Origin of the sequence: Actinoalloteichus caeruleus DSM 43889 (assembly GCF_000429185.2) — a bacterium.
Classification (GTDB): Bacteria; Actinomycetota; Actinomycetes; order Mycobacteriales; family Pseudonocardiaceae; genus Actinoalloteichus_B; species Actinoalloteichus_B caeruleus.
Genome location: NZ_AUBJ02000001.1, coordinates 345,186 through 575,871, shown reverse-complemented (window position 1 = coordinate 575,871; position 230,686 = coordinate 345,186). Strand labels below are relative to the sequence as shown.

General features: G+C 72.7%; 170 protein-coding genes, 8 pseudogenes and 1 CRISPR repeat array (2 of these 179 only partly in view). Of the genes and pseudogenes, 77 read left to right on the top strand and 101 right to left on the bottom strand.

Annotated elements, in window-relative coordinates:
• From aztB to aztD, 4 genes are all read left to right on the top strand, one after another.
• Positions 1-835: the 3' portion of a zinc ABC transporter permease AztB gene (gene aztB, locus G443_RS02325; RefSeq protein ID WP_026420624.1), read on the top strand. Its footprint begins 35 nt before the window's first position; only the last 835 of its 870 coding nucleotides appear in the window; the start codon falls outside the window, past its left edge; its stop codon occupies positions 833-835.
• Positions 832-2,067: a hypothetical protein gene (locus tag G443_RS02320; RefSeq protein ID WP_026420625.1), complete on the top strand. Its 1,236-nt coding sequence runs from the start codon at positions 832-834 to the stop codon at positions 2,065-2,067. The genes aztB and G443_RS02320 overlap by 4 nt, the downstream gene beginning before the upstream one ends.
• The gene (gene aztC / locus G443_RS02315; protein ID WP_026420626.1) at positions 2,064-3,014 is read left to right on the top strand and encodes a zinc ABC transporter substrate-binding protein AztC; all 951 of its coding nucleotides are present in this window, start codon (positions 2,064-2,066) and stop codon (positions 3,012-3,014) included. Before G443_RS02320 ends, aztC begins: the two co-directional genes overlap by 4 nt.
• 73 nt (positions 3,015-3,087) lie before the next feature.
• Complete coding sequence (gene aztD, locus G443_RS02310; RefSeq protein ID WP_026420627.1) at positions 3,088-4,287, top strand: zinc metallochaperone AztD; 1,200 nt, start codon at positions 3,088-3,090, stop codon at positions 4,285-4,287.
• Between the two features lie 119 nt (positions 4,288-4,406).
• Here aztD and G443_RS02305 read toward each other — a convergent pair whose 3' ends face one another.
• Both G443_RS02305 and G443_RS02300 read right to left on the bottom strand, forming a co-directional pair.
• Entirely contained in the window at positions 4,407-5,102 is a 696-nt protein-coding gene (locus tag G443_RS02305; RefSeq protein ID WP_026420628.1) for a fasciclin domain-containing protein, read from the bottom strand.
• 97 nt (positions 5,103-5,199) lie between these two features.
• A complete protein-coding gene (locus tag G443_RS02300; RefSeq protein WP_026420629.1) occupies positions 5,200-6,768 on the bottom strand; it encodes a molybdopterin-dependent oxidoreductase in 1,569 nt (522 codons plus the stop codon).
• A gap of 843 nt (positions 6,769-7,611) precedes the next feature.
• Between G443_RS02300 and G443_RS02295 the strand changes: the two genes are divergently transcribed.
• Positions 7,612-8,559, top strand: a complete 948-nt coding sequence (locus G443_RS02295; RefSeq protein ID WP_035293175.1) for an SDR family NAD(P)-dependent oxidoreductase — start codon at positions 7,612-7,614, stop codon at positions 8,557-8,559.
• Positions 8,560-8,685: 126 nt separating this feature from the next.
• On the opposite strand, the gene G443_RS02290 is transcribed toward G443_RS02295, so the two are convergent.
• Positions 8,686-9,555: a helix-turn-helix transcriptional regulator gene (locus tag G443_RS02290; RefSeq protein WP_253860099.1), complete on the bottom strand. Its 870-nt coding sequence runs from the start codon at positions 9,553-9,555 to the stop codon at positions 8,686-8,688.
• Positions 9,531-11,468 carry an AAA family ATPase gene (locus G443_RS02285; protein ID WP_253860098.1) on the bottom strand — a complete coding sequence of 646 codons (1,938 nt, stop codon included), beginning with the start codon at positions 11,466-11,468 and terminating at the stop codon, positions 9,531-9,533. Before G443_RS02285 ends, G443_RS02290 begins: the two co-directional genes overlap by 25 nt.
• Positions 11,469-13,543: 2,075 nt before the next feature.
• On the opposite strand from G443_RS02285, the gene G443_RS02280 reads away from it, so the two are divergent.
• Together G443_RS02280 and G443_RS25275 are read left to right on the top strand one after the other, a co-directional pair.
• Entirely contained in the window at positions 13,544-14,236 is a 693-nt protein-coding gene (locus G443_RS02280; protein ID WP_026420633.1) for an O-methyltransferase, read from the top strand.
• A 424-nt stretch (positions 14,237-14,660) separates the two neighbouring features.
• Positions 14,661-14,819 (top strand): annotated as a pseudogene (locus tag G443_RS25275) (hypothetical protein); the annotation flags it as partial.
• 129 nt (positions 14,820-14,948) lie between these two features.
• Here the strand turns inward: G443_RS25275 and G443_RS02270 are convergent.
• The 3 genes from G443_RS02270 to G443_RS02260 form a co-directional block, all read right to left on the bottom strand.
• Positions 14,949-15,380, bottom strand: a complete 432-nt coding sequence (locus G443_RS02270) for a hypothetical protein (RefSeq protein WP_245588977.1) — start codon at positions 15,378-15,380, stop codon at positions 14,949-14,951.
• A gap of 281 nt (positions 15,381-15,661) precedes the next feature.
• On the bottom strand, positions 15,662-16,459 hold the full coding sequence (locus G443_RS02265; protein WP_245588978.1) for a TylF/MycF family methyltransferase: 798 nt from the start codon (positions 16,457-16,459) through the stop codon (positions 15,662-15,664).
• Positions 16,460-16,949: 490 nt separating this feature from the next.
• Positions 16,950-17,774, bottom strand: a complete 825-nt coding sequence (locus G443_RS02260) for a helix-turn-helix domain-containing protein (RefSeq protein ID WP_026420635.1) — start codon at positions 17,772-17,774, stop codon at positions 16,950-16,952.
• 201 nt (positions 17,775-17,975) lie between these two features.
• On the opposite strand from G443_RS02260, the gene G443_RS02255 reads away from it, so the two are divergent.
• From G443_RS02255 to G443_RS02245, 3 genes are all read left to right on the top strand, one after another.
• Positions 17,976-18,974 (top strand): aldo/keto reductase, encoded by a 999-nt coding sequence (locus G443_RS02255; RefSeq protein WP_035293218.1) that lies wholly within the window; start codon positions 17,976-17,978, stop codon positions 18,972-18,974.
• Positions 18,975-19,276: 302 nt separating this feature from the next.
• The gene (locus G443_RS02250) at positions 19,277-20,494 is read left to right on the top strand and encodes a M20 metallopeptidase family protein (RefSeq protein ID WP_026420636.1); all 1,218 of its coding nucleotides are present in this window, start codon (positions 19,277-19,279) and stop codon (positions 20,492-20,494) included.
• A gap of 563 nt (positions 20,495-21,057) precedes the next feature.
• A complete protein-coding gene (locus G443_RS02245) occupies positions 21,058-21,813 on the top strand; it encodes a metallophosphoesterase (protein WP_026420637.1) in 756 nt (251 codons plus the stop codon).
• A gap of 29 nt (positions 21,814-21,842) precedes the next feature.
• Here the strand turns inward: G443_RS02245 and G443_RS02240 are convergent, their stop codons facing one another.
• Entirely contained in the window at positions 21,843-23,249 is a 1,407-nt protein-coding gene (locus tag G443_RS02240; protein ID WP_026420638.1) for an NAD(P)/FAD-dependent oxidoreductase, read from the bottom strand.
• A gap of 542 nt (positions 23,250-23,791) precedes the next feature.
• Here G443_RS02240 and phzG point away from each other — a divergent pair.
• A complete protein-coding gene (phzG, locus tag G443_RS02235) occupies positions 23,792-24,460 on the top strand; it encodes a phenazine biosynthesis FMN-dependent oxidase PhzG (protein ID WP_051314388.1) in 669 nt (222 codons plus the stop codon).
• A 458-nt stretch (positions 24,461-24,918) separates the two neighbouring features.
• Positions 24,919-25,329: a peptidase inhibitor family I36 protein gene (locus tag G443_RS02230; RefSeq protein WP_081715741.1), complete on the top strand. Its 411-nt coding sequence runs from the start codon at positions 24,919-24,921 to the stop codon at positions 25,327-25,329.
• 663 nt (positions 25,330-25,992) lie between these two features.
• On the opposite strand, the gene G443_RS02225 is transcribed toward G443_RS02230, so the two are convergent.
• Both G443_RS02225 and G443_RS02220 read right to left on the bottom strand, forming a co-directional pair.
• Complete coding sequence (locus tag G443_RS02225) at positions 25,993-28,230, bottom strand: FAD/NAD(P)-binding protein (RefSeq protein ID WP_026420641.1); 2,238 nt, start codon at positions 28,228-28,230, stop codon at positions 25,993-25,995.
• A 29-nt stretch (positions 28,231-28,259) separates the two neighbouring features.
• A complete protein-coding gene (locus tag G443_RS02220; RefSeq protein WP_051314389.1) occupies positions 28,260-29,441 on the bottom strand; it encodes a pyridoxal-phosphate-dependent aminotransferase family protein in 1,182 nt (393 codons plus the stop codon).
• Between the two features lie 356 nt (positions 29,442-29,797).
• Here G443_RS02220 and aepX point away from each other — a divergent pair, with 356 nt between their 5' ends.
• The 10 genes from aepX (at position 29,798) to G443_RS02170 (ending at position 41,016) form a co-directional block, all read left to right on the top strand.
• Complete coding sequence (gene aepX / locus G443_RS02215; RefSeq protein WP_081715742.1) at positions 29,798-30,640, top strand: phosphoenolpyruvate mutase; 843 nt, start codon at positions 29,798-29,800, stop codon at positions 30,638-30,640.
• A gap of 12 nt (positions 30,641-30,652) precedes the next feature.
• Positions 30,653-31,672, top strand: coding sequence for an NAD(P)-dependent oxidoreductase (locus G443_RS02210; protein ID WP_026420644.1), 1,020 nt, complete (start codon positions 30,653-30,655; stop codon positions 31,670-31,672).
• Entirely contained in the window at positions 31,669-32,706 is a 1,038-nt protein-coding gene (locus G443_RS02205) for a zinc-dependent alcohol dehydrogenase (RefSeq protein ID WP_035293180.1), read from the top strand. The genes G443_RS02210 and G443_RS02205 overlap by 4 nt, the downstream gene beginning before the upstream one ends.
• Before the next feature lie 7 nt (positions 32,707-32,713).
• Complete coding sequence (gene argC / locus G443_RS02200; protein ID WP_026420646.1) at positions 32,714-33,814, top strand: N-acetyl-gamma-glutamyl-phosphate reductase; 1,101 nt, start codon at positions 32,714-32,716, stop codon at positions 33,812-33,814.
• Positions 33,815-33,851: 37 nt separating this feature from the next.
• Positions 33,852-34,871, top strand: a complete 1,020-nt coding sequence (pgk, locus tag G443_RS02195) for a phosphoglycerate kinase (RefSeq protein ID WP_253860097.1) — start codon at positions 33,852-33,854, stop codon at positions 34,869-34,871.
• On the top strand, positions 34,868-35,041 hold the full coding sequence (locus G443_RS02190) for a hypothetical protein (RefSeq protein ID WP_253860096.1): 174 nt from the start codon (positions 34,868-34,870) through the stop codon (positions 35,039-35,041). Before pgk ends, G443_RS02190 begins: the two co-directional genes overlap by 4 nt.
• A 1-nt stretch (position 35,042) precedes the next feature.
• Entirely contained in the window at positions 35,043-36,164 is a 1,122-nt protein-coding gene (locus tag G443_RS02185) for an iron-containing alcohol dehydrogenase (protein ID WP_026420647.1), read from the top strand.
• A gap of 84 nt (positions 36,165-36,248) precedes the next feature.
• Positions 36,249-37,826 carry a nucleotidyltransferase family protein gene (locus G443_RS02180; protein ID WP_162147342.1) on the top strand — a complete coding sequence of 526 codons (1,578 nt, stop codon included), beginning with the start codon at positions 36,249-36,251 and terminating at the stop codon, positions 37,824-37,826.
• Positions 37,826-40,318, top strand: coding sequence for an MFS transporter (locus G443_RS02175; protein ID WP_253860095.1), 2,493 nt, complete (start codon positions 37,826-37,828; stop codon positions 40,316-40,318). Before G443_RS02180 ends, G443_RS02175 begins: the two co-directional genes overlap by 1 nt.
• 14 nt (positions 40,319-40,332) lie before the next feature.
• Positions 40,333-41,016, top strand: a complete 684-nt coding sequence (locus tag G443_RS02170) for a nucleoside/nucleotide kinase family protein (RefSeq protein WP_026420649.1) — start codon at positions 40,333-40,335, stop codon at positions 41,014-41,016.
• Positions 41,017-41,249: 233 nt separating this feature from the next.
• Here the strand turns inward: G443_RS02170 and G443_RS02165 are convergent, their stop codons facing one another.
• Positions 41,250-42,056 (bottom strand): amino acid kinase family protein, encoded by an 807-nt coding sequence (locus G443_RS02165; protein ID WP_026420650.1) that lies wholly within the window; start codon positions 42,054-42,056, stop codon positions 41,250-41,252.
• Positions 42,057-42,066: 10 nt separating this feature from the next.
• Positions 42,067-42,762, bottom strand: coding sequence for an HAD-IA family hydrolase (locus G443_RS02160; RefSeq protein WP_245588979.1), 696 nt, complete (start codon positions 42,760-42,762; stop codon positions 42,067-42,069).
• Positions 42,763-42,942: 180 nt separating this feature from the next.
• Between G443_RS02160 and G443_RS02155 the strand changes: the two genes are divergently transcribed.
• Positions 42,943-43,902, top strand: a complete 960-nt coding sequence (locus G443_RS02155) for a glycosyltransferase family A protein (RefSeq protein WP_051314393.1) — start codon at positions 42,943-42,945, stop codon at positions 43,900-43,902.
• 51 nt (positions 43,903-43,953) lie between these two features.
• Here the strand turns inward: G443_RS02155 and G443_RS02150 are convergent, their stop codons facing one another.
• Both G443_RS02150 and G443_RS02145 read right to left on the bottom strand, forming a co-directional pair.
• The gene (locus G443_RS02150; protein ID WP_051314394.1) at positions 43,954-44,595 is read right to left on the bottom strand and encodes a helix-turn-helix transcriptional regulator; all 642 of its coding nucleotides are present in this window, start codon (positions 44,593-44,595) and stop codon (positions 43,954-43,956) included.
• A gap of 1,135 nt (positions 44,596-45,730) precedes the next feature.
• Positions 45,731-46,636 carry an alpha/beta hydrolase gene (locus G443_RS02145; RefSeq protein WP_245588980.1) on the bottom strand — a complete coding sequence of 302 codons (906 nt, stop codon included), beginning with the start codon at positions 46,634-46,636 and terminating at the stop codon, positions 45,731-45,733.
• 674 nt (positions 46,637-47,310) lie between these two features.
• On the opposite strand from G443_RS02145, the gene G443_RS02140 reads away from it, so the two are divergent.
• Entirely contained in the window at positions 47,311-47,577 is a 267-nt protein-coding gene (locus G443_RS02140) for a hypothetical protein (protein ID WP_103056590.1), read from the top strand.
• Between the two features lie 455 nt (positions 47,578-48,032).
• Positions 48,033-49,292, top strand: a complete 1,260-nt coding sequence (locus tag G443_RS24805; RefSeq protein ID WP_051314395.1) for a phosphatase PAP2 family protein — start codon at positions 48,033-48,035, stop codon at positions 49,290-49,292.
• A 51-nt stretch (positions 49,293-49,343) separates the two neighbouring features.
• Here G443_RS24805 and G443_RS02130 read toward each other — a convergent pair whose 3' ends face one another.
• Positions 49,344-50,231, bottom strand: coding sequence for an NAD(P)-dependent oxidoreductase (locus G443_RS02130; protein ID WP_026420654.1), 888 nt, complete (start codon positions 50,229-50,231; stop codon positions 49,344-49,346).
• Between the two features lie 195 nt (positions 50,232-50,426).
• On the opposite strand from G443_RS02130, the gene G443_RS02125 reads away from it, so the two are divergent.
• The 3 genes from G443_RS02125 to serS all read left to right on the top strand — a co-directional run bounded on the left by G443_RS02125 (position 50,427) and on the right by serS (position 56,742).
• Positions 50,427-54,020: an ATP-binding protein gene (locus G443_RS02125; RefSeq protein WP_026420655.1), complete on the top strand. Its 3,594-nt coding sequence runs from the start codon at positions 50,427-50,429 to the stop codon at positions 54,018-54,020.
• Positions 54,021-54,333: 313 nt separating this feature from the next.
• Entirely contained in the window at positions 54,334-55,122 is a 789-nt protein-coding gene (locus tag G443_RS02120) for an alpha/beta fold hydrolase (RefSeq protein WP_026420656.1), read from the top strand.
• Positions 55,123-55,455: 333 nt separating this feature from the next.
• On the top strand, positions 55,456-56,742 hold the full coding sequence (gene serS, locus G443_RS02115; protein ID WP_026420657.1) for a serine--tRNA ligase: 1,287 nt from the start codon (positions 55,456-55,458) through the stop codon (positions 56,740-56,742).
• 366 nt (positions 56,743-57,108) lie between these two features.
• On the opposite strand, the gene G443_RS02110 is transcribed toward serS, so the two are convergent.
• The 3 genes from G443_RS02110 to G443_RS02100 all read right to left on the bottom strand — a co-directional run bounded on the left by G443_RS02110 (position 57,109) and on the right by G443_RS02100 (position 58,568).
• The gene (locus tag G443_RS02110) at positions 57,109-57,300 is read right to left on the bottom strand and encodes a DUF397 domain-containing protein (protein ID WP_026420658.1); all 192 of its coding nucleotides are present in this window, start codon (positions 57,298-57,300) and stop codon (positions 57,109-57,111) included.
• A gap of 225 nt (positions 57,301-57,525) precedes the next feature.
• Complete coding sequence (locus G443_RS02105) at positions 57,526-57,714, bottom strand: DUF397 domain-containing protein (protein WP_081715747.1); 189 nt, start codon at positions 57,712-57,714, stop codon at positions 57,526-57,528.
• Entirely contained in the window at positions 57,714-58,568 is an 855-nt protein-coding gene (locus G443_RS02100; RefSeq protein WP_162147343.1) for a helix-turn-helix domain-containing protein, read from the bottom strand. Before G443_RS02100 ends, G443_RS02105 begins: the two co-directional genes overlap by 1 nt.
• 629 nt (positions 58,569-59,197) lie before the next feature.
• Here G443_RS02100 and G443_RS02095 point away from each other — a divergent pair.
• Both G443_RS02095 and G443_RS02090 read left to right on the top strand, forming a co-directional pair.
• Positions 59,198-59,605 carry a hypothetical protein gene (locus G443_RS02095; protein ID WP_026420662.1) on the top strand — a complete coding sequence of 136 codons (408 nt, stop codon included), beginning with the start codon at positions 59,198-59,200 and terminating at the stop codon, positions 59,603-59,605.
• 223 nt (positions 59,606-59,828) lie between these two features.
• Positions 59,829-60,182, top strand: coding sequence for a hypothetical protein (locus G443_RS02090; protein ID WP_035293183.1), 354 nt, complete (start codon positions 59,829-59,831; stop codon positions 60,180-60,182).
• Between the two features lie 140 nt (positions 60,183-60,322).
• Positions 60,323-61,100: direct repeats of the CRISPR family, unit length 37 nt; unit sequence GTTGCGATCCTCACCGGGCCCGGAGGCCCGGTGCAAC.
• A gap of 250 nt (positions 61,101-61,350) precedes the next feature.
• On the opposite strand, the gene cas2 is transcribed toward G443_RS02090, so the two are convergent.
• Genes cas2 through G443_RS02055 form a run of 7 tightly spaced genes read right to left on the bottom strand, consistent with a single transcriptional unit; the run spans position 61,351 to position 68,958 of the window.
• Positions 61,351-61,641 carry a CRISPR-associated endonuclease Cas2 gene (cas2, locus tag G443_RS02085; RefSeq protein ID WP_026420664.1) on the bottom strand — a complete coding sequence of 97 codons (291 nt, stop codon included), beginning with the start codon at positions 61,639-61,641 and terminating at the stop codon, positions 61,351-61,353.
• Positions 61,642-61,644: 3 nt separating this feature from the next.
• Positions 61,645-62,661, bottom strand: a complete 1,017-nt coding sequence (gene cas1, locus G443_RS02080) for a CRISPR-associated endonuclease Cas1 (RefSeq protein ID WP_026420665.1) — start codon at positions 62,659-62,661, stop codon at positions 61,645-61,647.
• Positions 62,654-63,310, bottom strand: a complete 657-nt coding sequence (cas4, locus tag G443_RS02075) for a CRISPR-associated protein Cas4 (protein WP_026420666.1) — start codon at positions 63,308-63,310, stop codon at positions 62,654-62,656. The genes cas1 and cas4 overlap by 8 nt, the downstream gene beginning before the upstream one ends.
• Before the next feature lie 4 nt (positions 63,311-63,314).
• On the bottom strand, positions 63,315-64,214 hold the full coding sequence (gene cas7c / locus G443_RS02070) for a type I-C CRISPR-associated protein Cas7/Csd2 (RefSeq protein ID WP_026420667.1): 900 nt from the start codon (positions 64,212-64,214) through the stop codon (positions 63,315-63,317).
• A 57-nt stretch (positions 64,215-64,271) separates the two neighbouring features.
• A complete protein-coding gene (cas8c, locus tag G443_RS02065) occupies positions 64,272-66,047 on the bottom strand; it encodes a type I-C CRISPR-associated protein Cas8c/Csd1 (protein ID WP_026420668.1) in 1,776 nt (591 codons plus the stop codon).
• Entirely contained in the window at positions 66,047-66,733 is a 687-nt protein-coding gene (cas5c, locus tag G443_RS02060) for a type I-C CRISPR-associated protein Cas5c (RefSeq protein WP_026420669.1), read from the bottom strand. The genes cas8c and cas5c overlap by 1 nt, the downstream gene beginning before the upstream one ends.
• The gene (locus G443_RS02055; RefSeq protein WP_051314396.1) at positions 66,727-68,958 is read right to left on the bottom strand and encodes a CRISPR-associated helicase/endonuclease Cas3; all 2,232 of its coding nucleotides are present in this window, start codon (positions 68,956-68,958) and stop codon (positions 66,727-66,729) included. Before G443_RS02055 ends, cas5c begins: the two co-directional genes overlap by 7 nt.
• A 487-nt stretch (positions 68,959-69,445) precedes the next feature.
• Here G443_RS02055 and G443_RS02050 point away from each other — a divergent pair, with 487 nt between their 5' ends.
• Positions 69,446-70,003 carry a TIGR03086 family metal-binding protein gene (locus G443_RS02050; RefSeq protein ID WP_026420671.1) on the top strand — a complete coding sequence of 186 codons (558 nt, stop codon included), beginning with the start codon at positions 69,446-69,448 and terminating at the stop codon, positions 70,001-70,003.
• Between the two features lie 78 nt (positions 70,004-70,081).
• On the opposite strand, the gene G443_RS02045 is transcribed toward G443_RS02050, so the two are convergent.
• The gene (locus G443_RS02045) at positions 70,082-71,068 is read right to left on the bottom strand and encodes a LacI family DNA-binding transcriptional regulator (RefSeq protein WP_035293225.1); all 987 of its coding nucleotides are present in this window, start codon (positions 71,066-71,068) and stop codon (positions 70,082-70,084) included.
• Positions 71,069-71,537: 469 nt separating this feature from the next.
• Here G443_RS02045 and G443_RS02040 point away from each other — a divergent pair, with 469 nt between their 5' ends.
• Complete coding sequence (locus G443_RS02040; RefSeq protein ID WP_051314397.1) at positions 71,538-74,528, top strand: family 43 glycosylhydrolase; 2,991 nt, start codon at positions 71,538-71,540, stop codon at positions 74,526-74,528.
• A gap of 78 nt (positions 74,529-74,606) precedes the next feature.
• Positions 74,607-77,150, top strand: coding sequence for an alpha-L-arabinofuranosidase family protein (locus tag G443_RS02035; protein WP_026420673.1), 2,544 nt, complete (start codon positions 74,607-74,609; stop codon positions 77,148-77,150).
• A gap of 130 nt (positions 77,151-77,280) precedes the next feature.
• On the opposite strand, the gene G443_RS02030 is transcribed toward G443_RS02035, so the two are convergent.
• From G443_RS02030 to G443_RS02020, 3 genes are all read right to left on the bottom strand, one after another.
• Positions 77,281-77,787, bottom strand: a complete 507-nt coding sequence (locus tag G443_RS02030) for a GNAT family N-acetyltransferase (protein ID WP_245588983.1) — start codon at positions 77,785-77,787, stop codon at positions 77,281-77,283.
• A gap of 191 nt (positions 77,788-77,978) precedes the next feature.
• Complete coding sequence (locus tag G443_RS02025) at positions 77,979-80,471, bottom strand: glycoside hydrolase family 95 protein (protein WP_162147344.1); 2,493 nt, start codon at positions 80,469-80,471, stop codon at positions 77,979-77,981.
• Between the two features lie 585 nt (positions 80,472-81,056).
• Positions 81,057-81,521, bottom strand: coding sequence for a DoxX family protein (locus G443_RS02020; RefSeq protein ID WP_245588984.1), 465 nt, complete (start codon positions 81,519-81,521; stop codon positions 81,057-81,059).
• Positions 81,522-81,596: 75 nt separating this feature from the next.
• Here G443_RS02020 and G443_RS02015 point away from each other — a divergent pair, with 75 nt between their 5' ends.
• Positions 81,597-82,169 carry a TetR/AcrR family transcriptional regulator gene (locus G443_RS02015; RefSeq protein ID WP_026420676.1) on the top strand — a complete coding sequence of 191 codons (573 nt, stop codon included), beginning with the start codon at positions 81,597-81,599 and terminating at the stop codon, positions 82,167-82,169.
• A 120-nt stretch (positions 82,170-82,289) separates the two neighbouring features.
• Here G443_RS02015 and G443_RS02010 read toward each other — a convergent pair whose 3' ends face one another.
• Positions 82,290-83,024, bottom strand: a complete 735-nt coding sequence (locus G443_RS02010; RefSeq protein WP_026420677.1) for an SDR family oxidoreductase — start codon at positions 83,022-83,024, stop codon at positions 82,290-82,292.
• Positions 83,021-83,287, bottom strand: a complete 267-nt coding sequence (locus tag G443_RS02005; protein ID WP_026420678.1) for an Atu4866 domain-containing protein — start codon at positions 83,285-83,287, stop codon at positions 83,021-83,023. The genes G443_RS02010 and G443_RS02005 overlap by 4 nt, the downstream gene beginning before the upstream one ends.
• A gap of 151 nt (positions 83,288-83,438) precedes the next feature.
• Between G443_RS02005 and G443_RS02000 the strand changes: the two genes are divergently transcribed.
• Positions 83,439-84,272 (top strand): helix-turn-helix transcriptional regulator, encoded by an 834-nt coding sequence (locus G443_RS02000; protein WP_026420679.1) that lies wholly within the window; start codon positions 83,439-83,441, stop codon positions 84,270-84,272.
• Between the two features lie 74 nt (positions 84,273-84,346).
• Here G443_RS02000 and G443_RS01995 read toward each other — a convergent pair whose 3' ends face one another.
• Both G443_RS01995 and G443_RS01990 read right to left on the bottom strand, forming a co-directional pair.
• Positions 84,347-85,249 (bottom strand): aminoglycoside phosphotransferase family protein, encoded by a 903-nt coding sequence (locus tag G443_RS01995; protein WP_026420680.1) that lies wholly within the window; start codon positions 85,247-85,249, stop codon positions 84,347-84,349.
• 437 nt (positions 85,250-85,686) lie between these two features.
• Positions 85,687-86,520 (bottom strand): arylamine N-acetyltransferase family protein, encoded by an 834-nt coding sequence (locus tag G443_RS01990; protein WP_026420682.1) that lies wholly within the window; start codon positions 86,518-86,520, stop codon positions 85,687-85,689.
• Positions 86,521-87,081: 561 nt separating this feature from the next.
• Here G443_RS01990 and G443_RS01985 point away from each other — a divergent pair.
• Both G443_RS01985 and G443_RS01980 read left to right on the top strand, forming a co-directional pair.
• Positions 87,082-88,338: an MFS transporter gene (locus G443_RS01985; RefSeq protein ID WP_026420683.1), complete on the top strand. Its 1,257-nt coding sequence runs from the start codon at positions 87,082-87,084 to the stop codon at positions 88,336-88,338.
• Positions 88,339-88,569: 231 nt separating this feature from the next.
• Positions 88,570-89,235, top strand: coding sequence for an LmbU family transcriptional regulator (locus G443_RS01980; protein WP_245588985.1), 666 nt, complete (start codon positions 88,570-88,572; stop codon positions 89,233-89,235).
• Between the two features lie 197 nt (positions 89,236-89,432).
• Here the strand turns inward: G443_RS01980 and hutH are convergent, their stop codons facing one another.
• Entirely contained in the window at positions 89,433-90,968 is a 1,536-nt protein-coding gene (gene hutH / locus G443_RS01975; protein WP_026420684.1) for a histidine ammonia-lyase, read from the bottom strand.
• A gap of 85 nt (positions 90,969-91,053) precedes the next feature.
• Entirely contained in the window at positions 91,054-92,544 is a 1,491-nt protein-coding gene (locus tag G443_RS01970; protein ID WP_026420685.1) for a condensation domain-containing protein, read from the bottom strand.
• Between the two features lie 448 nt (positions 92,545-92,992).
• Between G443_RS01970 and G443_RS01965 the strand changes: the two genes are divergently transcribed.
• Positions 92,993-96,190, top strand: a complete 3,198-nt coding sequence (locus G443_RS01965) for a non-ribosomal peptide synthetase (protein WP_051314400.1) — start codon at positions 92,993-92,995, stop codon at positions 96,188-96,190.
• A gap of 638 nt (positions 96,191-96,828) precedes the next feature.
• Positions 96,829-97,590 (top strand): annotated as a pseudogene (locus G443_RS01960) (beta family protein); the annotation flags it as partial.
• A gap of 394 nt (positions 97,591-97,984) precedes the next feature.
• Here the strand turns inward: G443_RS01960 and G443_RS01955 are convergent.
• The 3 genes from G443_RS01955 to G443_RS01945 are packed head-to-tail and all read right to left on the bottom strand — an operon-like array spanning position 97,985 to position 103,837.
• Complete coding sequence (locus G443_RS01955) at positions 97,985-98,257, bottom strand: acyl carrier protein (protein ID WP_035293188.1); 273 nt, start codon at positions 98,255-98,257, stop codon at positions 97,985-97,987.
• Positions 98,254-100,698, bottom strand: a complete 2,445-nt coding sequence (locus G443_RS01950; protein WP_026420688.1) for a class I adenylate-forming enzyme family protein — start codon at positions 100,696-100,698, stop codon at positions 98,254-98,256. Before G443_RS01950 ends, G443_RS01955 begins: the two co-directional genes overlap by 4 nt.
• A 7-nt stretch (positions 100,699-100,705) precedes the next feature.
• On the bottom strand, positions 100,706-103,837 hold the full coding sequence (locus G443_RS01945; protein ID WP_026420689.1) for a non-ribosomal peptide synthetase: 3,132 nt from the start codon (positions 103,835-103,837) through the stop codon (positions 100,706-100,708).
• A 470-nt stretch (positions 103,838-104,307) separates the two neighbouring features.
• Here G443_RS01945 and G443_RS01940 point away from each other — a divergent pair, with 470 nt between their 5' ends.
• From G443_RS01940 to G443_RS01920, 5 genes are all read left to right on the top strand, one after another.
• Entirely contained in the window at positions 104,308-105,501 is a 1,194-nt protein-coding gene (locus tag G443_RS01940; protein ID WP_051314402.1) for a cytochrome P450, read from the top strand.
• 11 nt (positions 105,502-105,512) lie between these two features.
• Positions 105,513-110,543 (top strand): non-ribosomal peptide synthetase, encoded by a 5,031-nt coding sequence (locus tag G443_RS01935; RefSeq protein ID WP_026420691.1) that lies wholly within the window; start codon positions 105,513-105,515, stop codon positions 110,541-110,543.
• A gap of 362 nt (positions 110,544-110,905) precedes the next feature.
• Complete coding sequence (locus G443_RS01930) at positions 110,906-112,210, top strand: lysine N(6)-hydroxylase/L-ornithine N(5)-oxygenase family protein (RefSeq protein ID WP_035293191.1); 1,305 nt, start codon at positions 110,906-110,908, stop codon at positions 112,208-112,210.
• Positions 112,211-112,278: 68 nt separating this feature from the next.
• Positions 112,279-113,010, top strand: coding sequence for an FMN-binding negative transcriptional regulator (locus G443_RS01925; protein WP_081715752.1), 732 nt, complete (start codon positions 112,279-112,281; stop codon positions 113,008-113,010).
• A 2-nt stretch (positions 113,011-113,012) separates the two neighbouring features.
• Positions 113,013-113,768 (top strand): thioesterase II family protein, encoded by a 756-nt coding sequence (locus G443_RS01920; RefSeq protein ID WP_051314404.1) that lies wholly within the window; start codon positions 113,013-113,015, stop codon positions 113,766-113,768.
• Between the two features lie 21 nt (positions 113,769-113,789).
• Here the strand turns inward: G443_RS01920 and G443_RS01915 are convergent, their stop codons facing one another.
• Positions 113,790-114,809, bottom strand: coding sequence for a zinc-dependent alcohol dehydrogenase (locus G443_RS01915; protein ID WP_026420692.1), 1,020 nt, complete (start codon positions 114,807-114,809; stop codon positions 113,790-113,792).
• A 173-nt stretch (positions 114,810-114,982) separates the two neighbouring features.
• Here G443_RS01915 and G443_RS01910 point away from each other — a divergent pair, with 173 nt between their 5' ends.
• The gene (locus G443_RS01910) at positions 114,983-116,701 is read left to right on the top strand and encodes an IlvD/Edd family dehydratase (protein WP_051314406.1); all 1,719 of its coding nucleotides are present in this window, start codon (positions 114,983-114,985) and stop codon (positions 116,699-116,701) included.
• Between the two features lie 39 nt (positions 116,702-116,740).
• On the opposite strand, the gene clpX is transcribed toward G443_RS01910, so the two are convergent.
• Positions 116,741-118,057 carry an ATP-dependent Clp protease ATP-binding subunit ClpX gene (gene clpX / locus G443_RS01905; protein ID WP_026420694.1) on the bottom strand — a complete coding sequence of 439 codons (1,317 nt, stop codon included), beginning with the start codon at positions 118,055-118,057 and terminating at the stop codon, positions 116,741-116,743.
• A gap of 278 nt (positions 118,058-118,335) precedes the next feature.
• Between clpX and G443_RS01900 the strand changes: the two genes are divergently transcribed.
• From G443_RS01900 to G443_RS01890, 3 genes are all read left to right on the top strand, one after another.
• Positions 118,336-119,484: a TetR/AcrR family transcriptional regulator gene (locus tag G443_RS01900; RefSeq protein WP_051314408.1), complete on the top strand. Its 1,149-nt coding sequence runs from the start codon at positions 118,336-118,338 to the stop codon at positions 119,482-119,484.
• A 159-nt stretch (positions 119,485-119,643) separates the two neighbouring features.
• On the top strand, positions 119,644-121,557 hold the full coding sequence (gene htpG, locus G443_RS01895; protein ID WP_026420695.1) for a molecular chaperone HtpG: 1,914 nt from the start codon (positions 119,644-119,646) through the stop codon (positions 121,555-121,557).
• Between the two features lie 129 nt (positions 121,558-121,686).
• Entirely contained in the window at positions 121,687-122,631 is a 945-nt protein-coding gene (locus G443_RS01890; protein WP_026420696.1) for a ribokinase, read from the top strand.
• A gap of 789 nt (positions 122,632-123,420) precedes the next feature.
• Here the strand turns inward: G443_RS01890 and G443_RS01885 are convergent.
• A complete protein-coding gene (locus G443_RS01885) occupies positions 123,421-124,158 on the bottom strand; it encodes a P-loop nucleotide/nucleoside kinase family protein (RefSeq protein WP_253860284.1) in 738 nt (245 codons plus the stop codon).
• A 334-nt stretch (positions 124,159-124,492) separates the two neighbouring features.
• Between G443_RS01885 and G443_RS01880 the strand changes: the two genes are divergently transcribed.
• Positions 124,493-125,062 carry a DEAD/DEAH box helicase family protein gene (locus G443_RS01880; RefSeq protein WP_051314410.1) on the top strand — a complete coding sequence of 190 codons (570 nt, stop codon included), beginning with the start codon at positions 124,493-124,495 and terminating at the stop codon, positions 125,060-125,062.
• A gap of 31 nt (positions 125,063-125,093) precedes the next feature.
• On the opposite strand, the gene G443_RS01875 is transcribed toward G443_RS01880, so the two are convergent.
• From G443_RS01875 to G443_RS01835, 9 genes are all read right to left on the bottom strand, one after another.
• Complete coding sequence (locus G443_RS01875) at positions 125,094-126,014, bottom strand: alpha/beta fold hydrolase (RefSeq protein WP_026420698.1); 921 nt, start codon at positions 126,012-126,014, stop codon at positions 125,094-125,096.
• 198 nt (positions 126,015-126,212) lie between these two features.
• Complete coding sequence (locus G443_RS01870; protein ID WP_026420699.1) at positions 126,213-128,006, bottom strand: thiamine pyrophosphate-requiring protein; 1,794 nt, start codon at positions 128,004-128,006, stop codon at positions 126,213-126,215.
• A gap of 309 nt (positions 128,007-128,315) precedes the next feature.
• Positions 128,316-129,209 carry an ABC transporter permease gene (locus G443_RS01865; RefSeq protein WP_026420700.1) on the bottom strand — a complete coding sequence of 298 codons (894 nt, stop codon included), beginning with the start codon at positions 129,207-129,209 and terminating at the stop codon, positions 128,316-128,318.
• A complete protein-coding gene (locus G443_RS01860; RefSeq protein WP_026420701.1) occupies positions 129,196-130,011 on the bottom strand; it encodes an ABC transporter ATP-binding protein in 816 nt (271 codons plus the stop codon). Before G443_RS01860 ends, G443_RS01865 begins: the two co-directional genes overlap by 14 nt.
• A gap of 86 nt (positions 130,012-130,097) precedes the next feature.
• Positions 130,098-131,171: an ABC transporter substrate-binding protein gene (locus G443_RS01855; RefSeq protein ID WP_051314412.1), complete on the bottom strand. Its 1,074-nt coding sequence runs from the start codon at positions 131,169-131,171 to the stop codon at positions 130,098-130,100.
• Positions 131,168-132,490, bottom strand: a complete 1,323-nt coding sequence (locus G443_RS01850) for a sulfate adenylyltransferase subunit 1 (RefSeq protein WP_051314413.1) — start codon at positions 132,488-132,490, stop codon at positions 131,168-131,170. Before G443_RS01850 ends, G443_RS01855 begins: the two co-directional genes overlap by 4 nt.
• The gene (gene cysD / locus G443_RS01845; protein ID WP_103056567.1) at positions 132,490-133,431 is read right to left on the bottom strand and encodes a sulfate adenylyltransferase subunit CysD; all 942 of its coding nucleotides are present in this window, start codon (positions 133,429-133,431) and stop codon (positions 132,490-132,492) included. Before cysD ends, G443_RS01850 begins: the two co-directional genes overlap by 1 nt.
• Before the next feature lie 9 nt (positions 133,432-133,440).
• Complete coding sequence (locus G443_RS01840; protein WP_035292695.1) at positions 133,441-134,142, bottom strand: phosphoadenylyl-sulfate reductase; 702 nt, start codon at positions 134,140-134,142, stop codon at positions 133,441-133,443.
• A 558-nt stretch (positions 134,143-134,700) separates the two neighbouring features.
• The gene (locus G443_RS01835) at positions 134,701-135,696 is read right to left on the bottom strand and encodes a YeiH family protein (protein WP_372493003.1); all 996 of its coding nucleotides are present in this window, start codon (positions 135,694-135,696) and stop codon (positions 134,701-134,703) included.
• Positions 135,697-135,785: 89 nt separating this feature from the next.
• Between G443_RS01835 and G443_RS01830 the strand changes: the two genes are divergently transcribed.
• A complete protein-coding gene (locus G443_RS01830) occupies positions 135,786-136,685 on the top strand; it encodes a LysR family transcriptional regulator (protein ID WP_026419762.1) in 900 nt (299 codons plus the stop codon).
• Between the two features lie 84 nt (positions 136,686-136,769).
• Here the strand turns inward: G443_RS01830 and G443_RS01825 are convergent, their stop codons facing one another.
• From G443_RS01825 to G443_RS01805, 5 genes are all read right to left on the bottom strand, one after another.
• A complete protein-coding gene (locus G443_RS01825) occupies positions 136,770-137,564 on the bottom strand; it encodes an SDR family NAD(P)-dependent oxidoreductase (protein WP_026419763.1) in 795 nt (264 codons plus the stop codon).
• Between the two features lie 611 nt (positions 137,565-138,175).
• Positions 138,176-139,231 carry an MDR family NADP-dependent oxidoreductase gene (locus G443_RS01820; protein ID WP_026419764.1) on the bottom strand — a complete coding sequence of 352 codons (1,056 nt, stop codon included), beginning with the start codon at positions 139,229-139,231 and terminating at the stop codon, positions 138,176-138,178.
• Entirely contained in the window at positions 139,228-140,952 is a 1,725-nt protein-coding gene (locus G443_RS01815; protein WP_026419765.1) for a phytoene desaturase family protein, read from the bottom strand. Before G443_RS01815 ends, G443_RS01820 begins: the two co-directional genes overlap by 4 nt.
• A 32-nt stretch (positions 140,953-140,984) precedes the next feature.
• Complete coding sequence (locus tag G443_RS01810; RefSeq protein WP_026419766.1) at positions 140,985-142,652, bottom strand: phytoene desaturase family protein; 1,668 nt, start codon at positions 142,650-142,652, stop codon at positions 140,985-140,987.
• A complete protein-coding gene (locus G443_RS01805) occupies positions 142,642-152,016 on the bottom strand; it encodes a non-ribosomal peptide synthetase/type I polyketide synthase (RefSeq protein WP_026419767.1) in 9,375 nt (3,124 codons plus the stop codon). The genes G443_RS01810 and G443_RS01805 overlap by 11 nt, the downstream gene beginning before the upstream one ends.
• A 1,001-nt stretch (positions 152,017-153,017) precedes the next feature.
• Here G443_RS01805 and G443_RS01800 point away from each other — a divergent pair.
• The 3 genes and pseudogenes from G443_RS01800 to G443_RS01790 form a co-directional block, all read left to right on the top strand.
• Positions 153,018-153,374: pseudogene (locus G443_RS01800) on the top strand (transposase); the annotation flags it as partial.
• A gap of 521 nt (positions 153,375-153,895) precedes the next feature.
• A complete protein-coding gene (locus G443_RS01795; RefSeq protein ID WP_051314191.1) occupies positions 153,896-155,362 on the top strand; it encodes a glycosyltransferase family protein in 1,467 nt (488 codons plus the stop codon).
• A 1,047-nt stretch (positions 155,363-156,409) separates the two neighbouring features.
• A complete protein-coding gene (locus G443_RS01790) occupies positions 156,410-157,045 on the top strand; it encodes a DNA-3-methyladenine glycosylase I (RefSeq protein ID WP_026419770.1) in 636 nt (211 codons plus the stop codon).
• Positions 157,046-157,090: 45 nt separating this feature from the next.
• Here G443_RS01790 and G443_RS01785 read toward each other — a convergent pair whose 3' ends face one another.
• The 3 genes from G443_RS01785 to G443_RS01775 all read right to left on the bottom strand — a co-directional run bounded on the left by G443_RS01785 (position 157,091) and on the right by G443_RS01775 (position 160,784).
• Entirely contained in the window at positions 157,091-158,743 is a 1,653-nt protein-coding gene (locus G443_RS01785; RefSeq protein WP_026419771.1) for an NAD-dependent malic enzyme, read from the bottom strand.
• 218 nt (positions 158,744-158,961) lie between these two features.
• On the bottom strand, positions 158,962-159,648 hold the full coding sequence (locus G443_RS01780; protein WP_035292773.1) for a response regulator transcription factor: 687 nt from the start codon (positions 159,646-159,648) through the stop codon (positions 158,962-158,964).
• Complete coding sequence (locus G443_RS01775; protein WP_026419773.1) at positions 159,645-160,784, bottom strand: sensor histidine kinase; 1,140 nt, start codon at positions 160,782-160,784, stop codon at positions 159,645-159,647. Before G443_RS01775 ends, G443_RS01780 begins: the two co-directional genes overlap by 4 nt.
• 179 nt (positions 160,785-160,963) lie before the next feature.
• On the opposite strand from G443_RS01775, the gene G443_RS01770 reads away from it, so the two are divergent.
• Positions 160,964-161,194 carry an RNA-binding protein gene (locus tag G443_RS01770; protein WP_026419774.1) on the top strand — a complete coding sequence of 77 codons (231 nt, stop codon included), beginning with the start codon at positions 160,964-160,966 and terminating at the stop codon, positions 161,192-161,194.
• A gap of 109 nt (positions 161,195-161,303) precedes the next feature.
• A complete protein-coding gene (locus tag G443_RS01765) occupies positions 161,304-162,353 on the top strand; it encodes a tyrosine-type recombinase/integrase (protein ID WP_081715597.1) in 1,050 nt (349 codons plus the stop codon).
• A gap of 278 nt (positions 162,354-162,631) precedes the next feature.
• Here the strand turns inward: G443_RS01765 and G443_RS01760 are convergent, their stop codons facing one another.
• The 3 genes from G443_RS01760 to G443_RS01750 form a co-directional block, all read right to left on the bottom strand.
• Positions 162,632-163,291 carry a VOC family protein gene (locus G443_RS01760; protein WP_026419775.1) on the bottom strand — a complete coding sequence of 220 codons (660 nt, stop codon included), beginning with the start codon at positions 163,289-163,291 and terminating at the stop codon, positions 162,632-162,634.
• Positions 163,292-163,377: 86 nt separating this feature from the next.
• Entirely contained in the window at positions 163,378-165,333 is a 1,956-nt protein-coding gene (locus G443_RS01755) for a putative bifunctional diguanylate cyclase/phosphodiesterase (RefSeq protein ID WP_026419776.1), read from the bottom strand.
• Between the two features lie 114 nt (positions 165,334-165,447).
• Positions 165,448-165,810, bottom strand: coding sequence for a hypothetical protein (locus G443_RS01750; protein WP_026419777.1), 363 nt, complete (start codon positions 165,808-165,810; stop codon positions 165,448-165,450).
• A 106-nt stretch (positions 165,811-165,916) separates the two neighbouring features.
• Between G443_RS01750 and G443_RS01745 the strand changes: the two genes are divergently transcribed.
• Positions 165,917-166,678, top strand: coding sequence for a thymidine kinase (locus tag G443_RS01745; protein ID WP_026419778.1), 762 nt, complete (start codon positions 165,917-165,919; stop codon positions 166,676-166,678).
• Between the two features lie 240 nt (positions 166,679-166,918).
• A complete protein-coding gene (locus G443_RS01740; protein WP_016700176.1) occupies positions 166,919-167,263 on the top strand; it encodes an RNA polymerase-binding protein RbpA in 345 nt (114 codons plus the stop codon).
• Between the two features lie 111 nt (positions 167,264-167,374).
• Here the strand turns inward: G443_RS01740 and G443_RS01735 are convergent, their stop codons facing one another.
• From G443_RS01735 to G443_RS01710, 6 genes and pseudogenes are all read right to left on the bottom strand, one after another.
• Positions 167,375-168,172, bottom strand: a complete 798-nt coding sequence (locus G443_RS01735) for a polyprenol monophosphomannose synthase (RefSeq protein WP_026419779.1) — start codon at positions 168,170-168,172, stop codon at positions 167,375-167,377.
• Between the two features lie 52 nt (positions 168,173-168,224).
• Complete coding sequence (gene lnt / locus G443_RS01730; RefSeq protein WP_253860093.1) at positions 168,225-169,235, bottom strand: apolipoprotein N-acyltransferase; 1,011 nt, start codon at positions 169,233-169,235, stop codon at positions 168,225-168,227.
• Between the two features lie 208 nt (positions 169,236-169,443).
• Positions 169,444-169,845 (bottom strand): annotated as a pseudogene (locus G443_RS01725) (apolipoprotein N-acyltransferase); the annotation flags it as partial.
• 174 nt (positions 169,846-170,019) lie between these two features.
• Positions 170,020-170,649, bottom strand: coding sequence for a DUF1707 SHOCT-like domain-containing protein (locus G443_RS01720; RefSeq protein ID WP_026419780.1), 630 nt, complete (start codon positions 170,647-170,649; stop codon positions 170,020-170,022).
• A 191-nt stretch (positions 170,650-170,840) separates the two neighbouring features.
• Entirely contained in the window at positions 170,841-172,487 is a 1,647-nt protein-coding gene (locus tag G443_RS01715) for an amidohydrolase (protein ID WP_026419781.1), read from the bottom strand.
• Positions 172,488-172,566: 79 nt separating this feature from the next.
• The gene (locus G443_RS01710) at positions 172,567-173,100 is read right to left on the bottom strand and encodes an FxsA family protein (RefSeq protein ID WP_051314193.1); all 534 of its coding nucleotides are present in this window, start codon (positions 173,098-173,100) and stop codon (positions 172,567-172,569) included.
• A gap of 192 nt (positions 173,101-173,292) precedes the next feature.
• Here G443_RS01710 and G443_RS01705 point away from each other — a divergent pair, with 192 nt between their 5' ends.
• From G443_RS01705 to G443_RS01685, 5 genes are all read left to right on the top strand, one after another.
• Positions 173,293-174,726 (top strand): lysine 2,3-aminomutase, encoded by a 1,434-nt coding sequence (locus G443_RS01705; protein ID WP_026419782.1) that lies wholly within the window; start codon positions 173,293-173,295, stop codon positions 174,724-174,726.
• 107 nt (positions 174,727-174,833) lie between these two features.
• On the top strand, positions 174,834-177,467 hold the full coding sequence (locus G443_RS01700; RefSeq protein ID WP_155886217.1) for an ABC transporter permease family protein: 2,634 nt from the start codon (positions 174,834-174,836) through the stop codon (positions 177,465-177,467).
• Positions 177,460-178,182, top strand: a complete 723-nt coding sequence (locus G443_RS01695; RefSeq protein ID WP_103056561.1) for an ABC transporter ATP-binding protein — start codon at positions 177,460-177,462, stop codon at positions 178,180-178,182. Before G443_RS01700 ends, G443_RS01695 begins: the two co-directional genes overlap by 8 nt.
• Positions 178,179-178,898, top strand: a complete 720-nt coding sequence (locus tag G443_RS01690) for an ABC transporter ATP-binding protein (RefSeq protein ID WP_026419784.1) — start codon at positions 178,179-178,181, stop codon at positions 178,896-178,898. Before G443_RS01695 ends, G443_RS01690 begins: the two co-directional genes overlap by 4 nt.
• Before the next feature lie 54 nt (positions 178,899-178,952).
• Positions 178,953-180,026 carry a GDSL-type esterase/lipase family protein gene (locus G443_RS01685; protein WP_026419785.1) on the top strand — a complete coding sequence of 358 codons (1,074 nt, stop codon included), beginning with the start codon at positions 178,953-178,955 and terminating at the stop codon, positions 180,024-180,026.
• A gap of 134 nt (positions 180,027-180,160) precedes the next feature.
• On the opposite strand, the gene G443_RS01680 is transcribed toward G443_RS01685, so the two are convergent.
• Together G443_RS01680 and G443_RS01675 are read right to left on the bottom strand one after the other, a co-directional pair.
• Positions 180,161-180,613 carry an Lrp/AsnC family transcriptional regulator gene (locus G443_RS01680; protein WP_016697474.1) on the bottom strand — a complete coding sequence of 151 codons (453 nt, stop codon included), beginning with the start codon at positions 180,611-180,613 and terminating at the stop codon, positions 180,161-180,163.
• The gene (locus tag G443_RS01675) at positions 180,610-181,764 is read right to left on the bottom strand and encodes a M24 family metallopeptidase (RefSeq protein WP_026419786.1); all 1,155 of its coding nucleotides are present in this window, start codon (positions 181,762-181,764) and stop codon (positions 180,610-180,612) included. Before G443_RS01675 ends, G443_RS01680 begins: the two co-directional genes overlap by 4 nt.
• A gap of 164 nt (positions 181,765-181,928) precedes the next feature.
• On the opposite strand from G443_RS01675, the gene G443_RS01670 reads away from it, so the two are divergent.
• Positions 181,929-182,876, top strand: coding sequence for a 5'-3' exonuclease (locus tag G443_RS01670; protein ID WP_026419787.1), 948 nt, complete (start codon positions 181,929-181,931; stop codon positions 182,874-182,876).
• Positions 182,877-182,934: 58 nt separating this feature from the next.
• Here G443_RS01670 and G443_RS01665 read toward each other — a convergent pair whose 3' ends face one another.
• From G443_RS01665 to pafA, 9 genes and pseudogenes are all read right to left on the bottom strand, one after another.
• Positions 182,935-183,312, bottom strand: coding sequence for a phage holin family protein (locus tag G443_RS01665; RefSeq protein ID WP_026419788.1), 378 nt, complete (start codon positions 183,310-183,312; stop codon positions 182,935-182,937).
• A gap of 158 nt (positions 183,313-183,470) precedes the next feature.
• Complete coding sequence (locus G443_RS01660) at positions 183,471-184,682, bottom strand: GNAT family N-acetyltransferase (protein WP_026419789.1); 1,212 nt, start codon at positions 184,680-184,682, stop codon at positions 183,471-183,473.
• 161 nt (positions 184,683-184,843) lie between these two features.
• Positions 184,844-185,512: a DUF4333 domain-containing protein gene (locus G443_RS01655; RefSeq protein ID WP_026419790.1), complete on the bottom strand. Its 669-nt coding sequence runs from the start codon at positions 185,510-185,512 to the stop codon at positions 184,844-184,846.
• A 191-nt stretch (positions 185,513-185,703) separates the two neighbouring features.
• A complete protein-coding gene (locus G443_RS01650) occupies positions 185,704-188,487 on the bottom strand; it encodes a DEAD/DEAH box helicase (RefSeq protein WP_026419791.1) in 2,784 nt (927 codons plus the stop codon).
• A 140-nt stretch (positions 188,488-188,627) separates the two neighbouring features.
• Positions 188,628-188,831 (bottom strand): annotated as a pseudogene (gene tatA / locus G443_RS01645) (Sec-independent protein translocase subunit TatA); the annotation flags it as partial.
• 59 nt (positions 188,832-188,890) lie between these two features.
• Positions 188,891-189,142 (bottom strand): hypothetical protein, encoded by a 252-nt coding sequence (locus G443_RS01640; RefSeq protein WP_245588892.1) that lies wholly within the window; start codon positions 189,140-189,142, stop codon positions 188,891-188,893.
• 23 nt (positions 189,143-189,165) lie between these two features.
• Positions 189,166-190,140, bottom strand: a complete 975-nt coding sequence (locus tag G443_RS01635; RefSeq protein WP_026419793.1) for a helix-turn-helix transcriptional regulator — start codon at positions 190,138-190,140, stop codon at positions 189,166-189,168.
• Positions 190,137-191,116: pseudogene (locus G443_RS01630) on the bottom strand (helix-turn-helix transcriptional regulator). Before G443_RS01630 ends, G443_RS01635 begins: the two are co-directional and overlap by 4 nt.
• Before the next feature lie 89 nt (positions 191,117-191,205).
• On the bottom strand, positions 191,206-192,564 hold the full coding sequence (gene pafA, locus G443_RS01625) for a Pup--protein ligase (protein WP_026419795.1): 1,359 nt from the start codon (positions 192,562-192,564) through the stop codon (positions 191,206-191,208).
• A 66-nt stretch (positions 192,565-192,630) separates the two neighbouring features.
• Between pafA and G443_RS01620 the strand changes: the two genes are divergently transcribed.
• From G443_RS01620 to G443_RS01610, 3 genes are all read left to right on the top strand, one after another.
• Positions 192,631-194,136, top strand: a complete 1,506-nt coding sequence (locus G443_RS01620; RefSeq protein WP_026419796.1) for a bifunctional phosphatase PAP2/diacylglycerol kinase family protein — start codon at positions 192,631-192,633, stop codon at positions 194,134-194,136.
• Between the two features lie 191 nt (positions 194,137-194,327).
• Positions 194,328-194,474 carry a hypothetical protein gene (locus G443_RS01615; RefSeq protein ID WP_162147325.1) on the top strand — a complete coding sequence of 49 codons (147 nt, stop codon included), beginning with the start codon at positions 194,328-194,330 and terminating at the stop codon, positions 194,472-194,474.
• Positions 194,475-194,510: 36 nt separating this feature from the next.
• Complete coding sequence (locus G443_RS01610; protein ID WP_026419798.1) at positions 194,511-194,948, top strand: universal stress protein; 438 nt, start codon at positions 194,511-194,513, stop codon at positions 194,946-194,948.
• Positions 194,949-194,972: 24 nt separating this feature from the next.
• On the opposite strand, the gene prcA is transcribed toward G443_RS01610, so the two are convergent.
• The 4 genes from prcA to dop form a co-directional block, all read right to left on the bottom strand.
• Positions 194,973-195,731 carry a proteasome subunit alpha gene (gene prcA / locus G443_RS01605; RefSeq protein ID WP_026419799.1) on the bottom strand — a complete coding sequence of 253 codons (759 nt, stop codon included), beginning with the start codon at positions 195,729-195,731 and terminating at the stop codon, positions 194,973-194,975.
• A 58-nt stretch (positions 195,732-195,789) separates the two neighbouring features.
• On the bottom strand, positions 195,790-196,638 hold the full coding sequence (gene prcB / locus G443_RS01600; protein WP_026419800.1) for a proteasome subunit beta: 849 nt from the start codon (positions 196,636-196,638) through the stop codon (positions 195,790-195,792).
• 54 nt (positions 196,639-196,692) lie between these two features.
• Complete coding sequence (locus G443_RS01595; RefSeq protein WP_016697490.1) at positions 196,693-196,887, bottom strand: ubiquitin-like protein Pup; 195 nt, start codon at positions 196,885-196,887, stop codon at positions 196,693-196,695.
• A 96-nt stretch (positions 196,888-196,983) separates the two neighbouring features.
• Positions 196,984-198,483 (bottom strand): depupylase/deamidase Dop, encoded by a 1,500-nt coding sequence (dop, locus tag G443_RS01590; RefSeq protein WP_026419801.1) that lies wholly within the window; start codon positions 198,481-198,483, stop codon positions 196,984-196,986.
• Between the two features lie 201 nt (positions 198,484-198,684).
• Here dop and G443_RS01585 point away from each other — a divergent pair, with 201 nt between their 5' ends.
• Entirely contained in the window at positions 198,685-199,227 is a 543-nt protein-coding gene (locus G443_RS01585; RefSeq protein WP_026419802.1) for an NUDIX hydrolase, read from the top strand.
• 6 nt (positions 199,228-199,233) lie between these two features.
• On the opposite strand, the gene G443_RS01580 is transcribed toward G443_RS01585, so the two are convergent.
• The 3 genes from G443_RS01580 to arc all read right to left on the bottom strand — a co-directional run bounded on the left by G443_RS01580 (position 199,234) and on the right by arc (position 203,413).
• Positions 199,234-200,199, bottom strand: a complete 966-nt coding sequence (locus G443_RS01580; protein WP_030226756.1) for an aldo/keto reductase — start codon at positions 200,197-200,199, stop codon at positions 199,234-199,236.
• Between the two features lie 45 nt (positions 200,200-200,244).
• Positions 200,245-200,787 carry a DUF3558 family protein gene (locus G443_RS01575; RefSeq protein ID WP_026419804.1) on the bottom strand — a complete coding sequence of 181 codons (543 nt, stop codon included), beginning with the start codon at positions 200,785-200,787 and terminating at the stop codon, positions 200,245-200,247.
• 829 nt (positions 200,788-201,616) lie between these two features.
• The gene (gene arc, locus G443_RS01570) at positions 201,617-203,413 is read right to left on the bottom strand and encodes a proteasome ATPase (protein ID WP_026419805.1); all 1,797 of its coding nucleotides are present in this window, start codon (positions 203,411-203,413) and stop codon (positions 201,617-201,619) included.
• Positions 203,414-203,693: 280 nt separating this feature from the next.
• Between arc and G443_RS01565 the strand changes: the two genes are divergently transcribed.
• Positions 203,694-204,614 (top strand): Rv0361 family membrane protein, encoded by a 921-nt coding sequence (locus tag G443_RS01565; RefSeq protein WP_026419806.1) that lies wholly within the window; start codon positions 203,694-203,696, stop codon positions 204,612-204,614.
• Between the two features lie 188 nt (positions 204,615-204,802).
• Here G443_RS01565 and G443_RS01560 read toward each other — a convergent pair whose 3' ends face one another.
• A complete protein-coding gene (locus tag G443_RS01560; RefSeq protein ID WP_155886218.1) occupies positions 204,803-205,138 on the bottom strand; it encodes a hypothetical protein in 336 nt (111 codons plus the stop codon).
• Positions 205,139-205,234: 96 nt separating this feature from the next.
• Here G443_RS01560 and G443_RS01555 point away from each other — a divergent pair, with 96 nt between their 5' ends.
• A complete protein-coding gene (locus G443_RS01555) occupies positions 205,235-205,780 on the top strand; it encodes a hypothetical protein (RefSeq protein WP_026419808.1) in 546 nt (181 codons plus the stop codon).
• A gap of 12 nt (positions 205,781-205,792) precedes the next feature.
• Here G443_RS01555 and G443_RS01550 read toward each other — a convergent pair whose 3' ends face one another.
• Together G443_RS01550 and G443_RS01545 are read right to left on the bottom strand one after the other, a co-directional pair.
• Positions 205,793-206,623 carry a tRNA (adenine-N1)-methyltransferase gene (locus G443_RS01550; RefSeq protein WP_026419809.1) on the bottom strand — a complete coding sequence of 277 codons (831 nt, stop codon included), beginning with the start codon at positions 206,621-206,623 and terminating at the stop codon, positions 205,793-205,795.
• A gap of 195 nt (positions 206,624-206,818) precedes the next feature.
• Positions 206,819-207,964 carry a M50 family metallopeptidase gene (locus G443_RS01545; protein WP_245588893.1) on the bottom strand — a complete coding sequence of 382 codons (1,146 nt, stop codon included), beginning with the start codon at positions 207,962-207,964 and terminating at the stop codon, positions 206,819-206,821.
• Between the two features lie 113 nt (positions 207,965-208,077).
• Here G443_RS01545 and G443_RS01540 point away from each other — a divergent pair, with 113 nt between their 5' ends.
• Entirely contained in the window at positions 208,078-209,007 is a 930-nt protein-coding gene (locus G443_RS01540; protein WP_026419811.1) for a RecB family exonuclease, read from the top strand.
• A gap of 22 nt (positions 209,008-209,029) precedes the next feature.
• On the opposite strand, the gene hisG is transcribed toward G443_RS01540, so the two are convergent.
• On the bottom strand, positions 209,030-209,875 hold the full coding sequence (hisG, locus tag G443_RS01535; protein WP_026419812.1) for an ATP phosphoribosyltransferase: 846 nt from the start codon (positions 209,873-209,875) through the stop codon (positions 209,030-209,032).
• A gap of 19 nt (positions 209,876-209,894) precedes the next feature.
• Complete coding sequence (locus G443_RS01530; RefSeq protein WP_016698532.1) at positions 209,895-210,158, bottom strand: phosphoribosyl-ATP diphosphatase; 264 nt, start codon at positions 210,156-210,158, stop codon at positions 209,895-209,897.
• On the opposite strand from G443_RS01530, the pseudogene G443_RS01525 reads away from it, so the two are divergent.
• Positions 210,060-210,737 (top strand): annotated as a pseudogene (locus G443_RS01525) (hypothetical protein); the annotation flags it as partial. The gene G443_RS01530 and the pseudogene G443_RS01525 sit on opposite strands and share 99 nt — an antisense overlap.
• A gap of 158 nt (positions 210,738-210,895) precedes the next feature.
• Here G443_RS01525 and G443_RS01520 read toward each other — a convergent pair.
• Positions 210,896-211,576: an HAD family hydrolase gene (locus G443_RS01520; RefSeq protein ID WP_026419814.1), complete on the bottom strand. Its 681-nt coding sequence runs from the start codon at positions 211,574-211,576 to the stop codon at positions 210,896-210,898.
• Between the two features lie 57 nt (positions 211,577-211,633).
• Entirely contained in the window at positions 211,634-215,194 is a 3,561-nt protein-coding gene (gene metH, locus G443_RS01515; RefSeq protein ID WP_026419815.1) for a methionine synthase, read from the bottom strand.
• A 49-nt stretch (positions 215,195-215,243) separates the two neighbouring features.
• Between metH and G443_RS01510 the strand changes: the two genes are divergently transcribed.
• Positions 215,244-216,140: a PAC2 family protein gene (locus tag G443_RS01510; protein WP_026419816.1), complete on the top strand. Its 897-nt coding sequence runs from the start codon at positions 215,244-215,246 to the stop codon at positions 216,138-216,140.
• 256 nt (positions 216,141-216,396) lie between these two features.
• A complete protein-coding gene (locus tag G443_RS01505) occupies positions 216,397-217,056 on the top strand; it encodes a SanA/YdcF family protein (RefSeq protein ID WP_245588894.1) in 660 nt (219 codons plus the stop codon).
• A 21-nt stretch (positions 217,057-217,077) separates the two neighbouring features.
• Here the strand turns inward: G443_RS01505 and mshC are convergent.
• Both mshC and G443_RS01495 read right to left on the bottom strand, forming a co-directional pair.
• A pseudogene (gene mshC, locus G443_RS01500) lies at positions 217,078-218,321 on the bottom strand (cysteine--1-D-myo-inosityl 2-amino-2-deoxy-alpha-D-glucopyranoside ligase).
• Between the two features lie 128 nt (positions 218,322-218,449).
• Positions 218,450-220,636 (bottom strand): MMPL family transporter, encoded by a 2,187-nt coding sequence (locus tag G443_RS01495; RefSeq protein ID WP_051314196.1) that lies wholly within the window; start codon positions 220,634-220,636, stop codon positions 218,450-218,452.
• Between the two features lie 206 nt (positions 220,637-220,842).
• On the opposite strand from G443_RS01495, the gene G443_RS01490 reads away from it, so the two are divergent.
• Positions 220,843-221,343, top strand: coding sequence for a MarR family winged helix-turn-helix transcriptional regulator (locus G443_RS01490; RefSeq protein WP_081715599.1), 501 nt, complete (start codon positions 220,843-220,845; stop codon positions 221,341-221,343).
• 71 nt (positions 221,344-221,414) lie between these two features.
• Here the strand turns inward: G443_RS01490 and G443_RS01485 are convergent, their stop codons facing one another.
• Both G443_RS01485 and G443_RS01480 read right to left on the bottom strand, forming a co-directional pair.
• On the bottom strand, positions 221,415-222,209 hold the full coding sequence (locus G443_RS01485; protein ID WP_026419819.1) for an SCO1664 family protein: 795 nt from the start codon (positions 222,207-222,209) through the stop codon (positions 221,415-221,417).
• Between the two features lie 14 nt (positions 222,210-222,223).
• Positions 222,224-222,802, bottom strand: coding sequence for a DUF3090 domain-containing protein (locus G443_RS01480; protein WP_026066394.1), 579 nt, complete (start codon positions 222,800-222,802; stop codon positions 222,224-222,226).
• A gap of 118 nt (positions 222,803-222,920) precedes the next feature.
• On the opposite strand from G443_RS01480, the gene G443_RS01475 reads away from it, so the two are divergent.
• Together G443_RS01475 and G443_RS01470 are read left to right on the top strand one after the other, a co-directional pair.
• A complete protein-coding gene (locus tag G443_RS01475; protein ID WP_026419820.1) occupies positions 222,921-224,900 on the top strand; it encodes a S9 family peptidase in 1,980 nt (659 codons plus the stop codon).
• Positions 224,897-225,826 (top strand): S66 peptidase family protein, encoded by a 930-nt coding sequence (locus G443_RS01470; RefSeq protein WP_026419821.1) that lies wholly within the window; start codon positions 224,897-224,899, stop codon positions 225,824-225,826. The genes G443_RS01475 and G443_RS01470 overlap by 4 nt, the downstream gene beginning before the upstream one ends.
• Before the next feature lie 82 nt (positions 225,827-225,908).
• On the opposite strand, the gene G443_RS01465 is transcribed toward G443_RS01470, so the two are convergent.
• From G443_RS01465 to G443_RS01450, 4 genes are all read right to left on the bottom strand, one after another.
• Positions 225,909-226,346 carry an ester cyclase gene (locus tag G443_RS01465; RefSeq protein ID WP_026419822.1) on the bottom strand — a complete coding sequence of 146 codons (438 nt, stop codon included), beginning with the start codon at positions 226,344-226,346 and terminating at the stop codon, positions 225,909-225,911.
• Between the two features lie 39 nt (positions 226,347-226,385).
• Entirely contained in the window at positions 226,386-226,949 is a 564-nt protein-coding gene (locus G443_RS01460) for a TIGR03086 family metal-binding protein (RefSeq protein WP_026418832.1), read from the bottom strand.
• 261 nt (positions 226,950-227,210) lie between these two features.
• A complete protein-coding gene (locus G443_RS01455) occupies positions 227,211-227,642 on the bottom strand; it encodes a hypothetical protein (RefSeq protein ID WP_156038808.1) in 432 nt (143 codons plus the stop codon).
• 112 nt (positions 227,643-227,754) lie between these two features.
• On the bottom strand, positions 227,755-227,958 hold the full coding sequence (locus G443_RS01450; protein WP_026418830.1) for a cold-shock protein: 204 nt from the start codon (positions 227,956-227,958) through the stop codon (positions 227,755-227,757).
• A gap of 446 nt (positions 227,959-228,404) precedes the next feature.
• On the opposite strand from G443_RS01450, the gene G443_RS01445 reads away from it, so the two are divergent.
• Positions 228,405-228,965, top strand: coding sequence for a GNAT family N-acetyltransferase (locus G443_RS01445; protein WP_026418829.1), 561 nt, complete (start codon positions 228,405-228,407; stop codon positions 228,963-228,965).
• On the opposite strand, the gene G443_RS01440 is transcribed toward G443_RS01445, so the two are convergent.
• Positions 228,947-230,686 carry the 3' portion of a UvrD-helicase domain-containing protein gene (locus G443_RS01440; protein WP_026418828.1) on the bottom strand. Its footprint extends 1,569 nt past the window's final position, so only the last 1,740 of its 3,309 coding nucleotides appear in the window; its start codon lies off the right edge, out of view; the stop codon is at positions 228,947-228,949. The genes G443_RS01445 and G443_RS01440 overlap by 19 nt on opposite strands.

Sequence of the window (230,686 nt, the reverse complement as noted above, 5' to 3'; positions counted from 1 at the left end):
GCAGCGGGCTCTGGTGGCGGGCGTGCTCGTCTCGCTGGTGTGCGCTCTCGTGGGCACCTGGGTGGTCTTGCGCGGCATGGCGTTCCTCGGGGACGCGATGTCGCACGGAATGCTCCCCGGCGTCGCCCTGGCCTCACTGCTCGGTGGGAGTCCCCTGATCGGGGCCGCGCTGAGCGCGGGAGTGATGGCGCTGGGGGTGAACGCGTTGGGACGAACCCGCCGCATCTCCCGGGACACCGCGATCGGGATGCTCTTCGTCGGCATGCTCTCGACGGGCGTGATCATCGTCTCGCACTCCCGGTCCTTCGCCGTCGACCTGACCGGGTTCCTCTTCGGGGACGTCCTGGCCGTCCGCGACGGCGACCTCGTGGGTCTCGCGGTGGCCCTGGCCGTCGCCGGCCTGGTCTCGGCACTCGGGTACCGGGCGTTCCTCGCCCTGACCTTCGACCCCCGCAAAGCGCACACCCTGGGGCTGCGGCCACGCCTGGCGGAGGGGTTGCTGCTGGGCCTGGTGACGCTCGCGATCGTCGCGTCGTTCCACGTGGTGGGCACCCTGCTGGTCTTCGGACTCCTCATCGCGCCGCCGGCGGCGGCCGCGCTGTGGGCGAGGCGAGTGCCGGCGATCATGGCCGGTGCCGCCGCGCTCGGCGTCACCGCGAACGTCGTGGGGCTGCTGGTGTCCTGGCACTTCGGGACGGCCGCCGGAGCGACCATCGTCGCCGCCGCCGTCCTGCTCTTCTTCCTCTCGGCACTCGCCGCCCGCCTCGTCCGGCGCGCGCCCCGTGCCGAGCCGTCCCCGAACGACCACCACGAAAGGACCGAGTACCAACCGTGACACGGCAACAGCACACGCGGGCCGCCCGGCTCGCGGCTGGGCTCGCGTCGGTGTCCGTCCTGATCGCGGCCTGCGGCAGCACGACACCGGCGGAGAGCCCGGCCACCGTCGAGGAGGACGTGCCCCACGGCTACGTCGAAGGCGCGGAGGAGACCGCCGAGGCGCAGTCCCGGCTGGTCATCGCGGACGCGGAGACCGGAGGGGTCAGGGTCCTCGACCTCATCGACGAGGAGGTCCACGAGGTCGGCCAGGTCGAGGGGGTCGAGGACATCGCCGGCGACGGCCGCTTCGGCTACGTCGCCGGTGCCGACGACGCGGTCCACGTCATCGACAGCGGTTCCTGGATGGTCGACCACGGGGACCACGTGCACTACTACCGGGCCGAGGTCCGGGACGTCGGCACCGTCGACGGCGTGGAGCTCACCGACGCCTTCAGCGATCCCGTGGTGACCGCGGTCTCCTCCGCCGACGGTCGCACGCTGGTGCTCGACCGGGCCGAACTCGACGGCGGGACGGTGGTCCCCCGCGTCGAGGAGGTCCCGGTGGCGGGCACCTCCGCCACCGTCCCCTACCGGGAGCACCTGCTGGCGCCGGCCGGCGGTGGAGCCGGTGACGGCACCGTCGAGATCCGGGACCGTGACGGGGAAGCGGTGTCGACCCTCGACGTGACCTGCGAGGACCCGCGCGGGCAGGCGCTGACCCGCCGGGGCGTGGTCTTCGGCTGCGCCGACGGCGCGCTGCTGGTCACCGAGGACGACGGCCGTTTCGACGGGGAACTGATCGCCTACCCGGAGCCGGTCGAGGACGGGGAGCGGATCAGCACCTTCCGCCACCGCCCTGGCAGCACGACGCTGGTCGGCACCGCAGGGGATGCGGGGGGCTGGCTCCTCGACGTCACCGAACGGACGTGGCGGCACTGGGCGACCACCGAACCCGTCGTGGCCGCCAACACGGCCGGCGAGGGATCCGCCGTCCTCGTCCTCACCGCCGACGGTGTGCTGCGGGGGCTCGACCCGGACACCGGTGAGGAGACCGCCGCGGTGCCCCTGCTGGAGCCGGGGGCCGCGGCCGGGACACCGGCCCCGGTCATCGAGGTCGACACCACCAGGGCCTACGTCAACGACCCGACCTCCGGTGAGATCCACGAGATCGACTACAACGACGACCTGCGGGTCGCCCGCACCCTCGAGGTGCCGGGGCTGGCCAGCCACATGGTGGAGACGGGGCGATGAGCGGCCGAGGCGCGCGCCCCCGCGCACACCGACTCGCCGGTTCCCTGCTCGCGCTGGCCACCGGACTCGTGGTGGCGGCCACCGGGTGCTCCACCGCCGACGCCGACCACGGCGAGGTCGTGGTCACCACCAACATCCTGGGCGACATCACCCGCAACATCATCGGTGACCAGGCCGAGGTGACCGTGCTGATGCGGCCCAACGCCGACCCCCACTCCTTCGGGATCTCCGCCCGGGAGGCGGCTCTGGTCGAGCGGGCCGGGCTGCTCGTGCACAACGGCCTCGGCCTGGAGGAGGGGATGCTCCGCCACGTCGCGGCCGCCGAGGAGTCCGGGGTGCCGGTCGTCTCCGCGGGTGACCACGCCGACCCGATCGACTACACCTCGGACGAGTCGCGGGGGGAACCCGACCCGCACTTCTGGACGGATCCGGTGCGCGTCGTGGCGGTGGTCGAGGAGATCACCGACCGCGTCGTCGAGCACGTCGACGGCGTCGACGAGGAGGCCGTGCGGGCCAACGCGGACGCCTACCGCGCCGAGCTCGAGGCGCTGCACGAGGAGATGGCGGAACGCTTCGCCGAGATCCCGGTCGACCGGCGGCAGCTGGTCACCAACCACCACGTGTTCGGCTACCTCGCCGAACGCTACGACTTCGAGGTCGTCGGCGCGGTGATCCCCAGCGGGACCACACTCGCCTCCCCCAGCGCCTCCGACCTGGAGTCCCTCGCCGGAGCGGTGCGGGACGCCGGGGTGCCTGCGATCTTCGCCGACTCCTCCCAGCCGGACCGCCTCGCCCAGGTCCTGGCCGACCACGCGGGTCTGGACGTGGCGGTGGTCCCGCTCTTCTCCGAATCGCTGAGCGCGGAGGGCGAGGGGGCGGAGACCTACCTGGACATGATGCGCGCCAACACCGACTCGATCTCCCAGGGGTTGCTCGGGCAGCTCTGACCACCCACGACACCGCACCGGGCCGGTGACCGCCGGCCCGGGAACACCGAACGAGAACAGAGAGCGAACACAGATGCGAACCTCCCCACGCACCCCGGCCGGACGTGTGAGAGCACTGGCCGTGCCGGCCCTCGCCGCCGCGCTGACCCTCAGCGCGTGCGGCGGGTCCACCGAGAACGACGAGGCGACCGACGCCGAGGCGTCGACCGGTGCAGCCACGCCCTCGGTCGTCGACCCCATCGTCACCACCTACGACGGCGGCCTCTACGTGCTGGACCCGACGACCCTGGAGGTCGTCGAGGACATCGCCCTGGACGGGTTCAACCGGTTGAACCCCGCCGGCGACGACCGCCACCTCTTCGTGTCCACGTCCTCCGGTTTCCAGGTGCTGGACGCGGCCACGCCGGAGCTGACGGACCTGGAGTTCGAGGGCCCCAAGCCCGGTCACGTGGTGCGCCACGCGGGCAGGACGGTGCTGTTCTTCGACGGTTCCGGTGAGGTGCTGATCTTCGACACCGACTCCCTCGGCGACTCGCTGCCCGAGGCGGACACCCACACGACCCCGGAGCCGCACCACGGCGTGGCGGTCGAGCTGTCCACCGGCGAACTGGTGACCACCCTGGGCAACGAGGACGAACGCCCCGGCATCGTCGTGCTCGACGGCGACGGCGAGGAGATCGCCCGCAACGAGGACTGCCCCGGTGTGCACGGTGAGGCCACCGCGCGGGACGAGGCGGTGGTGATCGGCTGTGAGACCGGTGTGCTGATCTACCGCGACGGTGAGATCACCAAGGTGGACAGCCCCACCGACTACGGGCGCATCGGCAACCAGGCCGGCTCCGAGGAATCGAGCATCACCCTGGGTGACTACAAGCAGGACCCGGACGCGGAGCTGGAACGCCCCACCCAGATCTCCCTGATCGACACCGAGGACGCGAGCGTGGAGCTCGTCGAGCTGGGCACCAGCTACACCTTCCGCTCCCTGGCCCGGGGCCCGGAGGGCGAGGCCCTCGTCCTGGGCACCGACGGCGCGATCCACGTCGTCGACCCGGAGACCGCCGAGGTCGTCAACACCATCCCGGTGATCGACGAGTGGGAGGAGCCGCTGGAGTGGCAGCAGCCGCGCCCGGCGATCTTCGTCAGAGGTGGCACGGCGTTCGTCACCGACCCCAGCGCCACCGAGATCCACGCCGTGGACCTCGAGTCCGGTGAGATCACGGCGACCGGGTCGCTGCCCTCGGCCCCCAACGAGCTCAGCGGCACCCTGAGCTGATCCGGGTCGACCCGGTCCGGGGTTCGGCGGCGGTCGGACGCGCACCGACCGCCGCCGGTCCCGGTGGTCACCCCGTCCCGCGTGGTCACCAGCCCCCGCCAGGCCGTGCCGGCCGGAGGTCACTCCTGGGGCATGAGCACCTCGTCGACGACGAACACCGTGGCGTTGGCGGTCGGGATGTTCCCGCACAGCACGCTGGCCCCGTTGACGGTCAGGTCCTCGCCCGAGCCCTCGACCGTGAGCTGGCCGCCCTGCACGGTGTCGAGGGTTCCCCACTCGGCGACGCCGTCGGCGTCCAACCGCTCCGGGACGACGTGGTAGGTCAGCACGCCGGTGAGGTCGTCCGCCCGGTCCGGGTCGGTCAACAACGCGGTCAGCTCGTCCTCGCGGATCGCCTCGAAGGCCGGGTCGGCGGGCGCGAAGACCGTGTAGCTGGCGCCGGTGTCGTTGAGGGTGTCCCCGAGCCCGGCCGCCTCGACGGCCGCCGTCAGGTTGGTCAGCAGCGGGTTGTTGCTGGCGGCGGTGCCCACCGGGTCGTCGATCATGCCCTCGACCGACCCCGGGTCCTCCGGGTCGGTGGGGACCTGGTCACAGCCGGGCCCGTAGACGTCGGCGGCCGTGGTCACCCCGTCACCGGCCATCCCGTCCTCCGGCGAGGTGTCCTCCTCCGGTCGCTCCGGCGCGCTGGTCACCGTGCCCCCGTCCGTTCCCGGCCCGGGGTCCTGGGCTTCCTCCTCGCCGCTGGCGCAGGCGGCGAGCAGCAGGGCCGAGGCGGTGATGCCGCCAGCCAGGGCGGTGCGTCGCGTGGTCCTCATCGGATCGTTCCTCCTCGGTCTCTTTCTGGGACTTCATGGGGTCTTCGGTACGTGCGGCCGGAGGTATTGCCCCGGATCGTGAATTTCTTCCGCGCGGTCACTCGGCGGTGCAGACGACGGCATGCCAGCCCGTCGCCCCGTCGGGCACGGTGCCGACCCGTTCCTCGGTCTGGGTGTGGCCGTCGCGGTCGGTGGCCCGGCAGGAGATGCGGTGGCCACCGGGAACGAGGTGGACCTCGGCCCGCCACATCCGCCAGGTGTCCGGGTTGACCTCCCGGGCCAGGGTCGCCGGTCGCCACGGCCCGTCGTCCACCCGCACCTCGACCGAGTCGATTCCCGTGGTCTGGGCCCAGGCGACCCCGACGACGGTGGTCCTGCCAGCGGGGAGCGTCTCGAACCCCCGGGGCGAGTCGATGCGGGACTGCGTCTTGATCGGCGCTCGTTCGGCCCAGCCCCGCTCCTCCCAGTAGGTGCGGCGGTCGCCCGTGGTCAGCTCGAGGTCGACCAGCCACTTGGTGGCGGACACGTAGCCGTACAGGCCGGCGGTGACCATGCGAACGGGGAAGCCGTGCTCGGGTGGCAGGGCCTCCCCGTTCATCCCGAAGGCGAGCAGGGCCACCCGGTCGGGATCGAGCAGGGTCTCCACCGGGGTCGCGGCGGTGTACCCGTCCACGCTGGTGCCGAACACCCGCTCGGCCCCCGCCCGGACTCCCGCCTCCCGCAGGAGGTCCCGCAGGGGAACGCCGACGAACTCGGCCGTCGAGACGTAGGGACCGCCGACCTCGTTGGAGACGCAGGTCATGGTGATCGTCTCGGTCCGCCAGGGTCGGCGGAGCAGGTCGTCGAAGTTCAGGGACAGTTCCCGCTCGACCAGCCCGTGGACGCGCAGCCGCCAGTCCTCCGCGCGAAGGGCCGGCACGCGCAGCGCGGTGTCGACCCGGTAGAAGTCGTCGTTGGCCGTGATGAACGTCGGGGTCCCCTGGTCGACGAAGTCGGCGCCGCCCGGTGGCGGCGAGGGGGGCGGGAGGCGGGCGGTGACCGCGCGTCGGGACTCCTCCAGCCCGCCTCGACCGGTCAGCGCCTGACCGCCCAGCGTGGCCGTCGCCGAGCCCAACGCGACCGCGCCGGTGGACACCAGAAGCCGCCGGCGCCCCAGGCCCGCACCGGTCCCGGTCAGGGCCGGGTCCTCCCCGGTGTCCTTCCGGGGACCGCGCGGGCGGGAGGCCGACCAGAGCAGCGCGAAGACCACGCCACCCACCACGGTCGACGAGAGCGGCACGGCCACGGCCCAGGTGGGCAGGTCGGGTCGGCCCAGTGTGGCGAGGGCCCCGGCCGTCCCCCCGAGCCCGACCAGGATGAGGCCAGGGAGTGGGCCGCCGCGCGAGGCCAGGCCGCCGGCGGCGCCGAGCACCGCGAGGACCACGCCCATCCCGACCAGCAACGCGGTCTTGTTCGCCTCGCCGAAGGCGGCGATCGCGAAGTCCTTCACGGGTTCCGGCGCCAGGTCGATGGCGGAGTTCCCGACGGCGAGGAAGGGCGAGGACCCGGGCGAACCGGTGAGCCCGGCCAGCAGGTGACCGGCACCGAGCGCGGCCGCCACGGCCAGCAGCCCGGTCAGGCAGGACGTTCCTCGCGGGGGTGGGTGGACGCTCTCGTGGTCCCTCATGCCCCTTCTTCGGGGCGGAGGTGCCCGGGGGTTGCCCTGCTCCTGGTTCACCGCGCGTCCGTGCGCAGTGGACCCCGGCGGGCGGCGAGGACCTCGGAGCGCCACTGGGTCGACTCGCCCGCCTCCGGGCAGCTGCCGAGGGGTGGGCGGCGCGGAGGACTCCGGTGCGGGAGCGCGGGACCGTGCGGGGCGATCTGGTCGGGGTCCACGTTCCGGGTGGCCTGCCCGGTCGGGTGCCACCGGGTCCGGACCGAGTCACCCGCCCGCCCGCCGGGGCGGTCCTCCCACCCGGTCGCCGGCGGCGGTGCTGGTCGGCGGGAGCGGTCCGACCGTGGGGTGCCTCGCCCACCCGGGCGGCTCCGGCCAGTCACCGATGCTCGGGGCGGGGCGTGTGGTGGCCTACCGTCCGCCGCGGTCCCGCTCGGCAACGTCCTGAGTGGACGACGTGTCGCGGCCTCCCGCCGGCTCGGTGGGTACCGACCTGGTCCTGTCCCCGGGTCCCGGCGGGCGGGGGTGGCATCCGTTGCCGGTGCGAGGCCGACCGCGGACCGGGGAGGGAACGGAACATGGTGGCCCCCGCGGGAAGGCCGGCCTCCGCCGCCGTCCCACCCGGTGGCCGGCGGGTTCGCGCGGACCCGACGCCGGGGGTGGCGGGCTGGTCGCCCCTCGGCCCACCGGTCGGTGACGGGGGCGGGGTCGTGCCGCTCCACGGACCCCTTGACTTTACGAGCCAATCCTCGTATTTTTTTGCGAGCAATGAGTCGCGTTTCTTTGGGTGCGTCCGAGTCCGCGCCGGACCCGTCCGCACCAGCCCCGCGACCAGGCCACAGGAACCGGAGGACCATGACCAGCACGCACACCTCCCGCACCACGGGTGCCGCCACCCACAGCAGGCGCGCGATCCTGGGAGCCGCGGCGGGGGCCGGAGCGCTCGGACTGGGAATGCTCGGCGCCGGCTCGGCGGACGCCGCCGGCAGCGGCACCGCCACGGGCCGACGGGGGCGCTTCCGGGACAAGGTCGTCCTCGTCACCGGCGGCACCTCCGGGATCGGCGAGGCGACCTGCGCCGCCTTCGCCGCCGAGGGCGCGCGGGTGGCGTTCTGCGGACGCCGGGAGTCCCACGGCCGCGCGGTGGAACGACGCATCCGCCGAGCCGGGGGCCACGCCGTCTACCTGCGGGCCGACGTACGCGACGCCGACTCCACGCAGGCCTTCGTCGACCGCGCGATCGAGAACCTCGGACCGCCCGACATCGCCTTCAACAACGCCGGTGTGCAACACACCGCGCCGCTGCACGAGATGACCCTCGAGCAGTGGGACGACACGATGAACACCAACACCAGGGGGACCTTCCTGGCGATGCGGGCGCAGTTGCCCCCAATGATCGCCCACGGCGGTGGGCACATCATCGTGAACTCCTCGGTCGGTTCGGTCGTGGGCCGCCCCGAACTCTCGGCCTACCAGGCGAGCAAACGCGCCCAGGAGGCGTTGGTCCGCTCCGCGGCCCTGGAGTACGGCGGCGCCGGGATCCGGGTGAACGCGATCCTCCCCGGCATCACCGACACCGCGATGATCCGGCCCCCCGGGCTCGACGACGCGCTCTGGGAACAGGCGAAGGTGGGCCTGGGCCAGCTCAACGTGGACGGCCTCGGGCGGATCGCCACGCCGGAGGACATCGCCTCCGCCGTGCTCGCGATCGCCTCCGAGGACTTCTCCTACCTGACGGGGGTCTCGATCCCCGTCGACGGCGGTGTGGCGGCGGGTCGACCGTTGCGGCTGCCCGCCCTGTGAGACGGCACCCGGGGTGAGATGATTCCCGGGCGCCACCTCACCCGCCACTTCTGGTGCGAGGTCCGACGAGCCCGGTGGGACGGGGGTGGCACCCTCCCCTCCGCCGCGATCCGCCGCCGCCCCTGGTCACCGACCCGCTGGAACAACGCCATGCCGGACCACCGGGTCGTCGGCGTCGTCGAGCGCACGGGCGAGCTGACCGCGTCCGCTGATCCCCAACTTCCGGTAGACCTGGGTCAGGTGCATCTCCACGGCACGGCGCGTGATGAAGAGTTCGGCCGCGATCTGGCGGTTCGTGTGGCCGGTCGCCGCCAGGCGGGCGACCCGGCGCTCGCCGGCCGTGAGGGCGCCGACGCCCGTCACCTGTTTCCGCACCCGCCCCCCGGCGTCCCGGAGCCGGGCCTCCAGGCATGCCCTCAGCCTGACCGCCCCGGTCTCCTCCGCCAGCCCGCACGCGCGGCGCAACCGCGACCGTGCCGCTCGGGAACGGCCCATCCGGGAGAGGGCCGTTCCCAGTTCCCCCAGCGACCGCGCGAGTTCGACACGTGAGCCACCGGCTTCCAACACCTCCACCGACTGGCTGAGCAACCCCAGGCCGACGGAGGGCCCGGCCACCCGACCGGCGAGCCTGAGGGTCACCCCGAGCTCGTTCCCCACTGGGGAGCGTCGTCGGACGTCGCTGAGCTCCACGTCGATCAGTCGGCGCGCGGCGTCCAGCCGGCCGAGGTCCAGCAGGGCCACTGTCGCGTGACGACGCCAGCGCAGCGGATGCGGAACCCGGGAACCGCGTTCCCTGAGGACCCGGCCACACCGCACCAGGTCGGAAAGGCCACCCGCCGGATCGCCGAGCAGCCTGCGCAGTCTGCCACGGCGGAGCAGCAGGGCCAGCTGGTGCCAGTGCGGACGGCGGTCGGGGTTGAGGGGCAGCTGCCGCAGCAGTTCGACGGCGGAGTCCAGTTCGTCGCGTTCGATCAGCGTGTCGAGGACGGGGGGCATCGCCGCGATGATCGGAAGGCACCCGCCCGGGTGGTCCAGCGTCTCCCACTGCCGCAACACGTCGTTGACGGCGGCCCCGCGCAGCGGATACGGTCGAGGCGGAACAACGCCTCGGCGAGTTGCGCGTGCCCCAGCGCCAGGCGCAGTGTTCCCTGCCGGGCGGCGGAAACCCAGAGCCGGGCGTAGGACAACAGACCCGCGCCCTCGCCTGCCGACAGAAGTGCCCGGACCGCCGTGAACCACGTCAACGGCAGCCCGTCGGGAGCGGCCGGGGTGAGCAGGTCCCACAGGTCGCCCAGGGCGAGACCGTGACGCGGTGCGCCACGAACACCGCCATCGACCAACAGGTGGACGACCGCTGCCACGGCGTCCCGGGGATCGGATGTCGGGGCCATCGCGACCGCCGGGTCACCGGCCACGATGGTAGCGAGCTCCAGGCGGACACGGTCCCGCAACGCGGGGTCTCGCTCCCCGGCGGGCGTCTCGGCGTCGACGGAGCACAGCAGACGTGCCGCCTCGTCCAACCTCCCGAGGGCGTGCAACGCGCGGGCGTGGTCGACCAGGACCGCCGGCCGGCGCGAGCACCCCAGCAAGACCACGGCCTCGCCCAACCGGCGCTCCGCCAGCCCCACGTCCAGGTCCAACTCCGCCCGCGCGCACAGCTGGAGCAGCTCCGTCCGCACGGGAAGCGGAAGTCGACGTGAGAGCGCGTCCCGCAACCGGGCCACCGCCTCCTCCGGTGGTGACCGGTCCACCATCCCACGCGCCGTCGCGACGACGAGCTCCGCGCCCTCCGGGTGGTCGGCGACACCGCTGTCCACCAGGTAGGAGATGACCGAGGTCTCGGGCGCGCCGGTGGTCACGAGCCACCGGGCCCCGACCAGCCGCAGCCTCACCAGCTCATGCGGCGTGATCTGCCTGGCCACGGCGGCCTCGACGACCGGATGGGCGAACGTTGGTCGAGGGCCGGACCGGAGGAGCGACAGCTCGGCGAGGGCGCGGATCCCGTAGTCGACCTCCAGGGCGGAGAGACCGGCGACCTCACCGAGCACCGTCGGGCTCGCGTGGTCGCCCAGGGCAGCCAACGCACGTACCACGGGCAGGCAGACCGGGTTGCCGTTGGCCAGTAACCCGGACAACCACGGGTACACCGTTCGCGGGACGATGTCGGTGACCTGACCGCTCGGGTGGCCGGGCAGCTCGGTGAGGACCTCGTCGAGCAGGAACGGATTCCCTCCCGTCCACTCGAACAGCGCGGCCCGGAGGTCGGCGGGTACGGGTCCGAGAACGCCGGCCACGAGGCGGTCGGCCTCGGCCCGACCGAGTGGACCGAGCCGGACCCGGACCGGCCGGGGGTGGGAGCGTTGCGCCTCGTCCACCAGCACGGGGTCCGCACCGCTGACCCCGGTGGTGAGGCTGGCCAGGACACCGAGACCGCGAACCCCGCGCCGCAGCAGGAACGACAGGCAGCGCAGGGAGGCGGCATCACACCACTGGAAGTCGTCGATGGCCAGGAGCGCCGGCGCGCCACGCGCCCACGCCGTCACCCGCTCGAAGACGACGCGGCGCGCCTCGGGTATGTCGTCGACGAGCGCTGGGGGTTCGGTGCCCGCCGCCTCGCAGATCCGCCGTGCCAATCCCAACGGTTCGTCTGCCTCGTACGAACTCGCAGACACGGGGAGCACGGGCAGCCCGAGGCCGTGGGCGCTGCTCCCCGCCGCCCGCAACAGCGCCGACTTCCCGGTTCCAGCGCCGCCCTCGACCAGGATGACGGCCTCGTCTCCTGCGGCGACCGCCGCCAGCGCGGTGCGGACCGCTCGCAGGTGCTCCCGGCGTCCGACGAGCGCGTGACCAGCACGGCGGAACGGGCGCTTCTCGTCGAATTCCGTAAAGATCAGTTCGCCTGTTGACACGGCTCCGTCTGCACAGGTTTGACGACAGGGAAAGGAAAACGTTCGACGACTGGAGGACAACGACCTCGTTCCGTCCACCGCGAACCGTTAGCGGAGTTTCCTGACCAGATTTCGCGAACAACGTCATCCCGGGTCGAATTCGGAACGAGGTTAACACCGCACGGTCGGGACAACAATGGTCCTAGGACCACCGTTCACCCACCACAGCGGATTTCCCTCCCCACGATTCCGCGATTCCGCCATCCACCCTGATCACAGCACCGGCCAGCGTCATGGGAGGGCCAGGGTGGTTCTAGAACCAGACCTCGTCTTGTTCCACCGCCGCCCACTCCGCGACTGACGCCAGGATTCGTGGCACGGCCGCCACCGCGAAGCGGAGTGGACGACCACCGCACGGGAGCGAACCCGGGAGTGCCGGGCTTCCGCGCCACGCGGGCCGTCGCTCGGAAGCGGCGGCCCCTCGTCCGGCCAGGACTCCTCCGCCTTCCGCTCCGTCTCCCGTCCCCCGGACGACCACGTGGCCGCCGGTTTCGGTAGTGCCCGGACGGCGTTCGGAAAACCGTTCGGTGCCACCACAGAGACTTCGTCCGATCCGCACTACATCCTTGGTTTCCGACCAGCGGGAAGGGGCCAACACGATGTCGACAGCACCGTGCGTCACCCGGTGCCAGGGCACGGGGGAGCCGCCGGTGGGCGACCTGGGCGGGTGATGCTCCGGCCACGATGCGAACCGCCAGCTCCGTTGACCCGGGCCGACGGCAAGGGGTCGTGCCCGCTCCCCACCCCGACGCGCGACCGGGTCGACCCAAGGCCCGCCGGAACGCGACGCGCGTCTCCTCCCTCCGCCTCCTCGCGTGCGGCGCGGGCACGGGCGGAGGGACAGCCCGAGGACGTCCGGACAGCTCATGACGGAGTACCAGAGGAGCATCGATGACGGAGTTCAGAACCGCGCGAGCCACGTTGATGCGCTGTGGGTACAGCGCTCTCGCGACGCACGCGCTCGACGTGGCGATCAAGCTCGAACTGGCGGACGGACCAGTTCGGTGACGAACCCCGCCACGCGCGCCACCGGACTGGGCGACCGGTGTGAGACCAGCGCCGGCGACTGCTTCACGGCGGTTCCGCCTGGGAGGGACCTCTACCCGCTCAAGAGCATCATGCGCGGCTGGGACGACGACCGTGCGGCCACCATCCTGCGCTGTCGCCGGGGGCGATGCCCACGTCCGGGAAAGTGCTGATCGTCCAACCCGTGCCGCCCGGAACCGCCTCGGCCGTGGTCGACGCCGCTACCTCAGCGACCTGAACATGATGCTGATGACGGTGGCCGGGAACGGATCCGGAACGACTACGCACGGCTGTGCGCGACGGCCGGGCTCGCCGTCTCCACCGTGACCCCGCTCCCCTCCGGTGTCGGATACGACCTCGTCGAGGCGGTTTCGGGCATGACCGGCGGTCCGGCGATCCTCCCCGCCCCGGTCAGCGACCCTCTTGGCGACCAGGCCCTCCGGACGGTCAGCTCCGCTACCACCGCGCGGCGCGACCAGCTACCCCGCCCCCACCGCACGGGTGATCCGCTCGCTGGCGGATCGGGAACCCGCGCCCGCCCAGCCGCACTCCAGCTCCCCTCCACGACATCCTCGGAAATCGTCGAGGGCAGTGCGGGAGCCTCTCCCGGGAGGAGGGCCGACCGGCTCGCGGGGTGCGGCGGCAGGTGGCAGGTCGGGACGCCGCCCTCGGTCCTTCCCACCGAGACGTCCGCGCTCCCTGACCGGGTGGGAGGAGACCGTTGACGAAGGCTGCCACCGGGAGCGCCTCCCGCTCCTCAGCCGGCGACCACTCCCCCCCGGTGGCTCCGGGGCCTGGCGAGGGCGACACCAGCGAGCGGGGGGACCACGACGCCCGAGGCCCCGGACCCGCCCGCACCCGCCGATCCCGCCCGCGCACCGGGCGGCACGGCGCCCCCACGTCCCATCCACGCCCGTCGACCCGAACCGGAGCACGCGGAGTGCCACCTCACCTGGTGCGGGGCCCACGTCCGGTCCGGTGCCGGCCCTGTTGTTACTGAAGGAGCATCCATGAACTCACTCACGGACCCCCGGGTGGCCGACGTCATCGCACGTCTGCACCAGGAGGCCGAGGCCGCCGACCAACCCGTCCTGGAGGACCGCCCAGGCGGGGCGATGGCGGACGAGGACCTGATCCGGCGGACGCTGGAAGAGGAGGCCCGCGATTACCGGAGCCTGTACCACCGGTACGCGGACAACTACTTCAGCGTGTCCCCGACCTTCGGCCAGTTCCTCTACGTCTGCGCCAGGACCACGAGGTCACGACTCGTGATCGAGTACGGGACGTCGTTCGGGGTCTCGACCCTGTACCTGGCGGCCGCGTTGCGCGACAACGGCGCCGGTCACCTGGTCACCACGGAGCTGGAGCCCGCCAAGGCGGCACGGGCCCAGGAGAACCTCGCGGAGGCGGGACTGGCCGACCTGGTCGACGTCCGGGTCGGGGACGCCCTCGACACGCTGCGCGCGGAGCCCGCCGAGCCGGTGGACCTGCTCCTGCTCGACGGGGCGTTCTCCCTCTACCTCCCCGTCCTGAGGCTCGTGGAACCGTACCTGCGCCCCGGCGCGCTGGTCGTCGCCGAGAACGCGATCGAGGCGGTGTCCGACTACCGCGACCACGTCCGGGCCCCGCACAACGGCTACCTGACCCTGACGGTCCCCTTCGACGAGACCCGGGGGAACGAACTGTCGCTGCGGACGGGCTGAGGGGCTTCCGGAGGGCGCGCTGGGAACCCTCCCTCACCGCCGGCCGGTGGACCGAGGGGGAGCGGGCGGCGCCCGCGTTCACGAACACGGGAGGTCGCGCCAGTCCCGGCCACGCCTTCGTCAGCTCCACCCACCAGCGCCCCGGCGCGGGACGGTCCACACTCCCGGCCACTTGGGGTCCGGTGGTCCACGTCTCCCGGTGGCCCCGGTGCGCTGGCGGGCGCCTGACGGTCCAGGTCGGTGCCCGAGCGGGGCTCGCCGTCGTGGACGTGTTCCCCGAGCGGGACATGCTGACGGAGTTCCTGGCGGACGTGGTGGCCAGCGGCGGCCGTGACGAGGACGCTCCCGACGTCCCGTCGGACCACTACCAGCGGGCAGTCCGTGGCGACGACGTCTTCGCCCTCCACCCGTCGTCTTCCAGGACGTGTACCTGTTCGACGCGACCACCGAGGAGGACCCGCGGCTCGCTCGACCGGACGCCACCGCCGACCAGTTGCGGGAGGCGGCCCGCGCGGCACGGGTCGACGAGATCGTGGACCGTCTTCCGCACGGCTGGCAGACCCGGGTGGGTGAGGCCGGGGCCCAGTTGTCCGGAGGGGAACGCCAGCGGGTGTCCATCGCCAGGGAGCTGCCCAAAAGGCCCGGATCGTGCTCATCGACGGGGCGGCGTCCGCCCTCGCCCCGGAGAACGAGGCGTCGGTCAGCCAGGCGATCACGAACCTGGCCCGCGACCGGGGTCGAACCGTCCCGAGATCGACTCGACACCCGCTCGCCGTTCCAGGTCCCCCACCGTCCTCAGCACGGGAACGGTCATGGCGACCGGGATATCCGGCGGGACCAGCATCCCCACGGCAGCAGTACCCAGGCCACGCCGGCACGTTCGGCGGCCAACTGGGCGCCGGCCTCCCGGATCCACCACCACGAGGTCCGGGGACCACGACCGCACGGTCCGGACGGACTCGGCGAGGGTGTCCTCGGTGAGGGGGTACGGGGTGGTTCGGTGGCGGTCGTCGGGGTCGCGGGGGTCGACGGTCCACGGCTCCTTCATCAGCTCGACGATCAACGCCGCCGAGTCGAACGAGGCGTTCGTCGGTAACGCCGTGGAACCCGCACTCGCCACTTGGGCGGTGCAGTCGCGCGGCACGGCGAAGAGCACCTCGTGGCCGCCCGCCCGGAACCCTGACGCGGGGGATCATCGGGTAGAGATGCCCGACCGTGGGGAAGATCGAGAACAGCGCACGCACGTCGCGACTCCGTCTCGTCCGGTCCCTGGGCGGGACGGCGCACCGGACCAGGAATTCGCGCGCGGTGGTCCGTGGTGCCGCCCCGCCAGCCAACGGGAGGGGCACCGCCGGGTACGGGGTGCCGGGGGCGAGGCGGAAGCCCCCCTCCGCACCCCCGCGCATCCCGGGCGCGGCCGCTGGTTCAGTTCTCGCGGCGCCAGTAGACGCCGCCGTCGTCGATCGCGACCAGGGGCTCCTCGACGCCCGCCCGCTGCCGGAAGTCGTGCACGGCTTGGGCACACGCCTCGATCACGAAGTCGTCGATGATGACGAACCCTCCCGGCGAGAGCTTCGGGTACAGGTTGGTGAGGGCGTCGGTCGTCGACTCATAGAGGTCACCGTCCAGGCGCAACACCGCCAGCCGCTCCATGGGCGCGGTGGGCAGCGTGTCCCTGAACCAGCCGGGCAGGAAACGGACCTGGTCGTCCAGCAGCCCGTACTGCTGGAAGTTGCGTCGCACGACATCGAGGGGAACACCCAGGACATGGTTGGCCTCGTGCAACGCCAACGCGCGGTCCAGGTGGTGGCCGTCCGGGCCGGTATCGGGAATGCCCTGGAAGGAGTCGGCCACCCAGACGGCGCGGTCCGTGCATCCGTACGCCTTGAGCACACCACGGGCGAAGACGCAGACGCCCCCTCGCCACACACCGGTCTCGATGAAATCGCCGGGTACGCCCTCGGCGAGGACGCGTTCGAGGCAGTAACGCACGTTCCGCACACGTTCGAGGCCGACCATCGTGTGCGCCACGCTGGGCCAGTCGATCCCGTTCTGGCGACGGTCGAGGTCGAACCGGCCGTCCGGGAGGTACCGGTTCGGGATTCCGTCGTCCTCGTAGATCAGGTTCGTCACCACCCTCTCCAACAGGTCCAGGTACAGGGCGGCCCCGGTCTCGCTGGTGTCGGGCGCGCTCGAGTGCGAGGTGTTCTGCCTAGCGATCACAGCCACACGTCCTTCGTGGTTCGTTCTGGTGCCCGCTCCGGGCGCACCGCCGAGGCATCGGGGGTCCGGGCCTGTCCCTCGACGAGTTCGCCGACACGGCAGGGTCATCCGACAGGGGTGGGAGCGCACGAGGAACACCCGACGCGGAAACGCCACCCGCCGGCGTGGAACGTTTCCTACCAGCATCGGAGGAACAGAACACGATCCGAACCGAGAATGAGGAAAATTCCGTTCCCAACGCTCGACGGAACATTACCAACTCCGCCCGGGGACCCGCAACGAAAACCAGGAGAAGCCGTTGGCGCGGAGCCAGCTCCCTCCCTCACCAGGAAACCGGGGTTGAACTCAACGGAATTGAATCCGATGCCTTCGGTACGTACTTCGGTAACACCCCAGCGACTCGCCCGTCCATCGTGCGGCACACTCCGGGACGACGCCCCCTGGGCGTCCGGTGAGGCCCGAGAGGAACGGTGCCGGGCTCGCCCTGGCGCTACGCCGCGGGGTGGTCCTCCCGCTCCACCGCCGCCGGGCCCGGGAGGTAGACGAGCAGCGACTGGCCGGTACCGGGCAGGGACAGGCGTTCGTAGGCCATCGTGATCTCGTGGCCGCCGATCCTCCACCGTTCGGTGCCGGTCGCGCTCGGCAGACCCGCCGACGCCGCGTACCGCTCGGCGAACTCCGCGCCGACGGTGGCCGCGAGGTCCCCGACCAGCGCGGCGGTGTCCTGGTCGCCGAGGTCGGCTGAGGCGCGCAACGCGGCCACCCGGGCGTCCGCGACCACCGGCCAGTCCGGATAGGTCAGCCTGGCCCGGGGGTCGGTGAAGAGGTATCGGACCAGGTTCGGTCGGGGGTCGTCGAGCAACCCGGTCGACGCGACCAGCTCCCGGAAGCCGGCGGTGTGGGCGAGGACGGTGGTCCGCGCGTCCAGGACGAGGGCCGGCGCCGGTTCGAGCTGGTCGAGCAGGGCGAGGAGCGTCGGGCGGACCGGCGCGACCGGCGGGGGCGGGGTGGCTGGGCTCGACGTCCGGGCGCACGCCATGTCACTCGACTTCGCCAACCGGTGCAGGTGCGCGTGTTCCTCCGGGGACAACCGCAGCGCGTCGGCGAGCGCCCGCAGCACCGGAACGGAGGGATGCCGGTCGCGCCCCCGCTCCAACCTGGTCAGGTACTCGACGCTGATACCCGCGAGATCCGCGAGTTCGGCTCGGCGCAGACCGGGGGTGCGTCGTCTCCCGCCCGGGGAGATGCCGGCGGTGGTGGGTGCGGTGGCCTCACGGCGGGCCCGCAGGAAGGCCCCCAGAACGTTCTCGGGCATGACGCTTCATCCTAGGGTCGCCAGCGGGCCGTAGCGGGGCCCTGGGAGGGTCTCCCTCACGCCGGATCCCCAGGCCAGGGTGTGTGGGATGAACGATTTCCACGAAGGACCACGCAAGCCGCGGCGGTCCCGCACAGCCGAGGAGCACGCACGAGCTCCCCGTCCGATCGCACCGCCGAGGTCGAGGAGGTGGCGGTGACCATGCGGTACCGACTGTTCGGGCGGACCGGACTGCGCGTCTCCGAGGTCGTCCTCGGGACGATGATCCTCGACGACGAGCGGGAGCTGCGGCGGGTCCTGGACACCTACGCCGAGGCGGGCGGCAACTTCGTCGACACGGCCTCCTGCTACGGCAGGAGCGAGGATCTGCTGGGTGCGGTGCTCACCGACCGCGACCGCTTCGTCCTGGGCACCAAGTACACGGTCTCCCACGACCGGGACGATCCGAACGCCTCGGGGAACCACCGGAAGAACCTGGTGGGTTCCCTGGAGCGGAGCCTGCGACGGTTGCGCACCGACCACGTCGACGTCTACTGGGTGCACGTTTGGGACCGGCACACGCCGATCGAGGAGACGATGCGGGCCCTGGACGACGTCGTCCGGGCCGGCAAGGTGCTCTACGTGGGGGTGTCGGACGCCCCGGCCTGGCTGGTCGCCCAGGCGAACACCCTCGCGAACTGGCGGGGTTGGACCCCGTTCGCTGGTCTCCAGGTCCCCTACAGCCTGATCTGGCGGGACGCGGAACGGGAACTGCTGCCGATGGCCGAGGCGTTCGGCATGAGCGTGACGGCGTGGGCGCCGTTGGGTGGGGGCGCGTTGACGGGCACCTCGACGCGGGCCGCCCCGGAGTCGCTGTCGGCGAAGGATCGCCCCGTCGCCGAGGCCGTGTGGGCGGTCGCCGGGGAACTCGGCGTCTCCGCCGCACAGGTGGCGCTCGCCTGGACGCGGCGGCGGGCCCCGGTGCTGCCCATCGTCGGGGTCCGCGACGCGGACCAACTGGCGAACAGCCTCGGCGCCGTGGACCTCGTGCTGCCCGACGACGTGGTCGACCGCCTGGAGGCGGCGACCGGGTTCGAGGCCGGTTTCCCCACCGACTTCATCAGCCAGTGCGAGACCGACCCGTTCGTCTTCGGGAACACCGCGCCCGCCGTCGGGGGAAGGCCGCGGTGGACCGGCTCGCAACCGGCTGGCGACAGGTGACCGGCTGACCGCCGGCCGCTATCCGGCATCCGTCTCGATATCCGGTATCCGGTACCGGACGTCGGGGCGCGGCTGGGCGCTTCCGAGGAGTCGACCCCCCACGAGGCCCTGCCCGCTCCCGGGGCGCGCCGGCGTCCGGTCCGCCGTCCCCGGGGGCGGCTGGCCGCCAGCGCGGCCCGGACCGCGCGGTGCTCGCGGCCCATCCGCCGGTCACGGGTACGCCGTCGTGCCCCGTGCTTCTCGCCGCCGGTCCTCGGTGGAAGGGTGGGGGAACGGGGGGCGCGACGGAACCGGAGGCACTGATGACACCCACTCCGAGGCGGCTGGTCGTCGACGACGCACTGGCCCGGGACCTGATCGGGTTGCGACGGGCCCTGCACGCGGACCCCGAGGTGGGCCTGGACCTGCCGCGCACCCAGCGGCGGGTCCTCGACGCGGTGGACGGGCTGGGGCTGGAGATCACCACCGGGGAGCGGCTGGGGTCGGTCGTCGCGGTCCTGCGTGGCGGCCGTCCCGGTCCGGTGGTCCTGCTGCGCGGCGACATGGACGCGCTTCCGCTGGACGAGCTGACCGGGCTGACCTTCGCCTCGACCAACGGGGCGATGCACGCCTGCGGCCACGACCTGCACACGGCCGCACTGGTCGGCGCGGCCCGGCTGCTCGCCGGGGTCCGGGATTCCCTCCCCGGGACGGTCGTGTTCATGTTCCAGCCGGGCGAGGAGGGCTACGACGGCGCGGGCGTCATGCTCGACGAGGGTGTGCTGACCGCCGCCGGCGCGGAACCGGTGGCGGCCTACGGGGTGCACGTGGCGGCCGACATGCCGCGCGGGGTGCTGACGAGCCGGCCGGGGCCGATGATGGCGGCGTTCGGCCGGTTGGACGTCACGGTCCGGGGCAGCGGCGGGCACGCTTCCCGCCCGCACCACGCCCTGGATCCGATCCAGGTCGGAGCCGAGGTCGTCACGGCGCTCCAGACCCTCGTCACCCGCCGGTTCGACGTGTTCGACCCGGTCGTGGTGACCGTCGGGGAGTTCCACGGCGGTACCGCGCCCAACATCATCCCCGACTCGGCCCGGCTGCGGGCCGGTGTCCGCTGGTTCAGCGCCGACAACGCCGCGCGGCTGGGCAGGGAGCTGCCCGAGCTGGTCAGGAGCATCGCCGTCGGGCACGGTCTGACCGCCGACGTCACCTTCGAGGAGGTCCTGCCCGCGACGGTCAACGACGCCGGTGAGGCCGAGTTCTACGCGCGGACGGCGGTCGGTCTCTTCGGGGCGGACCGGTACCGGCACCTCGACAACCCGCTGACGGGCTCGGAGGACTTCTCCCGGGTGCTGGGCCGGGTCCCGGGCTCCTACGGGTTCCTGGGGGCCGCGCCGGCCGATCCCGGTGGGCGGCCGGCGAGCAACCACTCCCCGCGCGCGGTGTTCGACGACGGGGTCCTCGCCGACCAGGCACTGTTCCTGGCCACGCTGGCACGCGACCGCCTGCACCGGGAGCGGGAGGAGGGCGGGGCTGGCTGATCCGGGCGCGGTCCGGCGGACGTCGAGGGGTGTCCGCCGCGCCGTCAGGGCTCCGCCGGGGGGTGCGGGAGGGAGCACGTGCCCGGCGCCGAAGTCCCTCCGGATGGCCGGTGCGCGCTGCTGCTCCCGACGCCCGCGCAGCCCCGGGAGCAGGACGGCGGAGGTCGCGTCCCCCTCGTTTCCCGGCACAGTTCCCGGGCGCTCGTCGTGCGGTCGGCTCCGGACGCGGCGGACCGCCCGTCGGGGTGGGTGGGCCGAGGTGTTCGCCCACCGCGGACGGCGTGCGCTCGCCACGGGACCGGCGGAGTCGTGACGGATCCACCCACGCGCCGGCTCCGGGCTCTCCCCGCGAGGACGCGGAACGCGGGCTCCGGACGCCCGGTCCGGACCTGGTGCCGCCGGGGGTTGAGAGGATCGTCCACATCCGACCTCCTGGGGCGTCCGGTCCTGGTCCGCCGCGCGCGGCGCCGCGTACCGTCCGTGGCAGGACGCCCGGGTCAGGTGGGTGCTGGTCCTGCTGGGCCTCTCCCGTGTGGCGCGGGGTGGAACAGCGAGGAGGACCCGTGTTCGTCATCGCCCATGTCAGCGATCCGCACGTCGACGGGAGCGCGGAACGCGCGGAGCGGGTCGCCCGGGTCACCCGCTACCTGCGGGGCCTCACCCGGCCGGTCGACGTGGTCCTGCTGTGCGGGGACATCGTGGACTCCGGCCGCCGGGAGGACTACGAGGAGGTCCTGGCCCTGTTCGCCGGTACCGCCCCCGTGTTGGCGCTGCCCGGCAACCACGACGACCCCTCGGCCCTGTCCGCCGCGCTGGGCGACGAGGCGGGGACCTCGTCCGACTCGCCGCACCGGTGCGTCGTCCTCGGCGGGGTCCGGTTCGTGCTGCTGGACACGACCGTGCCGGGCGAGGTGGGCGGGGCGCTCGGCGCCGAGGGGCTGTCCTGGCTGGACCGCACGTTGGCGGACCCGGGGGCCGGCGCGACACCCACGGTGGTCGCGACGCACCACCCGCCGGTCCCGGTGGGCCACCCCTTCGTGGACGGCGTGGCCCTCGCGGACTCCGCACCCTTCGGTGAGGTCCTGTCCCGGCATCCCGCCGTCGTCGCGGTGCTGGTCGGGCACGCTCACACGGCTGGGGCGAGCACCGTCGCGGGAGTGCCGGTGCTGCTCGGACCCGGCGTGGCGTCCACCCTGGTGCTCCCCTTCGAGTCCCGGCCCGGGGACGACGCGGTGGTGACCTCGGAGGCGCCTCCGGCGCTCGCCCTCCACCTGCTCACCGGCCGGCACCTCACCACCCACTTCCGGGTTCTGGGCTGAGGGCCGAGCGTGCCCCCTCCTCGGCCCGTTCAGCGGGCGGTGGACGTCCCGACGGGGAGGTTCGCGGGCCGGAGACCCAGGCGGGGCTCCTGGACCAGGTAGAGACCGGCGACCGCCTCGTCGGGGGCCATCGGCGGGTTGTCCTTGGACGTGTTGTGGTGGGTCAGCGGGTTCGCCGACCCACCGTCGCGTCCGGTGAACCGGTTGGCGATGAACTCGTAGGCCTGGTCGGAACTCGCGTCGGCCAGGTCCTCGACCCCGGCGACGATGTTGAGGAAGGCGTCGTGCAGCCGCAGACCGTTGCGTTCGGCCCGGGTGAGGGTCTGGGCGTTGTAGAAGTGGTCGTCGCTGGCCCGGTGCGCCTCGTAGAAGAGGGACACCAGAACGAGGAGCCGCTGGTAGGAGTGGCGGTAGACCTGTTCGTAGAAGCGCAGGGCGTCGACTTCGGCGACCTCACCGCGCAGCACGCTGCCGATGCTGGCCGCGCCGACGAGGCCGCTGAAGTTGGCGAGGTGGACGCCGGTGGACAGCAGCGGGTCCAGGAAGCAGGCGGCGTCCCCGGCCAGCAGGTACCCGGGCCCGCAGAAGCTGTCGGCGACGTAGGAGTAGTCCGTCTCGACCTTGATCTCCTCCCCCATCTCGGCGCCCGCCAACACCTCCACCGCCAACGGGCACTGCTCGACGGCGGCGAGGTAGAGCGACCTCAGGTCGGGGTGCCGGGCGCGTTGGTCGTCGAACCAGGTCTTCGCGGACACGTAGCCGACGTTGAGGACGCCTCCGCTGAGCGGGATCAGCCAGAACCAGCCGCCCGGCGCCGAGCACACCGCCACCGCGCCCCTCGGGCCGCGCCCGAGGTCCTTGGCGCCCTTCCAGTAGGACCACACGCCGATGTTCTTGAAGACCTCGTGGAAGCGACGGTTCCTGAACCGCTGCCGGGACAGCACGCCGGCGCGGCCCGAGGCGTCGACGACGAAGTCGAAGTCGACGTGCCGCTCCTCGCCACCCACCCGGTAGCGGGCGGCGACGGCCCGGTCGCCGTCGAACTGGACATCCCGGACGGAGGCCTCCTCGATGACGCGTGCCCCCACGCTGCGCGAGTGGTCGAGGAGGATCTTGTCGAACTCCGAACGCTCCACCTGCCAGCTGTACTTGTCGATGCCGTCGAGGTGGCTGAAGGGGAGGTCCCACTTCTCGTCCCCCCACTCGAAGTAGGAGCCGTGCTTGCGGACGAAACCGGCCGCGTCCACCTTCTCCCGAGCGCCGAGCAGGTCGAGGATCCTGAGCACCGACACCGGGAGTGACTCGCCGATGTGGTAGCGCGGGAAGCGTTCGCGCTCGAGCACGGTCACCTCCACGCCCTCCCGGGCGAGCAGGGTCGCCGTCGTCGATCCGGCGGGTCCACCGCCGATCACCAGCACCTGGGTCTTCTCGCGCACAGTCGATCTCCCGTTCTCCGGAGTGGCGTTGTCGTGGCCGGGAAACCGTGGTCTCGGCCTCCCAGGTCGCGGTCCGCCCGTCGTCGGCGCCCCGGCCCGGAGGTCGACCGCTCGGGTGAGCGGGCGGCCGGGCCGGGGCGGGACGAGGAGCGGCGCCCCTCCGTCCGACGAGCGGCGGGAGGGGCGGTGGTCGGAGTCGTGGCGGCCGAGTCCCGCCGAGGACCAGCGGGCGCCGCCTCCCGAATGGTAGGCGGATTCCGTTGCTCTTTTTTGGAGGAATTTCTAAGGCGGTTCGACGGGATACCCCGAGTGCCGCGGCGGCACCCTCCGGAACCCCGTTCGGCCACCACCACCCGGGGGCGGCCGCTGAGCACCCGATTCCCCGGAACCGCCGTCCGACCCGACCGGAAGTGTTTCCGCGAACCATTCTGGCGCCCACTCCCGACGGCACCCGCCCCTTTTCCCCGCATCACCCGCTCGTGCGATCATGCGGATTCGGGAAACGCACCGGGTGCCGGTGCGACGAGTGCGGGAGGCGATCGGTGAGTGACACCACCCAGGCGGGCCGGGTCGAGGAGTCCCGCCCCGCGAACACCCTGAGCGGCGACGAGAGCCTCGTCCTCCCCGAGTTCGACGTACCGCCAGCGGATCCGTTCGTCCTGTTGCGCCGGTGGATCGCGCTGGCCGAGGAGTACCGGGTTCGGGAACCGCTCGCCGTGTCACTGGCCACGGTCGACGCTGCGGGACGCCCGTCGAGCAGGGTGGTCCTCATCAAGGAGGTCGTCGACGGTGGCCTGGTGTTCACCAGCCACACCGGCAGCAGGAAGGGGCGGGATCTCGCCGTCCAGCCGTGGGCGTCGATGAACTTCTACTGGCGGGAGTCCCTCCAGCAGATCACGCTGGCGGGTCCGGTCGAGGCCCTCCCGGCCGCGCGGTCCGACGAGCTGTTCGCGGAACGGCCGCTCGCGGCGCAGGCCACCACGGTCGTGTCCGCGCAGAGCGCTCCGCTGGCGGCGGAGGGCGAGCTGCACACCCGGGCCCAGGAGCTGATCGAGGCCGGTAGCGCGCTGCCCCGGCCGGCGGGGTGGGGTGGCTACCGCCTCCTGCCCACCGAGATCGAGTTCTGGCAGGGGAAGGCGAGCAGGTTGCACCGCCGCCTCTCCTACTCCCGGGAGAACGGCGGGTGGTCGCACCGCCGCCTCCAGCCCTGACGCGCGGGCGGGACAGCGGCGGGAACGGGCAGGTCCTGAGGTCACCTCCTCGGAGGTGACCTCGTCGCCGGCCGTCCGGACCTGCCTGGCCCCTCGCCCGACGCCTCTGTCGCGTCATCGGCCGCCGCGCGGGCCGCCGGGTTCCGCTGCGGGGTGACCAGTCCCACGGCCCGGCGGACGGACGCGTCAGCCACGCCACCACCGGGTCGCCCCCGCGTCCCGGCCCCGGAGCGGGCGCGTCCCAGCGCGGACCGGGCACGGGAGGAGGACACCTCCCCGTCATCCGGAATTCACGACCACTAGTCGCCCCTCTAAGGGGTAATCGAATCACTTGTTCCACCTCCCCGGTTTTCCTAGGTTTTGGGCAGGGGATTTCCGCCGGACAATGGTTCCGTCCTCGACGAGGAACCACCGGTGGTCCCGTTTCCTTTTCTGCCCCTTTCGTGTGGAGGTGTTTCGTGAGGAAGTCCGCGAGAAGGTCGTTGACCACCGCGATCGGTGTCGCCACGGTCGTCGTGGGTTCGGCCGTCGCGTCCGGGGTGGCCGCCGCCGCGCCCGGGGGCACTCCGACGGCCGTGGTTTCGAGCACCACCGGAGCCTGCGAGTTCAGCGGGACGTTCTGCGCCTGGGACGAGACGGGCTTCCAGGGGACCCGGTTCACGGCGATGGCGTGGAACACGGACGCGGGCGCGTGCGTGGACCTGGTCGAGCACGGGTGGGGGAATCGCATCCGGTCGGCCGTCAACACGCACGGCCGGCAGGCGGTCCTGTTCGAGGGCACCGACTGCACCGGGGCCCAGCTCCCCGTCCGCGGCGGGTCGAGCCTGTCGTCGGTGGACTTCCCGGCGAACAGCGTCCTGGTGCACTGAGCCCAGCCCCGCCCGAGTCGTCGGCCAGCACCCGAGTGGCGCCGGGTGGGAGTCCCCACGGCTCCCACCCGGCGCCCCGCGCTCGCCGTGCGGTCGGCGGTCGGCTCGCTCCCCCTCCCGATGCCCGACCTCGCGCGACGCCCGTGCCGGGCATGCGGGACGAGGACGCCCCGAGGAACGTCGGCGGCTCCGCCCAGGGCGTTCCCCGACCGCCACGCGCCCGGCCGGGGCGATCCGCCACTGCCCGATGGCTTGCCCCTCGGCCAGGCTCTCGTGCTCGCCGTCGACATCGACCACCCACCCGCCCGGGGAGGGGAGGTCCGGCGTCTCTGGGATGGCGGACCCCGCCTGATCCGCCGGGTGCGCCGCACCGGACCGGCCACGGCGTGCGTCCACCCCCGGGCCGCACCCGACGGAGGACATCGCGGACGCCGCCGAGGGGAGCGGACCCGACCGCCCCGGAGCGCCCGCCTCGGCCAGCGCCCCCGCGCGGCGGGGAACCGCTCCCCCGCTCGTTCCTCCTCGCCGTGACCATCGGCGACCCCACCTCGGGGCCGCCGGCACTCCGGACCCCGCCCCGCGCTCCGGCTTGGCGGGGCCGGAAGGTCAACCAGGCCGCCCCGGCCCGCCCCCGGCGGAGGACGCGGGCCCGCCAGCACTGGGTCAGCCGACCGGTGTCGCGACGTCCTCCTCGGCCACGGGTGCGCCACCCCGGGGCAGGAACTCCCGCAGCCAGGTCAGCACGTCCCGCATCACGTGGTGGTTGTGATGCGGGCGCAGCGCGCCGAGCTGGAAGAACATGACGCCTTCGCTGGGTGGCCCGAGGAACGTCAACCGCCGGTCGACCGTCCCGTCCCGTCGCACCGGGTGGAAGTCGACGGTGAGGTCGAGACCGCCCGGTTCGAAGTGGTCCCCGTCCTCGGCGGGGTTGCGCCACTTCCTCACCAGCCCCCGGTCGAGGAGCCGCCGGTACAGCGGTGCGGTGTCCAGTTCCGGGTCGAAGGAGTGCACCCGGGCGTCGACCAGGACGTCGAGTTCGCGGACCGCGCCCGTGTGGGGGCCGTTCACCTGGAACCGGCCGCCGGGCCCTCCCGCGACCGTCACGTCCGGGCCGACCGAGACGTCCACGATCCCGCACTCGACCAGTGCGAGGATCTTCTCCATCACCTCGAGGGCCGCGCCGTTGGCCAGCCGGTTGTGGTGCCGCATGTAGACGGTGAGGAACTCGCGGTGGGAGGCGGCGGTCAGACCACCGTAGTCGACGGCGTACCCCAGCACCGGCCGCAGGTCGCGCCACACCCCGTCCGCCGCGGCCTTCGCCGGGTTGGTCAGGTTGTCCTGCTCCGCCCACAGGTGGTCGCGGCGCATGAACTCCACCACGGCCGCCTGGTAGCGCTCCGGCGAGGTGCGGTCCGCCGGCGGCACCGGGGAGATGGTCGACCGCCAGTCGAAGAGGTTGTCCGACAGCAGCGGCTGGTGACCCCACGGCCGGCGGGCCCGAGCGAACTCCTCGGCCAGGCCGGCCGGGTCGTCCACCCTGGCCAGCAGGGCGTCCCGGGCCACCGGTCCCACCGTGACCTCGAGGAAACGGGACAGGGCCGCGTCGAGGGACCAGCCGTCGGTGGCGGCGCGCGCCTCCACGTGCGGCACCGTCCCCTGGAGCACCCCGTCGATGAGCGTCACCGCCGCCCCGAGGACGGAGGAGACCGGGTCCAACAGCGCTTCCGGGGTGCGCGGTCCGGCCGGGTTGTCCAGGGCGGTGTCCACTGTCGGTCCGACGGCCTCGGCGAGGCGACGACCGACGTCGGGACCGAGCAGGGTCACGTAGTACAGGTGCGCCATCTCCAGCAGCACCAGCGGGAAGAGGTGTTCGGTGAAGTCGAGCTGCCGCTGCGCTCCCGTCAGGCCCACCGAGGTGGGACGGCCGACGCTGGCCCGGAGCCGGTCGACGGCGGACTCGGTGAGGAAGACGCCTCGGTGCTCGAACCGCTCCAGGTCGACCTGCTTGGCGTTGTAGGGCCGGGCGAAGGTGAACAGCCCGGCCTCGCTGACCGGGACGATCGTCGCGGGTTCCCTCCCGGAGGGCTGGTAGGTGAGGCGCCCCTCGGTCCTGTCGAAGCGCCCGCCCCTGCCCTCCGTCAGCCAGAGGATGACGTCGATCGTGGTCAACCCCATTCCCGCGCAGCCGACCGCGCTGCCCGGCGGCGCGACCCGCTCGGTGAGGGTGTCCTCCAGCGGGTAGGCGGTGGGGACGAGTTCGACGTCGTGGTCCTCGGCGAACCGCAGCAGCGGTCGCAGCCGGGCGATGCGGGAGGCGTCGTTCCAGGAGTGGCCGGTCAGGAAGAGCACCGAGTCGACGGTGACCACCTCGGAGGAGCCGGGACCCCCGTCGTCGTCGACGGCGCGGACCTCGACCTCCAGCCGCTCGCCCCGCTCGGTGACGTCGAGCACCTCCGCCTGGTGGAGGTGCACGTCCACGTGGGGCTGTGCCCGCAGGATGTCGACATACCAGCCGAAGACCTCACGCAGGGCGAGGCCGTGGACGTACCGCTTGGGCCAGTCCTCCTTCGTCACGTCGAACACGGGGTCCCCGGTCTCGTCGAAGCGGCGCCGGCACCACTCGTACAGCGTGGGCCGCAGGCTCGGCTCCAGCAGGGGTCCCGCGTCGAGCACGCTCTCGTCCGCGGCGAAGGCGACCTGGCCGACGATGCGGTTCAGGAAGCTCGTCTCCGGCTGGGTGTCGCTGTGCACGGCTCCCGCCCCGAACCGCCCACCCCGGTCGAAGACGTGGATGTCGAGCGCCAGCTCGTCGGCCAGGTCGGGGAGGGTGGCGGCGAGCCGTTCCACCACGTAGGTGCAGGTGGGTCCCGCACCGACCACCGCGAGTCGGACCTTGCGCATGTCGCGTCCTCCTTGTTCGAGACGTCCGCTCAGGCGCGCGACGTCGACGGCGTCGCGGCGCCGGTCGGGTGCGGCGCGTCCAGGGCCGCGTCGAAGGCGGCGAGGAACGCGCTGATCTGGTCGGTGGTGAGCTGCCCCATGGTCGCGATGCGGCAGACGCGCCCCAGGCGCGGCGGGCAGCCGTAGATGACGAAGCCGTCGGCCTTGAGCCGGTCGTGCAGGTGCTGGTACTCGACGCCGTCGGGCAGCCGGAAGACGGTGACCGAGCTGGCGCGGTGCCCGTCGGGCACGAGGGGTTCGAACCCGTGGCGGGCGAGGTGCGCCCGCACCCGGTCGGCGTGCTCCCGGTAGCGCCGGGACCGCACGGCGACCGTTTCCTCCAGGGTCAGGTCCAGGGCGACGTCCAAGGCGTACAGCGCCTGGACGGCCGGGGTGAACAGCGGCGCCCGGTCCCGGTCCTGCGCGACGTGGTGGGCGCGCAGGTCCAGGTAGTAGGTGCGGGGGCGCACCTCGGACAGCCCGTCGAGCGACGACCGGGGGGCGCACACGAAGCTGGTGCCCGGCAGCCCTTCCAGGCACTTGTTGGCCGTCCCGACGCACCAGTCGACGTGGTCGGCGACCACGTCGAGCGGTTCCGCGCCCAGGGTGCTGATGGCGTCGACGATCAGGGACCGGTCGTGGCGGGCGACGATCTCCCCCAGTTCGGCCAGCGGGTTCAGCATCCCGGTGCTGGTCTCGTGGTGGACCAGTCCGACGTGGCTGATCGTGGCGTCCTCGGCCAGGGCGGCGTCGACGGCGGCCAGGTCGATCGGCTGGCCCCAGCCGAACTCGAGCCGCCGCACGGGGATCCGGTGCGCCTCGGCGATGCTGGCGACCCGCTCGGCGTAGTGCCCGTTGTGCGGGACGAGCAGGGTTCCGCCCTCGGGTACCACCGAGGAGATGACCGCTTCGAGCGCGGCCGTCCCGGAACCCGCGAGCAGGACGCTGGTGTGGCGTTCGTCCCCGCCGCAGACCGCCGTGGCCTTGGCCCGCACGGCGTCGAGCAGCTCCGCGGCCTCCGGCTCCCGATGGCAGACGTCGGGGTAGGCCAGGGCCGCGCGCACCCGGTCGTGGACGTTGACCGGGCCGGGGTTCAGCAACACCTGGTGCGGCGGCGGGGTGGTCCTGGCGGTGGCCGCGGTGGCCGGGGTCTCGGTGGCGCGGACGGTCATCGGTTTCCTCCGTGCGGGCGACGTGTCCCGGTGTGGGCCGTTCGGAACTCCCGGGGGGTGATCGCCGTCGGGAACTGGGCGCCCTTCGACGGCAGGGCCACTCTGCCAGCGCGCGTCGTGGGATCACCACACCTGTTGGACCTCCTTCTAAACCGTTCCGCGAGATGTTGATCCACCAACCACCGAGCTGGCATACATTCCTTCTCGATCCCGTTGACGGAAATCGGAATCAGACGAGTACGGCGTCGGCGCCACCCGGTGCCGTCGTGACGGCGGCTGCGAGAAGGACTATGACGAGCGTGCGGGAAAACGGAACGGACACCGGGACGTCGAGTCGCGCTTCGCGACTGCGGACGATGATTCGGGAAAAGGAACTGACGTATCTCATGGAAGCCCACGACGGGCTCTCCGCGAGAATCGCGGAGGTCGAGGGTTTCCAGGCCATCTGGGCGTCGGGCCTGTCGATGTCCACGGCGCTGGGGGTGCGGGACAGCGACGAGGCGTCCTGGTCGCAGCTGCTCGGCGTGGTGGAGGCGATGGTGGAGGCGACGACCGTCCCGATCGTCGTGGACGGCGACACCGGCTACGGCAACTTCAACACCGCCAGGCGGTTCGTGGCCAAGGCCGAACGCCTCGGCGTCGCCGGGGTGTGCCTCGAGGACAAGATCTTCCCCAAGATGAACTCCTTCGTCGGCGACTCCCACACCCTCGCCGAGGTCAGCGACTTCACGGCGAAGATCCGGGCCTGCAAGGACTCCCAGCGGAGTTCGGACTTCGTGCTGGTGGCGCGGGTGGAGGCGTTGATCGCCGGCCGGGGTCTGCCGGAGGCCCTCGACCGGGCCCACGCCTACCACGAGGCGGGTGCCGACGCGATCTTCATCCACTCCCGGCGGTCCGACGCCACCGAGATCCTGGACTTCTGCCGTGAGTGGGGGGAGCGCCTCCCGCTGGTCATCGCGCCGACGACCTACGCGAGCACGCCGTCATCGGAGTTCCAGGCCGCCGGCGTGTCGGCGGTGATCTGGGCCAACCACAGCATGCGGGCGGCGGTCAGCGCCATGCGCCGCGTGTGCCGGGAGATCTTCGCCAAGCAGAGCGTGCACCGCACCGAGAGCGAGCTGGCCTCCCTCGCGGAGGTGTTCGAGTTGATGGAGTACTCCGAGATCGACGAGGCCGAACGGCGCGCGTACCGCGTCTGAGGGGAGGCCACCATGACCGTGCCCACAGCTCCCGACGACCACGGCGGTGGTGGGCCCCGCCCCACCGTCCTCGTGCTCGACCCGATCGCGGACAGCGCGATCCGACGGCTCCGGGAGGACTTCACCGTCGTCGTCCGCCTGCGACCCGAACCCGACGTGCTGCGGGAACTGGTCGGCGACGCCCACGTCGTCGTCCTCCGCAGCGGCGTCCGGCTCCCGGCCGCCGTCTTCGCCGCGGCGCCGTCGCTGCGCCTGGTGATCCGCGCCGGGGTCGGGACCGACAACATCGACATGGTCGCCGCGGAACTCGCCGGTGTCCGGGTGGTCAACATCCCGAACGCCTCGGCGCAGGCGGTCGCCGAGCTGGCCTTCGGCCTGCTGCTGGGGGTGGTGCGGCGGGTGGCCCTGGCCGACCGGCAGGTCAGGGGTGGCGCGTGGCGCAAGGACGACCTGCTCGGGGTGGAGCTGGGTGGGCGGACGCTCGGCATCGTCGGGGTCGGCGCCATCGGGTCCCGGATCGCCCGCATCGGGGCGGGTTTCGGCATGCGGCGGCTGGGGACGGTCGGCCGCCCCGGTCCGCGTCGGGCCGCCGAGCTGGCCGAGCTGGGCGTGGTCCTCACCGAACTGCCCGAGCTGCTGGCCACCTCGGACGTGGTCTGCCTCGCCCTGCCCCTGACCGAGGACACCCGGGGGCTGATCGGGGCGGCGGAGCTGGCGATGATGCGCCGGGACGCCGTGCTCGTCAACGTGGCGCGGGCCGGGGTGGTGGACGAGGACCACCTCGTCGACGCCCTGCGGGCGGGCCGCCTCGCGGGCGCGGCGACCGACGTGCCCGCCGGTGAGGGCCGCACGCTCCTGCGGGAACTGGACAACGTGGTCATCACCCCGCACATCGGGGCGATGACGGTGGACACCCAGGAACGCATCGGTCAGCGGGTGGTGGAACTGGCCACCGAGGAGTTCGGGGGAACAGCGCCCGGGGCGTTGCCGGCCGGGGCGGCCGTCACCGCGGGCGGCGGGGTCCCCGGGTGACCACGGCGACCATGAGGGCCGCCGTGCTCGACGGGGTGCGGAGCATCCGCAACCGCAGGGTCCCTATCCCGGCGATGGGCCCGGCGGAGCTGTTGGTCCGCGTGCTCGCCAGCGGTGTGTGCGGCTCCGACCTCGCCGCCTACCGGGGCACGCACCCCTACAAGACCGCCCCCGTCGTGCTCGGGCACGAGCTCTGCGGGGTGGTCGAACAGGTCGGTGCCCAGGTGACCGGCTTCGCCCCGGGGGATCTGGTCTGTTCCGCCGCCTTCTCCCCGTGCGACCGGTGCGCGGCGTGCCGGGGCGGGGCGGCGCACCTGTGTTCCGACCGCGCGAACCTGAGCCACCGGGGCTGGGAGGGTTCCCTCGCCGAGTACGTCGTGCTGCGGGAGAACATGACCTTCCGGCTCGCCGAGCACGTCGACCCGGTGGCGGGCGCCCTGGTCGAGCCGCTGACGATCGGCCGGCACGCGGTCGGTCTCGCGCGTCCCGACCCGTCGGTGGCGGTCCTGGGCTCCGGGTCGATCGGCCTGGCCTGCGTGCTGGCCGTGCGCCGGTCGTGGCGGGCGACGGTGACCTGCGTGGACCTGGGCCCCGCCAAGGGACGGCTCGCGCGGGCGGTGGGCGCGGACCGCTACGTGGACGCGGCCGAGGAGGACCAGGCGGCCGTAGCGGAACGCGCCGGCCCGGCCGGTGTCACCTTCGTCGCCTCCGGCCACCCGGGAGTGCTGGACCAGGCCGCGGCGATGACCAGGCCGGGTGGGCAGGTCGTGGTGGTGAGCTACTTCCCCGGCCCGGCGGCGGTCGACGCCAACGCGCTCGTCGGCCGGGAACTCACCGTGACCGGGTCCGCGCTGTCCACGCCCGAGGACTTCGCCGAGGTCATCGGTTGGGTGGAGCGGGGACTGGTCGATCCCCGCGCACTGGTCACCCACACCGTCGAGCTGGCGGAGGCGGCGGAGGCGTTCGCGTTGGCGGACCGGGCGGACGGGACCGTCGGCAAGGTCGTGATCAGGACAGGGACGAGGGAAGGGTGATGTCGCGGTGACAGGCAGGCTGCGGGTCGGGGTCGTCGGGGCCACCGGCTGGGCGGGACGGGAACTGTGCCGGCTGCTGCTGGGCCACCCCGAGGTCGGTGAGATCGTCCCCGCCGCCAGGGACACCACGCGGTCGTTCGCGGCCGTCCACCCGAACCTGCTGGGCAGCGGGTTGGAGTTCGTCCACCTCGACGCCCTGGTCGAACGGGCCGGTGCGCTGGACGTCGTGTTCCTCTGCGTCCCGGCGGGCGAGGCGATGGGGATGGCACCCGAACTGCTGCGCCGGGGTACCCGAGTCGTCGACCTCAGCGCCGACTTCCGGTTCCCGGACCCGGCGCTGTACGAACGGATCTACGCCCGCCCGCACAGCAGCCCGGAGCTGTTGCCCGAGGCGGTGTTCGGGGTGACGGAACTGGTTCGCGACCGCCTCCCCGAGGCCCGCCTGGTGGCGAACCCGGGGTGCTACGTCATCTCGGTGCTGCTGGGGTTGCTGCCCCTGGCCGAGGAGGGACTGCTCGGGTCCGCCGGCTCCGTCCACGTCCACGCGGTCAACGGGACCACCGGGGCGAGCGCCAAACCCACCCGGGACCTGCACCACGCCGAGGTGTTCGGGTCGATGCTGCCCTACAGCCTGGAGGGCCACCGGCACAGCGGGGAGCTCGAGCTCCACCTGGGGCGCCTGGCGGGTGGACCGGTCGACGTGGTCATGAGCACGGCGCACGGCGCCTTCGCGCGCGGCATCCTGGCCCAGATCACCGTCCTCGTCCCACCCGAGCACCGCGACGGGCTGAGCCGGGAGGCGCTGACCGCGCGGTACCTGGGCCGGTACGGCTCCGACCACTCCGGGGAACACTTCGTGCTGGTCAACGACCTGGAGAAGCGGGGAGGCGCCAACGCCAAGGAGTACGGCGCCTACCCGAGGTTGTCCAACGTGGTCGGCACCAACTACTGCCACCTCGGCGTCGACCACGACCCGGCGCGGTCGGTGATCAAGGTGGTGTCGGTGATCGACAACCTGGGCAAGGGGGCGGCGGGGTCCGCCGTGCAGAACATGAACGTGATGGTGGGGCTGCCGGACACCACCGGGCTCCGGGCGTACGCGCCGTGACCTCGGGGCCTCCGCGATCCCACCGGGGCTCGCCGGGGTGCGCCTGCTGGCGGACGAACCGCTCGCCGCCGGTCAACGGTGGATCTTCTCAGCCGGTTTCAACGTCGCCGACGGGCCGGGCGGCCTGGGCCGGGTCGACACCGAACTGGCGGACCTGGCTCGGCTGAGCGGGGCCGGCGCCCGGGTCGCCCTGCTGACCCACCAGGGCCGGCACGCGGACGGCAGCGCCCGGCACCTCGGTGACCTCGCCACCTACCTGGGCGGCCGGTTGGGCTGCCCGGTGCGGTACCTGCCCTGGTCGACCGGCCCCGAGGCGCGGGCGGCGGCCGCGGCGCTCCGGGACGGGGAGATCGCGCTCTTCGGCAACACGCGGCTGCACGCCGGCGAGGAGCGGAACGACCCGGACCTGGCCGTGGAGTTCGCCGCGCTCGGGGAGCGGGTGGCGATGGGTGGGTTCTCCAAGGCGCACCGCCGCCACGCCTCCACCACCGGCCTCCTCGGTCTGCTGCCCGGCTGGGCCGCCGACAGCCTGGTCCGGGAGCTCACGCTGCTCGGACCGTGGGCTGGCCGCGATCCCACCCGGTTCTCGGTGGCCGTCGTGGGCGGGCGCAAGCAGGAGAAGGTGGAGGTCGGCCTCCGCCGGCTGGGCAGCGCCTACGACCTGGTCATCCCCGGCGGGGCCGTGCTGAACTGCCTGCTGGCCGCGCGGGGCCACCCGGTGGCCGAGTCGGTGCTCGGCGACTCCCCCGCCCGTGCTGTGGAGGTCGCCGCCGAGGTGTTGGCGGCGGCCGCCCCCGACGCTCTGCACCTGCCCGAGGAGGTCGCGGTGGCCCGGCCCGACGGTTCCGGGGGGTACGGCGAAGCCCGCTGGCTGCGGCTCGACCCGCGCCGCCCGGACGACGGCGTGCCCCCGGGGTACGCCGTCGTCGACTTCACGGTGCTGCCCTGGGCGCTCGCCGCCCTGGACCGGCTCGTGGGGGGCGGGGGCGCGCGGTGGTCGCGGGTCCCCCCAGCGCCTACCGGGCCGGGCACCGGCGGGCCAGCGACCAGGTGTTGACCCGGCTCGCCGGAGCTCGGGACGACGTGGTGCTGCTGGGCGGGGACACGGTGGCCGAGCTCCCCTGGTCCGGGCCGACGTCGACGGGCGGCGGCTCGGCGCTGCGGTACCTGGCCGAGGGCGGTTGCGCGGTGCTCGACGCGCTGCGGGACGACGACGACGGGAGATGAGATGCTGACCTTCGACCACCTGGTGCCGACCTCCGTGGCCTTCGGCAGGGGCCGGTTGGCCGAACTGGGGGAGATCACTTCGGCGCACGGCCGCCAGGCCCTGCTGGTGTGCGGCCGGACGGCCATGCGCCGACACGGGGTGCTGGACCGCGCCCTGCACAGCCTCACCTCGGCCGGGGTGTCGGTGGTGCTGTTCGACGGGGTCTCCCCCAACCCCCTGGCGGCGGAGGTGGACGCGGCGGCGCGGCTGGCCAGGCGGGAGAAGTGCGAGGTGGTCGTCGGTCTCGGTGGGGGCAGCGCGTTGGACGCGGCGAAGGCCGCGGCGGTCACCGTCCCGCACACCTCGGTCCGCCCGCTGATCGGGTCGGTGCTGCCCAGGACCCCGGGGAGCCTGCCCGTGGTGGCGGTCCCCACGACCGCCGGCAGCGGTTCCGAGGTGACCAAGGGCGCGATCATCACCGACGAGGCCGTCTCCTTCCGGTCGGGTGTCCGGGGCGACGACCTCTTCCCCGTCTCCGCGATCGTCGACCCCGACCTCCTCGTCAGCGCCCCCACCGCCGTCGTGGCCGACTCCGGGTTCGACGCCCTCGCCCACGCGGTGGAGAGCTACGTCGCCCGCCGGGCCAACCCGATCAGTGACCGGTTCGCCGAGGCGGCGGTGGAGCTGATCACCGAACACCTGCCGAGGGCGGTGGCCGGTGACACCGGCCCGGAGGTGCGGGAGGGGCTCGCGTTGGCCTCGCTGCTCGGCGGGTGCAACGTCGCCACGGCGAGCACCTGCCTGCCGCACCGGCTGCAACAGGGCATGGGGGCGGTGCCCCGGGTGGACATCTCGCACGGCCGAGGACTGGCCTGCGTGTACCCGGCCTGGATGGAACGCGCCTATTCGCACGCCCCGGAACGGTTCGACCGGTTGGCCCGGTTCGTGGCGGCGGATTCGGTTCCCGACGCCGTCGGCGAACTCACCAGGAGAATCGGTATCTCGTCCCGGCTCACCGACCACGGATTCCGGAAATCCGATCTGGACTCCCTCGTCTCGGGGGTTTCGGGAAACCTGGCCAACGATCCGATCGACCGGCCCGACGCCACCCTGGTCGAGGAACTCTACGCCGCGTCGCTGTAGTCGGGCTCCACGAACATTGAGCGATTCTCCAACACCTCACCGCACCAATTGACCGCGTCCGCCCCGCCGGGGAACGCTGCGACGGTGAGCTCCGGGAATTCCCTCGTGGACGCGCTGGCCTGGTCGGCCGGCGGGGACGTACCGCGTCCCACCCTCGATGACGTCGACACGACCGCCTTCGCCCATGCGCTGCACGCGCACCGGCTCGACGCCCGGTTCCTGCATCGGGTGCGGGTCGAGTCGGTGCGCGTGCCACCGGACCTGGTCTCGGCGCTCACCGACCGGCTGGCCGGGATCCGGGCCGCGATGGACCGGCGGGCCGCGTTGGCGACGGTCCTCGACGAGGCCACCGCGGGCCGGGACCGCTCCCGCTCGATGGTCCCCCTCAAGGGGTTCACCCTGCTCGCGTTGACCGGCGAGGAACGCGCGGTGCGCCACAGCGGCGACCTCGACGTCGTCGTCGCCGACCCGGCCGGCTTCGTCACCTCGGCCGACCGGTTCGGCCTGGTGCCGAAGGGCCCTCGGGAGATCCTCGACGAGTACGCGCGACTGGTCGCTCCGGAACACGGCATGGTCGAGGTGCACTCCTACTACCCGGTGCCCAGGTGGCGCACCAGGACGACGCCGGAGGACTGCGACCCGCGAGCCCACCCCGGTCAGTGGGTGCACCACGAGACGTTGGGGGAACACCGGATCCTGCACGGCGACCTGGTCGACCACCTGGTGGAGGGCACCGGGATGCCGGGTGCGCCCCGCGTGCTGCGCCCGGAGGCGGCGGTGGTGGTGCAGGCGTGCCACCTCTACGGCGACTACATCCGCGCGGTCCTCCCGGTGCCGCTGGGCACCGTGCGCCTCGACGAGATCGCCGCCGTCGCCGACATGTGCGCGCTCCCAGGGTTCGACGTAGCCGTGTTCGCCGAGCTGGTCACGCGGTTCGGCGCCGAGGACGTGGTGTCCTTCGTCCGCGCGCTCTCCGTCGACCTGCTGGGCCGGGACCCGGTGCCCCCGGGCTGCTCCCTGCCCGCGCCCTCGGACCGGTTCTTCCCCGTGGACCTGTGGTGGGACGGTGTGGAGGGGTTCCTCGTCGACCCCGGTTGGCGGCCGGCTGAGCTCGTCGTCCGCACCCGGGAGCACGAGGAGGTGCTGGCGGCGATCGGGGGCTCCACCGTCGCCGTGCCGTGCTCCTCGGAGCCGACGAGGATCAGCGTGGGCGCCGGGACGTCCACCGACCTGGACCGCAGCGTGTTCCGCCCTGGCCGGACCGGGCCCTTCGACGTCGTCGGTGAGCTGTCGGCCGACGACGGGGCGCTGTCGGTGGTGCTGTCCACCCCCGCCGCGGCCGACGGCCACATGACCGCGTTGTCGCTGAACTTCGGCGACCACCGCTTCGAGTTCTTCCACACCGCCGCGACCGGTGAGCTCCGGTTCGACGACTACTCGCTGACCTCCCCGGCGGACACCGAACCGGTCGGCCGCTCGGCGGAGCGCACCGGTGGCCGGGACGTGCTGCGGGTGCGGATCCCGTGGCGGCGGTTGGGCGGCTGTCCGGGGCCGGGCCGGGGGATGGTCCTGCTGGCGGGGATCCGCCGGCAACGCCTCGGGTGGGCCGAGACGGACGGCGCCGCGATCCTCCCGCTGCGGCTGGACGTCGGACCGGCCTGATGCGCGGGACCCGCGTCGGGCGCGCGCTGCCGGCGGCGGTGGGGATCGGGCTGCTCGCCAACGCGACCTTCACCGGCCTGGTGAGCGTCGCCCTCCCCCTGTTCCTGGCCGACCGTGGAGCGGGCAAGGGCGAGATCGCGTTGTTCTTCGTGCTCAACGCCCTGGCCGCCGCCGTGCTGAACCTGACCGTCGGCCGGGTGCTGCGCCGCGGTTCCTCCCGGTGGGCGGTGGCGGGCAGCGCCGGGGTCTCCGCCCTGGGCCTGGTCGCGCTGGCGGTGACCGCCGAGACGGCGGCCCGCTACCCGGCGGGCATGGCCGTGATGGCGATGAGCCTGGTGTACCCGCAGTACGTGGCGATGGCGCACCACTACTCGTCGCGTTCGGTGGCGCGGACGGTCAGCTCCCTGCGCATCCGGTACGTCGCCGGGTACGTCGCCGGCCTCGGGGTGTTCGCGGTGGCCGCCGAGGCGGAACGGGTCACCACCAGCCCGCTGCTGGGGCCGGTGGGGGTGGCGGTCGGCCTGGCGTTGCTCAACGTGGCCGTCGCCTGGCTCCCGCTGTCCGGACGGCCGGCTCCCGAGCGGCAGGCGGACCAGGTCGGTCCGGCGGCGGCCGGGGCCCGGTGGCGTCCCTCCCGGGCGCTGGTGGTGACGGCGGCGATCGCGGTGTTGTCGCTGCGGGCCGCCGACAGCCTGCGGGGCGTGTACCTGCCGTTGTACGCCAACGACGCGGGGATCGGTTCCAGCGGGGTGTCCGCGCTGTTCGCGGTGACCGCCGTCGTGGAGTTCGCGGTCCTCGTGCCGATCGCCGCCGCCAGCGACCGGTTCGGCAGCAGACCCGCGCTGGTCGTGGTCTCGCTCGTCGGGCTCGCGTCGTTCCTCATGATCGTCGTCGACGCCGGCTACCCCGTCCTGGTCCTGTCCCAGGTGGTCTACGCGGTGTTCGCGGCCGGCTTCCAGAGCATCGGTCTGGTGATCCTGGGGGAGGCGCTGGCGTCGGGCATGGGCGGCGGGGCCGCGCTCTACACCGCGCTGGTGCAGGTCGGTTCCACCGTCGGCATCCTCGCACCGCTGGTGGTCCCGGGGTACAGCCCCGCCGTGTTCCTGATCGCCGTGGGCTTCTGCGCGCTGGCGACGGTGCTCCTGCTGGTGGGCCGCCGACCCACCGCCTCCTCCGATGGCGCGGACCCCCTGGCGCGGACGACGGAGGACAGCCCGATGCGGACTCGGCGACGCGGTCCCCCGGCCGCGGACGGGGGCGGCCCGCCGCGCCGGCCCGCCACCCGGCGGACCCGGGATGACGCGCCACCCGGGCCCCGGTGTCCCCGACATCCACTGCTGGTCCTCGGAGCCCGGGGGGCGGATGCGGCAGCCGGTCCGCTCCTGCCCAGCCGACGGCTGGCGACCGGAGGGCGCGACGCCGTCGGTCGCCCCACCCGGCTGGTCCGGCGGTGCCACGGGGACCGTGCCGCGCGGGCGTGCGGTCGGCGACGAACGGCACCGGTTCGCCGGGCGGTCCTCCTCGGCGACGACGGGGACATGGCCGCACCGGCCACTCTGGACGGCCGAGCCCGGGCTGGCTCGGAGCCCGGTCCAGGCTCGTGCGAGATTGGCGCCGCCGGGAACGGGGATCGGGGCGAGGGCGCGACGAGGACCGCGCGCCACCTCGGCCCTCCCCAGGACCCGCGCCCCGCATCCCCGACCGACCAGGGAGAACCCATGACCACGACCGGCCCGTCCGCCGAACGCCCCTCCACCCGGCCCGCCCCGCCCGACGACCAGGTCCACCCCCCGCGCGACGGTGAGCCCTCGGCGCTGGTCCCGTGGCTGCGGCGGCGGGCCGAACTCCTGATCGCGCTCAGCGAGGGCTGGTCCGACGCGGACCTGCGGGCCCCGAGCGCGCTCCCCGGGTGGTCACGGGCCCACGTCCTGGTCCACCTCGGCCAGCTCACCTCGGCGATGGGACGGCAGGCCGAGCACGCGCTGCGCGACGAACTCGTCGACGTCTACGACGGGGGTCGTCCGGGCAGGGACGCCGCGATCGAGGCGGCCGCACGAGGAACCGACCGGGAGGTGCGGGACACGCTGGCGACCGGCCTGCGGCGGCTGCTGGCGGCCTGGGACCGGGTGTCCCCCCAGGACTGGGCCCGGCCGGTCCGCTACCGGGACGGGGACCTCGCCGGAACCGCCCTCGCCGTGTGGCGTGAGGTGGAGATCCACCTCGTGGACCTCGACTGCGGGTACCGGACGAGCGAGTGGCCGCCCGCGTTCACCGACCACCTGGTGGAGTTCATGACCTGGCGGCTCCCCGAGGGCGTCGCGGTGCGACTGGTGCCCTCGGACGGCGGGCGGACCTGGTCGTACGGCGATGGGGACCCGGTCACCGTGACGGGGACCGCCACCGATCTGGCCGCCTGGCTGGCGGGTCGGGACGCGCCCTCGCTGCGCGCCGACCGCCCGGAGGGGCCACCCACGCTCACCCCCTGGAACTGACGGCAGGAGAAACGATGATCATCGCGGTTGTGGGAAGCGACGGCGCGGGGAAGTCGACGGTGACCTCGTTGGCGGTCGACCGGCTCGTCGAGGCGGGTGAACCCGCGCAGCTCGTCGAACGGTGGCGCATCGTCGACAACCCCGACTACCCGGCCACCCGGTTCCTCCGGCCGCCGGTGTCCGACCTGCGGCTGTGCGTCGCCGAGATGCCCAATCCGCCCCGGTTCCTGTTCCTGATGTGGTCGATCGGCATGGCCCTGCTCGGCGAACGGAGCCAGCCCCCGGCCGGCGACGAGGCCGTCGACGAGGCCGTCGGTGTGCTGGACGGTTACTGGATGAAGCACGCCGCCAGCGAGATCGTCTACGGCATGGACCGGGGCTGGGTGGAGTCGGTCGTCGCCGGGCTGCCCGTGCCGGACCTCGTGCTCTACCTCCGGTTGGAGCCCGAGGCCGCGTGGCGGCGGAAGGAACACGACCTGGTGCCCTACGAGTGCGGCATGGACCCCGACTGCGGGCGGGACAACTTCCTGCGCCACCAGGGCGCGATCCTGTCGCTGCTGGACGAGTGGTCGGCCCGTCACGGATGGGTCGAGGTGGACGCCACCCTGCCGTTGGACACCGTGGTGGACCGCGTGGTCACGGCGGTGCGGTCGGCTCGCGCGACGGGTTCGGCGAAGGCGGTGGACGCGGTCCGTTGAGGTCGCCCCGCTCGGGTGGGGTGCCGTCGCCCGTGGGCGGTGCCCCACCAATCCGCCTTCCCGGGGCTGTCGTCGGATCCTTCGAGAAGCCCTTCCCCACCGGGTGATGGCCAGGGCCGGCCCGGCCCCTCGCCGTCGGGGGTGCCTCCGCTTCGCGCGCCGCGTCGGCACCGGCGTCGCACCCGTCCCGGGAGGACACGCGTCCGCGCCCGGTGATCACCTGACGGGACGGCTCAACCGGTGGTGTCGGCGACGATCCGGGTGTGCGGCACGTCGGGCCACCTGCCGCGCCCTTCGAGCAGGAACCGCAGGTCCGGCGCCGTCGGATCTCCTCGAAGCACGAAGCACTCGGCGCCGTCGCGGGCGTGGTCGAGGAGCGCCGTCAGCTTGCCCCCCATCGATCCGCTGGTGTCGTGCGCCGCCGCCGGCCAGATCCGCCGGAACGCCTCGGCCGAGGACCCCGGCGTGATCTCCGGGATCACCTCCTGGCTGCCGGGACCGCCAGCCAGCACTCCCGGGACGTCGGTGAGCACGGCGACCCGCGTCCGACCCGGCGTGCCACGCACGGCCACGGCCGGGACGTGGTCGCTGCCGAACACCCGCAGCGCACCGTCGGCGCAGAGCACGCTGTCACCGGCCAGCACCGGGAGGATGCCGTGGTCGAGCAGGCGTCGCACGGTCCCGAAGCTGACCTCCGGCCCCCGGGGGCCGAGCACGCAGATGGCGGCGACCTGGACGGGGAAGCACCGCGAGCCGAGGTCCCGCAACGCCCGCACCCACGACCACTTGACGTCGAAGGTCGCACGGGTGAGGGGCAACGGGGCGAGGGGGTCGTCGGCGTCGAGGTGCCGCACGGCCCCGTGCCCGATGGATCCGCCGCCCACGACGAGGACCACGCGCCCGGGGGCGGCGGCGTGCAGGTCCGCGATCTGCGCCGCGTACCCCGCCAGGGCGTCGTGGTCCAGGTGGTCGCGCCGGGCCTTCTCCGAGACCAGGCTCCCGCCCACCTTCACCACCAGCAGGTCGACCACGTCATCCACCACGGCCTCCTCAGTCCTCCGCCCGTCCGGCGGTCGCCGGTGCCGGCGACCTACCCGTCAACCGCAGGCCGGACGGTTCCTCCGTGACGCGGACGGGGCTCAGGTCCTCGACCCAGGCGGCCAGTTCCGGTCGCGACCGGGCGAGTTCCCAGCCGACGCCGACGCACCTCATCCCGGCCGCCGTCGCGGCGTCCCACCCGACGGGGGCGTCCTCGAGGACGACGCAGCGGGTGGGTTCCACACCCAGTCGCTCGGCGGCCAGCAGGTATCCCTCCGGGTCGGGTTTGCCCTTCGCGACCTGCTCGGCGGTCACCACCACGGGTGGGCGGGACAGGCCCGCGGCGGCGAGTCGCGCGGACGCGATCGAGGCCGCCCCTGAGGTGACCACCGCCCACCGCAGGGGTGGCAGCAGCCCGATGAGCGCCGAGGCGCCGGGGATGGCGGTGACCTGGTCCATGACCTCGAAGTCCAGTTCGGCGATGCGGTCGACCTCCGGGTCCACGTCCAGGTGGGGGGCGGCCAAGCGGACCAGGTCCTCGTCACGGCGGCCGTGGGCCAACGACGCGATGGCGTCGGGGTCCAGCCCGCGCTCGACGGCCCAGCGCCGCATCGCGACGTCGATCGCGCGCGCCGAATTCACCAGGACACCGTCAAGGTCGAACAGAATGGCATCGACACCGGTCATTTCCCAGATTCGGTGCGTCACGATTCCTCCTCCTGGGGCGGTTCAACCGGCGATCGCCCCACCATAGGTCGGCCGGCACCGGGAAAGGGCAGCCGAAGGCGAAGGTTAGAGCTTCTGTTAACGTTGTTTGACAGCGGAACACCGAGTACCCGTAGGTTGTGCTCCCACCCCCAGGAAACAGGTATTTCGGGAGCATCGGAAATGGTCGACCTCGGCGCGAGCCCGGTTTTCGTCATCCCGCACCACGCCCGGTCCGACGAGTCCTGGGAGTATCTGGAACGCACCGTCGCCAGCCTGTTCACGCAGAGCGACCGCGACTGGCGAGCGGTCATCGTGGACGACGCCTCCCCGGACCCGGACGTGGGGCGGCGGTTGGAGGCGGTTCGGGCGGGGGATCCGGAGCGCCTCGTCGTGCTCCGCGCGGAGACGACCGGCGGGCCGGGGGCGGCCCGCAACCGGGGCGTGTCCTGGGCGGCGGCAAGGGGAGCCCCGTTCGTGTTGTTCCTCGACGCCGACGACCTCGCCCACCCGCACCGGCTCCGCAGGACCCGCCGCGTCTTCGCCGAGCGGCCCACCGTCGACTTCGTGTACTCGGGTTTCACCGTCATCGACGAGCACGGCCGACCGGTCCCCGAGGAGCGGGTCACCCCGTCGATCCGGGAGATCCTCGACTCGCACCGCGAGGGGCCGCCGGAGGGACCGGACGCCTGGATCAGGATCGGCACCGAACTCGGCTACACGAGCCTGACCTCCACCGTCTCGACGCGGATCGACCTGGCGACGCGGTGCCCGTTCCCCGCCACCCACGTCGCCGAGGACGACCACACGTGGCTGCGCATGTCCGCGTCCGGGACGGGTTTCGCGTTCCTCCGGGACACCGAGGCGGGGTACCGGGTGCCGTCGACGACGGCGGGCTCGGCGACACGGGCGGCGGTGGGCGCGGCGTTCTACTGGGCTTCGGCGCAGGTGACGGCGGACGGGTTCACCAGAGCGCTGGCCACGGCCCTGGCCAGGGGCCGGGTGGACGAGGTCGAGGCGGCGGCGCTGCTGTCGCGGTTCCACGACAGGCTGGCCGAGACGATGGCCGGCGAGGGGTGCGCCGACCTCGCGGCGGTCAGTCGGGCGCTCGCGCACTGCGGAGGAGCGGTCCTCCCCGCCTGAGGCGGGGGTGGAGCCCGACCGGCCGCCCCCTCGCGGCCGGTCGGGTCCCGCTCAGTACCGCCGGCTTCGGCCGGCGGCTCCTCGGGGGAGCAGGCCGTGTTCGTAGGCGGCGGCGACGAGGGCGGTGCGGTTGGGGGCGTCGAAGCGGGCCATCAACCGCCCGAGGTGGTAACTGACCGCCTGGCGGCTGTAGTGCAGCGCCTTCGCGGTCTCCACCGTGGAGAACCCTCGGGCGACCATCGCGAGGATGCGCAGCTCCAGGCCGTCGACCTCGCGGAGTTCCGGCCGGCGCGGGGCTGGCGCCGGCGGGTGCGCCCGACCACCGAGGATGGCCCACATGACGTCGTGGATGGCGACCACCACTCGGCTGCAGATCTCGGTGACGAACCGCCGGGGGACTCCCCCGCCCCGGTGGATGAGCCGCCCCGCTCCTCGGGCGGCGACACGGCGACTGACGTCGGCGAGTTCTCCCCGGGGCACCCCGGCCTCGACCAGCCCGTCCGAGGTGATCTCGATGCGGCGGAGCACCCCGGGCGGGATGGGCCGCCCTCGGAGGACGAATTCGCGCAGGGGTGGCAGGACCTCCGAGACCACTGCCCCGACCTCGGTTCCCCACCTCTCCCGGTCGCTCGTCCGGAGGTACCTGGCGAGCAGGTCCCGGATTTCGACGGTGAATTCGGTTTTCGGACTCAAGCCCTCAAGAACAGCAACCCTACCGTCAGGAAGAACCACGGTCACCACTTTCCCCCTCGCCCCGGTCAGCACCAATGCGGTCGTCGAACGAATCCCGCCTCCCAGCAACGTCGCCGGGTCCGCATGGCCAGTCACGTCAACACCCTGACCGCAGAACGCCGAACCGGTTCCAGAGGACGGCTCACCCAGGGGTGAACCACGCATCGCGAGGGTCCTGAATGTGCTGGAAGTCCGCTGGTCGCCACCTCCGATCCGTGCCGCCACACGGCCGCCCGAGCGTAAGTGGGAGCGCTCCCAAACGTCAAGATTAGATATGCGCTAAATTTATTGTTTCATCTGGACAAATGATGGGTGCCAATTTTCGCACTCCGACGCGCGGATCGGCGGTTCCCCACCGCCGGCACCGCTGGCTCACGCTCCTCGGCCGGTGGTCGAACGAACGGACCACCCCGGCGTGGCCCCGATGGCGTCGAAGGTTGACCACAACGGCCCATCCGCGCTCTCCACAGCCCTACCGCCGTCCGGCCCCCGCCCGCTCGCCCCGCCACCGGCCGGCGTGGGCCGTTCGGCGGAGCCGTCCGCATGAGGGCTGCGTCACATGGCGGACGGGAACCAGCCACCGAACTCCACACCACCACCTCGCCGCGCCCTGGCCCCCGGTCCCGAGCCGTTCCACGCCCACACGCCCCGCCGGGGACGCCGGGCGGCGGATGACACCGCCCCCGCTCCGCGCCGTGGTGCCGCGATCCACCATCGCCCCCACCGAGGCGCCCAGCGGGCCCGCGTCGACGGTGCGCGGGCGAGATCCCGGGGCTTCTGGCGAATCCGCGCGGCGCCGATCACCTCCCGAGGCGGCGGCCGGGTGGCATGGCGGCCGGCGGAGGGGTTCCGGTTGGCGGCGGTTCCCGGTGGCGGGCGGCAGGACCGGACCCGGCCAGGTCCACCCGACCCCGACCCCACCCGCCATCCGTGCCTCGATCCGGCAGGGCGACACCCAGGCCGCCCTGGCGCGACCGGGGCCGGTGCGGGGCCCGCTCCACGGCGCCGGAAGCGGTGCGCCCCGGGGGCCGATCCGCCGCCCCCGGTACGACGCGACTCCGCGCCACCCGAGCGGAGCACCGCTCGCCGGTCCGGCTCAGCCCAACCGCATCCGCCGCCGCACCGCGTCCCCGACGACCGTGCCCCGCCGGCCGAGGTCGAGGGGGAGGTCGAAGTGGTCGCGCCCGGGCACCACGACGTCGGTGACCTCGGTGCCCACGGCGCGGGCGCGGTCGACGAACTCCCGGTGTTGCCGGCCGAACTCCTCCGTCTCGTTCCGACCGAGGGCGACGAGGAGGGGCGGGAGCGGCGAGCGGAGGGCCAGGAGCGGGCTGTGCGCGGCCGCGGCCGCCGCGTCCAGGCCCAGGGCGTCGTTGACGTAGGTGTGGCGCAACGGCTCCAGCTCGTACACGCCACTGAGGAGGGTGGCGCTGGCGACGTCCCGCGAGGGGTCGAGACCGTCGCGCCGCCAGCCCTCGACGTCGAGCAGGGCGCTGGCCACCAGGTGCGCCCCGGCCGAGGTCCCGCTCAGGTGGACCTCCGAGGGGGTCCCCGGGAGCTCGGACCGGTGCTGGCAGAGGCGACGGATGCCGAGGCTGACCGAGGCGACGATCTCGGCGAGGTCGTGGGCCGGGGCGAGCCCGTATCCGAGTGCCACGAAGGCGGCGCCCGCCGGGACGAGGTCGAGGGCGGGGAAGGCCGAGTCGTGCCGGCTGAGTTCCTGCCAGTACCCGCCGTGGACGAACACGTGCAGCGGCGCGCCCGCCCTGGATGCGGGGAAGTAGTCGAAGGCCTGTTCGGGGTCGGTCCCGTAGCTGAGGTCGCGGTGGACCACCAGGTCCCGGCGGGCCTCGTCGCTGCGGCGGGCGTAGTCGGCGAGGTAGGGCCCGATGTCGTCCACCCGGGAGCTCGGCGAGTACTGCCGAGCCAACTCGTCCCGGTCGTAGTCCCGCCAGTCCACGGCCATCGCGGTCCCCTTCCCGTCACCTTCCGGGGCTGGCACCGCACCGGTCGTCCCGGTGGTCGGCGCCGAACAAGCACGTCGGCCTCCATCATGCTCCGGCCCCGCCCGCCCCACGGGTCCCCAGGTTCGCCGGGTTCGCCGGGTTCGCCGGGTTCGCCGGGTTCGCCGGGGGCACGGTCCCCTTCCCGGGACGCGGCGGCACACCGACACGCCGGCTCCCCGGCGGGCCCGGACTACCCGGCGGTGCCGCACGGGAGCGGGCCGCTCCCACCGGCCTCGCCCCACACCCTGGCCACGAGGCCGACGTCCGGACGGGGACACGCGTCGCCCCTGGGAGCCGGTGCGGTGGACGGCGATGGCCCGCCCGGCGGGGGCCGTGGAAGCGCGGAACCGCTCTCCCCCGGCTCCGCCACCGGCCGGCCACTCGGGTGCTGTCGTCCTGCCGATCGCCGATCACACCGCCGGGCCGGCACCCGCACCCACCCCCGGAATGGCGGAACCCACCACCCGGTGGAGGTCATCGGCCGAGGAGCACGCGTGCCCTCACCGCGACCCCATCCCCGGCGGCGGACACTCGCGACGACGCTCGCCGGACCGACCGCGAGACGCATGCCTCCGCCGTGCTCCCCGCCCGGGACGCCACGGTGGGGCGTCGAGGACGTCCACCCCGCTCCAACCGGGCGCGGGGAACCGCAGGTGGAGGGGGCCGGATCGTGGGAGCAACCCGGGTACGGCCGGCCGGGCAACGCCCCGGACGCGGGGCCTGGCTGGGCCCGGTGGCGCTGGGTCTCGCCGTGGCCAGCTGGGTGTTCCCGGTCGGTTCCCTGGTCAGTGCGGGTTCGGCACTGGCGTGCGCCGTCCTGTCGGCCCTCACCGGGCGGGAGTACCGGGTCGACTGGACCGCCGTGCTCGGCGGACTCCTGGCGACCGGGAACCTCACGTTCTCGCTGTTGTTGACCCTCGCCGACGCCCAGCACTGATCCCCTCACCGGTGCGGCGGCCCGGGCCGAGCATCCCCACCCGCCAGGTGCGGCGCGCGGCGGAGGGGAGACGGCCGCCGCACCTCGGCCTCCCCTGCGGACACCACGGGCCGTCCGCCCACCCCCGTCCGTGCGACGGGATTGGCACCCACGAGGGCGGCGGCCCGCCAGCCCGCTCACGCTGGGCGACCCCGCCGACCACCGATCCGGCAAGCGCGAGATCCTGGGAGGAGAGGTCGGCGGCCCGGGCCGGCGGCCCCAGGCACCGCACGGGGCGGGCAACGTCGGGACGACGACACGCGTCCCCCGGAGAACGAGGAGCACCAGAACCCCGCCCGCCGAGACGGCACCCACGACTGTGTCAAGATCATCGGCCGGGTCCCGCACCCGCCCCGTTCCACGCCCCCGCCGGTAGCGCGGACCGCCGCCCGACCGAGATTGGACAACGGACACGCATGGCACAGACCCCTGACGGCGTCCCCGGCATCAGCGCGAGCCTGTACCGGGGGCTGGTCGAGTTCGCGTCCGGAACGCCGGACTGGGTGCACCTCGCCTCCGAGATCATCACCGACGGGCTGCCGATCATGCTGGTCGTGCTGCTCCTGCTGAACTGGTGGCGGGCCAGGGGGGCCGGGGGCCGGGCTCTGCCGCTGGCTCTGCTCGCCCTCGCGGCGACGGCCCTCTCCTACCTGGTGAGCGAGGCGATCAAGACCGGGGTCGGGCAGGAGAGACCCTGCCAGTCGATCGACGTGGTCATGATCGTGGCCTGCGATCCCATCGGCGACTACTCGTTCCCCAGCAACCACACCACCTTCGCCACGGCGGCGGCGGTCGGGTTGGCGATGGCCTGGCGACGGGTGGCGACCTGGGTGCTGGTCTCCGCCGTGGTGACCGCGTTCTCCCGGGTGTTCGTCGGCGCGCACTACCCGCACGACGTGATCGCCGGACTGGTGCTGGGCACGCTCGTCGCCTACCTGGTCATGCGGTTCGGCGTCGCGCCGATGGGCAAGCTGACCGACTGGGCGGCGGGGGTGCCGGCGCTGCGGTGGGCGGTGGCCACCGGGCCGGTGCCCGCCGCCGTGTCCCCCTCTCCCGCCGAGGAGGCGGCCGGTGCCGGCGATGCGCCGGCGTCCCGCGAGCACACCGAGCCGACCCCGCCACGGCCGGTGTCGTCGGTGCCGCCCCCGGCCGCCCCGACGACGGCGATGCCCAGGCCACCGGCCGACGAGGACGCCACCACCGCGCTCCCCGCCCAGCCCACGCCCGAAGCGCCGACCACCGCGCTGCGCACCCCCGCGGGGTCGGCGGCGCCCACCACCGCCCTGCGCACCCCACCGCCCGGACCGGAGGAGGCCGTGACCGAGGCGCTGGGCCGCCCGGCCCCCCGGCGGCCCGCCGTCGAGGACTCCGAGGCCGACACCGTGCACCTGCCGGTCGTCCGCCCGGGCCGTGACCGGGCACCGGGCGGACGACCTGATGGTCGACGCGGTCAGCCCGGCGAGCCCGGCCGGGGTGAGCGCCGGCCCGGTGGACCGCCGCGGGACGGGCGCCCGGTGGAAGGCGGCCAGCCCCGCGGCGGGCGGCCCGGGGACGGCGGCCCCCCGCGCGAGGGTCGCGTGGTCGACGGTCCCCCACCCGGTCGCCCGCCGGGCGGCCAGCAGCCGCCGCCCGAGTGGGGTGAGGAGCCCACCACGAGGTTCCCCACCGTCCGCTGACCGGGCCCCTCCCCCAGGCCACGGGGCGCCCGACGCCGCCGCTGCTGCCGCTCAGGCCGAGGTGCCTCGGACGATCTCGAACAGGCTCGTCCAGTTGTCCCCGCCGTGACCGGCGGCGATCGCCCGCTCGTACAGGGAGTGCACGGCGCCGGGCAGCGCGAGGTCGAGGCCCAGCGCGGCGCTCGTCCGGAGGATGTGGTCGGCGGTGGCGCCCATCATCGTCGCCGTGCTCTGGTCTCCCGGGTACGAACCGGAGTCGAGTTCCTCGTCCGTCCCGGCGACCATCGCCGGGAGCTGGGTCAACGTCCCGAACGCCTGGGGGACGAAGTCGGCGGCGCTCACCCCGGCGGAGCGCACCATCGCGGTGCCCTGGAGGAGCCCGGCCAGCGCGGTGAGGAACACCGCCAACTGGGCCTGGTAGAACAGCTGGGCGGCGGCCGGGTCCTGCCCGACGTACCGGGGTTCCCCGATGACGGCCAGCGTCGAGCGGTGCCGGTCGACGACGTCCCGCTCGCCGCTGTAGTAGACGTAGCAGGCGTCGGTGCCGACCATCACTGCCGGAACCATGACCCCACCGGTCAGGAACCGCGCGCCGTGGCCCTCCGCCCAGCGGGCGGCCTCCCTGGTCACCTCCGGGGTGTCCGAACTCAGGTTCACCAGGGTCCGCCCCGCCAGGGCGCCGGTCGCCGACGCCAGCACCTCGTACATGGCCTGGTAGTCGGTCAGGCTCAGCACGACGACCTCGCTGGCCGCGACGGCCTCCGCCGGGCTGGCCGCCAGCGTCGCCCCCTCGGCCACCAGCTCGTCGGCCCTGCTCGCCGTGCGGTTCCACACGGTCACCGGATGCCCCGCGCGCAGCAGGCTCCGCACCATCGCCCGCCCCATCGGGCCCAGCCCGATCAGGGTCACCGGGGCTGGCGTGCTCCGCTCGTCACTCATGGTCCTCGTCCTCGTCGTTCGTCGTGTCGGCGCCGGGGAGGGCGGTGTGCCTCGTCCGTCCACACCGCACCCGGGTGGTCCTGGTGGAGCCATGCCCTCCCCGGTTCGACGACCACCCTCGTCGCCCACGCGCACGGTTTCCCCCGGGTGCGCGCACGACCCGGTCGTGACGGGGACGACGGCTAGGGTCCGCTGGTGCGATTCGGGGTGTTGGGGCCACTGGCGGTGTGGACGGACGCGGGCACGGCGGTGACCGTGCCGGAGGCGAAGGTCCGGCTCCTGCTCGCGGTGCTCCTGCTCGGCGAGGGCCGGCCGGTGCCGACCAGCGCGCTCGTCGAGCGGCTGTGGCGTGGCCGCCCCCCGGGCAACCCGGTGAACACCGTCCAGACCAAGGTGTCCCAGCTGCGCCGCGCCCTGGACCGGGCGGAGCCCGGGGCGGGGGCCCTCGTCGTCCGCCAACCCCCCGGCTACCTGTTGGCCGTCGCCGGGTCCGACCTGGACCTGCGGCGGTTCCGGGGCCTGGTCGCCGAGGCCCGGGCGGCCAGGGACCCCGAGGTCCGCGCCGGCCGGCTCGGGGAGGCGCTGGCGGTGTGGCGGGGGCCGGCGTTGGCGGACCTGGCGGCGGAACCCGCCGCCGTGGCGGCGGCGTCGGTGTGGGAGGAGGAACGGCTGGTCGCGACGGAGGAGTGGGCCGAGGCCCGGCTCCGGCTCGGCGACCACGCCGGGCTCGCCGTCGAACTCACGCCGACGGTCGCCCGCCACCCCATTCGGGAACGGCTCCGCGAACGGCACCTGATCGCCCTCTACCGGGCCGGCAGGCAGGCGGAGGCGTTGGCGGGTTACGAGGAGCTGCGGCACCGCCTGCGGGAGGAACTCGGCGTGGACCCGAGCCCACCGGTGGCCGCGCTGCACCGGGCGATCCTCCGGCAGGACCCCGCGCTCGCCGCGCCCTCCCCACCTGCGCCGGCGGCGGGCACGGCGGCGCCCCTCCCGACCGCGCTGACCACCCTGGTGGGTCGGGAGGCGGCGGTCGCGGAGCTCGTCGCCGTCCTCCGCCAGCAGCGCCTGGTCACCCTGACCGGACCGGGCGGGGTCGGGAAGACCCGGCTGGCGATCGAGGTGGCCCGCCGACTGTCCACCCAGCACCCCGACCACCCGCCGCCGGTCCACCCCACCAGCGGACCGCCACCCGCCGCACCCGCCGAGGACCCCGACACCGAGGCACCCGTCACCGCCCGGCTGGTCGAACTGGCCGGGTTGGACGCTCCCGGCCCTGATCACGGGGACCCGGTGGACCGGGTGGCCGAGGCGGTGGCCTCGGCTCTCGGACTGCGCGACGTCCTCGGCGGCGCCTCCGACGAGCCCCACCACCCGCGCACCGGCGAACGGCTGGCGGCGGCGCTGCACCACCGCGACTGGCTGCTGGTGGTGGACAACTGCGAACGGTTGGTCGCCGCCGTCGCCGACCTCGCCGCGCTGCTGCTGGCCCGGGTGCCCTCGCTGCGCGTCCTGGCCACCAGCCAGGAACCGCTCGGGCTCGCCGGGGAACGGGTGTGGCCGGTCCCCCCGCTCAGCCTGCCCGCCCCGGCCAGCGCCCCGGCCGCCGAGATCGAGGTCCGCGCCGGGGCCGAACGGAGCGACGCGGTGCGCCTCCTCGTCGACCGCGCCGCCGACACCACGCCCGGCTTCGCCCTGACCGACGGCAACGCCCGCGCCCTGGCGGCCGTCGCGACCCGGCTCGACGGCATCCCCCTCGCGCTCGAACTGGCCGCCGCCCGGATTCGCGCACTCGGCCCCGAGGAGCTGCTGCGCCGCCTCGACGACCGGTTCCGGCTGCTCACCCGGGGCCCACGCGACGCACCCGACCGGCAGCGCACGCTCCGCGCCACCCTCGACTGGAGTTGGGAACCGCTGAGCGAGCCGGAACGCCTCCTGCTCCGCCGACTCGCCGTCCACCGCGACGGGTTCGACCTGGCCGCCGCCGAGGACGTGGGCCCCGGGGGCACCGTCGCCCGCGAGGAGGTCGTCGACCTGCTCACCACCCTGGTGGACCGGTCCCTGGTCACCCCCGTCGACGGCGGCACCGGACTCCCCCGGTACCGGCTGCTGGAGTCGGTGGCCGCCTACGGGCGCGACCGGCTCGCCGAGGCCGGCGAGCTCGACGCGGTGCGCCGCCGGCACGCCGCCCACTACCTGGGCCTGGCCGAACGGGCCGACGACGGGGTACGTGGCCCGGAGCAGCGCCGGTGGTTGCACCGGCTCGACGCGGAGACGGCGAACCTCCGCCACGCCCTGGACACCGCCACCAGCTGCGGGGACGTCGACACCGCGCTGCGCCTGGTCACCTCCCTGGTCTGGTCCTGGTTCCTCCGGGGGCGCACGGCGGAGGCCCGGCGCTCGCTGCGGGCCGCGCTGGCCGTTCCCGGAGCGGACCACCACCCCGCCGGGGAGACCGCGTCGGCCTGGCTGGCCGGCCTGCTCGACCTCGACGGGCACCCCGTCGACCCCGGGCTCCGCCCCGGCTGGGCCCGCGTTCACCCCGAACCAGCACCGCCCGCGCCGGCGGGCACCGCACCCGCCCGCCCTGACCCCGCGCACCGGGCCGACGGCACCCGCCGCCCCGCACCGCTACCACCGGCCGGCCCGTCAGGCGAGGCCGACCCGGCCGGTCGAGCCGTGCCGGCCGGCCCACCAGGGGACGCCGACCCGGCGGGGCAAGCCGCACCGGCCGTGTCCTCCGAGGACCCGGCGACGACGGGCAGCGCGCTCCTCGCCCGGGGCCGGGCGCTGTGGTTCCTCGGCTACGTGACCTCCACCCTGGGCGACCTGGTCGCCGGCAGCCAGCTCACCGACCGGGCGCTCACCCTGATCGAGGCGCGGGGCGACACCTGGGGTGTGGCGGCCGCCCTCGCCGACCGGGCCAACCAGCGGATGGGCCGGGGCGACTTCCCCGCCTCCCACGCCGCCGCCACCCGCAGCCGTGAACTCTTCCGGGGGCTCGGCGACCGCTGGGGGCAGCTCCAGGGCGCGTTCGTGCTCGGCGCCCTGGCCGAGCTGGCCGGCGACTACCCCCGCGCCGAACGCCTGCACCAGGAGGGGTTGCGCGGCGCCGAGGGGCTCCGGCTGTGGCCTGAGGTCTCCTACCAGCTGTCCTGGCTGGGCCGGATCGCCCTGCTCACCGGCGACCACACCCGCGCCAGGGACCTCCACGAACGGGCCAGGACCGTCGCGCTGGAACAGGACTTCACCCCGGGCCGGCTGTACGCGGAGACGGGCCTGGCGCTGGGGGCGCGCCGGGAAGGCCGCTGGGACGAGGCCGAACGCCTGCTGCTCGACCTGGCGGACTGGCACCGCACGACGAGTTTCGAACCGGCGAGCACCCTGATCCTCGCCGAACTCGGCTTCGTCGCCGAACAGCGCGGCGACGCGGTCACCGCGCTCCGCCTCCACGACGAGGGGCTCACCACCGCCAGGCGGCTGGTCGACCCCCGGGCCACCGCGCTCGCCCTGGAGGGCCTGGCCGGCGGGCATTCCCTCGCCGGCAACGCCACCCGGGCGGCGCGCCTGCTCGGCGTGGCCACCGGCCTGCGCGCCGGAATCGGCACGCCCCTCCCGGCGGCGGAGCGCCTCGACGTGGACCGCATCACCACCCGGGCCAGGGGAGCCCTGGGCCCCGACCGGTTCGCCGCCGAGTTCGACGCGGGAACGTCCTGGGTTGCGGTGGCCGGCGCGGACGCCCTGCGGGACCTGGACGCCGTGCTCGGCGACTCCCCACCAGGCGCCACCTGAGTCCGGCTCCCCCACCGCAGCCCGGCCTTCGGGTCGATCCCGTCGGTGCCCGCGTGGCCCGCCTTCGGACGGACGTCCGCGGCCACGGCCGCTGGTGGACCAGCGCGGTCAGCACGTGAGGGTCACCAGCGAACCCCGTCCACCGCTCGGACGGCCCGGCCCCCGTCCACACCAGCCCCTCCGGGCGCCCGTCCAGCCGACGTCACGGCCCCCACCTCGCGCAAGGCGGTCGGTGTTCCCGCCCGGCGCCGGGCCGTTCCCGTTCCTCCCGGGCCACCGGGAACACGGGTGCGGCCGTGTACCTTGTCCCGACGTGGCTCACGCGACGACGGCTGACGGCGCCCGCATCTGGTACGACGGCGACGGGGACGGCGACCCCGTGCTGCTGCTGCCCGGCCAGTCCCTCGACTCCCGCATGTGGGGCCCGCTGGCCACGGACCTGGCGGCCCGGCACCGCGTCATCCTGATGGACAACCGGGGCACCGGCCGCAGCGAGGACGGCGCCGAAACCGACTACTCCACCGCCCTGTTCGCCCGGGACGCCCTCGCCGTGCTCACCGCCCAGGGCATCGACCGGGCCCACGTCTACGGGTTCTCCATGGGCGGGAGGATCGCGCAGGTCCTGGCCACCCTCGCCCCCGACCGGATCGGCGCGCTCGTCCTCGCCGCCACCGGCCCCGGCGGAACCGAGGAGGTCCCCCGGTCCGAGGCCGCGAACGAGGCACTGCGAACGGTGTCCACCCCGGCCGGACGGGCCGCGTTGACCGAACTGTTCTTCACCCCGGACTGGGTCCGGGACCACGCGGAGCTGGTGGAGAGCGTGACCCCGTCGAACTCCCGGCGGTCGCAGCGCCGCCACTTCATCGCCAGCACCGACCACCGAGGATGGGACCTGCTCCCCCGGATCACCGCTCCCACCCTGGTGTTGCACGGCGGCGACGACGCCCTCACCCCACCCGAGAACGCGCACCGCATCGCCGGACGCGTCCCCGACGCCCGGGTCCGGATCTTCGACGGAGCCCGGCACGGGGTCCACCTGGAGGCCCGCCCCGCCGCCAGCGACACCGTCCTCGACTTCCTCGCCCAGAACCCGCTGGACTGAGACACCAGCGGACGCGCCAGCCGGATCCGTCGGGCCGCGAGACCGACCCGCCCGGAGTCCGGGGCAACCCGGCACCGCCTGCCGCCGGCCCCGTCACTCGGGGGCCCCAGCGCGGCGGCGGACGCCAGCCACGCGAAGCCTGGACCACGGCGTTGGCCGAGGTCAACCACCCTGCCGGTGATCGGGTACCCGGTCTCAACCCGCCGCCGGACCTGAGCGGTGTTCCCGTTAGACTTTCCGATCGTTCGACATGGTAGGGAGCCCGGTTGGTCCGCTTCCGCCACCTGAAGGCGAGTTCACGCACTCTCGCACCTGAGCTGACGAAGGAACGCCATGCTTGATCTGGACCTGATCCGCCGTGAGCGGGAGGCCGTCGCGGCCGCCCTGTCGAAACGACTCGACAGCTCCGAGGTGGATCGGTCCCTGTCCGCGATCGTCGACCTCGACGCGCGGCGCCGTCAGCTGCTCCAGCGGATCGAGGAGGAGCGTCGCAAGCGCAAGGAGGCCTCACGCGCCTACGCGAAGGCCAAGCGCGAGTCGAGCGAGCCCCTGCCCCCGCCCCCGGACACCAAGGCGGCGTTGCTCGCCCTCGAGAGCGAGCTGGAGAACGTCGGCGCGGAACTCCGCCAGGAGATGGCCGGCCTGCCGAACATGCCCGCCGACGACGTCGTGCCGGGCGGCAAGGAGAACAACGAGGTCCTGCGGGTGTGGGGCGAGAAGCCGGCCCTGGGGGACTTCATCGACCACACCGTGGTCGCCAAGGAGTACGGGCTGGTCGACTTCGACCGGGGAACCAAACTCGGCGGCTCCGGCTACTGGATGTACACCGGCTACGGCGCCCGTCTGGAATGGGCGCTGCTGAACTGGTTCATCGACCAGCACAACGCCGCCGGCTACACCTTCGTCCTGCCGCCGCACATGCTGTTGGAGAGCGCCGGCTTCGCCGCAGGGCAGTTCCCCAAGTTCAGCGACGACGTCTACCACATCGCCAACCCGGTGTCGGACCGCCCGCAATTCCTGCTGCCGACCTCCGAGACCGCGCTCCTCGCCGCCCACCAGGACGAGATCTTCACCGAGGCGGAGCTCCCCCGCCGGGTCTTCGCCTACACGCCCTGCTACCGCCGGGAGAAGGCCGGCACCCACTCCGACGAGCGTGGCACGGTGCGCGGACACCAGTTCAACAAGGTCGAGCTGTTCCAGTTCACCACCCCGGACGGCGCCGCCGAGGCCTTCGAGTCGATGGTCGACGCCGCCGAGGCACTGGTGCGCGGGCTGGGCCTGCACTTCCGGACGTCGAAGCTCGCCGCTGGTGACACCAGCGCCACGATGCGCAGGACCTTCGACATCGAGGTGTGGATGCCGCACGCCAACGGCTACAAGGAGGTGTCGTCGGTGTCCTGGGCCGGCGACTACCAGGCCCGGCGGGCGAACATCCGCTTCCGCGCGCCGCAGGCGAAGCAGACCCAGTTCGTGCACACCCTGAACGGGTCCGCCCTGGCCACCAGCCGGCTGATGCCCGCCATCCTGGAGCAGTTCCAGCAGGAGGACGGTTCGGTGCTGGTGCCCGAGGTGCTGCGGGACCGCGTGGGCACCGACCGCCTGGTGCGCCCCACGCGCTGACAACGGACGAGACGGGGTGTGGACGGGTTCACCGTCCACACCCCGTTCGCGTTCCTACCGGGCACCGACCACCCCGGGCCGAGTAGCCGGGCTGATGGACCTCCGTGCCGACGGACCTCGGGGACAGCTCGACGGGCGGCGTGGGACCCAGGCCCGCCATAGCGCTCGGCATGGTGGTGCGCCGGAGGCGCCGAACCCTGAGGAACGCGACGGCCTCTCCGGCCCGGCAGCACGGCGTCGGCAGCGAGCGCAACCTTCCCGCTCCTCCCGTCCTTCCCGTCCGCTCGGGACGGCTGGCCAGGAGGCAACGGGATGCGGCCCCGCACGAGGAGTGCGAGGGCCGCGCCGAGAACGTCGTTCGCGGGGTCAGAGACGGTCGCGCTTCACCGCGTCGATGAACGCCGTGAAGACCTGACGATCAACGACCAGAACACCACCGCCCCGGTTCTTGCTGTCCCGAATCCCAGCCAAGCCCGGCGCCCCACCCACCTCGATGCAGTCCCCTTGCGGGCCGCTCGCTCGTGCCTTCCGCCAGCCGAGGAGTTCCTGTGCGGTCATGCTGCCTGCCCTTCGTACTGGTCTCCGTAGCGCGGAACAGTCCCGGTGGGGATCCCCAGTTCTCGGGAACCCGGCAGCGCCCCTGACGCCATCCGCCGACGCTCGAACGGGCTCACCAACCGGCCTTGTCGGTCGGGATCGTCCCCCCCGGCCGGGATGACGGACACCGGGAGCAGGACGAGGTTCGGGCCCGAGGAGCACGAAGGCGCGCCCGGAACGTCGGGATCAGAGACGATCGCGCTTCACAGCCTCGATGAACGCCGCGAAGACCTGACGATCAACGACCAGAACACCAGCGCCCCGGTTCTTGCTGTCCCGGATACCAGCCAAGCCCGGCGCTCCACCAATCTCAACACAATTGGACTGGTTATCGCTGCGGGTCGACTTGCGCCAACCTGTAAGAATGGTGGTCATCATTCCTCGCTCTGAGTGCTTCGATAGGACTGTGCGTAACGGGTAATCATCTGGCGAGAAGCTTCTGGGTTGAGGGTAGCTGCGATGATCGTATCCCGCGCCTGCTCAAACGCGGCCACATCGCGTCGTGTATGGAGCATCGTGCCTGCCTGCGCATGGTCCAGATGGACCACTGGCGGACCGTCTGGCAACTCGACGAGCATCCAACCCGACGCCATCATGGCCGCGCTCCCGGCGGCAAGTGGGATAACCCGCACCTCCACATTTCCTGCGTCCACCAGCGATACGAGGTGGTCCATCTGATGGGCCATGACAGCAGGGCCGCCGATGGTCCTGGCGAGCACTGCCTCGTCGATCAGTGCGAGCATCTTGGGTGGCTCAGCTCTGGTCAAGATTTGCTGGCGGCCGATTCTGTAGTAAGTGCGGGCGTCGATGACGTCAGGTGGGAGCCCCTCCATCACTGAGCGGATGTAGGGCTCCACCTGTAGCAGCCCGGGAACGAGCAGCGCGTTCGCCTCGGTGAGTGCGATGGCTTCACGCTCGTAACGCACCAGGGTCGCAAGCTGCGCCGTGGCGCCGCTCCCGCCGCTCGTTGACCACGTATCGCGGTCGACATCCCGTGCCATCGCCATGATGCGGTCACGCTCGTCGGGCGGAGTCCCCACCGTGCCGAGCAGCGCGGCCAACTCATCCAACGGTGCCCGCCTGGTACCGCCTTCGAGCCTGACAATCGCGGTATGGCGTAACCCCATCTTGTCCGCCAGCGCGCGAACGGTGAGGCCCGAAGCTGTCCGCTGCTTTCGGATGGCGTCGCCGAGCGCCCGGGACAAGGGCGTCAGGTTGGTACGGGCCATGCACCACAGAGTAGTCAGCCAAGCCTCGATGTCATTCATCCGATCGAGCGCTTGCCACCTCCGCCACCACGCTCCAGGCTGGACACAGAACCAAGGCTGGTTCGCGAACCATTTTCGGTTCGCACATCAGGAGGTTACTGCATGTGGCAGGCCGTCAACACTCCGGTATTCGCCATCGTGGTCACGCTGGGACCCGCGGCACTGATGGTGGCGGCTGCGGTCCTCTTCGAACGCGAGAACCGGCACCGCGAAAAGCCACGGCACGCGGTTGCCACACCTCCACACAACTCCTCCCGACCCACTCACCCGATCCCCGTAGCCGTACTGCTCGCGACGCGAGCCCAGGACAGGCCGGACGCGCCGCCCGACTCCCCGAGGCGCGCCCGGCCGGGGGCGGCGGACCCCGACACCACCGCCGCCCCCTTCCACCGTCCGGCCCCACCTCCCCTCGGGGGCCGGCACCGCGCGGCGACGGTGCGCCCCGCCGCCGCGCACCGGGAACGGTCGTCGCCCGCCCCGCGCACGCGCGGGCGACGGCCGGGGGCGGTGGCACCTCCCCCCGATCCCGCGGCCACCGCCCCCATCCCGGCCCTGACCGGAGTCCTTCCCATCTGGACGGAGCCCAGCCCGTGACCAGTCCCCACCGCACCCTGCCCCGAGACGCCTGGCGAGCCAGCGTCGCCGCAGTGGCACCCACCGGACAACCCACGACCGTCGTGCTCACCCTCACCGCTGACGAGTCGGCGGCGGTCCTGCTCGCCGCCGGCACCGTCGGGCTGGTGGCGCCGCACGCCGCCCGACAGTTCTCCACGGCCCTGCTCCATCGCCGGAATCTCGCGATCCCCCTGCACGTCGGGTCCTCGGCGTTGCGCCTGGCGGTGACGTCCCTCGCCGTTCCCGGTGCGGGTACTGGAGGCGCCCGGCTGGCGCTGGCCGGCAATGGGTGGGGGTGGCCGCTACTGCTGGGTCCCCGCCCGGTGCGTCAGTTGGCACGGGTGCTGGACGAGGCAGCCGGACGATGCCGGCGGGGGTGGTGAGCGTGAACCCGGTCGATGTGGCGGAGTCGGTGACCACGGTGCTTCCCCGCATTCCGCCAGCACGGTCCTGCCGAGTCCGTGCCTTCGTCCTCCCCCGTCGTTCCAGCCGGATACGGCCCTACCTGAGGCAGGGTGCGCGGTGACCACATCGGAGCCGGTGGTTCTCGTGCCGGGGAACGCGCTGGGACGGATCATCGGATGGATGCCCGCCCGGTGTGGGCCGGTGTCCGTGCTGGTGGAGACCAGCCGGCTCGGCGTTGTCCTGCGCCCCGAGCACGCACCCGAGGAACCCGTGGGCCTGCCGGTGATGCAGGCCCGACGGGTCGCGGGTGCCCTGCTGGTGGCGGACGGGGAAGCGGTCGTGACGGCGATCGTGCCTGGGCCGGAACCCGTGGCATCGCTGATGGTCAGCACCTTGCCCGCCTTGGGCGGGAAAGCGGTGACCGTGGTCGTGGGTGGCGATCAGTTCGTGTGCGTTCTGCCTTCCCCCTGCTCGGCCGCATTTCCCGCTGATTCGCAGGTCACCCCGCCGAAGGAGGCGGGAGAGTTCATCGCGAGAGCAGCAGACGGGTTCTGACGCCTACTACGATCCGCACGAAGGAACACGCGAGGCTCCGGGTCGTGCCCTTCGGAGGGCGCCCCGGCGCCTCGCAGTCCCGTTAGGAAAAGGACCGGCGCAACGCGCGCCCCTGGCAGTCACCAAGGCAGCATCAGTGGGTTGCGATCCTCACCGGGCCCGGAGGCCCGGTGCAACTCTCCTCACCAACTCGGAAGCCGAGCTCCTGAAGTCCAAGTTGCGATCCTCACCGGGCCCGGAGGCCCGGTGCAACCCCACCACTCGGGCCAGGCGTTCCACCGGCCCTGGCGTTGCGATCCTCACCGGGCCCGGAGGCCCGGTGCAACGACCGCGGCCAGGAGGGAGTCGACGTCGCCGGCGGCGTTGCGATCCTCACCGGGCCCGGAGGCCCGGTGCAACGGCTAGGTCGCCGGGGATGGCGCCGCCGTCGATGTCCGTTGCGATCCTCACCGGGCCCGGAGGCCCGGTGCAACCTGGTGTTACCGCACCACCCGGGCCGTTCTGTCTCCAGTTGCGATCCTCACCGGGCCCGGAGGCCCGGTGCAACCCGTCGCGCACCGGATTGCGGCGCGACTCTCCGCAACCGGTTGCGATCCTCACCGGGCCCGGAGGCCCGGTGCAACGCCCGGGCGGGCGACCCTTCACAGAAGGAGTCCCCGATGGTTGCGATCCTCACCGGGCCCGGAGGCCCGGTGCAACCTCGGTGGCCCGGAGGCGGAGGCACGGATTGTATCGTTGCGATCCTCACCGGGCCCGGAGGCCCGGTGCAACTATGGGGAGATCGTCCGTTACCAGCTGTCGGACTTCGCGTTGCGATCCTCACCGGGCCCGGAGGCCCGGTGCAACCGCGGCCAGGTCGGCGAGGACTCGGTCAAGTCCTCGTTGCGATCCTCACCGGGCCCGGAGGCCCGGTGCAACCTGCGTGAGCAGCGGTTTTCCCATTTCATGTTGCGACAAGCTTCCCGCAAACCAGACAAAGATGACGACACGCCCGGGATTTGCTTAGGAGAGTCCAGGCGTGTCGCGTGACGCTTCCGATCCGCGCGAACTCCACACGGCACACGGCGCGGATCCGCACCACCCTGGGGCCGGCTCGGCCGGCCTGCGAGCGCACCAGCGGAATTCCCTGTCACGACTGCCCTTCCTGTCCAGTCTCCGGAAAGCACCGTCAGTACACCAGAGGCGATTCGTGCGGCGCGAGCCGCGACGCCCCCATGTGCTCCGCGCGGGAGAACGAACCCCGGTCGAGGTGGTAGACGCGGATACTGTCCCGCTCGGAGTTGATCACCTCTGCCAGGCGGTGCTTCATCAACACCCAGTCCTGCGGCCGGCACACCACCTCGAACACGGACTTCTGCACCCGGTGCCCGTAAGCCTCGCAGATCTTCGCCACCCTGCGCAGCCGCCGCTGACCGTCCCGAGTAGCGGTCTCAACGTCGTAGCTGATCAGCAACTCCACCCCTCAGCCCGCCGACCACGGGGTGTAGGTCGGCGTGTCACCTCGGAGGTGCCGGGCCAACAACCGCGCCTGGAGCAGCGGCAGGGTGGACGCGGGAACCTCCCGGTCCAGGACCGGGTGGTGCCACATCCGGTCCCGCGCCGTGGACCAGTGGGAGAGGAACGCTTTCCGTCCCTCCTCCGTGAACCTGACCTCCCCTCCGGGCAGGGTCTCCATGTCCCGCTCGCTCAGCTGCTTCTTGTTGAACAGCGTGATGACGAGGCGGTCCACCAGCATCGTCCTGAACTCCTCCATGAGGTCCAGGGACAACGACGCCTTGCCTGGCCGCACGTCGTGCAGGTACCCGATGAACGGGTCGAGCCCGACCTCGTCGACCGCTCCCCTGGTGGCGACCTCCAGCATCGTGTAGCCGAAGGACAGCGCGCAGTTGACGGGATCAGTGGGAGGACGACGGGTCCGCCCCGGGTTCGCCCCCGGGATCAGCACGCCCATCGCCTGGAAGTACCGCCGCGCGGCGCTGCCCTCCAGACCCCGGATCGTGTCCAGGTCGTCGGCTTCCCGCAGGCGTGGCAACGTGGCGGCGTGGTCGGCGGCGATATCCCGCAGCAACTCCCGATCACCGCCCTGCCTGTCCCGCGCGATGCGCAGCACCAGTTGGCGGTAGTTGTGCAGTTTGCCGGCCACGAACGCGCGGGCCAGGGCCAGTCGGCGGGCAGGGTCGTCGTAGGCCCGGACCTGCTCGATGCGGAGCCGCGCCCCGCCGGTCTGCCGGCCGGAGGTCCTGGTGAGCAGCTTGCCGTTCTGACTCAACCAGGTGACTGACCGGCCGTCCTCCGAGCACCGGTGGAACAGGTCCTCGGAGACGTGCACCCCCTTGTTGACCACCAGGTGGTCGAGTCGAACCAGGGGTTGCAGGTGCCGGCCGGGCCTGTCGGGGCTGGTGATTCGCACCGCGTCGCCGTCCAACCCCAAGCTTGTGCCCGGGGTCGAGATGAACAGGGTCCTCAGTGCTTCAGTCATCCCACTCTCCCAACGGACGTGGTGTGAAAGGGTCCCCGGGCGATGCCGCGCGCAGCTCGGGCACGCACCCGGGCCGGAGGGAACACCGGCGGCAGCGGCTGTCGTGCACGGGGGGCGGCGTGGTCCCGGTGGTGATCAGCTCGCGCAGTCGCTCGGCCGTGTCAACCACCCGGCGTTCCAGGGCGGCGTCGACCTCGACGACGTGCCGCCGACGGCGTTGCCCGGCGAAGACGACCCCGTGGGGCACCTCCGCCCCGAACATCTCCCGGAGGCACAACACCTGGCCGGCGACCTGCACGTCGGCCGGTCCCCCAGGCCGGTAGCCACCGGACTTGTGCTCCACCGGCACCGGACCGTCCGGCCCGAACTCGACCGTGTCGCAGACCCCGTGGATGCCCAGCCGCGTGCTGCGCACCGGCAGCGAGTTCCACTGGCGCACACCGCGACGGTTCCTGGTGGTGTCGCCGCGGTCGACGACCTCGTGATGCAGCGAACCCCTGGTCGTGGCCGCATCATCCTCGAAGTACTGCTCGACGTGGATCAACGCCGCCTGCCGGGGGCAGTAGGCGTAGTGCTCCAACCCTCCGAGGGTGACGCTGGGTTCGGGGCCGGGCCTCGGCCCGGCCCCTTCCGAGTGTGAGGACCCCATCACGTCAGCCGAGCACCGTGGTCAGGGTGACACCGTCGGGCAGTGCCGCGGAGTCGACGCGCAGCTTGTAGTCGGTGAACGACCTCGGCGGGAGCGGGTTGTCCGGCTCGGTCCGCTCGGCCACCACGCGCTCGCACAGGGTGTGGGCGGGGGCGTTCCCGAAGGCGTCCTGGTGGCTGAACACGTGGAGACCTCGCGGGGCGAGCCGGCCGCGCGTCGCGGAGCGGTCGTGGTCGAACATCATCGTCATCGACCGGTACAGCAGCTCCAGGTCACGGCTGTCCACGCCGGTCTGCCTGCCCCGGGCCGCCGAGTAGTACAGCTCGGCGCGGTAGAGGCCGTAGGGGACGGTCCACTTGCCGCCCATCTCGGTGCTCTCCCCCTTGTCGATGTCCTCCTTCTTCGTCTGGGTGACGCGGGTGATCGCGTGGTCGACCGGGCTCACCGGGTCGGCGCTGCGCGCCATCGTCACCTGGAGCGGACCGTAGATCTGGCCGAGCCGCTTGGTGACCTTGCTGCCCGTGGAGAGCACCGCACCGAAGAGGCGGATGTCGACGTAGCGGTTCGCCAGCCAGGCACGGGTGTTGGTGACCTGCTCGGTGCTGATCTTCTCCTCCTCGGCGCCGTTGGCGCTCGCGGCTTCCAGGAGCCTGGTGTTCAGGGCGTGGCCCGCCTCGACGAAGATCCCGTAGCGGGGGTCGCCGTCGCCAGCCAACGCCAGGGTGTTGCGGATCTTCCGCTTGAGCGCGACGTCGGTCACCAGGCCGTGCTGGGTGTCCAGGTCCAGGCGTGGCCGGTTGCCGGAGTCGGGGTCGCCGTTGGGGTTGCCGTCGGTGACGTCGAAGTAGAAGACGATGTCGTGCCGCACGGTGGGGTCGAGGTGTGCGGGTACGGCGTTGCTCATGGTTCTCCTGCCAGTGGGTTCGTCAGGTGGATCGGGGCCGGGTTGGGCTGGGGACGCTCAGGGGGTGTCGGGCTCGGCGTCGGGCCCGCCTTCCGCCTCCTTGTTCTTCTTCTCCAACGCGGCGAGCATCTCCTCGTCGTACCTGGCCTTCTGGTGGTAGTAGCCGAGGACGAAGCAGCTCTGCTGGGCGGTGGTGAAGCGGGCGGGGAGCGCCGCGGCCTCGAGCAGCGTGGTCATCCTGGCCAGCTCCCGGTCGAGGCGCACCGACAGGCCGCGTTTGGTCTTGTCGCGCCACAACTTCTTCAACCAGGGCTGCGCCTCCCGCATGCCGGTTGTTACCGCCTGGTCCGGCTTGCTCAGGGCACCGGCGAAGTGGCGGTCGGCGAAGCTGGTGTTGACATCGCCCAACGCGGTGCGCTGGATGCGCTGGAGGAGGGTGAAGATCCGCCCGCACAGGTACGCGGGGTCGGTGTTGGTCTCGTCGAGACCGGGCATGACGTGGTCCTTTCCGTACTGGCGGACGAGGGAGAGGCGGAGCAGCGCCGCCCGGTAGGCGTCCACTCGTCCGTCGTTGGTGATGCGCGCCAGCAGGTGGTGGCGGAGTTCCGGGGGTGGTGGGGTGTTCCGCAACGCGGTCGCGACGAGCTGTCGGTGCAGCCGCTCCGACCGGCGGGAGGACTTGCTGCCCATCTCGGCGTAGGCCTTGAGCTTGGGCTGCCACCGGCCAGTGGCCAGCACGAGCGTCCACAGCCGGAGGGGGCGGTCGTGGCCGCGTGCCCGGACGATCTCGATGTCCTCGAACCAGGACCTGATGTTCCGTTCGAGTTCGGGCAGGGGCATCTCGACCCAGTCCCGCACCATGATGCGGGCGATGTTGCCGCTGACGGTGAGGGCGTGGAAGCGGGTCAGGTCCTTCCCCCCGTTGGCGACCGCCTTCCCCTCGTGCGGGGAGGTGAGGAGCCGGGAGACGGCGCTCGGGTCGGGTTGTTCGAGCTGGGCCATCCAGTCGGTCTCGGGTGGGCCGCTGTACCACCAGGCGAGTTTGCTGTCCTGTCGGGCGTAGCTGGAGGTGTGGTCGCTGGAGAGCACGGCCACCAGCCCGGTGGTCATGCTGTCGGCGCACACCATGCACAGCGGGGTGTGGGTGAGGCCGGTCGTCAGCTGGTAGCCGAAGACCCGTTCGTTGACGCTGACCAGGGCGGCGTCGTTGGAGGCGCCGGGGACGAGCTTCTTCGGCACCTTGCCGGGGACGGTGTCGACCAGAGGAGCGACGGTGCCGCAGGACAGGCACAGCCCGGTGGCGGCGCCACCGGCCTTGCGTCGGGCGACTTCGGTGGACCAGTACGGCACCACTGAGGGCGCCTCGGTGGCCGGGACACCGTCGACGACGAGCAACACGCCCTGCTTGGACGTCCAGCCCTCTGGTTCCGCGACCCGGTGCGGCCCGTTCTGCTGGTAGAAGGCGGCCACCGCCTGGGCGAGGGTGTCGTCCTGGGCCGCCGGGTCGCCGGCCCAGCGGGTGACCAGGTCGACGAAGGCCGCGTGACAGCTCGCGGCCCGTTCGGGTTTCGTCTTCTCGTCGGCCCAGCCGAGCACGTACTGGATGTCGTCGGCCGCGAGGTTCGGGGAGATGCCCACGGTGCGGACGACGGCGGGGACCTGGCGGCTCACCCCCCGCCCCGGCCTCGTCGCCGCCGGGTCGGTGACCCGGGTGAGGAGAGGTGGGCGGCCGGCGGTGCTGATCTCCAGTTGCCAGTGCAGCTCCCGTTCCCGGTGGAACGGCTTGCTCGTCCCCTGGCGCTGGGCATGGTCGACCAGGCGTTTGACCAGCATCACGCACCTCCGCCCACGCCGACCGGGGTGGCCCGGGGCACCGCCACCCCGGAGGGCGGGACGTTCATCCGTCCCCGTACGACCTCGGCGTGGAACCAGTGCGTCGTGGGGGGTTCGGTGGAGTGGTCGATGCTGTGGATCATGAGCCCGAGGTCCTCGGTGTAGGTCTCGACGGCGGGGGTGTCGTCGGGCAGGCCGAAGTAGGCGGAGAACTCGCGGGTGCCCAGGTAGGGCTGGTGGAAGCAGGCGCCCCGCCGCACTCGGCGCCGGAACTGGTCGCGGTAGGCCTCCGCCCGGTGGGTGGCGTGCGGTCGGAGTTCGACCTGGGCGTGGATGCGGTAGGCGACGTCCTTCAGGCACAGCGCGAAGCGTTGGACCCGGTGGGCGGCGGTATCGACGCGGCGCTCACCCTTCGCGGCCTCCGCCAACGGCGGCAGGTCGCTGGTCTCGTTGCGGCGCTGGGTGAACTGCCGGACCGGGCGCAGCACCTCGATCGCCGTCACCCGCCAGTCGAACTCCGGTTTCCAGAAGATCGCCTCCAGCACGCCCACGGCCGCGCTGGGCGTCATCACCGGGTAGGTGACCCGTTCGACCTTGAGTTCGGGGCGGGTGAACAGGGCCGCGTCGCCCCACACCTGCACCACCACCGGGTCCCACTCCTCGCGCGGGGAACTCGGTTTCACCACACTTCCTCCTGAACGATGTCGGTCGTGTCGATGCCGTACGCCTCGTGGTAGTCGCCAGCCCATTCGTGCAGGTCGCCGACGACGGGACGGCAGATCGCTCGGATGTCGGGGCGGTTGAGCAACGCCCGGGGCAGTGGGACCACATAGGGTTGAACCGCGCGGAAGTCCTGGGGGGTCGGGTTCGTCGACGAGCGCAGGCGTTCCGCCAGGCGCGGTCCCTCTCCCTTGTGGTCCTTGTTCTTGCCGTGGAAGTCGACGACGACGGGGACGGTGTCCTCGTCGATCATGCGGAACGCGAGTTCCCGGTCCCTGGCCGTCCCAGCGCCGCCCGCGTCGAGGAGCGGGCCCTCGGCCACCGACTGGTAGTCGAACGCGGCCCGCCCGCGCTGGACGGCGTTCGCGCGGCGGTTGTCTGCCAGGTTCAGCGCCGAGTACACGCCCCGGTAGTAGCGGTCGAGCGCGTCCAGCCGGTCGGGGTCCTGGCCCTCCCAGAAGTGGACGCTGGTCTGTTCGGCGAGGGCCCGGTACTCGGCGCCGGGATAGCCGCCGTCCTCCGGGACGACGATGACGACCCGGCCGCCCTCCCGGCCCAAGGTGCCCTCCCGGTTGGCGCGGCCGGCGGCCTGTTGGACGGCGTCGGCGCCGGCGAGCACGCGGTAGACGACCGGGAAGTCGATGTCGACGCCGGCCTCGATGAGCTGGGTGGAGACCAGGAGGATGGGCTCGTCGGCGTTCAGGCGGCGGTTGGCGTCGTGGAGCACCTGCTGCCGGTGGGCCCCGCACAACCGGGCCGACAGGTGCAGGACGTGTGGGGACGTCTCGTCGGGGTTGGCGTGCCGGTAGACGGTGCGGGCGTTGCCCGTGGTGTTGACGACCACGAGGCACTGCCGTTCGTCGAGGGCAGCCTCCGCGATCTCGGCCAGGGTGGGGCGGGGGTCGCACCACCACTCGTAGCGGACCCGCCGGAGGTCGTCGAAGAGCCGAGTGGGGTCGGGGACGATGTCGGTGACCGGGAAGTCCTTCCACACGGGCAACGATTGGAAGGCCGGTTGGGTGGCGGAACTGAGCACCACCGTGGTGCCGAACTCCTCGGCGAGTACCCGCAGCACGTCGAGGATCGGGGTGAGCAGGCTCAGCGGGAGGGCCTGGACCTCGTCGAGGACGATGACCGAGTTCGCCAGGCGGTGCAGTTTGCGGGACCGCTCGGGTTTGCGGCCGAACAGCGAGTCGAACAGCTGGACGGTGGTGGTCACGATGAAGTCGGCGTCCCAGTTCTCCGCCGCCGGCCGGTACCAGCGGGGCGCGGTGTCCAGGTCCACCGAGGAGTGGTGTTCGAGCACCACGTCGGCGCCGAGCAGCTCCCGGTAGCGGCCCGCGTTCTGCTCGGTGATCGTGGTGAACGGGACGGCGACGATGACCCGCGACTTGCCGTGCAGGGCGGCGTGCCGCAGGGCGAAGGCCCCGGCGGCCATCGTCTTGGCCGACCCGGTGGGCGCGGCCATCCTGAACAGGCCGCCCGGCCGCTCGGCGGCGCGCACCGCGTCCTGGTAGACCTGTTCGCGGGCCGTGTCGACGACCGGATCGGCGCGTTTCCCGCTCGCGGCGCGCTTCGCGAGGACGTTCACCCGTTCCTGGTCGTACCGTTTCCAGAGCTGTTCCATGTCGGGGGCGGGTCGGACCGTGGGCTCGGTCCCCGCCCTGTGCGCGCCGGTGTCGAGGCGGTCGGCGTCGACGAGCGCGGAGAACACCAGGCGAATGCCGACCTCGGCGGTGGACTGGCAACGGCGCCAGTTTTCGGGGATGAGGTTGCCGCCGGAGAGGAAGTCCTTGGCTTCGGGTACCGCGTCGAGGAAACGACGCAGGGTTTCCGGGTCCTCGGCGGGTAAGTCGGGCAGGTCGGACAGGTCCGATGGCCGCGTGAGGCCTCCGTGGTGGCCGAGCACCGCGAGGGCGGCGACGTGGGCGGGGCCGCGCAGGGCCACCGCGCCGAACTCCTTGTGCGGGACCCCGGTCCGGCGGTCCTGCCCCTCCACCGCCAGCAGGGCTTCCTGCCAGGAGCAGCTGGCCTTCCCCGCGTCGTGGAAGAGCCCCAGGGCGCGGGCCAGCGGCGCGGCGCCGAAGGGCTCGGCGAAGCGTGCCGCGAGCTCGCCGGTGGAGATCAGGTGGTCTCGCAGGGTGTGCCGTTCGCCCTTGTCGTTGCGACTGTGCGCCCATAGTTGATTCATCACGAATTTCCTGTCGGGGCAGCTCTCGTTGAGGTCGGCGCGACTTTAGAGTTCGCGCCCGACAGAAAAGACATCCGCTGCGATATTGTCACCTGAACAGAGCAAGGCAGGACAGACCATCGGCACTACCTCGCACCTGGTCGGTGATTCGCAGCCCACTCTTTCGCACTAGTATCTTGATCACACAACGAGCGATTCTTCATCAGCCATTCACCCGGATCGCACCATGTTTATCCGGTGGGGTGAAGTTCTCCCGACGCGAAGCCGACCCGCCTTCGCGGGTGGCGGCAGGGAACGCCGCGTGGGGTTGACGCGATCCGCCCCACGGGGTGCGGGCTGGCCGCCGCCCGGCCACTGGCCCCACCGGCCCGCCCGGTTCAACGGTGGCGCGACCCTCCCGCTCCACAAGACCACTGCCCGGCAGGGCCCCCAGCACCGTGGTGGCCGTGGGTGATCAGCCTCGTGGTGCGGCAGGGAGAATCGCCGCATGAGCAACGACAACACCACCGGGGGCCTGTACCGGCGACTCGCCGCCACCTTCACCGAGCGGGTTCGTGCCGTGCCGGCGAGCGGCTGGGAGTCGCAGTCGCCGTGCGTCGGGTGGACGGCGCGGGACGTGCTCGCGCACGTGGTGGACACGCAGAACTCGGTGCTGCGCAAGGTGGGCATCCAGGTCCCGGCCGGGCCCACCGTGGAGACCGCGCCGCTCGGCGCCTGGGAGCACACGCGGGACGCGGTGCAGGACGTGCTGGACGACCCGATGCGGGCCAACCGCGCCCATGACACGCCGTTCGGGCGGAGCACGCTGGCGGCGACGATCGGGGCGTTCTACTGCTTTGACCTGGTGGTGCACGCCTGGGACATCGCGAAGGCCACCGGGGGGAACACCACGATCCCTCCGGAGAACCTGGAGATGGTGGCCGGTTTCATGGAGCGGATGGGCGACACCCTCTACTCGGAGGGGGTGTGCCAGCCGCCGGTGCCGGTGGTGGGCGAGGTGAACGAGCAGACCCGCATCCTGGCGCTCCTCGGCCGGACCGCCTGAGCCGGGCGCGGGGCGAATTGACAGGCCCAGCCGCCCCGGCGCGGGTCGACTCAGCCCTCCCCGGCCCGCCGCCAGCGGCTACCCGGGTGGTGCGGTGACGCTGTCCCGCCGGACGAGGGCCGGTTCCCGCGTCCGCCGCGCCACGCTGACCTCTCCGTCCTCGATCTGGGCCAGGAGGAGCCCGAGCGCGTCCCCGGCGACCGCGTCGAAGTCGGGGCGGACGGTGGTCAGCGGCGGGGTGAAGTAGGCGGCCTCCGGGACGTCGTCGAAGCCGACGATGCTGACGTCGGTGGGCACCCGGCGGCCGCGTTCGTGCATCGCGCGGAGGACGCCGAGCGCGAGGTGGTCGTTGGCGGCGAAGACGGCCGTCACCTCGGGCATCCGGGCGAGCGCCTGGCCGGCGTGGTAGCCGGCTGCGGCGCTCCAGTCGGCGGCCACCACGGGCGGCACCTCCGCGCCGCTCCGTTCCAGGGCACGCCGCCAGCCCTCGACGCGGCCGGCGCTGTCGAACCAGTCCGGTGGGCCGGAGACGTGCCAGACGGTGCGGTGTCCGATGTCGAGCAGGTGGCGGGTGGCCTGGTGGGCGCCGGACACCTGGTCGACGGTGACGAGGGCGGTGGCCCGGTCGGGGTCGCCGTCGACGGTGACCAGGGGCATGTCGGTGGGGATGTCGGCCAGCGCCTCGCTGGCGGAGAGGGTGGGGGCGATGGCGACGATGCCCGCCACCTGGTCGTCGCGGAGGCGGTCCACGGCGTCGAGGATGTTCGCGCGGTCCAGCGCCCTGACCCGGCGGACCCGCACGGCGAACCCGGCGGTGTCGGAGGCGAGTTCCAGCGCGGCGAGCAGCGAGGCCGGGCCGTAGAGGGTGCTGTGCTGCGCGACCACGCCGATGACCTGCGACCGGCCGGTGGCCAGCGCTCGGGCGGCGCGGTTGGGGCGGTAGCCGAGTTCGTCGATGGCGGCGCGGACGCGGAGCCGGGTCTGCTCGCGGACGTGGGGGTGTCCGTTGAGGACACGGGAGACGGTCTGGTGGGAGACGCCGGCGAGTCGGGCCACGTCGGTCATCGCGGGGTGCCGCGCCGGTCGTCCGCGCACGGGCGTGTCGTCCACTGGCAGCCTCGTCTCCGCTCGGAGCGCCACGTGATCATGCTAGCCCCGCGTGGCCGGTTCCGGCCGTGGCCCGGAGGGCTGACGCCGGGTGCGCGAACGGGTGGGGGTGGCGCCGCGCGGCCGGGGTGGGGCGGCGCTGCCCTGGGCTGCGGGCTGGCGTCGGTGCATGTGTCGCGGGTGGGCGGTGTGGAGGTGGCGGGGCGGTGCCCGTCCTCGCGCCGGGCTGGCTCGGGCGTCGTGGCGATCACGTCCGTCAGGGCGAGGTGCCGGATGACGAGGTCCACGGCCGCCCGCTCGTCGCCGCCTGGGTGGCCTCTTGACCACAGGACGTCGCACTCCGTAACGTCCTCGTCACCGACTCTGTGTTAGCGCTCACATCCGTTGGTTCAGCCGCTCGCCGGGACTCGACACGAACGGGACAACGATGCCCCACGGACGACGCCCCCGCCCCGCCCGCCACCGACTCGCCGCGCTGGTCGCCGCCGCCCTCACCCCGGCGCTGGTCGCGGCCTCCCTCTGGTCCGAAACCGCGACGGCGACGCCGCACCCGGCTCCCCCGGAGCCGGAAGCCGCGACCGAGCCCTACGCCGGCTACCTCTTCGCCTACTTCACCGGCGAGGGCCGGCCCGACGGTGAGCAGGTGTACTTCGCGCTCAGCCGGGGGAACGACCCGCTGCGCTGGGACGAACTCAACGACGGACAGCCCGTGCTGAGCTCCACGCTCGGCGACGAGGGGGTCCGGGACCCGTTCCTGATCCGCTCCCCCGAGGGCGACCGCTTCTACCTGATCGCCACCGACCTGCGCATCCACGGCAACGGGGACTGGGACGGCGCGCAGCGGCACGGCAGCCGCTCCATCATGGTGTGGGACTCCACGGACCTGGTGAGCTGGTCCGAGCAGCGGTCGGTCGAGGTGTCGCCGCCCAACGCCGGCAACACCTGGGCCCCGAAGGCGCACTGGAGCGAGGAGCTGGACGCCTACGTGGTGTTCTGGGCGTCCAAGCTGTACGCCGAGGACGACCCGGACCACACCGGGACGAGCCACAACCGGATGATGTACGCCACGACCCGGGACTTCGTCTCCTTCAGCGAGGCCCAGGTGTGGCACGACCCGGGCCACTCGGTCATCGACTCGGCCGTCATCGAACACGAGGGCGTCTACCACCGGTTCACCAAGGACGAGCGCGACCCCGACTCCTCGTCGCCGTGCGCCAAGTTCCTGGTGGCCGAGCGGTCAACGGAACTGACCTCCATCTCCTGGGACTTCGTCGCCGACTGCGTCGGCCGGGCCAGCGAGGACTCCCCCGGCGTCGAGCGCGGCGAGGGGCCGGCGGTGTTCCGGGCGAACTCCGGGGACCGCTGGCACCTGTTCATCGACGAGTTCGGCGGCCGGGGGTACGTGCCCTTCGAGACCACGGACCTCGACTCCGGGCGCTGGACCATGTCCAGCGACTACCGCCTCCCGCCGGGCGCCCGGCACGGTTCGGTCATCCCCCTCACCCAGGCCGAGCACGACCGGCTCGCCGGCGGACCGGTGCCGCCCGTCGAGGCGGACGAGTCCGGGCTGGTGGCGCACTGGCCGTTGGACGGTGCCGCCGGTGAACCCGAGGCCGGGTCGCGGGCGGTCGACGTCTCCGGGCACGGCTACCACGGGACGCTTCACGGCGACGTCCGGTGGGTCGGGGACGCGCTGGAGTTCGGGGGCACCGACGGCCACGTCGCACTGCCCGACCACCTGCTGTCCGGGCTGGACGCGGTGACCGTGAGCGCCGACGTGTGGGTCGACCCGGCGCAGCCGACGCCCTACTTCCTCTACGGCTTCGGCAACACCGACCGGGCCGGGGTGGGCGACGGCTACCTCTTCGCCACCGGAGGCACCGAGGACAGCGGGCTACGCGCCGCGCTGGCCACCGGGGACTGGTCCACGGAGCAGCAGGTGGCGGCGGAGCGCGGTCTGCCCCGGGGCGGGTGGCGGCACCTGACGCACACGGTGGACGGCGGCACGGCCGTCCTCTACCTCGACGGGGTGGAGGTCGCCAGGAACGAGGGGATCACCATCCGCCCCGGTGACATCGGCGGCGGACGCACCACGGCCAACTACCTGGGGCGCTCGCAGTACTCCGCCGACCACCACCTCACCGGTCGGCTGCGGGACGTGCGGTTGCACAACCGCGCCCTGAGCGCGGAGGAGGTCGCCGGGTTGTCCCGCAACGGCACCGTCATCCGAGGGGTGGACCTGCCGGAGTTGGCGGTGCCGGCGGTGATCGACCCGGTGGGTGCCACGGTGACGCTGCCGGTGGAGCCGGGGACCCGGCGCCACTGGCTGTCGCCGGTCCTCGAGCTGGCTCCGGGGGCGAGCGTCTCCCCGGACGGGCGGCGTCGGGTGGACCTGCGGGAACCGCTGACCTACACCGTGACCTCGCCCTCGGGGGCGAGTCGGGACTGGACGGTGGTGGCCCGGGAGCTGCGGACCCCGGTGCTGCCCGGCTACCACGCCGATCCCGACATCGCGGTGTTCGGCGACACCTACTACCTGTACCCGACCACGGACGGCTTCCCGGGGTGGGGTTCCACGACGTTCAGCGTGTTCTCCTCGAAGGACCTGGTGAACTGGACCGACCACGGCGTGATCCTCGACCTGGGGACCGACGTGCCCTGGGCCGACCGCAACGCGTGGGCGCCGACGATCGCCGAACGCGACGGCCGCTACTACTTCTACTTCACGGCCGCGCAGCAGGTCGGGGTCGCCGTCGCGGACTCCCCGCTGGGCCCGTTCGAGGACGTGGGGGCTCCGCTGGTGTCGGCGAACCCGGGTGGGGTGGGCCAGGCCATCGATCCGGCGGCCTTCGTCGACGAGGACGGGCAGGCCTACCTGTACTGGGGCAACGGCGCGCCGTTCGTGGTGCCGTTGAACGAGGACATGGTGTCCTTCGACCCCTCCTCGGTGCGCCGGCTGTCGGGCCTGGACGAATTCCGGGAGGGGCTGTTCGTGGTGCGGCGGGGGGACACCTACCACCTGACCTACTCCATCGACGACACCCGCAGCCCCGACTACCGGGTGGGGTACGCGACGGCGGACAGCCCACTGGGGCCGTTCACCAGCCACGGCGTGATCCTGAGCGGGGACCCGGCGCAGGGGATCCTCGGGACGGGGCACAACTCGGTGCTGCGGGTCCCCGGTACCGACGACTGGTACATCGCCTACCACCGGTTCGCGGTTCCCGACGGCGACGGCACGCACCGGGAGACGACGCTGGACCGCCTCACCTTCGGCGCGGACGGCCTGGCTGAGCCGGTGGTCCCGACGCTGGAGGGGGTGGCGCCGCACCCCGTCCCGGTGCCGTCGGTGGCCACCCCGCTCGGCCTCCCTGGTTGCGCCGGGACGCCGGGGCGCTGCGCGCCGGACGACGACTGAGCCCTCCCCGTGCCCACCGGTCCGTGCGCGGACCGGCGGTGCGGGCTGCCCTCCTCCTCCAACCCCTTGGGAGCACGCATGGCACGAGCACGCCGACATCTACCCCTGGCGCTGTGCGCCGCCGTCGCGGCGGCCACGGTGATCACGGTTCCCCTCGACGCCGAGGCCCAGGACGCGACCGACTACACGTTGCGGGTGGATCCGCGCGGGGACGGCCCGGAGATCGCCGACCACCTGTACGGGATCTTCTACGAGGACATCAACCGGGCCGCCGACGGCGGGTTGTACGCGGAGCTGGTCCAGAACCGCTCCTTCGAGTACGACCCGGTGGACCACCCCTCCTACACGGGGCTGACCGCGTGGACCCCGGTCTCCCTGGCCGGCGGTGCCGGCACCGCCGAGGTGGTGGACGACGAGCACCGGATGAACGAACGCAACCGCCGCTACCTGCGGCTGGAGCTGGCCGGCACCGGCGGGACGGACGCGGCCTTCGGGGTCACCAACTCCGGGTACAACACGGGCATCGCGGTCCGCGAGGGCGCCGGCTACGACTTCTCGGTGTGGGCGCGCACCGACGCGCCGGGCGGCACCCCGCTGACCGTCCGCCTCACCGACGCCGGTGGTGCCGCGCTGGCCGAGCCGCTGCGGCTGGAGGTCACCGGCGACCAGTGGACCCGGTACACGGGCACGGTGACGGCGGAGGCCGACAGCACCACGGGACGGTTGACCGTGGCCGGTGGCGGGGCGGGCACCCTGCGGCTGGACATGGTGTCGCTCTTCCCGCGGGACACCTTCATGCACCGGCCCAACGGCCTGCGCCGCGACCTCGCGGAGAAGATCGCCGACCTGGAACCCGGTTTCCTGCGGTTCCCCGGCGGGTGCCTGGTGAACACCGGCAGCCACTACGGGTACGAGGGACCCGACTACCCCAGGGCCCGCTCCTACCAGTGGAAGGACACCGTGGGCCCGGTGGAGGAACGCGCCACCAACAAGAACTTCTGGGGCTACAACCAGTCCTACGGGCTCGGCTACTTCGAGTACTTCCAGTTCGCCGAGGACATCGGGGCGACCCCGCTGCCGGTGGTGCCGGCGCTGGTCACCGGCTGCGGGCAGAACCAGGCGACCGACGACCCCGAACTGCTGGCCCGGCACATCCAGGACACCCTCGACCTCGTCGAGTTCGCCAACGGGCCCGCCGACTCCGAGTGGGGGTCGCTGCGCGCGGAGATGGGGCACCCGGAGCCGTTCGGGATGACCCACCTCGCGGTGGGCAACGAGGAGAACCTGCCGGAGGAGTTCTTCGAACGTTTCGTCCAGTTCCGGGACGCGATCGAGGCGGAGTACCCGGAGATCGTGGTGGTCGGCAACTCCGGGCCCAGTTCGGCCGGCGCGACCTTCGACCGGTTGTGGGAGCTCAACCGCGAGGCCGGTGTGGAGATGGTCGACGAGCACTACTACAACAGCCCTCAATGGTTCCTGGAGAACAACGACCGCTACGACTCCTACGACCGGCAGGGCCCGGAGGTGTTCCTCGGCGAGTACGCCTCGCAGGACAACCGGTTCCGCAACTCGCTGGCCGAGGCGGCGTTCATGACCGGGTTGGAACGCAACGCCGACATCGTGCGGATGGCCTCCTACGCGCCGCTGCTGGCCAACGTGGACTACGTGCAGTGGAGCCCGGACCTGATCTGGTTCGACAACCACCGGTCCTGGGGGTCGACCAGTTACGAGACGCAGAAGCTGTTCATGACCAACGTGGGTGACCGGGTGGTGCCCAGCGAGGCCAGCGGCACCCCGGTGCTCACCGAACCGATCACCGGGGCGGTGGGGCTGTCGACCTGGGCCACCAGCGCCGCCTACGACGACGTCCGGGTGACCTCCGCCGACGGGGAGGTGCTGTTCGCCGACGACTTCTCGGCCGGGGACGGCCACTGGAGTCACCCGGACGGCCGGGGCGAGTGGGCCGTCGAGGACGGCGCCTACGTGCAGCGCGACACCTCGGCGGAGGACACCCTGGTGGTGGCCGGTGACCCGGAGTGGCGCGACTACGACCTGGAGGTGACCGCCACCAAACTCGCCGGTCAGGAGGGGTTCCTCATCGCGTTCGGCGTGCGGGACACCGGCAACCACTACTGGTGGAACCTGGGCGGGTGGAACAACACCACCTCGGCGGTGGAGCGGTCCGTGGACGGCGGCAAGTCGACGATGGTGGAGCGGCCGACGCGGATCGAGACCGGGCGGGAGTACGAGGCCCGGGTGGAGGTGCGGGGCCGGGAGGTGTCCCTGTTCCTCGACGGCGAGCTCTGGGGGTCCTTCACCGACGACCAGATCGCCGAACCGTTCCGGCAGGTCGTCACCTACGACGAGCAGGCCGGTGAGCTGATCGTGAAGGTGGTGAACGCGCAGGCCTCGGCCGCGCGGACCGAGATCGACCTCGGCGGTGCCCTGGTGGGTCGGACGGCGAGGGTCACGACGCTGCGGGGTGATCCGGACGCGGTGAACACGGCGGAGGAGCAGCCGATCCGGCCCGAGGAGTCGGTGGTGCGCGGGGTGGGCCCGGAGTTCACGCACACCTTCCCGCCGCACTCGATCACGTTCCTGCGGATCCGGGCGAGGATCTGAACCGTCGCTGGTCCGCGCGGGTCCCGGTCCGGCTGGCGCTCCGCTGGCGTCAGCCGGACCGGGTCCGAAAGCTGTCGGTGTGCCGGCGTGGTGCGCGGTCATGGTGCGGGCGTCCGCGCCGGGTACCCGGTCAGGGCAGGGGGCGGGTGAGCCAGACCAGCTCACCGCGCCCGTCGTCGGGGTCGACGTGGTCGCGGTGGAAGCCGAGTTTGGCCAGCACGCGCAGGGAGGGCGCGTTCCAGGCGCGCACCGTCGACCACAGCCGGCCGCGACCGGTTGCGGTGGCCTGGGTGAGCACCGCCCGCCCCGCCTCCGTGGCGTAGCCGCGGCCGTGGGCCCGGCGGAACAGCTCGTAGGCGATCTCGGGTTCCTCGCGGGTGGCGCGCCCGACGATCAGGCCGCAGTAGCCGAGCAGGTCGTCCTGGCCGTGGAGGCGCACGGTGAGCAGTGCGAGACCGGTCCGGCGGGTGGTGTCGAGGAGGCGCCGGATGCGGTCGCGGCACTCCTCGACCCCGGGGGTGCCCGTTCCGCGTTCGGTGATGAGCGCCCGGTACTCCTCGGCGTCTCCCTCCGCCCAGGGGCGCAGGGAGAGGCGGTCGGTCTCCAGGTGCGTGGCCATCGGCGGGTAGTCGTCCACGGCGGCACGCTACCGACTTCGGGGCGGGTGCCGAACCTCCGTCGTGGGCGGATCGACGCCGGATCGGGGGCGGGCGCCGGGAGTGGTCGCCGTGGTCGCCGTGGTGGGGTGGTGGCCCCGGGTTTCGCCGGGCATCCCCGCCGCGTGGGGTGGGGATGCCCGGCGCCGGGGAGCCCGTCGGACCGACGCCGTTAGGGCGCCGGGACGTCCTCGGCCGGGGTGACCTCGGTGCTCCGGCCCGCGACCAGGTCGATCACCACCTGTCCCTCCGGCCAGCGGACCAGGACGCGGCGGTCGGCGTCGCAGACCACGGCGGCCCGGACGAGTCGGCCGTCCCGCCAGGACGCCTCGACGGTGACCGCTCCCCTGGCCCGGAGCCCGGTGAACTCGCCGCTGCCCCAGGCGGCGGGCAGCGCGGGTAACAGGTCCACGACGGTCAGCTCCTCGGAGGTCAGGTGGGACTGGAGGAGGAGCTCGGCGACGCCGGCGGTGACACCGAGGTTCCCGTCGATCTGGAACGGGGGGTGCGCGCAGAACAGGTTCGGGTAGACGCCGCCGGGCACCGAGGTCGTCGGGGTGTCTGGGGCGTCCTCCCGCAGCGGGGTGAGGTAGCGGCGCAGCAGGTCCGCCGCCCCGGCGGCGTCCCGCAGGCGCGCGCGCAACGCGATCCGCCAGGCCAGTGCCCAGCCCGTCGAGTCGGGTCCCCGGCCGTCCAGCGTCCGCAGGGCGGCGGCGGCCAGGGTCGGGGTGCGTTCCGGGTCGATGCGGGTTCCCGGGAACACCCCGACCAGGTGGCTGGTGTGGCGGTGTCCCGGTTCGGCGTCGGTCACGTCGGTCGACCACTCGGCGAGGCGACCGTCGGGGCCGACGCGTTCGCCGGGCAGGCGCCGGAGGGCGGCGCGGGCCCGCCGGATCCAGTCCTGGTCCTCGGCGGTGGCCTCGTCGCCGAGGGCGGTGGCCATCCGCAGTCCGGCGGTGAGGATGTTGTGGATGAGGCCCAGGTCGGAGGTGGTGGAGGTGGCGACGGCGGCGGACTCCCCGTCGCCGGCCAGGTAGCGGTTCTCCGGGGAGGTGGCCGGTGCGGTGCCGAGGGTGCCGTCGGGGTTCTCGACCAGCCAGGCCAGGACGAACTCGGTGGCGGATCGGACGAGGGGCCAGCCGGCGGTGGTGAGGAACTCCCGGTCCCTGGTGAAGTCGTAGTGGTCCCAGACCTGGAGGCACAGCCAGGCCGCGCCCAACGGCCAGAACGACCAGGCCGGGTCGTCGGCTCCCTCTCCGACGGCGTCGGCGAAGGCCCAGGCGTCGGAGTTGTGGTGCGCCGTCCAGCCGGGGAGGCCGTAGACGTGGCCCGCGACGCCGGTCCCCCGCCGCCGCAGGTGTTCCAGCCAGTCGAGGAGCGGTTGGTGGCATTCGGCGAGGTTGGTGACCTCGGCGGGCCAGTAGTTCATCTCCAGGTTGATGTTGGTGGTGTAGTTGGCGCGCCACGGCGGGGCGAGGTGGTCGTTCCAGATGCCCTGGAGGTTGCTGGGCAGTGAGCCGGGTCGGGAGGACGCGATCAGCAGGTAGCGGCCGAAGTGGAAGGCCAGGGCGGCCAGGCCGGGGTCCGGCTCCCCGGCCGCGTGCCGGCGCAGCCGCTCGTCGGTCGGGATGTCGGCGGAGTGGGTGGTGGGTTCCTCGTCCCCGCCGGAGGACGCGAGGCGCAGTCGGACCCGGTCGAACAGCCGGCGGTGGTCGCGGGAGTGGGCGTCGCGGAGGGCGGCGGGTCCCCCGTCGTCGCGCACCCGCCGCAGGTGCGCGTCGAGGCGTGCGTCCAGGTCGGACCGCAGGGTGTCGAGGTCCCCGTGCGGGCTGGTGGACGGGTCGACGTAGTCCGTCGCCGTGGCGAGCAGCAGCACCAGGTCGGTGGCGTCGCGCACCAGCAGGCCGTCACCGTCCACGGTGACGGTGCCGTCGGTGAGCAGCCGGGCTCCGACGAGCGCGGTGACCGTTCCGCCCTGTTCGGGGTAGCGGCGGGGATCGCCCGGGTCGTCCCCGCCCTGGAGGGGGCGGGACGGCATCGGCACGTGGGCGTCGGCTCCCGCGATGCCGGGCAGGTCGTGACCGTGGAACCGGACCGAGGCGGCCACGTGGGGGCTGTCGAGTGCCACCCGCGTGGTGTGGGGCGCGCTGGCGACGCGGTGCAGGACGAGGACCTGGTCGGCGGCGCTCGCCCACACCTCCTGGTGGTGCCGCACGACGTCCCGGGTGAAGTGGTGGCTGGCCAGTGCGTGCGCGAGGTCGAGACATCGGCCGTAGCTGCCCTGGTCGGGTTCGGGTAGGGGGTGTCCGGTCGGGTCGAGCTGGGTCAGCCGGACGTCGACCAGGGGCTGGTAGGCCTGGGTGTTGCCGAACTGGAGTTGGGACAGGGTGCGTTCGGCGTCCCGGACCTGGCCGGCGGCGAGGTGGGATCGGGCCTCGGCGAGCAGGGCCGGTCCGTCGCCCGAGGCGAGTTCCCGGCCGGTGCGCTGGTGGGGTGCCCCCGACCAGCAGGTGTCGTCGTTGATCTGGAGCCGCTCGGTCGCGGTCCCGCCGAAGACCATCGCGCCGAGTCGGCCGTTGCCGACCGGGAGCGCTTCTGTCCACCGGCGGGCGGGAGCGTCGTAGCGCAGTTCGGTATCCGCGGCCCTGTCGTGGTCACCGGACACGAGCACCTCCTGGTCGTGACAGCACGAGATCACCCCCCAGGCTGCCCAGTGGCGGCTCGGAACACCAGTGCCAGCGGCGAGGTGATCGCCCCGTTCGCCGCATTCGTCCGATTACCGGGACGTTCGCCGGGCCGAGGTCCTCTGGACCGATCCCCTCGGATCGTTCCGACGTGGGGGGCGAACGCCCGGGTGGCGGTAGGTGTTCCGGCGTGGGCACGGGGCACTCGGGCGACGACCGGTGCACCGTCGCCCACGGCCCTCGCCGAGCGCTACGGGCTGCCGGGACACCTGGAGGCGCACCGGCACCCCCACCGCGCCATCGCGGAACTGGACATCGTCGAGGTCGCGTCGCGCATCGATCCGGGTCCCGTCCCGGCGGTGGAGGCGTCGGCCGGCGGTTCCGCGCTGCGCTGGCCAGACGGCGTCCGACGGGGCGACCGCTCGTGGACGGTGGCCGCGACACCGGAGCTGGGTGTCGACGCGATCGCGGCCGGAGGACGTCGACCACTTCCTGGTCGGCCTGTCGGCGCTGCTCGGCGGGGCGGTGGCACTGGTGGGGCGGCCCGGCCAGTCGGCCGGGTCCGACTAGGCGGTGCTGGCCAGCACGGCGGCGAGGAAGACCAGTTGGAGGACGGTCCGGACCCCGAGCGGGGTGGCCGGTCGGCCCCGGAACTCGCCGCCGCTCCTGGCCGCGTGCACGTTCGCCGGGAACATCACGACGAGCAGCAGCGCGAGGCAGATCCCGGCGGCCGTGGAGGTCGCGGGCACCAGCAGGCCGACGGCCCCGGCGAGCTCCAGCACCCCGGTGACGGTCACCAGCAGCGGGGCCCGGGGCAGGCGGGGCGGCACCATCGCGATCATGTCCCGGCGCGCCGGCCCGAAGTGCGCGAGTCCGGTGAGGACGAACATCGCCGCCACCCCGACCCGCAGGGACGACTGCCAGTCGCCGACCGCCTCCACACCGAGCAGACCGACCAGCCGGGCCACCAGCCAGGTCGCGAACAGGCACACCGTCGGAGCCATCAGTTCCCCCTCACCGAATCTTTCCACCGACAAGATTCCCCCGGACGGATGAACTTGTCAACGGCTAGATCCGGGGTGCGTCGGTGACGTAGCGTGGGGACCGTGAGTTCGTCCTCCTACCACCACGGCGACCTGCGCCGGGCGCTGCTCGACCAGGCCGTCCCCCTCATCGCCGAGGTGGGGCCGGCCTCGGCGAGCCTGCGCGAACTCGCCCGCCGCACCGGCGTCTCGCACGCGGCCCCCGCGCACCACTTCGGCGACAAACCCGGGTTGCTGGCGGCCGTCGCCGCCGAGGGCTTCGACCTGTTGGCCGACCGCCTGCGCGCCGCCACCGAGACCACCGGGAGCCTCGTCGAGGTCGGCGTGGCCTACGTGCGGTTCGCCCTCGACCACCCCGCGCACTTCGCGACGATGTTCCGGCCGGACCTGCTGCCCGAGGCCGACCCCGTGCTCACCGCCGCCCGGGACCGGGCCGGGGATGTCCTGCACGCCGCGGTGGCCACCACGGCGGGGGGCGTCCTGGCGGAGGACCCCCGGACGGGGGCGGTCGCCGCCTGGTCGCTCGTGCACGGCTTCGCGACCCTCTGGTCGTCCGGGGCGTTGCCCGGGCGGTCCCACCCGGACGCCGACCCCGACGAATTGGCCCGCGCCGTCGCGGGGGTGCTCACCCGCTGATCCCCTCCCCCTCGCGGCGGAGGACCACGACGGCCACCGTGGACAGCGGACCAGCCCTGGCCGGGCCTCGCGGCGCCACCGCCGCGCGCCGACCAGGACCGACCGGTCCTGCCCACCGCCTCAGTTCACGCTGGCGGCGGGCCGCACCACGATCTCGTTCACGTCGACCTCGGCGGGCTGGTCCACGGCGAACGCGATCGCGGCGGCGATCGCCTCGGCCGGCAGGGCCACCGACCGGTAGACGTCCATGTCGGCCCTGGCCCTCGGGTCGGAGATGCTCTCGGCCAGTTCCGACTCGGTGACCCCGGGGGAGATGACGCTGACCCGGATGTCTCCCCCGGACTCCTGCCGCAGCCCCTCGGCGATGGCGCGGACGGCGAACTTCGTACCGCAGTAGACCGCGCCGGTGGGCACGACCTCGTGCGCGCCGACCGAGGCGATGGTGACGACGTGCCCGGCCCCCTGCCGGCGCATCACCGGCAGGGCGGCGGCGATGCCGTGCAGCACGCCCCGCACGTTGACGTCGATCATGCGGTTCCACTCGTCGACCAGCAGCGCCTCCAACGGCGACAAGGGCATCACGCCGGCGTTGTTCACCAGGACGTCGACCCGGCCGAACTCGGCCAGCGCCGCGTCCACGAACGCGCGGACCTCGTCGAGGTCGGTGACGTCCACCCGGTGCCCGCGTGCGACGCCGCCGGCCTCCTCGATCTCGCGGACGATCCGGTCGAGCCGGTCGGTGCGCCGGGCTCCGAGCAGCACCCGGTGCCCGTCGGCGGCCAACCGCCGCGCGGTGGCCTCCCCGATGCCGCTGCTGGCCCCGGTGACCAGCACCACCTTCGCCTGGCCGGTCATGCGGCCCCTCCTTCGCGGTACAGCACCAGGTGCTCGTGGTGGAGGACGCCGTCCCGGATGTCGCCGGTCGCGGTGAACCCGGTGTCGTCCACGTAGTCGAGGTGGTTCCCGGTCACGGTGTAGCTGCCGGTGTAGGCGCTGCGCCGTGATCCCCGCGCCTCGTCGTAGCGGCCGTCGGGCCGCAGTTCCTGGCGGATGTGGCCGTCGGCGGTGACCCACGTGCCCACCACGTCGACGTCCTCGCGGGATGCGCTGGTGTCCATCCCCTCGTCTCCCTCGTCGTTGGTCCGTTCTTCCTCCCCCACCCTGTCGAGGTGGCGGCGGGCCGGGCAGGGCTCGCCGGGGCCGGTCGGGGCGTGCCTGGGTGTGCCACACCCAGGCAGGCGGCGGGCACACCGCCCTAGGCTCGGGCACATGGGTGCCGAGGGTCTGGGTGAGTTCCTCCGGGCGCGCCGCTCGCGTCGTCGTCCGGAGGACGCCGCGGTGGTGTTCAGCGGGCAGCGCCGCGTCCCGGGGCTGCGGCGCGAGGAGGTCGCCGTCCTGGCCGGGGTGAACGTCGACTACTACACGCGACTGGAGCAGGGCCGGGAACGCCACCCGTCGGGGCAGGTGCTCGACGCGCTGAGCCGGGCCCTCGACCTGGACGAGGACGCCCGCGACCACCTGTACCGGTTGGCGGGCGGCGCTCCCCCGACCGAGGTCCGGCCGGCCGTGGAGGTGGTGAGCCCCACCCTGCGGGCACTGTTGGACGGCTATCCGGGGACACCGGCCCTCGTCCTCGGACGCCGCCTGGACGTGCTGGCCCGCAACGCGCTGGCCGACGCCCTGTACTCGCCGTTCGGGGTGGTGGACAACCTGGCCAGGGTGGTGTTCCTCGACCCGGCCGCTCCGCGCTTCTACCCCCGCTGGCGGTGGGTGGCGCAGGCCACGGTGGCGAGCCTGCGGGAGGGAGCCGGGCACGAACCGGGGTCGGTGGCGTTGGCGGACCTGGTGCGGGAGCTGAGCGCGGGCAGCGACGTCTTCCGCGAGCTGTGGGCGGGCCACTCGGTGCGGGGCAAGACCCGGGATGCCAAGGACTTCCAGCACCCGGAGGTGGGGGCGCTCACCCTGTCCTACGAGTCCTTCGACGTGCGGGGCGCCCCGGGGCAGCAGTTGGTGATCTACCACGCCGAGCCGGGGAGCCCGAGTGCCAGGGCGCTGGCCCTGTTGGGCACGCTGAGCGCCACGAGCCGGGTCGGGGACGGCTGATCCCGGCCACCTCCCCGCGACCGCCGTCACCACGGGACGCCCGGGCAGGGCGCGGGGGCGGGCGCCGCGTCGTCCTACGTCAGGGCGTCGCGCAGCACACGGTCGAGTGCCGCCCGGCCGGCGGGCCCCCACGTCGGCTTGCCGCCAGGAAGGCCCCGGTCGCCGTTCTGGCCCATGAGCATGAGGAACAGGCCCTTCAGGGCGGCCAACCCCCGGGCGCGCCGGATCGTCCCCTCGTCCGCCCGTGCGTAGGCGTCGAAGAAGGGCGCGGCGGCGCCGGCGGGGAGGAGGACCCAGGCGCCCGCGAGGTCCCACGCCGGATCGCCGGAGAACAGGTCACCGAAGTCGATGACACCCGCGAGGGCGCCGTCGGCGACGACGACGTTCGCGGGGTGGAGGTCGCCGTGGACCCAGAGCGGCGGGCCATCCCACTCCGGCGCCGCCACGGCGTCCTCCCAGACGGCCCGGACGTCGGCGGCGAGGTCGTCGGGGACGACGACGCGGAAGAAGTGGTCGAAGCCGTCCGCGTGCTCCCTGGGGTGGCCGCCGCGGTCCCCGCTGGTCGGCCCGTCCGCTGGCGCCGCCACGTGGAGTGCCCGGAGGAAGCCGGCCAGGGTGTCGGCCGCCTGGCCGCCGGAGCGGAGGGAGGTGCGGTCGAGTGGCTCCCCTGGAACCCAGGTCATGACGGCCCAGGGCTTCGGGAACCGCGCGGACGGCTCCCCGGTGCGCACGGGTTCGGGGACCGGGAGCGGCAGGCGCGGGGCCAGCTCGGGCAGCCACCGGCACTCCTCGCGCAGGAGGGCCGGGGCACCCCGGGTGCGCGGTAGGCGCACGGCCAGGTGGTCCCCGAGCCGCCACATCTGGTTGCCCCACCCACCCGCCACCTCGCTGATGGCCAGCCCCGCGAGATCCGGGTGCTGCTCCCGCAGCAGGTCCCGGACCAGCTCCTCGGTGATCTCGACCTCGGGGGCGGTCATGCCGGGTCACGGTACCGGCCCGCGCTCCCCCGGGGCCACGGCGAGGGGCGGAGCCCGGAGTGGGAGCGCGGCGCCGTCCCGGTGGGCGGTCAACGAGGCGGAAGCCGCTCCCTTCCGGGGCTCAAGGTGGCCGGGAAGGTCCTCCCGTGGTCCTGAGTGGCTGAGGCCGGGTCGGAGCGGTCGTCGGACGGCTCCCCGACGTGGCTGGCCCAGCGTCGACCGGAGACGCCGAGCGGGCGGGCGGGCGAGACCACGGTGGACTCCGGCGGCGTGGGCGGCATCCACGCGTGGCGGATCCGGCGCGGGGTCAGCCCTGGAGGCGCCGGCGGTGCACGGCCGGGCAGGGCGGCCTCCAGTCCTCGCGGCGGGGTGACCTCCGCGGCCGCGCGCGGCTGGTTCGGCGAGGACGTGGAGGACCGGGGCGTGGCCGGGGCGTCTCAGTCCTCGACGTCGCCAGGGCCGGCGTAGCGTTCCACGACCCCCGCCAACTCCTCGGGTTCCAACACCACGTCCAGTTCCCGGAGGAGCTCGTCGAGTTCGTCGGGCCCGATCCGGCGTTCCTCGCGGGTCCCGTCGGGGGTCTCCACGGTGTACCGGTCACCGACGAGCTGCCGCGTCCTCCCCGCCTCGGTGCGCATCACGACCAGGCGGTAGGTGAACGGGGACTTCGGGTGGGTGGCGGTGTAGTGGTTGGCGACCACGTAGTCGATGGGCAGTTGCGGCGTGTCGTCGAGCGCGTGCATCGACTCCCAGCCCTCGGCCGTCTTCTTGCTGAGGACCCACATGCCCTGCTCGCGGGTGATCCGCTGTGGCCAGCCGCCCTGGTCGACCACGGTGCCGTGCCGCAACGGCAGGGGTCGCAGCACCCCGGCACCGAAACCGACCTCCGCCAGGTACGTGGTGTGGCCGAACCGGACGGCCAGCGACAGGTGTGTCCTGGGCCCCCGGTCGAGGGCGGGAACCCGGGCCACCAGCCGGGTGACCGAGTAGCCGAGGCGGTCGAGGGCGGCGGCGAAGAGCAGGGCGTGTTCGAAGCAGTAGCCGCCTCGCCGGCGGTGGACGAGTTTGTCGGTGATCGAGGGCAGGTCGAGGGCCGGCGCCCCGCCCAGCAGGGGTTCGACGTTCTCGAAGGGGATGGTGCTGACGTGGGCCTCGTGGAGCGCGGCCAGCGCGGTGGGTGACGGTTCGGCGGCTGGCTGCCCGATCCGCGCGAGGTAGGCGTCGAGGTCCAGCTCGGCGGTGTGCCACAGGTCGTTCGGCTCGGTGGTCATACCGCGAACCCTCCACCCTCAACTATGGTTCAGGTCAACTCCCCGCTCGCGGCCGAGGGGCCATCCCGCCCAGGAGGCGCGGACCGAGCGGCCGACCCTGGCGTTCGGGTCGGACACGAGGTGGACGACCAGGACGGGCCAACACCGCCACATGAGGGGTGGCCCCGCGGAGCAACGCACACCTCCGGACGGCCCAGCACAGCCGGACGGCACTGCGCCGAACGGCGTCGCCCATTCACCCACACGAATGCTCCTCCTTCCTCGACGGCCCGATCCGTGGCTCCCCCCGATTTCGGCCATCACCGGCGACCCGATTCGGAACAGCGCAACCAACAACGGGGAGGAGATACGAATTCGACCAGCACCGGCCCCTCGCGGAACCCACACTGCCGCGATCAGCGGGCCGAACACGACTGGCGCGTCCACCGTCCTGACAAAGCATTGACAACCACCGAACACGCCCTGAGCGCGCAATGCGAGGGCCGGAGTACGCAATTTGACGGAGTTCGCGTCGAACATTCGCGGACCACTGTGGATGATCCAGCGTGTTAGCATCCGCTCATGCCAGTAGCCACGGGACCGTCACGCTCGTTAGGCCGTCGCTTCTGGAACTTCTGGTCAGCCTCATTCACGTCGAACCTCACCGACGGCATCGCCATGATCGCGCTGCCCTGGATCGCCACCCACCTCACCGACAATCCGGTACTCATCACGCTGGTGGCCAGCGCGGGACGAGCGCCCTGGTTGTTGCTGGCCCTTCCGGCGGGTGTCCTGGTGGACCGGTTCCCCCGGCTCGACCTGATGCTCGTGGCCAACGGCACCCGGGTGGTGCTGTGGGCGGTCCTCGCGGCGTTGATGGCCACCGACCTGGTCACGATCCCCGTCCTCACCCTGATCGCGTTCGGCCTGGGCATGATGGAGGTCCTCTACGACACCGCGGCCGAGAGCGCCGTTCCGGCCCTCGTGAGCAGGGACAACCTGGAACGGGCCAACGGACACCTGCGGACGGCGGAGATCTCCGCGCAGGAGTTCATCGGCCGCCCGGTCGGTGGTTTCGTGATCACCCTCGGTCTCGCCGTTCCGCTCCTGCTCAACGCCCTGGCCACCGCCGTCTCAGCGATGTTGCTGGCCGTCCTCAGCCGGCGCGAACGCCGCCTGGCCGCCGCCGAGGGACGCCGCGCGGCCGAACGCCCGGCCTGGCGCGACATCGGGGTGGGGGTCACCACGATCTGGCGGGACCCGCTGCTGCGCCGACTGGTGCTCGGCACGGTCGTCTTCAACGGCCTGTACTCGATGGTGTTGTCCACCCAGGTGCTGTTCGCACAGAACACGTTGGCCCTGGGATCGGTCGGGTTCGGCCTGCTCATGGTCGCCACCGCCGTCGGGGGCGTGACAGGGGGACAGCTCAGCGGCTGGCTCGCGGCGCGGCTGCCGCGAGGCTCGATGCCCATGCTCAGCCTGCTCGGCGCCGGTTGCTGTTTCCTGCTGATGGCGCTGTTCCCCGTCGTGCCGGTGGCGATGGCCGCCTACCTGGTGTCGAGCGCGTTCGTCCTGACCTACTCGGTGGCGGTCATCTCCATCCGGCAGCGCATCACGCCCTCCGAGATCCTGGGCCGGGTGAACGCGGCCGCCCGGACCGCCTCCTGGGGCGTCGCGGCCTTCGGCATGGTCGGTGGGGGCGTGGTCGTCGCGTTCGCGGAACGCTTCCTGACCGTCGAGGACGCACCCCGCATACCGTTCGTGCTGACGGCGCTCGGGGCGTTCGGCATCGTCCTCCTCGTCGGCAGATCGACCACCAGACTCGCCCGCGACCACTGATCGGTCGAGGGCCATTCCCCGCACAGCACACGCTCGGTCCTGACCGAGCGGTCGACGACGCCCCTGACCGTCCTCGGGGGTGCCGGCGACAGGCGACCGGCGACGGAGAAGGAGGACGAACGACGCGTCCCCACGACGTGGGGCCAACAGGGAAACAGGAACAACCGGAACCGCGGAATGCGGGGGGAGTCAACCGAACGCCCGGAAATCGTGAGGGAACGGATGGACGCCGTGACGACAGTGCCAGACTCGGAACTGACCGCGACGACAGGAGAACTGACCCCGCAGGACCCACCCCGGCGGAAGGCACACGGGTGGCGGACCTTTCTCGCGTTGGACGACCACATCGGCATCGACGAGTGGGTACGAATAGGTCGACGGATCTTCGCGGTGGCGGAATCCTCGTCGTGGTGGTTGGGGGACTGGCTACTCTACGGCCAGGTGAAGTACCCGGACCGGTATCACCGCGCCATTGTGGAGACTGATCTGGACTACCAGACGCTTCGCAACTACGCCTGGGTCGCGGGGAAGTTCCCCACCCACCGGCGCCGCACCGATCTCAGTTTCCAGCATCATGCCGAGGTGGCCGCGCTCCCCCCGGAGGAACAGGACCGGTGGTTGGAACGGGCGGCGCGCCATTCGTGGTCACGCAACCAGCTCCGCAACCGGCTGCGGGCCGCGCGGAGCACCACTCCAGGGACGAGGAAGGCCAGTGCGGCGCGGATCGCGGTGAAGGCCGACCCCACACAACGGAGGGCTTGGGAGGAGGCCGCCGCCCGGGCCAGCAGTGACCTGGAGAAGTGGATAGCCGCGGTCCTCGACCAGGCGGCGGGGCGGGAACTGCCCAGTGGGGACGCCAGCGGCGCCCAGACCATCGACGGCAGCACGGTCGGCTGACCGAGCGGTCGCCACCCGGTCCGCACGCGGTACGGGATCCGCACCCGGTACGTTCGCGTCCTGGGCTCGGCCGAGCCGGGCCCAGGACCGCCGGGCAGCGCACGGGCGAGGGACCGAGCCGCGCGCGGACCGGTCACCGTGCCCGGGTCCGGCGCCCTGGGGCGTCGCGTCGGGAACAGCCCCGGAGCGTCCGTGCCTCAGTGGAGGGGACGGCCCACTGCCTCGGCGGCCACGCCCACCAGGGTTCCCTCCGCGACCAGGGCCGTGGCCGCCTCGATCTCGGGTGCCAGGAACCGGTCGGGACCCGGCCCGGCCACGTGCCCGCGCAGAGCCGCCACCACCGCCGAGGTCGCCGGGGCGAGCAGGGACCGGCCCCGCAGGTCCAGGGCCCGGGCCGCGACGAGGATCTCCACGCCGAGCACGAGGCGCAGTCCCTCCACCGCTCGACGCAGCTTGCGGGCGGCCCCCCACCCCATCGACACGTGGTCCTCCTGCATTCCACTGGTGGGCAGGGAGTCGACGCTGGCCGGAACGGCGAGCCGCTTGAGCTCGGCGACCACCGCGGCCTGGGTGTACTGCGCGATCATGTGCCCGGAGTCGATCCCCGGCTCGTGCGCGAGGAACGCCGGCAGTTCCCTGTTCCGCGCCGGGTCGAGCAGCCTGTCGGTGCGTCGTTCGCTGATGCTGGCCACGTCGGCGACGACGACGGCGAGGAAGTCGAGCACGTGCGCGATCGGGGCTCCGTGGAAGTTCCCGTTCGACAGCAGACGTCCGTCGCCCACCAGGACCGGGTTGTCCACGACCGCGGCGAGTTCACGGTCGGCGACCAGCCGGGCGTGCCCCAGCGTGTCCCTGGCGGAGCCGGCCACCTGGGGCCAACACCGCAGGGAGTAGGCGTCCTGCACGGTGGCGGTGGCCTGCCCGGGGCCCGTCGGTGGAGCGGTCAGGGCCGACCCGGCGAGCAGCCACCGCAGGTTCTCAGCGGACTCGCGCTGGCCGGGGTGTGGTCGCAGCGTCTGCACCGCCTCGTCGAAGGGATCGGGGGAGCCGAGGAGTGCCTCGACCGTCATCGCGGCGGCGAGGTCCGCGGTGGACAGCAGGAGGGAGAGATCGGTGTTGGACAGGCACAACTGTCCCAACATGCCCTCGGTGCCGTTGATCAGTGACAGGCCTTCCTTCTCCCTCGGTTCGACGGGTCGCAGGCCCGCGCCACGCAGCGCCTCCCGGGCCGGCAGCTCGACCCCCTTCTCATCCCGCACCGTTCCCTCGCCGACGAGGGCGAGCGCGACGTGCGCGAGCGGCGCCAGGTCTCCCGAGCAGCCGAGGCTGCCGTACTCGCGGACCACCGGAGTCAGGTCGGCGTTGAGGAGGTCGGCCAGGGCGACGGCGATCGCCGGGCGCACCCCGGTGCGGCCCGACGCCAGCGTCCGCAGCCGGAGCAGCATCAGCGCCCGCACGACGTCCCGTTCGACCTCGGCGCCCGCCCCGGCGGCATGGGACCGGATCGCGTGGTGCTGGGCCCGGGCCCGGTCCGCTGCGGGCACGGGGGTGCCGGCCAGGGCTCCCAGTCCGGTAGCGACCCCGTAGGCGTGTTCGGCGTCGGTGAGTCGGCGGCGCCCCTGCCGGACGCGTTCCTCCGTCCCTGGCGCGAAGGCCACTCGCCGCCCGGACCTGGCGACGCCGACGACATCGCGCTCGGTCAGGACCGACCCGCCGACCAACACCGGTTCCACGCTGTCCCCTTTCCTGGTCGTGGTGTGCTTGCCGTTCCCCTACGGCCGCGTCTCCTGCCCCGCGGGCTCGACCTGACCCGCCTGGTCAGACCGGGGCGGCCCCCCAGGCGAGCAGACGTTCCCGTTCCGCCCGGTCGAACAGCTCAGCGCGGGAGATCCGCCTGCCCGGTTCGGTGACCAACGACGCCAGCAGCACGGTGTAGTGGTGCAGGAGACGGCGCACGGTCTCGGGTTCGAACAGGTCCTGGGCGTAGAAGACGCGGCCCTCCAACGGGGCTGGCCGGTGGTCCTCCACGTGGATCTCGACGTCGAACCGGGTGTGGGAGGAGCCCACGTCGAAGCTGGTCGCCTCGACACCGGGCAGGGACGCCGTCGTCCCCCCGCCCCCGGTCGCCACGTCGAACCAGACCTGGACCAGCGGGTTGCGGCTGAGGTCCCGGATGGGGACGAGCCGGTCGACCAGGCGGTCGAAGGGAACGGCACGGTGTTGGTGGCCGTCGAGCAGGGCGTCGTGCGTCCGGTCCAGCAGGACCTCGAAAGTGGGGTCCCCGGAGAGGTCGCCGTGGGCGGGCAGGGAGTTGGCGAAGAACCCGATCATGCCTTCCAGTTCGACCTCGGTCCGACCGTTGCTCGGATAACCCGTCAGGACGTGGGACAGACCGGTGTAGCGGCCGAGCAGGACGTGGCAGGCGGCCAGGGTGACGGTGAACACGGTGGTACCCCGGCGTTCGGCGAGCGCGCGCACCCGGTCCGACACCTCCCCGGGCACCACGAAGTCGAGTGCGCCTGCGCGGTGCGAGGGCAGGTCGGGGCGCGGGCGGTCGGCGGGGAGTTCGAGCACGGTGGGGATTCCGGTCAGGCGGGACACCCAGTGCCGCAGAGAACCCTCGATCCGCTCCTCCGTCAACGTCTGGCGTTGCCAAGCGGCGAAGTCCGCGAACTGCGCCGGCAGCGGCGGCAGGTCCGGTGACCGTCCGGCCCGGTGGGCGGTGTAGGCCTCGGCGAGTTCCGCGTTCCAGATCGCCAGCGAGTCGCGGTCGAAGACGATGTGGTGGAACACGGTGGACACCACGTGGTCCTCGGGGGCGAGCCGCAGCACCCGCGTGCGCAGCAGGGGCCCGGTCCGCAGGTCGAAGGGGACGTCGTGGTCGTCGGCGAGCAGTTCCCTGGCACGGCGTTCCGGATCGGGGTGCCCGCCGACGTCCTCGACGGTGAACTCCGTTCCGCCGTCCTCGTCGACGCGGTGGAAGGGTTCGCCCGCCGCCTCGTCGAACCGGGCGCGCAACGCCTCGTGCCGTGCCACCACCGCCGCGACCGCCGACTGGAGCGCGGGCAGGTCCAACGGGCCCCGGAACCGGGTGACGCTGGGCACCGTGTAGGCGACGCTGCCGGGAACCAGCCCGTCGAGGAACCACAACCGCCGCTGTTCGTAGGAGAGCCGCGGAGGGTTGGCCCGCGTGACGGACCCGATACTGGTCCGTTCGCGCCGTGCCCGTCCCGCCATTCGGCGCTGGAGCAGTTCCTCGACGGTTCCGGCGGTGCTGGTCGCGTTTCCGGATTCCTGCGCTTGGTTCACGTCCGAGGCTCCTCATTCCCATCGCGCTCCCGGTGTTCCTTCCGCGCCGCGCGCCGGAAAGCCACCATCCGGGCCAGCATAGGAAGCACCGGGCGGATTCTCCGATGCTGGAAATGGTGGGAAGGAGCCTTTTCCCCACGCCAGCGGCCGCCAGGCCGACCAGCGGGGACGCGCCGAGGTCCGTCCGACGACCCGACGTCGTTGTCGCTGGACAGGATGGCCATTCCGTCCTGTCCCGCCGGCGGGACGACTCGCGGTTCTCGGAGTCCCCCGGGGGCGCGGCTGAGCGGGAAGTCGCGGTTGCTCGCCGTTCCGGGGGCAGGGGGGACATTCGTAGGCTGAGCACGTTTCCCCCGTCCGTCCACACCCGAGCACCGCGGGAATCCTCGCTTTCCGGCCGAACCCGTGTTCGCTCCCGGGTGAGGCCCACGTCTTCTCGAGGTATCCCGTGACAGAGGACACAACGACCTGTCGGCCGACGGACACGGCGGCCGAGGGCACGGTCTTCCCGTTGTCGTCGGCGCAACGGCGGCTGTGGTTCCTGCACCAGCTCGGCCTGGGCGACGCCTATACCGTGCCCGCGCTGTACGAGATCACCGGGGAGCTCGACGTCCCGGCGCTGGCCGAGGCGGTGCGCTCGCTGGCGTCCCGGCAGGAGGTGCTCCGGATCCGGATCACCATGAACGGGGGCTGGCCGGGTCAACGGCTCGGGCCGGCCGAGGCGGTCCGGTTGGAGGTGGCGGATCTGCGGGGCACCGGCGACGCTCGGGGTGAGGCCCGGCGCCGGGTCCTGGACGAGGTCGCCGCCCCGTTCGACCCGCTCACGGGGCCCCTCGTCCGGGTCGTCCTGTACAGGCTGACGGACACACGCGCCCTGCTGCTGTTCGCGGCACACCACCTGGTTTTCGACGGCGGGTCGAGGCCGACCCTGGAGGCGGAGCTCTCCGCCGGCTACGCCGCCGCGCGGGGCGGAGGAGCTGAGCTCCCGCCGGCCGGGGTCGGGTACCTCGAGCACGCGGCCCGGGAGGCCGCCGCCCGCGACACCGAGGACGACGCGGAGGACCTCGCGTACTGGCGGGAGGAACTGAGCGGTGCCGCGGTGCTCAGCCTCACCCCGGACGTGGCGTCCCGCCGGGCGGACGGACCGGCGGGGGCCGAGGTGGTCCTCCCGCTCCCACCTGCCCTCGACGCGGCGTTGGCGGAGTTCGCACGGCGGCACCGCGTGACTCCGTTCGCCGTGGGCATGGCGGTGCAGTCGTTCCTCCTCGGGTGGTTGGGGGGTGTCGAGGACGTGGTGGTCGGCACGGCCGCGGACGGCCGGCTCGACCCGGATGTCGAGGACACCCTCGGGTGCTTCGTGAACACGGTGGCGATCCGGACCAGCTTGGCGGGGGACCCGTCGCTGGTGGAGTTGTCCGCGCGGGTGCGTGACGGGGTGCTCGACGCCCACGACCACCAGGGACTCCCCTTCGACGAGGTGGTGGCAGGGCTCGGACTGGAACGGTCCGGGGAGGACAACCCGTTGTTCCGCCACTGGTTCGACGTCACCGACGAACGGTCGGACACCGGTGGGGGCGGGCTCCGCCTCCCCGGGTGTGACACGACCCTGCTGCCGCCGCCCGTGGTCGCCGCCCACTTCGAGTTGGAGACGCACCTGCGGTACACCGACCAGGGGTTGTCGGTCGGTGTCGTCCACGACACGGGCGTGTTCACCAGGGCTTGGGCACGCCGGTTCGCCGAACGCTACTCGCGGCTGTTGGTCGCGGCGTTGGGCAACCCGACCCTCCCGCTGTCGCGCATCCCGCTGCTCGACGAGCCGGAGCGGCGGGAACTGCTCGAGCGTGGATGCGCGGGTTCCGCACCGGACCCCGAGGGTGCCGTTGAGGGCACGGTCACCGCCCTCGTCGCGCGCGCGGCGGCCCGCCACCCGGACCGGGTGGCGGTGTCGGCGGGTGGTGTGGAGCTGACGTACCGGCTGCTGGCCGCACGGGCCGAACGGGTGGCGCGACGGCTCGCCGCCCTCGGTACCGCACCGGAGCGGGTGGTGGCCGTGTGCCTGCCCCGGGGAGCCGCGTTCGTCACCGCCCTCGTCGGGGTGCTGCGCGCGGGCGGCGCGTACGTCCCGCTGGACCCCGCACTACCGTCGGCCCGCCTGCGCCACGTCCTCGCCGACGCGGGCGCGACGAGCGTGGTCACCGACCTCGCGACCGCCGACCGGTTCCCCACGACACCGGTGGTGGCGGTCGACGCCGCCGGTGTCGTCGTTGACCCGGACGGGGAGGCGGCCGAGGTCGCCGCCCCTCCCCTGCCAGCCGTGTCCGAGGTGGGGCACCCCGACTGCCTGGCCTACGTCGTCTACACCTCCGGATCCACGGGCCACCCCAAGGGGGTGGCGGTCTCCCACCGCACCCTCGGCGGTCTCGTGCGGTGGCACCTGCACCGGTACCGCCCCCGGCCAGGGGAGCGCACCGCGCAACTCGCCCGCGTGTCCTTCGACGCCGCTGCCTGGGAGATCTGGCCCGCGCTCGTCGCCGGAGCGGCCTTGGAGGTGCCCCCGAACGACGTGCTCGCCAGACCCGACCTGCTCGCCGCGTACCTCGCCGACCGTGGCGTCACCTCGGCGTTCGCGCCCACCCCGCTGGCGGAGGCCCTGCTCGACCACCCGGTACTGACCCGGGGAGGGCTGCGCCGGCTCCTGACCGGCGGCGACGTCCTGCACGCACGGGAGGCGAGGGGCGCCGACATCGAGGTCGTCAACCACTACGGGCCGACCGAGAACACCGTGGTCGCCACCGCCGGTGGCGCCCTGCGGGCCCCCTGGGGCGAGACGACCATCGGCGCTCCCGTTCCCGGTGTGCGGTGCTACGTGCTCGACCGGTGGCTCCGCCCGGTTCCCGACGGGACGCCCGGCGAGCTGTACCTGGGCGGCTCGGGGGTGGCCCGGGGCTATGTCGCCAACCCGACGGGCACGGCGGCCCGGTTCGTCGCCGACCCGTTCGGGCCCAGCGGGGGACGGATGTACCGCACGGGAGACCGGGTCAGCTGGTGGGGTCGGGAACTCCGGTTCCACGGCCGCACCGACCGGCAGGTCAAGGTGCGGGGGTTCCGGATCGAGCCGGGCGAGGTGGAGGCCGTGCTGCTGGCGCACCCCGCTGTCCGGATGGCCGTCGTCGGAGCCTCCGGTCGGGGTGACGTCCTCGTCGCCCACGTCGAACTTCGGCGGGACGTCGCCGTGGCGGAGCTCGCGGAGCACGCCCGCGCCCGGCTGCCCGAACACCTGGTGCCCACCGTCATCCTGCCCGTGGACACCATGCCGATGACGAGCAGCGGCAAGGTGGACCGCTCCCGCCTGCCCGAACCCGCCACCGCGGTGGTGGAGTCCGTGCCTCCCCGGGACGAGGGTGAGGAACTGATCGCGGGGTGTTGGGCGGAGGTCCTCACCTCCGCGCCCCCGGGGGTGCACGACGACTTCTTCGCCCTCGGCGGGCACTCGTTGGCCGCCGCCCGCCTCGCCGCCCGCCTCGGGGAGATCTTCGACGTGGACCTGACGGTCCGCGACGTGTTCGACCACCGGACGGTGGCGTCGCAGGCGGCGGCGGTGCGCGCGAGGGTCCTGGCGGAACTCACCGCCGAGGCGGGGACGTGACGGACCCGGCCGGGTACCCTCCGCACCACCACGCGCCGGTGGTGTGGGGTCCATGCGGGCCGACCGCGGGCCAGGCCCGCCCACGTCCTGCTGCCGCACCCGTTCGGCCGATCGAGGTCGACGCGACCACCTGGGAACCTGGAGGTCAGGGCAGGGACCAGAGCTGACGATCGCGGCCCCACCCGAGGGGCCGGGAGAGGACGCGGGCATGGTTGGACGGCGTCGGCGCTCCCAGGATCATCCTCCACCGTGCTCGGGTGCGGCCACCTCGTCGGACGGGTTCGGCACCGCCTTCCCGTCATGACGGCCGAGGCGGGCGCGCTGCTCGTGGCGAAGTGCAGGCTGGGGGAACTCCGGGCACTCCAGGAGACACCGGTGACGGGAAGGCCTGTCGACATCCTGGTGGAGCTCGGCCGGGACGGGCCGCAGCTGAGGACGGAGCTCGTCGACGCGGCCGTGCGGGCGGCGTGGGACGGACGTCCGCTGTGGATCGACCCCGCTCACCTGGACCCGGGCAGTGACCTGGCCCGGTTGGGCGACCCGCTCGGCGAACTCGAACGGCTGATCGAGGATGCGTTCGGGCTGTTCAGGCTCGACGCCCCGCCCCTCGTCCCCGTCGTGGCGGCGGCGGCCGGCGGCGGGAACGGCGGCGCATCCGGAACCTGCTGGAGCACCAGGCGCGGCCGGTGGTGGTCCGCTGCCGCTCCGCCTCCCAGCAGGACCCGTCGCGACTGGTCGAACGGTTGCGCACCCTCGGCGCCGGTCTGGGGCTCCCCACCAGTTCGCTGCACCTCGTCCTCGACGAGGGTTTCGTGGGGCGGGTGGAACCCCGGCGGGTCCGAGGGGTGGTCTCGTTGGGGCGGTGGGTGACGGCTGAGGTCCCGTTGGCCTCGATCACGCTGGTGGCCGGTTCGACACCGCGGACGCGGAGCGGACGGGAACGCGAGGTCGACCGCCTGGCCGAGGTGGACCTGTGGGAGGACGTCCGCGCCGAACTGGACATCCCGCTCGGGTACGGCGACTACGGCGCCGTCCACCCCGCGCCGCTACCCCCTTCCGGGCCGTCCCCTCGGGCTCAACCGAACCCCTACCTGCACTACAGCCTGCGCCGACACCGGCTGACCGTCGCCCGCCGCATACCGGGCAGGAAAGGGCTCGTGGTCCCGAGCGGCGCGATGGAACAGTACTTCCGCGAGGTCGCCGAGGAGGTGGTCGAGGACCAGGACTTCGCGGGACCGCGCTTCTCCTGGGGCGACCGGTGCCTCCACCGCTGCCGGACCGATCCTTCGATCTCGGTGGGTACGGCGGAGTGGTGGATCGCCTACGCGACCTCCCACCACCTCGCCCGGCTCTCGCACCACCCACCGGGCACGCCCCCCGTTTCCCGGTCTGATCGGTGAGGCCGGCCGCCCGGCGCGGGGAGGCCGTCGAGGACCCACCGTGGCCAGGTGCGCCACCGGTCGGTCCTGCCCACCTCCTCGGGCGACGGCAGGGTTGGGGCACCGGGCTCGCCGCCTCGGTCGGCCGAGGCCCACACCGCCCACCGGGCCGGACTGTCACCGGACCTGCCGCCGCGCCGACGCGGTTCGCGGACTTCGCCGCCTGGCGACGCCAGACGTTGACGGAGGAGCGGATCGAGGGTTCTCCGCGGCACTGGGTGTCCCGCCTGACCGGCATCCCCACCGTGCTCGAACTCCCCGCTGACGTGGGCGCCCCCAGGTCGGGAGGCCGACCGGGCGCGGACGGCCCCGGGTGCGCCAGCGCCGGCGTCGTTACCGCCCCGGGCTGGGCGGGTCACCGGGTGTTCGACGGCGAGGTCCGGGTCCGCACGTAGTCGGCCAGGACGGTGAGGTCGTCGACCAGTTGGGGGGTGAGGTCGTCGTCACCGATCTCGATGTCGAACTCGCGTTCCACGGCCAGGAGGAACCGCACGCAGGACACGGAGTCCAGGCCGAGGGTGTCGAGCAGCCCCCGCCCGGGCACGCTGTCGCGTGCCCCGCCGAGTTCCAGGGTGGACACCAGGAGGTCCCGCAGGGAGTCCTCGAGGTGGTCGTGGTCGTGGTTCACTCGGGGCGTCCTTCCGTCGGGCCGGTGGGAGTGGCGGGGGCGCGGGCGACGACCTGGCACGGACCGTCGTGGTCGCCGCCGACCCGCACCTCGACGGCCCCCAGGCGGCGCAGGCCCGTCGCCAGGTCCTGGGCGCTGGCCCACGCCGTCTCGCCGCTGGCGACGCGGTCCACCGCCGCCCCGCCGTCGTGGCCCAGGTCCTCCGTGAACAGGTCGTCGACCAGCAGCGTCCCGCCCGGGCGCAGCACGGCGAGCAGCGCGGCGACGTCGGACCCCGGCCCGGGCAGGTGCACGGCGTCCCGGACGACGCAGAGGTCGAAGCGCATCGCCCGCACCTCCGGGCCCGCCACGACCCGCGAGCCGTCGGCGGCTGCCACGGAGTCCTCGTCCGCGCACCGCGTCGGGGCGGTGGGCACCGGGAACTCGTGGACGACGGTGATCCGGCCGGGGACGGCGGAGACGTCGACGGCGGCCGCCAGGTCCACCAGCACACCCGACGCCCGGGGGTCGTGCGCCAGGAGCGTGGTGAGGCAGTGCGGTCCGTCGGCGCTGACCTCCAACACCCGGGCGGCAGGGGGTGGCGCGGCCCGGGCCAGTGCTCGCCGGCCCCGGTCCCGCGCGGTGCCGAGCAGGACGGCGCGGCGCAACGAGGACATCCGACGTGCCGCCTGGACCGCCGGCGCGTCCGCCCCGGGTGGTGGGGCCACCGCCGTGGGGAGGTCCGGTGCGGCGCGGCGGCGGCGTTCCTCGTCGATCGCCGTCCCCAGCGCTCCGGTGGAACCCGGCGGCGGCCCGCCCTCGGCCGGCCCCCTGAGCAGCAGTCCCAGTTCGGCCGCCGTGGTGAGCAGCGCCTCCACCTCGACGGGCGGCAGCCCGGTGTCGGCGGCGACCTCCAAGGCGTCCCGGGTGCCGTCGAGCACGTCGAGGAGGCCGGAGCGCGCGAGCGCGAACACGACGTCGGAGACCCGGTGCGCGCTGGCCGCGGCGAGCAGGGCAGCCGGCTCCGCCGGCCGGTACCGGGGCCGGGCCAGGACCTTCCCGGACGACGCCCGGGGCAGGCTGGTCACGGGGCGGATCTCGCTGGGCAGCTTGTAGGGGGTGAGCCGGGCCCGGGCGAACCGCATCAGCTCCGCCGGGTCGACGGCGACCGGACCGGTCGTCTCGACCTCGGCGAGCACCGCGTTGTCCCCGGCCTCGCCGATCCGCAAACCGGTGACACGGGCTTCCACCACCTCGGGGTGTTCCCGCAGGACGCCCTCGATCTCGACGGGGGACACCCAGCGGTCCCCTCGGCGGATCGCCGTCGACCGCCGCCCCAGCACGGTCAGCACGCCGTGGTCGTCGCCGACGACCACGTCCCCGGTGTCCACCCATCCGTCGAGGTGATCCATCCGCACCGACAGGGTGCCTTCCACACCGGGGGGAACGGGTTGGCCCCCGGCGTCGAGTATCCGCGTCACCGTCCCTGGCACCGGGACGCCCACGGTCAGCGGGGGCACGTGGGGAGGCGCGGTGGCGATCACCCCCGTCTCGGTCGACCCGTACACCCGGGACAGCCCGACACCGTAGGTGGCGGGGAAGTCGCGGGCCAGCGAGGCGTCCACCGCTCCGGCTCCGAGGGCGGCGACGCGCAGCGGCGCGGAGTCCGGAGCGGGACGGCCGCCGGCCCTGGCGAGGAGCAGCCGGGACACGGAGGGAACCAGGGCGGCCACCGTGGCCTCGGTCCGCAGCGCGGAGTCCACCGCGCGCAGCGCCGTCGGCGCGGGCAGGCGGATGTCGGTGCCGACGAGGAGCCCGCAGGCCAACCAGCTCAGGGCGTAGGCGTGCGGGAGAGGCAGCGGGAGCAGCAGGACGTCACCGCGACGCACCCCGAAGCGGTCCCGGTAGTGCGCGGCCTCGACCAGCAGGGACCGTTGACCTCGGGCGACGCTCTTGGGGGTCCCGGTCGAGCCGGAGGTGTTGATCAGCAGCGGCGGGGGTGTTGTGGTCGTCGACCCCGGCCCGCCCGGCCCGGCGGAGCTGGTCGTCTCCAGCTCCGGGCGACCGACGCCGTCCACCGCCCGCACCCAACGGTCGCCACCGGCGCGCCGCAGGACGCGTTCCAGTTCCGGCACGGGGGTGTCGGCCGCGACGAGCAGCGGTACCGCTCCGGCGTCGAGCAGGCCCAGCAACGCCACCAGCCACGGGGCTCCGTTGGGCACGCGCAGCCCCGTCACCCTCCCCCGCACGCCGGCCTCGGTGAACAGCTGGGCGGCCCGGTCGGCGTCGGCCCGGATCTCGCCGGCGGAGCGGCCGTCCACCAGCGGCAGCCCGGCTGGGAGGAGGTCGAGGCAGGCCCGCAGGGTCGGTGGTGTCGACGGCGTGCCCGCGGCGGCGTGGTCGGTGCGTGGTGACGTCGGGCCGGGCGGGGCGGGGGCCGGGTGCGCGTGGTCGTCGGTCATGCCGTGGTCACCTCGCATCCTGGAACTCGGGACGTCCGAGCAGCCCGGCCACCGTCGGGGTGTCGAACACCGCCCGCATCGTGCAGCGGACGCCGAGCCGCCGTCGGATGCCCCGCAGCAACCGGTTCGCGAGAAGCGAGTGCCCTCCGAGCAGGAAGAAGTCGTCGTGCACTCCGACGGCGGGTAGGGACAGGGCATCGGCGAACAGACCGCACAGCACCGCCTCCAGTTCGCTGGTGGGCTCGACCGGGCGTTCCTGCTGCTCCAGGGGGATCTCGGCGAGGGCGTTCCGGTCGAGCTTCCCCCGGCTCGTGGTGGGCAGGGCCGACAACGGGACGAGGCGGGACGGGACGTGGTGTTCGGGGAGCGTCCTGGTGAGCCAGGTCCGCAACTCGGCCGCGGTGGGCGGCGTGCTCGCCTCTCCGGTGCCCCCGGACGACGATCCGCCGGGGGTCTCGAGGACGACGAAGGCCACCAACGCGGCGTCGCCCTGCGCGTCGGGCCGGGTGGTGGCCGCCGCCTCCCGCACCGAGGGGTGCCGCAGCAACGTTCGTTCGACGGCGCCGAGTTCGACCCTGGCCCCACGGATCTTGACCTGGTCGTCGGCCCGGCCCAGGAAGGACAACACCCCGGAGGGGGTCCAGGACACCAGGTCTCCCGTCCGGTACATCCGATCGCCCGGCGCTCCCCACGGGTCCGCCACGAACCGCTCGGCGGTCAGGCCCGCGCGTCCGAGGTACCCGCGCGCCAGGCAGGCACCGGCGAGGTACAGCTCACCGGTGGACCCAGGGCCGAGCCGGCGGAGCCGCCCGTCCAGCACGTACCCGTGGGATCCGGGGACGGTGCCCCCCAGAGTGACCAGGGCGCTGTCCGAGGTGTCGGCCACCATCGCGTCGACGGTGCACTCGGAGGGGCCGTACAGGTTCCACGCCCGCACCCCAGGGGTGGCGCGCAGCCGGGTCCACAACGCCTGGTCGACCGCTTCCCCGCCGAGCAGGACCAGGGCCAGGTCGGGTTCGTCGAGCACCCCGGCGGCCAGCAGTTGCCGGAAGTAGGAGGGGGTGGTGGACAGGACGTCGCACCGCCGGCCGCGGAGGAGGTCGACCAGCCGGTCGGGATCCCGTCGGGTGGCGTCGTCGACCATGACGAGTTCGTGCCCGACCATCATGAACACCAGCGGGTCGAGTGCGGCGTCGAAGCTCACCGGCGCGGTGTGGGCGACGCGGTGCCGCCTCCCGGGTTCGCCGGCGCCCAGGGCCACGTGGTGGCGCTCGGCCAGCGCCGCCAGCGACCGGTGTTCCACGACGACTCCCTTGGGCCGCCCGGTGGAGCCCGAGGTCCTGATCAGGTAGGCCGCCCGTCGAGGGGGTATGCGGGGGGCGTCGAGGGCGGCCTGCCGTGCCGGCGCCGACGACGGTCGGGTGTGGACGTGGGGCGGGGTGGGGGCGCCGTCGTGCGCCAGCCGCAACACCGACGTCGTCCGCTCGACTCCGGGCAGCAGCTCCTCGGTGGTCAGCAGGTGTCGTGCGCCCAGCTCCTGGATGGCCTCCCGCAGCTGGTCGGGGTCGTCCTCGGCGGGAAGGGACAGGGCGGTGCCGCCGGCGCGCAGTACCGCGAGCAGCGCCACGCACCAGCTGACCGTGCGGGGGAGGACGACCGCGACCACGTCCTCAGGGTCCAGGCGCTGGTCGAGGAGCGACGCGGCCAGTCGCCGGGAGGCGGTGTCCAACGCGGAGTAGGTGAGGCTGGTGCGCGCGTCCCGGACCGCGATCTGCCCGGGCAGCCGGCGGGCGGTCGCCGCGAACACCGACAGGACGGTGGACGGCCCGCCTGCGGGGAGGGGCGTCTCCGCGAGCGGGTCCGGAAGGTCCGGGGGCGGTCGGTCCGCCTCGGCCAACGGCAGGTCGGGGTGGGTGGTCAGCTGGGCGAGCAGCCCCACGAGGCGGGTGCGGTGGGCTGCCACGTCCTCGTCGGTGAACCCGATGGGCGGGAGGTCCACGTCGAGGGTGAACCCACCGTCCGCGGTGGGCCGCACCGAGATCGTGAGGTCCTCGACGGGACCGTTGGCCAGTGCCTCCAGCTCGGCGGGGTGGGGCCCGAAGGAGGGGGCGGGGTTGAACGGCAGGATGTTGAGCATCGCTCCGCCCTGGAGCCGTCCCGAGTGGACGACCCCCAGTTCCCGTCGCAGTTCCTCCAATCCGTAACGCTGGTGCCTGGTCGCGCGGAGGATCTCGTTGGCCGCGGTGCTCTCCAGTTCGCGGAAGGACGTGTCCGGGCCGACGGTCAGCCGGAGCGGGACGACGGTGGCGGCCATACCCGGGACCGCGGCGGTGGCCGGGTCCAGCCGGCCCGTCATCGGCAGGCGCAGGACCACGTCCTCCGCTCCCGTGAGCCGGTGCAGGTAGGCGGCGGTCGCCGCGACGAACAGGGCTGGCCCGGCCCGGAGGTCGGAGCCAGCTGCGTTCCTCCAGCTCGGGGGGAGCGCCGTGCTGGCGCGCGGGGGTCGCCCCGCCGCCCGACCCGCACCGGCGGTGACGCCGACGGCACGGGGGCGATCGGCGAACCGGCTCGTCCAGTACCGCCTGTCCCGGTCGTGGTCCCGCGAGCGGCGGTATCGGATGTCGGCTTCGGACAGCCGTGCCGCGTCGGGGAAGGCGGTCGGCGGGAGGGGGCGGCCGGTGAGCAGCGCGTCGTACACGGCCTCGGTGCCCTCCCGCAGCAGTTCGAAACCGGTGGCGTCGAGCACCAGGTGGTGCGCTCGGTGGTACCAGGTGACGGTGCCAGTGCCCGCCACGACCAGGGTCTCGGCGAACGGGGGACCGGTCTCGGGGTCGAATGGCCGGGCGAGATCGGCGGCGACGAAGGACCGGGTCGCCTCGGCGGGGTCGGTCTCGTCGGAGAGGTCGACGACGTCCGGGGACCACCGGGCGGGGTCGACGGGAACCAGCCAGGGGCCGTCGCCGTCCTCCTCGACGCGCACGTGGAGCGAGTCGGCCGCACGGAACACGACCCGCAGCGCCTCCGCGAACAGCTCGGGGTCGGGGCCGCCGCGCACGGTGAGCGTCGCCGCCACCGTGTACCGAGGGTCGTCGGGTTCGAGTTGGTGCGCGCGCCACACTCCCTGCTGCACCACCGACATCGGTCGGCGCACCGCCGACGGGGAACGGGACTGCGGTGTGCCGACCGGCGGCGCACCGCGAATCTCCCGCGACGCGTGTTCGCCCAACGGAACCTCCCCACGGCACGGGGACCGCGCTATTCGCGGATCGACAGCGGCCGATGCTACCCAGCAATTCAGCGGCGCCGACAGTGCGGGAACGGCACGTTTTCCCGTGCCCCTGACCACCGGCGGGCGGGCCCGGCGGTGTCCCGCCGGCGGGACGGGCAAGGCTTCCACCAGGACCGTCGTCGGCGTGACACCGACCATCGCCCGCCGTCCGCCGTTCGCGACCCGGATACGAATTCCCTTCGCCGCGATATTGGGAGCGGCGTTCCGGGAGCCGTAGCGTTTTCCGCCGGACCGGTTCGCGCATTCACGCGGACGGTTTCCCGGAACGGTTCGGACACCCGCGCGGGCCCGACGACAGCACGAGCGAACAGGACGAGCTGATGGCTGCGATCAACGGTTCCGGGGAGCGGGAGAGCAGCACCGCCCCCGGCGATCCAGACCCCTACCCGAACCTGGCCTGGCTGCGGCGGGAGATGCCGGTCAGCAGTGTGCCCGCCTCGGGGGGAACCGCCCCGCTGTGGTTCGTCACCTCCTACGAGGTGGGCAGGGCGCTGCTCACCGACGAGCGCCTGAGCAACACCGACCCCGCGCCACCGGAGGATGGCACTCCGGTGGCGGGGAACCTGTTGGGGATCGACGCCCCGGACCACACCCGGCTCCGGCGGTCCCTGGCCTCCGCGTTCACGCCCCGGGCGCTGGCCGCGCACCAGCCAGCCATCGAACGGATCTGTTCGCGGGCCGTCGACGCGATGGAGCGGGCCGGGGAGACGGACCTGGTGCCCGGCTACACGTTGCCGGTGCCGGTGGCGGTGATCCACGAGGTGCTCGGGATCCCTCCAAGGGAACGGCGCCCCCCGGAGGTCGTCATGGACCTGTTCATGCGCAGCGACCTGAACGGCGCGGACGACCCGGACGCGGTGAAGCAGACCGCCGACTACGTGGCCGCGCTCATCGGGTACAAGCGGCACCACCGGGGCGCGGACCTGCTCAGCCACCTGCTGGACCAGCTCGACGAGGGGCGGCTGCGTTCCGAGGAGGAACTGCACGGCCTCGTGTACGTGCTGCTGGGCGCCGGCCACACCACGACCGTCCCCCTGCTGGGTTCGGCGGTCCTGCGGTTGTTGACCCGGCCCGAGTACCGGGAACCGGCTGTCCTCGCCGACTCCCGGGCGCTGCGGGCGGTGGTCGACGAAACCCTGCGGATCGACTCCCCCATCCAGTCCTCGGTGCACCGCTACGCGGTCGAACGCCTCGAAGTGGGTGGGGCGGTCATCGAGCCTGGCGACCGGGTGGTGATCTCCTTCGCGGGCGCCAACAGGGACCCGGCGAGGTTCGGCGAGCCGGACGCGTTCCTGCCCGACCGGTCGGACGGCGGGCACCTGGGTTTCGGGCACGGTGTCCACAGCTGCATCGGGGCCCAACTGGCCCGGTTGGAGGCGGAAACCGCGCTGCGGGTGCTGTTCCGGCGCCTGCCGTACCTCACGTTGGCGGTGCCGCCCGAAGACATCGCCTGGACCCTCGGTCCCATGCTGCGCGGCCCCCGCGAACTCCCGGTCACCTTCTCCGCCTCCTGAGAGAGGACGTCATGGTCCACGCGACGAAGCAGCCCCCTCCCTCCACCCCCGGCACCGCCGCGAGCACCCGCACCGTGCTGGACTGGTACGACCACCACGTCGCCGCCACTCCGGACGCCCCGGCCCTGGAGGCGCGCGGCAGGGTCCTCAGTTACCGGGAGCTGGACACGCTGGCCACCCGCCTCGCGCACACGCTGCGGGACCAGGGCGTCGGGCCGGAACGGCTCGTCGGGGTCTGCACCCGTCGCGGCGTGGAGATGGCGGTCGCGGTGTTGGGAGTGGCCAAGGCGGGCGCCGGATACCTGCCCCTCGACCCCGACCACCCCGCCGACCGCCTCCGGTTCGTCCTCACCGACGCACGACCGGACCTGGTGTTGCACCAGCCGGAGACGGAACGGCTGGTGCGGTCGTCGACGGACGCGCCGACCGCACCACTCGACCTGGAGGCACTGTCGACGGCGCCCGGAACTCCGGTGGTCCGCGGCGCCGGTCCGGACTCGCTGCTGTACGTGATCTACACGTCGGGCTCCACCGGGCGGCCCAAGGGAATCGCGATGCAACACCTGCCGCAGGTCAACCTGATGGAGTGGAGTCGCGCCCAGTACCGGCACGGCTCCCGGGTCCTGCACTACTTCCCCATCACCTCCGACGTGGGCTGCTACGAGCTGTGGGCGACCTGGAGCACCGGGGGTCACGTGATCGTCGCCGACGACGAGCAGCGCTTCGACATCGCAGAGGTGGCCGGGCTCATCCACCGGCACCGCATCGAACGGGTCCTGCTCCCGGTGGTCGCACTCGACCAGCTCGCCCGGTACACCCGCGCCGCGCCGGAGGGGGTCGCCTCCCTGCGCGAGGTGATCACGACCGGGGACCGCCAAGTGGTGACGCCCGCCGTGCGCGAGCTGTTCGCCGGGTTGCCGGAAGCCGTGTTGGACAACCACTACGGCTCGACCGAGGTCAACGTCGTCACCTGCCCCCGGTCGACGTCCGCCGAGGTGGTGGTCGGGCCGGAGGTCTCCTCGGTCTCCACCCCGGTGTCCCGATCGCGGATCTACGTCCTGGACCGGGACCTCAACCTGGCCCCCGTGGGCGTGGTCGGCGTCATCCACGTCGGTGGTCCACCGCTGGCCCGCGGCTACCTCGGCCGCCCCGACCTGACGGCCCGCACCTTCGTCGCCGACCCGTACTCCCCTCGACCGGGGGCGCGGATGTACCGCACGGGCGACCTGGGGCGGTGGCGCGCGGACGGCACCCTGGAGTTCCTGGGTCGGGCCGACTTCCAGATCAAACTGCACGGCTACCGCGTGGAGCCGGCGGAGATCGAGTCGCTCGTCCGGGAGCGCGGCGACGTGGACGAGGCGGTGGTGGTCGCCCGCGACCTGGACACCGATGACCCCTCACTGGCCCTGTACCTGGTCGCCGCCGGCGGGCCGGAGCTGGCGGCGACACCGGACACGCTGCGCGCGTACCTGCGGGAACGGCTTCCCGCGCACATGGTGCCCCGCCACGTCGTCGTCCTGCCCGAGCTGCCGTTGTCGGCCAACGGCAAGGTCGACCGGCGCCGGCTGCCGGCCCCCGAGGAGGTGGTGGTTCCGGCGGAGGCCGCCCCACCGGACGAGGTCGAACGCACCATCATCGAGGTGTGGCGGGCCGTCCTCGGTCGGGACGAGATCGCGCCCGGCGACGACTTCTTCGCGCTGGGCGGGCACTCGTTGCTGTTGGCGCAGGTCGTGCACCGCCTGCGGCAGGCCCTCGACGTCGAGCTGCCCCTGCGGGCGCTGTTCGACTTCCCCACGGTCCGGGAGCTGGCGGCCCGGGTCCGGCGGGTCGGCGAGGCACCGGTCGGTGATGTGCCCCCTCCGGTCGAGCTGCGTCCCAGGGATCCTGGGGAGCCCACACCGCTGTCCCACGCGCAGGAGCGCATGTGGTTCCTCGGCAGGATGTTCCCCGACAGCGCGATGTACAACAACATGCTGTCCCTGCGCCTGCGTGGCCCCCTGGAACTCGACCGGCTCCGCTCCGCGCTCTCCACGTCCCTGGCCCGCCACGAGGCGCTGCGCACGGTGTTCCCCGACGAGGCCGGGGTGCCCCACCAACGCGTGCTGCCACCGTGGGCAGTCCAGCTGCCGGTGGTGGACGTCAGCACCGCCGACGGCGACCGCGTCGAGGCGGCGCGGCGGATCGTCGGCGGCGAACAACTCCGCCCCTTCGACCTGGCGACGGGACCGCTCGTGCGCCACACGCTGGTCCGGTTGGGCGAACGGGACCATGTCCTGTGCGTCGTTCTGCACCACATCATCTCCGACGGGACCTCGCTGGGCGTGCTGCGCCGGGAGCTGGCCGAGTACTACCAGGCCGCCCCCGGGACGGAGGAACCAGCACCGGTACCGGTGCAGTACGGGGACTTCGCCGTCTGGCAACGGCGGTCCACGGCCTCCCCAGCGATGGCCGAGCACCTGAGGTACTGGCGGGAGCACCTGCGAGATGCGCCGCCGGTGCTCGAACTGGTCAGCGACCGCCCCCGCCACCCCGACCACGACCTGCGGGAGGGCTCGGACGGCGAGTTCGAACTGGTCGTGAACGCCGAGCTGACATCGGCGTTGGAGGAGCTGGGCAGGCGGGCGCACGCCACGCTGTTCATGACGACCCTCACCGCCTTCGGAGCGGTCCTGTCCCAGCGGTCGGCGGACCGCCGGGAGGACATCGTGGTCGGTGTGCCCTTCGACCGGCGCCCCGACCCCCGGTTGACGGACCTCGTCGGGTTGTTCATCAACCCGGTACCCCTGCGCTGGACCTCCTCGAGGGCTGGAAGTTTCCTCGAGGCGCTCGCCCGGGTGCGCAAGGTCGCCGTCGACGGGCAGTCCCACCAGGACCTGCCCTTCGAACGCCTGGTGGAGGAGCTCGCCACCGGCGGCGACCTGACGCACCACCCGGTGTTCCAGGTGATGTTCCAGCTCCAGCACGAGGACGACACGACCGGAATCATCCCGGGACTGGATATCGACGGGTTCGCCGGCGTGGCGCCACCGTCGAAGTTCGACCTGTCGCTGAGCATCGTCAAGTCCAACGGGCGGCTCAGCTGCGGTTTCGGTTACTCGGCCGCGTTGTTCGACGAGTCCACCGTCGTCGGCATCGCCGAGGACTTCCTCCACCTGCTCCGCGCGGCCGCCACCGAACCGGAACGGCCGCTCGCCGACCTCCTCGTCGGCCCCGACGACGTGCGACGCGAGTGGCGCGCGGCGACGCCCGTCGAGGGGCCCTGGCGTCCGCTGCCCGACCTCGTCGCCGACCAGGCCCGGCTGCGGCCGGATGAGGTCGCCCTGGTGTGCGGCGGTACCACCACCACCTACGCCGAGTTGGAGGACCTCGTCCGCGTCCTGACCCGGATGCTGCGCGGCGCCGGCATCGCCGACGAGCGTGTGGTGGCGGTCGCGTTGCCCCGTTCTCCCGACATGGTCGCCGCGCTGCTGGCGGTGTTCCGCGCCGGCGGGGTCGCCATGCCACTGGACCTGCGCGCCCCCGAGGAGCGGCTCGCCCTGCTGCTGTCCGACATCGAACCCGACGTGGTCCTCACCTCCTCGGACCCCCGCTGGCCGGTCCCGGGCGCTCCCGGGGCCACCACCATCGTCGTCGACGGCGCCGTGGCGGAGGGAGTGCCCGCCGCCTCCGACGAGGACGGCCTCCCGCCGGCTCATCTCAGCCGGGAGTCGGCGGCCTACCTGCTGCACACCTCGGGGTCGACCGGCCGCCCCAAGGCGGTGGTGGGTCCGCACGGCGGGCTCACCAACCGGTTGGCGTGGTTCCACTCCGCGCACCCGTGGAGCCAGGACGTTCCCGTGTGCGCGAAGAGTTCCATCGGGTTCGCCGACGGGCTGACGGAACTGCTCGGACCACTCGCGCACGGTGGGCGGGTGGTGCTGGCCACCGATGACGAGGCCGAGGACGTCACGGCCCTGATCGACCTGGTGCGGCGGCACTCCGTCCGGCGGATCACCGTGGTACCCAGCCTGCTGTCCGCGCTGCTGGAACACCCCGCCAGGGGCGGGCTGTCCTGTTGCGAGCTGTGGATCAGCAGCGGTGAACCGCTGCGTCCCGAGCTCGTGAGGAGGTTCACCGAGGTCTTGCCCCGGGCCCGGCTGCTGGATCTCTACGGCATGTCGGAGGCCAGCGGCGACAGCGTGGCCGCCCAGGTGGTGCCCGCTGGGCCCACCTCGGGGGGTGTCCCGATCTGGCACACCGGGGTCCACGTGCTCGACGAGCGACTGCGACCAGTGCCAGAAGGCTGTGTCGGGGAAATCTTCGTCTCGGGAGCCGGGTTGGCCAGGGGCTACCGGGGCTCCCCCGGGTTGACGGCGGCGCGGTTCCTGCCCGCCCCGTTCGGGCCCCCCGGGTCACGGCTGTACCGGACGGGGGACCTGGGGGTGCGCCGAGCCGACGGGTCGGTGACCCTCGCGGGCCGGCGGGACGACCAGCTCAAGGTGCGGGGCTGGCGGGTCGAACCAGGGGAGGTCGAGGCGCAGCTGGTGCGGCACCCCGACGTGCGGGCGGCGGCCGTCGGGCTGCGGGAACTGGGCTCGTCGACGGGACCGGTGCTGGTCGCCTGGATCGTCGCCGACCGCCCTCCTGCCGAGCACGACCTGGTGGCGCTGTTGCGGGAACGACTGCCCCGCCCCCTCGTTCCCTCGTACTTCGAGTTGGTCGAGGCGTTGCCGACGACGTCGAGCGGGAAGCTGGAGAGGCGGCGGCTCCCGGATCCCCGGCCTCGGCACGGCGGTCGGACCCGTACCTCGGCCGAGTCCGACCGATGGCTCTCCGCCGTGCTCGCCGCGTGGCGCGAGGTCCTCGGTCGAGACGACCTGGACGGCGAGGACGACTTCTTCGCCGTCGGCGGTCACTCGCTGCTCGTTCCCCAGGTCGCCGCGAGGTTGGCCGACCTGGTCGGCGTGACGGTTCCACTGCGCTCGTTGTTCGGGACGACCACCGCCGCCGGTCTCGCGGCCCTGCTCCGCGTGACGGGCGGTGACGACGACCGTGCCGCCTGAGCCAGCCCGGCTCCCCCTCCCGCGAGGACCGGCCTACCGCCACGGTCCGCATCCCGAGCAGAGACGCCGGGTGGGGCCGGCGAGGCGGAGGGCCACTGGACGCGTCCGCACCCGGCCCGTGCGACCGTACCCGGGCCCGGCACAGCGAATCGTCGGTCCCGCCCGTGGCCGAGGGACCAATTCACCGCCGATACTGGATTCGACGTTGAACCGACCCGGGACCACTCGTCCCGTCCCGCCGGCGGGACGACGGAAAACGGTCCCGCCCCAGCGGTGGAACGGATCGGGGAATTGGGAACCCCTGCCCCCGCACACCGTGCGACGACTTCGCACCCACCGGACGAGCAACGGAGGGAATCACGATGTACGGCTCGGTCCCGGTCGACGGGAACCAGGTCAGTGACGTGGTCGGAGTGGGCTTCGGACCCTCGAACCTCGCCCTGGCCGTGGCGATCGCCGAACACAACGAGACCGCACCACCGAAAACGCGGTTGCGAGCCCAATTCCTGGAACGTCAACCTGTTTTCGGTTGGCACCGGGGAATGCTGTTGCCGGACACCACGCTCCAGGTGTCCTTCCTCAAGGACCTGGTAACCCTGCGCAATCCCCGGAGCTCCTTCGGTTTCGTTTCCTACCTGCACGACAGGAACCGTCTCGTCGACTTCGTCAACCACCAGAGTTTCTTCCCGTCCCGACGGGAGTACCACGACTACCTGGAATGGGTGGCCGGTCGTTTCACCGGCTCCGTCCACTACGGCCACGAGGTGGTGGACGTGCTCCCCGTGAACGAGGGGCCGGACGTGGTCGCCTTCGACGTGGTGGCCGCCCACGGCGGCGTTGGCGCGACGCGGAGGGTGCGGACCCGCAACGTGGTGCTCGCCCCCGGCCTCGAACCGGTGCTCCCCCAGGGCATCACCCCGTCCGACCGGGTCTGGCACAGCTCCGAACTGCTGCACCGGCTGGACGGGGTCCGGGAACTGCTTCCCAGCAGGCCCCGCTTCGTGGTGGTGGGGGCAGGGCAGAGCGCCGCCGAGGTGATGGCGCACCTGCACGATGCCTTCCCCACGGCGACGGTGCGGTCGGTGTGTTCCCGCTACGGTTTCGCCCCGGCCGACGACAGTCCGTTCGTGAACCAGCTGTTCGACCCGGCCGGTGTGGACGAGTTCTTCGAAGCCGCGCTCCCCGCCCGGGAGAACCTCCTGAGGACCCACGCCGGCACCAACTACTCGGCGGTGGACGGGGGCCTGATCAACGAGCTGTACCGGCGGTCCTACCAGGAACGGGTCGCCGGAGAGCCCCGGCTGTTGTTCGAACGGCTGTCGCGGGTCGTGGCGACCGAGGAGGGGGACGACGAGGTGTCGGTGGCGGTGCGGTCCCTGGCCGACGGCCGGGTCACCAACCGCAGGTGCGACGTCGTCGTCCTCGCCACCGGCTACCGCCCCCGGGACGCACTGCGTCCACTCGGGGAGCTCGCCGCGCTGTGCAAACTGGACGCGAACGGCTGGCCGAGGGTGGAGCGGGACTACCGGATCACCACCACCGAGACGGTGCGGGCCGGCATCTACCTCCAGGGCGGTACCGAACACAGCCACGGTCTCTCCTCGACTCTGTTGTCCAACCTCGCGGTCCGCAGCGGTGAGATCACCCGCGCCCTCGTGTCGCGTTGACCCGGCCCGACCCCGCGTCCCTCGGGGACGGCCCGCCCAGCCCGCGTCCGCCGACCAGGAGCCCACCGATGTTCGTGCCCCACCAGTACCGGGCGGCTGACACCCGTCCCCTCGTTGAGTTGATCAGGTCCTTTCCCCTGGCCACCCTCGTGTCCCACGCGGACGGCGCCCTGTTCGCCACGCACGTCCCGGTCCTGCTCGCCGCGGACGCGGACGCCGGGCGAGACGTCCCTGATCCGGCGGACCTGACGATCCTCGGGCATCTGAACCGCCTGAACCCGCACCGGGACGCCCTCGCGGGTGGCGGCGCGTGCCTGCTCACCTTCACCGGACCCCACAGTTACGTCTCCCCCGCCCACTACGGGCGGGACACAGCCGCGCCCACCTGGAACTTCACCTCCGTGCACGTCCACGGTCACCTCACTCCGCTCGACAGCACGGAGGACACCCGCCACGTGGTCCGCTCCACCGCCCTGCTCTACGAGCGCAGGTTCGGCGCGGGTTGGGACATGACCGGCTCGTTGGACTACTTCGAGCAGCTGCTGCCCGGTGTCAGCGCCTTCCGGGTGGACGTCGGCACCGTCGAGGGCATGTTCAAACTCGGCCAGGAACAGCCCGGGCACGCCCGGCAGGGGGTGTTGGCCGCCTTCACCTCCCCGGGAGCGCCGCCACACCAGCGGGCCGTCGCCGAGCTGATGCGGCGCTTCCCCCCCGACGCCGCCGGCGGTGTTCCCGGCTGCCCCGCCCAGTCCGCAGCACGGATGTCCCCGCCGGCTGACGCCATCCGAGGGGAGCACTGACCGTGCCAGCACCCCGCAACCCCTTCCTGCCGTCGGTCGAGGACGACACCGACGACGCGCTGCCGGTGTTCTGCCTCCCGCAGGCGGGTGCCGGCGCGTCCACCTACCGTTCCTGGCCGACGGCGCTCGGTCCCGGACTGCGGGTCCGTCCGGTTCAGCTGCCCGGTCGGGAGAACCTGTTCTCCCGACCGATGCCCTCGGACGCGGCCGAGCTGGTGAGGATGCTCCGGGCCGAGCTCGCCGACGAGCTGGACCGCCCGCACGTCCTGTTCGGCCACAGCATGGGCGGTTTCCTCGCCGCGGAGATGGCCGCGGCCGCCCACCGGGACGGGACGAGGCAACCCGAACTGTTGGTGGTGTCCGGGTGGTCCGAGGCCGAGGGACGCGGACCGCTGACCGAGGGGCCGGACCTCGCCCGGCTGCCGGATGAGGAGGTGCTGCGCACCTGGCTCCCACCCGGCCCCTCGACGGACCTCGTGGTGAGGACTCCGGAACTCCGCGAGATCGTCCTGGAGATCCTGCGGGCCGACCTGGAACTGTGCGTGTCCTACCGTCCCTCGTTCGACCTGCTCCGAGTCCCGGTCCTCGCGGTCGGCGGCGAGGACGACCCCCTGTGCACCGTGGACGGGCTGCGCGGGTGGGCTCGGCGGACCGACGTCCGGTGCCGGGTGTGCCTCTGGCCTGGCGGGCACACCGTGACCGAGGAACGGGTGACGGCGATCGGGGACGCGATCCGGGCCGAACTCGACCGGCGGTGAGGACACGGCCAGGGGCTCCGGTCAGCCGGGGAGGCGGGGGTCGACCTGGATCTTGGGGCCCCCGAGCGCCCCTGGTGGTCGTCGGCCGCCCAGCACGCCCGCCACCCCGCCGAGCGGGACGGTCGCCGCCACCAACGGTCGGGGGTCCACGCTCCCGCTGGCGTAGCGGTCGATCGTCGCGGCCAACGCCGGGGAGGCGCTGAGCACCCCGACCGCCGTGACGTCCCGCAGCGTGAGCGCGCGGGTGTCGACCAGGCTCGGCGCGCCGGCCAGGCCCACGTAGACGACGCGGCCCCCTGGTTCGACGAGGTCCACGGCCAGCGCCGGCAGGGCGGGGTCGTTCGACGCGTCGACCACGGCGTGGAAGGTCAGCGGCGGGAGCGCGTCACGGGTGTGGGGCTCGGCGACACCGAGTTCGGCGGCGAAGTCCAACGCCGCGCCCGGGAGCCCCAGCACGTGGACCTCGGCTCCCTCGGCCCGGGCGAACATCGCGACCAGCAGCCCGATGGTCCCCGGTCCCAGCACCAGCAGTCGGTCCCCGGGGGCCAGACGTGCCGCCAGCACCGCGCGCAGGGCGTTCCCACCGGGTTCCACCAGCGCGGCGGCGGTGTCGTCCACCGCGTCCGGGACCGCGTGCAGCGAGTCGGCGGGAACCGCGAGCCGTTCGGCGAGCGCTCCGTCCCGGCCTCCTCGGATGCCCACCTCGACGCGCCGGTCGCAGACGTGCCGGCGGCCGCGCCGACACCGGTCGCAGGCGCGGCAACCCAGCATGGTGTCGCCGACCACCCGCCGTCCCACCCATGCCTCGTCGACACCGGTGCCGACGGCGGCCACCGTGCCCGTCCACTCGTGGCCGAGCCGGAGGGGGTAGTGGGCGTGCCCGTCCCGCAGGTACTGCATCTCCCCGGTGAAGAACTCGACGTCGGTCCCGCACACCCCGACCCGGGAGACGTCCACCAGCACCTCCCCGGGCACGGCGACTGGCGGGTCGACCTCGCGGACCACGGCCGCGCCCGGTCTGACGACCACGAACGCTCTCATGCGCCTCCGTTCCCCGGGAGCACCGGCACCCACGGTACGAGGCGGCCCCGGTCCCGGGCCAGCCCCCGGGGTGCACGGTGCGTGGCGACGGGTTCCCGGACCGTGGCCTGCTCTGCTAGCGTCGGCGCCCCGGCAGCACGCAGGACCGCACAGCCGACGACGGGACCCCAACCGTGACTCGTGAGCTGCGTAGTGACCAGTGGTACGCGGGCGTGGACCGCAACGCCTACATCCACCGGGCCTGGATGCGGCGGGGCCTGCCCGCCGACGCGTTCTCCGGCCGGCCCCACCTCGCCATCGCCAACACGGCCTCGGACCTGACTCCGTGCAACTCCCACCTGGACGAGGTCGCCGGGGCGGTGCGGGACGGCGTGCACCAGGCCGGGGGGATAGCCCTGGACCTGCCCGTGATGTCGATCGGTGAGACCCAGGTGCGGCCCACCGCGATGCTGTGGCGGAACCTGGCCGCGATGGCGGCGGAGGAGATGCTGCGCGCCAACCCGGTCGACGGCGTGGTCCTGCTCGGTGGTTGCGACAAGACGATCCCGGCCCTGCTGATGGCAGCGGCCTCGGTGGACCTGCCCGCCGTCGTGGTGCCGGGCGGCCCCATGCTGACCGGCACCTTCCGCGGCCGCCCCCTCGGCTGCGGCACGGACGTCTGGCGGCTGAGCGAGGAGGTGCGGGCGGGCACCCTCTCCTCGGCGGAGTTCACCGCGTCGGAGTCGGCGATGATCCGCAGTCGGGGGCACTGCAACACGATGGGAACCGCGTCGACGATGGCGCTGGTCGCCGAGGCCCTCGGAATGGTCGTGCCCGGTCTCGCCGGCACACCGGCCCCCGACAGCAGGTTACTGGCCGAGGCCAACCGGAGCGGGCGCCTGGCCGTGGACCTCGTCGCCCTCGACCGGCGTCCCAGCACCCTGCTCACCCGGGCCTCGTTCCACAACGCGATCGTCGCCCTGGCGGCCGTGGGCGGCTCCACCAACGCCGTCGTGCACCTGCTGGCCATCGCCGGCAGGGTGGGCGTGGAGCTGACCCTGGACGACTTCGACCGCATCGGTTCCGACGTCCCGCTGCTGGTGGACCTCCAACCCGCCGGCCGGTTCCTCATGGAGGACCTGCACCGGGCCGGTGGTCTGCTGGCCGTGTTGCGGGAGGTCAGCGACCTGCTGGACCCGACAGCCCTGACGGTCACCGGCCCGCCGCTGGTCGACCTGGTGGCCGAGGCCCCCCGGTGGGACCCGGAGGTCGTCCGGGACCGCTCCGCCCCGCTGCGACCGTCCGCCGGGATCGCCGTGCTGCGCGGGAACCTCGCGCCGGACGGGGCGATCATCAAACCGGCGGCGGCCTCCCCCGAGCTGCTGCGCCATCGGGGTCCCGCCGTGGTGTTCGAGTCCGTCGAGGACCTGCGTGCCCGGATCGACGACCCCGATCTGGAGGTGGACGCCGACTCGGTGCTGGTGCTGCGGGGGTGCGGGCCGCGCGGCTACCCCGGGATGCCGGAGGTGGCCAACATGCCGCTGCCGAGGAAGCTGTTGGAACGCGGTGTGCGGGACATGGTGCGGATCTGCGACGGCCGGATGAGCGGCACCGCCTACGGCACCGTGGTGTTGCACGTCGCCCCGGAGGCGGCGGCGGGCGGGCCGCTGTCCCTCGTCCGGACCGGGGACCCGGTGGTCCTCGACCTCCCCCGCCGCGAGCTGCGGCTGGACGTGCCCGCCGAGGAGCTGCGCCGACGCCAACCGCCCCCGGCCACCACCGACGCCTACGCCCGCCCCACCCGGGGGTGGGAACGGCTGTACGTCGACCACGTGCAACAGGCCGACCGGGGCGCCGACCTGGACTTCCTCACCGGTTCGAGCGGTTCGACCGTGCACAGGGAGTCCCACTGACCGCGCCGCCACACGGCACCGGCGCGGCCGCCCCCGTGCTCAGGCCGACCGGTCGCGGCGCTGTCGACGCCGCTGGGGTCGCTGCCTGGGCACGATCACCGGATCGACCCCGTGCCGCACGGCGTCCTCGTTGACCACGACCTTGGCCACGTCCCCCCGGCTGGGCACCGCGTACATGCTGGTGAGCAGGACCTCCTCCAGCACGGCGCGGGTGGCGCGGGCCCCCGTCCCCCGGAGCAGGGCCTGGTCGGCCACCGCCTCGACGGCGGCCCCGGTGAACTCCAGTTCCGCACCGTCCATCCGGAACAGCTTCTGGTACTGGGGGATCAGGGCGTTGCGGGGCTCGGTGAGTATCCGCACCAGCGCCGCCCGGTCCAGGGGCCGCAGCGTGGTCACGACGGGTACCCGGCCGACGAACTCGGGGATGAGCCCGAACCGCACCAGGTCCTCGGGCAGCACGTCGAGCAACGCCGCCTCCCGGTCGCGCTCCCGGTCCTGGGCGCCGCGCAGGACCGCGCCGAACCCGATCCCCCGGTGTCCCGACCGCTGCTCGACGATGTGCTCCAGACCGGCGAAGGCTCCACCGAGGACGAAGAGCACGTTGGTGGTGTCCACCTGCACGTACTCCTGTTGCGGGTGCTTGCGGCCCCCCTGCGGGGACACGTTCGCGACGGTGCCCTCCAGGAGCTTGAGCAGTGCCTGCTGCACCCCTTCACCGGACACGTCCCTCGCCGCGTTCTGGCTGTCCCCCCGGCGGGCTACCTTGTCGATCTCGTCGACGTAGATGATGCCCTTCTCCGCCCGGCTGACGTCGTGGTCGGCGGCCTGGAGCAACCGCAGGATGATGTTCTCCACGTCCTCACCCACGTAGCCGGCCTCGGTGAGGGCGGTGGCGTCGGTGATGGCGCAGGGCACGTCCAGGACCCGGGCGAGGGTTTGGACGAGGTGGGTCTTCCCGGAACCGGTTGGGCCGATCAGCAGGACGTTGGACTTCCCGAGTTCGACGGCCTCCCGGGAGGTGGAGTGCCGGCCCGGTTCCCCCTCCGGGCGCAGCACCCGCTTGTAGTGGTTGTAGACGGCCACCGCCAGTGCCCTTTTCGCCGCGTCCTGCCCCACCACGTACTCGTCGAGGAAGGCGTGGATGTCGCGGGGGCGGGGTAACTCGGTCAGCGGCGCCGAGGGCGTTTCCTCGGGGGACCTGCTGATCTCCTCGGCCAGGAGCTCGCGACACAGGCCCACGCACTCGTCGCAGATCCGCACGCCGACCGCGCCCGCGATCAACCGTCTGACCTGCTCCCCTCTCTTCCCGCAGAACGAACACCGCAGCGGACCGCCGCCGTCACCGATACGTGTCACTCGAAAACGTCTCCTCACCGGGTGCTGGCGGAAGGGAACACGGGGGACGCCGGCCGAGGCGCCCGACGGGTTCCCAGGGGTTCGAGCCGCACCGCCGGAGGGCGGAGGGCTGGCGGAACACGGGTCTCCACACCCCGGGGCTGCGGACGGGTGGACGGGGTGGCGTGGCGCGACCCACGCTGGTCATGGCGAACTCCACGGGGCGGCGGCCACAGTCAGATGATCCGATCATATACACGGTGGCGGTATCTTGAGCGGCGACGGAAGCGAGGTGGATGATGGGCCGGCTCACCAGGGCGGAGACGCGGCAACGCAACCGCGCCCGCGTGCTGGACGCGGCTCGGACGGAGTTCACCGACCGGGGGTTCCGCGACGCCAAGATCGACAGCATCGCCGCCCGCGCCCGCCTGACCCGCGGCGCCATCTACTCGAACTTCCCCGGCAAACGAGCCCTGTACTTCGCCGTGCTGGCCCACGAGGCGGAGCGGGCGGGACGGGCGGTGATCCCCCCGGGGGAGGCCCCCGCCACGCACCCCGGCCACGGCCCCGGCACCGCGACCTCCGCCGGGCAGGCGCTCAGCGCCTTCGCCAGGGCCTGGGTCGGCGGGTTGCCGCTGGCCACCGACCAGCGGTACGACGGCGCCCGGCTGAGCATGGACCTGCTCCCGGAGATCCTGGCCGACGAACACGCCCGGATTCCCTTCGCCCAGTTGACCAAACTCGACGCGCTCCTGCTCGGCTTGGCGTTGGAGAACCTCCACCCTCCCGGCTCGCCGGCCCGCGATCTGGTGGGCCTCGCGGAAACCGCCCTCACCCTCCTGCACGGGGCGGGCCAGCTGGCCTCGACAGCACCGGGGTACGTCGAACCCTTCGCGATCGTGCGCGCCTGCGAACGCCTCCCCGACCTGGGGCTCGACCGGGGCATCACCGTGACCTCGGACCCCCCGCCGGCCACCACGACCGACCGCCCGTGGGCGTACCCAGTGGGCATGGACGCGGTCCGGGGGGAACCGGCCCGGGTTGAGGACGGTGTGGTGCTGGTGCTGGGCCTGCACCGGCTGGCCACGGTGGAGGCCGCCGTCCGCACGGCACCGGCCGGCACGCCGGTCACGGTCGGCGTCGTCACCGGGGAGCCGGCGGAGTTGGGACCGCTCGCCCGGCTCACCGTGACCCGCCTGGGCACCCTGCTCCGCTCGTCCTTCCCCCGCGCCGCGTGGCCCCGGCTCCGGGTGATCTGCGCCGGCGCGACCGCCCTCGCTGCCGAGCTGGGCGACGACGGGGTCAGCGACACCACGGAACGGGCGGCCCTCGTCCGGGACGGCCGCGTCCTGGCGAGCGCGGAGGGGTTCGGCGCCGGTCAGGCGGTGGCGGCGGCCTGGACCTCCGCCGTGAACGACGCCCCGGGACCGTCCCGCCACCCGGGTTGACGATGACGAGACCGCCCGACCGGGCCGTCCGAGAGGACGTCGGCTCCCGGCGCGCACCCGACGGCAGCCCCGGTCACACCTCCCCGGCCGGGCACCCTGGTGCCGGGGCGACGGTGGTCGTACCCTCGGCCGCGGTGCGGCCTTCCTGAAAGGAAACCAGTGAACACGCAAACGGAAACCCTCGAGTTCCAGGCCGAGACTCGCCAGCTCCTGCAACTGATGGTGCACTCCATCTACTCAAGCAAGGACATCTTCCTGCGCGAGCTGATCTCGAACTCGTCCGACGCGCTCGACAAGCTGCGTCTCGCGTCCTACGCCGACAAGGACCTGGACGTCGACACCGAGGACCTGCACATCCACCTCTCCACCGACGGGGAACAACGCACCCTCACCGTGCGCGACAACGGGATCGGGATGTCGCGTGACGAACTCGTGGAGAACCTCGGCACCATCGCGAAGTCCGGCACCGCCGAGTTCCTGAGGAAACTGCGGGAGACGCGGGACGCCAACGCCTCCGAGGAACTGATCGGCCAGTTCGGAGTCGGCTTCTACTCCTGCTTCATGGTCGCCGACCGGGTCACCGTCGTGAGTCGTCGCGCCGGCGAGACCGTCGGCACCCGCTGGGAGTCCACCGGCGAGGGCACCTACACCCTGGAGTCGGTCGACGAGGCGCCGCAGGGCACGACCATGACGCTGCACCTCAAGCCCGTGGACGAGGAGAACGCGCTCCACGACTACGCCGCGGACTGGAAGGTCAAGGAGATCGTCCGCCGCTACTCCGACTTCATCACCTGGCCCATCCGCATGGACGTCGTGCCGCCCGGCGCGGAGGAGGGCGCCGAGCCCGAGCCCACCACCATCAACTCGCGCAAGGCGCTGTGGGCCCGGTCGAGCGACGAGGTCAGCGAGGCCGAGTACTCCGAGTTCTACAAGCACCTCACCCACGACTGGAGCGACCCCCTCGACACCATCAGCGTCAAGGCCGAGGGGACCTTCGAGTACCAGGCCCTGCTGTTCCTGCCCTCCCGCGCCCCCATGGACCTGTTCATGCGGGAGGGACGACGCGGCCTCCAGCTCTACGTCAAGCGCGTCTTCATCATGGGCGACTGCGAGGCGCTGCTCCCCGAGTACCTGCGCTTCGTCAAGGGCGTCGTCGACGCCCAGGACCTCTCGCTCAACGTCTCCAGGGAAATCCTCCAGCAGGACCGCCAGATCCAGTTGATGCGCCGCCGCCTGGTCAAGCGCGTCCTCGGCGCGCTGAAGACCATGATGGCGGAGGAACCCGAGAAGTACCGCACCTTCTGGAAGGAGTTCGGGTCGGTCGTCAAGGAGGGGCTGCTCAACGACGCGGCGAACCGGGACGCGATCCTCGACGTCGTCTCCTTCCATTCGACGAACGACGCCGAGGCCACCACCTCGCTGCGCGAGTACGTCGAGCGGATGAAGGACGGTCAGGAGGAGATCTACTACCTGACCGGTCGGACCCGGTCGGTCATCGAGAACTCCCCCCATCTGGAGGGCTTCCAGGCCAAGGGCCTGGAGGTGCTGATGCTGACCGACGCCGTCGACGAGATGTGGGTGGATGCCGTCGGCGAGTTCGACGGCAGGAAGTTCCGGTCCGTCGCCAAGGGCCAGGCCGACCTGAAGGCCGAGGACGACGAGGAGAGCGGCGACAGCGAGCGCGACCAGCGCGCGGAGGAGTTCGCCGCCCTGCTGTCCTGGATGGGCACGTTGATGGAGGACAACCTCAAGGAGGTGCGGCTGTCCTCGAGGTTGACCACCTCCCCCGCCTGCCTCGTCGGGGACGAGCACGACGTCACGCCCGAGCTGGAGAAGCTCTACCGGGCGATGGGCCAGGACGTTCCGCACACCAAGCGGATCCTGGAGCTCAACCCGGCGCACCCGCTGGTCAGCGGGCTGCGCAAGGCGCACGAGGAGCGGGCTGACGACGAGGGGATCGCCGAGACGGCCGAGTTGCTCTACGGCATGGCGCTGCTCGCGGAGGGCGGCGAGCTGAGCGACCCGCCGCGCTTCACCCGCCTGCTGGCCGACCGGTTGGCCAGCGGGCTGTGACCCCGCCGGCCCGGGGCGGGACAGGGTTCCCGCCCCGGGCCGGGCACCGTGCCGGCCCGGCGGGCGACGGGTCGCGGGGTGCCCGGTGACGACGGCCGACCGATCGATCGAGAGCGCGAGGGGGCGCTGGTGGACGAGCGTGGTGGTGTCCTGGTCGTCGGTTCGGCCAACGCGGACCTGGTGGTCACCGTGGACCGCCGTCCCGGCCCGGGCGAGACCGTGCTCGGCTCGGACACCACGGTGGCCCCCGGGGGGAAGGGGGCCAACCTGGCGGTGGCCGCGGCCAGGTTGGGCGGCCGGGTGTCCCTCCTCGCCGCCGTGGGCACGGACCAGCACGGTGACCTGCTGCGCGCGTCACTGCGGGACGCCGGCGTCGGTACCGACCTGGTGCGCGACGACGAGCGGCCCACCGGCGTCGCCTACATCACCGTCACGGCGGACGGGGAGAACTCGATCGTCGTGGCACCGGGGGCGAACTCCTCGGTCTCCGAGGCCGACGTGGACGCGGCCTCGCACCGGATCGCCACGGCGACGGTGCTCACCTGTTCCCTGGAGGTGCCGCTCCCCGCCGTGCGGCGGGCCGTGCGGGTGGCCACCGAGGCCGGGGTGCGGGTCGTGGTCAACCTCTCCCCTGTCGCCGACCTCGGTGGTGAGGTCCTGGGTGCCCTCGACCCGTTGATCGTCAACGAACACGAGGCGTCCCACCTGCTCGCCGCCGCACTGCCCGGTCCCCCCGGCGCCGAGGCGACCGGACCGCCCTCGGTGCGGGCGCGGCGAACCGCCCGTGACCTGCTGGCCCTCGGGCCGCGTTCCGCGGTGGTGACGCTCGGCCCGGCGGGGGCCGTGGTCGCGGAGCGGGACGCGGAGCCGATCATGGTGCCCGCTCCCCCGGTGCGGCCCGTGGACTCGACCGGAGCGGGCGACGCCTTCGCGGGGGCGCTAGTGGCACGGCTGGCCGGTGGCGCGTCGCTGATCGACGCCGCGCGGACCGCCGTGCGCGCCGCGGCCCTCTCGGTGACCAGGCCCGGCGCGCAGCCGTCGTTCGCCCGTTCCGCCGAACTCGGCCCGACCTGAGCGGGAAGCGGGGACAGCCGGCTTCCCCCCGGGGCACGGCCGAACGCCGGCCGGCTGGGACGTCGGCCGGCTGGGACGTCGGCCCCGTCGACCACCCCCGCTGCCGAGGTACGGGGGCCGTCGAAGGAGCCGGTGCCGTCCGAGACCCGGCGCGGGCCACGAGGCGGTCACCAGCCGGGGGAGCTCGCCGGGGCGGGCAGGCAACGCGGTCCACACCCGACCGATAGGCAGGGGAAGCCGGTGGGGACCAGCCGGTCCACACCCGAATCCAACCCGCGGCCGCGCGCCGGGAAAACAAGGATCCGTACCGCCGGACCGGCGACCACGATTGCTGACCACCGTCGAACAGGAATTCCCGGAATCGTGCTACGAATATGATACCTGAATCGAATCATCCGTTCCCTCGGCAGGAGCAGGACCTCCTTCCACCACTACTTCGATTCCCAGCGGAACCCGCTGGACGTGGTGTTGGACGAGGACCCCAGGAACCTGGTCGCCGCACTCGACGTCCCCACACCGGGGTCCTCCGCGAGCGGCGCCTCCAGGGGCGGACGTGGCGGCCCTGCTCGACCGCCCGCTGGCCCTCGACGCCCTCGACCCCGTCGGCGTCGGCGTCGGCCTGAGGCGATCGTCCTCACCTCACCGACCCGCCCCTGGGGACGCCACGGCGCGCCCGCGCGGAGCACCAGGGGACTCCACGGCCGGCTGGACCGCCCCCTCCGCGCTGGCCGAGGGGTGGGCTCCGCCCGCCACGGCCCCCGGACCTCCGGTGCCGCACGGGGGCCGTGCTCACCTCGAACGACGAGTGGGTGCTGGGCCGGGTGCTGGGCCCCCAGCGCACGGGTCGCCGCGAGACGACGCGAACGCCCGCCCACGGCCCGTTGGCCGCGCTGACCCGGCTTCTCCCCGAACCGAACGGGACGAGGAAGACCCAGGGTCGAGGGTGCGACCAGCGGTGCGGTCACCGCCTCCGCAGGACGAGCCGGGCACCGGTGTCCGGCCTCCGGAGCACGGTGACCGACCGCCATCCCCGGATGCGACCCCCAACAACGCCCGCTCCACCCGCCGGGCCCGGCGCACGTGGTGCGCGAAGGACGGCCGCCCCAGGACCCGACCTCGCGCCCGCTGCCCCTCCAATGCCTCCCCCACCCGTGCGGTCACCCACACGAAATGACAGGTCCGTCCCGTCAGCGCACCCACGAGGAGCAGCACCACCCGGGTGCTGATCCGGGTGGCCGGCTCGTGCGCGACCACCGGGTGCGCGCTGAGCGCGCAGAACACCGCGATGCGGGCGTGGTGGCAGAGATGCACCAGCGGCCGGTACCAACGGTAGCCGACCCACGAGGGCAGGGTCGTCCCCAGCCAGCTCCGCATCTGGTCCGAGTCGAGAATGACCGCGCCGACGGTGTTCTCGGCGTTCCGCAACAATGTGCTCTTTCCGGCTCCTGGCAGTCCCGCGACCACAACGAGATCATTCCGCGTGAGAACCGCGTGAAATTCGGTCAATTCAGGACTGGCAGGACGCATGGCCACAGAACGGCCGAATCCACCCGAATGTTCCCCACCCCGGAGTGGTGTCGATCATGTTCCCTCCGGCCGCGCGGTCCCGTTCCCCCGGCGCCCCGCGTCACCCGTTCCGCCACCCGCGTCCCAGCCCACGAGCGGCTCACGGCTGCCGCCCTTCGGACCGGTTCCGGGGAACCGCGATCTCCAGCCCCACCTCACCGCTGACGGGCGCTCCGCCACCCAACCACCGCCCGCACCCTCTCCCCGGGGAACACGGTGGGCTCCCATCCCGGCCGCGCGGACCACGGCGATATCCGATGGCCCCAACCCTCCCGCCACCGGCAGAATCCCGGACGTGGAACCCGTTCACGTCCTCGTGCTCCGCGGACCGGCCGGGGTGGGCAAGACGACGACCGCCTACGAGATCGGTCGCCTGCTCGCCGCCCGCGACGTGCCGCACGCCCTGATCGACACCGACGAACTGGACCGCGTCCACCCCCAGCCCCCACCGGACTCACCCGGCGCCGGCCTGGCCGGCAGCAACCTCGCGGCGATCTGGGGGAACTTCGCCGCCGCCGGTCACAGCCGCCTCGTCCTCACCGGGGTCTTCGCCGACATCGCCTCGGAACTGCCCTGGATCGCCCACGCCGTTCCCGGAGCCGCCTTCACCGTCGCTCGCCTCACCGCGGACGAGTCGACCCTGGCCGACCGCGTCCTCCGCCGCGAGGTGGGGTCCGGCGCCGAGGAGCAACTGGTCCGCACCGCACGCCAGGTGGAGACCATCCGACGACGCACCGGCCGACCCGACACGGTGGTGGTCGACACCACGGGTCGGTCCGTCCCCGAGGTGGCCCGGGAGGTGCTCGCAGGCTGGCCACCCGCCCAGGAACGGTCCGCGCCGCCCCCGCCGACCCCGACGGGTTGAGCCCCGCCGCTCCCACCACGGCGGCTCCGGCTCAGCCGAGGCGCTCGACGTCAGCGACGTGTCCGGCCACCAGATCAGCCACGGTCGTCGGCAGTCCCGGGGAGAACAGCCCGTGCCCCATCCCCGGTACGACGCGCAGCCGCGCGCCGGGGATCAACGCCGCCAGCCGCAGGCCGTGCTCCACCGCGTGAACGGGGTCCTCGGTGCCGTGCACGACCAGGGTCGGCGCGGCGATCCGGGACAGGTCCACCCGCCGGTCCTCGGTCATCCGCCCCGCCAGCGCGTGGTTGTCCCCGGAGTTCGGGTCGCGGTCCCGGTCATACCCGAGGGCCGACACCCGACGTGCCTCGGCCTCGTCGAAGGGGAGCACCTCCCCGTGGAGGACCCGCCACGTCTCGGTGGCGGACTCGACGCGATCCGCACGCGTCTCGCCCCCGGTCTCGGCGCGAGCGGCGAGATGGCGCAGGAACCGGGGCGCGGGCGGGGGAAGCGCCCCCGGATCGGGATCCTGGCCCGCCAGCGCCCGCCGCCAGGCCGGTTCCGGGTCCTCGCCCAGCGGGGACGTCATGACCGCCGTCAGGCCGCGGACCCGGTCAGGGCGGTGGACGGCCAGCCACTGGCAGATGGTCCCCCCGAGCGACATCCCCACCACGTGGGCCGACGCGATGCCGAAGGCGTCCAGGACGGCGAGGCAGTCACCCGCCATGTCGGCGACGGTGTAGGGATCGCGCTCGAAGTCCACCGTGTCGGACAGCCCGGTGTCCCGGTGGTCGAAGAGGACTACCTGGCAACCGGCGGCGAGGAGCCGGTCCACCAGCTCCGGCGGCCACAGCACCGACGACGCCGAGGTCCCCATCACCAGCAGCACGGGGGGATGCTCCACGTCACCGACCCGCCTGGCCCACAGGCGGACCGGACCGGAGTGGACGAAGGTGCCGTTCTCCGCTGCCATGCGCGGGACCCTAACGGGTGCCGTGCCGCGCTCCAGCGCCCAACACCGCCGAGCGGCGGGACCCGGTGTGGGATACTGTCCGAGCCGCTCCGGCACCCGGCCGGCGCCCTCCCCGCTTCGATCGGCGGCCCATCCCACGGCCCGCCGACCACGGGCCTGGGGCGGTCCCGCCCCACCAGGACCGGCTGGCGATCCGCCTCAGCCCCGCTGCCCGGGAAGCAACTCCTGCGCCTTGGTCCGCAGCCCCTGCGCGATCATGTGGAAGGCCTCCGGGTCTCCCTTCAGCACGGCCTCCGTCACCGACCGCACCTGCTCGGCGGTGGCGTGCGGCGGGATCGGCGGCACCTCCGGGTCGCAGTGGACGTCGAGCACCGTCGGGGTGGCCGCGCTCAGGGCCCGGTCCCACGCCGCTCCGAGGTCCTCCGGATCGTCCACGGTGATCGCCGTCAACCCGAGCGAACGGGCGAAGGCCGCGTAGTCGACGTCCGGCAGGGTCTGCGACTCCTCGAACTTCGGGGCACCCCCCATCGCGCGCAGCTCCCAGGTCACCTGGTTCAGGTCGTTGTTGTGGAAGACGCAGATGACGCAACGCTGGTCCGACCACAGGTTCCGGTACCGGGCGATCGTGATGAGTTCGGCCAGGCCGTTCATCTGCATCGCCCCGTCCCCGACGAGCGCCACGACCGGCCGCTCGGGATGGGCGAACTTCGCGCCGATCGCGTAGGGGACCCCCGGCCCCATCGTCGCCAGGGTCCCGGACAGCGAACCCCGGACGTCACCGCGGATCCGCAGGTTGCGGGCGTACCAGTTGGCGGCCGAGCCGGAGTCGGCGGTGACGATCGCGTTGTCGGGCAGGCGCCTGGACAGCTCGGAGACCACCCGCATCGGATTGACGGGCCTGGCCGGAACGGCGGCCTGCCGGTCCACCGTGGTCCACCAGTCGGCCACGTTCCTCTCGATGGTCCCCCGCCACCCGGAGTCCTCGCGTCGCCGCAACAGGGGCGCCAACGCGCGCAGGGTGGTGGCGGCGTCGCCGACCAGGTTGACCTCGGTCGGGTACCGCATCCCGATGAAGCGGCCGTCGATGTCGATCTGCACGCCCCTGGCCTGCCCGTACTTCGGGAGGAACTGGGAGTACGGGAAGTTGGAACCGACGATCAGCAGCGTGTCGCAGTCCCGCATCATCTCGTAGCTCGGCCGCGTCCCCAACAGGCCGATCGCGCCCGTCACGTAGGGCAGGTCGTCGGGCAGGACGTCCTTGCCCAACAGGGCCTTGGCCACTCCGGCCCCGGTGAGGTCGGCGACCTCGCGGACCTCGGCGGCGGCGTTCCTGGCGCCCTGCCCGACCAGGATCGCCACCCGCTCCCCCGCGTTGAGCACCTCGGCCGCGGCGGCGATGTCGCTCTCCGGCGCCGACACGGCCGACCGGACGTGGCTGGGCGGGCTCGACGGGACCTGTTTGAACTCGTGCCGGGGCGGGGTGTACTCCTCCTCCTGGAGGTCACCGGGGACGATCAGCGCCGTGGGGGAACGCGACGCCTCGGCCGCCCTGATGGCCCGGTCCAGGGCGTTGGGCAACTGCTCGGCGACGTTGACCTCCACCAGGTACTCGCTGGCCACGTCCTTGAACAACGTCTGGAGGTCGACCTCCTGCTGGTAGCTGCCGCCCATCGCGCTGCGGTCGGTCTGCCCGACGATGGCCACCACCGGGACGTGGTCGAGCTTGGCGTCGTAGAGGCCGTTGAGCAGGTGGATCGCCCCGGGCCCCGAGGTCGCCAGGCACACACCGACCTGGCCGCTGAACTTGGCGTACCCCACGGCCTGGAAGGCGGACATCTCCTCGTGGCGTGCCTGCACGAAGCGGGGCTGGTTGTCAGCCCGGCCGAAGGCGGCGACGATGCCGTTGATGCCATCCCCCGGATAGGCGAAGACCTGCCGCACCCCCCAGTCCCGCAGCCGCCGAACCAGGTAGTCACCCACGGTCTCGCTCATGCCACACCCTTTCCTGTCGTTCCCGGACTCCGTGCGATAGGGGCGCGGCTGGTCGTTCCGGCGCTCATACCCCGACGACTGGGCCAGGAGCACCACCCACCGGGGAGGAGAGCCGCCGGTCGGTCCGGAACACCGAGGGCGGGCGCGACCACTCCGCCAGGTGTCCCCGGCCCGCGCTCTCCGCGACGCGGAGCGACCGCCACCCGTGCCCGAGGACTACCCACCAGCCTCCGGCTCACACCTGCCCGCCCTCGCGGGAACGTTCGGCCCGGCCCCGGCGGCAGGGCCACGGCGACGACTCCGCCCCCCTCACCCCAGACCACCCGCCAGGCCCCGTGCCCGCAGCACCGACCGCTCCACCGGGCGGAAGACGAGCAGTTCGATCCCCATGCCCACCAACAGGATCAGCAGGATCGCCGCGATCACCACCGGCATGTCGTTGAACGCCTGCCCCTGGCTGAGGTACGTGCCCAACCCGACCCCCAGCTGCGGCGAGATCGCGATGAGCTCGGCGGCCATCAACGATCGCCAGGAGAAGGCCCACCCCTGTTTCAGACCGCCCAGGTACCCGGGAAGCGCCGCCGGGAGCAGGACGTGCCGTGCGGCGGCCAGTCGCCGGGCGCCCAACACGCGGCCCACTCGGGGGAGGGCGGGGTCGATCTGGTCGATTCCCGACACGAGACCGTTGGCGATGGAGGGCACCGACCCCAACAGCACGACGAAGTAGATGGCGGCGTCGGTGAGGCCGAACCACAGGACGGCCGCCGGAACCCACGCCACCGAGGGCAGGCTCTGCAGACCGATCAGCAGCGGACCGATCGCCGCCCGCACCAACCGCACCCGAGCCACGAGCAGCCCCAACGGGGTCGCGATCAGGATTCCGACCGCGAACCCCAGCACGGCGCGGTGCACCGACGTCCACAGGATGCCCCACACCTGGCCGTCCTCCACCAGGGCCCAGAAGACCTCCCACACGGCGAGCGGCGCGGGCAACCGGTACTCGGGCAACCAGGCGGTCGCCCAGAGCGCCTGCCACAGAACGACGAGGGCCAGCAACGCCACCAGCGGGGGAAGCACCGCCGCCAGCCGCGTCCTCGACCGCCGCTCCGCCACGGGCATGTCCAGGGCGTCCAACCCGGCCCCGACATCGCCCTCACCCGATCGGGTCGAGGTTCCGGTCGGGTCCGGTTCAGACCGTGGCATGGGCGCTGATCACCTCCCGCAGCCGGCCGGTGATGTCACGGATCAGCCCGTCCCTGTCGGTCACGTCCGCCGTCCGCCACTCCTGGTGCACCCGACCCGGCCGGGACGAGAGCAGCACGACCCGCTGCCCCAACCGCACGGCCTCCTGCACGTCGTGGGTGACGAACAGCACGGCCATCCCGTTGGCCCGCCACACCCGGAGCAACTCCGACTGGAGGACATCCCTGGTGATGGCGTCGAGCGCCGCGAACGGCTCGTCCATCAGCAGCAGCGGGCACCCGGCACCGCCCGGCCCCATCTCACCGGCCCCGGCCGGTGGCGGCGTGTCGATCGACGCGAGCGCCCTGGCCAGTGACACCCGCTGCCGCATACCGCCCGACAACTCGTGGGGACGCCGGCCCCCGACACCCGACAGCCGCACGAGGCCGAGGAGTTCCTCGGCCCGCGCCCGACGTCGCGCCCGTCCCACCCCGGCCAGCCGCAGCGGAAGCTCCACGTTGCGCGCCGCCGTCAACCACGGCAACAGGGCCGCGTCCTGGAACATCATGGCCGGTCGGCGCCAGCCCGGGCTGATCGTTCCCTCGGTCGGGACGTCCAGGCCGGCGACCAGGTTCAGCATCGTGCTCTTGCCGCACCCGGACGCTCCGAGCAGGCAGACGAACTCCCCGGGACCGACCTCGAGGTCCACCCCGTCGAGCACCGGAACGGAATCAGCTCCCCGGCTGAAGGTCTTGCGGACGCCAGTGAGTCGCACCGCGTGGGGAACGCGGACGTTCGGGGTGAGCTGAGCTGTGGCAGTCATCGTCAACTCCTCGATGTCCCGGAACCGATGGCGGGACGAGTACGGCGGAGGGGCGCAACGGCAGTGCTCGGTGACGGGAAACCCGGTCAGCCACCTCCGTCGGTACCGACGGAGGACGTGGCCGCCGGCCCCGCCGCCGCCCGCTCCACCAGGGTCAGGTCGACGAACCCGTCGAGGTCGACGTCGTCCCGGAGGACACCGGCCGCGACGGAGTCGGCCGCGAGTTCCGGCAGGAGCTCGGGCAGCGGGTCGACCGTCATCTCGACGGCCTCCAGGGCCTCGGCCACCACCACCTCGGGCAGTTCACCGCCGGTGAGCGCGGCAACCGTGTCCTGGAGCAGCGTGAGCGCCTCCCCTGGCCTGGTCCCGGCCCACTCGATGGCGGCGAGCACACCCCGCAGGGCAGCGACCACGGTGTCCGGGTGGCGCCGGGCGAACTCGTCCCGCACCACGACCACCGTGCTGGGGAAACGTCCCCCCGGCCACAGGTCCCGCTCGTCGACCAACACCCTCGCCCCACCCGTCACCACCAGTCGGGACGCCCACGGCTCCGGCAGCCATCCGCCGTCGATCCGCCCCTCGCGGAACGCGTCCAACGTCTGCGGATTGGCCAGCTGGGCGATCCGCACCTCCCCCGCTCCGTCACCCACCCCCAACCCCTCCGAGCCCAGCCACTTGCGGAGCGCGATGTCCTGCGTCCCGGCCACCTGGGGGACCGCCAGGGTCCGCCCCCGCAGCTCGACCGCGGTGTCGATGCCCTCCCGCACCACCAGTCGCGCACCGCCCGACACCGCGCCGGCCACCAACCGGACCTCTCCCTCGGACTTGGCGTAGGCGTTGATCGCCGGACCGGAACCGAGGAACGCCAGGTCCACCGACCCACCCAGCAGGGCGTTGACCAGACCAGGCCCGGCATTGAAGGTCTGCGGGACCAACTCGGTGCGGCCCAGCTCGCGTTCGAGGAAGCCACCGCCGACGCCGAGCAACGCGGGAGCGTGCGTGACGTTCGGGAAGTAACCGATCCGCAACTCCGCCGCCGGGCCCTCGTCCCCCACCGAGGACGGGGTGGAGGCCGCCCGAGCACACGCGCCACACGCCACCGCCGTCACCAGCAGGAGCACGCCCCACGCCCGCCACCAGCCGACCGGGACCCGGTTCATGACGACCCGACGCCGTCAACCGGCTCACCCCGTCCCGCCGGCCGTGCGTGGCCGGGCAGCGGCAGCGGGCTCCCCACCAGCCCCGCCGCCAGGGTCGACCCGTCGACGGGGTCCATGACCAGGAAGGCGCCCGTGCGCCGGCATGCGCGGTAGTCGTCCACGGCGAGCGGACGCGCGGTCCGGACACGGACCCGGGCGATCTCGTTCAGGCGGACCGAATCCGGATCGGCCGTGCTCTCCAGCCGCTGCTCGTCGAACCGGGCGAGCAGATCGGCCACCAGGGCGTGCACCGTCCGGGTACCGTGCTTGACCAACACTCTCGCGCCCGGGCGCAACGGCTGGTCGGCGAGCCAGCACACCGTCGCGTCCAGTTCGTCGGTCAGGCGGGGCGGCCGGTCGACGGCGGCGAACAGGTCGCCACGAGCGATGTCGACATCCTCGGACAACAACACCGTCACCGACTCGCCGGCCACCGCGCGGGGAACGTCCCCGTCCGCGGTGTGGACCCGGTCCACCCTGCACCGCTGGCCGCCCGGGAGGACCAGGACCTCGTCGCCGGCGGCCACCGAACCGGCCGCCACCTGGCCCGCGTAACCCCGGTAGTCCGGGTGCTCGGGGGTCCGTGGCCGGATCACGTACTGGACGGGGAACCTGAACGGCGCGTTCGGCCGCTCCTCCTCGGCGGGAACCGTCTCCAGGTGCTCCAACAACGTGGGCCCCTGGTACCACGGGGTGCGGTCGGAGCGGTCGACGACATTGTCACCGACCAGCGCCGACACCGGAACGCTCAGCACGTCGGCGTCCTGGTACCCCAGGGCGGCCGCGTGCGCGGTGAAATCCTTGGCGATCAGCACGAACGTCTGCTCGTGGTAGTCGACCAGGTCGATCTTGTTCACCGCCAGCACCAGCCGGGGCACGCCGAGCAGGGCCAGGACGGCGGCGTGCCGACGCGTCTGTTCCACGACCCCCTTGCGGGCGTCCACCAGCAGGACCGCCAGCTGGGCCGTGGACGCACCGGTCACGGTGTTGCGGGTGTACTGCACGTGACCGGGGGTGTCGGCCAGGACGAAGGACCGGCGGGGCGTGGCGAAGTAGCGGTAGGCGACGTCGATGGTGATGCCCTGCTCCCGCTCGGAGCGCAGCCCGTCGACCAGCAGGGACAGGTCCGGCGTCGCCAGGCCCCGGTCCACGCTCGCCCGGTGCACCGCGTCGAGCTGGTCAGCCAGCACCGACTTGGTGTCGTAGAGCAACCTCCCGACGAGGGTGGACTTGCCGTCGTCCACGCTTCCCGCCGTCGCCAGCCTGAGAAGTTGGCCCATCAGAAGTACCCCTCCTTCTTGCGGTCCTCCATGGCGGCCTCGGAGAGCCGGTCGTCGGCGCGGGTCGCCCCGCGCTCGGTCAACCGGCTGGCCGCGACCTCGTCAATCACCTCGTCCACCGTCGAGGCGGTGGACTCCACCGCCCCCGTGCAGGAACCGTCACCGACGGTGCGGTAGCGGACCGTGGCGCGGCGGACGGCCTCACCGTCCCGAGGCCCACCCCACGGCCCACTGGTCAGCAACATCCCGTCGCGGGCGAACACCTCCCGCTCGTGGGCGAAGTACAGGGAGGGCAGCGGCACGCCCTCCCGCGCGATGTAGGCCCAGACGTCGAGTTCGGTCCAGTTCGACAGCGGGAACACCCGGACGTGCTCCCCGGGCTGGTGGCGACCGTTGTACAGGTTCCACAACTCCGGGCGCTGCCGGCGGGGCTCCCACTGGCCGAAGGAGTTGCGCAGGCTGAAGACCCGCTCCTTGGCCCTGGCCCGCTCCTCGTCCCGGCGGCCCCCGCCGAAGACCGCGTCGAACCGGTGCTCGGCGATGCTGTCCAGCAACGGCACCGTCTGGAGCGGGTTGCGGGTGCCGTCGGGGCGTTCGACCAGTCGGCCGTCGGCCAGCCAGTGCTCGACCTCGGCGACGACCAGCCGCAGGCCGTGCTCGGCGACCAGGCGGTCCCGGAACTCCAGGACCTCGGGGAAGTTGTGCCCGGTGTCGACGTGCAGCAGCGGGAAGGGCACCGGCGCCGGCCAGAACGCCTTGATCGCCAACCAGACGAGCAGCGTGGAGTCCTTCCCACCGGAGAACAGGATCACCGGCCGGTCGAACTCACCCGCGACCTCCCGGAAGACGTGGATCGCCTCCGACTCGAGCGCGCGCGGAGCGGGTGCCGTCCGGGACTCGGCCGCACCCCCACCCGCGGGGGTTGTCGCGTGGATGGTCATCTCGACTCCTCACGTGTGGAGACCGCACTCGGTCTTTCCTCTGCCGGACCAACGGCCACTGCGCGGGTCCGCCCCCGGCGCCGGGCGGGCCGTGCACGGCGCGCACCCGATGGAGGGGTAGCCCTCCCCCACCAGTGGATTCCTCAGCACGCCGTACCGGTCGACGTAGTCCTCGAACTGGTCGTCCGACCACGCCGCGATGGGGTTGACCTTGACCAGGCCGTTGCCCTGGTCCCAGGAGACGACGGGGATGGCGGACCGCGTGGTCGCGTCCACCCGACGCATTCCGGTCACCCAGGCCTCGTAGCCCGACAGGACCGCGCGTAGCGGCGCGACCTTGCGCAGCGCGCAACAGCGGTCCGGGTCGCGGTCGTGCAGGGCGGGGCCGAGCTCGGCGTCCTGTTCGGCCACGGTCCGGGCCGGCACCGCGTTCACGAGGCGGATGCCGGGGTAGACGGCGGCGACGGCGTCGCGCGTCCCGATCGTCTCCGGGAAGTGGTAACCGGTGTCGAGGAACAGGACATCGACGGTGGGGCGGTGCCGGACGGCCAGGTCGACCAGGACGGCGTCCTGCATGTTCGACGCGACGATCCACCGTTCGCCGAACGTGTTCGCGGTCCACTCGAGCACTTCGTCGGCCGACGCGTCGGCGAGCGAGGCCGCGTCGGCCTCCACACGTGCGCGCAGTTCGTCCTTCGTTCTCACTGGCATGGTCCCTCACTGCCGAGGATGAACGTTTTCGTGATTCACGGGGAATGTGGGCACACCACCGGGAACGACGTCGTCACCGACTCGAACAATCCCGAGGAGCAGGCGGGGAGAATTTCACTCCAACCACATCCGCGAACAGGGAGACAGTAGCGCCCCATTCAACATCCTGACACTAGTCCAACCCAGTGATTCATTCACGACAATCCGCTACCGAACGTTTGCTGTCCACCCGATGGCGCACTTCCCCCTGGTCCGGACAACGCAGCGGGAACGGCCCTGGACAACTTCCTAACCGAAATGTCGAGCACCCCTCCAACCAGGACATACACCAGTACTAACCCCTTCGTTCACCACCGCTGAACACAACCGAACCCAACGCGTAAGAATTAACAGTGTTTCCTCCGTGTTATCCCAGGAGGGAAACTTGTCCCAATGCTCCGTTCGGAGTATATGAACAAGGATTCGGAACGCGGGCGGAGGCGCCGTCTTATCTCCGCTGCCGACCACCAGGAGCCATCGGGGCCGCCATTCACCGGCCGGGTTTCGTGCCATCGGGAATCAGACGACGAACCTGACCATCAGGTAGGCGGTGCCGGCGATGAGCAGGGTCGACAGGAATCCGAGAACCACCGCGCGGCCGCCCGCCCGCACGAGCGCCCGGACACGCACCCCGGTGCCCAGGGCGAACAGGGCGGCGGCCAGGAGCAACGTCGTCAGCCCCTCGGCCAGCTCCAGCAGGGCGTCCGGGACCACCCCGGCCGCCCGCAACCCCACCATGACCAGGAAGGCCAGCACGAAGGGCGGCACCAACGGAGCGCGCCCGCTCGACCCAGCCGGTTCCCGCCGGCGCTCGACGAGTCCGACGGCGGCGACCACCGGAGCCAACAGGACCACGCGACTCAGCTTGACCAGTGTCGCGGTCGTGACGGCGGCCGCTCCAGCGGGGGACGCCGCCGCCACCACCTGCGCCACCTCGTGCACCCCCAGACCTGCCCAGGCGCCCAGTTCCACACCCGACAGCCCCAGGGGCGGCCCCAGCAACGGCACGGCCAGGATCGCCAGACTCCCGTACAGGGTCACCAGGGCCACCGCCGTGGCGACCTCCTCGTCCTCCCGCCGCACCACCCCCTCCACCGCCGCGATCGCCGACGCTCCGCAGATGGAGAAGCCGGTGGCCACCAGCAGCCCCAGACCTCGCCCCACCCCGAGCAGCCGCGCGAGCGCGACGGTACCGAGGAACCCGACGGTGACGGTGACCACGACGGCCAGTAGGGTCCCGGCGCCCAGCCGCAGGACCTCGGGCAGCGCGAGCTGGAGCCCCAACAGCACCACACCCACCCGCAGCACCCGCTTGGCGGCCACCGTGAGGCCTGGTCCGGCGGAAACCGGCACCAACCCGGCGTTGCGCACCAACACGCCCAGGACGACCGCGGCCGTGAGCACACCCACCGCCGGCAGCACCAGGTGGAAGCCGAAGGCCACCAGGACCCCAACCACCGCCAGCAGCAGACCAGGCACGAGCTGGCGGCCACCTCGACCGGACTCACGGGACAACCGCTGGTCGGAACTCACACCTCCGATCCTCAGCGCCACCGGCACGGCGCGGTAGTGATCAGCTGGCTGCCTACTCATACCCTGTGGGCATGACCCGCCTGCCCGACCCCGACTCCCTCCGCCTGCTGGTGCTCATCGCGGAACTGGGCAGCCTCGGACGCGCCGCGACCGAACTCGGCGTCGCACAGCCCTCGGCGAGCAAGCGGCTCTCCGCGCTGGAACGGCTCCTCGGTCTGGTCCTGGTCGACCGGACGCGGCGGGGCTCCACCCTGACACCGGACGGCGTGCTGGTGGCGGGGTGGTCACGACGGGTGCTCGACGAGATGGCGGCGCTGGCCACCGGCGCCGACGCCCTGCGCGCCAAACGGGACGCGGAGTTACGGGTCGCGGCGAGCATGACCCTGGCCGAGCACCTGGTCCCCGCGTGGATCGGTGAACTCCGCCGACACCGCCCTCAGCTCTACGTCGGTCTGCAGGTCATCAACAGTGAGCAGGTCATCGAGACGGTCCATGCCGGCGAGGTCGACCTGGGCTTCGTCGAGACGCCGAGAACCCCGCCTGGTCTCGCCACCCGCGTCGTCGCGCAGGACCGACTGGTCGTCGTCGTCACCCCTGGGCACGACTGGGCGGATCGGCCCGAACCGCTCGCCGTGGCCGAACTGTCCGCCACCCCTCTGGTGCTGCGGGAGCACGGGTCCGGCACGCGGGAGACCCTCGACCACGAGCTGCGCCGGGCGGGTGTTCCGGCCGCGACCGCGCTGGTGGAACTCGGTTCCGCGACGGCGGTACGTGGGGCGGTGGTGGCGGGAGCCGGCCCCGCCGTGATCAGCGAGCTGGCGGTCCGGGCCGATCTGGCGGACGGGCGCCTCGTCCAGGTGGCCGTGGCCGATCTCGACCTCCGGCGCGCGCTGCGCGCCGTGTGGCCCCGGGGGCGTCGCCTGTTCGGGCCGGCGGCGGATCTCCTCGCCGCGACCCGCTCGGCGCGGTGACGGCGTCCTCGGGAGCGGCCGGTTCGGGCCACCCCTGTGGAACCGGTGTCCCGATGAGCCGCCCCGCCCCCGGTCGACCGCCGTTCAGGGGACGATCGAGTCCACGTAGCCGCCGTCCACCCGCACCGCGGCTCCCGTCGTCGCGCTCGCCAGCGGCGAACTCAGGTAGACGACCAGGTTCGCGATCTCCGCCGGTTCGATGAGCCTGCGCAACAGGGACTGGGGCCGGTGGTCCCGCATGAAGGCGCGCTGGGCCTGCTCCCAGGGGACGTCCGGGCCCACCCGTTGCCGCACGAGTTCCTCGACGCCCCGAGTGCGCGTGGGACCGGCGATCACCGAGTTCACCGTGACTCCGCTGCCGGCGGCCGCCTTGGCGAAACCCCGCGCCACCCCGAGCAGGGCGGTCTTGGACACGCCGTAGTGGATCATCTCCTCGGGGATCACGATGGCCGAATCACTGGCGACGTGGAGCACCCGCCCCCACCCCCGCCGCATCATCCCCGGCAGACAGGACCGGGTGAGCCTCACGCCGCTCAGCACGTTGGTGTCGAAGTACCCGCGCCACTCGGCGTCACTGATCTCCAGAGCCGGCTGGGCTCCGAAGACGCCGAGGTTGTTGACGAGGATGTCCACCTCGGGCAGCAGTTCGGTGAGCGCGGCCGCTCCCTCGGGGGTGGTCACGTCAGCGGGAGCGGGCACCACGTCGGCACCGGGTACCTCGGTTCGGACCCGGTCCGCCGCCTCGGCCACCGTCCCGGGTCGCCGCCCGTTGACCGCGACCCGCGCCCCGGCCTGCGCCAGGCCCACGGCGATCGCGGCCCCGATGCCCTGCGTGGAGCCCGTGACCAGCGCGGTCCGGCCGGTCAGGTCAAGCCTCATCACCGCACCTCGTTCCGGCATCCCGGGGTCCAGGGTTCGGCGTTCATCCTGCCGGTTCCTCCTCCTCTCCGCAGCGCTCGACGAGGGGTGGGTGGGAGCTGGTGCCGGGACGGGGAACCGCTGCGGGAGGGCGCCGGAGGGTGGCTGAGCGCGTGGGGTGGTGGCATCGGCTTCGCGGGAGCGCTCGAAGCTTGAATTTGGTTGACACTGAAGCGACGGCGAGCACAAGGAAGAAGGAAGCTCCGGGCCTCCGGCGTCGCCGACTCGCGGATGCCGGAAGGGCGGCCGCGTTGGCCGGGCCGCCCGGCCAACGCGCGGTCCCGAACGACGCGGAACCGGACGCCCTGCCGCACGACGCCACGAGGATCCGCCGGGTCCCGCCGCGCCCACACCGCCGGTCGGGATCTCGACCGAGGACGATCCCCCACTCGGCGGCTCCCGCCGAGTGGGGGCGGGACGCACGGCCCGCCAGGCTCAGGCCGGTCGCGCCCCCGGGACGAGTCCAGGACCAGCCGCCCCGAGATCCTGGTCACCCCGCGACGGCCGAGGCCCGCCCGAACGGGCACGACCGGCCGGCGCCCGGACCAGGCGAGCCGGACCCCGGCGCCGGTTCAGAGCTCGACGAGGACCTTGCCCCGGTTCACGTCCCGGTCGACGTAGAGGCTCCGGTAGGCGGCGGGGATCTCGTCGAAACCGTGCCGGACGGTCTGGTGGTAGGTGATCTCGCCCCGGCGCACCAGCCCGCCCAGTTCCTCGTGCAGCGCGGCCCAGTTCTCGTCGGTGAACCATTCCAACGAGAAGATCCCTCGGATGGTGGTGCGGGGGAACATGATGTACGGCAGAAGACGGGGTCCCACGTGCTCGTTGGCGATCTGCGCCGCCCACTGCCAGCACACCGCGACCTGGCTGTAGACGTTCAGCTGGTCGAAGACCGCGTCGGTGACGTTGCCGCCGAGGCAGTCCACGTACCGGTCGACCCCGTCGGGCGCCGCCGCCGCCAGGGCGGCGCGCACCGACTCGGCGTCATCGCCCTGGCTGTAGTGGACCACCTCGTCGAACCCGAGCTCCCGCAGGTAGTCGGTCTTCTCGGGCGAACTCGTCGTGCCCACCACCCGGGCTCCGGCCCGCTTCGCGAGCTGCCCCACCAGCGATCCGACGGACCCCGAGGCACCGCTGACGACCATGGTCTGGCCCGGTGAGACGGTCATGAACCTGTTCATGATCCCCCAGGCCGTCATGCCCGGCCCGCCGAGCACGCCCAGGGCGGTGGACAGCGGAAGGGTCTCGTCATACCAGGCTGGGTCCAGCCGCCGGTAGTCGGGGAACACCATCGGGAACGTCCCGGTCTGCCACAGCTCGGCCGCACCGTCACTGACGAGGTGGCTGCGCCAGCCCCCGAACCCCTGCACCAGGTCCCCCACCCGGTGCGGTGCGCGGGGCCCGGCCTCCACGACCTCCATCACGGAGTCGGCGCCCATGTGGTTGCCCACCGGGGTGTCCAGCGCGATCCCTTGCAGGTAGGGGTCCACCGAGACGTACAGGGTCCGCAGCAGCATCTCGTGGTCCCGGAGGCGGACGTCCACCTCCTCGACGACCTTCTCGTAGACCCGTCCGACGTCGGGGACACCCTCGACGTGCTCGCGAACCACCCACTTCTCGACCTTCAACGCACACTCCCTGTCACGGTGATCTCGGTATTCGGCGCCGCGGCGGGCGCGGCCGCCGGTCCAACGGGAATGACCACATGGGTCGGTGGGGGCGCCGACTCGTCGACGCTCGCGGTGAACTCCCGGCCGTCGTCCCGGCACACGAACTGCATGACGTGCCGTCCCGCCGCTCCAGCGCGGATCAGGCCGCCCGTGGTCGCCCACACCCCGGACTGGTAGAAGTTGCGCAGCCCGGGGAGCCCGGGCCCGTACTTCTTCACCAGTTCCTCCAGCGTCTCGCCGCTGTCCACGAACGGCTGCCACCCGAGGACCGTGCCGTCGTAGTTGCCCGTGTACCGGACCTGGGTGAGCGGGGTGGACATGTCGCGGACGGCCACCGCCTCGGTGAGACCCGGGTACCGCTCCTCCAGGAAGCGGGTGATGGCGTCCCGAACCCGGCGTTTGGCCTGGTGGTACTCGCGCCCCCGTCGGACCGGGAGGGTGTGCAGCTCCTCCCCTCGGCGGACGCGCACCTGCTGCGCCGGCCCCTCCGCGATCTCCCGCCACGGCTCGATGTCGCAGAAGTACGTGGCGTAGACGACGCTGGTCTCCTCCGGGGACAACTCCGGGTAGTGCCGGCTCCGGAACTGCACGTTGATGCTGGCGTGGCGGATGCCGAGGAGGTCCTTCGCCTCCTCGTCCTCCAACAGGTACGTCGTGCACGGGTCGCCCTCAGGGAAGGGCCGCCGGAGACCGAGGAACAGGGTGAAGTACCCGGGGAAGACCATGCCGGGTTTGGTGATCGTGTCGGTGTAGAGCTGCCGGTACTCCTCGTTCAGGTAGCGCCCCTTGAGGAACTTGGTCATCGTGGTGTGGCCGTCGGCGGCGGAGACCACGATGTCGGCCCGTTCCTCCCGCCCGTCGCTGAGTCGGACGCCCACCGCGGTGTCGTTCTCGACGAGGATCTCCTCGACCTTCGCGTTGTAGGTGACCGTGCCACCCAGCCGGCGGTAGCGCTGTTCGATGGAGGTCGCCAACCCGAGGGACCCGCCCTCGGGCACCCCGGCGGACTGGTTGGCGTGGGAGGCGAGCTGGAAGTAGAACGGCAACACCGGGAAGGCGGGGTGCCGCTCGTAGAGGATGAAGTTGAAGGCCTCGCGCAGCAGGGGGTCCCTGAACTTCGACGAGTAGTCCGACATCAGCACGGAGATGGACTTGCGGACCGTGTTGAAGTAGGGGGCGAAGGAGGCGAACATGCGCAACTTCTGCCAGGTCGTCATCAACCCGACCGGTTTCAGGAACGGGTACACGTTGATGGCCTTGCGGAACCTGCGCAGTCCGTGGCAGAAGTCCCGGATCAGCCGGGCGTCCCCAGGGGAGAGCTCCAGCAGGTGGGCCTCCAACCGGTCGGGGTCGGAGTAGAAGTAGACCGCTCGGCCGTCCCGGCCCCGGACGATGTTGAAGACGTCGAAGTGGCGCATCTCCTTGCCCTGGAGGGCGCCGAGCTCCAACCAGATCTGGTGCATCTCGTTGCCGGGGCCGTTGCCGAGCAACCAGCTGATGCAGCAGTCGAGGGTGTAGTTCCCTCGGTCCCAGGCGGTGCAGCACCCACCGGGGATCTCGTGCATCTCGAACATCCGGGACTCGTAGCCGTTCATCTGCGCGTAGCACCCCGTGGACAGACCGCCGAGGCCCGCGCCGATGATGATCATCGTCTTTCGTGTGTGCTCTGGGCTGGGCATGCGTGGTGGCTCCTTGGTTCACCGGCGCCTGGCTACCGCACGGGCCGTTGGTCGAGTTGGGGCAGGGAACCGAGGCGGTCGGGATGCCACGGCTCGACGTTGGCGCTCTCCTCGGCCCGGAACCCCAGCCCCAGCTCGGCGCAGAGGTACTGGGTGACGAACCGGCCCGTGGAGGCGGCCCGGATCAGCCCCCCCATTCCCACCCACTGCCCGGTCATCCAGAAGTTCGCCAGACCGGGCAGTCGCATCCGGTCCTTCGCGATCAGCTCGTTGGCGACGTCCTCCGCGTCGGAGAACGCCTTCCACGCGAGGATGCTGCCGACGTGGTTCCCGGTGTAGCGCAGCGTCGTCGCGGGCGAGGCGATGTCCACGAGTTCGATCCGGTCCCGCAGGTGCGGCAGGCGGTCCACGAGCACCGTGCGCACGAAGTCGGCGAGTTCGCGCTTCCTGGCCCAGTAGGCCTTCCGGTCGGTGCTCCGCAGCTCGGCCCAGTAGTGGAAGTCGCTGAAGTAGGTGCAGTGGATGACCGACTTGCCCGGTGGCGCGAATCCCTCCGAGTAGTGCGAGCGCAGCTGCACGACCAGGCTGGGTTGGAGGGCCCCGGGCAGCCGCTCCGCCTCCTGGTCGCTGAGCAGATAGGTGGAGCTGTGCGGGTCGGCCGCGTCGAACTCGCCGTCCACCCCGACGAAGGCCGACACCACCGCGGGGAACAGGATCCCCGGCCGGTCGATCAGTTCGTCGTAGAGGCGCTCGACCCGGGGGCTGGTGTACTCGCCGCCGAGCAGCTGGTAGATCGTCGTCTGCCCGTCGCAGGCCGAGACGACGTGGTCGGCGTAGTGCCGCTCACCTCCCTTCAGCTCCACTCCGACCGCCCGGCCGTCCTCGACCAGGACGCGCTCCACCCGGCTCCGGTAGTCGATCCGCCCGCCCAGACCGGTGTAGCGGTCCTCGATGGAACGCGCCAGGCCCAGCGAGCCGCCCTGGGGGAACCCCGCGTTCTGGTGGTAGGCGCTGGCCATGTTGAACAGGAACGGCAGCACCGGGAACGTCTCGGGGTCCTGGAAGAAGATGTTGCGGAACGCACGGCGCAACAACGGGTCCTGGAACCGGTCGGCGAAGGTGTGCATCTGCGTCGCCGCGGTCCGCCAGAACAGCCGGAAGCGGGGAAGCACGGTGCGCAGGGTCCGGAGCCGCTCCCGCAGGGTCCGGAGGGGCGGCGGCGTGAGGAAGGGGTACAGCTCGAACTCGGTGAACCGCCGCAGGTCCCGGCAGAAGGACCGGATCAGCGGCGCGTCCACCGGGGACAGCTCGGTGAGGTGCCGTTCGAGGCGGTCCGGGTCGTTGTAGAAGATGACCTCCCGCCCGTCCTCGTCGACGACCCGGTTGAACATCTCGAAGTTGGTGATGGTCTTGCCGTCCAGCGCCCCGAGTTCCCGCCACACCTGGTTGGCGTCGTTGCCCGGCGCCGTTCCGATCAACCACTCGATGCAGTAGTCGAAGACGTAGCCCTCGCGGGCCCAGGCGGTGCAACAACCGCCCGGCAGGACGTGCTTCTCGAAGATCCGGGTCTCCAGGCCACTCATCTGGCCGTAGCAGCCGGTCGCCATCCCGCTGACACCCGCGCCGATGATGATCACCCGGGGCGGTTCGCCTGGCACGGGATCGCGGCGTTCCCACACCGGTCGCCTCTCACGCGGCATCGACGACACCCCCGGCCAGCAGGACGCGCAGCAGGTCGGCGTTGGCCTCGGCGTGCTCCTGGTCGAGCATCTCCGCGTGCGTGCCCGATCCGCGCAGCACGGTGGTGCGGGTCCTGGAGCCGCCGTACCAGCTGCCCGGGGCGGTGGCCGCGTAGGAGTCCACGCGGTCCTGGTCCGAGACGAGGGTGATCGGGGCGACGATCGTGCCGGTGTTGGGGGTGCGGCTGGAGAACTCCAGGTAGTCCCTGGCCTGGCTCATCGTCTCCTTGCTCACGATGTCGGAACCGGTGTGCCGCCTCAGGTGGTCGCTGAGCTCCTCCTGGAAGACCGCCAGGTGTTCCTCGGCCAGTTCGAAGGTCTCGGTCAGCCGGTGCGAGTCGAGGATCACCACCTCCCGCACCACGCGGCCCCGGGCCTCCAGTTCCCTGGCCACCTCGTAGGCGAGGTTCCCGCCGAGGGAGTACCCCAGGAGGAGCAGCTGGCCCTCCTCCCGCAGGGACTCGACCAGGTCGGCGTAGCGACCCACCTTGTCGTCCCCGGTGAGGTAGTTGAAGGCCACGAGCCGGTACTCGTCGAGCTGGGCCGCGAACTGCCGGTAGACCAGACCGTGCCCGCCGGCCGGTGGGAAGCAGAAGACGGTGTCGTCCCGGTCGGGGTTGAACCGCAGGTAGGGCAGCGCTCCCTCGGTCCGACCCGTCACGATGTCCTGCACCGCGCTGGCCATGCCGTGCAGGGTCGTGACCCGGAAGAGCTGGCTCACGGGGATGCTGACCGCGAACTCGTTCTGGAGGTGGTAGATCAGTTCGATCAGCTTGATCGACCCGCCGCCCAGTTCGAAGAAGTCGTGGTGGAGGCCGACCCGCTCCACGCCGAGCAGTGCTTCCCAGTGCGCGGCCATCCTGACCTCGTACAGGGTGGTGGGGGGCTCGTAGGGCTGTTCGTCGTCGGCGCCGTCCGGGGCCGGGAGGGCGGCGATGTCGACCTTCCCGTTGGGGGTGAGGGGCAGCGCGTCCAGCTCGACGAGGTGGGTGGGGATCATGAAGGTGGGCAGGTACTCGGCGAGGTGCCTGCGCAGCTCGCGCCGGTCGAACCCGACGTCGGGCACGGCGACGCAGTAGGCGCAGAGGACGTTCTCCCCCCGGCCGTCCGCGCGCACGGTGACCACGGCCTCGGACAGCCCGTCCCACGAGGTGAGCCGGGACTCGATCTCGCCGGTCTCGATGCGGTGACCGTGCACCTTGACCTGGTTGTCGACCCTGCCGAGCAGTTCCACCCCCCCAGCCGTGTCCCAGCGGGCGAGGTCGCCGGTGCGGTACAGCCGCAGCGCCGGGGCGTCCGGTGCCGTGCCGAGCACCCGGGTGACGAAGCGCGCGTCGGTCTGCTCCGGGTCACCGACGTAGCCGTCGGACACGCCCTCGCCGCCGATCCACAGCTCGCCCGGCACCCCCGCGGGGGTCGGTTCGCCGCGCTCGTCCAGGATGTACAGCTCACTGCCGGGCAACGGCCGTCCGATCGGGACCATCTGCCCGGGTTCGAGGTGGTCCACCGAACCCTCGAAGTAGGCGCTGTCGATGGTGGTCTCGCTCAGCCCGTAGGAGTTCACCAGGCGGGTGCTGGGCCCGCACAGGTTCCGCAGCCGCTGGTACTCCTCGACCTTCCAGGCGTCGGAACCGACGATCAGCAGGCGGAGGGAGTCGAGCCGCTCCCCCTCGTTCTCGCAGTAGGTCGCCAGGGTCCGCACGACCGCGGGGACGAACTCGCCGCAGTCCACCCGCTCGGCGAGGATCGTCCGGTGCAGACGTGCCGTGTCGAACAGCAGGTCGCGGTCCACCAGCACCAGGGTTCCGCCGGAGCAGAGGGCGCGGACGAGGTCACCGGTGAAGACGTCGAAGGAGAAGCTGGCCATCTGGAGGTGCACCCGCACCTCGTCGTCGAGCCGGTACTCGGTGCGCCAGGCCTCCTGGACCGAGGCGAGGTTGCGGTGGCTGACCCGCACCGCCTTGGGCCTGCCGGTGGATCCGGAGGTGTAGATGACGTAGGCCGGCGAGTCGAGGTCGACCGGTGCCGGCACGAACCCGGGGTCGGGGTCGGCGGCGAGCTCGTCGAGGGTGACCACCGCGCAGGGCAGCGCGGTGAGCCGGTCGCGGACCGGCGGGTCGGCGACGACCAGCGCGGCGGAGGCCGTGCTGACCATGTAGTCGAGGCGCTCGGCCGGGTACCCGGGGTCGAGGGGCAGGTAGGCGGCGCCGGTGCGGAGCACGGCCAGGACGGTGCAGATCAGCTCGGGTGACTTCTCCTGGCAGAGCGCGACCACCGCTCCGGGGCGCGCTCCCCTGGCCCGCAGGTGGCCGGCGATCTCGTCGGCCCTCCGCATCAGTTCCCCGTACCGCAGCTGCTGGCTGGGGCCGTCCTCGACGGGCAGGGAGACCGCGACGGCGTCGGGCGTCCTGGCCGCCGCCTCGGCGATGAGGTCGTGGACCGGGCGGCGGGCGGCCGCCTCGATCCGGTTCGCCCCGCTCCAGCCGTCGAGGATCTCCGCTCGTTCCTCGGTACCCAACAGCGGCAGCCGGTCGACCGGCTCGGCGGGCGCCGCCGAGGTCAGCCCGGTCAGCAGGTTGACGTAGTGCTCCGCCAGTCGCCGCATGGTCCTGGGGAGGAAGAGGTCGGTGTTGTACTTGAAGACGCAGTGGAAGCGGTGCTCGGCCTCGTCCTCGTAGGCGGAGAGGGTGAGGTCGAACTGTCCCTCCTCCTCGGGGAGGTCGATGTAGTCGAGTCGGTAGCCGTACTTCTCGGTGGCCACCCGGTGGACGAGGAGGATGAACATCGCTTGGAACACGGCGGAGCGGCTGGGGTCGTGCTGGAGACCGAGCTCGTCCACCAGCAGCACGAAGGGGTACTCCTGGTTGTCGAGTCCGTTGAGGACCGTGCCGCGGACCCGGTCCAGGAGTTCGGTGACGGAGGGCGCGCCCCCGAGGTCGACGTGCAGCGGCAGCGGGTTGACGAAGTACCCGTAGACGGAGGAGAACTGCTGCTCGGTCCGCCCGGTGACCGGGCTGCCGACGATCACCTCGTCCTGCCCGGAGTGGCGCTGGAGCAGCAGGTAGTAGGCGGCGATGAGCACCACGAAGACCGTGACGTTGTGCTCCCGGGCCAGTGCGTGCACCCGGGCGGTGAGGTCCTCGTCGAGCGTGAAGAACTCCGAGGCGCCGTTGTGGGTCTGCACCGGTGGCCGGGGCTTGTCGGTGGGCAGGTTCAGGATCGGTACCTCGGCCGGCAGGTGGTTGAGCCAGTACTCGCGCATCCGGCGCGCGTCCGCGCTCGCCAGGAACCGGTTCTGCCAGTTCAGGAAGTCGAGGTACCGGGCGCCGACCGGGGCCAACCCGGCCGCCGCGAGCAGCTCGGCGTCGGCCGTGCTCCGCCCGGTGGCCCGCATCGTCTCGTAGGTGGCGAGGAGCTCCTCGATGAAGGTGAAGGTGGAGATCGCGTCCGAGATGATGTGGTGGACGGCCTTCATGATCAGCCAGCGGTCCGGCCCTCGGCGGAACAGGCGGAACCGGACCAGCGGATCCCGCTCCAGGTCGTAGGGCCTGCGGTACTCGTCGATGATCATCTGGTAGATCTCGGGCCACGCCGTGTCGGCCACGTCGAACAGGGCGACGTCGGCCTCCGCGCGCGGGCAGACCCGCTGGACGGCCTGCCCGTCCCGCAGCAGGAAGTTCGTGCGCAGGCTGGGATGCCGGTCGATCAGCGCCCGGACCGCCTCGAACATGAGTTCCGGTTCGAGCTCGGTGCGGACCTCCACGGCACCGCCGATGTTGTAGGCGAAACCGTCGGGGTGCAGCTGCTTGAGGAACCACAGCGCCTTCTGGTTCTGCGTGAGGGGGTACTCGCCCTCGTCCTGGTACACCTCGATGACGGTGGCATCCGGGCCCTGGTCGCCGTCCTCGGCGACGAGGTCGCGGACCTGCGTGTGCAGGCCGTCGAGCAGTTCCTCGATCGGTGAGCTGCTGAGCAGGGCCACCACCGGCAACGCGACACCGAGCTCCGTGTGCAGTCGGGTGCGCAACTCCATCGCCAGCAGCGAGTCCAGCCCCAACGTGTTCAGGCTCGAGTCGGGTTCCACCTGGTCGGAGCGCACCCGCAGCACCGAGGAGGTGATCTCGGTGAAGCGGGCACCGAGCAGATCACGCCGCAGCTCCTCGTCCGCCGCGCGGAACTCGTCGAGGAAGCTGCTGGTCCCGGCGGTGGCTCCGGCGCCTCCGGACGCGGCCAGGTCGGCGACCAGGGGCGGTGGCGTCGTGTACCAGGCGAGGAACACCGGCCAGTCCACCACCGTGGCGACCAGCAGCTGGGCCTGGTCCAGACCGAGGACCCTCTCCAGGACGGCCATCCCGGCCTCGGGGGCGAGGGAACTCATCCCCCGGCTGACCCGGTAGTGCTCGATCAGGCCGAGTTCCTCGATCATGCCCGTGGCCCACGGCCCCCAGTCGACGCTGAGCGCGGGGAGCCCCTGGGCGCGCCGGTGGTGCGCGAGCGCGTCGAGGAAGGCGTTGCCGGCCGCGTAGTTGCTCTGCCCGGCCGTGGTGAGCAGCGAGGCGATCGAGGCGAACAGGACGAAGTGTTCGACGGGGTCGTCGAGCAGGTGCTTGTGCAGCAGGTAGCCGCCCACGACCTTGGGGTCGTGCACCGCGTCGAAGGTGTCCCGGTCCATCTCGGGCAGGAGGGTGTCCCGGACGTGACCGGCGAGGTGGAAGACACCGCGGATGGGCGGGGCGCCGCTCCGGCGGTGCTCGACCAGCCAGGACGACAGCGCGTCCTCGTCCGTCACGTCGACGGGGGCGATGACCGGCTGGGCGCCCAGCGCCTCCAGCTCGCGCACGAACCGGACGGTCTCGGCCTCGCGGGTGGACGGGTCCAGTTCGCTCCAGCGGGACCGGTCGGGCAGCGTCCTCCTGGCCACGAGGACGAGCCGGCGCGCCCCCCGGTGGACCAGGGTCCGGCACAGCAGGCGCCCGAGCGCGCCGAACGCGCCGGTGACCAGGTAGCTGCCGTCGGCGCGGAGCCGGGGCGGCAGCGGCCGGGTCAGGTTCTCGGGCGGGCGGAGCCGGTTGGTGTGCCGCTGGTCGCCGCGCAACGCGACCTCGTGCTCGTCGTCGACCGCGAGTTCCCGCAGCAGGGCCTCGGCCTCGGCGTGGAGGTCCGGCCCGGTGTGCTGGGCGCCCGGGTCGAGATCGACCAGCTTGCCCCGGTTGTCGACGAGCTCCTGGTACCAGAGGACCCGTGCCACGCCCCAGGAGGGCGCGCCCAGCGGCTCGACGGCCTCGTCGGCGCGTACGGCCTGAGTGCCCCGGGTGACCACGTGGAGGCGGGCGGAGGCCCCCTCGTCCGTCAGGGCCTGGGCGAGAGCGAGGAGGGTGTAGGCACCGAGGCTGGTGTGCTCGGCGAGGTCCTCCCGGCCGGTGTCGGCGAGGTGGGGCAGGTCGAGGTTCCACAGGTGGACGACGGTGTCGAAGCCGCCGTCGGCGGCGGTGTCGGCCAGCAACGCGCGCAGGTCGGTCCGGGATCCGGGGGCGACGGTCGACTCCGGTCGCTCGGCGCCCAGCGTGTAACCCGGCCCGGGTCGCACCAGGTGCGCTCGCCCGCCCCGCCCGGTGACCAGGGCGGCCAGGGCCTCGCCCAGCCCACCCCGGTCCGCGAGGATCAGCCAGTTCCCCGGCGCCGCTGGGGTGTCGGCGGTCCGGTCGTGCTCCCACGGGGCCTCGACCCAGGTGGGGGTGGCCAGCCACCCGTCGATCGTGGAGACGCTGACGGCGGTGGAGGCCTTCTCGACGTCGGCGGCCCGGAAGTCGCTGACGCGGCCGAGCGGGGTGCCGTCCTCGGTGTAGAGGTCGATGTCGCCGATGAGCTCGTCACCGTCACCGACGCCCAGCCGCGCGTGCGCCCACAGCGCACGGTCACCCACCGGGTCGACGCGGACCTCGCCGATGGAGAGGGGCAGTCTGATCCCGGTGTCGAGCCGTTCGGCCTCCGCGCCCAGCACGAAGGGGGTGAGCAGCGTCTGGAAGCAGGAGTCGAGCAGGACCGGGTGCAGATGGTGGTCCTCGGCGTCCGCGCCCAGGTCCCGGGTCGGCCGGATCCGGGCGAGGGCCTCCCCGGACCCGATCCACACCTCCTCGATGCCCTGGAAGGCAGGGCCGTAGTGGTAGCCGGCCTCGGCCAGTCCCGTGTAGCACGCCGTGGCGTCCAGGTGCCGGCTCGCCCGGTCGCGGACGAGGTCGACGTCCAGGGTGGAGCTGAGGCGTCGACGCTGGCCGGCCCGGACCACCCCGGTGGCGTGCACGGTGGGTTCCGCTCCGGCGTCGGCGACCGTCGCGATCCGGAACTCGGCGCCGGAGGAGGAGAGGGAGAACTGGACGGTGCGCACCTCGGAGTCGGGCAGGAAGAGGGCCTTGCGGAGCTCGACGTCCGCGACGGTGGCCCGCGCCCCTCCCGTCAGCGCGCGGACCGCCTGGTGCGCCATCTCGACGTAGCCGGCGGCGGGGAACAACGCGTTGCCCTGGATGCGGTGGTCGTCCAGATAGGGCATGGTCTCGACGTCGAGCCGCGCCTCCCAGGTCGGCTCGGCGTTGCCGGTGCGGCGGCCGAGCAGCGGGTGGTCGACCTCGCCGAGCCGGATCTGGCGGACCGGTTCCGGTTCCACCCAGTAGCGGTCGCGCCGCCAGGGGTAGCGGGGCAGGGCCACGGTGGACCCGGTGGGGTGGATCGTCGCCCAGTCGATGGCCACGCCCAGGTTGTGCAGCGCGGCGAGTGACTGGGTGAACCGCTCGACCTCGCCCTCCTGCCGTCGGATCGAGGGGATCGTGCGGCCGTCCACCCCGTGCTCGCCGAGGCATTCCCTGATGGAGTGGGCGAGGACCGGGTGCGGCCCGACCTCCAGGAACACGCTGTACCCGTCGGCGGCCATCCGGTCGACGGCGGCCCGGAACCGGACGCTGTCGCGGACGTTCTTCCACCAGTAGCCGCCGTCGAGTTCCGTGCCGTGAGCCCGTCCCTCCTCGCCGGTCAGGTAGAGCGGGAGCTGGGCAGGGCGCGGGTCGAGCTCGGAGAGGGAGGAGAGGAGGTCCTCCTTGATCGGGTCCATGCGAGCGCTGTGGTAGGGCACCCGGACGGTGAGGAACTTCGCGAAGATCTGCTCGTCCCGCAGCGCGCCGGCCAGTTCGGCCAGCGCGTCCTGGTCGCCGGCCAGGGTCATCCCGGTCGGGCTGTTGACGGCGGCGATCGAGACCCGGTCGCCGTAGGGGGCGACCCGGCGGGCGGCCTCCTCCTCGGCCAGGCTGACGGCGAGCATCGTGCCGGTCCCGACCAGCTTCTGCTGGAGCCGGGACCGGTGCACGGCGACCCGCGCCGCGTCCTCCAGGGTGTAGACGCCGGCCTCGTGGAAGGCGGCGATCTCCCCGGTGCTGTGGCCGACGATCGCGTCGGGGTGGACTCCCCGGGATCTCCAGAGGGCCGCCAACCCGACCTGGACCGCGAAGTTCGCCGGCTGCGCCAGCCAGGTCTCGGCCATCTGGGAGTCGGACTCGCTGGCGTTCATCTCCTCGATCAACGACCAGTCGGCGAACAGCCGGAGCGCGGCGTCACACCGTTCCACGGCCTCGCGGTACACCGGCTCCGACTCGAAGAGCTGGCGGCCCATCGCCCACCACTGCGGTCCCATGCCGGTGAACACCCAGGCCAACCGGCGGTCCCCCGCGTCCCGGCACTGGTCGACGAGCAGGTGTGGGTGCGCCTCGCCCCTGGCGAACTCGGCGAGGCGGTCCTGGAGGGACTCCCGGGACGAGTAGACGACCGACAGGCGGTGCTCCAGGTGCTGGCGGCGGCGGGCGAGGGTGTGGCCGAGGTCGGCGAGGCTGACGGGTTCGTGGTCACGCGCGAGTTCGGCCCGGATGTTCGCAGCGAGCTCGGGCAGCGCCTCGGGGTCACGGGCGGTCAGGGGCAGGATGCCGAACTCCCCGGGCGTGGAACGCTCCACACCGGACGCGCGGACCGGTGCCTCCTCGAGCAGGACGTGGGCGTTGGTGCCGCCGAAGCCGAAGGAGTTGACCCCGGCGCGGGCCGGCCCCTCGTGCTCGGGCCAGTCGGTGACCGAGGTGGGGATCTCGTAGGGCAGGGAGTCGAGGTCGATGGCCGGGTTGACCTGGTCCAGGTTGATGTGCGGCGGGATCGTCCGGTTCTCCAGGCACAGCACCGTCTTGATGAGGCCGGCGATCCCGGCGGCGGACTCCGTGTGCCCGATGTTCGTCTTGACCGAGCCGACGTAGCAGCGCGTTCCGGGTGCCCGCCCGACGGCGAGGGCGCGGCCGAGCGCGTTGGCCTCGATCGGGTCACCCACGGGGGTGGAGGTGCCGTGGGCCTCCATGTACTGGAGGTCGCCCGGTTGGATGCCCGCGTCCGCGCAGACCCGTTCGATGAGGCTGACCTGGGCGTCCGGGTTGGGGACCGTGATGCCGTTGGTCCGGCCGTCCTGGTTGACACCGCTGGCTGTGATGACGGCGTGGATGGGGTCGCCGTCCCGGATCGCCTCGTCGAGGAGCTTGAGCGCGACCACTCCGACTCCCTCGGCACGGACGTAGCCGTTGGCCGACGCGTCGAAGGTGCGGGACCGGCCGTCCGGCGACAGGAACCCGCCCTTGGTCTCCGCGATGGTGTACTGCGGGGTGAGGTGCAGCAGGGTGCCGCCGGCCAGCGCGAGCTCGGTCTCACCCCGGCGCAGGCTCTGGCAGGCCAGGTGCACCGCGACCAGCGAGGAGCTGCACGCGGTGTCGATCGAGACGCTGGGTCCCCGGAAGTCGAAGCAGTAGGAGATCCGGTTCGACACCATCGTCATCATCGTGCCGGTCGCGGTGTGGGCCGCGAGGGTCTCGAAGCTGAGGTCGGCGAACTGGAGGATCTTGTAGTCGAGGGTGAAGGCACCGACGAAGACACCGATGTCGCGGCCGGCGAGTTCACCGGGGCGTTGCCCGCCGTCCTCGAGCGCCTCCCAGGACACCTCCAGCAGCTTCCGCTGCTGGGGGTCCATGTGCTCGGCCTCACGCGGGCTGATCCCGAAGAAGGCGGGGTCGAACTCGTCGAAGCCGTCGATGTACCCACCTCGGCCGCCGACCAGGCGTCCGGGCTTGGCCTTGTCGCGGCTGCCGAGCGTCCGCACGTCGTACCGGTCGGCCGGGGTGTCGGTGATGCAGTCCTTGCCGGCCAGGAGGTTCTGCCAGAACGTCCGGTAGTCGGAAGCGCCGCCGGGCAGCCGGCAACCGATACCGATGATCGCGATCCTGTCGCCGGTTGGGGCGTTACCTAAATCCGTCACCGTGAAGTCCTCGGGTCGTGGCGCCGTGTTACCTCGTGACGGCGCCGGGGAAGAGTGGGCGTGGGCTGCCCGCGCTGTTGGCCGGGCGGCCGGACAAGGTCACCGGCACCGGCGGCCGACCACGGTCAGTGGCGCCGGGACCTCGAACACGCTGTGGGCAGGACGCGAAACGGGTACACGGAACGCCGGTGACCGCCTTCGACGTCGAAGGAGCTTGCGTTCCGAAGCAAGGACTCCGGAGGCGCAGCGGTCGCGGCGCCATCACTCCCAGGTGCCCCACAGCACCGCGCGAAGACGTGAGCCTCCGACGCGTCACATGGGAGATCAGGTAGGAAACTGACCAACACTCGTTTGCCACTGGTTCGGCGCGCTACTACTCCCTGCGAGTTACGGACCATGTGAACCATTTCCGCGCAGGCATACTCCCACACGAGCAACCGGCTGCACAATTGGGCTATACGCAATCTTCAACAATGCACCCATTAGGGGGAGCAGGGGGGTATGTTATTGCTCGGTCGACAATCACGACCCCGGACGTCGGCACCGTTTAGCCAACCGCAGGGGACATCTCAATTGGCACCATCCCACACCTGCCATTATTCCCGAATTCTCCGCCACATTCGGCGAGCGGACACCCAAAGAATACGAAGCACCCTCACATCCTGACCCTCCAAATCCCCAGTCCGCGACCCGTCGGCAGCCACGATCCGCTGACGCCGTTCCATCACCCGGGCGGCGGCTGTCCCACAGGACCAGCGACCACGTACGGTTACCCCGAACGGGGCCATGATCAGCCGTACCGCGCGTCCACCGGTCGACCCTCCGACGGGTCTCGGCGGCGCGCCGGTCCGACCTGCCCGCACACCGTCGTGCGCCGGCGTCCGGCACCGGCTCCCTCCCGGTGCCCCAGCCCCGCCCGGCCTGGACCCGGCGAGATCGCCCCGCCCGCCACGCTCCCCCACCACCGCGCCCACCCACTGACGTCAGGAGTGCCCGTGAACGTGCGTGACACCAAGGCCGCACCAGGAGACCTGGCCCGACGCCTGGTACCCGACTGGCTGTGGGAGCTGGTCGAACCGACGCTGCCCACCCCGAGACCTCGGCCACAGGGCGGCGGGCGGGCCCGGGTCAACGAGCGGGCCGTCCTCACGGCGATCGTGTTCGTCCTGACCAGCGGCTGCGCCTGGCGCGACCTCCCGGCGTCCTTCTCCGTGTCCGCACCCACCGCCCACCGCCGCTTCCAGGAGTGGTCGAACGCCGGGGTGTGGCAGCGCCTCCAGGGCGCCGTACGACGAGGAGGACTGGACCAGGCGGAGCGCGTCTGGGCACGGAGCGTGCTCACGGCGGCGGCCGCCCGACTCCCGGCACGAGCGGAAAACGAACTGCTGGTCATGAAATGAGCCGAGGCAGCCGGGAGGGACCCGAGCACCATCCGAGGCGCCGACGGTATTACGGAATTCACCTCAGCGCCCCGCTCCCGACACCCCGTCACCGTGACCTTCCGCCACGCTCGCGGACCGGGAACCCGCGCTCCCCCGCACCCACTCGTCGTTCACGGCTCGTCTCGATTGGCGACACGCCTCCCCTCTCCACTCCCTGGCACTACCTGGACTCCTAAACCGGATTCCACGACTCGCTCGAGAATCCTCGCGGCTCCGGCCAGGAACGGGACCGACCACGTGAGACATCGGCATTCCCTGCGCCACCTCCTCGAAATGCGCTCACCTGAGCGCCATTGTCATCGTCGTTTACCAGCGTTAGCCTCGAATCCGTCGTGCTCGACCGGAGAACACGACGCGGACCGAGGACCGGGGTCCGGGAGGGGAGGACGTTCGGGGGCCGCCGCCGCCGGAGAGTCCCTGACGAGGAACGGCGGTGCGTGGGCTCGATGATGCGGTGGGGTCTGGTGTCGGGTGACGGCCTCCCGGTGAGCGGACTGCTCACCGTCTTCCGGAACGTCGTGGACCACGCCGTCGACGACGGCGTGCTGCACACCCCGGTGGCCGCCGACCTCGGCTATTCGTGGCGGGCGGACAAGGCCGACTACTTCCCGAGGGGCATGGCTGGTTCCCGCTACCCCCACTGGCTCACGGTCACCGACGCCGTACCGGTGGACCAGGAACGCACCAGCCTGATGGCGGAGCTGACGGAGATCCGCCTCGCCGTCGCACGGGCCGCCACCCTCTCCGAAGTCGAGACCCGACGGCTGCGCGAGCGGATCGACCGCCTCGCGCGCCCCTACGAGGAGCACTTCACGAGGTGGTTGTCCGACCACGACATCGACTGGGTGATCGCGGTCAACCTGACGCTCTCGGACGCGGTGCCGGTGAACCTGGCGCTCCGACGGGCGGCCGCCCGCTACTGGCGGGACGGGAGGCCCGGCGGTGTCCTCTACTGGGACCACGACCTCTTCGGCAGCTGCGCCATCCCCGAGGGGGATGCGCGCTTCTACCCACCCGCGCCGAACAGCCTGACGCCGGTGCCGGGAGGGCTCCCGAGCGACCGGTGGGCGGTGGTCACCGAGGGCCTCGCCGAGGAGGCCGCCGGCTACCCCACGGCATCGCGACCCCGGGTCACCCCCAACGTGCTCCCGGTCCTGCCCGAGTCCCCGGAGCTGGACGCGCGCCACCGGGAGTTCCTCGTCGACAACGGGCTGACCGACCGGCAGCCGGTCGTCCTGGTACCCGTCCGCCTGTTCCGGGTCAAGGGCGTGGAGATCGCCGTCTCCGTCTTCGCCGAGATGCTGCGCACGGCGAGGGACGCGGGCGATCCGGACCCGGCGTTGCTGGTCTTCGGGAGCGTGGAGGAGGACCCGCCCTACGCCGCCGAGGTCCTCGACCACGTCCGCGCCCTCGACGTCACCGGTTCCGTTCGCTTCCTCGACGGCGTGCCGCTCACCAGTCACCGGGAGGACGACCGTTGGCGGCTGGACGAGATCGACCTGCTGAGGATCTGCCGGGCCACCGGCGGCGCCGTGCTGTTCACCCCCAACCTGCCCGACGTCGAGACGGTGGGGCTGGGGCCGGCGCTGGCCGCGCTCGCCGACGTGCCCTGCGCCGTCACCGACTACGACGCCTTCGAGTCCGTCTACCAGGGGCGGGTCACCTGCGTCGTGGCCGACCCGGCGGAACCGCGTGGCGCGGCGGCGGCGCTGTCCCGGTGGATGGCCGGGGCGCGGGCCGGTGACCGGGACGCGGTGGAGGCACTGCGGAGGAACCACGAGGCCGTGCGGGCGTTGTTCCCGTCGGCTCCCTGGCGCGAGCTGGTGCGGGAGATGGCGGACTCCCTCCGGCCCTCTCCCGTCGGAGCGGGTGCTCACCGGTCCGGCCCCGGCAGTCACCGGTGAGCGGCTGGTCACCCGGGGGCGGACCACCGGGTCGTTCGCGAGCGCTCGCTACGGCCGTCTGAGGCAGGACCGGCCACGCCGCGTCCCGACCACCGCGTGCCGGCACCGTCCCGCCTCGAACGGACCGGAGCGGCCGCCCCGCGGCGGCGGAACGCCCGCGTCGCCGAGCACGCCCCGCCCGGTACACCCGCGAACCCCGCCCCTGGTGGGACGGGCACGGACACGGACGGCGCACCGGTGGCGCCCGCTGGCGGCACCCGGACCCCGCCGCTGGGGCCGCCGCCCGCACCGTCGCGATCACGGTCCGTGCCGGTGCTGCCCGACGGGTTGTCGGGCGGCGCGGCTACTGTGCGGTCGACGTCGGCCCGCCCCAGGGCCGGGGGACGACCTGGTGGAGGAGTTCGGTGCGCGCCCTGTTTCCCGCCGCCCGACGCGAACTCGCCTCGGGCGCGGTGCCGGTGCCGGCTTGGCTCGACCCGCACAGGCGGCAACGCCTGGTCGCCGCCTGCCGGGAGTCGGCCCGGGGCCCGGGGCCGCTCCACGCGGCGACGCTCCCCGGTGGTGGTCGGACGTCGGTGCGCCTCGGCCGGCACTGGCGGCCCCACCGCGACACGCGCGCCGCCGAGGACGCTGGAGGCGGACCCGTGCCCGCGCCTCCCGGCTGGCTCGCGCCGGCCCGGGTCGCGAGGCGCTCACCGCCACCGCGGCGCCAGCCGTCGTCGACCGCTACCGACCGGACGCGGTGGTGGTGGACCACCGCGACGCCGCCGCGCGGATGGGCACGCACCGGGGGGACGAGCGCGTCCTCGACCCGGTCGTCTCCCGGCGGAGCGGACCGCACGTCGACACCGTGTGGGTCCGGTGGCCTCCTGGTCCTGGGTGGGCCGTCCGCCTCCCCCACCCCGCGGTGCCGCGAACCCTCCCCGGCGCCGCCGACCCCGACAGCGGCCCGCGAGGTGGGCGCCTCGACAACGCCCCGCGTGACGGGGCTGCCCTGGCAGCGGGCGCACGACCAGAACCCACGAGACGAGAGGGAGCACGACACCGATGCCGGACACACCCACCCCACCGGACCCCACCAGGGCCGGGCAGGAGGCCGCACTCGGTGAGGACGGGCTGCGGCGCTGCGTCTGGGCGGCCTCACACCCGGTGAACAGGCACTACCACGACACCGAGTGGGGGTTGCCGGTACGCGGGGAGCAGGAGCTGTACGAACGGATCACCCTCGAGGGATTCCAGGCCGGGCTGTCCTGGTTGACGATCCTGAACAAGCGCGCCGCCTTCCGGCAGGCGTTCTGCGACTTCGTCCCGGAGAAGGTCGCCGCCTTCACCGACGAGGACGTGGAACGCCTGATGACCAACGCGGCGATCGTCCGCAACCGCCGGAAGATCGAGGCGGCTCGGACGAACGCCGTCGCCGTCCTCAATCTGCGGGCGGAGGGCGGACTGGACTCGTTCCTCTGGTCGTTCCAGCCGGAGCGGACACCGGAACCGCGTTCCACGGCGGAGGTGCCGACCACCAGCCCGGAGTCCACCGCCCTGTCGACGGCGCTGCGACGGCTCGGTTTCGCCTTCGTCGGGCCCACCACGACGCACGCGCTGATGGAGGCGGTCGGCATGATCGACACCCACCTCGTGGGCTGTCACCGGCGGGGGACCTCCGGGGTGTGGCCCTCGGGCTGACCGGGCTCGCGGAAGGCGCGAGTGGCGCCGGCGTCCGGCCCGAGCTCACGCCCGGCCGGCGTCCGGCCCGGGGTACTCCGGCCACCACATCGCGTCCTGGACGGCCTGGACGACGTCGTCCGGTTCCCGCCCGGCGACGCCGTCCCGCGCGGCCTGGCGGACGACGGCCGCGGCGACGGTGGCCGAGGACGCGCGGAGGTCGCGGACCGGGGGCAGCAGTGGCGTTCCTGGTCCCACCTCCTCGACCTGCCCCGCCACCGCCTCCGCCGCCGCGAGCAGCATGCCCGAGGTCACGCGTTCGGCGCGGGCGACGATGACGCCGAGCCCGAGGCCCGGGTAGAGCAGGGCGTTGTTGGCCTGGGCTATCACGTACCGGGTGCCCCGGAGGTCGACCGGGTCGACGGGAACGCCCGTCGCGGTCAGGGCTCGTCCACCGGTCCAGGACAGCAGGTCCGAGGGCTTCGCCTCCGCGCGCTCGGTCGGGTTGGACAGCGGGAGGATGACGGGGCGCTCGGTGTGCTGGGCCATCGCGGCGACGACCCGTTCGTCGAAGGCCCCCGCCGCCGTGGACGTGCCCACGAGGATCGTGGGGTGCACGTGCCGCACGGTGGAGAACAGGTCGATCGCGCCGTTGCCCCAGCCGGCCACCTCATCGGGCGGCCGGGCGTAGTCCCGTTGGTAGTCGCGCAGCTCCCGCATGTCGGACACGAGCAGCCCCTGGCGGTCCACCAGCCACACCCGGCAGGTCGCCTGCTCCCGGCTCAGCCCGTCCCGGATCATGGCGTCGCGCAGCTGGTCGGCGATGCCGACCCCGGCGGTCCCGGCGCCGAACACCACCACCCGCTGGTCGCGGAAGGGGGTGCCGGTGACGCGGAGCGCGCTCATCACCGCCGCCAGGGTGATCGCCCCCGTGCCCTGGAGGTCGTCGTTGAACACGCGGCGGGTGTCCCCGTACGCCTCCAACAGCCGCCGGGCGTTGCCCGGTCCGAAGTCCTCCAGGTGCACCAACGCGTGCGGGTACCTGTCGGCGACCGCGTCGAGGAAGGCAGCCACGAAGTCGTCGTAACGTTCGCCGGTCACCCTGCTGTGCCTGGCCCCCAAGTAGAGGGGGTCGTTGAGGAGGGCCTGGTTGTTGGTGCCGACGTCCAGCACCACCGGCAGGCACCGCGCGGGGTGCACGCCGGCCGCCGCCGTGTACACCGAGAGCTTCCCGACGGCCAGCCGCACGCCGTGCACGCCCCAGTCGCCGATGCCCAGGATCTCCTCCGAGTCGGTGACCACCAGCAGGTCGACGTCCTCGGGTCCCAACCCCCGCGTGTCGAGGGCTGGACCGATGTCCTCGGGGTGGTCGATCGACAGGTAGACGCCACGGGGGGACCGGTACTCGTGGCTGTAGTGGCGGACCGCCTGGCCGACGGTGGGGTCGTAGACGATGGGCAGCAGCTCGGTGAGGTGCTCGGTGAGCAGCCGGTGGTAGAGCACCTCGTTCCGGTCGCGCAGCTGTTCGAGGTACAGGTTCGCCGCGAGGTCGTCCGGCTGGGCTCGGCACTGCTCGTAGGCGCGTCGCGCCTGCTGGTCGAGGGTGAGCACCGCGTCGGGCAGCCAGCCGACGAGACCGAGCCGTTCCCGGTCCGCCCGGGAGAACGCCGTGCCCTGGTTGGTGAGGGCATCCCGCAGGACCTCCGGTACCTCGGTCATCCGCTTCCCCTCCCGGCCGGCCGTGTCCGCATCATCGCCTTCCCGGGGCCGTGGCGCATGCGCGGCGGGCGGCGCTCGCTCCCCCGGTGGCCGGGTGTCCCGACCGGGGTGCGGCCCTCGGGGCGGTTCTGGCCGGGCCGAGCCGGGTAGGTGGGAGCGGATCCCGTTCCCGTTCCCGGGCGCGGGTCGCCGGCCCGACGGGGTCGCGTCGAGGCTGGTCAGCCGGGGTCGGGGTCGGGCTGGTCCAGCTCCGCCTCCCGCACCAGCAGTGCCAGCTGGACGCGGTTGGTCAGACCGAGGCGGGCGAGCGCGGCTGACACGTGGGTCTTGACGGTGGGAACGCTGAGGTGGAGGGCGCGGGCGATGTCGGCGTTCGACAGACCCCGCCCGACCTCCAGCGCCACCTGGCGTTCCCGCTCGGCCAACGGGGCGAGTCTCCCGCGCGCCTCCTCCGCACGGCGGGACCGCGCACCGTTCTCGGGGCCGACGGAGCGCCGGATGAGCCCCCGCAGCACCGACGGGGAGAGCACCGGGTCGCCGGAGGCGGCGCGACGGATCGCGTCGACGAGGTGGTCCGGCGGGGTGTCCTTGAGCAGGAAACCGACCGCGCCGGCTGACAGTGCCCGGTGCACGTGCCGGTCGGCGTCGAAGGTGGTCAACACGATGATCTCCGGCGGCGAGGGGCGTGCCCGGATCGCCTCGGTGGCGCTCAGCCCGTCCATCGCCGGCATCCGGATGTCCATCAGCACGACGTCGACCGGGGTGGTCGTCACCGCCCGCAGCGCCTCCTGGCCGTTGGCGGCCTGGCCGACGACGGCGATGCCCTCCGCGCCCTTCAACATCATCGTCAGCGCGGCCAGGACGAGGGGGTCATCGTCGACGAGCAGGACCCGGACACCGGTCATGTCGGCCACGGTAGCCAGGCCCGCAGTCGCCACCCGCCCTCGGGCCGGGGGCCGTGCTCAAGGTCGCCGCCCGCGAGGCGGACCCGTTCGCGGAGTCCCAGCAGGCCCTGGCCCGACCCGGGCACCGCCGAGTGGGCCACTCCCCCGGAATCGACGACGTCGAGGGTGAGCCCGTCCTCCGCGCGGCCGCTGGCCCGCACCACGACGCTGGCTCCCGGGGCGTGTTTGCGGGCGTTGGTCACCGCCTCCCGCACGATGCGGTACGCGGTCCTGCCCAGTGAGCCGGGCACCGCGCCGACCACCTCGCCGTGGTACCGGATGTCGACCCCGCCGGCGCTCGATTCCGCCACCAGCGCGGGCAGGTCGGTGAAGGAGGGTTGGGGGCGGTCCGGTTCCGGGGCGCGCAGCACGCCGATCACCTCCCGCAGGTCCTGGAGGGCCTGGTGGGCGCTGCTCCTGATGACCCCCACCGCCTGCCGCGTCTCCTCCGGGGTCGCGTCCGCCCGGTACTCCAGGGCGCCGGCGTGGAGGCTCAGCAGCGACAACCGGTGCCCCAGCACGTCGTGGATCTCCCTGGCGATCTCGTCCCGGCTCGACCGGCGGGCCCGCTCCGCGAGCAGCTCGGCCTCGGCCTCGGCCTGCTCGGCGCGGGTGCGCAACGACTGGAACAGCGACCGGCGCTGTCGCACCGTGATACCCCAGGCGGTGGCGGCGGAGTGCACCGCGACTCCCAGCAGGAGGACGAGCGGGCGTCCCTCGGGCGGTTCGGGGCGCCACCCCACCGACACGGCTGCCGAGAGGAGGCTGAGCAGGAGGACGGCGACGGCCACCCGGGGTGGGCGACGGACGGCCAGCGAGAAGAGCGCCGCGACCATCGCACCGGCCGCGGTCTCCGCGACGGTGGCGGTGACGACCAAGCCCACCGCGATGGGCGTTGGCCAGGATCGACGCCACCACAGGACCGCGCACCCCGCCACCCCCAGGAGCTGGTCGGTCGCGGACAGCCAGCCCGGCATCGTGGGGTCCTGCCGGTAGAGGGCCGCCGTCCAGAGCCCGTAGGTGGCCGCGGCCAGGAAGAGCCCGAGATCGACCAGCCAGTCCCGACGCCCTCGGCGCCAGCGTCTCACCGCGGTCATGGGGTGTGAGCCTAGGAGCCCCGGCGACGGCCGAGGCGCCTCGGCCGGGTTCGCGATACCGAAGTCGGTGCTGGGCGGGACCTTCGACGGAGGTGGGGGCTCCCTGTCGACACCTCCGTCCGGAGGGTCGCTCCCTCGGACCGAGGCGCCCGGGGCCGCGCCGTGGCTAGCGTGCCGGCATGGCGAAGTTGATGGGAGCGGCTGGGTTCCTCCTGACGCTCATGGGGATCAGCGGCACGATCGACCACCTCGCGGCGCAGCCGATCCTGGGTTTCCTGCTGAACGGGCTCAACCGCGAGGTGTTCGAACGGTTCGAGGCCTTCTCGGGCGTGGAGGTGTACGCGAACCTGACCGTCTCCGTGCTCGGGGTCGTCCTGATGGTCCTCTCGGACCGGCTGGGCAGGGGCTGACGGGCGACCGTCCCGTCGCGGGGTGGGGCCGGCCGCCCCATCCCGCCTGGTCACCATCGCGCCCCCCGGTCATCGGCGAGCTCATCGCCGGCGGTGTATCAAGATCGGTATGCGGTTGCTACGGGCACAGGAGGCGTTCTTCACGGCCAGGCGGCCCCGGAAGGACTCACCGCACACCACGGCCGCCTACCGGCGGGACCTGGCTGGCATCACCCGCCTGCTCGCCGAGGAGCACGCGGTCGCCGTGGCGGACCTCGGGATCGAGGGGGCCAACGCGGAGGCGCTGCGCGCCGCCTTCGGCCGCTTCGCCGACACCCACGCCAAGAGTTCGGTGCTGCGGGCGTGGTCCACCTGGAACCAGTTCCTCACCTTCTGCGTGGCGGAGGGCATCCTCCCGGGCAATCCGATGGCGGCCATCGACCGGCCGCGCACCCCGCCGCTGTCCCCCAAGCCGCTGCGCGGTGAGGGGACCCCGGAGCAGTTGTTGCGCGCGGTGGCGGCCGGCGCGCGCCGGGCGCGCCGGCCGTGGCCGGAGCGGGACGTCCTGGTGCTGTCCCTCGGCCTGGTCACCGGGCTGCGCGCCGGGGAGATGCGGGAGCTCACCCTGGACTCGGTGGTGGGGCGTCCCGGGGAACGACGGCTGCACGTCCGGGGCAAGGGGAGCCGCGAACGGTCGATCCCCATCGAAGGGCCGCTGGAGCGGGTGATCGAACGCTACCTGGCGTCCTGCCGGACGCGGTTCCCGCACCGCCGGCAGCGCCGTTCGGCGGCGCTGCTGGTGGACCAGCGCGGGGAGCCGATCGGTCGGGGCGCCCTCGAGTACCTGGTGAAGTCCTGCTTCCGGTGGGCGGGCCTGCACGACAGGGTGCCCTCCGGCGCGAGCCTGCACGCGCTTCGACACACCTTCGCCACGAGGCTCGCCGAGGACGGCGCCAATGCCTCCGAGATCATGGCGTTGCTGGGGCACGCCAGCCTGGCGACCAGCCAGAACTACATCGAGGCCACGGGAAGGGAGCAGCGCGCGGCCGCGGCCAGCAACCGCACCTACCGGGCGCTGGCCGCGGTGGCCGAGGCCACCGAGCGGTCGGAGGCGGACAGCTCCGGCTGCTCCCCGTCGGGACGGGCGTCCGAGCTGGCGGGGCGACCCGACGCGGAGTGAGTTCGGCGGGCACGGGCCGGCCCGGACCACTCCCTGGCACGCCGCGTCGGCGTCCGCCCGTCCGATCGGGGACGCGGGTGCTTGGCGGTGCCGGCGGCCCTGGTGCGCGGGGTGAGGTGACCGCGCACCCGCTCCGGAACCGAGCACCCGGCCCGGTCGGCACGCGAACCCGGAGCTCCCCCGTCCTCGGGTTCGCGGCGACCGCCCGGGAGCGGAGGACGGGTGGGCGCGGTCCGCCGCCGTCGCGGGCCGTGGTGCGGCCCGCGTTCCCCGGGCCGTCACGTGGCGAGCGCGCCACCCCAGCCGCCCGGTTGTTCCACCAGGGCGTAGCGGGCGCCGTCGGGGTCGGCGACGGTCACCGCGCGCCCCAGCGGGTTGGTGGAGTCCTCCCCCAGCACGGTCCCGCCCAGGTCCCGGACGCGGTCGAGCGTCCTGCTGAGGTCGTCGGTGGCCAGGCAGCAGGTCCACTCCCCCGCCTCCGGGGAGGTCTCCGGTACCGGACGGCGACCGGACACCGCCCTGCCCTCGAGCGTGTAGGCCCCCTCGGCCATTTCCCAGCCGACTGCCGACGTCCAGCGCTCGTCGGCGCTCGCCGCGGCGAGTTCGGCCCAGCAGGGCTCACCGGAGCGGGGAGCCGGCGCCCACGGCCCGTGCGCCACCCGGCCTGGTTCGACGACGGCGGAGGGGTGCTGGGAGGCCGAGGGCTCCTCGGCCTGCGGACCGGTCCCGAAGATCACCCGCCAGCCCAGGGATTCGCCGTGTTCGGGGAAGCGGATGGTGGCGGCCAGCCGGTCGCCCACCCAGCAGCTCTGGACTCCGCCGTCCCGGGAGAGCAGCACCCAGTCGTGGAGCGCGGCGTGGAACTCGACGGACGCCTCCGGGGAGGCGGTGAGCAGTTCGAACCGGCGGATGCCCCGGACGGGCACTGCGGTGTTCACTTCGGTGGTTCTCCCGTGGGGCAGAGCACGCGGATGGCAGGTTCCGCGGGTCGTCGGTGCGGTCAGTTGATCCTGATGCGCCACCCCTAACGCGGCAATACTCCGTTCGGCCGTAACACGATCGCGGACAGTGGTTTCGGCTTCCCGAGGTGGAAGCCCTGAGCCACCTCGACACCCAGCCTGGTGAGTGCGTTGACCTGGGAGGGGCGTTCGACCCACTCCGCGACGGTGGTCAGCCCGAGGCCGTTGGCGATCTCCATGATCCCTGTCACTAGAACGGAGTCGGTGGTACTCCGATCGATACCACGGACGAACTCACCGTCGATCTTCAGTCCCGTGATCGGCAGGTGCTTGAGGTGGACGAAGGAGCCGAATCCGGACCCGAAGTCGTCCAGCGTGATGCGACAGCCGGCCTCCCGCAGCCGGGTGGCGAGGTGTCGTGCGGCGTCGAGGTTGGTGAGCGCCGCGGTCTCGGTGATCTCCAGGCCGAGTCGGCCGGGCGGGACGTCACTGCTCCGGATCCGGTCGAGGACGAAGTCGCCGAACTCCTCGTCGTCGAGGGTGCGCCCCGAGACGTTGACGTCCAGCCGCAGCCCGGGGTCCGGGTGCGCCGCGAGCGTGTCGACGGCCTGTCCGAGCACCCAGCGGTCGATGTTCAGGATGAGATCGGTCCGTTCCGCGTCGGGCAGGAAGTCGCCGGGGCCCAGCCGGGGCAGGAGATCGTCCTCCAGGCGGAGCAGCAGCTCGTAGCCGAGGGTTCGGCCGGTGCGGAGGTCGACCATCGGCATCCCGTGCAGCGCCAGGTGACCGTCGGTCAGGGCGGTGCGCAGCCGTTCCAGCACGGCCACCCGCTTCGCGGTGTCGGCGTAGTGCCCCGGGTCGTAGACCGTGACACGGTTCCGGCCGGCGCCCTTCGAGGCGTAGAGGGCCAGGTCGGCGTTGGCCAGCACGGCCTCCCAGGTGGGTCCGGAGTCGAACGGGGCGACGCCCGTGCTCACCGTGACCCTGATGGTGACCCCGGCGACGGCGACCGGGATCGTGGCCACGGCCGCGGCCAGCTGCTGGGCCGTCCGTTTGGCCAGCGCCTGGTCCACCCCGGGCATCACGACGGCGAACTCGTCACCACCGAGCCGCCCGAGGTAGTGGTTCTCCGGCAGGCGGTTGCGCAGGGCGGTCGCCAGGGCGCACATCACCCGGTCACCGACCATGTGGCCCCGGAGGTCGTTGACGTCCTTGAAGTTGTCGAGGTCGATGACGACCAGCGCTCCCCGCGCACCGGAGGCGATCTCCCGCTCCAGCCTCGCCGTCAGGGCCCGGCGGTTCGGCAGCCCGGTGAGCGGGTCCTCCTCGGCCATCCTGCGCAGTTCGTGGTGCACCTCGTGCGCCTGGGTGATGTCGTGGGCGCTGCCGACGAGCCGCACCGGCTTCCCGTCATCGTCGGTGATCACCTCCCCGAAGCACTCGAAGACCCGGACATCCGTCGCGTCCGCGCCCCGAGCGCGGTGGATGTAGGTGAAGGGCTCCCCGGTGCCCAGCGAGCGGGTGAGCACCCTGGTCACCAGCGCGACGTCGTCGGGGTGGATCATGCGCATGAAGGCGTCGTAGTCGATCTCGGCGTCGGCCGGGTAGCCGGACATCTCCCGCATGCCCTCCGACCACACCACCCGGTCCTCGGCGATGACCCACTCCCAGTTGCCCATCCGGCTGCGTTCCGGGGACCGGCGGGTGGTCTCGGAGCCGACCTCGAGCTCCTCCTGTCGCGAGCCGGTCAGGTCGACGACGCGGCACAGGTGCGCGTCGCTGGGCGGCAGCGGGTGCCAGTTGATCTCCAACCAGCGGACTCCCCTGTTGGTCGTGGTGAGCCGCTGGACGGTGGACGTGCCCTCCGCCCCCTCCCAGGCCGCGGGCAGGAGGGCGGGCAGGGACCGGCCCCGCGCGTGGGCCTCGTCGATGCCCAGCAGCTCGGCCATCGCCGGGTTGACCCAGCGCAGCCGGCCACGTGAGTCGGTGATGGCAAATCCGACGTCCGTATGGTGCAACACAGTGTGTTGAACGGAGTCGTCTCCTGTCACCCTTCCCTCCTTGTAAACCGCCCTACTGGAGCAATGGTCGCGGCGGAGGGGCGCGCTCGGCAAGCGGTCGCTGGCATGTGTCGCTCAGCGGAGCCGCTCGAGCCGCCGGGCGGTGACGACCAGTTCGGTGGCCAGCGTTCGGAGTTCGCCGAGGTCCGCGCCGTCCTCCACGCCGGTGGCGACGTCCTCAGCGGCGCACCTGAGCTGGAATATCCTGTCCTGGAGGTCGGCCACCTCCTCAGCCGAAAGCACCACGGAGTCCTCGGGGAGCCTGCCTCGCTGGACCGCCGACCGCCGTTCGTAGGCGCGTTGCCGGCAGGCCTGGCCGCAGTAGCGCCGGGGTCGGCCGGTTCGGCCGGCTGGTTCCAGGGACCGTCCGCACCAGCCGCAGTGCCTGGGTTCGCCGCGCCGGGCGACGACGCGGGTGGTCTCGGGCGGTCCTTCCACGGTGCCGACCGTAGTCGAGCACGCTCGGAACAGGGTGTCGGCACACCGGAGCGCACGACCGCGCGGCCTGACCCGTCCACACGGGCGGCCGATAGGGTCGACGCCCGTGACTACCCCTGCCGACGCCGCCGATCCGACCGACGCGCTGTCCGCCGTCCCGGCCGAGTCCGGCCGCCGGGCCGCGACGGTCCCCGGCCGCCTCCGCTTCTTCTACGGTCCGATGGACTGCGGGAAGTCGACGCTGGCACTCCAGATCGACCACAACCACGCGAGGCAGGGGCGGGTCGGTCTGCTGCTGGTGCGTTTCGACCGGTCCGGCAGCCCGCGCATCTCGACGAGGATCGGGCTGGCCAGGCAGGCCATCGAGTTGGACGAGACGACCGACGTCCGGGGTCTGGTGCGCGCGCAGTGGGCGGCGGGCCGCCGGGTCGACTACCTGATCGTCGACGAGGCGCAGTTCCTGAACGAGGGCCAGGTCGAGCAACTCGCGGAGCTGGCCGACCTGGCGCACCTGGACGTCTACTGCTTCGGCATCGCGACCGACTTCCGCGGCAGGCTGTTTCCGGGGGCCCAGCGGCTCTTCGAGGTGGCCGACGAGCTGCAGGCGGTGCAGGTCGAGGTGCTCTGCTGGTGCGGTTCCCCCGGACGGTTCAACGGCAGGGTGGTGAACGGTTCACTCGTGCGGGCGGGCGACACCGTGCTCGTGGCGGACACCACGGCGGGTGACGGCTCCCCCTCCGAGGAGGAGGGCGGTCCCAACAACGAGGCCACGACTACTGTGCGTTATCAAGTGTTGTGCCGCCGACACTTCCGATCCGGTGATCTGGGTCCCATCCCCGCGGCGCACGGACAACTCACACTGGCTTGATAGCGTGCCACTCTGGCACTATCACCCATTCGAGTGGTCATGGTAGTCACAAGGCGGATAACGCGTCACGAACGGCAGACGACTGCATCCCTATGGAGGAAGTCTTCGTTGATGCGTGAAACACGTCACCGTGGGCAACCAGTTAGGCCAAACCGGGAACGACGGCGACGCGAAAGTCGTTGCACTCGGTGAGCACGTTGACCGGGGCGCCAGCCTCGGACCGAGCGAAAGGACACCGTCATGGCCGACCGCGTTCTGCGTGGCAGCCGGCTCGGAGCGGTCAGCTACGAGACCGACCGCAACCACGACCTCGCACCGCGCCGTACGGTGCGGTACGCCTGCCCCAAGGGACACGACTTCGAGGTGCCCTTCTCGGATGACGCCGAGGTTCCGGGGAACTGGGAATGCCGGCTGCACGGCAGCGAGTCGAAGATGATCGACGGCAGCGAGCCGGAACCCAAGAAGGCCAAGCCCGCCCGGACGCACTGGGACATGCTCCTGGAGCGCCGCACCATCCCCGAGCTGGAGGAACTGCTCTCGGAGCGGCTGGAGGAGCTGCGCGGACGCCGCACCCGCTCCGCCTGAGGCCCACGCCGCCCCACGAGGACGTCGATCCTGACACCGTCGCCGGCCGCCCGGGAAACTCCCGGGCGGCCTTTCCTCGTGCGCGGAGTCACCTCCGCTCGGCCGGGGCCGTCAGGCGCGCTTGCCGGTGGCCAGGGCGCGCAGCTGCGTCCCTCGCCTCCGCAGCCCCCACTTGGTGACCCTGATGAGGGCCTCGCGCACGATCGAACCACTCATCTTGGACGTGCCGACCTCCCGGTCGGTGAAGGTGATGGGCACCTCCACCACCTGGAAACCGGCCTCGATCGCCCGCCACGCCAGGTCGATCTGGAAGCAGTAGCCCTGGGAGGCGACGTTGTGCAGCTTGATCTTCTGGAGCACCTCGCGGCGGAAGGCGCGGTAGCCGCCGGTCATGTCCGACACCTTCGCGCCGAGCGCCAGCTTCGCGTAGATGTTGGCCCCCCGCGAGAGCCACTCGCGGTGCCACGGCCAGTTCACCAGGCTGCCGCCCGCCACGTACCGGGAGCCGATGACCAGGTCGGCACCGATCTGGTCGTTGCCCAGCGCGTCCAGCAGCCGGGGCAGCTCCTCGGGGGCGTGGGAACCGTCGGCGTCCATCTCGACCACGACGTCGTAGGCGCGCTCCAACGCCCAGCTGAAGCCCGCGACGTAGGCCGCGCCCAGCCCCGCCTTGGCGGTGCGGTGCAGGACGTGGATCCGCTCGTCGGCGGCCGCCAGCTCGTCGGCGAGCTCCCCCGTGCCGTCCGGGCTGCCGTCGTCCACCACGAGAACGTGCGCCGCCGGCACCGCCGCGTGCAGTCTCGTCACGATCGGGCCCAGGTTCTCCCGCTCGTTGTAGGTGGGGATCACCACCAGTACCGCGCCGACGCTGCTCGGGCGGTCCTCGGGGGTGTCGGCTTCTCCGGCCATCCGTTCCTCCTCGCCGGTCCCAGTGCGGCCGGCAACGTCGTGTGCTTCGCGGTCAGCCGTCCGACTGCCCGGCGTCGGACCGCGCGGTCGCGGCGGACGACGGCGCGGCGGCGGACTCCGGGGCGGGACGCACGCCTCGCGCGCGACGTCCCAGGACGGCGACCCATCCCAGTGCGGCCAGGGCGGTCGCCACCAGCGCCCACTCCGGAATCGCACCGAGACGGGTCGCTAGCGTAGTGGTCGACCGTAGCGGCACCTCCTCGACCAGCGCCGTCGAGGTGAACATCTCACTTCGCTGGACCACGCGGCCATCCGGCATGATGATCGCGCTCACACCACTGGTGGCCGGCAGCAGCACCGCCCGGTCGTGCTCCACCGCCCGTACCCGCGACATCGCCAGTTGCTGGTCGGTCATCTCGGTGAACCCGAAGGTGGCGTTGTTGCTGGGAACGGCCAGGATCTGCGCTCCGCTCCCGACGGTGCTCGTGACCCGGTCGTCGAAGGCGATCTCCCAGCAGGTCGCGACGCCGACGGAGGCCGGCCCCATCGCGAAGGACACGGCCTCGTCCCCCGGTTGGAACTCCCGCTGGACCCGGTCGACGTCCTCGCTGAACAGGCGCACGAACCAGCGCATCGGCATCCGCTCGCCGAACGGCTGGATCTCCCGCTTCCGGTACGAGTCGACCGGCCCCTGCCCGGGGAGCCAGAGCAGGGCGGTGTTGTGCAGGTCCCCCACGCTCGGGGCCTCCTGCGTTCCGACGAGCGTCGGCGCCCCGACCGCCGAGACCGCCGCCTCGATGATCTGGTAGGCGTCGGCGTTGCGCACCGGGTCGATGTCGGAGGCGTTCTCCGGCCACACGACGAGATCGGGTTGGGCCGTTCGTCCCGCCGCCACGTCCTCGGCGAGCAACCGGGTCCGCTCGGCGTGGTTGTCCAGCACCGCCCGACGTTGGCTGACGAAGTCCAGGCCCATCCGGGGGACGTTGCCCTGGATGACGGCGGCCGTCACCGTGCCGTCGGCGGGAGCGGCACCGGCGAACGCGCCGGCCACCCCGCCGGCCAACGGGGGAGCGCGGCCAGGGCCACGAGGGGGCGGCGCGCCGGGCGAGGGGCGCGGCCGACCGGGAAGCCGGAACGGTGCCGTCGCCCCGCCGGGTCCGGCGAGCGGCGAGGTGGGTGGCGCCGAGCCTCAGCAGGCCCCCGAGCCCGAAACCGCAGAGGACGACGGCGAACCCGAGGAAGGCGGTTCCCCCGAGTGAGACCAGGGGGAGGAACACCCCCTCCGGCTGCCCGAAGGCCACCTTCCCCCACGGGAACCCGCCGAAGGGGATGCGGGAGCGCAACGCCTCACCGGCGACCCACAACGCGGCGGCCCACAGGGGCGCGGCGGGTAGCCGGGACACCAGGGCGATCCCGGCGCCGGCGAGCCCCACGAACAGCGCCTGCAGGAGTGCGAGCACCACCCACGCGAGGACACCGACGTCGACGTACTCGCCGATCCAGGTGAGCAGGGGCAGGAAAAAGCCGAGCCCGAAGACCAGGCCGTACCCGGCGCCCGCACGGGCGGTACGCCCGGACACGACGGCGAAGAGGACCGCGAAGGCGATCGGCGCGAGCCACCACAGGTCCCGGGGCGGGAACCCCGCGTACCAGACGGCCCCGGCGCCCGCCACGGCCAGCAACCGCGCCACCAACCCCGGCACGGGTGACCGGCGGTCCTGGCGAGGGGAACGCCCGGGAACGTCCGGCGCGTCGAGGGCTTCAGACACCACCCGGACAGCCTACGGACGGGAGGCCGCCGGCCGTCGGGGCGGTCGGTCGGGTGCGGGAGGACCCGCGCCGGCCGGTCACTTCTTTTTCTTCTTCTCCTTGGGGTTCTTGATCTCGTTGCCGCCCATGAAGGAGTAGGAGCGGATGCGCACGGTCGGAGAATGCGGGTGCACGGCGGACTCGTCGATCTTGATGTCGGTGCCACCCATCAGGTTGAACCCGCCCTCGTGCTCGACCCGGACCCCCTTCGGCACGACCACGGTGTGGCCGCCCATGATCGAGACGAGCACGAGCTCCACCACGGGCGCGTCCAGCTGGGCGTCGCGCATGTCGATCTCGTCCCCACCCATCAGGGCGAAGAAGCCCTGACGGCGGCGGACACGCCACCGCCCCTTGATGGAGTCGCCACCCATGATCGCCATCCGCCACTTGCGCTTGCCCTCGGGCTGGTCGACCTCGGTACCGGGAGCGGCGACCGGCACCGGGGACGGACCGCCCTCGCCCATCACGGAGCGGGCGACCGGCAGGTCCGCGATGAGGACGTCGAGCTCACCGCGAGTGGTGGCCGCGTAGGCCTGTCCCACCCGTTCGGTGTACTCGTCCAGGGTGATGCGTCCTTCACCGACGGCGTCGTTGAGCAGGCTGGCGATGTCGTTGCGTTCCTTGTCCGAGACGCGGATCTCGGGCGTCCGATCGGGGCCGTCCATGGTTGGTGAGCTTACGGCGTGCTCACCGTCCACCGTGCGCCCTCATCCGAGACACCGCACTCCTCGCTCGGTCGGGTGGTCCATCACCCGGTTGACGGAGGCCGGAGGACGGGGTTCGACGGGCACCACGCCCGACCTCGGGGCGGCGGGACCGGTGTCCGGCCGGTGCCGCGAGGCGGCCTGTCGAACCGCTACCCGACCGCGTCCAGCGTCGCGTCCCCGGCCGATTCGTGGTCGTAGATCACCTGTCCCCGCAGGACCGTGCGCAGGCACCGGGGCAGTTCGGCCTCCGCGTCGAGCCGAGGCAGCCTCGGGACCCGCGACCGGGGGTCGGTCGACCAGCGGGCGACCCGGGAGTCGGTGGCGGGACCGACGAGCTCACCCGCCTCCCAGACGGCGTAGGTGGCCGGCGCCCCGGGTACCAGCGTGCCGAGGAGGTCATCGGCCTGCCCGGCCGCCCGCCAGCCCCCCCGCGTGTGCGCGGTGAACGCCGCCCGGGGGGAGATGCCGGAGCCAGGGGTGCGGTGGTGGACCGCGGCCCGCACCGCCGACCAGGGGTCCACCGGGGTGACCGGCGTGTCGGAGCCGAACGCGAGGGTCACCCCGGCCGCCGCGAGCATCGCGAAGGGGTTGAGGCCGGCGGCGCGCTCCGCGCCCAGCCGCGCCGCGTACATGCCCTCCGAGCCGCCCCAGGCGGCGTCGAAGTTCGGCTGCATGGAGGCCACCACGCCCCACCGGGCCAGTTGGGCAGCCTGGTGGGCGTCCACCATCTCGAGGTGTTCGAGCCGGTGCCGTCCGGCCACGAGCGCGGGCAGCCCGAGGACGTCCTCCGCCAACTCGAACCCCCGGACGACCGCGCTGGTCGCGGCGTCCCCGATGACGTGGAAGCCGGCCTGGAGCCCGTGCCTGCTGCACGCGACGAGATGCCTGGCGATCTGGTCGGCGTCGAGGTAGCTCAGCCCGTTGTGCTCCGCGTCCGCGTACCGGGAGTGGAGGTGCGCGGTCCTGGAGCCGAGGGCGCCGTCGACGAAGAGGTCCCCGGCGAGGCCGGCCGCGCCGAGTTCCCGTGCGGCGCCCAGCCCGTCCAGCTCGCCCCAGTAGCCGACCAGGTCGGGCAGGTCGGGTTCCAGCGACAGGCCCAGGAGTTCGGTGAGGTCGGCCGGGGAGGAGATGTCGGGGCCCGCGCACTCGTGGACCGCGGCGATCCCCCGGGACGCGGCGTGCCGGAGGAACGCCAGCTGGGCGCGGTGCCGCTGCGCGGGGGTGAGGCTGTCCTGCGCCACCCGGCGGACCAGGTGGTGCGCCTCGGTCGTCAGCGGGCCGGTGGGGTGGTAGCCGGCGCTGGTGCGTGCCGAGGGGGCCGCGTCGAGCATCGCGGTCGAGACCAGCGCCGAGTGCACGTCGATCCGGGAGAGGTACACCGGCGCGCCGGCGCAGGCGGCGTCGATCTCCGCTCGGCTCGGCACGCGGCGCTCCGGCCAGGACGTCTCGTCCCAGCCGTGCCCCCAGATCACCTCACCGGGGTGGTCGGCCCGGTAGCGGGCGAGCGCGTCGAGCACCTCGGGGAGAGAACGGCAGCCGGTGAGGTCGAGCCCTTGGAGCAGCAGCCCGGTGGCGGTGGCGTGCACGTGCGCGTCGACGAAGGCCGGGGCCACGAAGGCGCCCGCCAGGTCGATGATCTCGGCGTCGTCCCCGTACAGGGCCATCGCCGCCGCGTCGTGGCCCACCCAGACGACGGTGTCGTCGACGATCGCCATCGCGGTCGCGTCCGGGCTGGCGGGTGAGTGGATGCGTCCGCCGCGCAGCAGGGTGGTGGGGCGGTGGTACGTGGGGGTCACGGGTGCAGTCTGCCGGGTGGCGGTGGGCCGCTTGTCCCGGCTCCCGTCCCGAAGTGGCCGACATCGCCCCCGAGGGGTGTCAGGTGGCGCCACCGGGCAGTTCCCGGGGGTCCTGCGGCGGGTCCTCGCCGGGCCGTCGTGGGGACTCGGGTCCACCAGCCCCACCCGCGGGGCGTGCCCGCCCGTGCGAGTCGTCGACGTCGACGACCTCGCCCTCGACCACTCCTTCCGAGGCGCCGTGGTGGCCGGTGCGGCTGGCGAACCGCACTGCGTTCTGGGCGAAACGGACACGGCGCGAGAGCAGTCGGCGACGGAAGACGGCCCGCACCGGCGGCAGGAGCAGCACCAGGCCGAGGAACGAGGTCAGCAGGCCCGGGACGAGCAGCATGATCGCGGCGAGGATGGCTGTCGCGCTCGCACCGCCCTCCGGTGGCGCCTTGCGGCGGACGGCCTCCTGGACGGCGGTGACCGCCTTGGTGCTCTCGTGGCGCAGGAGCAGCCCGCCACCAATGCTGCCGGCCACGACGAGCAGCAGCGTGGGCAGCACGCCGATGGCGTTGCCCACCAGGATCAGGGTGGCGATTTCGAGGATGGCCAGGAGCAGGAAAGGCACGGGCTGGGCACTCCCCACACGAGTCGGTTACACGGCTGTCTCGACAACGGACAGGAGGGCCGTAATGCTCCCGACACCTCGCGGACCTCGGTCTCACACCAGCCTAACGCACCCACAGAACGCGAAATATTTCCGGAGTTGACCGGGTGTGTAAGGATGTTTTTACGGTCGAACCGATTCTGGAGGCCAAGTATGACTGTCCAGGAAGCCATCGCCCGCCAGCGCGACGATCTTGGGAAAGGCCGGGGCGACACCGACGGCCACCTCGGAGAGGGTGGCCGGGCCGAACAGCCCTACGAGTACGTGCGGCGGGAATTGGTTGAGCCCGACTGGCGACGCTTCCCCGGCTGGCGGGACGTCACGGCCGAGCAGTGGCGGGACGCCCAGTGGCAACGGGTCAACTGCGTGCGCAACATCCGCCAGCTGCGCCGGGTGGTGGGCGACCTGCTGACCGAGCGCTTCTACGAGGACCTCGACGCGGACCACCGCGAGATGGCGACCATGTCCATGCTCCTCCCACCGCAGATGCTCAACACGATGGCGCGGGAGGAGACCACCGATCCCGAGGCCTTCACCGACGCCTTCCTGGCCGACCCGGTGCGCCGCTACATGCTTCCCGTGCGCTCGGACCGCCACCCCGTGTGGCCGAGCCACCCGCACTCCTCCAGGGACTCCCTGCACGAGGCGGAGATGTGGGTGGTCGAGGGGCTCACCCACCGGTACCCCACCAAGGTCCTCGCCGAGATGCTGTCCACCTGCCCGCAGTACTGCGGGCACTGCACGCGGATGGACCTGGTCGGCAACTCCACTCCCCAGGTGGACAAACTCAGGCTGGGGCTCAAGCCCGTCGACCGGCAGGACCGGATGATCCAGTACCTGCGGGAGACCCCGGGTGTCCGCGACGTGGTGGTCTCCGGCGGAGACGTCGCCAACATGCCGTGGCACCAGCTGGAGAGCTTCCTCATGCGGCTGCTGGAGATCGAGACCGTCCGGGACGTGCGGCTCGCGAGCAAGGCGCTGGCGGGGCTTCCCCAGCACTGGCTCCAGCCGAAGGTCGTGGAAGGGCTGGAGCGGGTCGCAAGGACGGCGGCGCGGCGGGGTGTCAACCTGGCCATCCACACCCACGTCAACCACGTGAACTCCGTGACCCCGCTCGTCGCGGAGGCAGCCAGGACGGCACTCGCCGTGGGGGTGCGGGACGTCCGCAACCAGGGCGTGCTGATGCGGGGCGTGAACGACAGCGCGGAGGCGCTGCTCGACCTGTGCTTCGCCCTCCAGGGCGAAGCCGGCGTGCTCCCCTACTACTTCTACATGTGCGACATGATCCCCAACGCCGAGCACTGGCGGCTGGCGGTGTGGGAGGCGCAGCGCCTCCAGCACGCCATCATGGGTTACCTGCCCGGTTACGCCACCCCGAGGCTGATCTGCGATGTGCCCTACGTCGGGAAGCGGTGGGTGCACCAGCTCGCCGAGTACGACCACGAGCACGGGGTGTCCTACTGGACGAAGAACTACCGGACCGGCATCGAGGCGGAGGATCCGGACGCCCTCACCAGGCGTTACCCGTACTACGACCCGATCTACACGCTCGACGAGCGGGGACAGCGGTGGTGGGCCGACCAGTGACCCCGGCCCGGGCCCCGTCGCCGGCACGACCTTCCCCCGCGTTACGAAGGGATGACCTTTCGCGGTAATCCCTACTCGCACGGAGTAACGTATGTCACTCTGCGCGCGTGAAGCTGCCGTGGAGACGGGCGCCCCTGGTGGCGTGGGGACAACCGTCGAGCCTCCTGGTCGCCCTGTTCGCGGGCCTGGTCCTGGCGTTCGTGGCGACCGCCGCCGTGCTGCACGTGTCCAGCGTGCGCACGGCGGCCGTCGACTACAACGTGAGCCGGTTCTGCCCCCACCTGCGAGGCCCCGCCGTCGAGCTGGTCCCGATGCGCTTCGACGGGAGCGTCGAGGCCGCCTCACTGGCCCAGCGGTCGGCGGCCGACCACGGGTTCGACGACGGTGTGGTCGCCGGCCTGTACAGCGGCGTCCTCATGCTGGACTTCGGCGAGTCCTCCGGTCGGGCGAAGCTCGCCTACCGCGACGGGCTCGCCGAGCAGGTGACGGTGGTGCGCGGCGGCGGCACGGACGGGCTCTGGATCCCCGAATCGCTGGCCGAGCTCACCGGCGCGGACCTCGGCGACCGGCCCCGGCAGGCCGGGCTCGGCGAGCTGCCACCGGTCACCGCCGTCTACGAGGACCTGGAGCGGACCGGGGAGGGCTACTGGTGCAGCGAGGAGAAGCTCGTCGTCCCCGGCCCGATGGACAGCGAGTGGCAGAGCGCTCCTCCCGTCCTCGTGCCGGACCGGGACGTGCTCTCCTCCCTCCAGCCGCCGCCGGCCGTCGTCGACGAACTGGCGGTCCAGTGGGAGGACGTCTCCCACGCGACCTTCACCACGACACTGCGGTTCCCGGTCGACGCCCCCTCGACCCCCGAGGAGGCGGCCGCGCTCCACGACCGGTCACGGGCGGTGGTCGACGACCTCTCCGCCGAGCTGGCCCGTGAGGACTTCGTCAGCAGGGGCGTCTACCTCGAGCGTTCGCTCCAGTTGGCCGACGAGTCCAGCCGCACCGTCACCCTGGCGGTGCTTCCCCTGACCGTGGTCAGCCTCCTGGTGGGTCTGGCGGGCATGGCCGCCGTGGCGGTCCAGTGGCTCCAGCGCCGCACGAGGGAGGCCAGGCTGCTCTGGACGCACGGGGCCTCCCCCCTCGCCCTCGGCACCAGGGCGCTGCTGGAACTCGGACTCCCCGTCCTGGTCGGTTCGGCCGCCGGCCTGGCCCTGGCCACCCTCGCGCGCGGCCTGTACGCACCGTCGCTCGTGCTGCGGGACGGAGTCCTCGTCGACGCGGCGCTCGCCGTCGGGGGGCTGGTCGTCGCATCGCTCGCGGTGCTGACCGCCACGGTCGCGGTCCGCGCGCACCAGCTCTTCCAGACCGCCCCTCGGGCCCGTTCGCGGGCGGTGAGCCGGCTGCGGCTGGTCCCGTGGGAGCTCGCCACCGGGGCCCTCGCCGTGTGGTCCGGTCTCCGGCTCGCCGAGGGGGCGCTGACGGTCGAGTCCGGTGAGGTGCTGCCCCGCGTCGACCCGGTGGCGCTGGCGTTCCCGCTGCTGGTGGTGGTCACGCTCGCCGGTCTGACCGCTCGGGGCCTCGGGTGGTCGTTGGTCCGCTCCCACCGGCTCAGCGCCTGGCGGCGCCCGGCGTTCCAGTTCGGGATACGCCGGCTGGCGGCCTCCGGCGGGACGGCCGTGGGGGTCACCGCCCTCGCGTTGCTCGCCGTGGGGGTGCTCGCCGTGGGCGGGGGCATCGTCGGTGCCCAGCGGGACGCATTCGACGCCAAGTCCGGTGTGCTCGTCGGCGGTGAGAGCGCGGTGGACGTGGGCAACACCACCGTCAACGCCGACCAGGCGGTACCCGCCTCCATCGCCGAGCGGAGCACCCTGGTCGGTCGCAGCACGACCTCGATCGCCGACCCATCGCGCGAGGTCACGGTCCTCGTCGTCGAGCCGGACACCTTCCACCGGGGAGGCTGGCTGGGTGACCGGCGCATCGCCTCCGCCGTGGACGAGGCCCTGTCGGCGTTGCGCGCCGGGGAAGCGGACCGAGGACCCGGCGACGCCGCCGTGCCCGCCGTCCGCGTGGCCGGCGCGCCCGGGGGTGACCAGCTGCGGGCGGGCAGCGGCCTGGTGCTGAGCACCGTGGGCGAGGTCACCGGGTTCCCCGGGGTCACCTCCCCCACCTACGTGGTCGCCCGGGACACCGTCCCGAGCGGGTTCCGGGTGAACACCTGGACCGTGCTGTCGGCGCTGCCCGCCGCCGAGGTCGTCGACCGCATCCAGGCCGGGGGCGGGTGGACCATCCAGTCCGTGGAGCGGACCTCGTCCCTGGACGGCCTGCCGTTCCTCACCATGGAGTGGACGTTCGGGTTCATCACCGTGCTCGGCACCGTGCTCGCCGTGCTGGCCATCACCTCCCTGCTGCTGGCGATCGAGGTGCGGCGCCGTCAGAACGCGCTGTCCGGCGCGCTGTCCCTCCGGATGGGGGTCCGGCCGAGGACGCTCGTCGCCAGCTACCTGGTGGAACTGGGCACGATCGGCGGTCTCGCGGCCCTGGTCGGCGCCGCCGTCGGGTGGGGCGCGGCCCAACTCGCCGCGAGCCAGCTCGACCCGGCGCCCCGCCTGGTGCCGGTTCCGGCGGCGCCCGTCCCCGTGCTGTTCCTGTCCGTCCTCCTGGTCGCCACCCTCGCGGTGGTGGGTGCGGCCACCTGGCTGGCCGTGCGCGCGGTGCGCACCGCCCGAGTGGGAGAGCTGATCCGTGAGTGAGCAGATGACGACGCCGGCGCCCTCAGGGGAGGGACCCGCGCTCCGCCTGCGGGGCGTGGACGTCTCCTACTCCACGCAGCTGACCCGGGTTCCCGTCCTCAGCGGCGTCGACCTGGCCGTCTCCCGAGGCGAGTTTGTGATCCTCGCCGGCCCCTCGGGTTCGGGGAAATCCACCCTGTTGCGGGTGCTGGCCCTGGTGTCCCGCCCGGCGGCGGGTTCGGTCCACGTCCTCGGGCGCGACGTCACCCGGGCCGGCAACGCCGAGCTCCGCCGTCTCCGTTCCAGGCAGGTCACCCTCGTCTACCAGAACCCCGGCGACAACCTCTTCGACTACCTCAGCGTGGCGGAGAACCTGCGGGCGCGGGCGCAGCTCGCCGGCCGGGAGGACCCCGGGCCCGCCCTGCTGGAACGGATGGGACTCGGCGGGACCGGCTCCTGGCCCACGCAGGCGCTCTCCGGTGGCCAGCAGCAGCGGCTCGCGCTCGCCTGCGCGGTGGGAGCGGGCGCGGACGTCGTCCTCGCCGACGAACCCACCTCCCAGCTCGACCACCGCTCCGCGGAGCTGGTAGTGGAGACGCTGACCCAACTGCACGGGCTCGGGGTCACCCTGGTGGTGGCCTCCCACGACCCGAGGCTGCTCGAACTGGGGCCCCGGGTCGTGCGCATCCGCGACGGCCACCTCCACTCGGGGGCCGCGAAGGAGGGAACGACATGACGGTGGCGGAGGCACGGCTCCGGGTACGGGGCCTGGGACGGGGCTTCAACCAGGGCGGCGGCCGGATCGAGGTCCTCGACGGTCTCGACCTCGACGTCGCCGCGGGGGAGGTCGTGACGGTGTCCGGCCCCTCCGGCTCGGGCAAGAGCACCCTCTTCACCCTGCTGGCCGCCTTCGACAGACCGGACTCCGGTTCCGTCGAGGTGTTGGGGGACGAGGTCACCCCGCTGACACCGTGGACCAGCCTCGCGGTGCTCCCGCAGACGATGGGGCTGTCGGAGGAGTTGACGCTGGCGGAGAACGTCGCGCTGCCGCTTCGGATGCTCACCACGCGCACTCCCGAGGAGGTGGCGGACCGGGTGGACTCGCTGCTGGGAGGTCTGGGCGTGGCCGCCCTGGCCGACAGGTACCCGCTCCAGGTGTCGTTCGGCCAGCGGCAGCGGGTCGCCCTGGCACGGGCGCTCGCGGTGCGTCCGGCGGTGCTGTTGGCCGACGAGCCCACCGCCCACCTGGATCACGCGAGCCTGTCCACTGTGCTCGTCGCGCTGCGAGCGGCGGCGGACGAGGGCACCGCCGTGCTCGTGGCGACCCACGACGACGAGGTGCACGCGGTGGCGGACCGCTGCCTGGTGCTCTCCGAGGGACGTCTCGTCCCCGGTCTCGTCGGGGCGGACGGGCTCGTCCCGGCCCCGGCCGGGAGGGTGGAGACCGGATGAGTGGGCTCCTTGTTTCCTCCCGAACCGGACGGAAGGGCACATAAACTGTCCAGGATGCGCCCGCCCGCCCCGTTCCGCCCGGTGTCCCTGTTCCTCGTCCTGCTGATGATCGCCCTCCCCCTGCTGCTGGTCGTGTCCGACCGGCCGCTCCCGGTGCTGCCGGAACCGCCCTGGGACGCGCCGGGAGTCGTCGTCGCCCTCGGCGACTCCACGATGTCCGGTGAGGGCGCGGGCGACTACGCACCCGGCACCGACGGCGAGGACGACAACTGGTGTCACCGGTCCAGCCACGCCACCGTGCACCAGCTGCGGGTGCCCGGCGTGGACCGCACGGTGAACCTCGCGTGCTCCGGCGCCCGCGCCGAACACGTGGGGCTGGGCGACGCCGTGCACAACACGGAGGGTTCCCAGGCGGAACAGCTCCGGGAACTGGCCGGCGAGTACCGGGTCGCCGCGATCGTCGTGGCGGTCGGCGCCAACGACGACCCGCGCTTCTCGGACGTGCTCGGGCACTGCGTGCGCGCCTGGTTCGAGCAGGACGGCGGTCACTGCGGCGAGACCCTGTCCCCGAGTTGGGAGGACAGGGTCGCCGAGATGGCGCCGAAGGTGCGCTCCGCGCTCGCCGACATCAGGGAGGTCATGCGGGAGCACGGCTATCCGGACGCCAGCTACGAACTCGTGCTCCAGTCCTACGCCTCCCCGATCGGCACCAGGGTCATCCCGGGTCTGCGGGGCCTCGCCGGCTGCCCCTTCCGGGAGAGCGACACCAGCTGGATGCAGCGGGACGCGGTGCGCGCCCTGTCCGACGGCCTGGCCGAGGTGGCCCGGCAGGCGCGGGTCCGGTTCCTCGACCTCTCCCAGGCCGGCCTCGACCGCGAGGCCTGTTCCCGGGACGACGGCGAGGAGTGGTTCACCCGGCTCACGATCGACTGGGACGGCCTCGGGGACGACCACCGGGCTCCGCACGCCATCCAGGAGTCATTCCACCCCAACGCCGAGGGGCACGCCGAGTTCGGGCGCTGCCTGACCGACTTCCTGGCCGACGGCGCCCGGTCCGCGGCCTGCGTCGCAGGACCCGACGGTCGGCTCACGGTGGTGCCCGACGACCGGGTGATCGACGACCGCTGAGCGGCCGGCCCCGCTCCCCGGGCCGACCTCGAGGCGCGGCGGCCATCCTTCCCACCCCGAGGATCTCGCCCCCGGAGACCCCGGCCCCATCCGTGTCGGGATGGGGCCGGGACGGTGGCCGCCCACGGGAGGGATCAGACCGCGGGCGGTCGGTTCTCGAAGGGCGTCGACAGCACCACGGTGGTGCGGGTCGCGACCTTCGCCGCCTCGCGGATCTGGCGCAGCAGGTCCTCGAGCCCGACCGGTGAGGCGACCCTGACCCGCAGGATGTACGACTCCTCCCCCGCCACCGAGTAGCACGACTCGATCTGCGGCAGGTGTTGGAGGCGCTGCGGGTAGTCGTCGGGAGCGGCCGGGTCGATGGGGGTGAGCGAGATGAAGGCGGTCAGCGGCAGGCCGACCTGCTCGCCGTCCAACCGCGCCGAGTACCCCCGCAGCACCCCCCGTTGTTCCAGCCGGCGCACCCGCTGGTGCACAGCGGACACGCTCAGCCCCACCCGGTCCGCGAGATCGGTGAAGCTGCACCGGCCGTTCGACGCGAGCTCGCGGAGGATGGACCTGTCGATGGGTTCCAGTTGGGCGCTCACGTCGAGAGCACCGTCAACGCCCGGGGTCCGGTGTTCAGCCGGCGCACCCCGGTCTCGGTCACCACGACGATGTCCTCGATCCTGGCGCCCCACCTGCCGGGGAAGTAGATCCCCGGCTCCACGCTGAAGGTCGTGCCCGGTTCGAGCACGTCGCCGTTGCCCCCGACGATGTAGGGCTCCTCGTGGACGTCCAGGCCGATGCCGTGGCCGGTGCGGTGCACGAAGAACTCGCCGTAGCCGGCGGCGCTGATCACCTCACGGGCCGCCGCGTCGACCGACTCCGCGGTGACCCCCGGCCGCACGGCGTCGACGGCGGCACGCTGGGCGCGCTCCAGCACCGCGTACACCTCGCGCACGTCGGCGTCGGCTGGCTCGCCGACCGCGTAGGTGCGGGTGCAGTCCGAGTTGTACCCGGCCGGGGTCGGGCCCCCGATGTCGACGACCACCACGTCGCCGGGCTGGATCACCCGGTCGGAGAGCTCGTGGTGCGGGCTGGCGCCGTTGGGACCGGAACCCACGATCACGAACTCCGCCTCGGCGTGCCCCTCGGCGACGATGGCGGCGGCGATGTCCGCGCCCACCTCCGCCTCGCTCCGCCCGGGGCGAAGCCACTCGGCCATCCTGGCGTGCACCCGGTCGATGGCCGCGCCGGCCTCGGCGAGGGCCTCGATCTCCTCGGGGGACTTGCGCATCCTGATCTGGCGGATGACCGCTCCGGCGAGGACCTGCTCGACGCCCGGCGCGGCGGCCCGCAGCCCGAGCACGTGTTGCGCCGTCATCGAGTCACCGACGGCGAGCCGGGCCGGGGCGCCCGCCCTGGTCACGAGCTCCAGGACCAGGTCGTACGGGCTCTCGCCGTCGAACCACGTCACCAGGTCCAGGCCGAGGGCCGTGGTGTCGAGTGCGGCGAACCCCGGCTCCTCCAGCTTGGGGGTCACCAGGGCGGGGCGTCGTCCTGGGGCCGAGGGGACGACGAGCGCCGTCAGCCGCTCGAACGATCCGCTGTCGATTCCGAGGAGGTACCGGAGGTCGGAGCCTGGCGCGACGAGCAGCGCGTCCACGTCGGCGTGCCGCGCGGCCTCGGCCACGCGCGAGAGGCGGTCCCTGAACAGCCGCGGTTCGGTCAGGGGAGACGATGAGGGCGAGACCATGGCCGACAGCGTAGCGACGCGCCGGGGGCGGCGGGGAGGACGACCGACCGGTCCGGTCACGCTCGGCGGTCCGTCACACCGGGCGGCTAGGGTGGCCCTGTCACGAAGGCGACGGGCCACCACCCTGGTTCCGCCCGGTCCCGTTCGGCGGTGAGGAGTTCGCGGTGTCCGGTAGTCGGCGCGTCGACGGTCCACTCGTGTTGTTGGACTCCGCCAGCCTGTGGTTCCGGTCGTTCCACGCCCTGCCGGAGTCCCTGACCGCGCCAGACGGCACCCCGGTCAACGCCGTCCGTGGGTTCACCGACACCGTCGCCCGCATCCTCACCGACCGGCGGCCCCGGCGCTTCGTGGCGTGCCTCGACGCCGACTGGCGGCCGGCGTTCCGCGTGGAGGCCCTCCCCTCGTACAAGACGCACCGCGTCGCGGAGGGCTCCTCGGACGCGGAGGAGGTGCCGGACACGCTGGCGCCGCAGGTCGAGATCATCCTCGACGTCCTGGCCGCCGCCGGACTGGCGACGAGCCAGTCGGCCGGGCACGAGGCCGACGATGTCATCGGCACCTGGGCCGCCGGCGAACGCGCCGACCCGGTGGAGATCGTCACGGGAGACCGCGACCTCTTCCAACTCGTCCGTACCGAACCCACGCCGACGGGCGTGCTCTACCTCGGACGCGGCTGGGCGAAGGCCGAACTCTTCGGCCCCTCGGAGATCGCCGAGCGCTACCAGCTCCCGGTCGAGATCGCGGGACCGGCCTACGAGGCCATGTCGGTGCTGCGCGGCGACCCCTCCGACGGCCTGCCCGGTGTTCCCGGGATCGGCGAGAAGACCGCCGCCCGGCTCATCTCCACGTTCGGCACCGTCGAGGAGCTGCAGGCGGCGGCCGGCGCCGGGGACTCCCGCGTCCCACCCCGGGCCAGGGCCGCGTTGGTCGACGCCGGGGACTACCTCGCCCGCGCCACCCGCGTGGTGCGGGTCGTGCGGGACGCTCCGCTGCTGACCGACCGCGACTCCGCCGTCCCGGACAGCCCTTCCGACCCCGAGCGGCTGGTGGAACTCGGGCGGCGGTGGGGGCTGCGCCGGTCGGTGGATCGGCTGGCGGCCGCGCTCCGGTAGCCCCGGGACCGCCCCGCACCCGGGGCGGTCGCTGCCCGGAGTTCGGTGTCGGGGGCGTTCAGGACTTGATGACCTTCCTGGTGACGCTGTACAGCACGGCGGACACGATGGACACGATGAGCCCGGCGAGCACCGCCGACCAGAAGTTCGAGACCGAGAAGGGCAGTCCGAACTGCTGCGCGATCCAACTGGCGAACATGAAGAGGAGGCCGTTCACCACCAGGCCGATCAGGCCGAACGTGAGCAGGTAGAACAGGCACCCCACCGTCTTCGCGACCGGCTTGAGCACCGCGTTGACCAGACCGACGATGACCGCCACCACCAACAGCGTCCCCAGCCGCGCCCCGGTGGTCCCGCCCTCCAGTTGCACGCCGGGGAGCAGGGTCGTCGCCCACACCGCGACGGCGGTGATCAGGACGTGCAGGATCAGGACCACCGTGACGCACCCCGTTCTCGGCTCGGCTCCGCGACCCCCCGGCCGCGATCGTCTTCGCGGCTACCGTAGCCGACGCCGCGGGGCAGCTGCCGGGAGTTCCCGGACGGAGCCCCGACCGACGCCCGACCCGGTGAGCGGCGACCTCCCACCCGGGCCGGTCAGAAGTAGGTACCGCACCAGGGGGTCTCCTCGGCCCCCAACAGCACGTCCGCCCTCGCGAGCGCGGCGCCGTCCAGCACCTCCACGAGGCCAGCGGTGGCGAGCACCGAGACACGGACATCCCCCTGGTACAGGGCGGCGAGGGCCGCCGAGGAGAGCCGGAGGTCCGGGTCGGCGTCCGTGCGGGCGGCTCCCTCGGCCGTCACCCGGTAGCAGCCGGAGTTGTCCGGCAGCAGGGAGTCACGCACCTCGAGGACGACCGGCTCGGCGTTCCCGTACGACCGGGCCGCCAGCGCTGCCGGCACGTCGGTGAGACGCAGCCACGTCGCGTCCTCGATCCCCTTGGTGCGCACCGCCCGGGGGTCGCCGACCCACCACTCCAGGGGCTCGTCCACGGGTGCGGTGTGCATCTCGACCGTGCCCACCAGGTCAGTCGTCAGGAGGAAGCGCCACAGCCGCCGCCGCACCGCCGGCTCCGGCGCGTGCAGGTCGTGGATGGTGAGGACGGCGCCGTCGAAGCCCGCATCGTCCGGGACCTTCACCTCGTACAGCACGTAGCCGTCCCGGTGGCCGGCGGAGCCGGTGTGGACGGCTCCCCGCAGGTTCCGGCCGTCCTTCAGGGGCATCTCCACCCTGGGCACCCACCACTCGGCCGGGCGACTGATCATGCCGGTCCGGTACGGACCGAAACCGGCGTAGATCTCGGGGGGCGCAGTGGCCAGCTGGTCGGTCCGGAGCAGCCGGACCGTGCCCTCCCCACCGAGGTCACCGATCCGGGCCCGGTCCGCCCGCACCTGGACCGAACGGCTCCGGTCCGCGACGCCGTAGCCGAAGCGACCGTAGATGGCGGTCTCGCTGGCCCGCAGGGTCGCCGTCGGCTCGCCCCGCCGGGCCGCGTCGGTGAGCTGGGTGCGCATCAGCTCGGTGAGGATGCCGCGCCGGGTGTGGTCGGCGCGCACCGCCACCCTGCTGACCGCCGCCATCGGCACTTCCGCGCCACCGGGGACCCGTAACAGGGCACCGAACGAGCTCGCCGTCCCCACGTACTCACCCTCGTCGAGGACTCCCCAGGTCCGCCCGGTCTGGTAGGAGCGGGCCGCGAGTTCCCACTTCTCGTCGGAGGAGACCGGCGCGTGCAGCGCCGTGCGGAACAGCTCGTTGGTCTCCCGGATCCGGCTGACGGGAACGGGCTCGACGTCAAAGCGGGTCATGGGGCGATCCTGCCCGGGGCGAGCCCGGGACGCGACGTGTTTTTCCCCTCGGTCCGCCCCCGACCACCGCGACGGCCCGCACCGGCGGATGCCCGGGCGACGGCTCGGCGTCGGAGCCGGTGGGACCCCGCCGCCGGCCGCGCCCGCCGGGGCACCGGAGATCAGGAGGGCTGGACGACCTCGTAGTCGCCGTCCTCGTTCTTCACCTGGATGTCGACCTGCACGGGGTTCCCGCCGATGGTCGCCTCGCACTGGAAGCTGTGGCCGGCCTCCAGGGGTTGGTCACTGGGACAACTCACCCCCGACACGTCGCCGATGCCCCACGTGTCGGTGAGGATCCGCTGGACCTCGCCGGCCATGGCGTCGGAGTCGAAGACCTTGGAGTTGAACCAGCCCGGCCAGACGAACCCGAGGACGGCGACCCCGCCCAGCACCACGGCGATCCCGCCGCTGACGATCCAGGGCAGTGCGGACTTCTTGTTCTGCCCGGGGGGCGGGTAACCGCCGTACTGCTGCCCGTACTGCCCGTACTGTTGCTGCTGCGGGTACTGCTGCCCGTACTGCCCGTAGGCCCCCTGCTGGGACGGGTCGCCGTAGCCGGGTTGCTGGCCGTACTGCCCGTAACCCTGCTGTGCCGCCGGGTCACCGTACCCGGGCTGCGCCCCGTACTGCTGCTGGCCGTACTGCCCGTAACCGGGTTGCTGGCCGTACTGCCCGTAACCGGCCGACTGTTCCGGCGTCCCACCGGCGGGGGTTCCCGGGTAGCCCTGGGGCTGCCCCCACTGTTGGTGCGGGTCGTTGCCCCCGGACGGTCCGTACGGGCTGGTCATGTTGGCCTCCGGCGTGAGCGTGCGTGTTCGTGGGCGCGCCGGCTTCGGGACACCGGAACCGGTGGACGCCGATCAAACCATAGCTCCCATCAGGTCTTCTTCGGGTGGTGGTAGCTCAGCTTGTGACACCGGACCGCCGAGGGACCCGGTCACGGACCGGAGTGCCCCGGAGGTCACCCCGGGGAGTGGGCTCACACCGAACCCATGGCGACGACACCTCGTCGCACGGCACGGACCGCCCTCCCCGCCGCCGCCCCGACCGGGTTCCCGGCGCCCACGACGTCCCGCAACTGGTCCAGGAGGTCCACCACCTGCCGGCACCACCGCACGAAGTCGCCGGCGGAGAGTTCCTGCCCCGCCGACGCGGCGGCGGTCAGGACGCGTTCGAGCGACTCACCCCGCGCCCACCGGAACACCGGCCAGGCGAACCCCGGGTCGGGTTCCCGGGTCCGGTCCAACCGGTGCTGGCGTTCCCGGTCCTCGACCTCGGCCCAGATCTGGCTGGTACGGGTCAGGGCCTCGGTGATGGGACCGGCGGGCAGCGGGCCGACCACGGCTCCCTCCCGGCGGGACTCGTACACCAGCGCGGAGACGACGGCGGCGAGCTCCGCCGGTTCGAGGTCCCGCCAGATGTCCCGGCGCAGGCACTCGGCGGCCAGCAGGTCGGACTCGCTGTAGAGGCGGGAGAGCCGACGGCCGTGTTCGGTGAGCCGTTCCTCCGCCCCGTCGCCGTCGAGGTACCCCAGCGCGCGCAACAACGAGCGGATCCGGTCGAAGGTGCGCACCAACGAGTGGGTCGTGCCGGCGACCTTCCCCCGCAGCTGGTGGACCTCCCGGCTCAGCCGCTCGTGGCGTTCGGCCCACCGCGCGTGGTCCTCCCGCTGGTCGCAGCCGTGGCAGGGATGGGCCCGCAGGGCACGGCGCAGCGCGTTGAGCTCGTCATCGTCGTCTACGCCCGCCCGACGCCGGCTCCGGGGTGGGACGTCGATGCCCGTGTTGCGGATGGTGGAGGCCAGGTCACGCCGCGAACGGGGCGAGCGCACGTCCACGTGCTTGGGCAGTCGGAGCCGGCCGAGGGCCTCGACCGGCGCGGGGAAGTCGGCCACGGAGAGCCGCCCGGCCCACCTGTCCTCGGTCACCACGAGGGGCCGGGGCTCGTTGATCGGGCTGAGCCCGGGGTCCACCACGACCGCGAGTCCGGAGCGGCGCCCCGAGGGCACCGCGATGACGTCACCCTTGCGCAGCCGTTCGAGTGAGGCGGCCGCGGCGGCCCGGCGGCTGGCGGTGTTCTGCCGTGCCAGCGCCTTCTCCCGCGCGGAGATCTTGCGCCTCAGGTCGAAGTACTCGCCGAAATCGCCCAGGTGGCAGGTGGCCGATTCCCGGTACCCCGCCAGCGCCTCCTCCGACCGCTCGATCTTGCGGGACAGCCCCACCACCGACCGGTCTGCCTGGAACTGGGCGAAGGACTGTTCGAGCAGTTCGCGCGCGGCCGGCGTGCCCACGCGGTGGACGAGGTTCACGGCCATGTTGTAGGCGGGCCGGAAGGACGAGCGCAGGGGGTAGGTCCGCGTCGAGGCCAGCCCTCCCACCTGCCGTGGATCCATCCCCGGCTGCCAGACGACGACCGCGTGCCCCTCGACGTCGATCCCCCGCCGCCCGGCGCGACCGGTCAGCTGCGTGTACTCACCGGGCGTGAGGTCGGCGTGCGTCTCACCGTTGAACTTGACGAGCTTCTCCAGCACCACCGTCCTGGCGGGCATGTTGATGCCCAGCGCGAGGGTCTCGGTGGCGAAGACCGCCCGCACCAGGCCCCGGACGAACAGCTCCTCCACGGTCTCCTTGAAGGCCGGCAGCAGGCCGGCGTGGTGGCTGGCGATCCCGCGCTCCAGCGCCTCCCGCCATTCCCAGAAGCCCAGCACGCCCAGGTCGGTGTCCGGCAGGTCCGCCGTCTTCAGGTCGACGATCCGCCGGATCTCCTCGGCCTCGTCTTCCGAGGTCAACCGCAGGCCCGAGCGCACGCACTGCCCGACGGCCGCGTCGCAACCGGCCCGGCTGAAGACGAACAGGATCGCCGGCAGGAGGGCGGCGTCGTCGAGCCGGCGCACGATCTCCGGCCGCCCCGGGGGGCGGTACCGGCTCTCCGGTGGCCGCTGGGCGTCCCGTCCCCGGTCCCGGGGGCCCCGGCGCGGGCGGCGGAGTGGGAACTCGAGTCGGTCCACCCTCTCCAACTGCTGCAGCAGCCGGGGGTTGACCCGGAGTTCGCCACCGGACTCGCCGCCGAAGAGGTCCAGCAGCCGGTTGCCCACCATCATGTGCTGCCACAGCGGCACCGGGCGGTGCTCGTCGACGACGACCGTGGTGTCTCCCCGGACCTCCACCAGCCACTCACCGAACTCCTCGGCGTTGCTGACCGTGGCGGACAGCGAGACGAGGCGGACGTGTTCCGGCAGGTGCAGGATGACCTCCTCCCACACCGCGCCCCGGAAGCGGTCCGCGAGGTAGTGGACCTCGTCCATCACCACGTAGTCGAGGCCCTCGAGGGTGGTGGAACCCGCGTACAGCATGTTCCGCAGCACCTCGGTCGTCATCACCACCACGGGAGCGTCGCCGTTGATGGCGGTGTCCCCGGTGAGCAGGCCCACGCGGTCCGGGCCGTACCGAGCGGTGAGGTCGGCGTACTTCTGGTTGGACAACGCCTTGATCGGCGTCGTGTAGAAGCACTTGCGGCCCTCGCCCAACGCCAGGTGCACCGCGAACTCCCCCACCACGGTCTTGCCGGCCCCGGTGGGCGCGCACACCAGAACACCGTGCCCCACCTCCAGGGCCTGGCAGGCGGTTCGCTGGAACGGGTCGAGCTCGAAGGAGAGCTCACCCAGGAAGTCGGTGAGCTTGGGATGCGCCGCACGCTGGCGCGCGGCGGCGTACCGCTGCGCGGGGTCGAGCGGGGCGTGCTGGGATGCGGGGCGTCGGGCCACGCTCCCAGGCTTTCACATACCCCGGACGAACGGGGATCAGGAGGGCGGGGCCTGTTGGCCGGGGTTGGCCGCCGGTGCTCCATCGGCCTGGTTCGCCAGGGTGTTCGCGGGGCCGGCCGGCGGGGCCGGCGCGACGGCGGGGGCCACGGGGCGGCGGGGGCGGACTGCGGGGCCTCCGTCCCGTCCCGCGGCTCCCCGTCCCGCTTCATGCCCTTGACCTCGGCCTTGAGGATGCGCGCCGACTGGCCGAGGGACCTGGCCATCGCCGGCAGCTTCGTGGCACCGAACAGCAGGACGAGCACGACGGCGATGATCAGGATCTCGGCGGTACCGATATTGGGCATGGTCCTCTCCCACGTTTCGGGGTCACTGGCAGGGTACTCCCGGACCGGGTGTGATCCGCCTACGCTTCCCGCCGGCTCCCCCGCGTGTTCGACGTCCCGCGCCGCTCCGCCACGGCCACCTTCAGCGCCGCCGTCCGCGCCCGGAGCAGACCACCCCGGTCAGCGAACCGCGCGGACAGCCGGCTCCGCGCGGCACTGGTCCGACGAGCGGCACGCAGCGCACGGCGCACCGCGACGGCGAGCACGACGAGCGCGACGGCGACGACGGCGAGGACGACCGCGAGAACCACGTGCGAGCTTTCGATGATCACCGGGACACGGTAGCGAGCTCCACTCAGCGGGCGTCGGCCAGCTCATCGGCCAGCCGGAGCGCCCGCTCGGCGCGTTCGGCGATCTCGGCGCCCAACGGCAGCGGCTCGACGACCCTGGCCCGGCCGCCCAGGCCCAGCACCAGTCGGACGACCCAGGAGCGGTCCGAGTAGCGGAGCCGCACCCGCAGCCGCCCGTCGGGCAGTTCGGTGCGTTCGTCCGTCGGGTAGTACTCGCTGACCCAGCGGGCGTCCTGGGTCAGTTCGAGCACCGCCGTCTCCTGGTCCGGCGTGGCGCGGAACGCCCCGCCCGCGACGTCCACGGGTTCCGCCTCCTCCGGGGTGCGGGCTGGCTCGTCGAGCAGCACGGCCTCGTCGACCCGGTCCAGCCGGAACAACCGGGTCGCTTCGGCCTGCCGGCACCAGGCGTCCAGGTAGCTGTGCCCGTCCATCAGGAGGACCCGCTTCGGGTCCACCACGCGAGTGGTGATGGCGTCGCGGGACGCCGTGTAGTAGCGGATGCGGAGGGCCCGGCCCTCGTCCACGGCCCTCGTCACCGTGCGCTGGACCGTCTCGGCGACGCCTGGTCGCCCGCCCAACCCGATCACGACGCCGCTGGGCTGGGCCTGGCCCACCGCGTCCTCGATCTTGGCGACGGCTCGGCTGACCGCCTCGGTGTCCGTCACCCCGGGCGTGTCGGCGAGGGCGCGCAGCGCCACCAGCAACGAGGTCGCCTCGGTGGCGGTGAGCCGCAGGGGACGGTCCATGCCGGCGTCGAAGGAGACGGTCACCGTCTCGTCGTCGAACGACAGGTCGATCAGGTCACCCGGTCCGTAGCCGGGGAGCCCGCACATCCACAGCAGCTCCAGGTCCTTGCGCAGCTGTTTCGGGGTCACCCCGAAATCCCGGGCGGCCTCCTCGACCAGGATCCCAGGGCGGGCCAACAGGTAGGGGACGAGGGCGAGCAGTCGGGCGAGCCGCTGCGAGGACGCGTTGCTCATCGGGTCTCCTCCACAATTCCACCGAGCACCGCGGCGACGGCGTCGGCCAGGCCGGCCGGCTCGATCACCAGCACGTCGGGGCGTAGCCGGCGATCCAGTCCGCCGCCGAGGAGAGGGACCGGAACTCGATCTCGACGACGTCACCCGGTGTCCCACCCACCTCGCGGCCGCCGACGGTGGTGGCGTGCCGGCGGAGACCGTGCGCCCGGTCCGCCGCGATCCAGAGCACTGCCGGTTCCGGTGCGGGAGCGGGGTCGGCGCTGCCGGCGACGATCCTGAGCAGGTCGGCGTCGCTCGGTCGGTGAACGGCTCCCGGTTCGCCGACGGCGCGAACAGCGCCGACGATGCGGGAGAGCCGGAAGCAGCGGGTCGCACCCCGGTCCCGGTCATGGCCGACCAGGTACCAGCGGCCTCGCCAGGAGACCACTCCCCAGGGTTCCACCGTGCGCAGCCGGGCGTCCGGCTCCGGCTCCGAGGAACGGCGGTGCCGGAAGGTGACGACCTGGCCGTTCTCCACCGCCGCGCGCAGGGCGTCGAAGGCGGGCTCGGCGATGCGCACCTTCGGTTCGACGGCGGCCCCCACGCTCAGGTCCAGCTCGACCCCGGCGGCCCGTAACTTGAGCAGCGCCCCGTGCGCGGCCTGGGAGAACTCCGGGGACTCCCACAACCGGACCGCGAGTCCCACCGCCGCGGCCTCGTCGGCCTCGAGGTCGATCTCACCGAGTTCGTAGTCGGGGCGCGTGATCCGATACCCCTCGGTGTTGTCGAAGACCGAGTTGCGCCCGGTCTCCACGGGGATGCCGAGGTCCCGCAACTCGGCCTTGTCCCGTTCGAACATGCGGAAAAAGGCCTCGCTGCTGGGGGCCGTCGCGTACCCGGGGACGATGCCGCGGATGCGGTCCGCGGTCAGGTACTGACGGGAGGACAACAGACAGAGCACCAGGTTGACCAGGCGTTCGGCACGTGCGGAGGACACCACCGCACCCTAGCGGCCCCGCCCCGCCCGCCCTCCGGGAGGCCGGGGGGAACATCATCCGCGCGGGCGGTGCCCGCACCGGGGAGTGGTCACAACGACGAGATGAGGCGCTCCACCCGCTCGTCCACCGCGCGGAACGGGTCCTTGCACAGCACGGTGCGCTGGGCCTGGTCGTTCAGCTTGAGGTGCACCCAGTCCACCGTGAAGTCCCGACCGGCGTTCTGCGCGGCGGAGATGAAGTCGCCCCGGAGCTTGGCCCTCGTCGACTGGGGAGGGGTGTCCTTGGCGGCCTCGATCTCGCCGTCGTCGGTCGCCCGCTCGACCAGTGCCTTGCGCTGGAGGAGGTCGAACAGCCCCCGGCCCCTCCGGATGTCGTGGTAGGCCAGGTCGATCTGCGCCAGTCGCGGGTTGGACAGGCCGATCTGGTGCTTCTCGCGGTAGCGCTGCAACAGCCGGTGTTTGATCGCCCAGTCGACCTCCCGGTCGATCAGGCTGAAGTCCTGGGTCTCCACGGCGCGCAGCGTGCGGTCCCAGAGCTCCATCACCCGGTCGAGAGTGGCGTCGCTGCCGCGCTCCCGCAGGTACTCGGTGGCGCGCTGGTGGTAGTCCCGCTGGATCTCCAGCGCCGAGGCCTCCCGGCCGCCGGCGAGCCGAACGCCCCGCTGACCGGTGAGGTCGTGGCTGATCTCCCGGATGGCGCGGATCGGGTTGTCCAGCGTGAAGTCGCGGAACTGGACGCCCGCCTCGATCATCTCCAGCACCAGGTTGGTGGTGCCGACCTTGAGCAGCGTCGTGACCTCGGACATGTTCGAGTCACCAACGATGACGTGCAGCCGCCGGTAGCGTTCGGCGTCGGCGTGCGGCTCGTCCCTGGTGTTGATGATCGGCCGCGAGCGGGTGGTCGCGCTCGAAACCCCTTCCCAGATGTGCTCGGCCCGCTGCGACAGGCAGTACACCGCGCCCCTGGGGGTCTGGAGGACCTTCCCCGCCCCGCTGATGAGCTGGCGCGTCACGAGGAACGGCAGCAGGACGTCGGCGATCCTCGCGAACTCGCCCGCCCTGGCGACCAGGTAGTTCTCGTGGCACCCGTAGGAGTTGCCGGCCGAGTCGGTGTTGTTCTTGAACAGGAAGATGTCCCCGCCGATGCCCTCCTCCGCGAGCCGGCGTTCGGCGTCGACCAGCAGGTCCTCCAGGACCCGCTCCCCGGCCTTGTCGTGGGTGACCAGCTGGATGAGTTCGTCGCACTCGGCGGTCGCGTACTCGGGATGGGATCCGACGTCGAGGTACAGGCGGGAGCCGTTGCGCAGGAAGACGTTGGACGAGCGGCCCCAGGAGACCACCCGGCGGAACAAATACCTCGCGACCTCGTCCGGCGACAACCGGCGCTGCCCGTGAAAGGTGCAGGTCACCCCGAACTCGGTTTCGATACCGAAAATCCGCCGCTGCATGGCTCCACAGTAAGCGACTCCGCCCGCTCCCTCCGTGATCCATTCGGGGGGCGCTAGCTTCTGGTGATGCGAAAGTGGGTGTCCGAGGCTCTGAGACGGACGAACCGGCTGGACGGGAGACTGGTGCGCGCGAGCGGCCGACTACCGGCGACCAGAGCTGACGCGGTGTTCAGGGGCCTGGGCACCGCCGCGAACCACAGCCTGCTCTGGTTCGGGATCGCCGCCCTACTGGCGTCACGCGAAGGTGTGACGCGGCGTGCCGCGTACCGCGCCGTGATCTCGATCGCCGGAGCGAGCTTCACCGCGAACCTCGTCGGGAAGCCGTTGGTGCCCCGGAGGCGGCCCGCGACGGACCTGATCTCGGCGGAGCGGCGTTACGCGGCTCCACCCGTCTCCTCGTCGTTCCCGTCCGGCCACGCCGCCTCGGCTGCGGCCTTCGTCACGGCCGTGGGCATGGAGGCGCCGAAAGCCCTCCCGGTCGTCGCGCCCCTCGGTGCGGCGGTCGCGTACTCGCGGGTGCACACCGGTGTCCACTGGCCCAGCGATGTCGTCTTCGGCGCGCTGCTCGGCGGTGGGGTGGCGCTGGCGACGCGGCGGTGGTGGCCGCTGACGAACGGCGGGCCCGCGATCCGGCGGTCCCCGGTGCGGGCCACCCCGCTCTCCGACGGCGAGGGGCTGCTGGTCCTGGCCAACCCCGGCTCCGGGTCGGGTGGTGCCGATCCGACCGATCTGGTGTCCGAGTCCTGGCCGTCGGCCCGGATCCTGTCCCCGCCGGACGACGAGGCCACCGACCTGAGGCGGCACGTCGAGGAGGCCGTGGCCGGCAGCGCGGAGCCGGTGCGCGCGCTCGGCGTGGCCGGCGGTGACGGCACCGTCGCCGCGGTCGCGACCGTGGCCGCCGAGCGGGGCCTGCCGCTGGTGGTCATCCCCACGGGGACGTTGAACCACTTCGCGCGGGACGTGGCCGCGGGGTCGCCCGGGAGTTCCGCGTTGGCCACCGAGGAGGGCTTGGCCATCGAGGTGGACATCGGGACCGTGGACGGCGACGGGGCGGGGTGCCGGTGGTTCGTGAACACGGCGAGCCTCGGCGGTTACCCGGATCTGGTCCGGTACCGGGAGCGGTGGGAGCCCCGCTGGGGCCGGTGGTTGGCGGGAGCGGCGGCACTCGTCCGCGTGCTGCGGGAGGCGGAGCCGATCCGGGTGCGGATCGACGGCCGGGAACGCGCCGTCTGGCTCCTCTTCGTCGGGAACGGGGTGTACGAACCCCGCGGTTTCGCCCCGATGAACCGCCAGCGGATGGACGACGGGCTGCTCGATGTCCGCTACGTCCGCGCCGACGTGCCGTTCTCACGGCTGCGGTTCCTGGGGGCGGCCCTGACGGGCGCGTTGCACCACAGCCGCACGTACGTGCAGCAGGAGCGGCCGCGTTTCGAGGTAGACCTGGTCGACGACCGGACCAGGCTCGCGGTCGACGGGGAGGTGGCACCAGCGGGACGCTGGTTCCGGTTCACCACCCGGCCCCGTGCGCTGCGCGTCTACCACTGGCCGGAACGGGACGAGTGGCGTGGTTGAACCAGCACCGCCGTGGTCGGGCGGGGCCGCCGCCCGCCCGACCGCCTCGCTCGTCCCGGCCCGCTCGCGACGGACGCGGGGGATGTCGCCGGCTTCCCGCGGAGGGGGATCGCGAGCCGGGTCGGGTGGTGCTGGGCGCCGCCGTGCGGGCCGGTGGGCGCTCGTGCGCCCCGCCCCCGCCCGGAGCGGCCGTGCGGCGCCGTGGGTGGGGGAAGGTCGGCGGTGGCGCGGAGGACGCCCCGGCCTCGCCGCCCGCCCCGGCCGGGGCCGCCGCCCTGCCGGTGGACCGGACCGGGACCGGCTACTGGCCGTCGCCGGCAGTCGACCTGATCGGATGACGACAGCGGCCCTTCCTTCGGGTTCGATGGGACCGTATGGACTCGTCCTCGGGGAGCTTCGAAGGGCCGGTGGTCGTCGGCCTGGACGGGTCGCGGCCGTCGCTGGTCGCGCTCCGGGCCGCAGCCGACGAAGCGAAGTGCCGTTCCGCTCCGCTGCACGTCCTGCGGGCCTGGACGCTGCGGAGCGCGTCACGCCCCCCGGGCCTGCCGCCCGCGACGGTTCCCAGCCTCGACGAGTACGCCGGGTGGATGCGCGAGCACACCGTCCGGGTCGTGGCGGACTGCCTGGGTGAGGCTGAGGAGGTCACGGTGGGCGCGCCCCGGGGGCGCGCCGTCACCGTCCTCCTGGCGGCGTCCGCGACCGCCAGTCTGCTGGTTCTCGGCCACCGGGGCCGGGGCGGCCGGCTGATGCTGGGCTCGGTGGCCGCGCAGTGCGTCCGCGCGGCCGAATGCCCGGTCCTGGTGGTGCGGTGATCGGGCGTCGAACCTCGGGCGCCGCTACTCGGCGGCGGGACCGTCCGGCGCGTCCTCGCTCGACCGTTCCTCGACCAGCGTCGCCAGGGTGGCGGTGGGGATCCGCCGGAAGGCCCGGTTCGGTCGGAACCGCTCCAGCACCGCCACCTCCAGCTGGTTGACGGAGATCTCGCGCTTCGGCGCCGCGGCGCCCCCGCTCCCCGAGCCCGTCCCGACCTCGGCGCCGAGGGCCCGTACGGCCAGCCGCAGGGCAGCGGCCAGCTCCAGACCCTCCTGGTAGTCCTCCCGGAGGACACCCCGGATGGTGTCGGCCTGGCCGCCCATCACCACGAAGCGGGACTCGTCGTCGATCGACCCGTCGTAGGACAGGCGGAACATCTTGTCGTTCTCCTGCGAGGAGCCGACCTCGGCGACGCAGACCTCGACCTCGTAGGGCTTCACCCGCTCCGTGAAGACGGCGTCGAGCGCCTTCGCGTAGACGTTGGCCAGCGTCTGACCCGAGACGTCCTTCCGGTCGTAGGCGTACCCGGTGAGGTCCGCGTGCCGGATGCCGGCGACCCGGAGGCTGTCGAACTCCGGGTAGCGGCCGACGGCGGCGAACCCGATCCGGTCGTAGATCTCCGAGACCTTGTGCAGCGTGTTGGACGGGTTGTCCGCGACGAAGAGCACCCCGTCGGAGTAGGTGAGGACGACGACGCTCCTGCCCCTGGCGATGCCCTTGCGGGCCAGGTCGGAGCGCTCGCGCATCAGCTGTTCTGGCGAGGTGTAGAAGGGCAGAGTCACGTGGGAGCTCCCGGCGGGATGAGAGGGTCTGGCTGGGCTGGGTCGTCGTTCGCCGGGCTCAGCCGCCCGGGTTGTCCCGGCGACCGGCGACGACGGACTCCGCCACCGAGGCGGCCCGCTCGTCGGTCAGCCGGACCGCGCCGTGCTCCGGGGTGATGGTGACGATGACCGGGTAGATCTTCCTCGCGAGGTCCGGGTGGCCGGTGGCTGTGTCGTCGTCCGCCGCGTCGTACAGCGCCTCCACGGCGTTGCGGATCGCGGTGTCCTCGTCCACGTCCCGCTCGTGGCGCTTCTTCAGCGCCGACTTGGCGAACAGGGAGCCCGAACCGACGGCGTGGTAGGAGCCGTGCTCCTCGTAGCGGCCCCCGGTCACGTCGTAGTTGAAGATCCGGCCGGGCCACTCCGTCCCGTTCGAGTCGACGTCGATCCCGACGAACAGCGGTACGACGGCCAGTCCGGCCATCGCCAGCTCGAGGTTGCCACGGATCATGTTCGACAGCTGGTTGGCCTTGCCCTCCAACGAGAGCGACACCCCGTGGATCTTCTCGTAGTGCTGGAGCTCCACCGTGAACAGGCGGACGAGTTCCAGCGCGATGCCGGCCGTCCCCGCGATGGCCACCGCGGAGTAGGCGTCCGCGGTGAAGACCTTCTCGATGTCCCGTTGCACGATGAGGTTGCCCGCGGTGGCCCGCCGGTCACCCGCCAGCAGCACTCCGCCCCGGTACTTCAACGCCACCACGGTCGTGCCGTGCGGCGGGTGCCCGACCTGCCCTTCTGGCATCGCCCGGTTTCCGGGCAGCAGTTCGGGCGCGGCCGCCCGCACGAAGTCGACGAAGGATGATCCGGGAGCGAAGTAGGCGTTCGGCAGGGCCGCGCCCGAATGGGCGCGGGCTGTCGGGTTCTCCATGAGGCGGTGTACTCCTGGGTCGGCGTGACGGGTACGGCGGGCGGTGCCGACGGCCTACTGGCCGCCCTTCTGGACGTAGGCTCGCACGAAGTCCTCGGCGTTCTCCTCCAGGACGTCGTCGATCTCGTCCAGGATGGTGTCGACGTCCTCGCCAAGCTGTTCGCGCCGCTCCTGGCCCGCGGTCGTGGCTTCCTGGGCCTCGTCGTCCCCGTCGCCACCGCCGTGCTTCTGCGCGTGTTCCTGTGCCATCAGTCCTCCCGATGTCAGGGCGTTGCCCGTGTCCCAAGATTACCCAGTTGGCGGGGCGTCCGTCGTCCCGCCGAGCGGCCGACCGGGGTGGTCCCGCTACCTCCGGGTCAGCGAGTCGACGAGTTCCTCAGCGCTGGACGAGGCCTCAAGCAGGTGGCCGACGTGGGCTTTCGTCCCTCGCAGCGGCTCCAGGGTGGGGATGCGCACCAGGGACTCCCTGCCGAGGTCGAAGATCACCGAGTCCCAGGAGGCCGCCGAGATCTGGGCCGGGTACCGCTCCATGCACTGGCCGCGGAAGTAGGCCCTGGTGTCCTCCGGGGGCAGCGTGATCGCCGCCCGCACCTCCTCCTCGTCGACGAGCCGCCGCATCGAGCCCCGCGCGACCAGCCGGTTGTAGAGCCCCTTGGACAGCCGGACGTCGGAGTACTGGAGGTCGATCATGTGCAGGCGGGAGGACGCCCACCCGAGGTTGTCCCGGGCGCGGTACCCCTCCAACAGCCGGAGCTTCGCCGGCCAGTCGAGCATGTCCGCGCACTCCGCCGGGTCCCGGCTGAGCCTGTTCAGCACCTCGCCCCAGGTCTGGAGGACGTGGGCGGACTCCTGGTCGACGCCCTCGGACTCGGCGTGCCGGACGGCGCGTTCGTGGTACGCCCACTGGAGGTCGAGCCCGGTGAAACGCCGCCCGTTGGCGAGCGGGACGGTCGCGCGGAGCGAGGGGTCGTGGCTGATGGTGTGCACGGCCCGCACCGGGTCGCCGAGCCGCAGGTCGTCGAAGCGGTGGCCAGATTCGATCATGTCCAGGACCAGTGCCGTGCTGCCCAGCTTCAGGTAGGTGGAGTACTCGGCCAGGTTCGCGTCACCGATGATCACGTGCAGGCGCCGGTACTTGTCGGCGTCGGCGTGGGGCTCGTCGCGGGTGTTGATGATGCCCCGCTTGAGGGTGGTCTCCAGCCCGACCTCGACCTCGATGTAGTCGGCCCGCTGGGACAGCTGGAACCCCGCGCCGTCGCCGGACGCGCCCAGCCCGACCCGCCCCGACCCGCACACCACCTGGCGGGAGGCGAAGAAGGGGATCAGGCCGGAGATCACCGAGGTGAAGGGCGTGCCGCGCGCCATCAGGTAGTTCTCGTGGCTGCCGTAGCTGGCGCCCTTGTTGTCGATGTTGTTCTTGTACAGCTGGATGTGCGGTTGTCCCGGAACGGTGGCGGCCCGCATGGCCGCCTCCTCCATCACCCGCTCCCCCGCCTTGTCCCAGATCACCGCGTCCCTGGCGTTGGTGACCTCCGGCGTGGAGTACTCGGGGTGGGCGTGGTCGACGTAGAGCCGCGCGCCGTTGGTGAGGATGACGTTGGCCGCGCCGAGGTCGTCGCCCTCGTGGTCGGTGGCGGGCAGGCTCGGCCCTCCCAGGTCGAAGCCACGGGCGTCCCGCAGCGGGGACTCCACCTCGTAGTCCCACCGCGCTCGGCGGGACCGGGGGATGTCGGCGGCCGCCGCGTAGGCCAGCACCACCTGGGTGGAAGTGAGAACGGGGTTGGCGGTGCTCTCACCCGGCACCGTGATCCCGTATTCGACTTCGGTTCCCATGATCCGCCGCATGGGTTTCAGCCTACGGCTTCGGGACCTTTCTCGGCTTGATCATGAGCGCGACACTTGAAAGAGTGACCGGACGGACACTCTCCGTCCTCGCCTCGTCGGGTGGATCCGCTCCGACCAGCCGAACCACCACATGGGTGGTGGAATACCACCACAGCTGTGGTGGTGCTCGGCCCGGTGGTGTCGTCGTGCGAGGCTGGGGATATGGGTGAACCGGTCTCCCGGGGAGACGAACTGGTCGCCGTCTACGACGCCGACGGCACGGTCGTGGGCAGCGCCCCCAGGAGGCGGGTCAGGGCGGAGAACCTGTGGCACGGGTGTGGGGCGGTCCTGCTGCTCTCGCCCGGCGGCGACCAGGCATACGTACACCGGCGCACCGACACCAAGGACATCTTCCCCGGAGGGCTGGACTGCTTCGCCGGGGGCGTGGTGGACGCGGGCGAGGACCCCGCCGACTGCGCGCGCCGTGAACTCGCGGAGGAGTTGGGGGTGGTCGGAGTGCCGCTGCGGCCCGTCCTCGTCGGTTCCTACGAGGGGCCGGGGCTCCGGGTGCGCACCCACCTCTTCGAGGCGCGGTGGGGCGGTGAGGTGCGGCACCAGCCCGAGGAGATCGCGTCGGGCTGGTGGATGCCGTTGGAGGAGTTGCGGCGGCGGAGCGTCGACCCCGGATGGCCCCTGGTGCCGGACAGCCGGCTGCTGGTTCGGGAGTGGTTCCGACGCTCCGCCGCGGGTGGTCTGGGGACGTGAGGGAGGTCAGTGCCAGGGCAACGCGGACCGGCGTCGCCAGTACCGCTCGGCTGGCTCGGCCAGGGTCGCGACCATCGCCGACCTCTCGGCGGGGAGCAACGGGACGCCGACAGCGAGCAGGTTCCGCCTGAGCTGCTCGACGTTGGCCGGCCCGAGCAGGACGGTGTCCGCCCACGGCTGCGCCAGCGCCGCCGCGATCGCGACGGCGTCCGGGCCCACTCCGGCTCGTTCGGCTCCGACGCGGATCAGGTCAGGCGCGTCGACGACCAGCCGCCCGTTGGCCAGCGGCTCCTTGACCAGCACCCGCAGGCCCGCCTCCGAGGCCGCGGCCAACGCCGGACCGACCGAGGGCTCCAGCAGGTTCCAGGTGGACTGCACCGTCGCGAACAGCCGCTCGCCGTCGACCTCCAGCTCCACCGCGCGCTCGATGGTCTCCGACTGGCGTGGGCCGGAGGTGGAGAACCCGATCCGGGTACCACCTCCGGCCAGCTCGGCCAGCCGCCCCAGCAGTGCCCGGTCGTCGAACAGCGGGCTGTCGGGCGTCAGCGAATGCACCTGGTAGACGCCCAGCGCATCCCCGAGCCGGTCGCGGCTTTCCCGCGACTGCTCGTCGAACCGCTCGGCGCTGTGCTCCTTCACCTCGTGGACCTCGGCGTCGACACGCCACTCGCCCACGTAGGTGTACCCCCACTTGCTGGACACCGTCAGGTCACGGTGCCCCCGGTCCGCGAGCCAGTCCGCGAGGAAGTCCTCCGCGAGGCCGTAGGAGCGGGCCGTGTCAACCCACCGGACGCCAGCCGCGTACGCGGCGTCCAGCACGTCGTGGCAGTTCCGCCGCATCGCCTCCACCGTGCGCTCCGCCGGCAGGGCGTCCGCTCCCCCTTGGTTGATGTAGGCCGGTCGACCCAGCGCCGCGAGCCCGAGGCCAAGCCTCCGGATCCCGGCATCGTCGACCGGTTGGGACTTATCCATCCGGGTGACATTACCGGGGGGATCGGAGTGGGGCTGGCGACGGCATCAGTCCAGGTTCCCGAGCACCTGGTCGGCCAGGTTCCGCGCTCCCGCGCAGTCGGCGTCCTCGACCCCCCCGAACTGGATCGTCAGCGCCGTGTCGTCCACGTCGACGACGACGAGGCAGCCTCCCTCCTCGCCACTGCCCGGGGCCCAGGTGGCGTCGTGCCCCCTGACCTGGAAACCGGTCCCCTCCCCCACCAGCAGCTCGTTGGTGGCACGCCACTGGGAGTAGGGCTCGGAGGTCACGGCGGTGATGACGACGCGCTGCCGGGAACCGGCTGACCACGTGCACGTGGGCCCCTGCGCCCGGTTGGTGCTGTAGTTGGGGCTCGGGTCCGCCATCAGTTGCTGGACGGCCCCGGGCTGGCTCTCGCAGCTGCTCCTGACCGCGTTGCCCAGTCGCTCCTGCGCGGCTTCGAGGGTGGTTCTGGTGGTCGGGCCACTGCCCGCGTCCACCGGTTCCTCCTGTCCGCAGGCGGCCAGGGTGAGCAGCAGCAGCCCGGCGGAGGCCGCCGGGATGACGACGGACCTGGGTGAACCTGGCATCGGTGTGGACTCCTCACGGGTTGGTCGGTGTCCCTCCGGGGCCGGCGCCCCGGGCGGGTTCCACGGCCGTGCCACCGTGGGTCCCGTCGCGAAGGCAACGCACCGCCGGCCGGACGGTGACCAGCTGGGAACCACGGATGGGTGAACGATTGCGTCGCCGCACCGCGTTGCGGCATTGCGTCACGACCGACCTCACCCTTTGGCCGCATCAATGGCGCATCCTGACAGAAGGTGCCAGTGGAGGAACATATTCACCTCCACTATCCGTGATGTTGATCACCCTTATGGGTGAGCACTATCGGATTTTGGCGGGTTGGCGCCAACAATCCCGCCGACCGTGGGCGAAAGGTTTTCGCGGTTGCCGAATTCAACGCCAACCATTCACCAGGTCCGGAAATTTTCGTTCGGCAAGAACAAGAAGGCGGGAGCGCCGGCACGGGAGACGCCACCGACGCCGCCCCTCGGGCTCAACGGTGCTCCGCACGGTCGGACCCCGGGTGCGCACCACCCCGTGGACCCCGCTGGTGCTCACGGCCGGGGACTGGACGCGCGCGGCCACCAGCGGACCGGTCCCCCACGCGCGGTGTTCCCGTCCCCGCCGACATGGGGGACGGCGGGCTCGCCCCCCTCGGCCCGTGGGTGCCCTTGGCGCCCCGGCCCCTCCCCCGAGCCCGTGGACGCCCGTCGTGTGGACCCGGCAGCGGCGCCAGGAACCGTTCCCACCACCTCGGCGGGCCCCGACGAACGCCCGGGGCTCCCGACGAACGCCTGGGGCCCCCGGCGACGGCCGGAGGCCCCAGGTCACGGGTCGTTCGACCCCGGCGGTTCCTCAGAGGTACTGACCGGTGTTGGTCGCGGTGTCGATCGCCCGGCCGGCGTCCTGGTTCTTCCCGGTCACCAGCGTGCGGATGTAGACGATGCGCTCACCCTTCTTGCCCGAGATGCGTGCCCAGTCGTCCGGGTTGGTGGTGTTGGGCAGGTCCTCGTTCTCGGCGAACTCGTCGACGATCGCGTCCAACAGGTGCTGGACGCGGAGCCCGGGCTGCTTGGTCTCCAGCACGGACTTGATGGCCGCCTTCTTCGACCGGTCGACGATGTTCTGGATCATCGCTCCCGAGTTGAAGTCGCGGAAGTAGAGGACCTCCTTGTCACCGTTGGCGTAGGTGACCTCGAGGAAGCGGTTCTCGTCGCTCTCCGCGTACATGCGCTCCACGGTGTGCTGGATCATGGCGTCGATGCACGCCGCCTTGTCCCCCTGGAACTCGGCGAGGTCGTCGGCGTGGATGGGCAGGCTCGGCGTCAGGTACTTGGAGAAGATGTCCTGCGCCGCCTCGGCGTCGGGCCGCTCGATCTTGATCTTCACATCCAACCGCCCGGGCCGCAGGATGGCGGGATCGATCATGTCCTCCCGGTTGGAGGCACCGATCACGATCACGTTCTCCAGTCCCTCGACCCCGTCGATCTCGCTCAGCAGCTGCGGCACGATGGTCGTCTCGACATCCGAGGAGACCCCGCTCCCCCTGGTGCGGAAGATCGAGTCCATCTCGTCGAAGAAGACGATCACGGGGGTGCCCTCGGACGCCTTCTCCCTGGCGCGTTGGAAGATCAGCCGGATGTGGCGCTCCGTCTCCCCCACGAACTTGTTGAGGAGCTCGGGCCCCTTGATGTTGAGGAAGTAGGACTTCGCCTGCCCGGCCTCCCCGCCCTGCGCCACCACGACCTGCTTGGCGAGCGAGTTGGCGACGGCCTTCGCGATCAGGGTCTTCCCGCACCCGGGAGGTCCGTACAGCAGGACGCCCTTCGGGGGGCGCAGTTCGTACTCGTGGAAGAGGCCGGCGTGCAGGAACGGCAGCTCGACGGCATCGCGGATCTGCTCGATCTGACGTCCCAGACCGCCGATGTCCTCGTAGCGGACGTCGGGGACCTCCTCCAGGACGAGGTCCTCCACCTCGGCCTTGGGAACGCGCTCGTAGGCGTAACCCGCCTTGCCGTCCACCAGCAGGGAGTCACCGGACTTGAGCTTCGACTCGGCCAGCGGGGTGGAAAGCCAGACCACCCGTTCCTCGTCGGTGTGCCCGACGACGAGAGCCCGTCGGGGCAGCCCCTCCTGCTCCTCCACCAGGACCTCGCGGAGGGTGCAGAGCTCACCGGTGCGTTCGAACTCACCGGCTTCCACCACGGTGAGGGCCTCGTTCAGCCGGACGGTCTGCCCCAGGCTGAGTTCGGCGGCCTCCACCGCCGGTGAGACCGCCACGCGCATCCGGCGGCTCGCGGTGAAGACGTCGACGGTGCCGTCCTCGTAGGCCCGGAGGAACACTCCGTAGCCGCTCGGCGGCTGCGCCAGCCGGTCGACCTCCTCACGGAGGGCGAGCAGCTGCCCTCGGGCCTCCTTCAGGGTGTCCACCAGCTTGGCGTTGCGTTCGGTCAACTGGTTGATGCGGTTGGACGCCTCGGCCAGCCGCTGCTCCAACAACTGGTTGTGGCGAGGTGACTCGGTCAGTTTGCGGCGCAGCAGCGCCACCTCGTCTTCCAGGAATCGGATCTGCGCCGTCAACTCGACATCTTCACCGTCGGTCTGCCGTGTGCCGCCTGGCTCAGGCTGGCTGCCGGGACGGTCATGGTCCATCTCGGCACCTCCTCCCGTACTGGTGGAGTCCACGGTACCGGCGATCAGCCCGGTTGGTAATGATCCACGGACCGGGCGGGTGTCCCTTGCGTCACTCTCCGCCACCCCGGGGACGAGTTCTCCCGTTCCCACCCCGAGGTCGATCGCTGGCGGGTAGCGTGCTGCGCACGTTCTTCCTCCGATCCGGTGGACTTCGGATCGCCCTGGGACGTCGCACCCCGCCGACGCGGCGGCTCGGCCGCCCGTCGCCCCCAGTGGTCCAGTGTCGCAAGGAGTAACCATGTCCGTCCCGCCCAACCAGCCCGACCCCTACGGCGGGCAGCCCGGCTGGGGCCAGCAGCCGCCCCCCGGCGGTATGCCGCCCCAGGGCCAGCCAGGGCAGCAGGGCGGCTGGCCCCAGGGCGGTATGCCTCCGCAGGGCCAGCCGGGGCCGCAGGGCCCCTACGGGCCCCCGCCCGGCGGACAGCCCCCGTTCGGGCCGCCCAGCGGCGGGTTCCCCGCCCAGCCTGGCCCGGGTGGACCGCAGGGTCCCGGCGGCCCCCAGAAGAAGAGCCCGCTGCCCTGGATCCTCGCCGGCGGCGGTGTCCTCGTCGTCGGGCTGGTCGTCGTCCTCGTCATCGTCCTGGGCGGCGGCGGGTCGAACAGCACCCCGCAGGCGGTCGCGGAGAGCGCGGTCGCCGCGATGAACGACAACGACACGCAGCGGCTCGCGGACCTGAGCTGCGGCGCGCACCGCGAGCAGATCGAGACCATCATCACCGACCTCGACCCCTCGCAGAACGCGGATGTGCCGCCGGAACTCGCGAACGCCACTGCGGAGTGGTCGCTGGTGCGCGTCGAGGAGGTCGACGAGACCAACGCGAGGGCGATCGTCACCCTGAACATCTCCGGGGTGGGCGCGGACGCCGCCCCGATGATGGAGATGCTCAGCGACATGGAGCTGAGCGCCCCCCTCACCAAGGAGGACGACGCCTGGCTCCTGTGCGGGGTACCGGAGCCGACCGAGGACAGCGCGCCCGGCACGCCGAACGTCCCCGACACGGATCCGGGCGACCTGGACATCCCCGACTTCGACCCGGGCAGCCTGGACATGGGTGACCTCGACAACCGGGACATCCCCGACTTCGGCGACCCCGAGCTCCAGCGGGAGCTCGAGGAGATGCAGCGGCACCTCGACGAGCTGAACAACCTGGACTACTGAGGCGGTGGGGCGGGTTCGTCCGCCCCCACCCGGAGCCCTCCCGCGAAGGCCGCGACGTTCCCGCGTCGCGGCCTTCCGCCGTTCCGACGACCTGAGAGCCCGGCGGGGCGCCAGCCGGCCGTGTCGGACGTGTCCGGCGTCATCCGACCCTTCACGGGGAGATCGCTCCTGAGCACCTGCCGTCACCGCTAGGTTGCGTTGTGCGCGGCGACGCGCACCGAGTCACCGATCGCGGAGAACAGCCGCCTCCCGGAGGAGAAGAGCAGATGTCCGTCCCGCCACAGCAGCCCGGACCCCACGGCGGGCCGCCGGGGCCCCACGGCCAGCAGCCGCACCCGGGCCCGCCGAGCGGCGGCTGGCCGCAGCAGGGTCCTCCCACGGGCGGCTGGCCGCAGCAGCCCCCGCCACCGCAGGCCGGGGACCCCACCGGTGGATGGCCCCGGCAGCCGCAGGCCACCCCGGTCGGCGGCTGGCCGCAGCAGGGACCCGGCGGGCAGCAGTACCCGCACTACGGCCCACCGCACGGCTACCCGCCGCCCGGCCCGGGTGGTCCGCCGAAGAAGAGCCCGCTGCCGTGGGTCCTCGGAGGCGGTGGGGTACTCGTCATCGTCCTGGCCGTCGTGCTGGTCCTCGTGCTGACGGGGGACGACGACACCCCCTCCGCCACCGGCGACGGCGCCCCGACGACCGGCCAGGACGCCGGGGGTGACGAACCACCGCTCGGGCAGGACGGCACCGACGCGGAACCCCCGGCCGGCGGGGGCCGTACGAGCACCGACATCGATGAGGTCGCCCGTTCCCTCGTCACGGCGATGAGCGCGGACGACCGGCAGACCCTGCTCGCCCACACCTGCACGTCCAGGGCGGAGTACTTCGACGACGCCATCGAGCGCCTGGACCCGGCCGCCGCCCTGGGTGTCCCTGTCCCCCCTGAGGTGGCCGCCGCCCTGGAGCAGGTGGAGGCCAGCTACGAGTTCGAGGCGGCCGCCGTCATGAGCGAGGTGGAGGCGCAGGCCATCTTCCGGCAGCACCTGTCGAACCTGCCCCCGGAGTTGGCCGGGTTCCCGACCACGGCCCGCATCGGGGTGTGGTTCGTCGAGGAGAACGGGTGGAAGATGTGCGACATCCGCCTCCTCGACGACGAGGAGGTCCCGCCCGCCCGGTGAGCGGCCGCGAGCTCAGCCCTTGCTGGGTCGCCGCTGCTGCCGCAGGGGGGTGACCCCGTCCGCCAGGCGGCGTGTGGTGAGCAGGAAGGCGGTATGCCCGATCATGCGGTGTTCGGGCCGTACCGCCAACCCCACCACGTGCCAGGGGCGCTGGATCGTCTCCCAGGACTCCGGTTCGGTCCACCTCTGTTGCTCGCGCAGGGCCTCGGTGATCCGGGAGAGCTGGGTGACCGTGGCGACGTAGACGACGAGCACCCCACCGGGCACGAGGTTGTCGGCCACCGTGTCCAGTGCCTCCCAGGGCGCGAGCATGTCCAACACCACCCGGTCGACCTGCTCGTCCTGGTGTTCCTTCAGGTCAGCCACCCGCAGCCGCCAGTTCGCGGGACGCTCGCCGAAGAACCGCTCCACGTTGCGCGCCGCGTGCTCCGCGTGGTCCTCCCGCACCTCGTAGGAGAGCACACTGCCCGCCGGCCCCACCGCTCGCAGCAGGGAGCAGCTCAGGGCACCCGACCCGGCGCCGGCCTCCAGCACACGGGCGCCGGGGAAGATGTCACCCCACATCACGATCTGCGCCGCGTCCTTGGGGTAGATCACCTGTGCCCCTCGGGGCATGGAGAGCACGTAGTCGGACAGCAGGGGCCGCAGCGCGAGGAAGCTGGTCCCACCGCCCGAACCGACCACCGTCCCCTCGGGCTGGCCGATGATCTTGTCGTGCGCGAGTGCCCCCCGGTGGGTGTGGTACTCCTTGCCCGCCTCGAGGACGATCGTGTAGCGCCGTCCCTTGGGGTCGGTCAGCTGCACGCGGTCGCCCTCCCGGAAGGGGCCGCTGGGGGTGCTCACGGGCGTTGAACCTCCTGCTCGACGTGGTGTTCCGAGGGCGGGCTGAACCCGCCTGGTCGGACGTCGATCCTGGCAGACGGCTCCAACGCCCCACCGGCTGCCCGGGTCGCGGTACCCGGCCACCGGACGTGACCCTCGGAGGTGCCCGCCCTCCTGGCGGCGGGGGACCGCGTCGTCCACCACCGGCCCCCTGGCTCAGGCGGTGTTGCCCCGATGGCTCAGCAACGCGTTGCGCAGTTCGTCCCGGTGCAGCACGGCGGAGGGCCGGCCCTCACCGTCGACGACGAGGAACTGCCAGGACGCGCTGGAGAACACGCGTTCCACGATGTCCTCACCCTGTTCGGAGTCGAGCAGGACGTTCTCGGCGGAGATCGGTTCCGCTGCCTGTTCGGCCGGCGTGACGGGGGCCTGCCGGGAGAGGTTCTCGGCGGCGGTCAGGTCGAGCAGGCCCACCGCCATGCCGTCGGCCCGGACCAGTACCACCCCTCTTCCCGCGGACGCGGCCAGCGCGTCGGAGACGGGGCTCTCCGCGGGGAGTTGGAGGACCGGGCGGACGATGTCCGCCAGCCGCAGACCGGGTGGCCAGTTGCGCCGGTTCTCGCTGCCGAGCTCCGCGACGACGCCGACCCCGATGAACCACATCATGACCACGCACACACCCAGCCGCAGCCACCGGTCCTCGCTGGCGGCGAGGAGCCCCACGATCGCCCACCAGGCCAGGGCGATGGTCACCAGCACCCCACCGACGGCCGCGGCGCGGGTGCCGGCCGAGCGACGCCCGGTCAGCCCCCACACGAGGGACCGCAGAACCCGGCCGCCGTCCAGCGGGAGGCCGGGCAGCAGGTTGAACACCCCGACCGCGGCGTTGGCGACCGTGATCTGGACCACGAGCAACCACAGGACGGTCCGGGGCTCGACCACCAGCAGGAGCGCCGCCGACAGCAGCGCGAGCAGCACCGAGACCGCCGGACCGGCGGCCGCGATCAGGCCCTCCTGCCGCGCCCGGGAGGGGGTCCTGACCAGTTCGGCCACGCCACCGAGGAACTGGAGGCGCACCCGTCGCACCGGCATCCCCATCCGCAGCGCGACCAGGCAGTGGCCGAGCTCGTGGAGCAGCACGGAGACACCGAGCAGCACGGTGAAGGTCGCCGCGAGCAGTGCTCCCCCCAGGAGACCGACGCCGGGCAGCATCATGCGCACCAGGGGCGTGTAGAGCACGACGATGAGCAGGGAGATGAACCACCACGAGGGCGCGAGCAGCACCGGAACCCCACGGACACGCGCGACCACCAGGCCGCCTTCGTGGCCGGTCGCGGGGGTCCAGCGGATCGAAGCGGGCACTGACGAAGCCTAGAACGCCGACGGTGTTGCGGCAGTGTGCCAGGCCGGACGCGCCGCGCACCGTGCGGAGCGCCCCACCGAACCGTCGCCGGGGTGGCCTACAGTGCCGGGTCATGGCGGACGCGGTAGTCACCGACCCCCGACAGCCCCCCGGCGATGCTGGCACGGCGGGCGGTGGGTCCCGAGCTCGGCGACGCCCGGCGCTGTCGCCGTCGCGCGCGAGCGACTTCAAGCAGTGCCCCCTGCTGTACCGGCTTCGGGCGGTCGACCGGATACCCGAGAAGCCCAGCAAGGCCCAGGTGCGGGGCACCGTCGTGCACGCGGTGTTGGAGCGGCTGTTCGCGCTCCCGCCCGAGCAGCGCACCGAGGAACGGGCACGTGAACTGGTCGAACCCGCCTGGAAGGAGGTGGTCGAGGAGCAGCCGGAACTGCTCGACCAGCTCTTCGGTGGTGCGGAGGACCCGGAACTCACGGGCTGGCTGGCGACCGCCGAGAAGCTACTGGGCGGCTACTTCACCCTGGAGGACCCGACCCGTTTCCAGCCGGAGGCCTGCGAGTTGCTCGTGGAGACGGAGCTCGAGTCCGGGGTCCTCATCCGGGGCTACCTCGACCGGCTGGACGTGGCTCCCACCGGGGAGATCCGGGTGGTCGACTACAAGACGGGTGCGGCGCCTCGCCAGATCGGGGAGGCCAAGGCACTGTTCCAGATGAAGTTCTACGCCCTCGCGCTGTGGCGGCTCCGGGGCGTGGTCCCGGCCCAGCTGAAGCTGATGTACCTGGCCGACCGGCAGGCACTCGTCTACACGCCGGACGAGGCGGAGCTCCGCCGCTTCGAGCGGACGGTGGACGCGATCTGGCAGGCGATCCTCCGCGCGGGTCGCACCGGCGACTTCCCGCCGAACCCGAGCCGGCTGTGCGACTGGTGCGACCACCGGTCGCGCTGTCCCGCCTTCGGCGGTACTCCCCCGCCCTACCCCGGCTGGCCGGAACCGTCGGCGTTGGCCGGGGAGGGCGGGGAGACCGCGTTGGGCAGGGTTGACTGACGCGTGGGCCGCGGCCGCGGGCCTAGAGGCGGCAGAAACGGATGTCCGAGGCCAGGATCGCTCGGGCCCCGAGCGAGGAGAGCTGGTCCATCACGCTGTTGGCATCCTTGCGGGGCACCATGGCCCGCACGGCGTTCCAGCGTTCCTCGGCCAACGGGGAGACCGTGGGTGACTCCAGGCCGGGGGTGAGGGCCACCGCCGCCGACAGCAGGTGGTCGGGGCAGTTGTAGTCCAGCATCAGGTACTGCTGGGCTCGGGCCACCCCCCGCAGCCGGGCGGCCAGTTGGGCCCGGTCCTGGCTGTCCCGCGCGGACTCACCCTCCAGCAGGACGGCCTCCGACACGCAGATCGGGTCCCCGAAGGCGACCAGGCCGTGCTGGCGGAGGGAGGTCCCGGTCTCGACGACGTCGGCGACCGCGTCCGCGACCTCCAGTTGCACCGAGATCTCCACGGCCCCGTCGAGTCGGATCACCTCGGCCTCGATGTCCCTTTCGGCGAGGTGGTCGCGCACCAGCCGGGGGTAGGACGTGGCGACACGCCGGCCGTGCAGGTCCTCCACCTTCCAGTCGGCCCCCGCCGGGGCGGCGAAGCGGAAGGTGGACTTGCCGAAGCCCAGGGCCAGCCGCTCGCGCACCGGCGCACCGGAGTCCAGGGCGAGGTCCCGTCCGGTGATCCCCATGTCCAGGGTGCCGGCTCCGACGTAGATCGCGATGTCCTTGGGGCGGAGGAAGAAGAACTCGACCTCGTTGGTGGGGTCGATGACCGTCAGGTCCTTCGGGCCCTGGCGGCGGCGGTAACCGGCCTCGGCCAGCATCTCGGCGGCGGACTCGGCCAGCGAGCCCTTGTTGGGAATGGCGACGCGCAGCATGCGGGGTCTCCTGCTCGGTTTACAGGTGGCGGTACACGTCCTCGGTGCTCAGCCCGCGACCGAGCATGAGCACCTGGACGCGGTAGAGCAGCTGGGAGATCTCCTCGGCCAGGCGCTCGTCCGACTCGTGCTCGGCCGCGATCCACACCTCCCCGGCTTCCTCGAGAACCTTCTTGCCCTGCGCGTGCACGCCCGCGTCGAGCGCGGCGACCGTTCCCGATCCCTCAGGGCGTTCCGCCGCCCTCTCCGTGAGCTGCGCGAACAGCTGGTCGAACGTCTTCACGGTGTGTCATCCTCGCACTTCCTCCCGCCCGTGGGTGTCATCGGTGCGTCGTTCCGCCCGTCGCCGCCGCGCGGGGACCACCGGAGCGGGGTCGGTAGCCCGTCCTCCGCCGGGTGCGGGCCCGGTCCCGGTCCTCGTCCCGCCGCCACCATCCCGTCCCCTCCGGCGAACACGCCGACCTCGGGGGCGGCCCGGGCGACCGGCGGCACGTCCATCCCCCGGGGCACCCGGTCGGTCGAGCACGGTGGCCGCGTCGAACGCGGGACGCCGGTGGGGCGGGGCGGGGACCGGGTTGGGGTGGTGCCCCCCGCGGCCCTCGTGGCTACACTCCGTGTCGTGCCGATCGACTTCCGGTGGCGCGCCCCGGTGCGCGACGAGGAGCTGCGCGCCCTGCACGCGGAGGGCTTCGGCACGGACGGCCGGGCGGACTGCTGGGCGGAACGGCTCCAACGGCACAGCCTGGGCTGGGTGACCGCGCACGACCACGACCGCCTGGTGGGTTTCGTGAACGTGGCCTGGGACGGGGGCCGGCACGCCTTCCTGCTGGACACGGTGGTCGCGGTCGACCACCGCCACGCCGGCGTTGGCACCGGCCTGGTGCGCGCCGCCGTCATCGGGGCCCGCTCGTCGGGGTGCAGTGGGTGCACGTCGACTTCGAGGCGGACCTGGCGCGCTTCTACCTGTCGAGCTGCGGCTTCGCCCCCACCTCCGCCGGGTTGGTGGCGTTGTAGCCCTCGTCAGCCACGACCCGCCAGCACGTCCGCCAGCGCCTCGATGTCCACTCCCTCCAGCGAAGCGCGGTGCACTCGCCGCTCACCCGGTTCCACGTCGACCTCGCAGGGCACCACCAGTACCGTGCACCCCGCCGCTACGGCGGAGGCGACACCGGCCGGCGAGTCCTCCACGGCGACCGCCTCGACCGGGTCGACGCCCAGCAGGCGCGCGGCCCGCAGGTAGGGGTCGGGGTGGGGCTTGTTGTGGGTGACCTCGTCGCCGAACACGACCGCCTTGAAGTGGTGCCAGCCGATGTTCTCCAGGGGCACCTCGGCGACCGTGCGGACGGTGGAGGTCACCAGCCCCATCGGGACACCCGAGGCGTGGATGGCGGCGAGGGCGTCCTCCGCTCCGGGCCGCCAGAGCAGCCGGGTGCGGAACAGCTCCCGCATCCGGTCGATCACCCAGGCCGCGTTCGCCTCGGTGGCCTCCGGCGTGACGGGCAGTCCCAGGTCCGCCAGCAGCAGCCCCATGCTCCTGGTCAGGTTCGACCCGACCATCGCCGCCCTGGTCTCCGCGCTGAGCTGGCCACCGAGCTCCTGGGCGCGTTCCTCCAGGGCGATGCTCCACAGCTTCTCGGAGTCGAGCAGCGTGCCGTCCATGTCCCACAGCACGGCGGCGGGCAGGCGGCTGGCGCCGTCCATCTGGGACGGTGAACTCACGGAATTCCTCCTCGTTCTCCCTGGCGGGGAGCGCTTCGCTCAGGCGTTGAAGTACTTGGCTTCGGGATGGTGCGCGACGAGCGCGTCCGTCGACTGCTCCGGGTGCAGTTGGAACTCCTCGGACAGGGTGACCCCGATCCGCTCCGGCTCCAGGAGGGCCGCGATCTTCGCGCGGTCCTCCAGGTTCGGGCAGGCGCCGTAACCGAGGGAGAACCGGGCTCCCCGGTATCCGAGCCGGAAGAACTCGGTGACGTCGCTCGGGTCCTCGGCCGCCACGCTCCTGCCGTCGGCCCAGGTCAGCTCCTGGCGGATGCGCTGGTGCCAGAACTCCGCCAACGCCTCGGTGAGCTGCACGCCCAGCCCGTGGACCTCCAGGTAGTCGCGGTAGGCGTTGGCGGCGAACAGCTCGTTGGCGAAGTCGGCGATGGGCTGGCCCATCGTGACCAGGGTGAGGGGCAGGACGTCCACCCGTCCCGAGCTGGCCGCCAGCTCGCGGGGGCGGAAGAAGTCCGCGAGGCACAGCCGGCGGTCCCGCCGTTGCCGGGGGAACGTGAAGCGGCAGACCTCGGGCGAGGCCGGGTCCGGTCCGGCGAGCACCACGAGGTCCTCGTCCTCGGCCACGCAGGGGAAGTAGCCGTAGACGACGGCGGCGTGTTGCAGGATGTTCTCCGTGGAGAGCCGGTCGAGCCAGTACCGTAACCTCGGCCGTCCCTCGGTCTCCACCAGCTCCTCGTAGCTCGGGCCGGCCGCGCCCTTGGTGCCCCGCAGGCCCCACTGCCCGAAGAAGGTGGCCCGCTCGTCGAGCAGGGCCGAGTAGTCGGCCAGCGGGATGCCCTTGACGATCCGGCTGCCCCAGAAGGGCGCGGTGGGCAGCGGGACGTCGGTGGCCACGTCCGATCGCCCGGTCGGCTCCTGCGCCTCCTCCGCCTCCGCCTTGGCCCTGCGGGCCTCGGCGATCCGGCGGGACCGTTCGTGCCGGGCCTTCCGCTCGGCGATCCTCGCCTGTTCCGCCTCGTCGACGACGGCCGTCCCACCCCGTTTGCGGTCCATGATGGCGTCCATCAGCCGGAGACCCTCGAAGGCGTCCCGGGCGTAGCGCACGTCGCCCCGGTAGACCTCCGAGAGGTCGTTCTCGACGTAGGACCGGGTGAGGGCGGCTCCGCCCAGCAGCACTGGCCACCGGGTGGCGACGCCGCGGGTGTTCATCTCCTCCAGGTTCTCCTTCATGATGACCGTGGACTTGACGAGGAGCCCGGACATGCCGATGGCGTCGGCGCGGTGTTCGCTGGCGGCGTCGAGGATGGCGGTGATGGGCTGCTTGATGCCGAGGTTGACGACCTCGTAGCCGTTGTTGGACAGGATGATGTCCACGAGGTTCTTGCCGATGTCGTGGACGTCCCCCTTGACTGTGGCGAGCACGATGCGCCCCTTGCCACCCTCGTCGGCCTTCTCCATGTGCGGTTCCAGGTGCGCGACCGCGGTCTTCATGACCTCGGCCGACTGGAGCACGAACGGGAGTTGCATCTGGCCGGAGCCGAAGAGCTCCCCGACGGTCTTCATCCCCGCCAACAGGGTGTCGTTGATGATGCGCAGCGCCGGCCGTTCCGCGAGGGCGAGGTCGAGGTCGTCCTCCAGGCCGTTGCGCTCACCGTCGACGATGCGCCGCTCCAGGCGCTCGAAGAGCGGCAGCGCGGCCAGTTCCTCCGCCCGGGAGGCACGGGTGGAGGAGGCGGTAGCCCCCTCGAAGAGGGCCATCAGGCGCTGGAGCGGGTCGTAGTCGGGCCGCCGCCGGTCGTAGACCAGGTCGAGGGCGACCTCGCGGTGTTCGTCGGGGATCCGAGCCATCGGCAGGATCTTGCTGGCGTGCACGATCGCGGTGTCCAGGCCCGCCTCGACGCATTCGTGCAGGAACACCGAGTTGAGCACCTGCCGGGCGGCGGCGTTCAGACCGAAGGAGACGTTGGAGACGCCGAGGGTGGTCTGCACCTCCGGGTAGCGCCGCTTGAGCTCCCGGATCGCCTCGATCGTCTCGATGGCGTCCCGGCGCACCTCCTCCTGCCCGGTGGAGATGGGGAAGGTGAGGCAGTCGACGATGATGTCCCCGACGCGCATGCCCCAGTTGGCCGTCAGGTCCTCGATGAGCCGGCTGGCGACGCGAACCTTCCACTCCGCGGTGCGGGCCTGCCCCTCCTCGTCGATGCAGAGGGCGACGACGGCGGCACCGTGCTCGGCGACCAGCCGCATGATGCGTTGGAACCGCGAGTCCGGTCCGTCGCCGTCCTCGTAGTTGACCGAGTTGACCGCGCAGCGCCCACCCAGGCACTCCAGGCCGGCGCGGAGCACCTCCGGCTCGGTGGAGTCGAGCATGATCGGCAGGGTCGACGCGGTGGCCAGGCGCCCCGCCAACTCGGTCATGTCCTGGACGCCGTCCCGCCCGACGTAGTCGACGCACAGGTCGATGAGGTGGGCGCCCTCCCGGGTCTGGGTGCGGGCGATCTCGACGCAGTCCTCGTACTTCTCGGCGAGCATGGCCTCGCGGAAGGCCTTGGACCCGTTGGCGTTGGTGCGCTCCCCGACCATCAGGACGCTGGCGTCCTGCCGGAAGGGGACCGCCTGGTACAGGGAGGCCACCCCCGCCTCCGGGCGCGGCGCGCGGTCGGCCGGCCGCAGGTCGCGCACCGCGTCGACCACGGCGGAGATGTGGTCGCCCGTGGTACCGCAGCAGCCGCCGACCAGGCCGACCCCGAACTCGCGAACGAAACCGGCCAGGGCCTCGGCCAACGCCTCCGGGCCGAGCGGGTACACGGCGCCGTTGGGTCCGAGTTCGGGTAGCCCCGCGTTGGGCATGACCGAGAGCGGGATGCGGGAGTGCCGCGCCAGCTGGCGCAGGTGTTCGCTCATCTCGGCTGGGCCGGTCGCGCAGTTCAGGCCGATCAGGTCGATACCCAGCGGTTCCAGGGCGGCGAGGGCAGCGTTGATCTCGGTACCGAGCAGCATGGTGCCGGTGGTCTCCACGGTGACCTGGGCGATCACCGGCACGGTGATCCCCTCGGCGTCCATCGCGCGTCGTGCTCCGATGATCGCGGCCTTGGTCTGGAGGAGGTCCTGGCAGGTCTCGACCAGGACCGCGTCGATCCCGCCGGCGAGCATGCCAGCGGCCTGCCGCTGGTAGGCGTCCCGCAGCACCTCGTACCGGGCGTGGCCGAGCGTGGGCAGCTTGGTCCCGGGGCCGACCGAGCCGAGGACGAACCTGGGGCGGCCCGTCTCGCTGAAGGCGTCGGCCTCCTGCCTGGCCAGCCGCGCCCCGGCGAGGGCGAGTTCGTGGATCCGGTCGGTGATGTCGTACTCGGCGAGGTTGGCGAGGTTGGCGCCGAAGGTGTTGGTCTCGACCGCGTCCGCTCCGGCTTCGAGGTAGCCCCGGTGCACCGCGCGCACGACGTCCGGGCGGGTGACGTTGAGGATCTCGTTGCAGCCTTCGAGGCCGGAGAAGTCGTCGAGGGTGAGGGGCCAGGACTGGAGCATCGTGCCCATCGCGCCGTCCGCCACCACGACACGGTCACGGAGGGCGGCGAGCAAGGGCGATACCGCGCGGTCCGACATGGGACCAGCCTACGATTGCCAACACGTCCGTTGGCCGTAGGCTGGCGCGGTGACCCACCCCGATCCTGGCGCCGACGAGTCGAATCCCGCTCTGCCCAAGCTGACCGATCCCGTCCTGGTGGCCGCATTCGAGGGCTGGAACGACGCAGGTGACGCCGCGAGTGCCGCGATCGAGCACCTCCAGTTGAGCTGGGACGCGAGCCCGCTGACGGAACTCGATCCCGAGGAGTACTACGACTTCACTGTGACCAGGCCCACTCTATCTCTGGTCGATGGTGTAACACGACGCGTCGAGTGGCCGACCACGCGTTTCACGGTCTGCCGGCCCCCCGGGGTGTCCCACGACGTGGTACTGCTGCACGGTATCGAGCCGAACATCAGGTGGCGCAGGTTCTGCGCCGAACTGGTGTCGGTGATCGAGAGACTCGGGATCAGCACCGTCGTCACGATGGGTTCGCTGCTCGCGGACACGGCGCACACCCGGCCCGTGCCGGTCACCGGAACGGCCTACGACGCCGAGTCCGCCAGCCGGTTCGGGCTCGACCGCTCCCGCTACGAGGGGGCGACCGGCGTGCTGGGCGTGTTCCACGACTACTGCGTGCGGGCCGGCATCCCCGCGGTGTCGTTCTGGGCCGCGGTGCCGCACTACGTCTCACAGCCCCCCTCCCCGAAGACGACCCTGGCGCTCCTGCGGCGGGTGGAGGACGCGCTCGACATCGAGGTCCCGGTCGGGACCCTGCCCGAGCAGTCCGCCGAATGGGAGGAGACGGTCAGCGAGATGGCCGACGAGGACGAGGACGTGAAGAACTACGTCCGCGCGTTGGAGGAGCGCGGGGACGAGATCACGCTCACCGAGGCGAACGGGGAGGTCATCGCGGCCGAGTTCGAGCGGTACCTCCAGCGCCGCCACCGCGGCGGGTGGGGTGGGCCCAGCAAGGGCGGCTGACCTCCCGGCCGGCGACGCCGGCCACCGGCCCCGCGGCACCGCGGACGGCCCAGGTGCCACACCCGGGCACGCGGTCGACGCACCCGCGCTGGCCGCCCCAGCCCCCTCGACGCCCACCCGCGGCGAGGGGACCGCGATCAGCGCCCGGAGGGCCGCGTGGACGCGGCGGTGGATGGCACCCCGCCGGGCGCCGAGGGAACCCGCCGCCGCCCCACGCGTCTGTCCGTGCGGGGACCGCCGACGAACGGAGGACGTGGTGGGACGCGCTCGACGCTGGCTGGTGGCCGGTGCGATCACGGCGGTCGTCACGATCGGGGTGCCGGCGGTCTGGGCCCACGGCTCCAGCCACGGCCACATCGGCGGACCGGAGGACGTCCCACCCGCGCCGGTGGCGCTGGTCCTGGGGGCTGGTGTGCGGGAGGACGGACGGCCCACTCGGTTGCTGGCCGGCCGCCTCGACGTGGCCGCGCGGCTCTACCTGTCGGGTCGGGTTGACGTCCTGCTGCTCTCGGGGAGCACCGGGCCCGACGGTTACGACGAACCGGGGACGATGCGGGCCTACCTGGCACGGCTGGGGGTGAGCGAGCGGGACATGGTGCTCGACCCGGATGGCCTGTCCACCTGGGATTCCTGCGTCCGGGCCAGCGACGTGTTCGGGGTGTCGGAGGCCGTCGTCGTCTCGCAGTCCTTCCACCTGCCGAGGGCGGTGGCGCTGTGCCGGGCCGCGGGCATCGACGCGTGGGGGGTCGGGCACGACTCGGCGCGGGACAACCCGGGCGGCACGAGGGTCGGCAGGCTCCGGGAGACCCTCGCCAACGGCTCGTCGATGCTCCGAGGCGTGCTGCGCAAGGCCCCCGCCGTCACGGAGGCCCCCGAGGGGTGGGAGGCGGCGGCTCCGGGCGGCCGCGGCTACTGACCGCCCGGAGCCCAGCGGCCCTCAGGCGCGGAGGTCGACCCCGAGGAGCGCGTCCACGGCGGTGGCGACGAGGCCGGGGGCGTCCCGGTCGTCACCCGCGCCCGCCGCGGCCTCGGCGGCCCAGGAGTCCAGCGCCGCGAACGCGGCCGGTGTGTCGAGGTCGTCGGAGAGGTAGGTGCGCACTCGGTCGAGGGTGTCCCCGGCCCCGGGCCCGGCGTCGAGGGCGACCGCGCGGCGCCACCGGTCGAGCCTGGCCTCGGCCTCCGCCAGCAGGTCGGATGTCCAGGACCGGTCGGACCGGTAGTGCTCCGCCAGCAGCGCGAGCCGGACGGCCCGGGAGTCGACCCCGTCGGCGCGCAACCGGGAGACGAAGACCAGGTTGCCCTTGGACTTCGACATCTTCTCCCCGTCGAGGCCGATCATGCCGGTGTGGCAGTAGTGGCGGGCGAACGGGTGTTCCCCGGTCAGGGCCTCGGCGTGGGCGGCGCTGAACTCGTGGTGCGGGAAGACGAGGTCCGACCCCCCTCCCTGCACGTCGAAACCCATGCCCAGCCGGTTCAGGGCGATGGCGGAGCACTCGACGTGCCATCCAGGGCGGCCACGGCCCAGCTCGGTGTCCCAGGCGGGTTCGCCCGGCCGCGCCGCGCGCCAGAGCAGCGCGTCCAACGGGTGCCGCTTGCCGGGGCGGTCGGGGTCCCCCCGCGCTCGGCGAACAACGTGCCCATGGTCGCCTCGTCGTAGTTCGACTCGTAGCCGAAGCGGCCGGTGGCGAGGTGGTCGAAGTAGATGTCCGGGTACTCGGGATCGTCCGCCCGGTAGGCGGCCCCGTCGGCCAGCAGCTTGGCCACCACCTCCACGACCTCGGGTACCGCCTCCACGGCGCCGACGAAGTGGGCGGGGGGCAGGACGCGCAGTGCCTCCATGTCCTCCCGGAACAGGGCCGTCTCCCGCAGCCCGAGCACCACCCAGTCCTCGCCGTCGCGTTCGGCGCGCTCCAGCAGCGGGTCGTCCACGTCGGTGACGTTCTGCACGTACGTCACGTCGATGCCGTTGTCCCGCCAGACCCGGTTGACGAGGTCGAAGGTCAGGTAGGTGGCGGCGTGGCCGAGGTGGGTCGCGTCGTAGGGGGTGATGCCGCAGACGTAGAGCCCGGCCGTCCTCCCCGGGGCGGTGGGGCGCACCTCCTGGGAGGCGGTGTCGAACAGGCGGAGCGGCCGCGGGGTTCCCGGGGTTCGCGGGACCGGGGTGGTAGCCCAAGGTTGCATGGAACCGACTGTAAGGACTTCCGCCGACCGGCGGCGGCGGTGGTGCGCACTCGGCCGGTCGGCGGACGCGGGCGGCCCAGCGGTCGTAACGTTCCGTGACCGCCGGGCCGCCGGGATCGGGGAGTGGGTCAGCCCTGTTCCCCTGTCGGAGCGGGCTCGGGGGCGGCCTCCTCCGTTCGCCCGCTGGCCAGCCGGGAGGGCCACCAGACCCGGCTGCCGATGTCGAGCGTGAGCGCCGGCACCAGCAGCGACCGGACCAACAGGGTGTCGACCAGCACTCCGAAGGCGACGAGGAACGCCAGCTGCGCCAGGAAGAGCAGGGGGATCACCACCAGGGCCGAGAAGGTCGCCGCGAGCACGAGTCCCGCGGAGGTGATGACTCCCCCGGTGACGGCGAGTCCGCGAACCGTGCCGACGCGGGTGCCCTTGGTCACGGACTCCTCCCGGACCCGGGTCATCAGGAAGATGTTGTAGTCGATGCCCAGGGCCACCAGGAACACGAACGCGAAGAGGGGCACCGAGGGGTCGGCCCCGGGGAAGTCGAGGACGTGGTTGAACAGCAGCGCCCCGACGCCGAGGGTCGCCGCCAGCGAGAGGACCACGGTCGCGATGAGCAGCAACGGGGCGAGGAGGGCCCGCAGCAGCAGGGCGAGGATCGCGAAGATCACGACCAGCACGATCGGCACGATCACCACGAGGTCGCGGGTGGCGGTCTCCTGGGTGTCCAGTTGGCTGGCGGTCGGGCCGCCGACGAGCGCGTTGGCGCCCTCGACCCCCGCGAGGACCTCCCGCAGCTCCCGGACGGTGTCCACCGCGGCGTCGCTGTCGACGGGGTGGTCCAGCACGGCCTCCACGGCGGCGCGCCCGTCGAGGACCACCGGATCGGCCGGCCCGTCCGCCGGGGGACCCGAGGGCGGCGCCGACGGGTCCGTCGCGCCGAGTACCGAGACCTCGGAGACGCCGTCGACGGACTCGGTCGCCGCGAGCACCTCGTCCAGCCGGTCCGCCTCGGTCACGACGACCGTGGGGAGCCCGGACCCGCCGGGGAAGTGCCTGGCCAGCGCCTCCTCGCCTGCGACGGACTCGACGCTGGTCAGGAAGACCTCGGTCTCGGAGGTCCCGGTGGCGCGGAGCTGGGGCATGAAGGCGGCGCCCACCAGCAGCACGAGCGTCGTCCCGACCCAGAAACGCCTCGGCCGGGCGGCCACCATGTCGGCGATGCGCTGCCAGAGTCCTCGGCGGCCGATGGCACCGGCCTCAGGCCGGAAGGGCCAGAAGGCCCGGCGCCCGAGGAGGACGAGCGCGGCCGGGAGGAAGGTCAGCGCGGCCAGGACCGAGGCCGCGATGCCCACCGCGGCGACGGGACCGAGGCTGCTGTTCGAGCTGAGGTCGCTGAACAGCAGGCAGAGCAGTCCGGCGATGACGGTCCCGGCCGAGGCGAGCACGGGCTCGACGGTGGCGCGCCACGCTCGGCGCATCGCCGTCCAGGTGGATTCGGTGGAGCCCAGTTCCTCCCGGTAGCGGGCGACGAGCAGCAGGGCGTAGTCCGTCGCGGCGCCGAAGACGAGGATGAACAGGATGCCCTGGCTCTGGCCGTTGAGGGTGACCCACCCGTTCGTCGCGAGGAAGTAGACGACGACGACCGCGACCACGAGTGCGAAGGTGGACGACACGAGCACGGTCAGCGGGAGCAGGGGACTGCGGTAGACGATGACGAGGATCACCGCCACGACGCCGGCGGCGACCAGCAACAGGAGGCCGTCGATGCCGGCGAAGGCGGCGGTGAGGTCGGCGATGATGCCCGCGGGTCCGGTGAGGTGGATGTCCAGCCCGTCCGGGCGGTCCTCGGCCAGCAGCCGTCGGATGTCCTCGACCACCTCCTTCGGCTCGGCGTCGCCGCCGTTGGCCAGGGGGACGAACAGGCGAGCCGCGTGGCCGTCCTCGGAGGGGATGGGTGGGCTGGGTGGCGCGTCGACCCCGTCCATGACGGCGATCTCCTCGGACCGCTCACCGAGGAAGGCCAGGTCGGCGTCGGTCAGCCGCCCGTCACGTTCGGCGACCACCACCGCCGGCAGGGGCTGGTCGCCGGAGATCTCCCGCTGGAACGCGGCCACCTCGGTGGACTCGGCGGTCTCGGGGAGGAACGCGGCCGAGTCGTTCTGCTGCACCTCGGAGAGCCGACCACCGTAGGGGCCGGCGATCGTGACGACCCCGAGCCAGCCCAGGATCAGCAACGCGGGGAGCAACCAGCGCAGTCGGGTTCTCCGAGTCGTCCGCTCGTCATGGGAGGGCCTGGTGGGTCCTGCCGGGCTCATCGGCGTCTCACTCATCCCGTCCGCCCGTCGTCGGGCTTCGTAGGCTTGGGCGTTCGGCGGCGGGACGTGTGCGCCCTCCGGCCGCCGACCAGTACGACCGGAAGTATTACTCAGCTAGCTGAACAATTCAGATCTGGAGGTCCGTGAACGTGACGCCCCACACACCACCCTCGCCGGATGGTCCCCCTGACGATCCGGGTGGCGCGGTGTCGAGCTGGCCAACGGGACGGCTGCTCTCGGTCGCCGCGCGGCTGGTGGAGAGCTCCTGGGAGGAGTACCTCCGCACGCGGGGACTCACACACGCCGGCCTGATCGCCCTCCACGTGCTCAGTGAGGACGGCCCGTCCCCCCAACGACCACTGGCCCGCCGGTGCAAGGTCACCGACCAGACGATGAGCAGGACCGTGGAGGGACTGCGCCGCGCGGGGTACGTGCGCGTGGCCGCCGACCAACGGGATCGGCGGCGGATGCTGGTGACACCCACCGCGCAAGGGCTGGCGGTGCACGAGGAGGCGCTGGAGGCCGAGCGGTCGGACCCCGCCGTGCTCCGAGGGCTGGCGGACTACCAGACGTTCCGGGACCAACTGCTCCGCCTGATCGGCGCGCTCGGCGGGGCGGGCACCCCGCCGCCACTCCCACCGGACCCCGAGCCCACCGGGGATCCGGACCTCCCCGGCCGGCCAGCCAGCGGATCCGGACACGGCTGACCGACGAGGGGCACCGGCTCGCGACGCCAGGCCCCCCGCTCACCCATCGGCAGCGGCGGGCGCGGTGACGCTCAGAACACCGGCCACGGGATGGGCGGCCAGTCACCGCTGGGCCCGGGGAAGACCGGGGCCGCGAGCAGCTGCGCCGTCCGCCGTCCCACCGCGAGGACCTCCTTGCGGGTCAGGTGCGTGCCCAGCGTGGGGGCGAGGCTCCCGTCGAGGAGCGAGCCCAGGCGCCGGAGGTCCTCCCGCACCTCCTCCGACAGCGGCTCCCCGACCCAACCCCACAACACGCTGCGCAGCTTGTGCTCCGTGTTCAGGCAGATCCCGTGGTCGACCCCGTAGACGGCGCCGTCGGTGGCCCGCAGCACGTGACCACCCTTGCGGTCGGCGTTGTTCGCCACGATGTCCAACACCGCCATCGTGCGCAGCCGGGGGTGGTCGGCGTGGGCGAGCACGGCGGGGTCACCGAAGCGATCGTGGGCGTGGAGCACCGCCCGCCATCCCTCCGGCAGCCGGTCGGGGGGCACGACGTCCACGAGGGCGTCCTCGGGGGTGGTCTCGATCCACAGCTGCGCCATGCCGGGGCCCAGCGGCCCCTCCCGCAGCACGGTCGGTGGCACCAGGTCCCAGCCCGCCGCCCGGGAGAGCAGGTAGGTGGCCACCTCCCGGCCGGCCAGCGTCCCGTCGGGGAAGTCCCACAGGGCGCGCTCGCCCCGTACCGGCTTGTAGACGCAACTCGCCGTCACGCCGTCCGCGCTGACCTCGCAGAAGAGCGTGGCGTTCGAGGCGTCGACCATCCGGCCGCGCACCTCGAGGTCACCCCGCTCCAGCAGTGCCAGGGCGTCGGCCTCGTCAACCCCCACCTCGCCGAGCCGTTCTACAACCCCGGCAGCGCCGGGTCGCCCCGTCGGTAGCCGTTCTGCCTCGGGCAGATGTGACCGGCCGGGTCGAGGGGCTCCCCGCAGAGCGGGCAGGGCTTCCGCCCCGCGTTCACCACTCGCTCCGCCCGGGCCGCGAACGCCCTGGCCTGGAGAGGGGTGAGGAACACCCGGACGGCGTCCGGCCCCTCCTCGGTGTCGTCGAGTACCACGGACTCGTCGACCTCCTCCTCCGTGATCGCCAACAACTCGATCACGACGGCGTGGGTCTCGGCGTCCCAACCCAACCCCATGGTGCCGACGCGGAACTCCTCCTCCACCGGCACCTCGAGGGGTTCCGTGTCGATGGACTCCTCGGGAGCGTCCGGCGGTACCTCCGCGTCGAAGCGGCGGACCACCTCCTCCAGGAGCGCGCTGATGCGCTCGGCGAGCACCGACACCTGCTGCTTCTCCAGCTGAACGCTGATCTGCCTGACGTCCTCGGACGCCTGGAGGTAGAACATGCGTTCGCCGGGCTGCCCGACCGTGCCTGCTACGAAGCGGTCGGGCTGACGGAATACGTGAATGACACGAGCCATGACACCTCCGACACTAGGCCACCGGGATTCGGACGGCAGCGCCCTCCCCCACATGCTGATCAATCAACACGCTTTCAGCTTCTCCCCCTCCCCGGCCACTCCGGGATAAGGTCCGAATGTGGTAACGATCTCCCGCTACGGCACCTGGACCTCTCCGATCAGCGCGGACGATGCCGCGGCGGCCGGCGGTGGTCCGCTGCTCGCCGACACCCACCGGGAGCAGGTGTGGTGGACGGAGAGCCGTCCCGCCGAGGGCGGCCGGGTCGCTCTGCTGAGAGCGAACACGCCGGGCGACGCCCGCGAAGTGCTCGGTGCGCCGTGGAACGTGCGCAACCGGCTGCACGAGTACGGCGGCCGGCCCTGGGTGGTGTTCGAACGGGACGGTCGCGATCTGCTCGCCTTCACGCACTGGGCCGACCAGCGCGTCTACCTCCTCGAGCTGGACGATCCCGCCGCCGAACCCCGGGCGATCTCCCCGGCACCCGAGATCGAACACGGGTTCCGGTACGGCGACCTGGCGGCGGGTCCCGGGGGCGACGAGGTGTGGTGCGTCCGGGAGGAGGTCACCGGGGAGGGCCGGACGGACATCCGCCGCGACCTGGTGGCCCTTCCGGTCACGGGCGCCGCGGGTGAGGATCCGGGCGGCGTCCGCGTCCTCGCGGCCAGCCACCACTTCATGACCGGGGCACGCCCCAGCCCGGACGGGCGTCACGCCGCCTGGATCGGCTGGAACCACCCTGCCATGCCCTGGGACGGCACTGAGCTGTGCGTCGCGGACATCGACGAGTCCGGCGAGCTGTCGGAGCACCGGGTCCTGTGCGGTGACGACGGGGAGTCCGTGTGCCAGGCGGAGTGGGCGTCCGCCGACGCGCTGACCGTCTCCACCGACCCGGACGGCTGGTGGAACCTCTTCCGAGTGGAACTGGACGGTACCCGCAAGAACCTGGGCTCCGTCCGGGAGGAGCTGGGCGGCCCGCTCTGGCAGGTCGGGGCCCGCTGGTTCGCCGACCTCGGGGACGGCCGCTTCGCGGTGCTGCGGTCCGGTGCGCTCGCCCTGCTGGACTCGGACACGGGAGAACTGACCGGTCTCCCCGTGGACGTGGGGAGCTCACTGCCCAGTTGGGGGCCGACGCTCGCGGTCCGCACCGGGGAGGTCCTCGGCGTCGCCGCCGGACCCCGGCACGGACGGGCGGTGGTCGCGGTCGACCCGGATTCCGGACGCGTGCGGCGGTTCACCGCGACACCGGGCACCCTGCCCGACGAGCGGTACCTGCCGGTACCGGAGGAACGGACCTTCACCGGTCCGGACGGCGAGCGGATCCCCGCCTACCTCTACCGCCCCCGCAACCCCGACTTCGCCGCGGCGGACGACGAACTCCCCCCGTTCCTGGTCCACGCGCACGGTGGGCCGACCGGCCGGGTCTCGCCGGTGCTGGACATCGACTTCGCCTACTTCACCAGCCGGGGCATCGGGGTCGTCGCGGTGAACTACGGCGGGTCCACCGGCTACGGGCGTGAGTTCCGGGAACGGCTCCGCGAGAACTGGGGCGTCGTCGACGTCGGCGACTGCGCGACCGTGGCCCGGGCGCTGGGGGCGGAGGGCATCGCCGACCCCGACCGGATCGCGATCCGGGGTGGCAGCGCGGGCGGGTGGACCACGGCCTCCTCCCTCACCTGCGTCGACACCTACCGCTGCGGGACCGCGATGTACCCCGTCCTCGACCTCGAGGGGTGGGCGAACGGGGGGACCCACGACTTCGAGTCCCGCTACCTGGACGGCCTGGTCGGGCCCTACCCTGAGCAGCGGGAACGGTACCGGCAACGGGCACCGGTCAACCGGGTGCAGGAGATGCTGGCCCCGCTGCTGGTCCTCCAGGGACTGGAGGACGAGATCTGCCCCGCCGACCAGTGCGAGCGCTTCGTCGCCGCCCTGGCCGAGCACGGCGTGCCGCACGCCTACCTCGCCTTCGCCGGGGAACAGCACGGGTTCCGCCGGGCGGACACCATCCGCGCCGTCCTCCAGGCCGAACTGTCCTTCTACGGGCAGGTCCTCGGATTCGAGGCGGCCGACGTCCCGGAGCTGGAGATCCAGCGGTGACGGCCGACGGGAGGACCTGGCCGCACCGGCCACTGCGGCCCGGCGACCGCGTCGCCGTGGTGGCACCGGCCGGCCCGGTGGCCGAGGAGACCCTGGACCGGGGGCTGACGACGCTCCGGGACTGGGGACTGGAGGTCTCGCTCGGCCGGCACGTCCTGCGCCGCCACCCGGTGCTGGACTACCTCGCCGGCGACGACGCCCAGCGGGCCGACGACCTCACCTGGGCGCTGTCCGCCCGCGGCGTCCGCGCCGTCCTCTGCGCCCGCGGCGGCTACGGCTCGGCCCGCACCCTGAGCCATCTCGACTGGGACCGGGTCGAGGGCCACACCCCCCGCCTGCTCGTGGGGTCGAGCGACATCACCGCGCTGCACGCCGCGCTGGGCGCCCGCCTCCCGGTCGCCTCGCTCTTCGGCCCGATGGTCGGCAGCACCTACTTCGTGGACCAGCCGGCCGCGCGGGAACACCTCCACCAGGCCCTGTTCGCCCCCGACGAGCTGGGCCCGCTCGGCCGGGGCTCCGGGATGCCGATCCGGGGTGGCCGGGCCAGCGGTACCAGCTGGGGCGGGACGCTCAGCCTGCTCGCGGCCAGCCTCGACCGACCCGACGTCCCCCGGCCCCCGGACGGCGCGATCGCGCTGTTGGAGGACATCGACGAGGAGCCCTACCGCCTCGACGGAATGCTCACCCAGCTCCTCGCGGCGGGGTGGTTCGACGCGGTGGCGGGAGTGGCGCTCGGGTCCTGGGAGCGGTGCGGCCCGCCGGAGCGGGTGCGGGACGTCCTCGCCGACCGACTGGAACCGCTGGGCGTCCCGGTGGCGTGGGAGGTGGGCTTCGGGCACTGCGCCGACCAGGTGACCGTTCCGTTGAACGTACCGGTGAGCCTCGACGCCGACGTCGGCGTGCTGACGCTGCTGTCCCCTCCCTGATCCCGAAGCCGTCCAGCAGGCGAACCCCGCCCGAGGCGGACCAGCGCGGCCGAACCGGACGGTGAGGCGAGCCCGGCCCGGATCAGGGCGTCGTCATCCGGACCAGCCCCAGCTGGGACAGGCAGCTCAACGCGTCACCGTGCGGCCAGTACTCGGCGAACCGGGTGCCGACGGCCCGGAACATGTCCGCGCCCGTGAAGGTGACGAGGCCACCCGGCTCGGCGGTCACGCCAGGAACCCCGGCCCGCACGCGTCCGGAGAAGCGCCAGACCGCGGACACCAGCGCCCCGTCGACGACGGGGCCGACCAGGAGCTCCGTCCTGACCTCGTCGAACAACGCCGTCGTCTCGCGGACGTTCGCCGCGATGCCCTCGGGGCCGTGGGCGTCGCCCCGGGACCAGTGCCCCACCGCGTCCTCGGTGAACAGTTCCCGCGCCAACCCGGCCATCCGCTCCGGTGGGGCCTGCCACAACCCGGTCAGCCACCGGTCGTAGCGCATCGCGAGATCCGTCGTCTCCACTGGCGCGTTCCTTCCCGTCGTCCGCGTTCCACGGCGATGCTAGGGGTGACGTCCGACAAGTCCGAGGAGCTGCGCCTGGGGATCCGATGCCTGGGACACGGGCACCGGGGGCGCGTAGATGCCGGCGGCGTCCCAGTCGTCGATCTCGGGACGGATGACGTCGTCCACCGCCTCGACCAACCCGGAGTCCAAGGTCGTGTCGACACCGATCCCCTTGGCCAGGTCCCACGCGTGGATCGCGAGGTCGGAGGTCATCTGCCAGCCGTACTCACTCGCCGGGAGGTATCCGGAGCTGACGCTCACCCGCCCCTCCAGCACCCCGGGCCGGCGGAAGGCCTCGCGGGCGGCGGCCGAGGCCTCCGCCCAGGACGCCACGGGATCGGGACCGAGCTGGTCCCCGTCGAAGCGGTCCCCGACCTCCGCGACGGTGGCCCCGGAGAGCAGGACCGGTGCCCACCGCTGCTCGGTGACGATGTGGTTCACCAGGTCCCGCACCGTCCACTCCGTGCAGGGAGTGGCGTTGGTCCACTGGTCGGGGGTCACCTGCCGGACCCGTCGGTCGAACTCCGCCATCGCCCTGCCGTGCGCCGTGAGCAGGTCCATGAGCCGTCTCCCCTCGCCCCGGTCCTCGTCGTCCCGCGCCCGGCCCGCACCGTCGACGCGACGGCCCGCCAGTGGCGGGACCTCGCACCAGGGCTACCCGGGGCCGGAGGGCCGCAACCCCCCGGCCGATGCCGGGGGAAGGCCACCGCGACCGAAGGGCTGGGCGGGCAGGAGGCGCGCTGGACGGTACGCGCGAGGCGGGACGAGCCGTGTTCGCCGCACCCCTGGGGGAGCCCGAGGCGCGGGTCAGCCCACCCCGTCTCAGTTGGCGGACCACTCCTGGCGCCGCCACCGGTTGCCCCGGTTGCTCAACACCGTCTTGAGCAGCCCGGGGTCGTCCACGGAGAGGGTGAGCCGACGTACCGCCACCCGCCGGCCGAGGCGCCGGGCGTGCGCCGGAGCCTCCAGGAGGATCTGCACCACCGAGGTCCGCGCACCCAGCAGGCGCACGCCGTCCCGGGAGCGCATGTCCGCCCCGGGTGCCTTGTGGTGCGGCAGTACCCGCACCGCCTGCACGGCGCCGAGCGGGAACGCGGTGCGGAAGAACCGCCCCGCTCGCACGACGACCTGGTGCAGGCCGACATCCACCCGGCAGCTCCGAGGCGTGGATCCCGTGAGCGTGAGCATCACCTTGCGGTGCCAGGTCACGCGGAGTCGAAAACGAACCGCTCCCAGATCCATCCTGCGTTTCACAGCACTCCCCTGGTGACTCTCCCGACGCACACCACGACCCTACGACGGACGACCATCAGTAGACGTGTGCCCCGGCGAGTGGAGACTCGCCGGGGCACACGGTGGTCACACCTCAGCTCAGCGGACGGACGCGCTCGGCCTGCGGGCCCTTGGTCCCCTGGGTGATGTCGAACTCCACGCGCTGGTTCTCCTCCAGCGTGCGGAACCCCTGGGTGTCAATGGAGGAGTAGTGGACGAACACGTCCGGTCCCCCGTCCTGGGCGATGAAGCCGAAGCCCTTCTCCGAGTTGAACCACTTGACGGTGCCCTGAGCCATGAACTGTGTCTCCTTGTGAGGGACGTTATCGAGAACCGCACTGCGCGGCTCCCTGGTTGTGACCGTCCCCCGTCATGGACCGGGGCCCACGTACAAAAAACGCCCGCAATGTGGCTCCGCGGGCGTCCAAGAACATGCGAGGAACTGCAACAGCAACCGAGTGCAAGGTTAGCACGCGGCTCCGTGACGGGTAGCGGCCTAACGGGGGAATCTGTGGGCGCGGCGTCGTCACCGTACGGGGTGAGGGCCAGTCCGACCTGCGGAGAAGGGTCCGCGAGGCCACCATCCGGTTCGATCGACCACGACCCGCGAGTCGGGCGTGGCGAGGACCGGCCCACCGCGTGCCAGCGCGGCGATCGGCCCCCGTCGGGGCTGGCCAGGCCCCCTGGCGGGAGCCGGTGCGGGGTGATCTCCCCTCGGCGCCGGCGAGGCGCGAGAATGACGGCATGAGCAGCGTTCCCGCCGGCCCCGCACGGTGGGTCATCCAGCCGCAGGACGTCCGGGCGGCCGAATCGGTGGCCGTGTCGCGCACCTACTATCGGGACATCGTCGACCGCTACTTCCTGGTCCGGCGGGGTCGTCCCGCCACCACCGCCGAATGGGAGACGGCACTCGCCGACGAGCCCAGCGACGACCTCACTCCCCCGCACGGCGAGTTCCTCCTCGCCCGGTGGGCGGGGACGACGGCCGGGTGCGTCGGGGTCCGGGTGCTCGACCCGCTGACCGCGGAACTCACACGCCTGTTCGTCCTGCCCGACCACCGGGGACGGGGCCTGGGCGCGCGGCTGCTCTCGGCCGCGGAGGACGCGGCCCGGGATCTCGGCGCCACCCGGATGAGACTCGACACCCGTGCCGATCTCGTCGAGGCGCGCTCGCTCTACACGAGCCGGGGGTTCCGGGAGATCCCGGCCTACTCGAACGCCCCGTACTCCGACCACTGGTTCGAGAAGAGCCTGGCCGGGGGCGAGGCAGCCCCCGTTCGCGGCGATCAGAGCAGTCGGAGCTGACGCGCCGGCCGGCTGGCCTTCGGGCCAGCCTGCCCGATGCGTTGGTACACCCCACCGTCGAGGGCGGACAGGAAGGGCGAGGGCACCCCTGGCCGGCTGGCGCCGTGGCGGAACCGGTTCGCGGCCGAACTCAGGTAGAGGTGGCGTTGGGCCCGGGTCATGCCCACGAAGAACAGCCGTCGTTCCTCCGCGAGCGCCGCCGGGTCCTGCTCCCCCGGTGGTGTGCCGGGAAGGCGGTGGGGCAACAGCCCGTCCTCACATCCGACGAGGAACACGACGGGGAACTCGAGCCCCTTCGCGGCGTGCAGGGTGAGCAACGCGACCCGGTCGGCCCTCGGGTCGAGCGTGTCGACCTCCACTCCGAGTGCCAGTTCGTCCCGGAAGCGATCCAGGTCCGCCCCGCAGCGTGCGGCCAGTCCTCGCAGCAGGTCGACCGCCGTGTCGAGCAGGACCAGCCGCTCGGCGCGCTCACCCACCGGGACGCGAGCGGCCAGCCGGTCGGCCGCGCGCCGCAGCCGGTCGAGCACGGTCACCGGGCCTCCGCCGCCTGGGGGAGCTGGCGGGACGTACCGCAGTTCGGCCACCAGCTCGGCGACGCCGGGCCGTTCCCGCAACCGGTCGTGCGACCGCTTCTGGAAGGGGACGCCGGCGACGGTGAGCGCCTCGACCACGGCCGAGGCCTGGGCGTCGGTGCGGTAGAGCACCGCGATGTCGGAGAAGCCCAGCCCCTCGTCGCCCTCACCGGAGGCCCGCCCGGAGTCGAGCGAGTGGAACGACGAACCACCGAGGAGGGCATCGATGGTCCTGGCCACGAAGGAGGCCTCGGCGCGCTCGTCCCCGGCCTGGTGCAGGCCGATCCTCGTCGCGGGGAGCGCCGCCGAGGGGAGCAGGGCTCGTCCGGGGACCAGCGTGGTCGGGGCGATCGCCTGGAGCGCCCCGGCGACGATGTGCCGGTTGGAGCGGTAGTTCCTGGTCAGCGACACGGTGTTCGCACCGGGGAAGTCCTCCTGGAACCGGAGGAAGAAGCGCACATCGGCCCCCCGGAAGGAGTAGATGGCCTGGTCCGGATCACCGATCGCGGTCAGGTTCCCCTCGGGGGGCACCAGCGCCCGCAGCAGGCGGTACTGCACCTCGTCGACGTCCTGGTACTCGTCGACCGAGACCCACGGATGCCGGGCACGGACCAGGGAGCGCAGGTCGGCGTCGGACTCCAGCAGCTCGGTGGGCAGGGCGACCAGGTCATCGAGGTCGACGAGGTCGTGGGAGCGCAGCACCCCCAGGTAGCGGGTCGCGAGCTCCACCAGCTCCGGATCCGGCTCCCCGCTGGGCGCGCCGACCTCGGGGGGCGTCCCGGCACCGTCCTCGCCCGGAGTGACGGCGGCGGTGCCCGTCGGCACGCACCCGGACCTCCGGAGACGGGAGAGCTCGCCCAGCACGGCCCGCGCGCCGCGGGCGTCTCCGGTGAGGGTGCCGACCACCTCGAGTCGTCGTTGCTCGGAGGCGACGGCGAAGTCGGGGGTGAGCCCGAACCGCTGCGGGAACTCGCGGAGCAGCCGGAGACCCCACGAGTGGAACGTGGTCACCGCCATGGCGCGGGCCGCGTCGCCGACGAGGTCGGCCAACCGCTCCGCCATCTCCTCGGCAGCCCTCCTGGTGAAGGTGATCGCGAGGACTCGTTCGGGTGGTACGCCCCGCGCGCACAGGTGGGCGATGCGGCGGGT

Bases quoted from the DNA above. Each gene is read 5' to 3' on its own strand.
- serS (WP_026420657.1), top strand. From the start codon at position 55,456: ATGCTTGATCTGGACCTGATCCGCCGTGAGCGGGAGGCCGTCGCGGCC.
- G443_RS24805 (WP_051314395.1), top strand. From the start codon at position 48,033: ATGGCACAGACCCCTGACGGCGTCCCCGGCATCAGCGCGAGCCTGTAC.
- G443_RS01540 (WP_026419811.1), top strand. From the start codon at position 208,078: ATGGCGGACGCGGTAGTCACCGACCCCCGACAGCCCCCCGGCGATGCT.
- G443_RS02260 (WP_026420635.1), bottom strand. From the start codon at position 17,774: ATGCCCGAGAACGTTCTGGGGGCCTTCCTGCGGGCCCGCCGTGAGGCC.
- G443_RS02300 (WP_026420629.1), bottom strand. From the start codon at position 6,768: ATGAGGGACCACGAGAGCGTCCACCCACCCCCGCGAGGAACGTCCTGC.
- G443_RS01585 (WP_026419802.1), top strand. From the start codon at position 198,685: ATGGGTGAACCGGTCTCCCGGGGAGACGAACTGGTCGCCGTCTACGAC.
- G443_RS01770 (WP_026419774.1), top strand. From the start codon at position 160,964: ATGGCGAAGTTGATGGGAGCGGCTGGGTTCCTCCTGACGCTCATGGGG.
- G443_RS02035 (WP_026420673.1), top strand. From the start codon at position 74,607: ATGGCACGAGCACGCCGACATCTACCCCTGGCGCTGTGCGCCGCCGTC.
- G443_RS02100 (WP_162147343.1), bottom strand. From the start codon at position 58,568: ATGGCCCGTACCAACCTGACGCCCTTGTCCCGGGCGCTCGGCGACGCC.
- cas1 (WP_026420665.1), bottom strand. From the start codon at position 62,661: ATGACTGAAGCACTGAGGACCCTGTTCATCTCGACCCCGGGCACAAGC.
- G443_RS02010 (WP_026420677.1), bottom strand. From the start codon at position 83,024: ATGACCGGCCAGGCGAAGGTGGTGCTGGTCACCGGGGCCAGCAGCGGC.
- G443_RS01915 (WP_026420692.1), bottom strand. From the start codon at position 114,809: ATGAGAGCGTTCGTGGTCGTCAGACCGGGCGCGGCCGTGGTCCGCGAG.
- G443_RS02110 (WP_026420658.1), bottom strand. From the start codon at position 57,300: ATGACCGCACAGGAACTCCTCGGCTGGCGGAAGGCACGAGCGAGCGGC.
- G443_RS01655 (WP_026419790.1), bottom strand. From the start codon at position 185,512: ATGACCAGCCCGTACGGACCGTCCGGGGGCAACGACCCGCACCAACAG.
- G443_RS02295 (WP_035293175.1), top strand. From the start codon at position 7,612: ATGACCAGCACGCACACCTCCCGCACCACGGGTGCCGCCACCCACAGC.
- G443_RS01900 (WP_051314408.1), top strand. From the start codon at position 118,336: ATGGGCCGGCTCACCAGGGCGGAGACGCGGCAACGCAACCGCGCCCGC.
- G443_RS01780 (WP_035292773.1), bottom strand. From the start codon at position 159,648: ATGACCGGTGTCCGGGTCCTGCTCGTCGACGATGACCCCCTCGTCCTG.
- G443_RS02250 (WP_026420636.1), top strand. From the start codon at position 19,277: ATGACACCCACTCCGAGGCGGCTGGTCGTCGACGACGCACTGGCCCGG.
- G443_RS01495 (WP_051314196.1), bottom strand. From the start codon at position 220,636: ATGAGCCCGGCAGGACCCACCAGGCCCTCCCATGACGAGCGGACGACT.
- aztD (WP_026420627.1), top strand. From the start codon at position 3,088: ATGCGAACCTCCCCACGCACCCCGGCCGGACGTGTGAGAGCACTGGCC.
- G443_RS01565 (WP_026419806.1), top strand. From the start codon at position 203,694: ATGTCCGTCCCGCCCAACCAGCCCGACCCCTACGGCGGGCAGCCCGGC.
- G443_RS01735 (WP_026419779.1), bottom strand. From the start codon at position 168,172: ATGGCCGGAGAAGCCGACACCCCCGAGGACCGCCCGAGCAGCGTCGGC.
- G443_RS02050 (WP_026420671.1), top strand. From the start codon at position 69,446: ATGAGCAACGACAACACCACCGGGGGCCTGTACCGGCGACTCGCCGCC.
- G443_RS01930 (WP_035293191.1), top strand. From the start codon at position 110,906: ATGTACGGCTCGGTCCCGGTCGACGGGAACCAGGTCAGTGACGTGGTC.
- G443_RS01705 (WP_026419782.1), top strand. From the start codon at position 173,293: ATGACTGTCCAGGAAGCCATCGCCCGCCAGCGCGACGATCTTGGGAAA.
- cas8c (WP_026420668.1), bottom strand. From the start codon at position 66,047: ATGCTGGTCAAACGCCTGGTCGACCATGCCCAGCGCCAGGGGACGAGC.
- G443_RS01935 (WP_026420691.1), top strand. From the start codon at position 105,513: ATGGTCCACGCGACGAAGCAGCCCCCTCCCTCCACCCCCGGCACCGCC.
- G443_RS01610 (WP_026419798.1), top strand. From the start codon at position 194,511: ATGGACTCGTCCTCGGGGAGCTTCGAAGGGCCGGTGGTCGTCGGCCTG.
- hisG (WP_026419812.1), bottom strand. From the start codon at position 209,875: ATGCTGCGCGTCGCCATTCCCAACAAGGGCTCGCTGGCCGAGTCCGCC.
- G443_RS02055 (WP_051314396.1), bottom strand. From the start codon at position 68,958: ATGAATCAACTATGGGCGCACAGTCGCAACGACAAGGGCGAACGGCAC.
- G443_RS01925 (WP_081715752.1), top strand. From the start codon at position 112,279: ATGTTCGTGCCCCACCAGTACCGGGCGGCTGACACCCGTCCCCTCGTT.
- G443_RS01575 (WP_026419804.1), bottom strand. From the start codon at position 200,787: ATGCCAGGTTCACCCAGGTCCGTCGTCATCCCGGCGGCCTCCGCCGGG.
- G443_RS01685 (WP_026419785.1), top strand. From the start codon at position 178,953: ATGCGCCCGCCCGCCCCGTTCCGCCCGGTGTCCCTGTTCCTCGTCCTG.
- G443_RS01885 (WP_253860284.1), bottom strand. From the start codon at position 124,158: ATGCGTCCTGCCAGTCCTGAATTGACCGAATTTCACGCGGTTCTCACG.
- G443_RS01480 (WP_026066394.1), bottom strand. From the start codon at position 222,802: ATGGCTCGTGTCATTCACGTATTCCGTCAGCCCGACCGCTTCGTAGCA.
- prcB (WP_026419800.1), bottom strand. From the start codon at position 196,638: ATGGAGAACCCGACAGCCCGCGCCCATTCGGGCGCGGCCCTGCCGAAC.
- G443_RS01740 (WP_016700176.1), top strand. From the start codon at position 166,919: ATGGCCGACCGCGTTCTGCGTGGCAGCCGGCTCGGAGCGGTCAGCTAC.
- aepX (WP_081715742.1), top strand. From the start codon at position 29,798: ATGATTCGGGAAAAGGAACTGACGTATCTCATGGAAGCCCACGACGGG.
- G443_RS01690 (WP_026419784.1), top strand. From the start codon at position 178,179: ATGACGGTGGCGGAGGCACGGCTCCGGGTACGGGGCCTGGGACGGGGC.
- G443_RS01765 (WP_081715597.1), top strand. From the start codon at position 161,304: ATGCGGTTGCTACGGGCACAGGAGGCGTTCTTCACGGCCAGGCGGCCC.
- G443_RS02005 (WP_026420678.1), bottom strand. From the start codon at position 83,287: ATGGACACCAGCGCATCCCGCGAGGACGTCGACGTGGTGGGCACGTGG.
- G443_RS02130 (WP_026420654.1), bottom strand. From the start codon at position 50,231: ATGAGTGACGAGCGGAGCACGCCAGCCCCGGTGACCCTGATCGGGCTG.
- G443_RS01865 (WP_026420700.1), bottom strand. From the start codon at position 129,209: ATGCCACGGTCTGAACCGGACCCGACCGGAACCTCGACCCGATCGGGT.
- G443_RS01660 (WP_026419789.1), bottom strand. From the start codon at position 184,682: ATGACCCGCTTTGACGTCGAGCCCGTTCCCGTCAGCCGGATCCGGGAG.
- G443_RS02170 (WP_026420649.1), top strand. From the start codon at position 40,333: ATGATCATCGCGGTTGTGGGAAGCGACGGCGCGGGGAAGTCGACGGTG.
- G443_RS01850 (WP_051314413.1), bottom strand. From the start codon at position 132,490: ATGGGCCAACTTCTCAGGCTGGCGACGGCGGGAAGCGTGGACGACGGC.
- G443_RS01775 (WP_026419773.1), bottom strand. From the start codon at position 160,784: ATGACCGCGGTGAGACGCTGGCGCCGAGGGCGTCGGGACTGGCTGGTC.
- G443_RS01635 (WP_026419793.1), bottom strand. From the start codon at position 190,140: ATGAGCAACGCGTCCTCGCAGCGGCTCGCCCGACTGCTCGCCCTCGTC.
- G443_RS01445 (WP_026418829.1), top strand. From the start codon at position 228,405: ATGAGCAGCGTTCCCGCCGGCCCCGCACGGTGGGTCATCCAGCCGCAG.
- G443_RS01595 (WP_016697490.1), bottom strand. From the start codon at position 196,887: ATGGCACAGGAACACGCGCAGAAGCACGGCGGTGGCGACGGGGACGAC.
- G443_RS02040 (WP_051314397.1), top strand. From the start codon at position 71,538: ATGCCCCACGGACGACGCCCCCGCCCCGCCCGCCACCGACTCGCCGCG.
- G443_RS01870 (WP_026420699.1), bottom strand. From the start codon at position 128,006: ATGAGCGAGACCGTGGGTGACTACCTGGTTCGGCGGCTGCGGGACTGG.
- G443_RS01995 (WP_026420680.1), bottom strand. From the start codon at position 85,249: ATGACCGCCCCCGAGGTCGAGATCACCGAGGAGCTGGTCCGGGACCTG.
- G443_RS01985 (WP_026420683.1), top strand. From the start codon at position 87,082: ATGCCAGTAGCCACGGGACCGTCACGCTCGTTAGGCCGTCGCTTCTGG.
- G443_RS01990 (WP_026420682.1), bottom strand. From the start codon at position 86,520: ATGACCACCGAGCCGAACGACCTGTGGCACACCGCCGAGCTGGACCTC.
- G443_RS01790 (WP_026419770.1), top strand. From the start codon at position 156,410: ATGCCGGACACACCCACCCCACCGGACCCCACCAGGGCCGGGCAGGAG.
- aztC (WP_026420626.1), top strand. From the start codon at position 2,064: ATGAGCGGCCGAGGCGCGCGCCCCCGCGCACACCGACTCGCCGGTTCC.
- G443_RS02045 (WP_035293225.1), bottom strand. From the start codon at position 71,068: ATGACCGACGTGGCCCGACTCGCCGGCGTCTCCCACCAGACCGTCTCC.
- G443_RS01675 (WP_026419786.1), bottom strand. From the start codon at position 181,764: ATGGTCTCGCCCTCATCGTCTCCCCTGACCGAACCGCGGCTGTTCAGG.
- G443_RS02255 (WP_035293218.1), top strand. From the start codon at position 17,976: ATGCGGTACCGACTGTTCGGGCGGACCGGACTGCGCGTCTCCGAGGTC.
- G443_RS02185 (WP_026420647.1), top strand. From the start codon at position 35,043: ATGCTGACCTTCGACCACCTGGTGCCGACCTCCGTGGCCTTCGGCAGG.
- G443_RS01950 (WP_026420688.1), bottom strand. From the start codon at position 100,698: ATGACCGACGACCACGCGCACCCGGCCCCCGCCCCGCCCGGCCCGACG.
- G443_RS02280 (WP_026420633.1), top strand. From the start codon at position 13,544: ATGAACTCACTCACGGACCCCCGGGTGGCCGACGTCATCGCACGTCTG.
- G443_RS01875 (WP_026420698.1), bottom strand. From the start codon at position 126,014: ATGGCAGCGGAGAACGGCACCTTCGTCCACTCCGGTCCGGTCCGCCTG.
- G443_RS01720 (WP_026419780.1), bottom strand. From the start codon at position 170,649: ATGGACGGCCCCGATCGGACGCCCGAGATCCGCGTCTCGGACAAGGAA.
- G443_RS01620 (WP_026419796.1), top strand. From the start codon at position 192,631: ATGCGAAAGTGGGTGTCCGAGGCTCTGAGACGGACGAACCGGCTGGAC.
- G443_RS01825 (WP_026419763.1), bottom strand. From the start codon at position 137,564: ATGAGGCTTGACCTGACCGGCCGGACCGCGCTGGTCACGGGCTCCACG.
- metH (WP_026419815.1), bottom strand. From the start codon at position 215,194: ATGTCGGACCGCGCGGTATCGCCCTTGCTCGCCGCCCTCCGTGACCGT.
- G443_RS02220 (WP_051314389.1), bottom strand. From the start codon at position 29,441: ATGACCGTCCGCGCCACCGAGACCCCGGCCACCGCGGCCACCGCCAGG.
- G443_RS01855 (WP_051314412.1), bottom strand. From the start codon at position 131,171: ATGAACCGGGTCCCGGTCGGCTGGTGGCGGGCGTGGGGCGTGCTCCTG.
- G443_RS02000 (WP_026420679.1), top strand. From the start codon at position 83,439: ATGGGTGCCGAGGGTCTGGGTGAGTTCCTCCGGGCGCGCCGCTCGCGT.
- arc (WP_026419805.1), bottom strand. From the start codon at position 203,413: ATGGACCATGACCGTCCCGGCAGCCAGCCTGAGCCAGGCGGCACACGG.
- G443_RS02305 (WP_026420628.1), bottom strand. From the start codon at position 5,102: ATGAGGACCACGCGACGCACCGCCCTGGCTGGCGGCATCACCGCCTCG.
- G443_RS01945 (WP_026420689.1), bottom strand. From the start codon at position 103,837: ATGTCGGTGGTGCAGCAGGGAGTGTGGCGCGCGCACCAACTCGAACCC.
- G443_RS01860 (WP_026420701.1), bottom strand. From the start codon at position 130,011: ATGACTGCCACAGCTCAGCTCACCCCGAACGTCCGCGTTCCCCACGCG.
- G443_RS01785 (WP_026419771.1), bottom strand. From the start codon at position 158,743: ATGACCGAGGTACCGGAGGTCCTGCGGGATGCCCTCACCAACCAGGGC.
- G443_RS01830 (WP_026419762.1), top strand. From the start codon at position 135,786: ATGACCCGCCTGCCCGACCCCGACTCCCTCCGCCTGCTGGTGCTCATC.
- G443_RS01460 (WP_026418832.1), bottom strand. From the start codon at position 226,949: ATGGACCTGCTCACGGCGCACGGCAGGGCGATGGCGGAGTTCGACCGA.
- G443_RS01450 (WP_026418830.1), bottom strand. From the start codon at position 227,958: ATGGCTCAGGGCACCGTCAAGTGGTTCAACTCGGAGAAGGGCTTCGGC.
- G443_RS01810 (WP_026419766.1), bottom strand. From the start codon at position 142,652: ATGCCGCGTGAGAGGCGACCGGTGTGGGAACGCCGCGATCCCGTGCCA.
- G443_RS02175 (WP_253860095.1), top strand. From the start codon at position 37,826: ATGCGCGGGACCCGCGTCGGGCGCGCGCTGCCGGCGGCGGTGGGGATC.
- G443_RS01520 (WP_026419814.1), bottom strand. From the start codon at position 211,576: ATGGACGGCGCCAGCCGCCTGCCCGCCGCCGTGCTGTGGGACATGGAC.
- G443_RS01940 (WP_051314402.1), top strand. From the start codon at position 104,308: ATGGCTGCGATCAACGGTTCCGGGGAGCGGGAGAGCAGCACCGCCCCC.
- G443_RS02105 (WP_081715747.1), bottom strand. From the start codon at position 57,714: ATGACCACCATTCTTACAGGTTGGCGCAAGTCGACCCGCAGCGATAAC.
- G443_RS01815 (WP_026419765.1), bottom strand. From the start codon at position 140,952: ATGCCCAGCCCAGAGCACACACGAAAGACGATGATCATCATCGGCGCG.
- G443_RS01580 (WP_030226756.1), bottom strand. From the start codon at position 200,199: ATGGATAAGTCCCAACCGGTCGACGATGCCGGGATCCGGAGGCTTGGC.
- cas7c (WP_026420667.1), bottom strand. From the start codon at position 64,214: ATGAGCAACGCCGTACCCGCACACCTCGACCCCACCGTGCGGCACGAC.
- cysD (WP_103056567.1), bottom strand. From the start codon at position 133,431: ATGACCATCCACGCGACAACCCCCGCGGGTGGGGGTGCGGCCGAGTCC.
- G443_RS02155 (WP_051314393.1), top strand. From the start codon at position 42,943: ATGGTCGACCTCGGCGCGAGCCCGGTTTTCGTCATCCCGCACCACGCC.
- cas4 (WP_026420666.1), bottom strand. From the start codon at position 63,310: ATGGGGTCCTCACACTCGGAAGGGGCCGGGCCGAGGCCCGGCCCCGAA.
- dop (WP_026419801.1), bottom strand. From the start codon at position 198,483: ATGCGGCGGATCATGGGAACCGAAGTCGAATACGGGATCACGGTGCCG.
- G443_RS02225 (WP_026420641.1), bottom strand. From the start codon at position 28,230: ATGCGCAAGGTCCGACTCGCGGTGGTCGGTGCGGGACCCACCTGCACC.
- G443_RS01840 (WP_035292695.1), bottom strand. From the start codon at position 134,142: ATGCCAGTGAGAACGAAGGACGAACTGCGCGCACGTGTGGAGGCCGAC.
- G443_RS02210 (WP_026420644.1), top strand. From the start codon at position 30,653: ATGACCGTGCCCACAGCTCCCGACGACCACGGCGGTGGTGGGCCCCGC.
- pafA (WP_026419795.1), bottom strand. From the start codon at position 192,564: ATGCAGCGGCGGATTTTCGGTATCGAAACCGAGTTCGGGGTGACCTGC.
- G443_RS02290 (WP_253860099.1), bottom strand. From the start codon at position 9,555: ATGCCCCCCGTCCTCGACACGCTGATCGAACGCGACGAACTGGACTCC.